Source organism: Pseudorhodobacter sp. (genome assembly GCF_034675685.1).
Lineage (GTDB): Bacteria > Pseudomonadota > Alphaproteobacteria > Rhodobacterales > Rhodobacteraceae > Pseudorhodobacter.
The window spans coordinates 1-230,686 of sequence record NZ_JAUCDA010000013.1 but is presented as its reverse complement, the minus strand read 5'-3'; the positions used below and the strand labels follow the sequence as shown (position 1 = coordinate 230,686).

At 59.4% G+C, this 230,686-nt stretch carries 191 protein-coding genes, 4 tRNA genes and 16 pseudogenes (1 of these 211 cut by a window edge); 126 read left to right on the top strand and 85 right to left on the bottom strand.

Features of this window, described 5'->3' with window-relative positions; all coding sequences use genetic code 11:
- The 3 genes and pseudogenes from VDP61_RS11060 to der all read left to right on the top strand — a co-directional run.
- A pseudogene (locus tag VDP61_RS11060) lies at nucleotides 1-23 on the top strand (hypothetical protein) (it extends 637 nt beyond the left edge of the window).
- Between the two features lie 254 nt (nucleotides 24-277).
- Nucleotides 278-1,549 carry a PQQ-like beta-propeller repeat protein gene (locus tag VDP61_RS11055; protein WP_323006945.1) on the top strand — a complete coding sequence of 424 codons (1,272 nt, stop codon included), beginning with the start codon at nucleotides 278-280 and terminating at the stop codon, nucleotides 1,547-1,549.
- 148 nt (nucleotides 1,550-1,697) lie between these two features.
- A pseudogene (gene der, locus VDP61_RS11050) lies at nucleotides 1,698-3,159 on the top strand (ribosome biogenesis GTPase Der); the annotation flags it as partial.
- A 263-nt stretch (nucleotides 3,160-3,422) separates the two neighbouring features.
- Here the strand turns inward: der and VDP61_RS11045 are convergent.
- The 6 genes from VDP61_RS11045 to miaA form a co-directional block, all read right to left on the bottom strand.
- Nucleotides 3,423-5,510 (bottom strand): ABC transporter ATP-binding protein, encoded by a 2,088-nt coding sequence (locus VDP61_RS11045; RefSeq protein WP_323006944.1) that lies wholly within the window; start codon nucleotides 5,508-5,510, stop codon nucleotides 3,423-3,425.
- A 126-nt stretch (nucleotides 5,511-5,636) separates the two neighbouring features.
- Nucleotides 5,637-6,794 carry an ABC transporter permease gene (locus VDP61_RS11040; RefSeq protein ID WP_323006943.1) on the bottom strand — a complete coding sequence of 386 codons (1,158 nt, stop codon included), beginning with the start codon at nucleotides 6,792-6,794 and terminating at the stop codon, nucleotides 5,637-5,639.
- A gap of 12 nt (nucleotides 6,795-6,806) precedes the next feature.
- A complete protein-coding gene (locus VDP61_RS11035; protein ID WP_323006942.1) occupies nucleotides 6,807-7,889 on the bottom strand; it encodes an ABC transporter permease in 1,083 nt (360 codons plus the stop codon).
- A gap of 137 nt (nucleotides 7,890-8,026) precedes the next feature.
- Entirely contained in the window at nucleotides 8,027-9,679 is a 1,653-nt protein-coding gene (locus VDP61_RS11030) for an ABC transporter substrate-binding protein (protein ID WP_323006941.1), read from the bottom strand.
- A gap of 238 nt (nucleotides 9,680-9,917) precedes the next feature.
- A complete protein-coding gene (locus VDP61_RS11025; protein ID WP_323006940.1) occupies nucleotides 9,918-10,715 on the bottom strand; it encodes an AraC family transcriptional regulator in 798 nt (265 codons plus the stop codon).
- Between the two features lie 117 nt (nucleotides 10,716-10,832).
- Nucleotides 10,833-11,741, bottom strand: a complete 909-nt coding sequence (gene miaA / locus VDP61_RS11020) for a tRNA (adenosine(37)-N6)-dimethylallyltransferase MiaA (protein WP_323006939.1) — start codon at nucleotides 11,739-11,741, stop codon at nucleotides 10,833-10,835.
- Between the two features lie 145 nt (nucleotides 11,742-11,886).
- Here miaA and pyrH point away from each other — a divergent pair, with 145 nt between their 5' ends.
- The 13 genes and pseudogenes from pyrH (at nucleotide 11,887) to lpxB (ending at nucleotide 24,187) form a co-directional block, all read left to right on the top strand.
- Entirely contained in the window at nucleotides 11,887-12,624 is a 738-nt protein-coding gene (pyrH, locus tag VDP61_RS11015; RefSeq protein ID WP_323006938.1) for a UMP kinase, read from the top strand.
- 196 nt (nucleotides 12,625-12,820) lie between these two features.
- Nucleotides 12,821-13,384 (top strand): ribosome recycling factor, encoded by a 564-nt coding sequence (frr, locus tag VDP61_RS11010; RefSeq protein WP_323006937.1) that lies wholly within the window; start codon nucleotides 12,821-12,823, stop codon nucleotides 13,382-13,384.
- Between the two features lie 48 nt (nucleotides 13,385-13,432).
- On the top strand, nucleotides 13,433-14,161 hold the full coding sequence (uppS, locus tag VDP61_RS11005; RefSeq protein WP_323006936.1) for a polyprenyl diphosphate synthase: 729 nt from the start codon (nucleotides 13,433-13,435) through the stop codon (nucleotides 14,159-14,161).
- On the top strand, nucleotides 14,158-15,000 hold the full coding sequence (locus tag VDP61_RS11000) for a phosphatidate cytidylyltransferase (RefSeq protein ID WP_323006935.1): 843 nt from the start codon (nucleotides 14,158-14,160) through the stop codon (nucleotides 14,998-15,000). The genes uppS and VDP61_RS11000 overlap by 4 nt, the downstream gene beginning before the upstream one ends.
- Nucleotide 15,001: 1 nt before the next feature.
- Nucleotides 15,002-16,186 carry a 1-deoxy-D-xylulose-5-phosphate reductoisomerase gene (dxr, locus tag VDP61_RS10995; RefSeq protein WP_323006934.1) on the top strand — a complete coding sequence of 395 codons (1,185 nt, stop codon included), beginning with the start codon at nucleotides 15,002-15,004 and terminating at the stop codon, nucleotides 16,184-16,186.
- A 5-nt stretch (nucleotides 16,187-16,191) separates the two neighbouring features.
- Nucleotides 16,192-17,545 (top strand): annotated as a pseudogene (gene rseP / locus VDP61_RS10990) (RIP metalloprotease RseP).
- Between the two features lie 106 nt (nucleotides 17,546-17,651).
- On the top strand, nucleotides 17,652-17,789 hold the full coding sequence (locus VDP61_RS10985; RefSeq protein ID WP_323006933.1) for a hypothetical protein: 138 nt from the start codon (nucleotides 17,652-17,654) through the stop codon (nucleotides 17,787-17,789).
- Nucleotides 17,790-18,013: 224 nt separating this feature from the next.
- Nucleotides 18,014-20,278 carry an outer membrane protein assembly factor BamA gene (bamA, locus tag VDP61_RS10980; protein WP_323006932.1) on the top strand — a complete coding sequence of 755 codons (2,265 nt, stop codon included), beginning with the start codon at nucleotides 18,014-18,016 and terminating at the stop codon, nucleotides 20,276-20,278.
- Nucleotides 20,279-20,307: 29 nt separating this feature from the next.
- Nucleotides 20,308-20,910, top strand: a complete 603-nt coding sequence (locus tag VDP61_RS10975) for an OmpH family outer membrane protein (RefSeq protein ID WP_323006931.1) — start codon at nucleotides 20,308-20,310, stop codon at nucleotides 20,908-20,910.
- A gap of 79 nt (nucleotides 20,911-20,989) precedes the next feature.
- A complete protein-coding gene (gene fabZ, locus VDP61_RS10970; protein WP_323006930.1) occupies nucleotides 20,990-21,457 on the top strand; it encodes a 3-hydroxyacyl-ACP dehydratase FabZ in 468 nt (155 codons plus the stop codon).
- Nucleotides 21,454-22,239, top strand: coding sequence for an acyl-ACP--UDP-N-acetylglucosamine O-acyltransferase (lpxA, locus tag VDP61_RS10965; protein WP_323006929.1), 786 nt, complete (start codon nucleotides 21,454-21,456; stop codon nucleotides 22,237-22,239). Before fabZ ends, lpxA begins: the two co-directional genes overlap by 4 nt.
- The gene (locus VDP61_RS10960; RefSeq protein ID WP_323006928.1) at nucleotides 22,236-23,075 is read left to right on the top strand and encodes an LpxI family protein; all 840 of its coding nucleotides are present in this window, start codon (nucleotides 22,236-22,238) and stop codon (nucleotides 23,073-23,075) included. Before lpxA ends, VDP61_RS10960 begins: the two co-directional genes overlap by 4 nt.
- Nucleotides 23,072-24,187: a lipid-A-disaccharide synthase gene (gene lpxB, locus VDP61_RS10955; protein ID WP_323006927.1), complete on the top strand. Its 1,116-nt coding sequence runs from the start codon at nucleotides 23,072-23,074 to the stop codon at nucleotides 24,185-24,187. The genes VDP61_RS10960 and lpxB overlap by 4 nt, the downstream gene beginning before the upstream one ends.
- Nucleotides 24,188-24,269: 82 nt before the next feature.
- On the opposite strand, the gene mnmA is transcribed toward lpxB, so the two are convergent.
- Nucleotides 24,270-25,409, bottom strand: coding sequence for a tRNA 2-thiouridine(34) synthase MnmA (gene mnmA, locus VDP61_RS10950; protein ID WP_323006926.1), 1,140 nt, complete (start codon nucleotides 25,407-25,409; stop codon nucleotides 24,270-24,272).
- A gap of 120 nt (nucleotides 25,410-25,529) precedes the next feature.
- On the opposite strand from mnmA, the gene VDP61_RS10945 reads away from it, so the two are divergent.
- The 5 genes and pseudogenes from VDP61_RS10945 to VDP61_RS10925 all read left to right on the top strand — a co-directional run bounded on the left by VDP61_RS10945 (nucleotide 25,530) and on the right by VDP61_RS10925 (nucleotide 31,099).
- Complete coding sequence (locus tag VDP61_RS10945) at nucleotides 25,530-25,808, top strand: DUF1153 domain-containing protein (protein ID WP_323006925.1); 279 nt, start codon at nucleotides 25,530-25,532, stop codon at nucleotides 25,806-25,808.
- Nucleotides 25,809-25,903: 95 nt separating this feature from the next.
- The gene (gene ctrA, locus VDP61_RS10940) at nucleotides 25,904-26,617 is read left to right on the top strand and encodes a response regulator transcription factor CtrA (protein ID WP_323006924.1); all 714 of its coding nucleotides are present in this window, start codon (nucleotides 25,904-25,906) and stop codon (nucleotides 26,615-26,617) included.
- 65 nt (nucleotides 26,618-26,682) lie between these two features.
- Nucleotides 26,683-28,804 (top strand): annotated as a pseudogene (ligA, locus tag VDP61_RS10935) (NAD-dependent DNA ligase LigA).
- On the top strand, nucleotides 28,801-30,888 hold the full coding sequence (recG, locus tag VDP61_RS10930) for an ATP-dependent DNA helicase RecG (protein ID WP_323006923.1): 2,088 nt from the start codon (nucleotides 28,801-28,803) through the stop codon (nucleotides 30,886-30,888). Before ligA ends, recG begins: the two are co-directional and overlap by 4 nt.
- Nucleotides 30,889-30,976: 88 nt before the next feature.
- On the top strand, nucleotides 30,977-31,099 hold the full coding sequence (locus VDP61_RS10925) for a hypothetical protein (protein ID WP_323006922.1): 123 nt from the start codon (nucleotides 30,977-30,979) through the stop codon (nucleotides 31,097-31,099).
- Between the two features lie 162 nt (nucleotides 31,100-31,261).
- Here the strand turns inward: VDP61_RS10925 and VDP61_RS10920 are convergent, their stop codons facing one another.
- Complete coding sequence (locus VDP61_RS10920; protein ID WP_323006921.1) at nucleotides 31,262-31,690, bottom strand: iron-sulfur cluster assembly scaffold protein; 429 nt, start codon at nucleotides 31,688-31,690, stop codon at nucleotides 31,262-31,264.
- Nucleotides 31,691-31,756: 66 nt separating this feature from the next.
- Here VDP61_RS10920 and hisI point away from each other — a divergent pair, with 66 nt between their 5' ends.
- Entirely contained in the window at nucleotides 31,757-32,119 is a 363-nt protein-coding gene (gene hisI, locus VDP61_RS10915) for a phosphoribosyl-AMP cyclohydrolase (RefSeq protein WP_323006920.1), read from the top strand.
- 21 nt (nucleotides 32,120-32,140) lie between these two features.
- On the opposite strand, the gene gluQRS is transcribed toward hisI, so the two are convergent.
- The 6 genes from gluQRS to rocF all read right to left on the bottom strand — a co-directional run bounded on the left by gluQRS (nucleotide 32,141) and on the right by rocF (nucleotide 39,810).
- Nucleotides 32,141-32,980 (bottom strand): tRNA glutamyl-Q(34) synthetase GluQRS, encoded by an 840-nt coding sequence (gluQRS, locus tag VDP61_RS10910; protein WP_323006919.1) that lies wholly within the window; start codon nucleotides 32,978-32,980, stop codon nucleotides 32,141-32,143.
- Nucleotides 32,968-34,329 (bottom strand): methylenetetrahydrofolate--tRNA-(uracil(54)-C(5))-methyltransferase (FADH(2)-oxidizing) TrmFO, encoded by a 1,362-nt coding sequence (trmFO, locus tag VDP61_RS10905; RefSeq protein ID WP_323006918.1) that lies wholly within the window; start codon nucleotides 34,327-34,329, stop codon nucleotides 32,968-32,970. The genes gluQRS and trmFO overlap by 13 nt, the downstream gene beginning before the upstream one ends.
- A gap of 90 nt (nucleotides 34,330-34,419) precedes the next feature.
- Nucleotides 34,420-34,746 (bottom strand): hypothetical protein, encoded by a 327-nt coding sequence (locus tag VDP61_RS10900; RefSeq protein WP_323006917.1) that lies wholly within the window; start codon nucleotides 34,744-34,746, stop codon nucleotides 34,420-34,422.
- Nucleotides 34,743-37,448: a DNA gyrase subunit A gene (gene gyrA, locus VDP61_RS10895; protein WP_323006968.1), complete on the bottom strand. Its 2,706-nt coding sequence runs from the start codon at nucleotides 37,446-37,448 to the stop codon at nucleotides 34,743-34,745. Before gyrA ends, VDP61_RS10900 begins: the two co-directional genes overlap by 4 nt.
- A gap of 329 nt (nucleotides 37,449-37,777) precedes the next feature.
- Nucleotides 37,778-38,821: an ornithine cyclodeaminase gene (locus tag VDP61_RS10890; RefSeq protein ID WP_323006916.1), complete on the bottom strand. Its 1,044-nt coding sequence runs from the start codon at nucleotides 38,819-38,821 to the stop codon at nucleotides 37,778-37,780.
- A 62-nt stretch (nucleotides 38,822-38,883) separates the two neighbouring features.
- Nucleotides 38,884-39,810, bottom strand: coding sequence for an arginase (rocF, locus tag VDP61_RS10885; protein ID WP_323006915.1), 927 nt, complete (start codon nucleotides 39,808-39,810; stop codon nucleotides 38,884-38,886).
- 129 nt (nucleotides 39,811-39,939) lie between these two features.
- On the opposite strand from rocF, the gene VDP61_RS10880 reads away from it, so the two are divergent.
- The 4 genes from VDP61_RS10880 to VDP61_RS10865 all read left to right on the top strand — a co-directional run bounded on the left by VDP61_RS10880 (nucleotide 39,940) and on the right by VDP61_RS10865 (nucleotide 43,876).
- Nucleotides 39,940-40,380 carry an Lrp/AsnC family transcriptional regulator gene (locus VDP61_RS10880; RefSeq protein WP_323006914.1) on the top strand — a complete coding sequence of 147 codons (441 nt, stop codon included), beginning with the start codon at nucleotides 39,940-39,942 and terminating at the stop codon, nucleotides 40,378-40,380.
- Between the two features lie 182 nt (nucleotides 40,381-40,562).
- A complete protein-coding gene (locus tag VDP61_RS10875) occupies nucleotides 40,563-42,542 on the top strand; it encodes a heme lyase CcmF/NrfE family subunit (RefSeq protein ID WP_323006913.1) in 1,980 nt (659 codons plus the stop codon).
- A gap of 8 nt (nucleotides 42,543-42,550) precedes the next feature.
- Nucleotides 42,551-43,018 (top strand): cytochrome c-type biogenesis protein, encoded by a 468-nt coding sequence (locus VDP61_RS10870; protein WP_323006912.1) that lies wholly within the window; start codon nucleotides 42,551-42,553, stop codon nucleotides 43,016-43,018.
- 81 nt (nucleotides 43,019-43,099) lie between these two features.
- Entirely contained in the window at nucleotides 43,100-43,876 is a 777-nt protein-coding gene (locus VDP61_RS10865; protein WP_323006911.1) for an enoyl-CoA hydratase-related protein, read from the top strand.
- 70 nt (nucleotides 43,877-43,946) lie between these two features.
- On the opposite strand, the gene ilvN is transcribed toward VDP61_RS10865, so the two are convergent.
- The 6 genes and pseudogenes from ilvN to VDP61_RS10835 all read right to left on the bottom strand — a co-directional run bounded on the left by ilvN (nucleotide 43,947) and on the right by VDP61_RS10835 (nucleotide 49,503).
- Complete coding sequence (gene ilvN / locus VDP61_RS10860) at nucleotides 43,947-44,507, bottom strand: acetolactate synthase small subunit (protein ID WP_323006910.1); 561 nt, start codon at nucleotides 44,505-44,507, stop codon at nucleotides 43,947-43,949.
- A gap of 119 nt (nucleotides 44,508-44,626) precedes the next feature.
- Nucleotides 44,627-46,380: pseudogene (locus VDP61_RS10855) on the bottom strand (acetolactate synthase 3 large subunit).
- 373 nt (nucleotides 46,381-46,753) lie between these two features.
- Nucleotides 46,754-47,620, bottom strand: a complete 867-nt coding sequence (locus VDP61_RS10850) for an arginyltransferase (RefSeq protein WP_323006909.1) — start codon at nucleotides 47,618-47,620, stop codon at nucleotides 46,754-46,756.
- A 263-nt stretch (nucleotides 47,621-47,883) separates the two neighbouring features.
- Nucleotides 47,884-48,330, bottom strand: a complete 447-nt coding sequence (locus tag VDP61_RS10845) for an RDD family protein (protein ID WP_323006908.1) — start codon at nucleotides 48,328-48,330, stop codon at nucleotides 47,884-47,886.
- A 79-nt stretch (nucleotides 48,331-48,409) separates the two neighbouring features.
- The gene (locus VDP61_RS10840; RefSeq protein WP_323006907.1) at nucleotides 48,410-48,862 is read right to left on the bottom strand and encodes a DUF2852 domain-containing protein; all 453 of its coding nucleotides are present in this window, start codon (nucleotides 48,860-48,862) and stop codon (nucleotides 48,410-48,412) included.
- Between the two features lie 167 nt (nucleotides 48,863-49,029).
- A complete protein-coding gene (locus VDP61_RS10835) occupies nucleotides 49,030-49,503 on the bottom strand; it encodes a YbaK/EbsC family protein (protein ID WP_323006906.1) in 474 nt (157 codons plus the stop codon).
- A 99-nt stretch (nucleotides 49,504-49,602) separates the two neighbouring features.
- On the opposite strand from VDP61_RS10835, the gene VDP61_RS10830 reads away from it, so the two are divergent.
- On the top strand, nucleotides 49,603-52,383 hold the full coding sequence (locus VDP61_RS10830) for a glutamine-synthetase adenylyltransferase (RefSeq protein ID WP_323006905.1): 2,781 nt from the start codon (nucleotides 49,603-49,605) through the stop codon (nucleotides 52,381-52,383).
- Between the two features lie 36 nt (nucleotides 52,384-52,419).
- Entirely contained in the window at nucleotides 52,420-52,704 is a 285-nt protein-coding gene (locus VDP61_RS10825) for a hypothetical protein (protein ID WP_323006967.1), read from the top strand.
- 186 nt (nucleotides 52,705-52,890) lie between these two features.
- Here the strand turns inward: VDP61_RS10825 and eda are convergent, their stop codons facing one another.
- Complete coding sequence (gene eda, locus VDP61_RS10820; RefSeq protein ID WP_323006904.1) at nucleotides 52,891-53,529, bottom strand: bifunctional 4-hydroxy-2-oxoglutarate aldolase/2-dehydro-3-deoxy-phosphogluconate aldolase; 639 nt, start codon at nucleotides 53,527-53,529, stop codon at nucleotides 52,891-52,893.
- A gap of 94 nt (nucleotides 53,530-53,623) precedes the next feature.
- Complete coding sequence (gene edd, locus VDP61_RS10815; protein WP_323006903.1) at nucleotides 53,624-55,423, bottom strand: phosphogluconate dehydratase; 1,800 nt, start codon at nucleotides 55,421-55,423, stop codon at nucleotides 53,624-53,626.
- A gap of 223 nt (nucleotides 55,424-55,646) precedes the next feature.
- Here edd and VDP61_RS10810 point away from each other — a divergent pair, with 223 nt between their 5' ends.
- From VDP61_RS10810 to pgi, 7 genes and pseudogenes are all read left to right on the top strand, one after another.
- Nucleotides 55,647-56,888 carry an RSP_2647 family RNA methyltransferase gene (locus VDP61_RS10810; protein WP_323006902.1) on the top strand — a complete coding sequence of 414 codons (1,242 nt, stop codon included), beginning with the start codon at nucleotides 55,647-55,649 and terminating at the stop codon, nucleotides 56,886-56,888.
- Entirely contained in the window at nucleotides 56,885-57,424 is a 540-nt protein-coding gene (locus VDP61_RS10805) for an RSP_2648 family PIN domain-containing protein (RefSeq protein WP_323006901.1), read from the top strand. Before VDP61_RS10810 ends, VDP61_RS10805 begins: the two co-directional genes overlap by 4 nt.
- Nucleotides 57,425-57,526: 102 nt before the next feature.
- On the top strand, nucleotides 57,527-59,116 hold the full coding sequence (locus VDP61_RS10800) for a tetratricopeptide repeat protein (RefSeq protein ID WP_323006900.1): 1,590 nt from the start codon (nucleotides 57,527-57,529) through the stop codon (nucleotides 59,114-59,116).
- Nucleotides 59,049-60,107, top strand: coding sequence for a CHAT domain-containing protein (locus tag VDP61_RS10795; RefSeq protein WP_323006899.1), 1,059 nt, complete (start codon nucleotides 59,049-59,051; stop codon nucleotides 60,105-60,107). Before VDP61_RS10800 ends, VDP61_RS10795 begins: the two co-directional genes overlap by 68 nt.
- A 389-nt stretch (nucleotides 60,108-60,496) precedes the next feature.
- Nucleotides 60,497-61,951, top strand: a complete 1,455-nt coding sequence (zwf, locus tag VDP61_RS10790; protein WP_323006898.1) for a glucose-6-phosphate dehydrogenase — start codon at nucleotides 60,497-60,499, stop codon at nucleotides 61,949-61,951.
- Nucleotides 61,948-62,622 carry a 6-phosphogluconolactonase gene (pgl, locus tag VDP61_RS10785; RefSeq protein ID WP_323006897.1) on the top strand — a complete coding sequence of 225 codons (675 nt, stop codon included), beginning with the start codon at nucleotides 61,948-61,950 and terminating at the stop codon, nucleotides 62,620-62,622. The genes zwf and pgl overlap by 4 nt, the downstream gene beginning before the upstream one ends.
- Before the next feature lie 3 nt (nucleotides 62,623-62,625).
- A pseudogene (pgi, locus tag VDP61_RS10780) lies at nucleotides 62,626-64,240 on the top strand (glucose-6-phosphate isomerase).
- Nucleotides 64,241-64,291: 51 nt separating this feature from the next.
- Here pgi and VDP61_RS10775 read toward each other — a convergent pair.
- The 4 genes from VDP61_RS10775 to VDP61_RS10760 form a co-directional block, all read right to left on the bottom strand.
- Entirely contained in the window at nucleotides 64,292-64,642 is a 351-nt protein-coding gene (locus tag VDP61_RS10775) for a RidA family protein (protein WP_323006896.1), read from the bottom strand.
- Between the two features lie 211 nt (nucleotides 64,643-64,853).
- A complete protein-coding gene (locus VDP61_RS10770) occupies nucleotides 64,854-65,645 on the bottom strand; it encodes a metal ABC transporter permease (RefSeq protein ID WP_323006966.1) in 792 nt (263 codons plus the stop codon).
- On the bottom strand, nucleotides 65,638-66,438 hold the full coding sequence (locus VDP61_RS10765) for a metal ABC transporter ATP-binding protein (RefSeq protein ID WP_323006895.1): 801 nt from the start codon (nucleotides 66,436-66,438) through the stop codon (nucleotides 65,638-65,640). The genes VDP61_RS10770 and VDP61_RS10765 overlap by 8 nt, the downstream gene beginning before the upstream one ends.
- Nucleotides 66,435-66,941 carry a transcriptional repressor gene (locus VDP61_RS10760; protein WP_323006894.1) on the bottom strand — a complete coding sequence of 169 codons (507 nt, stop codon included), beginning with the start codon at nucleotides 66,939-66,941 and terminating at the stop codon, nucleotides 66,435-66,437. The genes VDP61_RS10765 and VDP61_RS10760 overlap by 4 nt, the downstream gene beginning before the upstream one ends.
- A 69-nt stretch (nucleotides 66,942-67,010) precedes the next feature.
- Here VDP61_RS10760 and VDP61_RS10755 point away from each other — a divergent pair, with 69 nt between their 5' ends.
- Nucleotides 67,011-67,922 carry a zinc ABC transporter substrate-binding protein gene (locus VDP61_RS10755; RefSeq protein ID WP_323006893.1) on the top strand — a complete coding sequence of 304 codons (912 nt, stop codon included), beginning with the start codon at nucleotides 67,011-67,013 and terminating at the stop codon, nucleotides 67,920-67,922.
- A gap of 116 nt (nucleotides 67,923-68,038) precedes the next feature.
- On the opposite strand, the gene selD is transcribed toward VDP61_RS10755, so the two are convergent.
- Nucleotides 68,039-70,219: a selenide, water dikinase SelD gene (selD, locus tag VDP61_RS10750; RefSeq protein ID WP_323006892.1), complete on the bottom strand. Its 2,181-nt coding sequence runs from the start codon at nucleotides 70,217-70,219 to the stop codon at nucleotides 68,039-68,041.
- A 175-nt stretch (nucleotides 70,220-70,394) separates the two neighbouring features.
- Here selD and rpoN point away from each other — a divergent pair, with 175 nt between their 5' ends.
- The 4 genes from rpoN to VDP61_RS10730 all read left to right on the top strand — a co-directional run bounded on the left by rpoN (nucleotide 70,395) and on the right by VDP61_RS10730 (nucleotide 74,612).
- Nucleotides 70,395-71,687, top strand: a complete 1,293-nt coding sequence (rpoN, locus tag VDP61_RS10745; RefSeq protein WP_323006891.1) for an RNA polymerase factor sigma-54 — start codon at nucleotides 70,395-70,397, stop codon at nucleotides 71,685-71,687.
- Between the two features lie 110 nt (nucleotides 71,688-71,797).
- Entirely contained in the window at nucleotides 71,798-73,852 is a 2,055-nt protein-coding gene (locus tag VDP61_RS10740; protein ID WP_323006890.1) for a hydantoinase/oxoprolinase family protein, read from the top strand.
- A gap of 88 nt (nucleotides 73,853-73,940) precedes the next feature.
- Nucleotides 73,941-74,019: transfer RNA gene (locus tag VDP61_RS10735), tRNA-Met, on the top strand.
- Between the two features lie 359 nt (nucleotides 74,020-74,378).
- Nucleotides 74,379-74,612 carry a hypothetical protein gene (locus tag VDP61_RS10730; protein WP_323006889.1) on the top strand — a complete coding sequence of 78 codons (234 nt, stop codon included), beginning with the start codon at nucleotides 74,379-74,381 and terminating at the stop codon, nucleotides 74,610-74,612.
- A gap of 279 nt (nucleotides 74,613-74,891) precedes the next feature.
- On the opposite strand, the gene VDP61_RS10725 is transcribed toward VDP61_RS10730, so the two are convergent.
- Both VDP61_RS10725 and VDP61_RS10720 read right to left on the bottom strand, forming a co-directional pair.
- Nucleotides 74,892-74,965: transfer RNA gene (locus tag VDP61_RS10725), tRNA-Cys, on the bottom strand.
- Between the two features lie 110 nt (nucleotides 74,966-75,075).
- Nucleotides 75,076-75,714: a J domain-containing protein gene (locus tag VDP61_RS10720; protein ID WP_323006888.1), complete on the bottom strand. Its 639-nt coding sequence runs from the start codon at nucleotides 75,712-75,714 to the stop codon at nucleotides 75,076-75,078.
- A gap of 72 nt (nucleotides 75,715-75,786) precedes the next feature.
- Here VDP61_RS10720 and VDP61_RS10715 point away from each other — a divergent pair, with 72 nt between their 5' ends.
- Complete coding sequence (locus VDP61_RS10715; protein ID WP_323006887.1) at nucleotides 75,787-76,041, top strand: BolA family protein; 255 nt, start codon at nucleotides 75,787-75,789, stop codon at nucleotides 76,039-76,041.
- A 216-nt stretch (nucleotides 76,042-76,257) separates the two neighbouring features.
- Here VDP61_RS10715 and VDP61_RS10710 read toward each other — a convergent pair whose 3' ends face one another.
- Nucleotides 76,258-78,396 (bottom strand): malate synthase G, encoded by a 2,139-nt coding sequence (locus VDP61_RS10710; protein ID WP_415234110.1) that lies wholly within the window; start codon nucleotides 78,394-78,396, stop codon nucleotides 76,258-76,260.
- Between the two features lie 328 nt (nucleotides 78,397-78,724).
- Nucleotides 78,725-80,185, bottom strand: a complete 1,461-nt coding sequence (locus tag VDP61_RS10705; protein ID WP_323006885.1) for an FAD-binding domain-containing protein — start codon at nucleotides 80,183-80,185, stop codon at nucleotides 78,725-78,727.
- Between the two features lie 131 nt (nucleotides 80,186-80,316).
- Here VDP61_RS10705 and pepN point away from each other — a divergent pair, with 131 nt between their 5' ends.
- The 5 genes from pepN (at nucleotide 80,317) to VDP61_RS10680 (ending at nucleotide 86,292) form a co-directional block, all read left to right on the top strand.
- Nucleotides 80,317-82,866 (top strand): aminopeptidase N, encoded by a 2,550-nt coding sequence (gene pepN, locus VDP61_RS10700; RefSeq protein ID WP_323006884.1) that lies wholly within the window; start codon nucleotides 80,317-80,319, stop codon nucleotides 82,864-82,866.
- A 72-nt stretch (nucleotides 82,867-82,938) separates the two neighbouring features.
- Nucleotides 82,939-84,465 (top strand): Asp-tRNA(Asn)/Glu-tRNA(Gln) amidotransferase subunit GatB, encoded by a 1,527-nt coding sequence (gene gatB / locus VDP61_RS10695; protein ID WP_323006883.1) that lies wholly within the window; start codon nucleotides 82,939-82,941, stop codon nucleotides 84,463-84,465.
- Between the two features lie 62 nt (nucleotides 84,466-84,527).
- Entirely contained in the window at nucleotides 84,528-84,914 is a 387-nt protein-coding gene (locus VDP61_RS10690) for a hypothetical protein (protein WP_323006882.1), read from the top strand.
- Between the two features lie 50 nt (nucleotides 84,915-84,964).
- Nucleotides 84,965-85,660 (top strand): L,D-transpeptidase, encoded by a 696-nt coding sequence (locus tag VDP61_RS10685; RefSeq protein WP_323006881.1) that lies wholly within the window; start codon nucleotides 84,965-84,967, stop codon nucleotides 85,658-85,660.
- Nucleotides 85,661-85,788: 128 nt separating this feature from the next.
- Nucleotides 85,789-86,292 carry a DUF4177 domain-containing protein gene (locus tag VDP61_RS10680; protein WP_323006880.1) on the top strand — a complete coding sequence of 168 codons (504 nt, stop codon included), beginning with the start codon at nucleotides 85,789-85,791 and terminating at the stop codon, nucleotides 86,290-86,292.
- A gap of 7 nt (nucleotides 86,293-86,299) precedes the next feature.
- Here VDP61_RS10680 and VDP61_RS10675 read toward each other — a convergent pair whose 3' ends face one another.
- From VDP61_RS10675 to VDP61_RS10665, 3 genes and pseudogenes are all read right to left on the bottom strand, one after another.
- Nucleotides 86,300-87,406, bottom strand: a complete 1,107-nt coding sequence (locus VDP61_RS10675; RefSeq protein ID WP_323006879.1) for a pyridoxal phosphate-dependent aminotransferase — start codon at nucleotides 87,404-87,406, stop codon at nucleotides 86,300-86,302.
- 11 nt (nucleotides 87,407-87,417) lie between these two features.
- A pseudogene (locus VDP61_RS10670) lies at nucleotides 87,418-90,474 on the bottom strand (valine--tRNA ligase).
- Nucleotides 90,475-90,596: 122 nt separating this feature from the next.
- A complete protein-coding gene (locus tag VDP61_RS10665; RefSeq protein WP_323006878.1) occupies nucleotides 90,597-91,028 on the bottom strand; it encodes an Lrp/AsnC family transcriptional regulator in 432 nt (143 codons plus the stop codon).
- A gap of 149 nt (nucleotides 91,029-91,177) precedes the next feature.
- Here VDP61_RS10665 and VDP61_RS10660 point away from each other — a divergent pair, with 149 nt between their 5' ends.
- From VDP61_RS10660 to VDP61_RS10635, 6 genes and pseudogenes are all read left to right on the top strand, one after another.
- Nucleotides 91,178-92,323 (top strand): type III PLP-dependent enzyme, encoded by a 1,146-nt coding sequence (locus VDP61_RS10660; RefSeq protein WP_323006877.1) that lies wholly within the window; start codon nucleotides 91,178-91,180, stop codon nucleotides 92,321-92,323.
- A gap of 264 nt (nucleotides 92,324-92,587) precedes the next feature.
- Complete coding sequence (locus tag VDP61_RS10655; protein WP_323006965.1) at nucleotides 92,588-93,676, top strand: DUF2235 domain-containing protein; 1,089 nt, start codon at nucleotides 92,588-92,590, stop codon at nucleotides 93,674-93,676.
- Between the two features lie 135 nt (nucleotides 93,677-93,811).
- Nucleotides 93,812-95,014, top strand: a complete 1,203-nt coding sequence (locus tag VDP61_RS10650; protein WP_323006876.1) for an N-acetylmuramoyl-L-alanine amidase — start codon at nucleotides 93,812-93,814, stop codon at nucleotides 95,012-95,014.
- Between the two features lie 127 nt (nucleotides 95,015-95,141).
- A pseudogene (locus tag VDP61_RS10645) lies at nucleotides 95,142-97,701 on the top strand (penicillin-binding protein 1A).
- A 125-nt stretch (nucleotides 97,702-97,826) separates the two neighbouring features.
- Entirely contained in the window at nucleotides 97,827-98,954 is a 1,128-nt protein-coding gene (prfB, locus tag VDP61_RS10640; RefSeq protein WP_323006875.1) for a peptide chain release factor 2, read from the top strand.
- Nucleotides 98,955-99,139: 185 nt separating this feature from the next.
- Nucleotides 99,140-99,916 (top strand): DUF2189 domain-containing protein, encoded by a 777-nt coding sequence (locus tag VDP61_RS10635; protein ID WP_323006874.1) that lies wholly within the window; start codon nucleotides 99,140-99,142, stop codon nucleotides 99,914-99,916.
- A 75-nt stretch (nucleotides 99,917-99,991) separates the two neighbouring features.
- Here VDP61_RS10635 and VDP61_RS10630 read toward each other — a convergent pair whose 3' ends face one another.
- From VDP61_RS10630 to VDP61_RS10615, 4 genes and pseudogenes are all read right to left on the bottom strand, one after another.
- Nucleotides 99,992-100,534: a polymer-forming cytoskeletal protein gene (locus VDP61_RS10630; protein WP_323006873.1), complete on the bottom strand. Its 543-nt coding sequence runs from the start codon at nucleotides 100,532-100,534 to the stop codon at nucleotides 99,992-99,994.
- Nucleotides 100,524-101,864, bottom strand: a pseudogene (locus VDP61_RS10625) (DUF5930 domain-containing protein). Before VDP61_RS10625 ends, VDP61_RS10630 begins: the two are co-directional and overlap by 11 nt.
- Before the next feature lie 169 nt (nucleotides 101,865-102,033).
- Nucleotides 102,034-102,903 carry a ferritin-like domain-containing protein gene (locus tag VDP61_RS10620; RefSeq protein WP_323006872.1) on the bottom strand — a complete coding sequence of 290 codons (870 nt, stop codon included), beginning with the start codon at nucleotides 102,901-102,903 and terminating at the stop codon, nucleotides 102,034-102,036.
- Nucleotides 102,900-103,361 carry a peroxiredoxin gene (locus VDP61_RS10615; protein WP_323006871.1) on the bottom strand — a complete coding sequence of 154 codons (462 nt, stop codon included), beginning with the start codon at nucleotides 103,359-103,361 and terminating at the stop codon, nucleotides 102,900-102,902. Before VDP61_RS10615 ends, VDP61_RS10620 begins: the two co-directional genes overlap by 4 nt.
- A 103-nt stretch (nucleotides 103,362-103,464) precedes the next feature.
- On the opposite strand from VDP61_RS10615, the gene VDP61_RS10610 reads away from it, so the two are divergent.
- From VDP61_RS10610 to uvrA, 9 genes and pseudogenes are all read left to right on the top strand, one after another.
- Nucleotides 103,465-103,911, top strand: coding sequence for a hypothetical protein (locus tag VDP61_RS10610; RefSeq protein ID WP_323006870.1), 447 nt, complete (start codon nucleotides 103,465-103,467; stop codon nucleotides 103,909-103,911).
- A 46-nt stretch (nucleotides 103,912-103,957) separates the two neighbouring features.
- On the top strand, nucleotides 103,958-106,081 hold the full coding sequence (locus tag VDP61_RS10605; protein WP_323006869.1) for a DUF3971 domain-containing protein: 2,124 nt from the start codon (nucleotides 103,958-103,960) through the stop codon (nucleotides 106,079-106,081).
- Nucleotides 105,994-107,010 (top strand): AsmA-like C-terminal region-containing protein, encoded by a 1,017-nt coding sequence (locus VDP61_RS10600; RefSeq protein ID WP_323006868.1) that lies wholly within the window; start codon nucleotides 105,994-105,996, stop codon nucleotides 107,008-107,010. The genes VDP61_RS10605 and VDP61_RS10600 overlap by 88 nt, the downstream gene beginning before the upstream one ends.
- Nucleotides 107,007-108,066 (top strand): annotated as a pseudogene (queA, locus tag VDP61_RS10595) (tRNA preQ1(34) S-adenosylmethionine ribosyltransferase-isomerase QueA). The gene VDP61_RS10600 and the pseudogene queA overlap by 4 nt, the downstream one beginning before the upstream one ends.
- Nucleotides 108,067-108,148: 82 nt before the next feature.
- Nucleotides 108,149-109,460: pseudogene (locus tag VDP61_RS10590) on the top strand (MFS transporter).
- Nucleotides 109,461-109,529: 69 nt separating this feature from the next.
- The gene (locus VDP61_RS10585) at nucleotides 109,530-110,105 is read left to right on the top strand and encodes a DUF924 family protein (protein WP_323006867.1); all 576 of its coding nucleotides are present in this window, start codon (nucleotides 109,530-109,532) and stop codon (nucleotides 110,103-110,105) included.
- A 94-nt stretch (nucleotides 110,106-110,199) separates the two neighbouring features.
- A pseudogene (gene lpdA, locus VDP61_RS10580) lies at nucleotides 110,200-111,608 on the top strand (dihydrolipoyl dehydrogenase).
- Nucleotides 111,609-111,699: 91 nt separating this feature from the next.
- Complete coding sequence (locus VDP61_RS10575; protein ID WP_323006866.1) at nucleotides 111,700-112,875, top strand: MFS transporter; 1,176 nt, start codon at nucleotides 111,700-111,702, stop codon at nucleotides 112,873-112,875.
- Nucleotides 112,876-112,974: 99 nt separating this feature from the next.
- Nucleotides 112,975-115,828: pseudogene (uvrA, locus tag VDP61_RS10570) on the top strand (excinuclease ABC subunit UvrA).
- An 81-nt stretch (nucleotides 115,829-115,909) separates the two neighbouring features.
- On the opposite strand, the gene VDP61_RS10565 reads toward uvrA, so the two are convergent.
- From VDP61_RS10565 to VDP61_RS10545, 5 genes are all read right to left on the bottom strand, one after another.
- Nucleotides 115,910-116,119 (bottom strand): DUF2892 domain-containing protein, encoded by a 210-nt coding sequence (locus VDP61_RS10565; protein ID WP_323006865.1) that lies wholly within the window; start codon nucleotides 116,117-116,119, stop codon nucleotides 115,910-115,912.
- An 80-nt stretch (nucleotides 116,120-116,199) separates the two neighbouring features.
- On the bottom strand, nucleotides 116,200-117,072 hold the full coding sequence (gene mmsB / locus VDP61_RS10560; protein WP_323006864.1) for a 3-hydroxyisobutyrate dehydrogenase: 873 nt from the start codon (nucleotides 117,070-117,072) through the stop codon (nucleotides 116,200-116,202).
- A 3-nt stretch (nucleotides 117,073-117,075) separates the two neighbouring features.
- Nucleotides 117,076-118,110, bottom strand: a complete 1,035-nt coding sequence (locus VDP61_RS10555; protein WP_323006863.1) for an enoyl-CoA hydratase/isomerase family protein — start codon at nucleotides 118,108-118,110, stop codon at nucleotides 117,076-117,078.
- Complete coding sequence (locus VDP61_RS10550) at nucleotides 118,107-119,243, bottom strand: acyl-CoA dehydrogenase family protein (protein WP_323006862.1); 1,137 nt, start codon at nucleotides 119,241-119,243, stop codon at nucleotides 118,107-118,109. The genes VDP61_RS10555 and VDP61_RS10550 overlap by 4 nt, the downstream gene beginning before the upstream one ends.
- 219 nt (nucleotides 119,244-119,462) lie before the next feature.
- A complete protein-coding gene (locus VDP61_RS10545) occupies nucleotides 119,463-120,962 on the bottom strand; it encodes a CoA-acylating methylmalonate-semialdehyde dehydrogenase (RefSeq protein ID WP_323006964.1) in 1,500 nt (499 codons plus the stop codon).
- A gap of 108 nt (nucleotides 120,963-121,070) precedes the next feature.
- On the opposite strand from VDP61_RS10545, the gene VDP61_RS10540 reads away from it, so the two are divergent.
- From VDP61_RS10540 to coaD, 3 genes are all read left to right on the top strand, one after another.
- Nucleotides 121,071-121,973 (top strand): LysR family transcriptional regulator, encoded by a 903-nt coding sequence (locus VDP61_RS10540; protein WP_323006861.1) that lies wholly within the window; start codon nucleotides 121,071-121,073, stop codon nucleotides 121,971-121,973.
- 74 nt (nucleotides 121,974-122,047) lie between these two features.
- A complete protein-coding gene (locus tag VDP61_RS10535; protein ID WP_323006860.1) occupies nucleotides 122,048-122,482 on the top strand; it encodes a CBS domain-containing protein in 435 nt (144 codons plus the stop codon).
- Between the two features lie 124 nt (nucleotides 122,483-122,606).
- Entirely contained in the window at nucleotides 122,607-123,098 is a 492-nt protein-coding gene (gene coaD, locus VDP61_RS10530; protein ID WP_323006859.1) for a pantetheine-phosphate adenylyltransferase, read from the top strand.
- A gap of 45 nt (nucleotides 123,099-123,143) precedes the next feature.
- On the opposite strand, the gene VDP61_RS10525 is transcribed toward coaD, so the two are convergent.
- The 4 genes and pseudogenes from VDP61_RS10525 to gap (VDP61_RS10510) all read right to left on the bottom strand — a co-directional run bounded on the left by VDP61_RS10525 (nucleotide 123,144) and on the right by gap (VDP61_RS10510) (nucleotide 125,779).
- Nucleotides 123,144-123,341, bottom strand: coding sequence for a hypothetical protein (locus VDP61_RS10525; RefSeq protein WP_323006858.1), 198 nt, complete (start codon nucleotides 123,339-123,341; stop codon nucleotides 123,144-123,146).
- A 162-nt stretch (nucleotides 123,342-123,503) separates the two neighbouring features.
- A pseudogene (gene gap / locus VDP61_RS10520) lies at nucleotides 123,504-124,506 on the bottom strand (type I glyceraldehyde-3-phosphate dehydrogenase).
- Nucleotides 124,507-124,597: 91 nt separating this feature from the next.
- Nucleotides 124,598-124,741: a hypothetical protein gene (locus VDP61_RS10515; RefSeq protein WP_323006857.1), complete on the bottom strand. Its 144-nt coding sequence runs from the start codon at nucleotides 124,739-124,741 to the stop codon at nucleotides 124,598-124,600.
- 39 nt (nucleotides 124,742-124,780) lie between these two features.
- Complete coding sequence (gene gap, locus VDP61_RS10510) at nucleotides 124,781-125,779, bottom strand: type I glyceraldehyde-3-phosphate dehydrogenase (protein ID WP_323006856.1); 999 nt, start codon at nucleotides 125,777-125,779, stop codon at nucleotides 124,781-124,783.
- 199 nt (nucleotides 125,780-125,978) lie between these two features.
- On the opposite strand from gap (VDP61_RS10510), the pseudogene VDP61_RS10505 reads away from it, so the two are divergent.
- Nucleotides 125,979-126,948, top strand: a pseudogene (locus VDP61_RS10505) (DUF808 domain-containing protein).
- Nucleotides 126,949-127,062: 114 nt separating this feature from the next.
- Here the strand turns inward: VDP61_RS10505 and tkt are convergent.
- Nucleotides 127,063-129,084: a transketolase gene (tkt, locus tag VDP61_RS10500; protein WP_323006855.1), complete on the bottom strand. Its 2,022-nt coding sequence runs from the start codon at nucleotides 129,082-129,084 to the stop codon at nucleotides 127,063-127,065.
- Between the two features lie 351 nt (nucleotides 129,085-129,435).
- On the opposite strand from tkt, the gene VDP61_RS10495 reads away from it, so the two are divergent.
- Nucleotides 129,436-130,014 carry a hypothetical protein gene (locus VDP61_RS10495; RefSeq protein WP_323006854.1) on the top strand — a complete coding sequence of 193 codons (579 nt, stop codon included), beginning with the start codon at nucleotides 129,436-129,438 and terminating at the stop codon, nucleotides 130,012-130,014.
- Nucleotides 130,007-130,381: a cell division protein ZapA gene (locus VDP61_RS10490; RefSeq protein WP_323006853.1), complete on the top strand. Its 375-nt coding sequence runs from the start codon at nucleotides 130,007-130,009 to the stop codon at nucleotides 130,379-130,381. The genes VDP61_RS10495 and VDP61_RS10490 overlap by 8 nt, the downstream gene beginning before the upstream one ends.
- Before the next feature lie 254 nt (nucleotides 130,382-130,635).
- Here VDP61_RS10490 and grxD read toward each other — a convergent pair whose 3' ends face one another.
- From grxD to VDP61_RS10470, 4 genes are all read right to left on the bottom strand, one after another.
- Nucleotides 130,636-130,998, bottom strand: a complete 363-nt coding sequence (gene grxD, locus VDP61_RS10485; RefSeq protein ID WP_323006852.1) for a Grx4 family monothiol glutaredoxin — start codon at nucleotides 130,996-130,998, stop codon at nucleotides 130,636-130,638.
- A gap of 122 nt (nucleotides 130,999-131,120) precedes the next feature.
- Nucleotides 131,121-131,363, bottom strand: coding sequence for a BolA/IbaG family iron-sulfur metabolism protein (locus tag VDP61_RS10480; protein ID WP_323006851.1), 243 nt, complete (start codon nucleotides 131,361-131,363; stop codon nucleotides 131,121-131,123).
- 62 nt (nucleotides 131,364-131,425) lie between these two features.
- Complete coding sequence (gene purL / locus VDP61_RS10475) at nucleotides 131,426-133,585, bottom strand: phosphoribosylformylglycinamidine synthase subunit PurL (protein ID WP_323006963.1); 2,160 nt, start codon at nucleotides 133,583-133,585, stop codon at nucleotides 131,426-131,428.
- Nucleotides 133,586-134,072: 487 nt separating this feature from the next.
- On the bottom strand, nucleotides 134,073-134,984 hold the full coding sequence (locus tag VDP61_RS10470) for a LysR family transcriptional regulator (RefSeq protein WP_323006850.1): 912 nt from the start codon (nucleotides 134,982-134,984) through the stop codon (nucleotides 134,073-134,075).
- 159 nt (nucleotides 134,985-135,143) lie between these two features.
- Here VDP61_RS10470 and VDP61_RS10465 point away from each other — a divergent pair, with 159 nt between their 5' ends.
- From VDP61_RS10465 to VDP61_RS10415, 11 genes are all read left to right on the top strand, one after another.
- The gene (locus VDP61_RS10465; protein ID WP_323006849.1) at nucleotides 135,144-138,542 is read left to right on the top strand and encodes an indolepyruvate ferredoxin oxidoreductase family protein; all 3,399 of its coding nucleotides are present in this window, start codon (nucleotides 135,144-135,146) and stop codon (nucleotides 138,540-138,542) included.
- A 112-nt stretch (nucleotides 138,543-138,654) separates the two neighbouring features.
- The gene (gene murI / locus VDP61_RS10460) at nucleotides 138,655-139,467 is read left to right on the top strand and encodes a glutamate racemase (protein ID WP_323006848.1); all 813 of its coding nucleotides are present in this window, start codon (nucleotides 138,655-138,657) and stop codon (nucleotides 139,465-139,467) included.
- A 98-nt stretch (nucleotides 139,468-139,565) separates the two neighbouring features.
- A complete protein-coding gene (gene ccmE, locus VDP61_RS10455; protein ID WP_323006847.1) occupies nucleotides 139,566-140,009 on the top strand; it encodes a cytochrome c maturation protein CcmE in 444 nt (147 codons plus the stop codon).
- Nucleotides 140,010-140,086: 77 nt separating this feature from the next.
- On the top strand, nucleotides 140,087-140,698 hold the full coding sequence (locus VDP61_RS10450) for a holin-associated N-acetylmuramidase (RefSeq protein ID WP_323006846.1): 612 nt from the start codon (nucleotides 140,087-140,089) through the stop codon (nucleotides 140,696-140,698).
- The gene (locus tag VDP61_RS10445; protein WP_323006845.1) at nucleotides 140,689-141,180 is read left to right on the top strand and encodes a holin family protein; all 492 of its coding nucleotides are present in this window, start codon (nucleotides 140,689-140,691) and stop codon (nucleotides 141,178-141,180) included. The genes VDP61_RS10450 and VDP61_RS10445 overlap by 10 nt, the downstream gene beginning before the upstream one ends.
- A 122-nt stretch (nucleotides 141,181-141,302) precedes the next feature.
- Entirely contained in the window at nucleotides 141,303-143,045 is a 1,743-nt protein-coding gene (argS, locus tag VDP61_RS10440; protein WP_323006844.1) for an arginine--tRNA ligase, read from the top strand.
- 75 nt (nucleotides 143,046-143,120) lie between these two features.
- Nucleotides 143,121-144,083: an SPOR domain-containing protein gene (locus VDP61_RS10435; RefSeq protein WP_323006843.1), complete on the top strand. Its 963-nt coding sequence runs from the start codon at nucleotides 143,121-143,123 to the stop codon at nucleotides 144,081-144,083.
- Complete coding sequence (nagZ, locus tag VDP61_RS10430) at nucleotides 144,080-145,123, top strand: beta-N-acetylhexosaminidase (protein ID WP_323006842.1); 1,044 nt, start codon at nucleotides 144,080-144,082, stop codon at nucleotides 145,121-145,123. The genes VDP61_RS10435 and nagZ overlap by 4 nt, the downstream gene beginning before the upstream one ends.
- Nucleotides 145,124-145,127: 4 nt before the next feature.
- Nucleotides 145,128-145,925 (top strand): ScpA family protein, encoded by a 798-nt coding sequence (locus VDP61_RS10425; RefSeq protein ID WP_323006841.1) that lies wholly within the window; start codon nucleotides 145,128-145,130, stop codon nucleotides 145,923-145,925.
- Nucleotides 145,922-146,554 carry an SMC-Scp complex subunit ScpB gene (gene scpB, locus VDP61_RS10420; RefSeq protein WP_323006840.1) on the top strand — a complete coding sequence of 211 codons (633 nt, stop codon included), beginning with the start codon at nucleotides 145,922-145,924 and terminating at the stop codon, nucleotides 146,552-146,554. The genes VDP61_RS10425 and scpB overlap by 4 nt, the downstream gene beginning before the upstream one ends.
- Nucleotides 146,555-146,557: 3 nt before the next feature.
- Nucleotides 146,558-146,764 carry a hypothetical protein gene (locus VDP61_RS10415; protein ID WP_323006839.1) on the top strand — a complete coding sequence of 69 codons (207 nt, stop codon included), beginning with the start codon at nucleotides 146,558-146,560 and terminating at the stop codon, nucleotides 146,762-146,764.
- Here VDP61_RS10415 and VDP61_RS10410 read toward each other — a convergent pair.
- The 9 genes from VDP61_RS10410 to VDP61_RS10370 form a co-directional block, all read right to left on the bottom strand.
- Nucleotides 146,753-147,193, bottom strand: coding sequence for a hypothetical protein (locus VDP61_RS10410; RefSeq protein WP_323006838.1), 441 nt, complete (start codon nucleotides 147,191-147,193; stop codon nucleotides 146,753-146,755). The genes VDP61_RS10415 and VDP61_RS10410 overlap by 12 nt on opposite strands.
- A 48-nt stretch (nucleotides 147,194-147,241) precedes the next feature.
- Nucleotides 147,242-148,321, bottom strand: coding sequence for a 2'-deoxycytidine 5'-triphosphate deaminase (locus VDP61_RS10405; RefSeq protein ID WP_323006837.1), 1,080 nt, complete (start codon nucleotides 148,319-148,321; stop codon nucleotides 147,242-147,244).
- Nucleotides 148,322-148,402: 81 nt separating this feature from the next.
- Nucleotides 148,403-148,479: transfer RNA gene (locus VDP61_RS10400), tRNA-Pro, on the bottom strand.
- Between the two features lie 77 nt (nucleotides 148,480-148,556).
- Entirely contained in the window at nucleotides 148,557-149,600 is a 1,044-nt protein-coding gene (locus VDP61_RS10395) for a MerR family transcriptional regulator (RefSeq protein ID WP_323006836.1), read from the bottom strand.
- Between the two features lie 130 nt (nucleotides 149,601-149,730).
- Nucleotides 149,731-150,033, bottom strand: coding sequence for an integration host factor subunit alpha (gene ihfA / locus VDP61_RS10390; RefSeq protein ID WP_323006835.1), 303 nt, complete (start codon nucleotides 150,031-150,033; stop codon nucleotides 149,731-149,733).
- Between the two features lie 105 nt (nucleotides 150,034-150,138).
- A complete protein-coding gene (locus VDP61_RS10385; protein ID WP_323006834.1) occupies nucleotides 150,139-151,113 on the bottom strand; it encodes a beta-ketoacyl-ACP synthase III in 975 nt (324 codons plus the stop codon).
- Nucleotides 151,110-152,237: a phosphate acyltransferase PlsX gene (gene plsX / locus VDP61_RS10380; protein ID WP_323006962.1), complete on the bottom strand. Its 1,128-nt coding sequence runs from the start codon at nucleotides 152,235-152,237 to the stop codon at nucleotides 151,110-151,112. The genes VDP61_RS10385 and plsX overlap by 4 nt, the downstream gene beginning before the upstream one ends.
- A gap of 29 nt (nucleotides 152,238-152,266) precedes the next feature.
- A complete protein-coding gene (gene rpmF / locus VDP61_RS10375; protein ID WP_323006833.1) occupies nucleotides 152,267-152,473 on the bottom strand; it encodes a 50S ribosomal protein L32 in 207 nt (68 codons plus the stop codon).
- A 194-nt stretch (nucleotides 152,474-152,667) separates the two neighbouring features.
- Complete coding sequence (locus tag VDP61_RS10370) at nucleotides 152,668-153,255, bottom strand: DUF177 domain-containing protein (RefSeq protein ID WP_323006832.1); 588 nt, start codon at nucleotides 153,253-153,255, stop codon at nucleotides 152,668-152,670.
- A 171-nt stretch (nucleotides 153,256-153,426) separates the two neighbouring features.
- Between VDP61_RS10370 and VDP61_RS10365 the strand changes: the two genes are divergently transcribed.
- A complete protein-coding gene (locus tag VDP61_RS10365; protein WP_415234166.1) occupies nucleotides 153,427-153,897 on the top strand; it encodes an outer membrane protein assembly factor BamE in 471 nt (156 codons plus the stop codon).
- A gap of 225 nt (nucleotides 153,898-154,122) precedes the next feature.
- Nucleotides 154,123-154,857 carry a GNAT family N-acetyltransferase gene (locus tag VDP61_RS10360; protein ID WP_323006960.1) on the top strand — a complete coding sequence of 245 codons (735 nt, stop codon included), beginning with the start codon at nucleotides 154,123-154,125 and terminating at the stop codon, nucleotides 154,855-154,857.
- A gap of 388 nt (nucleotides 154,858-155,245) precedes the next feature.
- On the opposite strand, the gene VDP61_RS10355 is transcribed toward VDP61_RS10360, so the two are convergent.
- The gene (locus VDP61_RS10355) at nucleotides 155,246-155,680 is read right to left on the bottom strand and encodes an Rrf2 family transcriptional regulator (RefSeq protein WP_323006831.1); all 435 of its coding nucleotides are present in this window, start codon (nucleotides 155,678-155,680) and stop codon (nucleotides 155,246-155,248) included.
- 261 nt (nucleotides 155,681-155,941) lie between these two features.
- Here VDP61_RS10355 and VDP61_RS10350 point away from each other — a divergent pair, with 261 nt between their 5' ends.
- The 7 genes from VDP61_RS10350 to VDP61_RS10320 all read left to right on the top strand — a co-directional run bounded on the left by VDP61_RS10350 (nucleotide 155,942) and on the right by VDP61_RS10320 (nucleotide 168,886).
- On the top strand, nucleotides 155,942-158,347 hold the full coding sequence (locus tag VDP61_RS10350) for a glycogen/starch/alpha-glucan phosphorylase (protein ID WP_416236526.1): 2,406 nt from the start codon (nucleotides 155,942-155,944) through the stop codon (nucleotides 158,345-158,347).
- 17 nt (nucleotides 158,348-158,364) lie between these two features.
- The gene (glgB, locus tag VDP61_RS10345) at nucleotides 158,365-160,557 is read left to right on the top strand and encodes a 1,4-alpha-glucan branching protein GlgB (protein WP_323006830.1); all 2,193 of its coding nucleotides are present in this window, start codon (nucleotides 158,365-158,367) and stop codon (nucleotides 160,555-160,557) included.
- A gap of 47 nt (nucleotides 160,558-160,604) precedes the next feature.
- On the top strand, nucleotides 160,605-161,876 hold the full coding sequence (gene glgC / locus VDP61_RS10340) for a glucose-1-phosphate adenylyltransferase (protein WP_323006829.1): 1,272 nt from the start codon (nucleotides 160,605-160,607) through the stop codon (nucleotides 161,874-161,876).
- 132 nt (nucleotides 161,877-162,008) lie between these two features.
- Nucleotides 162,009-163,430 carry a glycogen synthase GlgA gene (glgA, locus tag VDP61_RS10335; RefSeq protein ID WP_323006828.1) on the top strand — a complete coding sequence of 474 codons (1,422 nt, stop codon included), beginning with the start codon at nucleotides 162,009-162,011 and terminating at the stop codon, nucleotides 163,428-163,430.
- A complete protein-coding gene (gene glgX, locus VDP61_RS10330; RefSeq protein ID WP_323006827.1) occupies nucleotides 163,427-165,544 on the top strand; it encodes a glycogen debranching protein GlgX in 2,118 nt (705 codons plus the stop codon). The genes glgA and glgX overlap by 4 nt, the downstream gene beginning before the upstream one ends.
- The gene (locus tag VDP61_RS10325) at nucleotides 165,537-167,165 is read left to right on the top strand and encodes an alpha-D-glucose phosphate-specific phosphoglucomutase (RefSeq protein ID WP_323006826.1); all 1,629 of its coding nucleotides are present in this window, start codon (nucleotides 165,537-165,539) and stop codon (nucleotides 167,163-167,165) included. The genes glgX and VDP61_RS10325 overlap by 8 nt, the downstream gene beginning before the upstream one ends.
- A 185-nt stretch (nucleotides 167,166-167,350) precedes the next feature.
- Nucleotides 167,351-168,886, top strand: coding sequence for a trimethylamine methyltransferase family protein (locus VDP61_RS10320; protein ID WP_323006825.1), 1,536 nt, complete (start codon nucleotides 167,351-167,353; stop codon nucleotides 168,884-168,886).
- Nucleotides 168,887-169,398: 512 nt separating this feature from the next.
- Here VDP61_RS10320 and VDP61_RS10315 read toward each other — a convergent pair.
- From VDP61_RS10315 to VDP61_RS10305, 3 genes are read right to left on the bottom strand one after another with little or no spacing between them, the layout of a single operon-like run.
- Nucleotides 169,399-170,379: a glucokinase gene (locus tag VDP61_RS10315; RefSeq protein ID WP_323006824.1), complete on the bottom strand. Its 981-nt coding sequence runs from the start codon at nucleotides 170,377-170,379 to the stop codon at nucleotides 169,399-169,401.
- 15 nt (nucleotides 170,380-170,394) lie between these two features.
- Nucleotides 170,395-171,723 carry a GH1 family beta-glucosidase gene (locus tag VDP61_RS10310; RefSeq protein WP_323006823.1) on the bottom strand — a complete coding sequence of 443 codons (1,329 nt, stop codon included), beginning with the start codon at nucleotides 171,721-171,723 and terminating at the stop codon, nucleotides 170,395-170,397.
- A 2-nt stretch (nucleotides 171,724-171,725) separates the two neighbouring features.
- The gene (locus VDP61_RS10305; protein ID WP_323006822.1) at nucleotides 171,726-172,757 is read right to left on the bottom strand and encodes a substrate-binding domain-containing protein; all 1,032 of its coding nucleotides are present in this window, start codon (nucleotides 172,755-172,757) and stop codon (nucleotides 171,726-171,728) included.
- Nucleotides 172,758-173,041: 284 nt separating this feature from the next.
- Between VDP61_RS10305 and VDP61_RS10300 the strand changes: the two genes are divergently transcribed.
- The 10 genes and pseudogenes from VDP61_RS10300 to VDP61_RS10255 all read left to right on the top strand — a co-directional run bounded on the left by VDP61_RS10300 (nucleotide 173,042) and on the right by VDP61_RS10255 (nucleotide 186,492).
- A complete protein-coding gene (locus VDP61_RS10300) occupies nucleotides 173,042-174,394 on the top strand; it encodes an ABC transporter substrate-binding protein (RefSeq protein WP_323006821.1) in 1,353 nt (450 codons plus the stop codon).
- Between the two features lie 135 nt (nucleotides 174,395-174,529).
- Nucleotides 174,530-175,522, top strand: coding sequence for a sugar ABC transporter permease (locus VDP61_RS10295; RefSeq protein ID WP_323006820.1), 993 nt, complete (start codon nucleotides 174,530-174,532; stop codon nucleotides 175,520-175,522).
- Entirely contained in the window at nucleotides 175,522-176,652 is a 1,131-nt protein-coding gene (locus VDP61_RS10290) for a carbohydrate ABC transporter permease (protein WP_323006819.1), read from the top strand. Before VDP61_RS10295 ends, VDP61_RS10290 begins: the two co-directional genes overlap by 1 nt.
- A gap of 16 nt (nucleotides 176,653-176,668) precedes the next feature.
- The gene (locus VDP61_RS10285; protein WP_323006818.1) at nucleotides 176,669-178,300 is read left to right on the top strand and encodes an alpha-amylase family glycosyl hydrolase; all 1,632 of its coding nucleotides are present in this window, start codon (nucleotides 176,669-176,671) and stop codon (nucleotides 178,298-178,300) included.
- Nucleotides 178,301-178,318: 18 nt separating this feature from the next.
- On the top strand, nucleotides 178,319-179,404 hold the full coding sequence (locus tag VDP61_RS10280) for a sn-glycerol-3-phosphate ABC transporter ATP-binding protein UgpC (protein WP_323006817.1): 1,086 nt from the start codon (nucleotides 178,319-178,321) through the stop codon (nucleotides 179,402-179,404).
- Nucleotides 179,405-179,582: 178 nt separating this feature from the next.
- A complete protein-coding gene (locus VDP61_RS10275; protein WP_323006816.1) occupies nucleotides 179,583-180,446 on the top strand; it encodes a hypothetical protein in 864 nt (287 codons plus the stop codon).
- A 212-nt stretch (nucleotides 180,447-180,658) separates the two neighbouring features.
- On the top strand, nucleotides 180,659-181,660 hold the full coding sequence (locus tag VDP61_RS10270; protein WP_323006815.1) for a tellurium resistance protein: 1,002 nt from the start codon (nucleotides 180,659-180,661) through the stop codon (nucleotides 181,658-181,660).
- Nucleotides 181,661-181,867: 207 nt separating this feature from the next.
- A complete protein-coding gene (guaB, locus tag VDP61_RS10265; protein WP_323006814.1) occupies nucleotides 181,868-183,316 on the top strand; it encodes an IMP dehydrogenase in 1,449 nt (482 codons plus the stop codon).
- Between the two features lie 33 nt (nucleotides 183,317-183,349).
- A pseudogene (locus VDP61_RS10260) lies at nucleotides 183,350-184,518 on the top strand (RsmB/NOP family class I SAM-dependent RNA methyltransferase).
- 339 nt (nucleotides 184,519-184,857) lie between these two features.
- Nucleotides 184,858-186,492: a divergent polysaccharide deacetylase family protein gene (locus tag VDP61_RS10255; RefSeq protein WP_323006813.1), complete on the top strand. Its 1,635-nt coding sequence runs from the start codon at nucleotides 184,858-184,860 to the stop codon at nucleotides 186,490-186,492.
- 137 nt (nucleotides 186,493-186,629) lie between these two features.
- Here the strand turns inward: VDP61_RS10255 and trpE are convergent, their stop codons facing one another.
- The 6 genes from trpE to fabI form a co-directional block, all read right to left on the bottom strand.
- Nucleotides 186,630-188,138, bottom strand: a complete 1,509-nt coding sequence (trpE, locus tag VDP61_RS10250; protein ID WP_323006812.1) for an anthranilate synthase component I — start codon at nucleotides 188,136-188,138, stop codon at nucleotides 186,630-186,632.
- A gap of 9 nt (nucleotides 188,139-188,147) precedes the next feature.
- On the bottom strand, nucleotides 188,148-190,022 hold the full coding sequence (locus tag VDP61_RS10245) for a peptidylprolyl isomerase (protein ID WP_323006811.1): 1,875 nt from the start codon (nucleotides 190,020-190,022) through the stop codon (nucleotides 188,148-188,150).
- A gap of 153 nt (nucleotides 190,023-190,175) precedes the next feature.
- The gene (locus VDP61_RS10240; RefSeq protein ID WP_323006810.1) at nucleotides 190,176-191,354 is read right to left on the bottom strand and encodes an aminotransferase; all 1,179 of its coding nucleotides are present in this window, start codon (nucleotides 191,352-191,354) and stop codon (nucleotides 190,176-190,178) included.
- 106 nt (nucleotides 191,355-191,460) lie between these two features.
- Nucleotides 191,461-191,964: a xanthine phosphoribosyltransferase gene (gene gpt / locus VDP61_RS10235; protein ID WP_323006809.1), complete on the bottom strand. Its 504-nt coding sequence runs from the start codon at nucleotides 191,962-191,964 to the stop codon at nucleotides 191,461-191,463.
- A gap of 128 nt (nucleotides 191,965-192,092) precedes the next feature.
- Nucleotides 192,093-192,698, bottom strand: a complete 606-nt coding sequence (locus VDP61_RS10230; RefSeq protein WP_323006808.1) for a LysE family translocator — start codon at nucleotides 192,696-192,698, stop codon at nucleotides 192,093-192,095.
- A complete protein-coding gene (gene fabI, locus VDP61_RS10225; RefSeq protein WP_415233511.1) occupies nucleotides 192,695-193,540 on the bottom strand; it encodes an enoyl-ACP reductase FabI in 846 nt (281 codons plus the stop codon). The genes VDP61_RS10230 and fabI overlap by 4 nt, the downstream gene beginning before the upstream one ends.
- A gap of 192 nt (nucleotides 193,541-193,732) precedes the next feature.
- Here fabI and pdxH point away from each other — a divergent pair, with 192 nt between their 5' ends.
- From pdxH to tdh, 7 genes are all read left to right on the top strand, one after another.
- Complete coding sequence (gene pdxH, locus VDP61_RS10220) at nucleotides 193,733-194,335, top strand: pyridoxamine 5'-phosphate oxidase (protein WP_323006807.1); 603 nt, start codon at nucleotides 193,733-193,735, stop codon at nucleotides 194,333-194,335.
- 115 nt (nucleotides 194,336-194,450) lie between these two features.
- Nucleotides 194,451-194,984 (top strand): cold shock domain-containing protein, encoded by a 534-nt coding sequence (locus VDP61_RS10215; RefSeq protein WP_323006806.1) that lies wholly within the window; start codon nucleotides 194,451-194,453, stop codon nucleotides 194,982-194,984.
- Entirely contained in the window at nucleotides 194,981-195,457 is a 477-nt protein-coding gene (locus VDP61_RS10210; RefSeq protein WP_323006805.1) for a DUF192 domain-containing protein, read from the top strand. The genes VDP61_RS10215 and VDP61_RS10210 overlap by 4 nt, the downstream gene beginning before the upstream one ends.
- 76 nt (nucleotides 195,458-195,533) lie before the next feature.
- Nucleotides 195,534-195,610, top strand: a tRNA-Pro gene (locus VDP61_RS10205).
- A 111-nt stretch (nucleotides 195,611-195,721) separates the two neighbouring features.
- Nucleotides 195,722-196,279, top strand: coding sequence for an XRE family transcriptional regulator (locus tag VDP61_RS10200; RefSeq protein WP_323006804.1), 558 nt, complete (start codon nucleotides 195,722-195,724; stop codon nucleotides 196,277-196,279).
- A gap of 165 nt (nucleotides 196,280-196,444) precedes the next feature.
- Nucleotides 196,445-197,626, top strand: coding sequence for a glycine C-acetyltransferase (locus tag VDP61_RS10195; RefSeq protein ID WP_323006803.1), 1,182 nt, complete (start codon nucleotides 196,445-196,447; stop codon nucleotides 197,624-197,626).
- A 14-nt stretch (nucleotides 197,627-197,640) separates the two neighbouring features.
- Complete coding sequence (gene tdh / locus VDP61_RS10190) at nucleotides 197,641-198,666, top strand: L-threonine 3-dehydrogenase (RefSeq protein WP_323006957.1); 1,026 nt, start codon at nucleotides 197,641-197,643, stop codon at nucleotides 198,664-198,666.
- Nucleotides 198,667-198,822: 156 nt separating this feature from the next.
- On the opposite strand, the gene VDP61_RS10185 is transcribed toward tdh, so the two are convergent.
- From VDP61_RS10185 to mazG, 3 genes are all read right to left on the bottom strand, one after another.
- Nucleotides 198,823-199,764: a nucleoside hydrolase gene (locus VDP61_RS10185; protein ID WP_323006802.1), complete on the bottom strand. Its 942-nt coding sequence runs from the start codon at nucleotides 199,762-199,764 to the stop codon at nucleotides 198,823-198,825.
- Between the two features lie 125 nt (nucleotides 199,765-199,889).
- On the bottom strand, nucleotides 199,890-200,900 hold the full coding sequence (locus VDP61_RS10180) for a Fe(3+) ABC transporter substrate-binding protein (protein WP_323006956.1): 1,011 nt from the start codon (nucleotides 200,898-200,900) through the stop codon (nucleotides 199,890-199,892).
- A gap of 160 nt (nucleotides 200,901-201,060) precedes the next feature.
- Nucleotides 201,061-201,906, bottom strand: coding sequence for a nucleoside triphosphate pyrophosphohydrolase (gene mazG / locus VDP61_RS10175; protein ID WP_323006801.1), 846 nt, complete (start codon nucleotides 201,904-201,906; stop codon nucleotides 201,061-201,063).
- Nucleotides 201,907-201,966: 60 nt separating this feature from the next.
- Between mazG and VDP61_RS10170 the strand changes: the two genes are divergently transcribed.
- The 6 genes from VDP61_RS10170 (at nucleotide 201,967) to VDP61_RS10145 (ending at nucleotide 207,998) form a co-directional block, all read left to right on the top strand.
- Entirely contained in the window at nucleotides 201,967-203,130 is a 1,164-nt protein-coding gene (locus VDP61_RS10170; RefSeq protein WP_323006800.1) for a M20 aminoacylase family protein, read from the top strand.
- Nucleotides 203,131-203,430: 300 nt separating this feature from the next.
- Complete coding sequence (speB, locus tag VDP61_RS10165) at nucleotides 203,431-204,396, top strand: agmatinase (protein ID WP_323006799.1); 966 nt, start codon at nucleotides 203,431-203,433, stop codon at nucleotides 204,394-204,396.
- A 7-nt stretch (nucleotides 204,397-204,403) separates the two neighbouring features.
- Complete coding sequence (locus tag VDP61_RS10160) at nucleotides 204,404-204,859, top strand: DUF1499 domain-containing protein (protein WP_323006798.1); 456 nt, start codon at nucleotides 204,404-204,406, stop codon at nucleotides 204,857-204,859.
- 147 nt (nucleotides 204,860-205,006) lie between these two features.
- Nucleotides 205,007-206,059: a peptide chain release factor 1 gene (gene prfA, locus VDP61_RS10155; RefSeq protein WP_323006797.1), complete on the top strand. Its 1,053-nt coding sequence runs from the start codon at nucleotides 205,007-205,009 to the stop codon at nucleotides 206,057-206,059.
- Entirely contained in the window at nucleotides 206,056-206,916 is an 861-nt protein-coding gene (gene prmC / locus VDP61_RS10150) for a peptide chain release factor N(5)-glutamine methyltransferase (protein WP_323006796.1), read from the top strand. Before prfA ends, prmC begins: the two co-directional genes overlap by 4 nt.
- A gap of 251 nt (nucleotides 206,917-207,167) precedes the next feature.
- A complete protein-coding gene (locus VDP61_RS10145) occupies nucleotides 207,168-207,998 on the top strand; it encodes a DUF4167 domain-containing protein (protein WP_323006795.1) in 831 nt (276 codons plus the stop codon).
- 186 nt (nucleotides 207,999-208,184) lie between these two features.
- Here VDP61_RS10145 and rsmA read toward each other — a convergent pair whose 3' ends face one another.
- From rsmA to lptF, 6 genes are all read right to left on the bottom strand, one after another.
- Nucleotides 208,185-209,021, bottom strand: a complete 837-nt coding sequence (gene rsmA, locus VDP61_RS10140) for a 16S rRNA (adenine(1518)-N(6)/adenine(1519)-N(6))-dimethyltransferase RsmA (RefSeq protein ID WP_323006794.1) — start codon at nucleotides 209,019-209,021, stop codon at nucleotides 208,185-208,187.
- Nucleotides 209,008-210,045 carry a 4-hydroxythreonine-4-phosphate dehydrogenase PdxA gene (gene pdxA / locus VDP61_RS10135; RefSeq protein ID WP_323006793.1) on the bottom strand — a complete coding sequence of 346 codons (1,038 nt, stop codon included), beginning with the start codon at nucleotides 210,043-210,045 and terminating at the stop codon, nucleotides 209,008-209,010. Before pdxA ends, rsmA begins: the two co-directional genes overlap by 14 nt.
- A 3-nt stretch (nucleotides 210,046-210,048) precedes the next feature.
- The gene (locus tag VDP61_RS10130) at nucleotides 210,049-211,263 is read right to left on the bottom strand and encodes a peptidylprolyl isomerase (protein WP_323006792.1); all 1,215 of its coding nucleotides are present in this window, start codon (nucleotides 211,261-211,263) and stop codon (nucleotides 210,049-210,051) included.
- Nucleotides 211,264-211,353: 90 nt separating this feature from the next.
- A complete protein-coding gene (locus VDP61_RS10125; protein ID WP_323006791.1) occupies nucleotides 211,354-213,513 on the bottom strand; it encodes an LPS-assembly protein LptD in 2,160 nt (719 codons plus the stop codon).
- Nucleotides 213,513-214,607, bottom strand: a complete 1,095-nt coding sequence (gene lptG, locus VDP61_RS10120; protein WP_323006790.1) for an LPS export ABC transporter permease LptG — start codon at nucleotides 214,605-214,607, stop codon at nucleotides 213,513-213,515. The genes VDP61_RS10125 and lptG overlap by 1 nt, the downstream gene beginning before the upstream one ends.
- Nucleotides 214,604-215,749, bottom strand: coding sequence for an LPS export ABC transporter permease LptF (gene lptF / locus VDP61_RS10115; RefSeq protein WP_323006789.1), 1,146 nt, complete (start codon nucleotides 215,747-215,749; stop codon nucleotides 214,604-214,606). Before lptF ends, lptG begins: the two co-directional genes overlap by 4 nt.
- 227 nt (nucleotides 215,750-215,976) lie before the next feature.
- Here lptF and VDP61_RS10110 point away from each other — a divergent pair, with 227 nt between their 5' ends.
- Nucleotides 215,977-217,449 carry a leucyl aminopeptidase gene (locus VDP61_RS10110; protein ID WP_323006788.1) on the top strand — a complete coding sequence of 491 codons (1,473 nt, stop codon included), beginning with the start codon at nucleotides 215,977-215,979 and terminating at the stop codon, nucleotides 217,447-217,449.
- Between the two features lie 3 nt (nucleotides 217,450-217,452).
- Nucleotides 217,453-217,905: a DNA polymerase III subunit chi gene (locus tag VDP61_RS10105; RefSeq protein WP_323006787.1), complete on the top strand. Its 453-nt coding sequence runs from the start codon at nucleotides 217,453-217,455 to the stop codon at nucleotides 217,903-217,905.
- A 207-nt stretch (nucleotides 217,906-218,112) separates the two neighbouring features.
- On the opposite strand, the gene VDP61_RS10100 is transcribed toward VDP61_RS10105, so the two are convergent.
- The 4 genes from VDP61_RS10100 to VDP61_RS10085 form a co-directional block, all read right to left on the bottom strand.
- The gene (locus VDP61_RS10100; RefSeq protein WP_323006786.1) at nucleotides 218,113-218,334 is read right to left on the bottom strand and encodes a hypothetical protein; all 222 of its coding nucleotides are present in this window, start codon (nucleotides 218,332-218,334) and stop codon (nucleotides 218,113-218,115) included.
- 284 nt (nucleotides 218,335-218,618) lie between these two features.
- On the bottom strand, nucleotides 218,619-220,262 hold the full coding sequence (locus tag VDP61_RS10095) for a capsule biosynthesis protein (protein WP_323006785.1): 1,644 nt from the start codon (nucleotides 220,260-220,262) through the stop codon (nucleotides 218,619-218,621).
- Complete coding sequence (locus VDP61_RS10090; protein ID WP_323006784.1) at nucleotides 220,240-220,899, bottom strand: ABC transporter ATP-binding protein; 660 nt, start codon at nucleotides 220,897-220,899, stop codon at nucleotides 220,240-220,242. The genes VDP61_RS10095 and VDP61_RS10090 overlap by 23 nt, the downstream gene beginning before the upstream one ends.
- Before the next feature lie 197 nt (nucleotides 220,900-221,096).
- Complete coding sequence (locus tag VDP61_RS10085; protein WP_323006783.1) at nucleotides 221,097-222,326, bottom strand: Na+/H+ antiporter NhaA; 1,230 nt, start codon at nucleotides 222,324-222,326, stop codon at nucleotides 221,097-221,099.
- Nucleotides 222,327-222,502: 176 nt separating this feature from the next.
- Between VDP61_RS10085 and VDP61_RS10080 the strand changes: the two genes are divergently transcribed.
- From VDP61_RS10080 to VDP61_RS10015, 14 genes are all read left to right on the top strand, one after another.
- Complete coding sequence (locus VDP61_RS10080; protein ID WP_323006782.1) at nucleotides 222,503-223,300, top strand: SseB family protein; 798 nt, start codon at nucleotides 222,503-222,505, stop codon at nucleotides 223,298-223,300.
- A 150-nt stretch (nucleotides 223,301-223,450) separates the two neighbouring features.
- Entirely contained in the window at nucleotides 223,451-223,915 is a 465-nt protein-coding gene (gene rplM, locus VDP61_RS10075; RefSeq protein WP_323006781.1) for a 50S ribosomal protein L13, read from the top strand.
- Between the two features lie 2 nt (nucleotides 223,916-223,917).
- Entirely contained in the window at nucleotides 223,918-224,406 is a 489-nt protein-coding gene (rpsI, locus tag VDP61_RS10070; RefSeq protein WP_323006780.1) for a 30S ribosomal protein S9, read from the top strand.
- Between the two features lie 462 nt (nucleotides 224,407-224,868).
- On the top strand, nucleotides 224,869-225,087 hold the full coding sequence (locus tag VDP61_RS10065) for a helix-turn-helix domain-containing protein (protein ID WP_323006779.1): 219 nt from the start codon (nucleotides 224,869-224,871) through the stop codon (nucleotides 225,085-225,087).
- Between the two features lie 985 nt (nucleotides 225,088-226,072).
- Nucleotides 226,073-226,321: a hypothetical protein gene (locus tag VDP61_RS10060; RefSeq protein ID WP_323006778.1), complete on the top strand. Its 249-nt coding sequence runs from the start codon at nucleotides 226,073-226,075 to the stop codon at nucleotides 226,319-226,321.
- On the top strand, nucleotides 226,314-226,625 hold the full coding sequence (locus tag VDP61_RS10055; protein WP_323006777.1) for a hypothetical protein: 312 nt from the start codon (nucleotides 226,314-226,316) through the stop codon (nucleotides 226,623-226,625). Before VDP61_RS10060 ends, VDP61_RS10055 begins: the two co-directional genes overlap by 8 nt.
- Nucleotides 226,546-227,163, top strand: coding sequence for a hypothetical protein (locus VDP61_RS10050; RefSeq protein ID WP_323006776.1), 618 nt, complete (start codon nucleotides 226,546-226,548; stop codon nucleotides 227,161-227,163). The genes VDP61_RS10055 and VDP61_RS10050 overlap by 80 nt, the downstream gene beginning before the upstream one ends.
- A 65-nt stretch (nucleotides 227,164-227,228) precedes the next feature.
- Nucleotides 227,229-227,825, top strand: coding sequence for a hypothetical protein (locus VDP61_RS10045; protein ID WP_323006775.1), 597 nt, complete (start codon nucleotides 227,229-227,231; stop codon nucleotides 227,823-227,825).
- Between the two features lie 107 nt (nucleotides 227,826-227,932).
- Nucleotides 227,933-228,085, top strand: a complete 153-nt coding sequence (locus tag VDP61_RS10040) for a hypothetical protein (protein ID WP_323006774.1) — start codon at nucleotides 227,933-227,935, stop codon at nucleotides 228,083-228,085.
- A gap of 12 nt (nucleotides 228,086-228,097) precedes the next feature.
- Entirely contained in the window at nucleotides 228,098-228,226 is a 129-nt protein-coding gene (locus VDP61_RS10035; RefSeq protein WP_323006773.1) for a hypothetical protein, read from the top strand.
- 12 nt (nucleotides 228,227-228,238) lie between these two features.
- Nucleotides 228,239-228,715, top strand: coding sequence for a major capsid protein P2 (locus tag VDP61_RS10030; protein ID WP_323006772.1), 477 nt, complete (start codon nucleotides 228,239-228,241; stop codon nucleotides 228,713-228,715).
- A 39-nt stretch (nucleotides 228,716-228,754) separates the two neighbouring features.
- Complete coding sequence (locus tag VDP61_RS10025; RefSeq protein WP_323006771.1) at nucleotides 228,755-229,048, top strand: hypothetical protein; 294 nt, start codon at nucleotides 228,755-228,757, stop codon at nucleotides 229,046-229,048.
- Between the two features lie 332 nt (nucleotides 229,049-229,380).
- Entirely contained in the window at nucleotides 229,381-229,746 is a 366-nt protein-coding gene (locus VDP61_RS10020; RefSeq protein ID WP_323006770.1) for a hypothetical protein, read from the top strand.
- A 181-nt stretch (nucleotides 229,747-229,927) separates the two neighbouring features.
- Nucleotides 229,928-230,341: a hypothetical protein gene (locus tag VDP61_RS10015; RefSeq protein ID WP_323006769.1), complete on the top strand. Its 414-nt coding sequence runs from the start codon at nucleotides 229,928-229,930 to the stop codon at nucleotides 230,339-230,341.
- A gap of 81 nt (nucleotides 230,342-230,422) precedes the next feature.
- Here VDP61_RS10015 and VDP61_RS10010 read toward each other — a convergent pair.
- Nucleotides 230,423-230,686: hypothetical protein (locus VDP61_RS10010; RefSeq protein ID WP_323006768.1), on the bottom strand; the 264-nt coding region annotated here is incomplete at its 5' end.

Sequence of the window (230,686 nt, the reverse complement as noted above, 5' to 3'; positions counted from 1 at the left end):
GCGGCAAAACCGCAGAAGGTTAGAACCAAGTTGGGCAATGCTGGCCGGGCCATCACTCAGGCCTTGCTTTCGGCGCTTGGCAGATGGAACATACGGCCAGACCAAAGGGTCAGACGCGATGACCAGAACAGACGGCCAAAACAAACGGCGCAACCGGCGCTGGACAAAGGGCAGATACAGATGATCTCTTTCTCTGACACGCGGACCAAAACCGGCAAAACCCTGTGCCTGATGGCGGGGCTTTTTTTTGCTTGCCGGCTGTGAAAAAGAACTGATCTTGCAAGGCGAACGGTTCAATGCCCGCGCCCCGCTGGCAGCCAGCCTGACCGAAGAGGGCAAGCCCGCCCCAACCGATGTGTTCGGCACTATCGAAAATCGTGCGGTCCCGATCAGCTTGCCGGGCGCGCGTGCCAATGCAGATTGGACGCATCGTGCCAATAACGCGCAGCATCTCATGCCCAATGCCGCGCTTTCGGCCGCGCCGGCGCGTATCTGGTCGGTTGATATCGGCAGCGGCAACAGCCGCAAATACCGCATCACTGCCGCGCCTGTCGTTGCAAGTGGCCGGGTGTTCACGATGGATTCCACCTCTGGGGTTTCGGCGGTTGCGACCTCGGGCGCGAAACTTTGGTCGGTTGATTTGACGCCTGCGGGGGGCCGAGGGGCCAGCGGGGCAGGTGGCGGGCTTGCCTATGGCAGCGGGCGCTTGTTTGCGGCGACCGGGCAAGGCGAGCTTGTCGCGATTGATCCTGCCAGCGGCGGCGTGATCTGGCGGCAAAAGCTGGGCTCACCCGCTGCGGGCAGCCCCACGGTTGCGGATGACCGCGTTTACGTCGTCGGGCGCGACAGCACGGCCTGGGCGATCAACGTCAAGGATGGCAAGGTGGAATGGCAAGTGGCTGGCACGCCCTCGCCCTCGGGTATCATCGGCGCTGGTGGGCCCGCCGTGACTGCCACCGCGATTCTGTTTCCCTTTGGCAATGGTGATCTTGTTGCGGCCTCGAAAAACGGCGGGGAACGGCTTTGGTCGGCCAGCATCGCAGGCGCGCGGCTTGGGCGCGGCTATTCCGGCGTGACCGATATCGCGGGCGATCCGGTGGTTGATGGGGCGGTTACCTATGTCGGTAATCAAAGCGGGCGGATAAGCGCGATTGAAACGGCCACCAGCGCGCCCATCTGGTCAGCGCATGAGGCGGCCTACGGCGCGGTTCTGCCGGTTGGTGGGTCGGTTTTCCTGATCTCGGATGAGGCAAAGCTGGTTCGGCTTGACGCCAGCACCGGCGAGCCGATCTGGTCGGTTGCGATGCCTTATTTTGAGGCAGAGAAGGCCAAGAAGCTGAAGGCGATCACGGCGCATTATGGCCCGGTCCTGGCGGGTGGCCGCATTGTTGTCGCCTCGGGTGATGGGCTGATCCGCATGTTCAACCCGACCGATGGGGCGCTTGTTGGCACGGTTGCACTGCCTGGTGGGGCTGCTGCGGCACCGGCCTTGGCTGGCGGTGTGATGTATGTCGTTTCGGGCAATGGGCAACTTCACGCTTTCCGTTGACGGTCATGCGGTGTATGGCCACTGCTTGATGATCTGACACCCCGCCCCAGACGGGGCAAACTGACGCCCCCGCCCCGCACAGGGGCAAACTGACTTACCCGCCCCGCAAAGGGGCAAACTGACCCCCAAAGCCCCCGGAGGGGCCAAGATGAGCTTTACCCTCGCCATAGTTGGCCGCCCCAATGTGGGCAAATCTACGCTTTTCAACCGCCTTGTCGGGCGCAAACTGGCGCTGGTCGATGATCAGCCCGGCGTTACCCGCGACCTGCGCGAAGGCGACGGCAAGATATTCGATCTGCGGTTTACCGTGATTGATACGGCCGGGCTTGAAGATGTCACCGATGACAGCCTGCAAGGGCGGATGCGCCGCCTGACCGAACGCGCGGTTGATATGGCTGATGTCTGCCTGTTCTTGCTGGACGGCCGCGTTGGAGTGACCGCAACGGATGAGGTATTTGCCGATATCTTGCGCAAAAAAGGCGCGCGCGTCATCCTTGGCGTGAACAAATCCGAAGGCAAGGCCGGGGATGCGGGCGCGATTGATGCCTGGTCGCTTGGCCTTGGCGAACCCCTGCGCATTTCCGCCGAACATGGCGAAGGGATCGACGATCTTTACCGCCTGCTGCGCCCCATTGGCGATGAATTCCGCGAACGCGCCGAGGCCGACGCACCCATCACCGATGTCGATATCCCCGAGGAAGAGGCCGACCTGGAGGCTGACCCCGAATGGCACAAGCCGACGGCGTCAAAACCACTGCAAATCGCCGTGATTGGCCGCCCGAATGCCGGAAAATCCACCCTTATCAACAAGATCATCGGTGAAGATCGGCTGCTGACTGGCCCCGAGGCCGGGATTACCCGCGACGCTATCTCGGTGAAAACCGATTGGTACGGCACGCCGACCCGGATTTTTGACACCGCAGGCATGCGCAAAAAGGCGCGAATCAACGACAAGCTGGAAAAGATGTCGGTCTCGGACGGCCTTCGCGCGGTGCGCTTTGCCGAGGTGATCGTGGTGTTGCTGGATGTGGATATCCCGTTCGAACAGCAAGATCTTCGCATCGCGGATTACGCCGAAACCGAAGGTCGCGCGGTGGTTGTTGCCGTGAACAAATGGGATCTGGAAGGCGACAAGCAGGAAAAGCTGGCCGAACTGCGCGAGATGTTTGAACGCCTGCTGCCGCAGTTGCGCGGCGCGCCATTGGTGACCGTTTCCGCCAAAACCGGGCGCGGGCTTGACCGCTTGCACAGTGCAATTCTGCGCGCGCATGATATCTGGAACCGCCGTATTCCAACCAACCGCCTGAACACATGGCTGGGGGCCATGACCGAGGCGCATCCGCCCCCCGCCCCCGGCGGCCGCCGCATCAAGCTGCGCTATATGACACAGGTAAAAACCCGCCCGCCGGGCTTTGTGGTGATGTGCTCGCACCCCGATTTGATGCAGGAAAGCTATAAACGCTATCTGGTCAATGGCTTGCGCGACCATTTTGATATGCCGGGAACGCCGATTTCGCATCATGCTGCGCGGGCAGGGCGACAAGAACCCGTTCAAGGATAAAAAGTTTCACACGCCAAGCCGTTTACGTAAACACAAAGCATCCAAAGACCCCGATCAACGCTTCTATTGTTCTTTTTTTTTTTTTCCTTTCTCCTTCCTTTCCCCCCAACTTCCACTCTCCCCATTTTTTCCCCCCCCCCTTTCCTTCCCTTCCTTTTTTTCCTTCCTTCCATCCCCCCCCCCCCCCCCCCCCTTTTTTATCATCCCTTTTCCTCCAAGCGAGTCCCGCTTTCTTTTCGGCACAAATATCCACGGGGGGTCCGGGGGGCAGTCGGCCCCCCGGCGCCTGACCCCTTTCGCGCGCCAAAAATCCTATTCCGCCGCGATGGTAATCACCGGCTCCATCTCGGCCAGGATTTCATCCGACAAGTGGCATTTGATCTGATGCCCGGTTTCCAAATGCTTCACCGGCGGCACCTGCGTATCACACAAGCCCCCCGGCACCTGGTCTTTCCACCGGCAGCGCGTCTGAAACGGGCAACCCGGCGGCGGGTTCATTGCCGAAGGAATATCACCCTCCAGCACGATCCGCTTTTTGATGACCTTGGTGTCGGCAATCGGCACCGCTGACAGCAGCGCCTCGGTATAGGGGTGATAGGGCGGACTGAACACCTGATCGGTGGTGCCCATTTCCACCACATGGCCCAGATACATCACCATCACCCGGTCGCTGAGATAGCGCACGATCGACAGATCATGGCTGATGAACAGCAAGGTCGTGCGGTTCTTGCGCTGAATCTCCATCAGCAAATCCGTCACCGCCGCCTGCACCGAGACATCCAGCGCCGAAACCGGCTCATCCGCGACCACAATCTTGGCATCGCCGGCAAAGGCCCGTGCTATGCCCACCCGCTGCTTTTGCCCGCCCGAAAGCTGGCGCGGCATACGGTCGGCAAATTCACGCGGCAGCTTTACCAGATCCATCAATTCCAGCATCCGCCGATGGCGGTCGGCCTCCGAATCGCCCTCACCAAAGATTTCCAGCGCCCGGATGATTTGTCGCCCCACCGTCATCGACGGGTTCAGCGTATCAAACGGGTTTTGGAATACCATTTGCACCGATGACACCGTATCAACATTGCGCTTTTCAATCGGGGTGTCTTGGATATCTTGATTGTAAAGGAAAATCTTGCCGCTGGTTGCGGTTTCCAACCCCATCAGCACCTTGGCAAAGGTTGATTTGCCGCAGCCCGATTCGCCCACAATTGCCAGTGTTTCGCCCTCGCGGGCCTCAAATGACAGGGTTTCATTGGCCTTGACCACCTTTTGCGCCCCGCCACCAAACAGTGACCCGCCCGAAACCTCGTAATATTTGCGCAGGTCTTCCATTTTCAGAACGACCTCGCCGACGGGAGTTTTCTCTTGCTTCACGACAGCAACCAACGGCGCGTCCCAGTCGATTTCCCTGAATTTCACACAGCGACTGGCGTGGCGATCGCCGGTCGCCGGGGCCATTTTGATCGGGCCAGTATCACAGCGCCCCGCCTCAAAATAATCGCAGCGTGGGCCAAAATTGCAACCCGGTGGGCGTTCATGCGGCAGCGGAAAGTTACCCGGAATCGCCACCAAAGGACGCGAGTTTTTATCTGCCGTGGGCAGCGGAATAGAGCGGAACAGCGCTTGGGTATAGGGGTGGCGCATCTTGTCAAAGACCTCAGCGATATTGCCGGTTTCGACAGCCTCGCCCGAATACATCACGCAAATCCGGTCGCAGACATCCAGCACCAGCCCAAGGTTGTGGCTGATAAACAGCATAGAGGTGCCGTATTTCTTGCCCAGCTCTTTCACCAGATCGACGATCCCCGCCTCAACCGTCACATCCAATGCGGTTGTGGGTTCGTCCAAAATCAGCAGCGCGGGCTTGGACATCAGCGCCATGGCGATCACGATACGCTGTTGCTGACCGCCCGAAAGTTGATGCGGATAGGCGTTCACGATGCGGTCAGGGTCGGGCAGGCGCACGTCGGCCACGATCTGGCGGGCCAGCGCCCAGGCGTCTTTCTTGGCCATGCCCTCATGGATCATCGGCACTTCGGCCAATTGCGCGCCCACGGTCATTGCCGGGTTCAGGCTGGCCATCGGCTCTTGATAGATCATTGCAATTTCCGACCCGCGCAGCTTGCGCAGTTCTTCCTCGCCCATATTGGTCAGGTCACGGCCTTTGAATTTGATCGTGCCGTCAACGATTTTGCCGTTCTTGCCAAGGTCGCGCATTACCGCCAGCGCCACCGTCGATTTACCGCAACCGGACTCACCAACCAGCCCCATGGCCTCACCGGGCATCACGGTGCAGGAAAAATCCATCACCGCCGGGATTTCGCGCAGGCGGGTGAAGAAAGAGATCGAGAGGTTGCTAATCTCGAGGATCGGTTGAGATGGGTCCCATGCGGGTTTGGTCATGATTTTCTCCCTATGCGGCGGCTTGCGAGGTGAACGCCGGGGGCTGGATGCCCCGCGCCGGGCGGTTCTTGAACCGGTGGCGACCCATCCGTCGCCCCCGATGATATTGGTCGCGAACACAAAGCATCAGTCCTTCATGCTTTCTTCGCGCAGCCCGTCGGCGAGAAGATTTAGGCCGAGGACGAGGCTCATCAAGGCGAAGGCCGGAACCACGGCAGGGTGCGGAAAGATCGACAGCAAGCGGCGGCCATCATTGATGGTCGAGCCCCAGTCGGGGGATTCCGGACTGACACCAAGGCCGAAAAAACCGAGCGTTCCAAGCAAGATGGTGGTGTAGCCGATGCGCAGGCAAAAATCCACGATCAGCGGGCCGCGCGCGTTGGGCAGGATTTCCCACAGCATGATATACCACGGCCCTTCACCGCGGGTTTGGCCTGCCGCCACATAATCGCGTGTGCGCAAGTCAAGGACGAGGCTGCGCACAATGCGAAACACGGTGGGGGCGTTGACAAAGACCACGGCGACAAAGACGTTCAGCAGGTTCGGGTCCATCGACCAAATGCCCAGCGGGTCGGCGTTGAAGGCAAGGCCCGAATAGGCCCACAGGCCGATCACCAGCGTGATGCCAACATAAAGGTTGCGGCGTTTCGGGTCGGTGAAGTAGCGGCTTTGAAACAGCGTGACCAGAAAGATGACGGGAAAGATGAACAGCACCGCGGCAAGGATGATCGGGATGCCGGTATCGCGGATTTCCGGTGTGACCAGCAAGTAGAACAGCAAGATCACCGGGAAGGCCAGCACGAGATTGGCAAGAAACGACAGCGCCGTATCCAGCTTGCCCGCGAAATAGCCCGCAGGCAGGCCCAGCGTGATGCCGACCATGAAGGCGAACAGCGTGGCAGCAGGCGCGATTGCCAGCACCCTCCGCGCGCCCATGACCACGCGGCTGAACACATCGCGGGCAAGGTTATCGCCCCCCAGCAGATAGTAATCATAGCTGCTGCCATCGGGGGCTGGGGTGCCGGGGCTTTTGTTTTTCATCCCGGAAAGTTGCCCCAGCGGGTCATGGGTGATGACAATATCGGCGAAAAACGCGGTATAGACCCAGAACATCACGATACCAAAGCCGATCATGCCCACGGTGCTGTCAAACAGTTTGCCGTAAAGGCCAAGGCGGCGGCGATAGTGCAGTGACACGCCATAGGTGACGATCAGGGCGACCCAGACGGGCCAGAATTGCATGAACATACGGGCGAAGATACTGCCCCAGCCAATCGGTTCCATGTAGGCTCCTCCTCAGGAAATCCGGATACGGGGGTTAAGGAATGCATAGCCGATGTCGGAAATAAGCTGTGTGGCCAGCACGACAATCACCGCGACGACCGAGCAGGCCAGCAACAGCTCTATGTCATTATTGCCGGCTCCCTGTACCAGCGTCCAGCCGAAGCCCTTGTAATTGAACAGGGTTTCCACAATCACCACGCCGTTCAGCAGCCATGGGAATTGCAACATGATCACGGTGAACGGGGCGATCAGCGCGTTGCGCAACGCGTGGCGCAAAACCACATCACGAAAAGGCACGCCTTTCAGCCGGGCCGTGCGGATATATTGCGCCGTCATCACCTCGGTCATCGAGGCGCGGGTCATCCGGGCGATATAGCCCATGCCATACATCGCAACCGTGAGGACGGGCAGGCCAAAGTTCCAGAAGGTGATCTTGTCCATGGCGCTGGTGGCGGTGCCTTGAAACAACGTTCGCCCCTCAATCAGCCCCATGCTGGCCAGCAGGGGGGAAATGCCGACGGTGGCGCTGGCAAAGACCACGATCAAAATCACACCCGATACATATTCCGGCGTGGCCGTGGTGGCGATGGCAACGGTAGACAGCACGCGATCGGTGCGTGACCCTTCGCGCATCCCGGCCAACACGCCCAAGGCCAGCGCCGAAGGCACCATGATGATCATCACCCAAAGCATCAACCAGCCAGTCGCCGCCAAGGCGCGGCCCAGAATTTCAGATACCGGGCGTTTGAAAACCGATGAATAGCCCCAATCACCCTGAATGACGCCGCAAAATGTCGGGGCGGAGTCGGCGGGCCTATCGGCACTGATGCAGCGCCCGCGGGTTGCGCCGTCTATCTCTTTGGTCCAGCCGGGGGCCACGCCAAGCCATTCGGCATAACGTATCACCATAGGCTGGGCATAGCCGTTATCGGCCAACCAGTTTTCCACCTGCGCATCCGACATGCGCACAGAGCCTTCCGAGCGCGCAAGCTTTTCAAGGTTGGGGGTGAGGTTGGTCAGGAAAAAGACGATAAATGTCAGGCAAATGGCCGTCAGAACCATTATGCCGAGGCGCCTTAGCAAAAACATCAACATGGCTTATCCTTCCCCTGAAAAGACAGGAGTTGCGGGACAATGGCTTACATATAGTGGCGGGCGAACAGCCCCACCGCGACAGGAAAAAGGCGAAAAAAGGGGGCGATAACACCGCGCCCCCTTTTTCTGTTGCCAGATCAGGCGTCAATCGACCATTTGTAATGATGATGCTCAAAGGTTGGGTGCATCTCGCAGCCTTTTACCCTTGGATCGAAATGGCGGTAGAGCGAACGCCAGTAGGGCTGCACCATAACGCCTTGCTCTTGCATGATTTCCTCAAGCCGCTTCACAACTTCGCGCCGCTTGTCGGCATCGGCGATAGAGTTCGCCTTGGCAAGCACTGTGTCAAACTCTTCGTTGGAAAAGGCAGATTCGTTCCATGCCTCACCCGTGCGGTAAGCCAAGGACAGGATCTGGACGCCAAGCGGGCGCATGATCCATTCCGTGCCCGAGAACGGGAATTTCAGCCAGTCATTCCAATAGGTCGAACCGGGCACCACCGTCCGCTTGATCTTGATCCCGGCATCGCGCATCTGCGCGGCCACCGCATCACAGCTTGCAGCTTGCCAGGCATCATCCAGCGAGGTCAGCTCAAACTCATGGTCGGCCATGCCCGCCTCTGTCAGCAGCGCCAGCGCGCCTGCCGGGTCGGCCTTCAGCGGGGGCAGTTCGGCGTATTCCGGGTGAATCGGGCAGACATGGTGGTTCTGGGCCAGGGTGCCAAGCCCGTTATAGCCCAGTTCCAGAACGACATTATTGTCCACAGCCATCGCCAGCGCCCGACGGACGCGAACATCCTTGTATTCTTCGGCATCCTGGTTGAAGCGAATGGCGATGGTGGCCGAGGTGACCGCCTGCGACTTTTCCCAACCCAGACCGTCCAGAATATCGACAAAATCGCCAACAGTCTGATAGGTCGCGTCAATCTCGCCCGATCCGGCGGCTGCAACCGCCGCCGATGGGTCGGTGCCAAGGTCGATGTAGTCGATCTTGTCCAGATAGGGGCCGCCGTAGACGTCTGTTCCCCACCAGGGGTGATCGGCGTTGCGCACCAAGGTCTGACGAATGCCTACCTCGTTGCTTTCCGGCAAATAGGGGCCGGTGCCGATCGGGTTCAGCGATGGGTCGCCATTGTCATAGGATTGGTGAACCACGGCCGCCGGATAATCCGACATGTTCGCGATCATGGCGATGTCTGGCGCGCTGAGCGTCAGCTTGACGGTATGGCTGTCAACAACCGTAATCGCGCCATCTGCAGCCATGTTGGTTTCGGCATTGACCAGCGTGCTCATGCGGCCCGCCATGGAATTGCCGTCAACGCTGCCATCACACCAGCGCGTGATGTTATGGGCGACATCTTCGGCGGTGAAATCGTCACCATTGTTCCACTTCACACCTTTGCGCAGGTTCAGCGTGTATTCGGTGGCGTCGTCGTTGGTGTCCCAGCTATCCAGCAACATTCCCCGGAAGGTGCCATCGGAATTGTATTCGACCAGATATTCCAGCCAGCCACGGGTAAAGTTGGCGATTTGCGACCAATCGGCGGTGCGCGGATCTTTCAGGCCCTTGGTTTCCATTTCCATTCGCAGCGTGCCGCCCATCGTCGCAGTTTGCGCCTGTGCCGCCGGTGCGGCAAGACCAAGCAAGCCATAGGCTGCGGGCGCCGTAACGCCCAACGCCGTTGCGCGGGTCAAAAATTCACGACGGCCCATCGTGCCTGCACCCACTTCGGACGCATAGGCGATTGCCGCCGGATGTACAGTTTTGGCGCTATCGGTCGTTTTGGTCATAGATATCTCCCTGAAGAATTGCCCCGGCTGCGGGTCTGGCCCGTGCCGGAAATCGTTTTCATGGTTTGGCACCAAGGCCGCGGCCCTGATCGACCTGCGTCATTTCCGCACGAATTGCGGCATGGGTCAATGTTTGGTTCACCCCACGGCACCACAAACGCGAAAAAAAGGTCTAAAAACGACATGTGTCGCTTTTAGACTGCGGTGGCGCTGGTTGCAACCAATTGGCGAGAGGCGCTCAGGCTTCTTTGCGAAACGCAGAGGGGGATTTGCCGGTTCTGTGCTGAAAGGCCCGCGTGAAATAGGCCGGAGAGGCAAAGCCAAGCGCCCCGGCAATTTTGCCAACCGGAATTTTCGTCTCGACCAACAATGTGCGTGCCTCAAAAATCAAGCGGTCTTGCAGCAAGGCCGAGGCCGGCTTGCCGCAGGCCTGCTTGCAGCAGCGTGTCAAATGGGTGGGCGTCACGCCCAGGGCGCCTGCAAAATCGGCAACGCCCATGCCTGACCGAAAGTTCCGCTCCAACAGGTTGGAATAGCGCGCCACCAGTCGGTGTGCGGCATCCGGGCGCTTCACCTCATCCGCGCCTTTGTGCACCTGACGTTCCAACCAGACGCCAAGCAGGCCCAGATAGTGCTGCGTGGCCCGGTCATGCGCCGGCGTGTTGCTGTTCATCTCGCGCGATATCGCATCCAGGGTTATGTTCAGCTCTTGCTGCACAAAGGTTTCGCGGATGCGCAGGTGATGTGGCGTTGTGGGCAGCGTTACATCGCAATTCTTGCCAAAGAATACGGCGGTCCCAAAAACCTGCGGACCCACCTCAAACCCATGCATCACGCCGGGGGGAATGAACACCGCGTTATTTGCGGTATAGCCACGGGTCGAGCCTGCAATGGTAATGCGCCCCTGTCCCTTGGTGAACCACAACAGCATTGGTTCCGAGATCGCACGCATCGCCTCGACCCGCCAACGCCCATGCGCCACAAGGCGGGGAATCGCAACAAGGCGCAACTGTGACAGGGCCGAGAGATCTTGCATGTTCAAACCGTCCGAATGACTTATAGCGGCAAGATAAGCAGCCGGATGGCCAAGACCCAAGCCCAAAACGACCAAAATCGAACCAGTCCACAGACCTATCCACAGGTTTGGCGTTTTTCAGCCTGCTATGCCCTGCTCTTGCGCCGGATCAAGCGGTTTCCAGGCTTTCATCCGGTTGCGAAACCAGGTCCGTTGCCGTTTGGCATATTGTCGGCTGGCGATTTTGGCCTGTTCGATTGCCGTCTCCAATGTCAGTTCACCGCGCAAATGCGCCATCAGTTCCGGGGCGCCAATGGCGCGGGCCGAGGCGCGGCGCGGCCCCCAATGGGGCAATTCTGCCCGCACTTCCTCCAGCGCGCCCTGGTCGATCATCTGGTCAAACCGCTGGTCAATCCGGGCATTCAGCCAGCCCACATCGGGCCGCAGCACTATTGGCACCACCTGCGCCAATGGCATTATCGCAGGCCCGGTGTCATCTTGCCAGGCCGCCAACCCGCGCCCGGTGGCGTGCAGCACTTCCCAGGCCCGCTGCACCCGCGCCGGATTCAGCACATCGATTCGCGCTTTGGTCCTGGCGTCCAGCTCGGCCAACAAGCCGCTTGAACCGTCCTGGGCCATCCGCGCATCGGCCAAGGCCCGCACCGGCGCCGGGGTTGCGGGAATCTCGGCCAGCCCCTCGGTCAGGGCCGAAAAATACAACCCCGTGCCGCCGACAATCACCGGGCGCAGCCCTTCGGCCAGAACGGCCCTTACCTCGCGCAGCCAATGCCCTACCGAATATTCCGCATCGCGTGCAACATGGCCATACAGCCGATGGGGCAGGCTGGCTGTCTCATGCGCTGTTGGCCGTGCGGTCAGCACCTGCCAGCAGCCGTAAACCTGTAACGCATCGGCATTGACCACAACCCCGCCTTGCCGCGCCACGATCTGTGCTGCCAGCGCTGATTTCCCGCTGGCCGTTGGCCCCGCGATCAACACTGCCCGCTCTGCCGAAAGCGTCTCTATCACCTGGTCCCAACCTTGCACAAATCCTCCGCATCGGTTTTCCCCACAGCCCACGGCGCAAAGAGCTGTTTCATCGGTTGAACCTTGGCCCGTTTTGCGACATTTTACGCCGCAATCCAAGTCGTGATCTGCCACAGGTCCGCGCCAGCCAGTCAGGAAGCCCGTTATGCCCGTCACCCCAGCCGATCACCCCGTAACCACCCACCGCCGTGTCATGCTCAAGATTTCGGGCGAGGCGCTGATGGGCGATCAGGGCTATGGCCTGCACCCGCCAACCGTGGCCCGCATCGCACAAGAGGTCAAATCCGTCCATGATCTAGGCGTCGAGATTTGCATGGTCATTGGCGGCGGCAATATCTTTCGCGGGCTGCAGGGCTCTGCCCAGGGGATGGAACGCACCACGGCGGATTATATGGGCATGCTTGCCACAGTGATGAACGCGCTGGCGATGCAGGCCGCCCTTGAAGACCTGAAAATCCATACCCGCGTGATTTCCGCGATCCCTATGGATCAGGTGTGTGAACCCTATATCCGGCGCCGTGCCGTCCGCCACCTTGAGAAAAAGCGCGTCTGCATCTTTGCTGCGGGCACCGGCAACCCGTATTTCACCACAGATACCGCCGCGACCCTGCGTGCCAATGAAATGGCTTGCGAGGCGATCTTCAAGGGCACCAAGGTTGATGGCGTCTATGACAAGGACCCCAAGAAATTTGCCGATGCAAAGCGCTATGATACCGTCACCTATGATGAGGTGTTGCAAAAGCATCTCGGCGTGATGGATGCCTCGGCTATCGCCTTGGCCAGAGACAACAATCTGCCGATCATCGTGTTCAGTCTGGATGAGCCCGGCGGCTTTCGCGGTATTCTGGCGGGGCAGGGCACCTATACCAAGGTACACGGATAATTTGCGTTGGATTGTAGTGTAAATTCCGCCAGTTTGCCGCGCCAAGCCTATACAAGCGCTGCAACACAGCGTTATATCAGGCGGGCGATCTGCCCGCCCACGCCCCAATACGAAGCCGATAAGAACTTGCCGATTTCAAGCCAGCCGACACTAGGCCAGCCAACACTAGGCCAGCCGACACTAGGAAAGTGACCCCATGTCAGATGATTTCATGCTCGACACCGATGATCTGGAGCGCCGGATGGACGGTGCACATACATCCCTTCGCGCCGAATTTGGCACATTGCGCACCGGGCGCGGCTCTGCCTCGATGGTTGATCCCATTATGGTTGATGCCTACGGTTCGATGACCCCGCTTAATCAGGTTGCAACGGTCAACGTGCCGGAACCGCGAATGGTGACGATCAACGTCTGGGACAAAGCCCTGGTCGGCAAGGTAGAGCGGGCGATTCGAGAATCCGGTCTTGGCATCAACCCGCAGCTTAACGGCACCATCATCATGCTGCCGATCCCGGAACTGAACGAGGAACGCCGCCGCGAGTTGACCAAAGTTGCAGGCCAATACGCTGAAAGCGCCAAGGTTTCGATCCGCAACATCCGCCGCGATGGGATGGACCAGGTGAAAAAAGCCAAGGCAGAGGGCATCTCGGAAGATGATCAGAAGTTCTGGGAAGGCGTTGTACAAGACCTGACCGACAAGGCCATTGCGGCGATTGATCTGGCACTGGAAGCCAAACAGCAAGAAATCATGCAGGTCTGATCCGACCGTTTCAGGATACGTATTTTCTGGATACCCAAAGGTCAGTCAGTGCCCCAGCCAACGCCCGCCCCCCCGCCTCCCGAGCATGTTGCCATCATCATGGATGGCAACGGCCGTTGGGCTACAAATCGCGGCTGGCCCCGACTGGTGGGCCACCGCAAAGGGGCGGAACGGGTAAAGCAAATCGTATCGGCAGCCCCTGAAATGGGGATAAAATGGCTGACCGTCTATGCGTTTTCGACCGAAAACTGGAAACGCTCTACCGAAGAAGTGCTTGGCATCATGTCAATCTTCGCGCGCTATATCCAGCGTGAGGCTGACCGTCTGGCCTCTGAAGGGGTGCGGCTGCGCTTTATCGGTGACCGCTCAAGGCTTGATCCCAAACTGCAACGTCTCATGTCCGGGATCGAAGAGCGGACCGCTGGATTTTCCCGGCTTAACCTAACCGTGGCCATCAATTACGGTGGCCGCGATGAAATTCTGCGCGCGGCCCGCGCTTTGGCGCAAGAGGTCGCCGACGGTCGCCTTGCCCCTTGCGATATCACCGAGGCCGCGATGGCCGAGCGGCTTGATACGCGCGGCATCCCTGACCCCGATCTGATCATCCGTACCTCGGGCGAAACCCGCACGTCCAACTTCCTTGTCTGGCAAGCGGCCTATGGAGAATATGAATTCACCTCAACCCTGTGGCCTGATTTCAGCCCCGATGAATTGGCCGCGATTCTGGTGCGCTTTGGCAACCGCCAACGCCGCTTTGGTGGAGTGACCCCGAAATGACCGATCCCGGCATCCCCCCTGTACCAGATCGCTGGGCCGACCTGCGCCCGCGCATGATTTCGGCGATCGTCATGCTTTTGGTCGCGGCTGTTGGAATCTGGCTGGGTGGGCCCGGCTTTTCGATCATGGTCATTGTCTTGTCGGCGCTGATGCTATGGGAATTGGCCACAATTACCGTTGTCAAAGCCAGCTATGGCCCCTTTGGCCTGTCGCCTGTGCAGCGCCCTTTGATGCTGGCGGCACTGGGCGCGATCTGTCTGGCCATTGCCCTGTTTTCCCCGCACGCCCTTGCCGCTGCTTTGCTGCTGGTTCCCGTGCTTGCCTTCGCGCTGACACCGGGGCGCGAACGGCCCTTGGCGGCGCTTTGGGCGGCAGGGGCCATGATCACCGGGTTTGGCCTGATCACCCTGCGCAATGATGCGGGAATGGTGGCGATTGTCTGGATTGCCCTTGTCGTTGTGACCTCGGATGTCATGGGCTATTTCGCGGGGCGTATCCTTGGCGGGCCAAAGTTCTGGCCAGCGATCAGCCCCAAGAAAACATGGTCCGGCACGGTTGCCGGCTGGGTTGGTGCCGCCCTTGTGGGGGCGGTGTTTTGGCAAATGGGCTTCGCGCCTGCCGGACTTATCGTGTTTTCCACATTGGTTTCATTTGCCGGCCAGATGGGGGATATTGCGGAAAGCTGGATCAAGCGGCGGAGCGGGGTCAAGGACAGCTCTAACCTGATTCCCGGCCATGGCGGTTTTCTGGATCGGTTTGATGCGATGACCGGGGCTGTGGTTCTGGTCGTGCTGCTGTCGCTGGTCTTTAGCCTGCCGCTGCCGGTCGGGGGCCAATAGTTTGCGTTCTATTTCGATCTTTGGTGCCACCGGGTCTATCGGCGAAAGCACGTTTGATCTGATCATGCGCGGCGGCGGTCCTGACGCATACCGCACCGTTGCCGTGACCGGCGCGCGCAATATCAAACGTCTGGCCGAAATGGCCCGCGCGTTACGGGCTGAAATTGCCGTGACTGCACAAGAAGAGTGCCTGCCCGCGTTGCGCGATGCCCTTGCCGGCACCAACATCCTGTGCGCCGCCGGTCAGACAGCGATTGCCGAGGCAGCCGACAGGCCCGCCGATTGGGTGATGTCGGCCATCGTCGGCGCGGCTGGCCTTGTACCGGGAATGCGGGCGCTGCGCCATGGCGGCACGCTGGCGCTGGCGAACAAGGAAAGCCTTGTTACTGCAGGCCCTTTGCTTTTGGCGACAGCCGCCAAATATGGCGCAACCCTGCTGCCGGTTGATAGCGAACATTCCGCCGTGTTTCAGGCGCTGGTGGGCGAAGACAAAGCCTGCGTCGAACGGGTTATCATCACGGCCTCGGGGGGGCCGTTCCGTAACTTCAGCCTGGCGCAGATGCAAGCGATCACCCCGGCGCAGGCGGTGGTGCACCCGAATTGGTCAATGGGTCAGCGTATTTCGATTGATAGTGCGTCGATGTTCAACAAAGCCCTTGAACTGATTGAAACGCGCGAGTTTTTCGGATTTGCGCCTGACCAGATTGAAGTCATCACGCATCCGCAATCCATCATCCATGCGCTGATCGGCTTTTGTGATGGCGGTATCATGGCGCATCTTGGCCCGGCTGATATGCGCCACGCCATCGGCTTTGCGCTGCACTGGCCGCGCCGGGGCCATGTTCCGGTAGAGCGTCTCAATCTGGCACAGCTTGCCACGCTGCGCTTTGAGGCCCCGGACCCTGAGCGGTTCCCCGCGCTGCGCCTTGCCCGCGCCGTCATGGAAACGCGCGGCCTGTCGGGGGCGGCCTTTAATGCTGCCAAGGAAATCGCCCTGGACCATTTCATCGCAGGCAATCTGCCGTTTCTGGCCATGGCAGAGGTTGTCGAAGACACACTTGCCAGGCTTTTGCAGCAAAACAGCCTTCAAATTCCCGCTACCACCCTTGAGGATGTGCTCAGGATGGACCATCTCGCACGCAAGACCGCCGCCGATGTGGTCGTGTCACGGCAGCAAGGAAGTTAAGTACAGTGGAAATTATGACTCTGATCCCGTCCTTTGGTAATCTTGCCTGGACGCTGGCCGCCTTTGTTGTCGCCTTGTCAATTATTGTCGCTGTGCATGAATATGGCCATTACATTGTGGGCCGCTGGACGGGAATTCAGGCAGAAGTGTTCAGCCTCGGTTTTGGTCCGGTGTTGTTTTCGCGCGTTGACCGGCGCGGCACCCGCTGGCAATTTGCGGCGATTCCCTTTGGGGGGGTTCGTGAAATTTCTGGGCGACAGTGATGCTGCCTCTGGCAAGGATGGCGCGGTTATCAGCACCCTTTCAGAAACCGAGCGCCGCCGCACCATGCACGGCGCCCCGCTTTGGGCGCGGGCGGCAACCGTGCTTGCGGGCCCCGTGTTCAATTTCATCCTGACGATTGTGATTTATTTCGCGGTGATCCTGCATTTTGGAATCGCGGTGGACCGTGCGGTGATCGGCAAGGTCGCCCCGCTGCCGAATGACAGCCAAACCCTGGTGGCTGGCGATGAGATTTTGGCCGTAGATGGTATCGCAATCCCTGATCTGCAAGGTTTCTTGACCGCAGCGCGTGCCTTGCCTGCGGCCCCTTCGGTTGCGTATACTGTCGCCCGTGCTGGCCGCGACATCACGATTGACGGGCCCTATCCGTTCCCCGCGCTTGTCGGCTCCATCGCCCTCGAATCCGCGGCGCAGGATGCAGGCTTGGCCGAAGGGGATGTGATCTTGTCGATCAATGATCAGCCGGTCAACGCCTTCACCGATCTTGTCGCTTATGTAAAAGCCAGCAAGGACGCGCCGCTTTCCCTGCAAATCTGGCGCGCTACGGCAGAAGGGGGGGGGACCACATTCGAAACCACCCTGACCCCTCGGCTGACCACAAACCCGCTGCAAGATGGCGGGTTCGAGGAACGCTTTCTGATCGGTTTGGGTGAGGGCCTGATGTTCACCCCCGAGCTTTACACCCCCGGCCCGGTTGAAACCCTGTCGCTAAGCGTGCAGCGGACATGGTCGCTGATTACCACCAGCCTGTCAGGGCTAAGCCATATCGCCAAGGGCGCGATTTCATCTTGTAACCTGCGCGGCCCGATCGGCATCGCCAAAACCTCCTCGGCGGCGGCATCGCAGGGTGGTTTGACCTTTATCATGATGATCGCGGCGCTTTCGACGGCCGTCGGCCTGATGAACCTGTTTCCGATTCCGGTGCTGGATGGCGGCCATCTGGTCTTTCACGCCTATGAGGCGATAACGGGCAAGCCCCCTTCGGACGGGGCGCTGCGGGTCATGATGATGATCGGACTCGCGCTGCTGCTGTCGCTGATGGTGTTCGCGCTGGGGAATGATCTGTTCTGCCCATGAGGCGAAAATCGTTGCTGAACGCCCGAGGTTTTGGCTGTCAGCCCCAATCGCGCCACATTTGCGCGATAAGATAGGGCTATCGCAAGATCAACCACAGGTGAAGACGATGCAAACTGTTGTGAATGGCTATCAGGGGATTTCGCTTTTGCTGGGGTTGAACTGGGACCGACTGTTCAGCGTGGGCACTATTGGTGTCGGGCTGCTGGCCGGGGCTTTCTTGGGCCAAGTCATTCTGGCGCCCTGATCGGGTGCTGCAAACACCGGCCGGGCCTGTGCAGCATTAACACATAGAAACAATAAGCTGCTCTGCCCTTTTGACAAGCCGATCCATTCCCGCTAGTCAGGGTCAACAGGATCAGATCATGGGGCAGAACAATGCATATTGCGGAACGGGTTTCCATATCCCGCAACATATTGCGCCGGGTTAAACGGCATTCTGCCATCGTATCGGTTTCTTTAATAGTCTCAATGGCTTGTTTGGGTACCGCTTGGCAGGCCGAGGCGCAAACTTATCAATTTTCCAATGTCCAGGTTGAAGGCAACCAGCGCGTTGATGTCGCAACGATCCTGTCCTATGCAGGAATCGGGCGCGGGCAGGCCGTATCGGCAGGCGAGTTGAATGACGCCTATCAGCGTATTTCGGACGTCGGTCTGTTTGAAAGCGTGGAAATTGTGCCAAAAGGCAACACCCTGGTCATCAAGGTGAAAGAATTTCCGACCATCAACATCATCAATTTTGAAGGCAACAAACGCCTGAAAGATGAGATGCTGGCGTCAATCGTGAAATCGCAATCGCGCCGCGTGTTTTCACCCGCACAGGCCGAGGCGGATGCCGCCGAGATCACCAAAGCCTATCAAGAGGCGGGCCGCATCGCCGCGACCGTAGATCCCAAAATCATTCGCCGCTCGGGCAATCGCGTTGATCTGGTGTTTGATATTCGCGAAGGGAAAGTTGTTGAGGTAGAGCGCCTTAGCTTCAACGGCAACCGCGCGTTCAGTGACCGCCGTTTGCGCCAGGTTCTGGCGACCAAACAGGCCGGGTTGTTCCGCACGCTGATCCAGTCTGATACATTCATCGCTGACCGGATCGAGTTTGACAAACAGTTGTTGAAAGATTTCTATCTGGCGCGTGGCTACGTCGATTTTCAGGTGCTTGACGCCGTTGGCGAAGTGACCCGCGAACGGGACGGGTTCTTTGTTACTTTCACCGTGCGCGAAGGTCAAAGCTTCAAGGTCGGTAGTGTGACGACGGTGTCCGAAATCGAGGGTGTCGACGCCGCGGAATTTGAAAAGGTGCTGAAACTGCGTCCGGGGGTTACCTATTCCCCGACCGTGATTGAAAACAACATCACCCGGATGGAGAATCTGGCGCTGAAAAAGGCGCTGAACTTTGTCTCGGTGGAGCCGCGAATCACCCGCAATGAACGTGACATGACGCTTGACGTCGAGTTCGTGATTACGCGCGGCCCGCGTGTCTTTGTGGAACGCATTGATATTGAAGGCAATACCACCACCTTGGATAGGGTTATTCGCCGCCAGTTCCGCAGTTCCGAAGGCGACCCGTTCAACCCGCGTGAGGTGCGCCGCGCTGCGGAACGGATCCGTGCGCTTGGATTTTTCAAGGACGCCACGGTTGAGGCCGAGCAGGGCAGTGCCGGCGATCAGGTGGTCGTGAATGTTGATGTCGAAGAGCAGCCCACCGGCTCACTGACCTTTGGCGCAAGCTATGGTGCCGATTCGGGGGTGGGCCTGACTGCCGGATTTACCGAAACCAACTTTCTGGGGCGCGGCCAAACACTCGGGCTTTCGATCGCGACGGCCTCGGCTTCAAAAAGCGGCAGTCTGACATTTATCGAGCCAGCTTTCCTTGGTCGGGATCTGGAGCTGTCGTTCAACGGCAACTATACAGAAACGAAAGAAGACAATTCCTTCTATAATACGCGGGCGGCGGAAATTGGGGTCGGTATCGGCTTTCCTGTCGGGGAAAACAGCCGCTTGCAGTTGAATTACAAACTTGCTGAAACTGCGATCCGTAACGTCAACGCCACCTCCTCGCAGATATTGCATGACGAAGAAGCCGTGGGCGGGCAATTTGCCTCGTCGGTTGGCTATGCGTTCAGCTATGATACGCGTAGCTCTGGAATTGACCCGACCGGCGGGCTGTTGTTGCGCTTCAGTCAGGACTTTGCCGGTCTGGGCGGCGATCTTCGGTATATCTCGACCAATGGTTTGGCCTTGGCCGAGCGTCGCGTGCTGAATGATGACGTAACGCTGCGCGGCGTGTTCGAGGCCGGCATGATCAACATGGTCAAGGGCAACTCGCGTGTGACCGAGCGTTATTTTGGCAGCGGCAAAATTCGGGGCTTTGAAGGCAACGGCCTTGGTCCGCGTGACCTGGGTGTTGGCAATCAGGATGCGTTGGGCGGCAACATGTTTGCCGTGGCCCGGTTTGAAACAGAGTTTCCGATCGGCCTGCCCGAAGAATATGGCATCCATGGCGGTACTTTCCTTGATGTTGGCTCTGTCTGGAGCCTTGATAACGTCAATGGCGGCCCAAAGGGTGGACCAATCTCGGCTGTCGACGATGGGATGAAGCTGCGGGCTGCTATCGGTCTCTCTGTGTTCTGGGATACGCCGATCGGGCCTTTGCGCTTCAACTTTGCGAAGGCGCTGAAAAAAGAGAACTATGACAAGACGCGCGTCTTTGATTTGACGATTTCGTCGCAGTTCTGATGATCTGGCGGGGGGCAGCGGCGTCTTGCATGGCGTTTGCAGCAGCGGGCTGGTTTGCCTGTGCATCGGCGCAAGAAGCTGCCCCCTCTGCCCCTAATTTGGGGCCACAGCGCGCGTTTCAGTCGCAGGTTTTGACCATTGATCAGCAACGTGTGTTCGAAGATTTGGATTTTGGAAAATCATCTCTGGTGCGGCTGGAGGCCGATTTACGGAATCTTCAGGCCGAGATCAGAAAGATTGAATTGGATCTGGAGATTGAAGAGCGATTGCTGACAGAACGCCGTGCCACCTTGCCCTTGGCCGAATTTCAGCCGTTGGCCCGTGCCTTTGATGAAAAGGTTGAAAAGATCCGCGCGGCATGGATCAACAAAGACCGCGATCTTAAACGTCAACGCGAAGATGACCGGCAGAAATTCTTTCAAATCGCTGTGCCGATTTTGGCTGAGCTGATGCAGGAAATGGGGGCGCTGCTGCTGGTAGATAAATCCACCGTCATCCTGAGCCTTGACCGTGTTGATATTACCCAAGCTGCGATCGACCGTATCAACGCGCGGTCGGCAGACAGCACGGAACGCATTGATACCGCACCGCAAGCTGGCCCTGAAACGCCACCCACAGAATCAAACCCTTGACTGCTGTACTTGGCTTGTTTCATCCGGGCCGGTTTGTTACTCAAACGACACCATGACACGGCCCCAAAGGACGTAACTGATGACCGATTTAACTGCCTTGCCTACCACGGCCGATATTGACCTGATCCAGCGTATTCTGCCGCATCGCTACCCGTTCCTGCTGGTCGATAAAGTTCGGGACATTGTACCCAATAAATCTGCCGTCGGCATAAAATGCGTCACGATGAATGAGCCGCAATTCCAGGGCCATTTCCCTGGCAAGCCGGTGTTTCCGGGCGTTCAGATTATCGAAGCCCTGGCGCAGACGTCGGGTATCCTTGTTGGCGTTTCGCTGGATCTGGCAGATAAAAACCTGCTGGTCTATTTCATGGGGATAGATGCGGTGAAGTTTCGGCGCATGGTGGTGCCGGGCGACGTGATGGAGCTGCACGTCACCGTAAAGCGCGGCGGCGGAAAAGTCTGGAAGTTTGAGGGCCGGGCAACTGTCGACGGCGAGCTTTGCGCCCAGGCCGAATTTACCGCGATGATGGACCTGCCAAAAGCATGACGGCGCTGATCCACCCCAGCGCCGTGGTCGACCCCGCCGCAACTATTGGCCCCGGCTGCAAAATCGGCCCGTTTTCCATCGTCGGCCCCGAGGTCACACTCGGCGCGGGCGTTGAACTCAAATCCCATGCTGTCGTCACCGGCTGGACCGAAATTGGCGCGGATACTGTCATTTTTCCCTTTGCCTGCGTTGGCGAAGTGCCGCAAGATCTGAAATTCAAGGGCGAACGCACCCGTTTGATCGTTGGTGCGCGCTGCCGGATCCGTGAAGGGGCAACGCTTAACACCGGCACACAAGGCGGCGGTGGCGTTACCCGCATCGGGGATGATTGCCTGCTGATGACCGGCGCTCATATCGGCCATGATGCGCAGGTTGGTAATCGCGTTATCCTTGCCAATCAGGCCGCAATCGCCGGCCATTGCCACATCGGCGATGACGTCATCATCGGCGGGCTTTCGGGGGTTCATCAATGGGTCCGTATTGGCCACGGCGCTATTATCGGGGCTGTTACCATGGTAACCAATGATGTGCTGCCGCATGGCCTTGTCCAGGGACCGCGCGGCGATCTTGACGGCCTTAACCTTGTCGGGCTTAAACGTCGCGGGGTGGATCGCGCCGAAATCACCGCATTGCGTGCGGGGTATCAAATGCTGGCCCAGGGCGAAGGCAGTTTTCTTGACCGTGCCCGAAAGCTGGCCGTCGAAACAGATAGCAAACATGTGCGCGAGATGACCGATTTTATCCTTTCGGCCAGCGACCGTTCGTTTCTGACGCCAAAATGACGGGACTTGCGCTTATTGCGGGGGAGGGTGCCTTGCCCGCCGCCCTTGTGGCCGCGATGGTCGAAAGGCCTTTGATTGCGGCGCTGGATGGCTACGCCCCCTTTGGCCTGACGCCTGACCTGAGCTTTCGCGTTGAACGTCTGGTGCCCTTTCTCAATCACTTGCGCGGTCAGGGGGTTACGCGGGTTTGCTTTGCGGGGGCTGTCGCACGCCCCGCGCTTGACCCATCGCTTTTTGATCCGCTTACCGCGCAAATGGTTCCGCGTCTGATTACCGCCATGCAGGCCGGGGACGACGCTACATTGCGTGAAGTGCTTAAGATTTTTGAAGAATTTGATATGGAAATTCTTGCCGCCACGGAATTGGCGCCGGGTCTTACCTGTGCTCCGGGCGTGCTTGCCGGCAAAATCAGCCCGCAGGACGTGGCAGATGCAACGCGCGCTGCGGCCATCACCGCTGCTTTGGGGGCGGTGGATGTGGGGCAGGGGACGGTGGTGCAAGCCGGTCTTTGCCTTGCGGTTGAAACCCTGACAGGGACAGATGCGATGTTGCAAGGCGTGGCAGGGATTGCTGGCCACCTGCGCCCGAAATCAACGAAAGGCCTCTACTTCAAGGCCCTTAAGCCGGGCCAGGACTGGCGTATAGATCAGCCCACTATCGGCCCGCAAACGCTTGTTAATACAGCAAAAGCTGGTCTTGGCGGCATCGTTTTCCAATCAGGTGGCGTTATCGTGCTTGACCAACCCGCATTGGTAAAACAAGCCGAGTTGCTTGGCCTTTTCCTTTGGTCGCGCCCAGAAGAAAAGCAGGAAACACAGCCGGAAATCGGGCTGTGAAGCTGACCCTCATTGCGGGGGAACCCTCGGGGGATCGCCTCGGCGCGGCGCTGATGGCCGCGCTGAAGACGCTGAAACCAAACCTGCAATTTCACGGGGTTGGCGGCCCGCTGATGCAGGCCGAGGGTCTTGAATCACTGTTCCCGATGGAGGAACTGTCGGTAATGGGCATCGCCGAGATTTTGCCAAAGCTTCGCGCCCTGAAACGTCGAATCGCGCAAACCGCCGCCGCTACCCTGGCCGAGGCCCCTGCCGCGCTGATCACCATTGACAGCCCGGATTTCTGCCTGCGCGTGGCAAGAATTGTCAAATCAAGCCGCCCCAACCTGAAAACCATTCACTATGTCGCGCCCTCGGTCTGGGCGTGGCGGCCCGGTCGCGCGGCCAAAATGGCCCGCTCTATTGACCATGTTCTTGCCCTGCTTCCGTTTGAGCCGCCTTATATGACTGCCGCCGGGATGAGCTGTGATTTCGTCGGTCACCCGGTCGTAGCCGAGCCGCTGGGCCAGAAAACAGCGCAAGACGGCCCGCTGATCCTTGCCCTTCCGGGGTCGCGGCGCGGTGAGGTCACGCGCCTTGCCCCCATCATCGGCGAGACGCTTGGCCTTATCAAGGCCCGTCACCCAACCGCCCGTGTGGCGCTGCCGACAGTCCGTGGCGTGGCTGGCCTGGTCCAAGATATGACCCGCGATTGGCCTATTCAGCCCCAAATTATTGAAAATCCTATGGAAAAACGGAACAGCTTTGCCAATGCAGATGTGGCCATCGCCGCTTCTGGCACCGTTTCGCTGGAACTTGCGGCCAATGCCTGCCCGATGGTTATTGCCTACCGGATGAATCCGCTGACCCTGTGGCTTATGCGACGGGCCGCCCTGGTCGATAGCGTGACGTTGGTTAACCTGGTCTCTGAAACGCGCAGCGTGCCCGAGTTTCTTGGTGCCGACTGCCGTGCCACGACTATCGCGGCGGCGGTTCTGGCCCTGATGTCACCGGGCCCGGAACGCAGCGCCCAACTTGCGGCGATGGCGGTTACGATGGACCGTTTGGGGCGTGGTGGCGAACCGCCGGGCCTGCGTGCGGCCCGCTCGGTTCTGGCCCAGCTTTCGATGTGAGCGGCGGCAAGAAACCGCTTGATTGAACCCAGATCAAGCCGTGTATAAAGGTGACGTCAGCCACATTTGGCGTTTGGCCGCCTTACTTGCCGCGCCAAATCCAGCCGCCGCCCAAAACCCGGCTGCCCGTGGTTTCGTAGAAAACACAGGCCTGACCGGGCGACACGCCTTCTTCCGGGCTCAGAAGTTCGACCTCGGCTTCTGTTGCTGAAATTGGTCGCAAAATGGCGTTTCTTGGCGGGCGCGTAGACCGGACCTTGGCCATGATCGGCCATTCCTTGCGACTGTCCAAAGGGGCATCCCCCAGCCAGTTGATTTCGCGCAGCGGCACGATTTGGGTCGATAGGGCCTCTTTTGGCCCGACCGCGACGCGCTTCAGGTCTGCGTCCAGTTTTACAACATAGAGCGGGTCTTCCAGCCCGCCGATGCCCAAGCCCCGGCGCTGCCCGATTGTGTAGTGAATGACGCCGCGATGTGTGCCCAGCACCTCGCCCTGCATATCCACGATTTCACCCGGATCGGCCGCGCCTGGGCGCAGTTTTTCAATCACAGCGGCATAATCGCCGTTGGGAACGAAACAAATATCCTGACTATCGGGTTTATCCGCTACGGTCAGCCCGAACTTGGCCGCCAAAGCCCGCGTCTCGGCCTTGCTTTCCAGATGCCCCAAAGGAAAGCGCAGATAGGCCAGTTGCTCGGCCGTGGTCGAGAACAGGAAATAGCTTTGATCGCGCGCGTGATCGGCCGCCATATGCAACTCTGGCCCGATCGCGCCATCTTTGCGCTGAATGTAATGGCCGGTTGCCATGCAGTCGGCATCCAGATCGCGGGCGGTGTTCAGTAAATCCTTGAATTTCACCCGCTCATTGCAGCGAATACAAGGTACCGGCGTGGCCCCGGCAAGATAGGCGTCGGCGAATTCATCAATCACGGCCTCGCGAAAGGCATTTTCATAATCCAGCACATAATGCGGAAAACCCATCACCTCGGCCACACGCCGTGCGTCATGGATATCGCGGCCAGCACAGCATGCGCCTTTTTTTGCCAGCGCCGCGCCGTGGTCATAAAGCTGCAAGGTGACGCCGACCACGTCATAGCCCTCGGATGCCAGTTGGGCCGCCACAGCCGAGCTGTCAACGCCACCCGACATTGCAACCACAACGCGCGTTTCGCTTGGCGGCTTGGCAAAGCCGAGGGAATTCATCGGATGATCAAGGGACATTTTTTCGCCTTTTCGCTGATGTCTCGCAATATAGGAAAATGCAACACAGTCTCAACCCCATGTTTCACGCTTGATTAAGGCTGACACCGCAAAGTGGCAGCACGCAAAGAGGGTTGTGTGATGTATTTGAAAAAAGTTGATGGACCACGGCAAGTAACACTGCCGGATGGTGCGGTTCTCAGTCGCGCCGATTTACCCCCCGCAGATACGCGGAGATGGGTCGCCAGTCGAAAAATGATCGTCGTCAAAGCGGTAATTTACGGGTTGATCACCGAATCAGAGGCCCTGCAACGCTATTCCTTGTCGGATGAGGAGTTTGCGTCATGGCGCGCCGCCGTCGAGACGTATGGCGAAAATGCCCTGAAAGTGACAGCAATTCAAAAATATAGACAACTTTAAGTTGTAATTCGCTTGGGTCTTGTCACAGTAACTCCCAATTAACCATTGACCTGCAAGGTGGTTAACGAACAGCGGATAGATGCGGAGTTACCTATATGCGAATTCTCTTGGTGGAAGATGATCCTACGACATCGCGCAGCATTGAACTGATGCTGACCCATGCAAACCTGAATGTGTTCTGCACGGATCTGGGCGAAGAGGGGATTGATCTTGCAAAACTGTATGACTACGACCTGATTCTTCTCGATATAAACCTGCCCGATATGAGCGGGCATGATGTGTTGCGGCAATTGCGTCTGGCGCGGGTCGACACGCCGATTCTTATCCTTTCAGGGGCGGATGATACGGACAGCAAGTTGAAAGGCTTTGGTTTTGGGGCAGATGATTACATGACCAAACCCTTCCACAGGGAAGAGTTGGTCGCGCGTATCCATGCCATCATTCGCCGATCGAAAGGCCATTCGCAATCGGTCATCAAGACCGGACAAGTCTGCGTGAACCTGGACGCAAAAACCGTGGATGTGGATGGCAAATCAGTGCATCTGACGGGCAAAGAGTACCAGATGCTGGAACTTTTAAGTTTGCGTAAAGGGACGACATTGACCAAGGAGATGTTCCTGAACCACCTTTATGGCGGCATGGATGAACCTGAACTGAAGATCATTGATGTGTTCATCTGCAAGCTGCGCAAAAAACTGGCCGAGGCGACAGGGGGGGTGAACCATATCGAAACCGTCTGGGGCAGGGGCTATGTTCTGCGCGACCCGACCCCGGGCCAGGTACAAGCGCGTCTTGCTGTTGGGGCGTGACTGACATCTGGACGCGACGCTGACAGACCCCTAAACCTGTTTTGAAGCGGGCGAAGGGGAAAGCCATGACCAAGCGGCCAGAAGATGATGTGTCTACACTGACAGAAGCAGAAGCTCGGGAAGAGTTGAAACGGCTCTCTGCCTTGCTTTTGGCTGCCAATATCGCCTATCACACACAGGATGCCCCCGAAATTTCGGATGCAGAGTATGATCACGCCAAGCGCTACCATCTGGCAATTGAACAGCGGTTTCCGCAACTGAGACAGGAAGACAGCCCAAGCCAACAGGTCGGCGCGACTGTTGCAGACGGCTTTACGAAGGTGGCGCATGAGGTTCGCATGCTCAGCCTTGAAAATGCATTTGACGAGTCTGACGTTGAAGATTTTGAAGACCGCGTTCGGAAATATCTCGGCCATACCGGACCGCTGGCCTTTACATCCGAACCGAAAATTGATGGGCTTTCTTTGTCGTTGCGCTATGAGAAAGGGCAGTTGGTGCAGGCTGCAACGCGCGGTGACGGGGATGTTGGCGAGAATGTCACCGAGAACGCGCGTACCATCGCTGATATTCCCCAAAAGCTGACAGACGCGCCTGATCTGCTGGAGGTTCGCGGCGAGGTCTATATGAGCCATGCCGACTTTCAATCCCTGAACGAACGACAAGCCGCGCAGGGGGGCAAAACCTTTGCCAATCCACGCAATGCCGCCGCAGGATCGCTGCGCCAGTTGGATGCGGGCATTACCGCGGCGCGGCCGCTGCGTTTTTTCGCCTACGCTTGGGGGGCGCTGTCGGCCCCGCTGGCCGCGACGCAAATACAGGCGATCAACCGCCTGAAAACGTTGGGATTTCAGACCAACCCCTTGACAGAAATCTGTTCTGGTGCTGCTGAAATGCTGGTGCAGTACCACGATATTGAAAGGCAACGGGCCAGCCTTGGCTATGATATTGATGGTGTGGTCTACAAGGTAAACGATCTTGCCTTGCAGCGGCGGCTTGGCCTTCGTTCTACCACGCCACGTTGGGCGATTGCGCATAAGTTTCCTGCTGAATTGGCTTGGACGCGCCTTCTCGCCATCGACATTCAGGTGGGGCGCACCGGCGCACTTTCGCCCGTTGCCCGCTTGCGGCCGGTTACTGTCGGGGGGGTTGTGGTGTCCAATGCCACACTTCACAATGAAGATTATATCACGGGCCGTGACAGCAAAGGCAGCCAGATTCGTGCAGGCAAGGATATTCGCGTCGGGGATTGGGTGCAGGTTTACCGTGCAGGCGATGTAATTCCCAAAATCGCGGATGTGGACCTGACACAACGTCCCAATGATGCGCAACCCTATGTTTTCCCTTCAGTTTGCCCGGAGTGCGGCTCATCCGCCCTGCGTGAGGAAGGGGATGCGGTGCGGCGTTGCACGGGCGGGTTGATCTGCCCCGCGCAGGCCGTAGAGCGGCTGCGCCATTTTGTCAGCCGTGCGGCCTTTGATATTGAAGGCTTGGGGGCCAAACAGGTTGAGGCTTTTTACCGGGATGGGTGGGTGTTGACCCCGGCCGATATTTTCACGCTGAAGGCCCGGTTTGGCACGGGTTTGAAGCAACTGAAAAATCGTGAGGGCTGGGGTGAAAAATCTGCAGAAAACCTGTTTGATGCCATTGATCACAAACGTAAAATACCCTTGAACCGGGTGATTTTTGCGCTTGGTATTCGTCATGTCGGTGAAAGCACTGCCAGCTTGCTGGCCAATCATTATTCCACATGGCCCAGATTTGAAATCGGCGGTGACCCATGCGACCATTGGTGCGGGCGCGGAATGGGATGCGCTTTTGGCGATTGATGGTATGGGTGCGGTGCTTGCGGCCTCGGTCGTGGCGACGTTCCAGAACGAAAAAGAGCGTGCGGCAATTGACGCGCTTGTTGCGCAACTGGATATTCAGGCGGTCAGCAAGCGCGCCCCGGTTGATAGCCCGGTGGCAGGCAAGACCGTGGTTTTTACAGGAACGCTGGAAAAGATGACGCGGGCGGAAGCAAAGGCACGGGCTGAAAGCCTTGGTGCCAAAGTGTCGGGCTCTGTCTCGGCCAAAACCGATCTGTTGGTGGCCGGGCTGGGGGCGGGCTCCAAAGCCAAGGCTGCCGCGGCCTTGGGGGTTGAAACCATCGACGAGGATGGTTGGATTGCCCTTATAGGCAGCATATGAGCAGGCCAGAGATTCTTTTCCCCCTGTTTGCCGGTCTGGAAACGCTGGAAGGTGTGGGGCCAAAAACCGCCAAGGCGTTTGCCGGTCTGGGCGTGGAAAAGCCCAAAGATTTGCTGCTTTTGCTGCCTCATTCGGGGGTGGATCGCGCGCGTCGCACCTCGGTCCGCGATGTGGTGCCACCTGCAACCGTGACGGTGGAGGTGACGATCGGCACCCATTTTGCGCCACGCGCCAAAGGGCGACCTTACCGCGTGATGGTGAACGACAGCGCCTTGGAATTCCAGCTTGTTTTCTTTCATGCCCGCGGTGATTACCTGCAAAAACTGTTGCCAACGGGGCAAAAACGCATTGTATCGGGCCGGGTGGAGGTGTTCGATGGTGTCGCCCAAATGGTGCATCCTGACCATATCTTGCTGCCAGAGGATGCAGATGAATTACCGCTTTTTGAGCCGATTTACCCTCTTGTGGCGGGGGTGACGCAAAAGATCGTGGCCAAGGCTGTGGCGGTGGCTTTGGCGCGCATGCCCGATCTTCCGGAATGGATCGACTTGGGGCAAAAGGCCAAGGAGGGGTGGCCGGATTGGTCGGCAGCCGTGCATTCTGCCCATGCCCCCAGCAGCAATGCTGATCTTGTGGCAACCGCGTCAGCCCGCGAACGCCTTGCTTATGATGAGTTTTTTGCCCATCAGGTTACTTTGTCACTGGCGCGTGCCTCGTTGCGCAAGGTCAAGGGGCGGGCCAGCCTGGCCACTGGCCGTCTTCAAGAAACCGTGCTGGCGGCGCTGCCCTACCAACCCACCGGGGCGCAGGCCCGCGCGGTGCGCGAGATTGCCGAAGATATGGCGACCCCGCTGCGGATGAGCCGTTTGCTGCAGGGCGATGTTGGCTCGGGGAAAACACTGGTCGCCTTTCTTGCGCTTTTGGTCGCGGTGGAGGCGGGTGGACAGGGGGTGATGATGGCCCCTACCGAAATTCTGGCACGGCAGCATTTGGCGGGTTTGGCGGAATTGGCCGCGCTTGCCGGGGTGCGGCTTGACCTGTTGACGGGCCGCGATAAAGGGGCTGAACGTGCCCGCAAGCTGGAGGATCTGGCGCAGGGGCGCATCCAGATTTTGGTTGGAACCCATGCCGTATTTCAAAAAGACGTGATCTTTCATGATCTTCGCCTGGCCGTTGTCGATGAGCAGCACCGTTTCGGGGTCGCGCAGCGGATGGAGCTGGGCGCGAAGGGGCAATGGGTGGATGTGCTGGTGATGACAGCCACGCCCATTCCGCGCAGCCTTGCGCTGGCCAGTTATGGCGATATGGATATCTCGGTGCTGGATGAAAAGCCGCCGGGGCGCAAGCCGGTGCAAACCGCGCTGGTGCCGACCGGACGCATGGATGAGGTGGTCGAAAAACTGCGCCAAGCGGTGGCCGAAGGGCGGCAAGCCTATTGGGTTTGCCCCTTGGTGGAAGATAGCGAGGTCCTTGACTATGCCTCTGCCGAGGCGCGATTCCAACATTTGCGAGCAACTTTGGGTGAAGGTATCGTGGCGATGGTCCACGGCCAGATGCCCGCTGCCGAGAAAGATGCGGCGATGGCGGGGTTCATTGCCGGCCATTCAGCGGTTCTGGTTGCCACCACGGTGATTGAGGTCGGGGTGAATGTGCCCAATGCCTCGATCATGGTGATAGAGCGTGCCGAAACCTTTGGTCTTGCGCAATTGCATCAGTTGCGCGGTCGGGTCGGGCGGGGCTCGGCCCAATCCACCTGCTTGTTGATGTATCAATCGCCGCTGAGCGAGACAGGGGAGCGGCGGTTGAAAGTGCTGCGCGATACCGAAGACGGGTTTCGCATCGCCGAGGAAGATCTGGCCATGCGTGGTGCGGGCGACCTGATCGGCACGGCGCAATCAGGTCTGCCACGATTTCGCGTTGCCGATATGGAACGCCAGACCGCATTGATGGCCGTTGCCCAATCGGATGCCCGCAAATTGCTGCATGATGACCCAGACCTGAGCAGCCCACGCGGGCAAGCGGTGCGCAATCTGCTGTGGCTGCTTGATCAAGATCGGGCGATTCGGTTGATTTCTGTCGGGTGAACCGGTTTTGTTCTTAAATGTTCCTATAAAGTTCTTTACATGAAGTTAATCATGTGAGAACAATACGGGAACAAGCAAGGAGGTTCCCATGATAGCCGAAATCAAAGCCGTCGCTGCCCGTTCATCTTCCACCCTGATCGAGGATCTTTTGGGGGTGCTTTCCTTGTTTGCTATATTGGTTGCAGGGCTGTCCTTGCCCTCGCTTATCTAGGTTTACTGCCTGCGATCTGTTGCCTTGGGTGTGTGCATCTGCTTCAAACACATGCCGCGTTTGCCTTTTTGGAAAAACGCCGGGGTTGTCCCACCTCGTTCGCACCCATCAGATACGCTTGACTTGCCGCCGCCAGCCCCACAGGGTTGTGCGGCGGTTTTTTTATTGGGTTTCGGCGGCCTCTGCGACCGCCTCTATCGCTAGCAGGATCGAGGCGTGGCGGTTGCGAAAATCACGCGCGGGTTCCAATGCGGCAAACCCATCAAATGGGGCAGGTGGCACCGCCCCCCCCGCCAACATCGCGCGCAGCCCGTCGCGCCCGGTTTGCAATTCTGCGGCTGTGCGGCCGATCACGACACGCCCGACGATTGCCGCCGCCGCCTGACCCAAGGCGCAGGCCTTTACGTCTTGTGCAAATTCGGTGACGCGCCCGCCTTGCATCACCAGATCGACCGTTACAACCGATCCGCATAGCGGTGCGCGCTTGCGCACAGTCGCCATTGGCGCGGGCAACCGCCCAAGATGCGGAATATCCGAGGCCAGTTCCAGAATGCGCCCGGAATAGAGCTTCATCATCTCAACATCGCTCATGGCTTTTCTCTTTGTCCTATACGGCATAGATAGTCGTACACGCCCATGATGCAAAGGAAAACCCTGATGTCATTCAACCCCAACACCTTGCAGTTTGATGACAAGGGCCTGATACCGGCAATCGCGCAGGATCATAGCACAGGCGAAGTCCTGATGATGGCGTGGATGAATGCCGAAAGCATCGCGCGAACGCTGGCCTCGGGGCGGGTCACCTATTGGTCCCGGTCCCGGCAGGCGTTTTGGACCAAGGGCGAAACCTCGGGTCATGTGCAAAAACTGGTCGAGTTTCGGGTGGATTGTGACCGCGATTGCCTGCTGTTGAAGGTTGATCAAACCGGGCCAGCCTGCCACACCAACCGACGGACCTGTTTTTACACCCTGGTAGAGGGCGGTGTTGAAACCCTGACCGCTTCGCCCATGACCGCCTGAGGCTCCACCGTGAAAGCGGGGCTACAGGCCAACCAGCGCCCGGATATCGGCGGGGCTGGCCCCGTCGGCCCGGTATTTCATCAGCGCCCGTGCATCATCACGTTTGGCCAGGCGTTTGCCCATATGGTCGCGAATCAGGCGGTGGTGGTGATAGCGCGGTGTCGGCAGACCAAGCAGATGCTGCAACAACACCTGTACCTCGGTGATTTCACAAAGGTCAGCGCCGCGTATCACCTGCGTCACCGCCTGATCGGCATCATCGACAACAGCGGCCAGCACATATGCCGTCGTGCCGATCGTCTTGCGCGCAAGAACCACATCGCCATGGTTTGCAAGCAGCTTTTCGGCGCTGATCACCTGTATCCCCGGCTGTTCGCTGCCGGTATCGGTATAGCACAGCGGCATGGTGATGCCGGCCAGCGCCGCCGCCATGTTCAAACGCAGGGCATCACCGGGCAGGCGGCTTGCCATGGTGCGATGGCGGCAGGTGCCAGGATAGCTGAGCGGCTTTTCCACACCCTCTTGCGGTGCCGAAAACGCCGCACGGATATCGGCGCGGCTGCAAGAACAGGGATAGACCAACCCGCGCGCGCCAAGATCGGCAAGAACAGCCGCATAGCGCCAGGTTTGTTGCGATTGGCGCAAAACCGGCTTGGGCCAGCTTAGCCCTAGCCATTCAAGGTCATCGAATATCTGCGCCTCCCATTCCGGACGGCAACGATCGGTATCCGTATCCTCGATCCGCAGCAAAAAGCGGCCGCCATGGGCCTGTGCCATGTCATAGGCCAAAAGTGCCGAATAGGCATGGCCCAGATGCAAGGGGCCGGTGGGCGAGGGGGCGAAGCGCGTTACGAAAGCCACGCGGAAAACGCCTCTTTGGCGCGGTCAGTATAGGCTTTGTAGCGTTCCTTGCGGCCCTTGCGGCCAGCTTTGGCATCAATGGGGGGAAACAGGCCAAAATTCACGTTCATCGGTTGAAAGCTTTTGGCATCGGCGCCGCCGGTAATATGGGTAATCAGCGCGCCCATCGCTGTTTCTGGCGGCGGCGGCGGCAAGTCGCGCCCCAAGATCTCAGACGCGGCCATGCGCCCGGCAAGCAACCCCATCGCCGCCGATTTTACATAGCCCTCAACCCCGGTGATCTGCCCGGCAAAGCGGATATTGGGGCGGGATTTCAGGCGCATCTGCCCGTCCAGCAGCGTGGGAGAGTTGATGAATGTATTGCGATGAATGCCGCCAAGCCGGGCAAAACTTGCATCCTGCAGCCCGGGAATCATTTTGAAAACAGCGGTTTGCGCGCCGTACTTCATCTTGGTCTGAAAGCCCACGATATTGTAAAGCGTCCCCAGTTTGTTATCGCGGCGCAATTGCACCACGGCATAAGGTTTTATCGGGCTATGGGGGTTGGTAAGGCCAACCGGCTTCATCGGCCCAAAGCGCAAAGTCTCACGCCCACGCTCTGCCATCACCTCAATCGGCAGGCAGCCGTCAAAATAGGGGGTGGGTTTATTTGGCGAGGACGCCGCCTCACCCTCATGGAACTCGGTCTTTTCCGCCGCCAAAAGCGCGTCAATGAAAGCTTCATAATCCGCTTTGGTCATCGGACAGTTCATATAGGCGGTTTGTTCCTCTTCCGTATCGCCCTTGTCATAGCGGCTTTGCATCCAGGCCACCGACATATCCACACTGTCGGCATAGACAATCGGCGCAATCGCATCAAAAAACGCCAAAGCATCGGCCCCGGTGGCACTGCGAATGCTCTCGGCCAGGCTGCCCGAGGTCAAGGGGCCGGTAGCCACAATCCAGTTTCCACTTGAAGGAAGATCTGTAATCTCTTCATAAGATACAGAAATCAATGGATGCGCCAAAATTTTTTCGGTTACCGCTGCGGCGAAAATACCCCGATCCACTGCCAAGGCGCCACCTGCCGGCAAGCGATGCGCCCGTGCGGTCTGCATGATAATCCCGTCAGCCGTTCCCATTTCCCAATGCAGCAAGCCTACGGCGTTTTGTTCATCATCATCCGAGCGAAAGGAATTGGAACAGACCATTTCCGCCAGATTCCCCGTCCGATGCGCAAATGTCGCGACCTTCGGGCGCATTTCATGGATGATCACACGGACCCCCATCTGCGCCGCCTGCCATGCCGCTTCTGATCCGGCCATACCGCCGCCGATAATATTCAAGATTTGGTTCGTCACGCCGTCCATCGCTTTCTTTTCGGTAAATCTATCCTGCGGGGGGGCCCTTGCGCTATTGCTTTCAGCGCTCTGGCGTTTGTCAGCCGCGGCGCCGGTGGCTTAGCGCAGAGCCGCCGCTTTAAAAAGCGCCGCCCGCTCTGCTCTTACAAACCCAGCCTTGTCCTCTCCATCAAACCGGCCCAACCGTGCGGCCGCCTCAAAGAATCCCAAAGCCGGCAGAACCCCGGTTTTTGCCCGGCACAGGGCCGCGCGAAACGGCTCTCCGGCCTCGGCGTCTTCTTGCATCGTCGTCTCCAAAGCTGCCGTGAGTTGCGCGATGCTGCCGGGATTTGGCAGGGCCAGGACCCGCGCCAAATCACCATAAGCAATCGTGTCACCCCGGCTGGCCAAGCCCTGCAAGGCCTCGACCAGTCCGGGCAGGCTCATTCGGCTTGGCCGCCGGCCTCAACGACCACAGCTTCAACCTCTTCGCTGTCACCCTGATCGGCTATGCGTGCAACAGACACCACAAATTCGCCCGCCGCAGTGTTGAAAACTCTAACCCCCCCCGCAGACCGCGAGCGAAATGAGATCCCCTCCACCGGCACCCGGATTGACTGACCCGTCGATGTTGCCAACATCACCTGATCAGACCGTTCAACCGGGAAGCAGGCAACCAATGCCCCATTGCGCCCGGCCATAGCCTTTACACCCTGGCCCCCACGCCCGCGCACCGGATAATCATGGCTGGATGACAACTTGCCCGACCCGCCTTGCGTGATCGTCAGAATCAAATCTTCTGCCGCCGACATCTCGGCAAACCGCTCTGGCGACAAGTCGCCTGCCACTACGGCTTCCTCATCCTCGCCCTCGGGTTCGCCCTCGTCCAACACGCCTTCCTGCGCCCGCCGCATTTTCAGATAGGCCGCGCGCTCATCCGGGGTTGCCTCAAAATGCCGGATAACCGACATGGAAACCACCGTATCGACGTCTTGCAGCCTGATCCCGCGAACACCCGTCGAGCCACGGCTTTTGAACACGCGAACTTCGGTCGTTGGAAAACGAATGGCCCGGCCGCCCGAAGTGACCAACATGATGTCATCATTTTCGTCGCAAATCCGGGCGTTTACCAAAAACACCCCTTCAGGCAGCTTCATCGCAATTTTGCCATTGCGCATCACATTGGTGAAATCTGAAAGCGCGTTTTGCCGCACATCACCATCCGACGTGGCAAAAAAGATCTGCAGGTTATCCCAGTCTTCTTCCGGCACATCCACGGGCAAGATCGCAGCAATAGACACGCCCGCCATGATCGGCAGAATGTTCACCATAGCTTTGCCCCGAGCATTGCGCCCCGCCAGCGGCAAGCGCCATGTCTTGAGCTTGTAGACCATCCCGTCAGTGGTGAAGAACAGCAGCTGCGTATGGGTGTTTGCCACAAACAGCGTGGTGACGACATCATCTTCCTTGGTGGACATCGACGAAAGCCCCTTGCCCCCCCGCTTTTGTGCGCGAAACTCATGCAAAGGCGTGCGCTTGATGTAGCCGCCGCTGGTTATGGTCACGACCATGTCTTCACGCTCGATCAGGTCTTCGTCTTCCATATCGCCCGACCAATCCGAAATTTCGGTCCGGCGCGGCACGGCAAACAGCTCTTTCACCTCTGTCAACTCGGCGGCGATAATCGCCATGATCCGGTCGCGGCTGCCCAGAATTTCCAGATAATCTTTTATCTTGCCGGCCAGTTCAGCCAGTTCATCGGTGATCTCACCCACACCAAAGGCGGTCAGGCGTTGCAACCGCAGGTCCAAAATCGCACGGGCCTGAATTTCCGACAGGTTATAGGTACCGTCGTCATTCACCTTGTGCGACGGATCGTCGATCAGCCTGATGAACGGAATGATTTCCCCCGCAGGCCAGCGCCGCGTCATCAACCGCTCGCGCGCCTCCGATGCGTCAGCCGAGGAGCGAATGGTCTGCACCACCTCATCCACATTGGAAACCGCGACAGCAAGGCCACACAGAATATGGCTGCGCTCGCGCGCCTTGCGCAACTCAAACGCGGTGCGCCGGGCAACCACCTCTTCACGGAAACTGATGAAATAGGTCAGAAAATCACGCAGCGTCAACTGCTCCGGCCGGCCGCCGTTCAGGGCCAACATATTGCAACCAAAGTGGATTTGCATGGGCGAGAAGCGGAACAACTGGTTCAGCACCACATCTGCTGTCGCATCGCGCTTCAGCTCAATCACAACACGCACACCGATCCGGTCGGATTCGTCTTGCACATGCGCAATTCCCTCAACCCGCTTTTCACGGACCAATTCGGCAATCTTTTCGATCATTGAGGCTTTATTGACCTGATAAGGGATCTCATCAATGATAATCGCCCAGCGGTCCTTGCGAATTTCTTCAACCCGCGTCTTGGCCCGGATCACCACGGACCCGCGTCCTTCAAGATAGGCCTTGCGCGCGCCCGACCGCCCCAAAATGACGCCCCCGGTGGGGAAATCCGGCGCCGGAATAATCTCCATCAGCGCCTCGGTCGACATATCGGGGTCGGCGATCAGCGCGAGCGTGCCGTCGATCACCTCGCCCAGATTATGCGGTGGAATGTTGGTCGCCATACCGACGGCAATACCGCCCGCGCCATTGACCAGCATATTGGGGTAGCGTGCAGGCAGCACCGTCGGTTCTCGGTCTTTGCCATCGTAATTGTCTTGAAAATCAACGGTATCCTTGTCAATATCGGCCAACAGGAAATTCGCGGTCTTCGCCATGCGCACTTCGGTATAGCGAAACGCCGCCGCCTTGTCGCCGTCCATCGAGCCAAAGTTGCCCTGACCATCCAGCAACACCAAAGACATCGAAAAGCTCTGCGCCATCCGCACCAGCGCGTCATAAATCGCGCTGTCGCCATGTGGGTGGTACTTGCCCATCGTATCGGCCACCGGACGCGAGGATTTGCGATAGGGCTTGTCAATCGTATTGCCAACCTCATTCATCGCATACAGAATTCGCCGGTGAACCGGCTTCAGCCCGTCGCGCAGGTCGGGGATGGCCCGGCTGACAATCACGCTCATCGCGTAATCCAGATAGGCCGTTTTCATTTCATCAGTGATGCTTACCTGCGGCCCGTCATGGGCCATGCGTTCAATGTTTTCATCAGCGTTTTCAATGTCTTCTGGACTGTCTGCCACGTCTGCCGCTCTTTCTTTCCCGGCCCCGCTGCGCAGGGCTATATCTAGTTGTCCGAACTATAGACTATCCCGGATATAGGGTGCAATCCCAGCGGGCCAAAGACATCGGGCAAACCGCAACCAGAAAATCGCCGCTTGGTATAAAGCCTTGATATAAATACAGGTATTCAATGAGGCCCCGCTTTCTTTTCGGAAAAAATATCCTCGGGGGGTGAGGTGCTTTAGCACCGAGGGGGCGCGAGCGCCCCCTTTTTTTCTTCGACGCAAAGGCGCAATGCTCAGCCAGCGCGCAGCAGCATCCCGAACAAATCTCTCGGGTCATCAGGATCTGCCACCATATCCAGTTGCTCGCACAGGCCGGTCGCTTCCAGCTTGCTGTGAATATAGCGCAGCGCCGCGAAATCCTCGATTGCAAAGCCGACAGAGTCAAACAGGGTTACCTGTGCAGGCCCCGTGCGCCCCTCAGCCTGTCCCGTAATCACTTGCCACAGCTCGGTCACTGGGTGATCAGCGTCCAATTGCTGAATTTCGCCCTCAATCCGGGTTTGTGGTGGATATTCCACAAAAATAGAGGAACGCAGCAAAATGTCGCGGTGCAATTCGGTTTTGCCGGGGCAGTCGCCCCCCACGCCGTTGATATGGACCCCCGCGCCAACCATGTTATCGGTCAGAATGGTTGCCAATTGCTTGTCAGCCGTGACCGTCGTGATGATCTGCGCACCCTCGATTGCCTCTTGCGGTGATTTGCAGGGCGTCAATTTGATGCCAGACCCTTGAAGATTGGCCAGGCATTTTGCCGTGGCGGTCGGGTCGATATCATAAAACCGCACTTCCTTTATCCCGCAAATGGCCTTGAATGCCAGCGCCTGGAATTCTGCCTGCGCGCCGTTGCCAATCAGTGCCATTACGCGGCTGTCTTTGGGGGCCAACCACTTGGCCGCCATCGCGGATGTGGCCGCCGTGCGCAGCGCCGTCAAAATGGTCATTTCCGACAGCAAGATCGGATAGCCCGTTTCAACACTTGCCAAAAGGCCAAAGGCTGTAACGGTTTGCAAGCCTTTCTTCATGTTTGACGGATGCCCGTTCACATATTTGAACCCATAGGTTTCCCCGTCCGAGGTCGGCATCAGCTCTATCACGCCGACATCCGAATGGCTTGCCACGCGCGGGGTTTTATCAAACTCTCCCCAACGCCGGAAATCAGACTCGATCTCTGTCACCAGATCGGCCATCACGCGCTCTATTCCAACATGAAGAACGATCTTCATCATATTGGCAACACTGACAAAAGGCACATAGGCCTGCTTTGAGGGGGTCTTCATTTCAGTCTCCATTTGGGCCTTGGCCCCATTTCTGGCATCCGGATTGTGGGCCTGACAGGCGTTCAGGCAAAGCTTCGTGTCGGTCGGTCGAACACCTTACGACCCATGAGCGAGGCGACCAGATCCACCATCAGACGTGCCGTGCGTCCACGATCATCCAAAAACGGATTCAACTCGACCAGATCAAGCGATGTCACCAGCCCGCTCTCATGCAGCAATTCCATCACCAGATGCGCCTCGCGGATCGTGGTGCCGCCCGGAACAGTCGTGCCCACAGCCGGCGCGATCGACGGGTCAAGGAAATCGACATCAAGCGAGACATGCAGCATCCCGCCCGCAGCCACGACCTTGTTCAGAAAATCACGCAGGGGCTTTACAATCCCATGCTCATCCAGCACCCGCATATCGTTGATTTCAAGATCATGCTCCAACAGCGCTGCATGCTCTGCCGGGTCCACAGATCTGATTCCGAACAGGCAGATGTTTTCCGGTGGGATAGCGGCGGGGAAGGGGCCAAAGGCATCGAAACCGTCACGCCCGGCAAAATAGGCAACCGGCGTGCCATGCAGATTGCCGCTGGTTGTCGTCAACGGGGTATGGAAATCGGAATGGGCATCAAGCCAAAGCAAAAACAATGGCTTGCCCTTGGCCGCCGCATGCGCCGCAGCCCCCGCGACCGAGCCCAGAGCCAGCGAGTGGTCGCCCCCCATGATAATCGGAAAACCCGTGTCCAGCGCCGCATCGGTGGCCGCGCGCAGCGCATTTGACCAGCCCACAACCTCGGGCAGCGAATGTACGGCCGGGTTTTCACATTTGGCGGTCGCATCGGGCTGCATAGTGACATCGCCGCGATCTTCTATCTTATGGCCAAGATCACGCAGCGTTTGCGCAATGCCCGCCACGCGGTAGGCCGCAGGCCCCATCAAGCAACCGGGGCGGCGTTGGCCCGCATCAATTGGGGCACCGATCAGAATACAGGTCTTGGCCACAGGCGTCTTCCTTATATGTTGCGGTCATATGTGTTGGGGTGATTTTGCTTTGATGTATCGGCAGAAAGAAGCTATATTTATGCCGATATGAACGTCAATTTGTGCTATTTGAAAGGTGTATTTGCCAAAATGGATGATACAGATCTTGCGCTGATTGCGGAATTGCGGCGCGATGGCCGCGCCAGCCTGTCCGAACTCGCGGCCCGGCTGGGTGTGGCGCGGGCAACGGTGCGCAGCCGGATGGAGCGGCTGCACGTAAAGGGAGAGATTGCCGGCTTTACCGTGCTGACGCGGGGCGATGTTACCGCGTCGCCGGTGCGGGCGCTGATGATGATCGCCATCGAGGGCCGCGGTGCGGAAAAGACCATGGCACGACTGGCCGGAATTCCGGCGGTGCAAGCGGTGCATTCCACCAATGGCCGTTGGGATCTGATTGCCGAGATCGGCACCGCAACCTTGCTTGAGCTGGATGAGGTGATGTTTCGGGTGCGTGAGATTGACGGCGTCGTCACCTCGGAAACCAATCTGCTGCTCTCTACCCGCCGCGCCGGGACGCGCCGCGGTATTTAGTCACGGGAAGTGCGGCAAGGCGCGACGCCCCAAAACCGCGCCTGTATTGCCCGGCACACGCTTTTGCAGGGGCCGCGCCGCAAGCCGACGGGTCACAAAGCTGCGACGGCTTACCGCATCCCCATTGGCCCCGTGCGAAATCCGCTATAGGATACAGCTACAGCGCAAACAGGATATCTATAATGATCGTCGAGCTTGGCCATTTCGCACTTATCCTCGCCCTTTTTGTGGCGACGATTCAAACTGTGATGCCCTTGATCGGGGCACATTACCGATGGTCCGGCTGGATGGCGGTAGGAGAGGCCGCAGCAAGCGTGCAATTCTTGCTGGTCGCAGCCAGCTTTGGCGCGCTTACCTATGCCTTTGTCACCTCGGATTTTTCGGTCGTTCTGGTTGTACAAAACTCGCATACATTGAAGCCCATGCTTTACAAAGTATCGGGGGTTTGGGGCAACCACGAAGGCTCTTTGCTGCTGTGGTCGTTGATCCTGGCGCTGTTCGGGGCGTCGGTCGGGTGGTTTGGTGCCAATCTGCCGCCCACTTTGCGGGCGCGGGTTTTGGCGGTGCAGGGCAGTATCGGCGTTGCCTTTCTGGCCTTCATGTTGCTGACGTCGAACCCGTTCTTGCGTGTGGCCGTGCCGCCCTTTGACGGCCAAGACCTGAACCCGTTGTTGCAAGACCCCGGTCTGGCGTTTCACCCGCCCTTCCTTTACCTTGGCTATGTCGGGCTGTCGGTGGCGTTCTCCTTTGCCGTGGCCGCGCTGATCGAGGGCCGGGTTGATGCCGCCTGGGGCCGTTGGGTCCGCCCATGGACGCTTGCGGCGTGGATATTCCTGACCATCGGCATCGCTTTGGGCTCGTGGTGGGCCTATTATGAGCTTGGCTGGGGTGGCTTTTGGTTCTGGGACCCGGTGGAAAACGCCAGCTTCATGCCTTGGTTGATCGGCGCTGCCCTGCTACATTCGGCCATCGTGGTCGAGAAACGTGAGGCGTTGAAAGCCTGGACCATTTTGCTTGCCATCCTTGCCTTTGGGTTTTCGTTGATCGGCACGTTTATCGTGCGTTCTGGTGTCATCACCTCGGTTCATGCCTTTGCCAACGACCCCGAGCGCGGTGTGTTCATCTTGCTGATTCTGGCGTTCTTCATGGGGGGGGCTTTGATGCTGTTCGCAGCCCGTGCAAGTGCTATGGAGGCCAAGGGCCTGTTTGCCCCGGTTAGCCGGGAAAGCGCGCTTGTCGCCAATAACCTGCTGCTGGCGGTGTCTTGCTTCGTGGTTTTTGTCGGCACCATCTGGCCCTTGGTCGCAGAACTGCTGTGGGACCGAAAGCTGAGCGTGGGTGAGCCTTTCTTCAACGCGGCCTTCACTCCCTTCATGGTGGTATTGGCGCTGTTGTTGCCGCTGGGCGCGATGTTGTCGTGGAAACGGGCTGTCGTGGGCCGTCCCTTGCGCGCGCTGATCCCGGCCCTGGTGTTGGCGGTGTCGCTTGGTTTGCTGGCCTATGCGATGCAGACCGGCCGCTCGGCGCTTGGGCCGGTTGGTCTGGGGCTTGGGGCCTGGGTTGTGTTTGGCGCTATGGCTGATCTGTGGCAGCGCGCGGGCCGTGGCACGATTGGCGCACGGTTTGGCCGCATCATGCGGCTGCCCCGTGCCGATTTCGGGAAATTCACCGCCCATACCGGCTTTGGCGTGACCGTATTCGCAGTGGCGGCCATGCTTGCCTGGCAGGTTGAGGATATCCGTACCCTGCGGGTGGGCGAAAGCTTTGATCTGAAAGGGTATACCATCACCCTGGCTGCGGTTGAAAAGGAAAACGGGCCGAATTATTTCACCACGCTGGCAACGATGGATATCACCCGCAACGGCGCTGCAATCGCCACGGTTCACCCGGAAAAGCGGGTCTATCCCGTGGCCGGCATGCCAACCACCGAGGCCGGGATTGACTATGGCTTTACCCGAGATCTTTATCTGGTGATCGGTGATGCGCAGGATGATGGCACTTGGGCCGTGCGCAGCTACTTCAAGCCCTTTGCCAATTGGATTTGGGGCGGGGCGCTGCTCATGTCCTTGGGGGGGCTGATCAGCCTTGCCGACCGGCGCTACCGCGTTGCGGCGGGGGCGCGTGCGCGGGGGCGGTCTGGCAAAGCGGTTCCGGCAGAATGAGTGACAGAATGATCTACCGTTTCATCCCTGCCCTGACGCTGGCTTTTGCGCTGATCACGACGCCGGTTCTGGCTGTGCAACCCGATGAAATCCTGGCTGATCCGGTGCTTGAATCGCGGGCGCGCGAGCTGTCAAAAGACCTGCGCTGCCTTGTCTGCCGCAATGAGAATATCGACGACAGCAATGCCGATCTTGCCCGCGATCTGCGGCTTTTGGTGCGCGAAAGATTGGTGGCGGGCGATAGCGATGACGCGGCGCTGGCCTATATCGTGGATCGCTACGGCGAATATGTGCTGCTTAACCCAACCTCCAAAGGTGCGAACCTGATCTTGTGGATCGCGGGGCCGCTCATGCTTTTGCTGGGGGGCGCGTTTGCGGGCAATTATCTGCGCCGCCGCCGTGGTCTGGCTGAATCAACGCCCGCCGATCTGTCTGTCGATGAAGAAAAGCGGCTTTCCGAGATCTTGAAAGAGTGATTCTGAACGTGTGACGCATCGTTCTGCTTTTCCTTGCCGATTGGCCCGCTATGCTGCGGCAAAATCACAAGGAAAACCAAAATGCAGTATGAAACCATCACCTATTCCGAAACCAGCGGCCTTGGCCTGATTACCCTTGACCGCCCCGAGGTGATGAACGCGCTTTCTACCCAAATGCGGGCGGAACTGACCCATGCGGTCAAAGCGGCTGGCCAGTCTGCCCGTGCCTTGGTGCTGACCGGCACCGGTCGGGCTTTTTGCTCGGGGCAGGATTTGGGCGATCGTGCCAATATCGGCAATATCGACCTGGAGCGCACGTTGCGGGATGAATATGAGCCGCTGTTGCGTGCGATTTATGACTGTCCAATTCCGACAATCTCGGCGGTGAATGGTACGGCCGCCGGGGCGGGCGCCAACCTTGCGCTGGCCGCCGATGTCGTCATTGCCGCGCAATCGGCCAGTTTCATTCAGGCCTTTACCCGTATCGGGTTGATTCCCGATGCGGGCGGCACCTATTGGCTGCCCCGTCAGATAGGGGCCGCGCGCGCCATGGGCGCTGCCCTTTTTGCTGACAAGATCAGCGCCGATCAGGCTGCAAGCTGGGGGATGATTTACAAATCCATCCCCGATGCAGCCTTTGCCGCACATTGGCAGGCCCGCGCAGCGCATCTGGCGAATGGCCCCACGGTAGCCCTGAAGGGCGTGAAAACCGCGATCCGCGCCAGTTTTACCAACACGCTTGATCAACAGTTGACGCTAGAGGCGCAGTTGCAAGGGGCGTGCGGGCAGACCCATGATTTCAAAGAGGGTGTGATTGCCTTTCTTGAAAAGCGGCCCGCGCAATTTGAGGGGCGCTAAAGCGTCTTGCCTTGAAGGTAAAAAGGGCGCCCCAAGGTTGGGCGCCCTTTTTCAGATCGAAATCAAGCGGTCATGCCCCGCGCGACAGCGCCGCAACCCCCGTCCGCGCAATTTCACGCAGACCCAAAGGCCGCATCAACTCTGCAAACGCATCAATCTTTTCCGGTGTGCCGGTCATCTCGAACACAAAGCTTTGCAATGTGCTGTCTACAACATTGGCCCGAAATATCTCAGCCAGACGCAGGGCTTCAATTCGCGCATCGCCTTTTCCCGCGACTTTGAACAGGGCCAGTTCGCGCTGTACCGAAGGCCCGTCCACTGTCAGGTCATGCACTTCATGCACGGGCACAATTCGGCCAAGCTGTGCCTTTATCTGCTCGATCACGGGCGGCGTGCCGCGCGTGACAATGGTGATCCGGCTGCGATGCCCTTCATGGTCAACCTCGGCCACGGTCAGGCTGTCAATGTTGTAGCCGCGCCCGGAAAACAGGCCGATCACCCGCGCCAATACGCCGCTTTCGTTATCGACCAGCACCGCGAGGGTGTGCTGTTCAATCACATCCCCATTCGGGTCGCGCAGGTCATAAGCCGAATGGCTGGTTGATCCTTGTTTGATATTTAGTGGCGACATGAGTTTCGCCCTTTCTTTTCGGTAAAATCATCCTCGGGGGATACCATTGGAACGCCATCGGTCCGAGTGACAATGGCGACGGGGCAAACAGCCCCCGGCGCTTGCAACTTAAAGCCTCGTCAAACCAAAACAGCACCCGTATTGCCAATCGCCCCCTGCGTATCCGCATCGCCCATCAGCATCTCATTATGCGGCTTGCCTGATGGGATCATCGGGAAACAATTTTCATGTTTCGCCACAAGGCAATCAAAAATCACCGGCCCGTCATAGCGGATCATCTCCATGATCGCATCATCCAGATCCTTGGGGTCGGAACACCTGATGCCCTTGCAGCCAAAGGCCTCGGCCAGTTTGACAAAATCGGGCAGGCTTTCCGACCAGCTTTGCGAATAGCGCTCACCGTGCAGCAATTGCTGCCATTGGCGGACCATGCCCAAACGTTCATTGTTCAGGATGAATTGCTTGGCCGGCGCGCGAAATTGCATCGCTGTGCCCATTTCTTGCATATTCATCAGCCAGCTTGCCTCGCCCGCGACGTTGATGACCAAGGCATCGGGATGTGCAATCTGCACCCCGATCGAGGCCGGCAAGCCATAGCCCATCGTGCCCAGACCGCCAGAGGTCATCCAACGGTTCGGGTCTTCAAAGCCCAGAAATTGCGCCGCCCACATCTGGTGCTGGCCGACTTCGGTGGTGATATAGCGGTCCATCCCCTTGGTCAGCGCCTCCAGCCGCTGCAAGGCATATTGCGGCTTGATCACCGTGTCCGAGGGTTTGTAGTCAAGGCAATTCACCGCCCGCCATTCCGCAATCTGCTTCCACCATTTTGCCAGCGCAGGCGTGTTTACTTTGCTGCCCGCGCCTTCCACAAACGCAACGCCTCTTCCAGCACATGGGCCACATCGCCCAAGATCGGCACATCGACGCGGATCACCTTGTTCAGGCTTGATTGGTCAATATCCACATGCACCTTGCGGCTGTTGGGGGAGAAATCGGCAATCCGCCCGGTGATCCGGTCATCAAACCGCGCCCCGATGTTCAGCATCAGATCGCACCCATGCATGCACAAATTGGCCTCATAGGTGCCGTGCATCCCCAGCATACCCAACCATTTGTCGCCCGATGCCGGATAGCTGCCCAACCCCATCAGGGTCGAGGTGATCGGAAACCCCGTCGCTTCGATAAATTCACGCAGCAACCGGCTGGCCGCCGGGCCAGAGTTGATAACGCCGCCGCCGGTATAAAAAACCGGGCGCTCGGCGGTTTCCATCATCTCGACCATGCGGGTGATTGCGTCGATATCCCCCTTCAGGCGGGGCTGATAATGGCTGACCTTGGCCTTGGATGGGGGCATGTAATCGGCGGTGGCAAATTGCACATCCTTTGGAATATCAATCAACACCGGGCCGGGGCGGCCATGGGTTGCCACATGAAACGCCTGATGAATAACCTCGGCCAGATTGGCCGTGTCTTTCACCAGCCAGTTATGCTTGGTGCAGGGCCGGGTAATTCCAACGGTATCAGCCTCTTGGAACCCATCGGTGCCAATCATGAACGTCGGCACCTGACCGGTGAACACCACCAGCGGAATGCTGTCCATCAACGCGTCGGTCAACCCCGTCACCGCATTGGTCGCACCGGGGCCAGAGGTTACCAGCACAACACCGGGCTTTCCGGTTGAGCGGGCATAGCCTTCGGCCATATGCACAGCGCCTTGCTCGTGCCGAACAATGACGTGGCGAATGTCGTTTTGCTGAAAAATCGCATCGTAAATTGGAAGGACGGCGCCACCGGGATAGCCAAAGACCACCTCTACGCCCTGATCTTTCATGGCCTGAACCACCATTTCCGCGCCAGTCATCGCCTGTGCCATAGTCTTCTTTCCTCTGTCGCCGCAGAACGCGGCCATTCGCAACAAAAAGCCCCCGTGGATAAAGCGGGGGCGCATGGGGATTGGATAGGGTTTTCCGCTATCGGCCCATACGCCTTTTCAAAATGACAACGACGAGATTGCTCATGTGCCTTACCCTTGAGTGCGTGGGCGACCATATTGCGGGTCAAAAGGCGCGTCAACACCCAAAAGTCGGAATAAAGTGTCGCGGAAGGTAAGATAATCTACTCGAAAGTTTCAAAATATCAGGGATACACGTAAGAAATAGGAAATTTCCGGCATATTTTTGTGCCGATTGCCGGTAAATGTCCAGATGAGCACGGCAAACCAGGCCATGCACGGGCAAGGCCGTGCCTCAGCCGATCAGCGGCGGCTCTGGCAGGGTGGTTGGCAGGCCTTTCGGCGCGCGGCCGTCTGGCAGGCTGATCCGGGCGACCTGCTCGGCAATCGGCTCGACCGACAGGGGGTGAAGGACGGATTTATGATCCTCTGGGTTGCCAACGGGCTGCCATTGCCCGGCCTTGAAAATTTCAAGCCCTGAAAACCCGGCCTTATAGCCCATTTTCTTGCTGCCGGGCACCCAATAGCCCAGATAGACAAAGGGCAGGCCAGCCGCCCGCGCTATTTCGATATGGTCAAGTACCAAAAACGTCCCCAGAGAGCGGCCAACAAGATCGGGATCATAAAACGAATAGACCATGCTCAGCCCATCATCGAACACATCTGTCAGGCATACCGCTGACAGTTCAACCGGGCCACGCCCCTGCGTTTCGGAATATTCAATCACCCGGCTGCGGATTGGGGTTTCCTCAATCATCGCGGCAAATTCAAAGATGTCCATATCCGCCATCCCGCCTTCGGCATGGCGATAATCCAGATAGCGGCGGAACAAGGAAAACTGATCCTCGGTGGCCCAGGGGCTGGTCGCATTGCGCGTCAAGGCAGAATTGCGGCGCAAGACGCGGCGCTGGGTGCGCGAAGGGATAAAATTGGCCACCCTGATCCGCGCCGACAAACAGGCCGAACATTCCGCGCAGGATGGCCGATACAGCACATTCTGCGACCGACGAAACCCTTGCTTTGACAGGGTATCGTTCAGCTTTTGTGCATGTTCGCCTTGCAGGGCCGTAAACAGCTTACGTTCCATCCGCCCATCAAGATATGGGCAGGGTTGCGGGGCGGTTACATAAAACTGCGGCGCGAGGGGGAGAGTGTGTCGCATCGGCGTCCGAATATCATAAATGTCATGTCTACGCTAGCAAGCCCAACCCGCGCCGCCAAGGATAAAGCGTTTCGCCTTGAAGCCTTCTTCACATATCGCTGTCTGAACGCATAGAATTCAACGCGTTGTGTGGCAGGCCGTGTTTCAAGTCAAAGGCGAAACGCTATAGGGTTTGCGGTTATGGCTATATCAGCGCGCTTTTCCACGCTTCTCGGGGGAAGATCACGGCCAGAGCAGCCCTGACTTTCAGGATCATACGCGTTTCAATACCGTGCGGTTTTGTTGATCGCGACGCTGCCCAGCACTGTATCGGTCAGGCCTTGGCCCTTGGGACTAAGCAGCATCATCACAACCGACAGGATTTGCGGCAAGACAAACGCCATACTGACCAGATAACCCATCGTGTGCAAGAAGGCAGTCGCGCCATCAAAGGCACGACCATCGGCACGGCGAAACTCAACCGCGACAAGGCGCATGCCGGGGGTGGCAGAGCTGCTTGACAGGCTGATCCAACGATAAGCCGTATTCATCAGAAGATAGAGCAGGGGCAGGAAAAACAGGGCGGTAAAGGCCGTGAACGGCACGATAATCGCGGTCAAAATCAGCGTCAGGATGGTATCGACAACCCAGGCCATGCCCCGCTTGAGCGGCACGCCCTGGTAAAACTCACTTTGATATTCGGGGTCGGGCAGGGCGTCAGTGTATAGCATGGAATGACCTTTGAAGGGAAAAAAGGGGCGGCCCAGAGAAAACGGGCCGCCCGACTGTTTCGGGCAGAAGGTTAAGCGCTCAATAGGCCGAAACATCCTTGGCAACATCTTCAGAAGATTTGCCAACAGCCTCGGACGCATTGGCCTTTACGCGCTCATCCATGAAGGCGTCAAATTCCTGCTTGTCCTTGGCATCGCGCAGCCGTTTCAGGAAGGCTTCAAACGCGCCTTGCTCGTCTTCCAGGCGGCGAATGGTTTCGTCGCGGTAGGCGTCAAAGGCGCTGTTGCCGCTGGAGTTTGCTTTCCAGGGGGTATGCGCGTGGCGACGGGGGCCGCAGCCGGAACGGTTGAACATGCGTTTACTCCATATCATATAGGCAAGAAGGGCAAGGCCAACTGGCCAGACAAAGATAAAGCCCAGTACCATCGCGGCAATCCAGGCCCCTTTGCCCCGATCATCCAGCCAGCTTTGCGCACGGCGAGGCCAGCTGGTAATACCGCAATTCAGGCGATGAGGCGTTGTGTCATACATTATGCACTCTCCGTGGGTGATCTTGGGGGTGATCTTGTTAATGTTTAGTCGATTTACATCACCAAGATTGTTATTATCTGCCTGGCTTTCAAGTCACCATGTTAAGGAAATTTACATTTTTGCAAGAAAAGACGCCACCGTCATAGTAACGTATTGGCGCTAAAGCATTAATAATCAATAAACTCTGTCAGCCGCGCCTTGCTGATCTGCAAAAGCGCTGGCGGGGCGATGGAAAACACATGGTTTGGCGTCCCTGCCGCTGCCCAAACCGTGTCAAATGCCATCAGCGCCGGGTCCATGAACACCGGCAATTCCGTCAAATGCCCGATCGGGGCAACGCCACCAATGGCAAAGCCGGTGATCGCGCGAACCATAGGTGCATCGGCCCGCGACAGTGGCTCTTGCAGGGCCAATGCGGCTTTGGCCTCGGAAAGCTGGTTGCCGCCCGCTACCAAAAACAGCGCAAGCCTGCCGCTGTTCTGGCCACAAAACAGCAAGGACTTGACGATCTGATCCAAGGCGCAGCCCACGGCCAGCGCTGCTTGCGGGGCGGTGCGCGTCTCGGCCTGCATTTCTTGCACCGCAAAGGCGACGCCCGACGCCTCTAATGCCGCGCGCACCCGTCGCAAACTCTTGCTCATTTCGCCCCCCGTTTTTCAGCAGTTTAAGCCTGTTTCGCGGTTGATGCAATTTTGCGCTTGCCCGTTGACCGCCTGCGCGTGCCTCGTCATTCTGCCGCCATGACATATGCCCCTTTTACAGCCCGCATCACCCGCCATCCATTGCCGTTTGATGATCAGGCGGCATCCCTGATTGCTGCCAAATTCGCAGATCTCGCCCCCGAGATCTTGCCGCTTTTGGTCGGTGCTGCCGGGTGCAGCCCGTATTTGTCCGATCTGATGCAGCACGAGGCAGACTGGCTGCGCCGCGCTTTGGCTCTGGCCCCCGAATCCGCTGTTGCGGTAGAGCTCGCAGAGCTGAAGGCACTGTCCCTTGAAAAGCTGGGCAGCGGTTTGCGCCGCGCCAAGCGTCGGGTGGCCTTGCTGGCGGGCTTGGCCGATCTGGGCGGCGTTTGGCAGTTGGAGGCGGTAACCGGGGCCTTGACCGATCTGGCCGACTGCGCTGTGCAATTATCGTTGCAACGGCTGGTTGCCGATGAAATCCGGCGCGGCAAAATTCCGGGTGCCGTGCCAGAGGATGCTGAAGATGGCGCGGGAATGGTGGTCTTTGCCATGGGCAAGATGGGCGCGGCAGAGCTGAACTATTCCTCGGATATCGACCTGATTTGCCTGTTTGACGAATCGCGCTATCCCAAAGATGCGCATGAGGCGCGCGCCGTTTTTATCCGGGTGACCCGGAAAATGGCCGCCTTGGTCGGCGACCGCACCGCCGAAGGCTATGTCTTTCGCACCGATTTGCGCTTGCGCCCCGATGCCGCTGTGACGCCCGTATGCCTGTCCTTTACGGCTGCCGAAAGCTATTATGAAAGCGTGGGCCGCACCTGGGAGCGAGCCGCCTGGATCAAGGCGCGGCCTTGCGCGGGCGATATCGCGGCGGGCGCGCGGTTCTTGAAAACCCTGACCCCTTTTGTCTGGCGCAAGCATCTGGATTTTGCGGCAATCCAGGATGCGCATGACATGCGTCTGCGCATCCGCGACCACCGCCGCCTGCACGGCCCCATAAGCGTTGAAGGCCACAACATGAAGCTGGGTGTCGGCGGCATCCGCGAGATAGAGTTTTTCACCCAGACACGGCAGCTTATCGCCGGTGGACGAGACCCGGATCTGCGCAGCCGCCAAACCGTGACGGCGCTTGCGGCCCTGGCGCAAAAGGGCTGGATACCGCTGGAAACCGCGACAGAGCTGACCACGCTTTACCGGGCGCACCGTGAGGTGGAGCATCGGCTGCAAATGATCAATGACGCCCAGACCCATGATCTGCCTGCCACCCCCGAGGGCGTCGCCCGTATCGCGGCATTCTGTGGCCAAAGCGATGCCGATTTCCGCGCCGGTCTTATCGACCGTCTGGAACGTACCGATCATCTGACCGAGGGTTTTTTTGCCCCCGCCGAGGCCGAAGATGGCCCGGAGCTTTCCGACAATGCCCGCGAAATCGTGCGCGGCTGGGATAGTTATCCGGCGCTGCGCTCGCAACGTGCGGGCGCGATTTTCCGGCGGGTGCGGCCAGGCTTGCTAAAGCGCCTGCAAAGTGCTGCCAATGCCGATGAGGCGCTGATTGCCTTTGATGGGTTTCTTGCGGGCCTGCCTGCCGGGGTGCAGATATTTTCGTTGTTTGAGGCGAACCCGCAACTGGTGGACCTGATCGTTGATATCGCCGCCACCTCGCCTGCGCTGGCCCTGTATCTGTCGCGCAATGGCGGGGTGCTGGATGCGGTGATTGGCGGCAGTTTCTTTGCCGTTTGGCCCAGCCTTGCTATGCTTACCGCCGGGTTGACTGCCACGATGGCCGACATCAGCGATTATGAACGCAAACTTGATGCGGCCCGCCGCTGGATGAAGGAATGGCACTTTCGCATCGGGGTGCATCACCTGCGCGGGTTGATCGACGCGTTTGAGGCGGGCAAGCAATATGCCGATCTGGCCGAGGCCACGCTTGCCGCCCTTTGGCCTGTGGTTCAGGCCGAGTTTGCGCTGAAATACGGGCTGCCGCCAGGGCGGGGGGCCATTCTTTTGGGGATGGGCAGCCTTGGTGCGGGGCGGCTGAACGCCGGCTCTGACCTTGACCTGATCGTGATCTATGACGCGGGCGAGGCCGAATATAGTCAGGGTCGCAAACCGCTTGCCATCCGGCCCTATTTTGCCCGTCTGACCCAGGCAATGGTTACCGCCGTCACCGCCCTGATGCCCGAAGGGCGGCTTTATGAGGTCGATATGCGTTTGCGGCCATCGGGGCGGCAAGGGCCGGTGGCGACCTCGATCCATTCCTTTCAAGCGTATCAGATGAATGAGGCCTGGACATGGGAGCATCTGGCCTTGACCCGCGCGCATCCGCTGGCTGGCAATGCCGATCTGCAAGCCGAGTTTGAAACGCTGCGGCGTGAGGTGCTGATGACCAAGGCCAGCGGTGAAACCGTGTTGGCAGATGTTGCCGAAATGCGCGACCGTCTTGCCAGCGCCAAGCCGCCCCAAAGTGCCTGGGATGCCAAGAACGGCCCCGGCCGCCTGATGGATATCGAACTGTTGGCGCAAAGCTGTGCGTTGCGCGCGGGAAATCCGACGCGGCGGGTCGAATCGCAGCTTCGCACCGGCGTTAAATGCTACTATATGTCGCAATCGGATGAGCAAGCCTTGCTGGATGCCTACAGGCTGTGCTGGCGCTTGCAGGCGGGATCACGGTTACTGACTGACAAGGCGCTGGATATGGACCAGCTCGGAACGGGTGCGCGTGCGTTTTTGTTGCGCGAAACCGGACAGAATGATGTGGAAGGGCTGTCACGGCGCTTGTCCGAGGTACTGGGCAAAGCCGAGGCGGTGATAAGCCGCATCTTGGCGGGCGCGTGACGCAAGAATACGCCCTTCGGGGCAGGAATGGGAATGATGGACCTGACGAAAGCTGACCCCAAGGGCCTGATCCGCGAAAGCTACCGGATTGAGGGGATTACCGCTGCCGAATGCCGGTCCATCTTTATGGATTGGGCGCTCAGCCTGCCGTTGGATGCCGATACGCGCCCGGTGGTGCTGCATCTTTTAGCGACCTATGGCGGCGACAAGACCCACCCGATGACCGCCGTTTTGCAGGCCGCACTAGAGCCCGCAGCGGTAAAAGACCCAAGCGGCCCCAAACGCCGGGGGGGGCGTGCGGCGCGCTTTGCCGATAGATGAGCGGCGAACAATCGCCAGCCAAAGCAGATTTTCGCGCGGGTCTGTTTGCGCCACGGTTTTTTTCAGAGCAGCCTGAAATCAAGGGCTTCAACGCATTATGTGATGGCCTTGTTTCAAGTCAAAGGCGCAACGCCCAAAGGGCGGGCCTGTAAGATTGTCAGGCATCGTTAGGCGCGCCGCAGCGTCTCAGCGCAGTTTCGCGGCCTCGGCAGCCAGTGCGGTGATGCCGGCCCAATCCGCGGCCGCAACCATCGTTGCCGGGGCCACCCACGAACCGCCAACGCACAAGACTGTCGCCAGCCCCAGATAGTCGCGGGCGTTTTTCAGGCTGATGCCACCCGTCGGGCAAAACCGCACCTGCGGGATCGGACCCCCAATGGATTTCAGCGCAGGCGCGCCGCCAGCGGCCTCGGCGGGGAAAAACTTTTGCACGCTATAGCCAAGCTCCAGCAAAATCATCACCTCGGTTGCGGTGGCCGCGCCGGGCAACAAGGGCAGTTCATGTTCCGCGCAAGCGTCCAGCAGTTTCATGGTGGCGCCCGGTGACACCCCGAACCTTGCCCCAGCCGCCTTGGCTGCTTTCACATCGGCAGGCGTCAGCAAGGTGCCGGCCCCAACGACCCCCCCCTCTACATCCGCCATCCTGCGGATCGCCTCCAATGCGCCCGGTGTGCGCAGCGTCACCTCCAGGGCAGGCAAGCCACCTGCCACAAGCGCCTTGGCCAAGCCTTGCGCCTTGCCCACATCCTCAATCACCAAAACCGGGATTACAGGGGCCAAAAGACAGATTTCGGCGGCGGCCAGCGATTGCGCGGAAGGGGTCATATCCAGCGGTTCCTTATGTGGAAGGACGGGGTTTGGAAGGAAAGAGTTTGGAAGGACGGGGTTTGGAAAGATGGTCAAACGCTTCGGGGCGGGGCTAGACCACCCGCGCCCCTTCGGTTGCAGGGCCCACAGTCTGGCGGAACACCTCAAACAATTCGCGCCCCATGCCTTGCGCATTGCCCGACAGGTCAACCTTTGCCTGCGCGCGGCTGTTCAGGTCAACGCCCACCACATCCAGCGTGCCGGCATTCGCATCCAGCCGCAAAATATCGCCGTCCAGCAATTTGCCGAGCGCGCCGCCACAGGCCGCCTCGGGCGAGACATGAATGGCGGCAGGCACTTTGCCGCTTGCGCCAGACATGCGCCCATCTGTTACCAAAGCCATCTTCAGGCCCCGGTCTTGCAGCACGGACAAGATTGGCGTCAACGAATGCAGTTCGGGCATGCCATTGGCGCGCGGTCCTTGAAACCGCACCACGACCACGGTGTCAGCCGTGAACTCGCCCGCGCGAAACGCGGCTTTCACCGCGTGCTGGCTGTGAAAAATGCGGGCAGGGGCCTCAATTATGTGGCGCTCGGGTGCGACCGCAGAAACCTTGATCACCCCGCGTCCCAGATTGCCCGACAGTTGCTTTAGCCCGCCAACGGCTGCAAACGGTGTGGCAACCGGGCGCAAGATCTTGTCATTCAGGCTGTCTGCCGCCCCTGGCGCCCATACCAATGCCGCGTCTTTCAACTTGGGTTCCTGGCGATAGGCCTCAAGCCCGGTGCCCAGAATGGTCTTGGTGTCGGGGTGCAGCAGGCCCGCGTCCAGCAATTGCCCGATCATGAAGCCAAGCCCGCCGGCAGCGTGGAAATGGTTCACATCGGCCAGGCCATTCGGGTAAACCTTGGCCATCAGTGGCACGGCGTCGGAAATATCGGCGAAATCCTCCAGGTCAATCAAGATCCCCGCCGCGCGTGCCATCGCAGGCAAATGCAGCACAAGATTGGTAGAGCCACCTGTCGCCATCAACCCAACCATGCCATTCACGAAACACCGCGCATCCAATACCTCGGCTGCCGGGGTGAAATGCGCGCCAAGCGCGGTGATCGCGGCAGCACGTTCCACCGCTGCCCCGGTCAGGGCGTCGCGCAACCCGTTGCCGGGGTTCACAAAGCTGGAACCGGGCAGATGCAGCCCCATGAATTCCATCAACATCTGATTGGTGTTGGCCGTGCCGTAAAAAGTGCAGGTGCCGGGGCCATGATAGCTTGCCATTTCGGCTGCCATCAATTCCTTGCGCCCAACCTCGCCGGTGGCAAACGCGTTGCGCACGGCTGCTTTCTCATCATTGGGCAACCCGCTTGGCATGGGGCCTGCAGGCACAAACACCGCCGGAATATGCCCAAAGGTTGCCGCAGCAATCACCAGCCCCGGTACGATCTTGTCGCACACCCCCAGATACAGCGCCGCATCAAACACGTTATGCGACAACGCCACCCCTGCAGCCAGGGCGATCACATCACGCGAAAACAACGACAGCTCCATCCCCGGCTGGCCTTGGGTCACCCCATCGCACATTGCAGGCACACCGCCTGCAACCTGTGCCGTGGCCCCCGCCTTGCGCGCCGCTGCGCGGATCAGGTCGGGGTAATGCTCATAAGGCTGATGCGCTGACAGCATGTCATTATACGCGGTCACAATTCCGATATTGGGCAGGCGCTCCGCCATCAGCGCCTCTTTGTCGCTGCTGGCCGCATAGGCATGCGCCTGATTGCCACAAGACAGATGCGCCCGTGCCGGCCCTTGGGCCACCGCTGCCGCTACCTGCGCCAGATATGCGCTGCGCGTCGCTGCCGAGCGTTTGACTATACGATCGGTCACCCGGTCAATGGTGCTGTTCAATGTCATCTCTTGCCTCATGGGGTTTGCGCGATGTTTGGCACTGTTAGCGCTAACTGAAAGAAAAGAAAAGTGCGATCCCCTGAAATTACGCTTTTCTTTTGCAACCCGGCAAGCCTTTGCTCGCCAAGGCCGTGTCAGGCCCAGGGCGATGCCGCTTGCAGTTGCGGTAATTGGCACGGCCCCTACAGACGGGCTTTCCCATGCCAATGAAACCCGATAAAGAGGGGGCATGAACAGCACCTCCCCATCGCATGACAGCGACCCCGCAAACACCCTTTCCGCAACGCGCCCGGTTGTGCGCCTGAAACCCAAGGCCGAGGCGCGGGCGATCCGCCATGGTTTTCCATGGGTCTATGCGGATGAACTGGTCACCGATCGGCGCACGCAAAACCTTGCGCCCGGCTCGCTTGCCGTGCTGGAGGATGCTGACCGCCGCGCCATGGGTCTGGTGACCGTGAACACCCAATCCAAGATCATCTGCCGGATGCTGGATCAAGACCCCGAGGCGGTGATTGATCAGGCGTGGCTAGAGGCGCGGCTGGCCCGTGCGCTGGCGATGCGGGACCGACTTTATGACGCGCCGTTTTATCGTCTGGTCCATGCCGAGGCCGATGGGCTGCCGGGCGTCGTGATCGACCGTTTTGGTGATACGGCCGTCATCCAGCCCAACGCGGCCTGGGCCGAGGCGCATATTGATATGCTGGTCGCTGCTTTGATCGCTGTGACCGGGGTGAAAAACATCCTGAAAAATGCCACGGGCCGTGCGCGCAGCCTCGAAGGGCTGACCGAGGAAAATCTGATCATGGCGGGCGCGGTTGAGGCGCCGATTCCTGTGCCGATGAACGGGGCGACCTATATGGCCGATCTGATCGGCGGGCAGAAAACCGGCTTGTTCTTTGACCAGCGCCCAAATCACGCCTTTGCCGCACGTCTGGCGCGGGGCGCGCGTGTGCTTGATATGTTCTCGCATGTCGGCGGCTTTGGGTTGGCGGCTTTGGCGGGTGGTGCGGTTTCGGTTCTGGCCGTTGATGGCTCTGCCCCCGCCTTGGCCTTGGCCGAGCAGGGGGCCAAGGCCTCTGGCTTTGCCGATCGGTTCAGCACCCGCCAAGGCGATGCCTTTACTGTGCTGGAGGCGTTGGCGGCCGAGGGCGCGCAGTTTGACGTGATCATCTGTGACCCACCGTCTTTTGCCCCGGCAAAACCCGCGTTAGAGGCTGGTTTGCGGGCCTATGAACGTGTTGCCCGCCTTGCTGCCGCCCTGGTCGCCCCTGGCGGATATATCGGCCTGTGCTCGTGTTCGCATGCCGCCGATCTGACCGCTTTTCGCAATGCCAGCGGGCGTGGCATCGGGCGTGCCGGGCGGCGCGGGCAACTGCTGCACACCGGGCATGCCGGCCCAGACCATCCGATGCTGCCGCAACTGGCCGAAAGTGGTTACCTCAAGGCGTTGTTTTACCGGCTTGACGGGTGAAGCTGACGCTTGATGCCTGCGTCTTGTTCCCCACGGTGATGCGCGAAGTGCTGCTGGCTGTGGCGGGGCAGGGGCTTTTTACCCCGCTGTGGTCGGATCGTATCCTTGGCGAATGGCAGCGCGCCGCCGCCCGTTTTGGCCAAGAGGCCGAGGCCGAGGCGCTGGCGGCCATCGCCCGCGCCCAAATCCACTTTCCCAACGCCTGCGTCAAACCGCAGCCGGGGTTGGAAATGCGCCTGCATTTGCCCGATGACAACGACATTCATGTTCTGGCCACCGCCATTGCGGGCCATGCTGATGCCATCGTGACGCTGAATGCCAAAGACTTTCCACGCGGCACGTTGCTGGCCGAAGGTCTTGATCGCCGCGACCCTGACGGGCTGTTGTGGGAGCTGTGGTCGCATCACCCCGAACAGGTAGAGCAAGCGCTGGACCGGGTCCGCGCCACAGCCAGCAGGCTGTCAGGCGATGAAAAAGCCCTGAAACCCCTGCTTAAACGTGCCAAACTTACCCGCCTGGCCCGCGCCCTGCCGTAGCTGCGGGCGAAAGATGACAAATCCTGTCCTGAACGACAGCTTTGTTGCGATGTGAAAATCCACAGACTAACATCAAGGCAACCCCAATGATGGAGCGTTGTCATGCTTGGTCCTGTCCGCAGAGTGATTGCTGTTCTTGCCATAGCGTGCCTGCCGCTTGCAGCCCTTGCCCAATCAGACCCCTATGCCGGGATGGATGCCGAGCTGGTTGCAAATGCTCAGGCTGGCGATGCCTATGCCATGCTCAACCTCGGGTTCGCCCTTGTCGCGGCTGACCGATCCGAGGCCACATTTCGCGCCGCCCTAGACCTTTTTACCAAATCCTACAGCGCGGCCTCTGATAACCCGGATGGGTTGGACCTGCGGCTTGCCGCCTATGCCCTGCGTGAAATGGGCAATGCCGAAAAGGCGCTGTCAAATTTCCGCGAGGCATTGGCGCATTATCAAGAGGCCGAGCGCCTGTTCCGTTCCTTTGATGCCTCTGACGAATATAACCGCATGATCGCCTTTCTGATGGAAGACCGCGGGATCGTCTTGCAAGACCTGTCGCGCTATGAAGAGGCGCTGCCCCCCCTGAAAGTTGCCTATGACTGGTATAATAACCAAGACCCGCCGCAACGCCGCAACGCTGCCAATGTGCTGCTGAATGCCGGAACCGCGCTGGAACGGCTGAAACGCTATGACGAGGCGCTGGAGGTCTACAAGTGGAGCCTGGAGACATTCATCGAAACCGATGGTGAGAGCAGCGTCACTGTGGGCTATCTGTCCAATAATATCGGCTGGCTTTATGTGCAGACCAAGCGGTTCAGCGAGGCGCGCACATGGCTTAAATCGGCCATCCGTATTCTGGAACCGATTGAAGGCGCGCTGTCCTATAACGTGACGATCCTGCGCATCAATATGGGCCTTGTCTCGGTTGAGGAGGGAAAGTCGGAAGAGGCGATCCGCTGGGGGTTTGAGGCGATGCCCTATATCGCGCAAAATCAGCAACAAACCCTTGCCATTCAACGCTGGAACTTTAAATCGCTGTCGCGGGCCTTTACCATGCGCGGCCAACCGGAACGCGCGATCTTCTTTGGCAAACTTGCCGTCAACGCCCAGCAGGCCATCCGCGCCAGCAATGCAGGCGACACGCCGGCCGATACCTCGGCGCTGCAGGCCGAATGGCGCAGGCTGTACCAAAACCTTGCCGATCTGCTGATCACTCAGGGGCGGATATCCGAGGCGCAAGCAGTGCTGAACATGGAAAAAGAGGAGGAGGTCTATAACTTTCTGCGTCGCGACGGGCAGGCGGATATTACCAAAACCCGCGCCGTGCTGAACAGTGCCGAATTGTCCGAGGAAGAAAAGCTGGCCGCCCTCGCCGCCCTGCCCATCGCCGCTGATGCCGAATTGCGCGCCCTGACCGCCAAGCTGGAGGCAGGCACCACGACCGAGGCCGACGAAGACCAGATGTTTTTGCTGCAAGACGCCTTGCAAAAGGGCGCGGATGCCTTTGACGCCGCCGTCGCCGATTTCTTGCTGCAGACCGAAGAGCCCGACCGCGCCGCCCTTAAAAACCAATTTGACGCAACTGGCAGCTATCAGGCAGATCTGGCCAAGCTGAACTCGTCCCAGTGCCATATTGCAAATCGCGACCCTTCCCGATGCGGTGCATCTGTTTGTGACCCTGCCGAACCTGACCTTTTATGAAAAGGTCGATATCTCCCGCGCGGATATGGCCAAGCTGGCCTTTGACGCGCTGCAAGCGATCGAAACCCAGGCCCCGGATGCCCAAGAGAAACTGCAAGCGCTGCATGCCGTGCTGTTTGCACCCATTCAGCAAAAACTGATCGACAGCGGCACCGAGGTGGTCATGCTCAACCTCGACGGTTTCTTGCGGTATCTGCCCTTTGCCGCGCTTTATGATGGGGAAAGCTATTTGGTCGAGCGTTTCGCCTTTTCGCTTTATGCGCCAGCGGTCAAGACCGATTTCCAAACGCCCGACCGTGCCGAAAGTAAAACCGCAGGCTTTGGCGTGACCGAGGGCCACCCCGGATTCTCGCCATTGCCGGGTGTGAAACAAGAGCTGGATACCATCTTTGGCGCCGCCGAAGGGCAGGGGGTGCTGGCCGGCACCACCGCGCTGGATGCAGGGTTTGATGAACGCAGCCTGCGCCGCTCTTTGCTTAAGCGCCCCGCGATCTTGCATATTGCCAGTCATTTCAGCCTGGTCCCCGGCGCCGAGGATGACAGCTTTTTGCTGTTGGGGGATGGCGCGCATTTGCCGCTATCCAAAATCCGCAGCAATGACGCGCTCAGCTTCAAAGGGATTGATTTGCTGACGCTTTCCGCCTGCCAAACCGCGCGCGGCTCGGATGGGGACGGGGCCGAGATTGACGGCTTTGGCGCCACCGCCCAGCTTAACGGTGCCAGCGCCGTCATGGCCTCGCTCTGGCCGGTATCGGATGCTGCCACGCCGCGCCTGATGCACGACTTCTATGCGGGGATCATGCTGAACGGGTTGGACAAGGCCGAGGCGCTGCGCCAGGCACAGATCACCATGCTGCACAGTGCCGATGCCGTGGCCATGGCGACAAACCGCGCGGCCGCCGCGCTTGATGCGCCCATGCCCAGCAGCAAGGTGGGCTTTGCACACCCCTACTTCTGGTCTGCCTTTGTGTTGATGGGAAACTGGCTGTAGTGACAATATCCCCGCCCAAGGGGCGAACCTGTAACGGTTCGGTCATGGCCAATACCCCGGCTGTACGCGCCTACGCCGGGGGCGCTGCCTGACCTTGGCTAAAACCATGCGGTCTTGATGCGGGCAGGCAAGGCCGCGCAAAGCGCGAAAAGACGCCGATAGCGTTTTACCCTATCGTCCTCACAGCTCTCGGCCCCTCGTCTTTGGCGCGAGCTCGCATGCGGGGCCGGCAATGGCATGGCTTTGGCTCTCTTTGCCCCCGGCAAACCGCCGACTTGCAACTCGCTGCTTTTTTCTGCGCGCCCAGAGTGCTAGACAGGGGCCAGGTTGCGGTGTAGACGACCCTATCGTTAGCGCTAACGGTTTTTGGATACCCAGAGAGGAAGCTCATGGTCTCGCGCGTCATTCCGGTGGAAACATTTGATCTTGTGGTGTTTGGTGGCACCGGCGATCTGGCACAACGCAAAATCATTCCGGGGCTGTACCGGCGTTTTTGGGCGGGCCAGATTCCGCAAGACAGCACAATCATTGGTGCTGCACGCTCTGAAATGGATGATGCCGGGTTTCAGGACATGGCGCGCGCTGCAATCGCAGAATTTGTCGCAAAAGATAAATGTGACCCGCAGGTGATAGAGGCCTTTATCGCCCGGCTTGGCTATGTGGCGATTGATGCCAAGGGAACAAGTGGTTGGGACGCGCTGAAAAAACGCATGCGCAGCGATGTGGTGCGCGCGTTTTACTTCTCGGTTGCGCCATCGTTGTTCGGCGATCTGGCAGAACGGTTGCATGATTACAAGATCGCCAATGCGGACAGCCGGATCGTGGTTGAAAAGCCGTTCGGCCGTGATCTGGAAAGCGCCCGCGCATTGAACGCCGTGCTTGCCCTGCACTTTTCCGAGGCGCAGATTTACCGGATAGATCATTACCTGGGCAAGGAAACGGTGCAAAACCTGATGGCGGTGCGCTTTGCAAATATCTTGTTCGAACCGCTGTGGAAGTCGGAATATATCGACCATGTGCAGATCACAGTGGCCGAGACTGTTTCGGTCGATGGGCGCGGGGCCTATTACGACAAATCGGGTGCGATGCGCGATATGGTGCAAAACCACATGATGCAGCTTTTGTGCCTGATTGCGATGGAACCGCCCTATCATTTCGACCCGGACGCGGTGCGCGATGAAAAGCTGAAGGTGATCCGGGCGCTTGACGCGGTAAAACCCGATGACATCGTGCGCGGCCAATATCTGGCCGGAGGCGGGCAGGGCGGCTATGTCGAACATTCTGAAAACCCGTCCAGCAAAACCGAAAGCTATATCGCGCTGAAGGTGAACATTTCTAACTGGCGCTGGAAGGGCACCCCGTTTTATCTGCGCACCGGCAAGCGTCTGCGCGCGCGCGCGTCCGAGATCGCGATTACCTTTCGCGAGCCGCCACATTCGATCTTTGATGATAACGAAGGCTGGCGCGAAAACGTGTTGGTCATCAGGTTGCAGCCCAATGAGGGGATGAACCTGATGGTGATGATCAAGGAGCCGGGGCTTGGCGGCATGCGCCTGACGCAAGTGCCGCTGGACATGAGCTTTGCCGAGGCGCTGGGCGCAGAGGGGGCCGATATTCCCGATGCTTATGAGCGGTTGATCATGGATGTGATCCGCGGCAACCAGACCTTGTTCATGCGCGGCGATGAGGTTGAGGCCGCCTGGGCCTGGACCGATCCGATCATTCAAGCGTGGGAAAAACACGAAGACAAGCCAAAAGGCTATGATGCGGGATCTTCCGGGCCGGAAGATGCGTTAATGCTGATGCACCGCGACGGGCGTCGCTGGCGGGAGATACGCGAATGAACCTGATCGAATATGCAGACCGTGAGATGATGATGATGTCGCTGGCAAATATCCTTGCCGGTGAGTTGGGGGGCGTGCTGCGCCAAACCGGCCGCGCAAGCCTGTCGGTGCCGGGCGGCACCACGCCGGGGCCGGTGTTTGACCTGCTGTCGGCGGTCGATCTGGATTGGCGCAATGTCGCGGTGTTTTTGAATGATGAGCGTTGGGTGGGTGAAGACAGCCCGCGCTCCAACACCCGATTGTTGCGCCAGCGTCTGTTGCAAAACAAGGCGGCGGCGGCCCAGTTGATTCCGCTTTTTGCCGAAGGGGTGGCCCAGCCCGAGGACGCGCTGGCGAGGCTGTCGGACGGAATTGCGCCGCATCTGCCGATTTCGGTTTTGCTGCTGGGGATGGGGGCTGATATGCACACCGCCTCACTTTTTCCGGGCGCAGACCGGCTGGCCGAGGCATTGGCCGATGCGGCGCCAGCGGTGTTGCCGATGCGGGCCGAGGGCGCGGGCGAGCCACGCATCACCCTGACAGCGCCTGTATTGCGCGGGGCGCTGCATACCCATATTCTGATCACCGGGGCAGATAAGCGCGCCGCCCTTGAACGGGCCGCAAATCTGCCTGAAGATCAAGCGCCGGTGCGTATCGTGCTGGCAGATGCAACAATCCATTGGGCAGAGTGACTTATGAAACAACAGTGGCAGGCGCTGCGCGCGCATCAGTCTGAAGTCGGTACGAAAAGCATCGCGGGCCTGTTGGAAAACCCGGCCCGCGCGGCCGAATTCTCGGCTCGTCATGGGGATATGCTATTCGACTTTTCCAAAACCACTCTTGATGCCAAGGCCCTGTCACATCTTCTTGACCTGGCAAAACAAGCCGATGTCGAGGCCAGGCGCGAGGCAATGTTTTCGGGGGCAAAGATCAATGAAACCGAAGGGCGTGCGGTGTTGCATACCGCGCTGCGCAATCTGAACGCGGCGGTAAAGGTGGATGGCGAGGCTGTCATGCCGCCAGTGCGGGCCACCTATGCGCGCATGGCCGAGTTTGCCCATGATCTGCGCCGCGGCAAGATTTGCGGTCAGGGTGGGGCCTATACCGATGTGGTGAATATCGGGATTGGTGGGTCGGATCTGGGGCCGGCGATGGCCTATTTGGCGCTTGCCCCCTATGCCGATGGGCCGCGCTGCCATTTTGTCAGCAATGTGGATGGTGCGCATATCCATGACACGTTGCGCGGCCTGAACCCGGAAACGACACTGGTGATCATCGCCTCCAAAACCTTTACCACCATTGAAACCATGACCAATGCCGAAACCGCGCGCGCCTGGATGGCCAAGAAAGTGGCCAATCCCGCCGCGCAATTTGCCGCTGTTTCGACCGCTGCCGACAAGACCGCCGCCTTTGGCATTGATGCCGCGCGGGTCTTTGGTTTTGACGATTGGGTCGGTGGGCGCTATTCGGTCTGGGGGCCGATCGGGTTGTCGTTGATGCTGGCAATCGGGCCTGCCGGGTTCGATGATTTTCTGGCGGGGGGGGGCGGATATGGACGCGCATTTCCGCCATGCCTTGCCCTCGCAGAACCTGCCGATTCTGCTGGCGCTGGTGGGCATCTGGCACAACCAGATCTGTGGCTATACAACCCGCGCCGTGCTGCCGTATGAGCAACGCCTGACGCGCCTTCCCGCATATCTGCAACAGCTGGAAATGGAGAGCAACGGCAAGCGCGTCTCAATGGATGGCGCAGATCTGGTTGAACATTCAGGGCCGGTGGTCTGGGGCGAACCCGGCACCAATGGCCAGCACGCTTTCTATCAGTTGATCCACCAGGGCACCCGCGTTGTTCCTTGTGAGTTTATCGTGACGCGGCAAGGGCATGAGCCGGAATTGGCGCATCAGCATTTGCTGCTTGTGGCCAATTGCCTTGCGCAGTCAGAAGCCTTGATGCGTGGCAGGACATTGGCGCAAGCCACTGAAATAATGGCGAAAAAAGGATTGACGGGCGCCGAGCTGGACCGCCAGGCGCGCCATAGGGTATTTCCCGGCAATCGCCCCTCGACCACGCTGGCAATCTCCAGGTTGACGCCCTTTGCCTTGGGGCAGATCATCGCGCTGTATGAACATCGGGTGTTTGTTGAGGGCGTGATTTTGGGCCTGAATTCCTTTGATCAATGGGGCGTTGAATTGGGCAAGGAACTGGCTGTGGCCTTGCAACCGATCCTGGAACGCCGTGCCTCGGCCGATGACAAAGACGCCTCGACCCGGATGCTGGTGGAATATCTGACCGCCGCACCAAACGCCTGAACAGTGTTTAGCTGTCAGGGGGGGCTTTACCCCCTGACAGCGACGATTGGCTCAGGGAAGTGCGGCGATCACCAAAACCTCAACCCGGTAGGCGGGGGTGGCAAGTTTTGATTCGCCGGTGGCCCGCGCGGGTGCGTGGCCCTGTGGCACCCAGGCATCCCAAACCGCGTTCATTTCGGCGAAATCGGCCATATCGGCTATCCAGATCTGGGTGGTCAGAATACGGGTTTTATCGGTGCCCGCCTCGGCCAGCAGACGGTCTACATTGTCCAGACAATCCTTGGTTTGTTGCGTGACGGATGCATCCGCCGTTCCCACCTGACCCGCCAGATAGACAACGCCGTTATGGATGACAGATTGGCTCATACGCGGGCCGGTGTGATTGCGCTTGATTTCAGCCATGGAAAACTCCTCTTTTCATGCGATGCCCATTGCCTAACGCGGCAGGCCGCAAGTGGAAAGGGGGATTGGGGCGGGCCAGGCGCGCAAGGGCCAAGGAAACGGAAATTTCCCCATCAGACCGCTTGGCGGAATTGCCCCCAATGCAAGAGTGGCAAGGGTCGTTCAATCCATCCTGCCGGCGCAAGGGCGCAGCTGATCCCAAACCCAACAATCACCGCCCCCTTAGCGACGCAATCAGCACCGATGCGGTGAAAATCATCGCCGCCACCGCGATGATCGAGGGGCCGGCGGGGGTATCAAACTGCAAGGACAGTTGCAGCCCTGCCAATACCGATAGGGCGCCGATGACAACCGCCAACAGCGCCATGCCTTCCGGGCTGCGCGCAAGGCTGCGGGCAGCGGCGGCCGGGATGATCAGCATGGCCGAAATCAGAAGGGCTCCGACGATTTTAAGCGCCACAGCGACAGTGATGGCCAGTGCGATGGTCAGCGCAAGCCGTTCGCGGTTGGGGTTGATGCCGGACGCCTGGGCAAGGTCTTCGCTGAGGGTGGCGGTAAGCAGCGCCTGCCAGCGCCAGAGCAAAATCGCCACGATGACGGCCGCACCGGCCCAGACAAAGGCAAGATCACTTTTGGAGACGGTAAGAATATCACCGAACAGCAGGCCAGACAAATCCGCGCGCACCCCCGGAAGGAAGCTGATCGCAACAAGGCCAAAGGCAAGGGCGGCATGGGCCAGCACGCCCAGCGTGGTATCAACCGCCCAGCCACGGGCCGCAAGCGCCGAGACGGTAAGCGCCATCGTCAGCGCAACCAGCATTGTGCCAACCCCGATCGGCAGCGAAAGCGCCAGCGCCAATGCCACGCCCAGAATTGCCGCGTGGCTGGTCGCATCGCCGAAATAGGCCATGCGCCGCCACACAACAAAAGCGCCCAAGGGGCCAGTGGCCACAGCCACGCCAATACCCGCAAGCGCAGCACGCACCAGAAAATCATCAATCATGGCGATAAGGGGCATGGCTGTCGGGGGCTTTCTGCGTGCTGTGGTCATGGCCGCAGTCCGGGCCATGCGCGTGGGTTAAACCGGGGCCGTGGTTGTGATCGTGATCATGGCGGTACAGGGCCAGCGCGCCCTGGGTGCCAAAGCCGAACAGGGCGCGGTATTCGGGCGCATCGCGCACCACCGCAGGCGCGCCTTCGCAGCAGATATGACCGTTCAGGCAGATCACCCGATCAGAGGCGGCCATCACCACATGCAAATCATGGCTGACCAGCAAGACGGCGGCACCGGTGTCGCGGCGAACCTCTTCGATCAGATGATAAAAGGCGGCCTCGCCGGGTTGGTCTAGGCCCTGAGTGGGTTCATCAAGAATCAGGATCTCGGGTTGGTTCAGCAATGCACGGGCTAGAAGCACGCGTTGCAACTGGCCGCCCGAAAGATCGGCAAGCTGGCGCTGCTCAACCCCCGAAACCCCGCAACGGGCCAGTACCTGGGCAGCCTGGCGATCGGTGCAGCGTTTGGGCAGGGACAAAAAGCGGCGCGCCGTCATCGGCATCGGCCGGTCAATATGCAGGCGTTGCGGCACATAGCCAATACGCAGGTCAGGGCGGCGCGTGACGTGGCCTGCAGCCAACGGCTGAATGCCCAAAAGCGCGCGCAGCAGGGTGGATTTACCTGACCCGTTGGGGCCGACGATGGTGACAATCTCGGCAGGCTCTATCACCAGCGAGACATCGGCCAGAATATCCGCCCCGCCAAGGCGGACGGTCAGGGCATTGGCGGCCAGCAGGCTCATACCGTGGTCCCGCTGGCCAAGGTGCAGGGTGGCGTGCAGGCGGGGCAAAGGCCCAGAGCCTCGATGCTGGTCCGTTCGACCGTAAAGCCGATGGATTTTGCGGCGGTATTCAACGCATCACGGACGGGGCCGCCCGCGGTTTCGGCCAAGGCATCGCACCCCCGACAAATCAGGAAAACCGGGGCGTGATCGGTTTCGGGATGCATGCAGGCGGCAAAGGCGTTAAGGCGGCGGACCTTGTGGGCCAGCCCCTGTTCCACAAGAAATTCCAGCGCGCGATAGGCAACGGGCGGCTGGTTGCCAAACCCGGCAGCCGCAAGCCGTTCCAGCACGTCATAGGCCCCCAAGGCGCGATGCTCGGCCAGTAAGATTTGCAGGGTTTGGCGGCGAACCGCGGTAAGGCGAAGGTTGCGTTCAGCCAAAAGCGCCTCGGCCCGTGCGATCCCTGTATCGGCGCAGCGGCTGTGATCATGTGTATGGAACGCGTTGGGGGGAGGAGACATTTCACACCTTGACTTGTTATAGTATAACATACTGTATGGCCGCCGCATTCACAAGACAGGAGTCCCCGCATGTGCAGATTTTTTACAGCCCTTTTAGTTTTGGCCTGGGGGCAGGCCGCTTTGGCCGATGCGCCCAAGGTGGTGGTTGATATTGCTCCGGTGCAGGCTTTGGTGGCGATGGTGATGGGCGACACAGGCGCGCCGGGGCTGTTGCTGCCGCAAGGTGCCGATGCCCATGATTTTCAGTTGCGGCCCAGCCAGGCGCGGGCATTGGCGGCGGCGGATCTGGTGATCTGGGTGGGGCCTGAAATGACACCCTGGCTGGGGCGGGCGCTGATGGGGGGGGGCAATGGCGCGGCGGTGGCGTTGCTTGATGCCCCGCAGGTGGTCAGGCGCGGGTTTGAAGGCGAAAATGCGGCCGCAGGCCATGACCACACATCACACGACCACCTGCATGAGGGGCTGGACCCGCATGCCTGGCTGGAGCCGGCAAACGCGCAGATCTGGCTGCGGGTGATCGCAGACGCCCTGGCCATCGCAGACCCGACGCAGGCAGCGGTTTATCAGGCGAATGCGGATGCAGCCCAGGCGCAGATCGCCACAATAGAGGCCGAGATCGCGGCAATTCTGGCCCCTGTGAAGGGGCGCCCCTTTGCCGTGACCCATGATGCCTATGGGTATTTCGCCGACCATTTCGGCTTGCAGATTGTTGGCAGTTTGCGGACCGGCGATGCGGCGATGCCGGGGGCTGCGCATCTGACGGGCCTGCAAACGGCGCTACTGGCCGAGGGGGCCGTGTGCATTTTCCCCGAGGCCAATCATGATGACAGCAGTGCGCGGCAGATGGCCGAAGCGGTTGGGCTGCATTTGGGCGGGGCGCTGGACCCCGAGGGCAGCAGCCTGACGCCCGGACCGGCGCTCTATGGCGATTTGATGCTGGGGCTGGCAACCGTTTTGGCCGCGTGTTTGTCGCGCCCCTAGCCTGAAGCGTGTTGCACATAATTGCATTCAGCCCCGACCCCGAACGCGTTCTGCCCCTGCAAACGCTGTCTCGGGGCCGTGGCTGAAAACATGAACCTGATAAAACGCAACACAGTCTAGCCCGCAACCCGCAGCATTACCGGGCCGGGGTGCACGGTGCCGATAATCGCGGCGGCTTCGCCTGCGGCTTGCAGGGCGCTTAGCACCGCCTGCGCCTGCGCCTGTGCCTGTGGCACAATGGCAAGCAACCCGCCTGCGGTTTGCGGATCGTACAGCAAAGCGGCCCGCGGCGTGTTGGGGGCGTTGATGCGGCCAAGGCACAGCGCGCGATTGGCGGGCGCTATGCTGGAGGCAATGCCCATCGCCGCAAGCGCCTCGGCACCCGGCAAGATCGGCACAGCGCGCAGGTCGATGGTCGCGCCAAGGCTGGCACCTGTCAGCATTTCCAGCAAATGCCCGGCAAGGCCAAAGCCGGTCACATCGGTCATCGCGGTGGCATGCGGCGCCAGAATTTCCGAGGCTGTGGCAAGCGGGCGCAGCATAGAGGCAAAGCAGGTTGTCACCACCTCTCCCAGTAACGTGTCGGGCAGGCGTGTGGCGGCCATTTCGGCGGCAAGAATGGTGCCGGTGCCGATTGGCTTGGTCAGGATAATGGCCGCACCGGGCCCGGCGCCTGCCTTGCGGACAGGGTTTTGCGCAAGACCAGTGATGGAAAACCCGATTGTCAATTCGCCCCCGAGCGCGCTGTGCCCCCCCAGAATATCCGCCCCCGCAGCGCCAAACACTTCGGCAGCGGCAGTCAAAATCTCCGCCAGCATTTCGGCTTGCAGGTCTGGCCCCAGACGCGGCAGGGTGATTTGTGACAGCGCCGATTGCGGCTGCGCCCCCATGGCCCAGATATCACCCAAGGCGTGAATGGCGGTAATACGCGCCATCAGGGCGGCGTCATTGGTAAAGGCGCGCAGGTGGTCGGTGGTCAGCACCTGCACCCCTTGCCCTTTGCCAAGGCTTATGATGCCCGCATCATCGCCCGGACCGGACAGAACATCAGCGCGTTTGGGCGCGGGCAATCGGCGCAGCGCGGCGGCAAGCGTGCCGCCCCCCACCTTGGCCCCACACCCACCGCAAAGCGGCTTTTCGCCCAGCGCCTCGGCCAGTCCTTGCACGGCCTCTTTCGGCGGCCTGGCCGCGGGCATCACTGGATATTCCGCGAATTTCGCCATGAATTTCCGGTCAATCCGGTCTTTCCAATGCCAAAGCCACGCCCCTTCAAGCCGCAAGCCAAGCTTGTCGGCGACGGCATGGTTTCGCCCGGCCGAGATGAGTTTGAGGTAGTCACGCTGCGGCTGGTAGCGGCGCAGCGGCGCGCCCGACAGGGTTGCGCGCAGATTATGGAACAAAACCGGGGCCTGACGTACGGCAAACACCCCCGCCTTGGGGCGCGGCGCATAGCCCATATGGGCGCAATCGCCGACGGCAAAGACAAGCGGATCGCTGCTTTGCAAGGTTGGCGACACGGTAACAAAGCCCTGATGCAGGCCCAGCCCGATGTCTTGCAGCCATGCCTGCGGCTGGGCCCCGGCCACTGACAGCGTGAAATCCGACGGCAGGGTTTGGCCATTGGTCAAGGTGACGCCCGTGGCGCAAACCTGCGCCGGTTCCACCCCGGTCATCAGCGTGATATTGTAATGCGCAAGCTGCGCCAAAAGGGCTGCACGGGCGCCAGCGCCAATGTTGGGCAAGGCGGTAGCGGCCCGGTCCAGCAAGGTGATATGCGGTTTGCGCCCGCTGTGCTGTAACCGATGCGCCGAGGCCATGGCAAGCTCTGCCCCGCCCACGCCTGCGCCAATGATCACCACATGGGGCGTTTGCGGCGCGGTTACGACAAAGTCTTCCCAGCGTTCGGCATAGCCGCCAAGCGGCTTTGCCGCGACTGCGTGATCGTCAAACCCGGCCAGATCCGGCAGGTTTGACGCGATACCGATATCTATTGAGGCAACATCATAGCGCAAGCGGCGGCCATCGTGCAAAATCACCTGCTGCGCTGTGCGGTCCAGCCCTGCGGCGCGGCCAAGAATGACGCGCGCGCCCGCAAAGCGGCCAAGCCGCACCAGATCAATCATCATTTCGGCCCGCGCATAATGGCCGGCGATATGGCCGGGAAGCATGCCGGTATAGGGGGCAACCGGGCCGGGATTGATGACCGTGATGCGGGTGCCGGCTTGGGGCTGCATCCCCCATTTGCGCAAAATCAACGCATGGGCATGGCCACCGCCGATCAGCAACAGGTCGCGCAATTGGGGCCATGGGGGGGGCGTGCATCGGGGCCTCGGTTTCATCTGTGGGCTGGCGGGTTGGGCAAACCCTAGCTTTCGCTGGGGCCGAAGGCGATAGCAAAGCAGACCACAGTTGCGTGACCTGTGGTCACGGGCTAGGTTTGCCCAATCGTCCTTTGGCCAGGAAAGGCCCGTCATGCCACGCCAGACCGCCCGCCTTTCCCTGAAACAAAAGCTGGGGCTGAATACCTCGCTGACAACCTCTATCCGGGTTTTGCACTTGGATGCCACAGGGTTGACCCGCTATCTGGAGGAACAGGCCGGGCAGAACCCGCATCTGGCGCTGGGCCCGCCGCCGATGGACCCGATGATATGGTTGCCGCGCTGGACCACGGCCTTTGCGGCGCAAACCATGGGGCAAACCGGCAGCCACGACATTGGCGCGATGCTGCAAGCGCCAGCCCTGGGCCTGATCGCCCATGTCACGCGTGAGATCGACCATGTGGTGACGACAATGGCCGAGCGCGAAATCGCCTTTGCCCTGGTGCAGGCATTGGAACCGTCCGGCTGGCTTGGCCGCCCGCTTGCGGCGATTGCGGCAGAGGCAGGGTTTGGCGTTGACGATGCCGAGCGCGTTTTGAAGCGGCTGCAAACCATTGAGCCGACAGGAGTTTTTGCACGATCCCTGGCCGAGTGTCTGCAATTGCAGGCGATTGAAAGGGATTGTTATGACCCCGTGATGGCCTGCGTTCTGGCGCATCTGGATGTACTGGCGGCAGGGGATATGGCCCGGTTGGCCAGGTTTTGCGCGGTGCCCGAGGCCGAGGTGATGGCCTGTTTGCGGGTGATCCGCAGCTTTGACCCAAAGCCGGGGGCGCAATTCGGCCAGGATGCCGCGCTGGTCCGCGAGCCGGATCTGGCGGTGTCACGCGGGGCAACGGGCTGGGTGGTCAGCCTGAACCGATCGGCGCTGCCCGATGTTCAGATCACCACCGCGCCCACGCGTGCCAGCGCCGATGCCAAGGCACTGGCTGCGGCCCGAGAATTGCAGCGTATTGTGACCAATCGCAATCAGACCCTGCTGCGCGTGGCGCAAGCGATCCTGAAGCGGCAGGAACGGGTTTTGACGCAGGGGCTGGAGGTGTTGCAGCCGATGACCATGCAAGAGGTGGCCACGGCGCTTGATCTGCATGTCAGCACCATCAGCCGCACCATAGCCGGGGTATCGGTGGATGCTCCGCGCGGCACGGTCTGGCTGCGGGCGCTGTTCACCGCCCCTGTGGGCGGCGAAGGCGGCGTTGCCTCGGGGGCGCTGCGGGCAAAGTTGCTGCGGCTGGTTCGCGATGAGAACCGGGCGCAACCGCTAAGCGATCAAGCCCTGGCCGAGGCCTTGTCATCACCGGGGTCGCCCCTGGCGCGGCGTACCGTTGCCAAATATCGTGCCTTGCTGGAAATCCCGCCGGCCCATCGCCGCAAAAGACACGGCTGAATCTGGCGCAACCAGGCGAATTCGGTCGCATGAGGCTGGGCAAGCCACCGGAATCTGTCTTACATCGCGCAAGGGCCCGATGCTGCGGGTGACAAATGGATTGGACGGCAATGAGCCTTTTTCTGGGTGTTGATACTGGCGGAACCTATACGGATGCCGTGATTCTTGACGATGCAACCGACCGCGTGCTGGGCAAGGCCAAATCACTGACCACCCGACAAGACCTGTCGCTGGGAATTGGCCGCGCGGTTGATGCCGCGCTTGAGTTTGCCGGAATTGCGCCGGGCGATGTGGCGATGGTGTCGCTGTCAACCACGCTGGCCACCAATGCGCTGGTGGAAGGGCAGGGCGGGCGCGTGGCGCTGGTGTTCATCGGCTTTGATGAGGGCGATCTGGAGCGGGGCGGGCTGAGTGAGGCACTGGGCGGTGACCCGGTGATCCGGCTGGCGGGCGGGCATAGCCATGCGGGCCAAGAGGCAGCCGCCTTTGATGCTGCCGGGCTAGAGGCGGCGCTGGCCGAACATCATGTAATGGGCTTTGCCGTGGCCGCGCGCTTTGCCACGCGAAACCCCACGCATGAACTGGCCGCACGCGATATCATCCGCCGGGTGACGGGGCGCCCTGTGACCTGCTCGCATGAACTGTCGGCCAACCTGAACGGGCCAAAGCGGGCGCTGACCGCGGTGCTGAACGCGCGGCTGATCGGGATGATTGACCGGCTGGTGGCCGCCTGCGAAAGCCATGTGAAAAAGCGCGGGATTGATGCCCCCTTGATGGTCGTGCGCGGGGATGGCGCGCTGATTTCGGCGGCAATGGTCCGTGAGCGCCCGATCGAGACGATTCTGTCGGGCCCGGCCGCATCCATTGTCGGGGCGCGCTGGCTGACGGGGGCGACAGATGCGCTGGTATCCGATATTGGCGGCACCACGACCGATATTGCCATGCTAAAGGGCGGCTTGCCTGAAATTGACCCCTTGGGCGCAAGGGTTGGTGGCTATCGCACCATGGTTGAGGCGGTTGCGATGCGCACCACCGGCCTTGGCGGCGATAGCGAGGCGCATCTGATTTTGACAGGGCTGGAGGGCGGGTTTCGCCTTGGGCCGCGCCGATTGATCCCCGTGTCGCTGCTGGCGGTAGACCATGGCGCGATGGTGCATGACGCGCTTGACCGGGCGCTGGGCATGGAATCGGTGGGAGAGCATGACGGTCGTTTTGTGATTCCGATGGGGTTTGAACCGGCGGGGCTGACCCCGCGTGAGGCGGCCTTGCTGGCGCGTATCACGCATCCGATGGCTTTGGCGGCCGCGCTTACCTCGCGGCTGGAAGTGGCGGCGATGGAACGGCTGGTGGCGCGGGGCCTTGTGATGCTGGCGGGGGTAACGCCGTCAGATGCCAGCCATGTGCTGGGCGGGCTGAGTGATTGGGATGCGGGGGCAGCGGAAAAGGCGCTGCGGTTGCTGGCGCGGCGGCGCAATGGGCGCGGCGACAGGATGGCCGGGGATGCCGCCACGCTGGCCCGCGCGATTGTCGACCAGTTGACCGAACAAACCGCAACCTGCCTGCTTGAGGCCGCTTTTGGGGAAGATGCCGCCTTTGAGGGGCAAGATGGTGACACCCTGGCCCAACACCCGATGCTGAAGGCCGCGCTGAACCAACACCGCGGCGTGATGGAGCTTTCGGCCCGTGTTGGCGTGCCGATTATCGGGCTTGGGGCCTCGGCCCCGTTTTATTATGGGGCTGTGGGGGTGCGGCTGGGCGCGCAGATGATTTTGCCAGAGCATTCCGGGGTGGCCAATGCCATCGGTGCCGTGGTCGGGCAGGTCAGCCAGCGCGCAACGGGTCTGGTGACCTCGGCGGGCGAAGGGCAGTTTACCGCGCATATGACCTACGGCCCCGAACGCTATTCCAGCAAAGAGGCCGCGATTGACGCGATGCTGGTGGCACTGACGGCCGATGCCATTGCAAGGGCACGGCTTGCGGGCGCGGATGAGCTGCTGATTGCCACCAACCAGGATGAGCGCGGCGCCAAGGTTGAGGGCCGTGCGATGTTCGTTGAGGCAACGATCACCGTCACCGCCTCGGGGCGGCCCAGAGTGGCCCACCCCAGCCCAGCAACCGAGGAGGGAAGCGCTGGCATAAGTGGCACCGGGTATAAAATCACCTGAACCAGAGGCGAAATTGCAGATGAATGCAGCATCAGGATCGTTTTCCTCTTGACGCCTCGCGCTTGCCGCCTTACCAGCCGCGTTAAGTGGCGAGGTAGCTCAGCTGGTTAGAGCACACGACTCATAATCGTGGGGTCGGGGGTTGGAGTCCCCCCCCCTCGCCACCACTTTCACACAGTGATGACAAGCACGCAAAAACAGGCTCTTAACCAAAGATCCCGGTCATAGCGCTGATAGATCCCGGCCGATCACCAACGACTTGAACAGGTGCTTTCTTGTCACGGGTCGCATGAACGGGATTTGCGGCAATCTGTGTTGCGGCGCTCCCGCTTCTGGACAAGAATTATCCACTTTCTTCAGGACAACATCCTTCCTGATGCAGGTCTGGGGGGGCTGACTTGCCTGCCATGCCTCTTGGGGCCGATCTGCTGACCGGTACGGGTGATACGCCAAAAGCGCCGTATCTGGGGATGATGACGCGGGCGATGCGCAAGCCGAAGGATGCAGACGGGCGAAGGCAGTGCTTATGCGGCCATTCCGGGCCGCCTGCCAGGCTATCGGGTGGCGCTGGCCGAGGGGGATATGCGCGGCGCTTGCCAATGGCGTTGTGGGGGCGCTGTTTGGCGGCGTTAACCAAGCCTATAGGATTGCCGACCGCAGCGGGCTGGCCGTTGTGCGCTGGTATGTGCGCCGTCGCGTGGGCGGTGCCTTGACGAACCCCGAGGCGGTCAAGGCTTTGGTCTTGGGGCTTGCGCCCTGACAAGAAACCCCAGCCGCCGGGGTACCCTGGGGTAGTAGGCGGCTGCGGATTAGCCGGTCAGTGCCGCAGACATGGAAAAACCCCGGCAGCACGGCAGCCCCTGATCTGTTGGCGCGGGCGATGCAAAGGGAAGGCCGGGCAGATTGTCCCGGTCTTTCAGCTTTCAGGACAAGCGCACAGCGAAAACAGAGTGTTTTCAAGGGCGGGTTAAAGTGGTTTTCAACGGCTGGGAAGATTTATTTGCAAAAAACTGTAAAATCAAAACGTTGGCTGGTCTTTTGGAGGCGGGTACCGGAATCGAACCGGTCTACTCGGATTTGCAATCCGGTGCATAGCCTGCCTGCCCACCCGCCTCTGTGCCGCATTGATTAGTCAGGACCGTGCGCGGCGTCAAGACCCATCAGCCAAGTTTTCCCGCACCCAGCATGATATTTACCGGGCGCGGGCCTTTTCGAAGACCGATCTAATCGCGGAAAAACCGGCTTTCCTTGATCTGGTCCCAAGCCCAGACCACCTCTTGCAAGCGCTCTTCATCGGAGCGGTCACCACCGTTCATATCCGGATGAAGATCCTTCACCAAACTTTTGTATTGCTTGCGAATTTCTGGCTTGGTCCAGGTATCTCGCGCATCCAAAATCTCCAGCGCCTTGCGCTCGGTCGAGGGCAGCTTGCGCGTTGCCGCTGCCGGGTTGATCTTGCCGGGGTTTTGCGTGCCTTTCTCGCCCAGGATTTCCATCGGGTCATTCACCCCAAGGCGCGACCAGACATGACCCTCATCGGGGCGCTTGTTGAACGGCTTGGTTTCCCGGCCCCAGACCCGGTCTTTATCGGCAAAAGCTGCCAGCTCTTCCTCGGTGCTGCCCTGAAAGAAATTCCACTTCAGATTGTATTCGCGTACATGGTCTTTACAAAACCACAGAAACTCATCCAACTGGTCGGGGCTTTGAGGCGCGCGATACAGGCCCGGCTCCTCGCAGCCGCCAAATTCGCAGGTCTTTTTGGACGTCTCAAACGCCCCCGACATACCGCGACGCCCGGTCTTGCGCTTCTTCTTGTCCGAAGAAACGCGCATATCGAATTCAAATGGGGGACGTGCTGTCATGATGTTGCCTTTCCAACTCGAAGGCGAGAGTTTAGACTATTGTTCAACGGATAGAAGGGGGTTGACAGAGTTATGCGCATTGCCGACGAAATTAAGGACAAATTGAGCGGGGCCTTCGCGCCAGATCATCTTGAGGTGGTGAATGACAGCCATCGCCATATCGGCCACGCGGGCGATGATGGAACGGGCGAGACGCATTTCAATGTCACCATACGCGCGGCCGGTTTTGCCGCGATGGGGCGCGTGGCCCGCCACCGTGCTGTGCATGCAGCCCTTGGCCCTGATCTTATTGCCCGTATCCACGCGCTTGCGCTGGATGTCGGTTGACAGCCTTTGCACGCAATTTGAATTGGATTGCGTGCATATCACGGCACATAGCGCAGCAGCAAACCTGGCTGCCCGGACCCAAAGCCTTGCTTGGCCTTCATCTTGGCAAAAATACCTGAAACCTTTGGCCATTTGACGGCGCAATGCAAAAAAGGACCGGGTTTTTCGCCGGGCAAAAAGGGGGGGTGAAACCCACCGCCCCCAATTGCCCAGCCGTCAGCGATTGCGCTGCGCCTTCAATTCCAACCGCCGCGCATGCAGCACCGGTTCGGTATAGCCCGAGGGCTGTTCGCGCCCCTTGAATACAAGGTCGCAAGCCGCCTGAAAGGCGATGCCGTCAAAGTCGGGTGCCATGGGCCGGTAGGCCGGGTCGCCGGCGTTTTGACGGTCCACCACCACAGCCATTTTTTGCATCGCGTCCATCACCCTGGCCTCGGATACCACGCCATGATGCATCCAGTTGGCCAGCGCCTGGCTTGAAATCCGGCAGGTCGCGCGGTCTTCCATCAAGCCCACATCATGGATATCGGGCACCTTGGAGCAGCCAACACCCTGGTCAATCCAGCGCACCACATAGCCCAGAATGCCCTGGGCGTTGTTTTCCACCTCTTGCATGATCTGCGCCTCACTCCAGCGCCGATAGCTTGCCAGCGGAATTTCCAGCACCGCATTCACATGCGCCCGCCGCCCGCCTGCGGCCAGCCGCTTTTGCACCGCGAACACGTCAATCTTGTGGTAATGCAGCGCGTGCAAAATCGCCGCGGTGGGCGAGGGGACCCAAGCGCAATTCGCCCCGGCCTTGGGGTGGTCAATCTTTTGTTCCAGCATCGCGGCCATCATGTCGGGCATCGCCCACATGCCCTTGCCAATCTGCGCGCGCCCCGAAAGCCCACATTCCAGCCCGATATCGACGTTCAAATTCTCATAAGCGCCGATCCAGCCCTTGCGCTTGATAAAGTCTTTGCGGCTGAACGGCCCGGCTTCCATGCTGGTATGAATTTCATCGCCGGTGCGGTCGAGGAAGCCGGTGTTGATGAAACACACCCGGTTTTTCGCGGCGCGGATACATTCTTTCAGGTTCACCGTGGTTCGGCGTTCCTCATCCATGATCCCCAGCTTCACCGTGTATTGTGGCAGGCCGAGCATCTTTTCCACAGCCGTGAAAATCTCATCGGCAAAGGCAACCTCTTGCGGCCCGTGCATCTTGGGCTTTACCACATAGACTGAGCCGGTCAGCGAATTGCCGCCCTCACGCTTCAAATCATGCATCGCGATCAGCGTTGTGATCACGGCGTCCATCAGCCCTTCAAAGGCCTCGTTCCCGTCAGCGTCCAAAATCGCCGGGTTGGTCATCAGATGCCCGACATTGCGCACCAGCATCAACGCGCGGCCCTTAAGCGTCAGGCTGCTGCCATCGGGTGCGGTAAAGGCGCGGTCATCGGCAAGGCGGCGCGTCACCACCTTGCCATCCTTCTCAAAGCTTTCCTCCAGATCGCCTTTCATCAGGCCCAGCCAGTTGGAATAGGCCAGCACCTTATCCTCGGCATCAACGCAGGCCACAGAATCCTCGCAATCCATGATCGCCGAGATTGCCGCCTCCATCTGCACATCGGCCAGCAGCGCGCGGTCGCGGCTGCCCATCGGATGCGCGCGGTCAAACACCAGTTCGACATGCAGGCCATTATTGACCAACAGCACCGCATCCGGCGCTTTGGGGTTGCCGCGATAGCCGGCGAATTTTGCAGGCTCCATCAGCGGCATATCATCGACCAGCAACTGCCCGCCTTGCACATGATAGCGGCGCACGTCGGAATGGCTGGCGCCTTTGATCGGAAAGGCAAGGTCCAGAAACATCCGCGCCCGCGCCACAACCCGCGCGCCATGCCCACGCTCATACGCGCCTTTGGGGGGCTGCACGCCCATCGCATCGGTGCCGTAAAACGCATCATACAGGCTGCCCCAACGGGCATTCGCCGCATTCAGCGCAAAGCGGGCGTTGGTGATCGGCACCACAAGCTGCGGGCCAGCAATCTTGGCAATCTCCGGGTCAACATTCGCCGTCTCAATCGTGAAATCCGCGCCCTCTGGCACCAGATAGCCGATTTCGGTCAGGAATTTCATATAGGCATCGGCATCATGCGGCTGGTCGCGGTGGGCGATATGCCAGGCATCAATCTGCGCCTGAATTTCATCGCGTTTGGCCAGCAGCGCGCGATTTTTGGGGCCAAGCGTGTTGATGATCCCCGACAGCCCCGCCCAAAATACATCCGCCGAAATCCCGGTTCCCGGCAAGGCGCGGTCCTGGATAAACTGCGCCAGTTGCGCATCTACCTTGATTTCGGCTTTATCCAACATCTGTGCCATGGTGACGCCCTTTTCTGCCTGCATACAACGGAATACAATTAGGCCTTATCGCCCCCAAAAGCAAATGGATTGCCCGGATTCCCACTGGCCTTTGCCAAAATCACTTTCTCGGGATTTTTGAAAATCCCGGTCGGTTATTCGCCAGCCCAGAATTTGCCAGCCGGTTGTTTTGTCGGATGGCCTGAAGCCGCAACGCCGATCAGCGCCTGAACGAAGCGTGGCCCAACCCCCTACCCATGCTTTGCGCCATGGGAAACGGGGGGTGCCACCGCTTGCACCGATATCTTGCAAAAGGTTTGCATTTTCGCCGTGTTTGGCATCACAAATCCAGGCATAATTGGCCCGCGGGGGCAGGGCGGGCGCGGCGCGGGCTGGCTTTGCGATGATCGAAAAACAGGGGCGATGAGGCCGGGGCGGCAAGGGGCTCTATCAGTTCCGGCCTGTCTTGGGCAAGGTTGGTCGCCTGCCGCACGCCTGCCATGGCCGCACGCGCCGCACGCGCCGCATGGGCCAGATCAATCACCGGCTCGGGATAGCGTTGGCCCAGAACCGTTTGGGCCTGTGGCCATTTCCAAGGGGTTTGTAAAAACGCATCCGGCACCGTGGCCAGTTCCGGCACCCAGCGCCGGGTAAAACTGCCGCCCGGATCATGCGCAAGTGCTTCTTTTACCGGATCAAAGACCCGCATCCGGCCGCCCCCGCTCATGCCTGCGTGGCGCTGAATCTGTGGCCAGTGCAGGCCGGGGTCATAATCGGTCAGGCGTCGCGCCAGAACCTGCCCTACCGACCGCCAATCCAGCCACAGATGATAGGTTGCGACCGCTGTCACCATCGCCCGCGCCTGAAAGTTGATCCAGCCAGTCGCCGCCAGATAGCGCATGCAGGCATCCAGATACGGCAGGCCGGTTTGCCCCGCCACCCATGCCTCGAACCGCGCGCCTTCATGCATCCGGCCCGGCAAGGCCCCCGCTGCCGCATCCATCGCGCAATGTTCCAACTGCGGCGCATCCGCCAAGGTTTGGCTGAAATGCGCCCGCCAGGCAATCCGGCCTTGAAATGCCCGCAAATTCGCGGCCCATTCTGCGCCGGGCTGCGCGGCAAGCCGGTCTTGCACGGCCTGCCGCACCTCGGCTTCTGAAATCGCCCCGATCGTCAGATAGGGTGACAGCCGCGAACAGGCCCGCTCGGTTCCCAAGGGCGAGGCGATTGCCTGCCGATAGCCCAACCCGCGCTGGCCCAGAAAGCTGTGCAACAGGGCCAAGCCCTGCGCCCGCCCGCCCACTTGCCGGTGCGGGCAGTCATCGGGCCGCAGCCGCAGGGCCCGCGCGTTGGGGATGACGCCCGGCTCTATTGCGGCAACCATCCGCACGCGTTGCGGCGCGGCCAGCACCTCGTCGCGCGGTGACAGTTCCAGCCATTCAATCCCGGCCTCTCTGGCCCAGGCCGCAACCCGCTGGTCGCGTGCAACGCTCCAGGCATTGGCGGCGCCTTGATGGCTGATGATCCGGGTGATCTTGTTTTGCCTGCACAGCCGCGCCAGCACTTCCACCGCGCAGCCGACCCGCACCACCAAAGGCGCGCCCAGCCCCGCCAGATCGCGCCGCAAACCGGCCAGCGTTTCAGCGATAAAGCCCCATTGCCGCGCCGATGTATCCGGCTGCGCCCAATAGTCCGGTTCGGCGATATAGACCGGCAAAACCGCGCCCATCCCCACCGCATCGGTAAGGGCAGGGTGATCTTCCACCCGCAAATCGCGCTTGTACCAAACCAGAACATTCATAGAACATACATCTAGCGGGTGCCGGGATTCGTAAACCCCCTTTTGTGTCGGCACCCCATCCAAAGCGCGGTTGAATCCCTGCTGCCCCGCCGTTAACGTGGCGCAAATGAACCCGCGAAAAGGCCCAAAGCATGAGCAGCGCAGCCCCCCACGCCATTCTTCTGGCCGATTATAAGCCCTTTCCCTATCTTTTGGGCCATGTCGACCTGCATTTCGCGCTGCACCCCACGCAAACGCGGGTCAAGGCGCGGCTGGCTTTTGCGCCTAATCCTGCGGCTGAACCGGGCCAGGATTTGCGGTTGGATGGCGAGCAGCTAGTGCTTAAATCGCTGGCGCTGAACGGCAGCCCTTTGGGGCTTCAACCCGATGCAACCGGCCTTACGATCCCGTTCGCAGACCTGCCAAAGGGGGCCTTCACGCTGGAAACCGAGGTCGAGATTTCGCCGCAAACCAACACCTCGCTTGACGGTCTTTATATGTCAAACGGCATGTATTGCACGCAATGCGAGGCGCAGGGGTTTCGCAAGATCACCTTCTACCCCGACCGCCCCGATGTGATGGCCCGCTTTGACGTGACAATGGAAACCGATTTGCCGGTGCAGCTTTCCAATGGCAACCCAACCGGCCCCGGCGCATGGCACGACCCCTGGCCAAAACCGGCCTATCTGTTTGCGCTGGTCGCCGGGGATCTGGTGGCCCATTCAGATAGTTTCACCACAATGTCAGGCCGCAGTGTGGCGCTGAACATCTACGTCCGGCCCGGCGATGCCCATAAATGCGCCTATGCCATGGACAGCCTGATCCGCTCGATGAAATGGGATGAACAGGTTTACGGCCGCGAATATGATCTTGATATCTTCAATATCGTTGCGGTCGATGATTTCAATATGGGGGCTATGGAAAACAAGGGGTTGAACATCTTCAACTCCAAGCTGGTGCTGGCCACAGCCGAGACAGCCACAGATGATGATTACGCCCGTATCGAGGCCGTGATAGCCCATGAATACTTCCACAACTGGAGCGGCAACCGCATCACCTGTCGCGATTGGTTCCAACTGTGCCTGAAAGAGGGGCTGACCGTTTACCGCGACCAGCAGTTTTCCGGCGATATGCGCGGCCACGCCGTCAAGCGCATTGACGATGTGCTGACCCTGCGCGCCCGCCAGTTCCGTGAGGATCAGGGCCCGCTGGCCCATCCGGTGCGGCCCGAAAGCTATATGGAAATCAACAATTTCTATACGGCCACGATTTATGAAAAAGGCGCCGAGGTGATCGGCATGCTGAAACTTCTGGTTGGCGACGATGCCTATGCAAAGGCGCTGGATCTGTATTTTACGCGCCATGACGGCCAGGCCGCAACAATCGAAGACTGGCTCAGGGTTTTTGAAGACACCACGGGCCGCGATCTGACCCAGTTCAAACGCTGGTACACCGAGGCGGGAACGCCCCGGCTGAAGGTCACAGATGACTTTAAGGACGGCACCTATACCCTTCATTTTGAACAGGAAAACCGCGCCACACCGGGCCAGCCATGGAAAGGCCCAAAGGTGCTGCCGATTGCGGTCGGCCTCTTGTTTGGCGATGATGAAACCCACAGCCCCACAACCGTACTGGAGATGACCGAAACGCGGCAGAGCTTCCAGTTCAAGGGTCTTGCCCACCGCCCGTGCCCGTCGATCCTGCGGGGCTTTTCAGCGCCGGTGGTGCTGGATCATCCGCAGCAATACCCCCAGCATGATTTTTTGCTGGCGCATGATACCGATCCTTTCAACAAGTGGGAGGCGGGGCGTGCCTTTGCCAAAGACCAACTGGCCCGCATGACTGCCGGGGCCGAGTTGTCGCCAGCCTGGGCAAAGGCGCTGGCGCGCGTGGTTCTGGATGCCGGTCTTGACCCGGCTTTCCGCGCGCTCTGTCTGCGCCTGCCAAGCGATGACGACATGGCCCAAACCCTGCATGACGCCGGGCAAACCCCTGATCCTGATCGTATTTACGCCGCACGCCGGGCGATGGGCGATGCCCTGGCCGCCCATATGGAACCGCATCTGCCCGGTCTGGTCGCGGATATGGCCAATCCCGGCCCGTTCACCCCCGATGCAAAAGCGGCGGGGCGGCGGGCGTTGGGGAATGCGGCTTTGGCGCTGCTTACGCGCGTTGATCATGGGGCTGCGGCGCAGATGGCCTATGCGACAGCCGACAATATGACCGACACGGTGGGGGCGCTGTCGTGCCTGCTTGATATCGGCGCGGGCGAGGCCGAGGCGGCACTATTCGCGGAGCGCTGGTCTGGTGATGCCAATGTGATGGACAAGTGGTTCGCGCTGCGCATTGGCCTGGCCACACCGGGCAAGGCCGTTGCGGTGGCGCAAGAGCTGACCGCGCATCCGCTGTTCAACTGGAAAAACCCGAACCGTTTTCGCGCGCTGATCGGCACGCTTGCCGGCCATCATGCGGGCTTTCATGCGGCCAACGGGGCAGGCTATGCCTTTGTTGCGGAATGGCTTTTGCGGATGGATCAGCTTAACCCGCAAACTGCCGCCCGCCTGTCCACCGGGTTTGAAACCTGGCCCCGCTACAGTGCCGGCCGCCAGGCCCTGATCCGCGCAGAGCTGCGGCGCATACAGGCCACCCCCGGCCTTAGCCGCAACCTTGGCGAAATGGTGGGGCGCATGCTGGACAGCTAGGGCATAACAGCCCGCTTGAACCGCTTCTTGCAAGGGACTATGCAGTCGCCAAGCCACCAAAAGGGACACGCCATGCTTGATCTGACCTATGAAAACCCGAAACCTCGCGTCATCGCCGGGGCAAAGCAAGATTGGGAACTCGTGATCGGGCTGGAAATCCATGCGCAGGTATCTTCCAACGCCAAACTGTTTTCGGGTGCCTCTACCCAGGTCGGCGCGGAGCCCAATTCAAACGTCGCTTTCGTGGATGCCGCCATGCCCGGCATGCTGCCTGTCATCAATGACTATTGTGTGGAACAGGCTGTCCGCTCGGGGCTTGGGCTCAAGGCGAAAATCAATCTGTGGTCGGCGTTTGACCGTAAAAACTATTTTTACCCGGATCTGCCGCAGGGCTATCAGATCAGCCAGCTTTACCACCCCATTGTGGGCGAAGGCGAAGTGCTGGTTGAACTTTCGCCCGGCGCTGATGGGCAAAGAATCGCCCGTTTGGTGCGCGTCGAACGCATCCATCTGGAGCAAGACGCTGGCAAATCCATCCATGACATGGACCCGACCATGTCTTTCGTAGATTTCAATCGTACCGGTGTCGCCCTGATGGAAATCGTGTCCCGCCCCGATATCCGCTCGGCCGAGGAAGCGACGGCCTATGTCACCAAGCTGCGCCAGATTTTGCGCTATCTGGGCACCTGTGACGGCAATATGCAAAACGGCAACCTGCGCGCCGATGTGAACGTGTCGGTCTGCCCCCCCGGCCAATATGAGAAATACCAGGCGACCCAGGATTTCAGCCATCTCGGCACCCGCTGCGAGATCAAGAACATGAACTCCATGAGGTTCATGACCCAAGCCATTGATTATGAAGCCCGCCGCCAGATTGCCATTCTGGAGGATGGCGGCGAGGTCATTCAGGAAACCCGCCTTTATGACCCGGACAAGGGTGAAACCCGCTCCATGCGGTCCAAGGAAGAGGCGCATGATTACCGTTATTTTCCATGCCCTGACCTGCTGCCCCTGGAAATCGAACAGGCTTGGGTCGATGCTATCGCCGCCAGCATGCCCGAACTGCCCGACGCCAAAAAGGCCCGTTTCATGGGCGATTTCGGCCTGACCGATTATGACGCCAATGTGCTGACCGCCGATCTGGACAGCGCGGGCTTTTTCGAATCCGTCGCACAGGGCCGTGATGGTAAAATTGCCGCCAACTGGGTTATCAACGAACTTTTCGGCCGCCTGAACAAGGAAGGCCAGACCATCGCAGACACCCCGATGTCAGCCGATCAACTTGGCGGTATCATCGACCTTATCACTTCGGGCGAAATCTCGGGGAAAATGGCCAAGGATCTGTTTGATCTGGTCTGGACCAAAGGCGGCAACCCGGCCGAGGTCGCGGCGGCAAATGGCATGAAACAGGTCACCGACACCGGCGCGATTGAGGCGGCTGTGGATGAGATCATTGCCGCCAACCCCGCACAGGTTGAAAAGGCAAAGGCCAACCCGAAACTTGCCGGCTGGTTTGTCGGTCAGGTCATCAAGGCCACGGGCGGCAAGGCGGCCCCGGCGATGGTGCAAGAACTGGTGGCCCAAAAGCTGGGGCTGTAACATTGCGCGCGTAATCTGCGCAACTTTCTGCCAGACTGCCCGCGATCACGGCAAAGTTGATCGTGGGCAGGCTCGACATCGGCGACCAGATGGCCGATTACCCCCATATGTCGATACGTGCATTCATATCCCTGTTGATGATGGTTCTCATCTTGCCATGGGGCGCTTATGCCGCCGGCCCGGTGGCCGCCGCACCACAGCTTGCCACGCAAACGGCCATGCCCGACGATACCGGGCTTTATGATGCCAAAGGCGCAGAAATCACGGCCCGCAAACACTGCCGCACCGCGATTCTGCCCGGCTCTCTCTGCGGTGCCGATTCCATTTTGCCGAACAGGGCGGTTGGTGCCACCGATACGCAAGGCCCGACAGTGCAGATGCACCCGCTTGATTGGCCGGGGCAGGGCCAAAGCCCATCACCCCCCCGCGACCCACCCCGCGTAATCTGATCGGTCGCTTGGCGCACAGCCACCCCATCAGAATAACAAGGATTTTCAGAATGTTGACCAGACGCAGCTTTGTCGCCTGTGGCGCAATGGCGGGCCTTTCGGCCTGTGTTCAAACCCCTTTCGCACAAGTGCAGGCCCCGCCACCGCCGCCGGTCTACCCGCCGCTTCCGGCGTTTTATGGCCCGGTTTACGGCGAGCCCTTTCCAATTCCGGCGGTCGAAGAGGGCATCATCAACCCCGAACTCTGGCGGCAAGAGGTGCAAAACCCTTGGCCCAACCAGGCACGCGGCACCATCATGATCGACCCCGATGCCGCCCTGTTGCATTTCATCGAAAGCCCCGACATGGCAATCCGCTATGGCGTCAGCGTTGGCGCGCAGGGGTTTTCGTGGAATGGCACCGCGCGGCTGCAATTCACCCGTAAATGGCCAGTCTGGAAAGTGCCCGCCGATATGATCAAACGCCGCCCCGATCTTGCCCCCTATTCGGTCGCCAATGGCGGCATGCAGCCCGGCCCCGGCAATCCACTTGGCGCGCGGGCGCTGTATCTGTTCCAGAACGGCGTTGATACGCTCTACCGCATCCATGGCGATGCTGGCGCCAAGGAGTTGGGGCGCGCGGTATCGTCGGGCTGTATTCGGATGCTCAATCAAGATGCGATTGATCTATATGATCGGTCTGTCCATGGCGCTGCGGTCACTGTTTTGCCCTCACTCTTGCCGCCAGGTTTGGCGGGGCTGTATTGAGGGCCGCTTTTTTTTTGGGGGGGGGCTTTTGCCCCCTTTCCGGTTGCTGCGCCACGTCTTCGCAAACACCCCCTTTCCCCGCGCTGCCCAATCGGCTAGTTTCCCTCGATACCTATCCCGGAGGCCCCATGAAACGCTATGAATATCAGGTGGTTCCCGCCCCTAAAAAAGGCGAGAAGGCCAAAGCGGCCAAAACCACGGCCGAGCGTTTTGCCGTGGCGCTGACCACCTTGATGAACAAGATGGCGCGCGAGGGGTGGGACTATCTTCGCGCCGATACCTTGCCTTGCGACGAAAGAGCGGGGCTTACGGGTACAAAAACCCTGTTCCAGAACATGCTGGTTTTCCGGCGCGAGCTGCATGCCGAAGCCGTTGAAATGCTGGAACCGATGGCCCGTCACAAAGCCGTGCCGCCGGTTCGCCATGCGCCCAAACCCTCGCCCGTTCCGGTCGGGCTTTTCGCTGAAACGGCGTCAGATCAGGCGGACCCCATGAAGACGGGGCCAGATCAGGTGGAGCCAGATCAGGTGGAGCCTGTGAAGGAAACGCCCAAATCCGGCAATTCGGTCATTGCCCCCGCTGATCAACTGCAGGCCGAACACGGCCCTGCAGGCCGTATCATGCCCGGCTGATCCCCTGTTATCCCCGCGCAGCGTTCAAAGCCGCTGGCAAGGCCGCAGCAAAGATGGCCAGCGCCGCCTCATCGCCCAGACTGACCCGGAGACAGCGGTCCATCGGCGTGATGGCTGGCATGCGTACAAAGACACCCCGCGACCCAAGCTCTTGTAAAACCCTGCGGGCAAAATCGCCGTCGCGGCCGCAATCCATACAGATAAAATTTGTGGCCGAGGGCAAAGCCTGCAATCCATTTTCCTGCGCCACGCCCGCAAAGCTTTGCCGCGCCGCGATCACCTTTGCCTTGACGCTGGCCAGCCACGCCTGATCGTGCAGCGCCGCAATCGCCCCCGCTTGTGCAATCCGGCCGACCCCGAAATGATTGCGCACCTTGTTGAACGCCTGCACCAGATCAGGGGCTGCGATGCCATAACCAACCCGAAGCCCGGCCAGGCCATAACCCTTGGAGAAGGTTCGAAACCGGATCACGCGCGGGTCATCTGGCGCGATATTCGGGGCGCTGCCGTCAGGGGCAAGGTCGATATAGGCCTCATCCAGGATCAACAGGCAACCCTGGGGAAGATGCGCGATCATGTCCTCGATCACAGTCGCGTCCAATTGGCTGCCCATCGGATTGTCGGGGTTTGCCAGATAGATCAGCTTGGCCCCAACCGCATGGGCGCGGGCCAAAAGCGCTGCCGGATCTTCAAAATCGCCATGATAGGGCACTTTGTGAAGCGTGCCGCCAAAGCCTGTGACATGAAAATTGAAAGTCGGGTAGGCACCATCCGAGGTTACAACCGCATCACCGGGGCCAACCACCAGCCGCACCAGATATCCCAACAACCCGTCAATGCCTTCGCCCACAACGATGTTTTCGGGCGTGGTGGCATGGTGCTGCGCAAGGGCCGCGCGCAGGTTGTGAACCTCGGGGTCGCCATACATCCAGACATCTTGTGCCGCAGCCGCCATTGCGGCGATGGCCTGCGGGCTGGGGCCGAACATATTTTCATTCGCGCCAAGCCGGGCCGAAAAAGGCCGGCCAGCGGCACGTTCCTGCGTTTCAGGGCCAACAAAAGGCACAGTTGCCGGAAGCGAGCCGGCGAGAGCGGTATAGCGGGGCGTTTTCATAGCACAATCCATTACCCGATTTCACCAAGCCGGGTCAGCGCGGCCTGTATCTTTGCAATTTCATCTTCACCCAAGGTCAGCTTTTCACGGGTGTCCTCGACGACTTCCGGCTTGGCGCTCTCGACAAATTTGGGGTTGTTCAACCGCCCCCGCAACCCGCCCATATCCTTTTCCAGCTTTTCCAAAGCCTTGGAAAGACGCGCCTTTTCTTCGGAAATGTCGATCAGCCCGGCCAAGGGAATGGCAAAGGTTGCGCCTTCGGCGGCAACAGTAAGCGCCCCTTTGGGCACGGCCGCAGCTTCAACCGCGCTGGCAATGCGGGCGAGGCGGAAGATCAATGCCTCATTCGCGGCAAAGGCCGCTTTGGCGTTGTGGTCCAGCCCAACCAGCAGCAATTCCACCTTGAGCCCGGCCGGCACATGCATCTGCGCACGGGCCGAGCGGATGCCGTCAATCAGCCCGGTGACCCAGTTCATTTCACGCAGGGCATCGGCGTCAATCAGGGCGTCGCCATAATCCGGCCAATCGGTATGCGCCAGCATTTTGCTGCGGGCGCCGGTGGTGGCCCACAGCTCTTCGGTGATGAAAGGCATGATGGGATGAAGCAGGATCATACATTGATCGAGAACCCAAGCCATTGTTTTCTTTGTTTCATCTGCTTGTTCGCCGTCAAACAGCGGCTTCGCGAATTCGACATACCAATCACAGACCTTGCCCCAGACAAAGGCATAAAGCGCGTTGGCGGCATCGTTGAATTTATAGGCTTCCAGTGCGGCGTCCACCTCAATCCGGGTCTTGGCGGCCTCGGCGATGATCCAGCGGTTCACGCGGGCCTGTGCATGCGGTGGCTGGCTGGTGGCATGGCCTTCCCAAACACCGTTCATTTCGGCAAAACGGCAGGCATTCCAAAGCTTTGTGCCAAAGTTGCGATAGCCTTTGATGCGATCTTCCGAGAGTTTCAGCACACCGCCCAAGGCCGCCATCTGCGCCATGGTAAAGCGCAGCGCATCCGCGCCGTATTCGTCGATGATCACCAGCGGGTCAATCACATTGCCCCGCGTTTTCGACATCTTCTCACCCTTTTCGTCCCGCACAAGCTGGTGCAGGTAAACGGTGTCAAAAGGTTCCTTGCCGACCACGGCAAGCTGCATCATCATCATCCGCGCGACCCAGAAGAACAGGATATCCTGGCCGGTGACAAGCACGTTGGTCGGGAAATACTTCTGCAATTCCGGGGTGTTATTTGGCCATCCTAATGTGCCGATAGGCCAGAGGCCCGAGGAGAACCATGTGTCGAGGACGTCGGGGTCGCGAAATATACGCGCCCATCCGATTACTTCTTTTCCAACTCAGGTTTTTCCGGGTCTGCATATCTGTCAGAGATTTGTGGCCCTATCAGTGCGTCAGCTATTTCTTCTTGGCTGCCAGTGGGCAATTCAGTCACTACCACCACCTTCGCACCCTGATAGTATTTATCAAAGGCATAGACGGCTTCGTTTTCGGTTGCAGCGCAAATCGAGTGGAATTCATCGAAGTAAACTATCCGCCTGCCATGACTGTCAATTCTTGCACTTCGTCTATTTTGGCCCATACCAAACCGGAATCTGATGCCCCCACCAAAGCTGGCGCGAGATGCACCACGGCTCGATATTCTCCAACCAGTGGAAATAGACCTTTTCACCCGATTCCGGCATGATTTTTGTGCGGCCTTCGCGCACCGCGTCCAGCGCGGGTTGCACGATTGCGGCGGTGTCAACGAACCATTGATCGGTCAGCATCGGCTCTATCACCACACCCGAGCGATCGCCAAAGGGCTGCATGATCGGCTTGTCTTCGACCACGGGAACAAGCTGCAGATGTTCGGAATTGGTTTCCGGGTCGATGGACTTGACCAGTTGGGTAACGGCAAGCCCTTCGTAGGTGATGTCGGCAACGACGCGCTTGCGGGCCTCGAACCGATCCAGGCCGCGGTATTCCTCGGGTACAAGGTTCATCGCGGCGATAGAGGTCTCGGTAAAACTTTCTGTACCGTTTGCAATGGCTTGCGCGGTAGCCGCCTCTTCGGCGTAGGGGCGGCCATCGGCACGCATCGCGCCGCGTGTATCCATCAGCGAATACATCGGGATGTTGTTGCGCTTGGCGACGGCGTAATCGTTGAAGTCATGCGCGCCGGTGATTTTCACAGCCCCCGAGCCGAAATTCTTGTCGGGATATTCATCGGTAATGATCGGAATCAGGCGGCGCTGTGCCTTGGGGCCAACCGGAATTTCACATAGTTTTCCGATGATTGCGGCGTAACGTTCATCTGATGGATGAACTGCGACTGCGCCGTCACCCAGCATGGTTTCCGGCCGCGTGGTGGCGATGGAAATGTAATCGCGCGTCTCGCGCAACGTGATATTCCCATCCTCGTCGCGTTCGACATATTCATAGGTTTCGCCGCCCGCCAGCGGGTATTTGAAATGCCACATATGGCCTGCAACTTCGATATTCTCGACCTCAAGATCCGAAATCGCGGTTTCAAAATGCGGGTCCCAGTTGACCAGCCGCTTGCCGCGATAGATCTGGCCCTTGTTATACATTTCCACGAAAACCTTGATCACGGCATCGTGGAAACCGGCGTCCATCGTAAAGGCGTTACGCGCCCAATCACAGGACGCGCCCAGGCGTTTCAACTGGTTGATGATGGTGCCGCCGGATTCTTCCTTCCACTCCCACACCTTGTCCAGAAAGGCGGGGCGGCCCATTTCGGCGCGGCGCGGCAGGCCCGCAGCGGCCATCTGGCGTTCAACCACAAGCTGGGTCGCGATGCCCGCGTGGTCTTGGCCGGGCTGCCACAGCGTGTCATAGCCCTGCATCCGCTTCCAGCGGATCAAGATATCCTGGATGGTGTTGTTGAAGGCATGGCCGACATGAAGCGACCCGGTGACATTGGGCGGCGGAATCATGATGCAGAAAGTTTCGGCTTTTGACGCGTTCGCACCGGCACGAAAGGCGCCCTTGGCCTCCCATTCGGCGGAAATGCGGGCTTCGGCCTCGGCGGCGTTGAAGGTTTTTTCCATCGGCATCTTGCGGCTCTTTCTGTCTGACTTTTGCACGGGTTCTAACCCGGCAGGGCGCGAAGGGGAAGCGGGGTTTGCGGAAAGCTGCGGCCCTTGCAATCACAGCGAAAGAGGCCGCCACAGCCCCGCTAGACGGCGCGGTCGATTTTGGTTGATAAATGGATCAGGCTTTCCGAAGAGCGAACCCCGGTAATGGAGCCAATGTCATCAAGCACATGATCGAGGATCTGGGTGCTGGCCGCCGTCACTTCCAGGAGCAGATCAAAGCGGCCCGACGTGGTGAAAACCCGCTCTACCTCGGGGATGGATTTCAGCCGGGTCAGGCAGGCGGCCTGGCTGCGCGTTTCTATTGACAGCAAAACCGAGGCACGCAAACGATTTTGGCGCCCCACAGCCCCCAGTTTAACCGTGTAACCGGCGATTGTGCCATTGGTTTCCATCCTTTCAAGCCGGGCCTGAACGGTAGAGCGGGCAAGATTTAGCCGCCGCGCCAAGGTTGCAACCGATATTCGCGCATCTGCCCCAAGCAGGGCGATTATCTTTTGATCAAGCTCATCCATACATATTGCCTGCCATCTTCGTCATTTCAACCAAAATACTTTACATATCTACCACAATGATCGGTGATATTGCAGCCTAATTCGGTGATCTTCAGGGGGAATTGATTTGGTGGGGCGGGGCCGCCCGCTGCAGGTAAAAAGGTGATCCGATGGAACTTTCAAAAACGATTTGGAGCAATCCGGCTGACTATCTCGGCACGCTGCAGCCGGAAAATCCGGTGCTGTTTTTTGCGCCATCGGTATTGCAGGCTACTGCGCGAAACTTCATCGACGGGTTTGCGGGGCTGGTGACCTATGCGGTCAAGGCCAACCCTGCGGAAGCGGTGATCGTGAATCTGGTAGCTGCGGGCGTGCGCGGGTTTGATGTGGCCTCGCCCTATGAAATGCGGCTGGTCCGGCGGCTGGCACCCGATGCGGCCCTGCATTACAACAACCCGGTGCGGTCGCGGGCTGAAATCGCACTGGCGGTTGATCTTGGGGTAAAGTCATTCTCGGTTGATTCGATCTCCGAGCTTGAAAAGCTGATCGAGGCTGTGCCTGCCGATGGCACAGAAATATCGGTTCGCTTCAAGCTGCCCGTCGGTGGGGCTGCCTATAACTTTGGCGCGAAATTCGGGGCTACGGCAGAGCTGGCGGTCGAGTTGTTGCGCAAAGTGGCCGCCGCAGGCTTTGTCCCCTCGTTGACATTCCATCCCGGCACACAATGTACCGATGCGGCGGCGTGGGAAACCTATATCCGCAAGGCGGCTGAAATTGCCCAAGAGGCGGGCGTTGTGATTGCGCGGCTGAATGTGGGCGGCGGCTTTCCCAGCCATCGGTTGGCGGGCGGCACCCCCGACCTGGCGCCTATTTTCGCGACGATTGACACTGTGGCCAATGACGCCTTTGGCGCCTGCCGCCCGCAGTTGCTTTGTGAACCGGGGCGCGGATTATGCGGCGATGCGTTCAGCGTGGCAACCCGTGTGAAAGCGGTGCGGGATGGCAGCCATGTGTTTTTGAACGATGGCGTCTATGGTTCGTTGACCGAGTTTCAGTCTATCGGTCTGGTCGAACGGACCGAGGTGATCACCGCCGATGGCAGGGCGCGCGATGGCGAACCGCTGGGGCGGGTCGTGTTTGGCCCGACCTGTGATTCGCTGGATCGCTTGCCGGGCGAAATGCCGCTGCCGCGCGATCTTGCCGAGGGTGATTATGTCTTGTTTCATGGCATGGGCGCCTATTCCACGGTCACCAACACGCGGTTCAATGGCTATGGCGAATTGACGCTTGAGACAGTTTTGACCCTGCACGGGTGATTTGGCACTATCCTTGTTTGCGACCAGAATTTCGCCCCCCGGCTGGACAAACCCGGTCGGGGGGTTAGTATTTGTTGCGCATGGCTTGGGGCCGATGCCATCAACACCCATGGCGCAGGGGGTGAAGCGCTGCTGCGAGGCCGGGACAGTGGGCGCGCTTGGGGATTGATGGCGCACCACAATGTGATGCGCGTTGAGAGGTCGTTTACGCTTTTGCGTCTATGGTCATGGCTACAGAACGCCGATGAAGATGAGGAGGAGCCCCTGTCACTGTTCAGCCGCATTCGTTCATGGTTTCGGCATCAACCCACGGTCGTGATCGAGGGGCGGGGGGCCGATGGCTATCCGCATCGTGGGTCGGTGGATCATATCATCATTCTGGATGGCACGCTGTCTTCGCTGGAAAACGGGTATGAGAGCAATGCCGGGCTGGTGTTCAAATTGCTGTCCGAGAACGGGCAGACGGTGCAACGGCGCCTGTATTATGAGCCGGGCGTGCAATGGGTGGATTGGTCGCAGCTAGCCGATGTGGCGCGGGGGCGCGGTATAAACCGGCAAATCCAGCGGGCATACGGGTTTTTGGCCAGCCACTACGAGCCGGGGGACCGGATTTTCTTGCTGGGCTATTCGCGGGGGGCCTATGCCGTGCGGTCGCTGGCCGGGGTGATAGACCAGGTTGGGTTGCTGCGGCGCGAAAATGCGACCGAACGAAATGTGCAACTGGCCTACCGCCACTATCAGCTTGCCCCCAATGGAAAGGCCGCAACCGCCTTTGCGCGCGCGTTTTGCCACGACTCTGTGCCGATTGAGATGGTCGGCGTCTGGGATACGGTCAAGGCGTTGGGCGTGCGGCTGCCGTTTTTATGGATGCTGACCGAGCATGAGCATGCGTTTCACAACCATGCGCTTGGCCATTCGATCAAGCACGGGTTTCACGCTTTGGCGATGAATGAAACGCGGGTGGTGTTTACGCCGGTGCTGTGGACCTGCCCACCCAATTGGGTGGGGAATATTGAACAGGTCTGGTTTCGGGGCGCACATGCCGATATTGGCGGTCAGATAGGCGGCTTTCAGGCGGCCCGCCCGCTGGCCAATATCCCGCTTGTCTGGATGCTGGAACGGATGGAGGCTTGTGGCACCGCAATGCCCCATGGCTGGATGACGCGTTTCCCCTGTGATCCGGGAGCCCCGATGGTGGGCACATGGCGCGGTTTCGGGGCCTTGTTCTTGCTGCGCAGCCGGCGGCAAATCGGGCGAGACGTGTCAGAGCATTTGCATCCCACAGCGCTGGCAAAGCCGTCGCGCTGGCGGTTGGGGCCAAATATCGTGCCGGGGCACCTGCGCCAGCGGTGACGTCACGCCGCGCTTTGCACCATGCCCCGCCAATCAAGGCGGCTCTTTGATCGCCGCATGTTTCATTGTAGGAGGGCGGCAAGAGGTGGCAGGCAGCTTTTCAGATGTGGAGCAGCCAAAGGGCAGAGGTAGGCGATGCGGGCGATTCTGGCAATCCTGACGGTCATAGTGATGGCGCTTTCCTCGGCCAGCGCGCAAGAACTGTCTGCGATTGCCCGGCTTGTCCCGGACCTCTCGGCAATTTCTGACAAGGGGCAGGGGGTCACTGTCAGCCTGTCCGTATCGCAACCTGTGCCGTGGCGGGTGCGGGTGTTGGATAACCCACCCCGTCTGATCCTCGACACGCGCGAGGTGGACTGGTCGCAGATCGCAGCGGTTCCGCGCAAATCGGCGCGGGTCGTGGATTTGCGGGCGGGGGTCTTTCGCCCCGGCTGGTCGCGGCTTGTGCTAGAGCTTTCGGGCCCTTTTGCGATAGAAACCGCAGCGATGCAGACCGTGGATGGCGCAAGAATTACCCTGCGCCTTGCCCCGACAACGCCCCAGGAATTTGCAGACCTGGCGATGCGCCCGGAACCAGAGGGCTGGGCGCTGCCCAAACCCGCCGACGTGCCGAAAACCCTGCCGCGCGGCAACGGGCCTTTGGTCGTGGTGCTTGATCCTGGCCATGGCGGTCTTGACCCCGGCGCTGAAAACGAAGGCCACCGTGAAGCCGATCTGATGCTGACATTCGCCCGCGAGTTCAAAGAGGCGCTTCAACGCAGCGGTGACTTTCTGGTCGTCCTGACGCGTGATGAAGATATTTTTGTGCCGCTGGAGCAGCGAATTTCCATTGCGCGGGCCACCGGGGCAACGGTGTTTATCTCGCTGCATGCTGATGCGCTGGCAGAGGGCGATGCCACTGGCGCGACCCTCTATACCCTGTCGGATGAGGCAACCGATCTGGCCGCCAAAGCCCTGGCCGAGCGGCATGACCGCGATGACCTGCTGGCAGGAGTTGATTTGACCGATCAAGATGATTTGATCGCCCATGTGCTGATGGATATGGCGCGGGCCGAAACCGCGCCAAAGGTCGCGCGTCTGGCCGAATCCCTGAAGGTCGCAATCAAGGCCGGAGATTTGCGGATGCATCGCAGGCCGATCCAATCGGGCGGGTTTTCAGTGCTGAAATCGCCAGATATTCCGTCAATTCTAATCGAATTGGGCTTTCTATCCTCCAGCCACGACCTGGCCCGGCTGACCGAACCTGCCTGGCGGGCGCGGATGATCGCGGCGCTGCAGGCTGGCCTGACCACATGGGCCGCCACCGAGGCCGCGCTTGGCGGCGGCAAGACGCGCTGAGTGGCCACCAAAGCGCGAATGATCAAGCGGGTTCACGCCTTAATGATGGGGACATCTTTTGACCGCCCCCTATTTGCTGTATATAGGGCGATGTGTGGATGGTGACGGAAAACATGGGGAAATTGCCTTGATCAGATTTGTCGGTTCAGTCTTTGGCGGGCTTTTCACCTTGCTGACCATGGGGGTGTTTTTTACAGCCCTGTCGATCGGCGCGATTTTTTACATGTACAGCCGTGACTTGCCCAGCCATGAAAGCCTTGCGCAATATGCCCCGCCGACCATCAGCCGGGTCTATTCCGGCGAAGGCAGGATGATGGATGAATTTGCCAAGGAACGCCGAATTTTTGTCAGCAGCGAAGAAATTCCGGCGCTGATCAAATACGCTTTCATCAGCGCCGAAGACAAGAATTTTTACACCCATCACGGCTACGACGCGCGCGGCATCGCGGCGGCGGCGATTGAGGCGGTGAAATCACGCGGCGAAACGGTGCGCGGCGCCTCGACCATCACGCAGCAGGTGATGAAGAACTTTCTTTTGGGCGGAGAGCGCAAGGCCGAACGCAAGATCAAGGAAATCATCCTTGCCACCCGGATCGAAGAAACGCTGAGCAAGGAAAAAATCCTTGAGCTTTATCTGAACGAGATTTTTCTTGGTCAGAACTCTTACGGTGTCGCCGCTGCCGCCCAGACCTATTTCAACAAGACGCTAAGCCAACTGGCCCCGCATGAGGCGGCAATGCTGGCGGCGATGCCGCAGGCTCCGGGCAAATACCACCCCGTTACCGAAAAGAAACGGGTGACCGAACGGCGCAACTATGTGCTGCGCGAGATGTGGCAAAACGGCTATATCGACGAGGCAACCTATCGCGCGGAAAAGGAATTACCGCTGAAATCGGTGCAGAATGGTGATTATACCGCCTTTCGCGATGCCCTGCCGCCGCGTGATTATTTCACCGATGAAATTCGCCGTCAGCTTTCCGGCACCTTTGGCGAAGAGGAATTTTTTGGCGGCGGCCTGACCATTCGCGCGACCGTCGATCCTGAATTGCAAAAAGAAGCGGCGATGGCGCTGCAAGCCGGGCTTGAAGGGTTTGACCGCAGTCAGGGCATCTGGAACGGCACGCGCAAGGTGATTGACCCGTCAAAGCTGGGGTCTGAGGAAAGCTGGCGCGAGGCATTGGCCGCGGTTGATATTGCCCGCGATATTGAGGGTTGGATGCCCGCTGTGGTGCTGGAAATCGGCAAGACTGCCGCGCGGATCGGCATTGAAGATGTCGCAGAGGATGGCGACGGGCATTTCATCCCGGCCGAAGATGTGACCTGGGCCCGCAAACGGCAGGCCGATGGGCGGCTTGGCAAAAAAGGCGCAAGTTGCGGGCGATCTGCTGTCTGTCGGCGATGTGGTGCATGTGCGCGCCATGACAAAGGACAGCGACGGCAGTTTTATCCGCTGGACCCTGCGTCAGGTGCCCGAGGTCGAAGGCGCCTTCATGGCGATGGACGTGGATTCGGGCCGGGTTTTGGCGATGCAAGGCGGGTTTTCCTATCAACATTCGGTGTTCAACCGCGCCACCCAGGCACAGCGACAGCCCGGTTCCAGCTTCAAGCCATTTGTCTATGCGGCCGCGCTTGATAGCGGCTTTACCCCGGCAACCATCGTTGTCGATGCCCCGATTGAGGTGAACACCCCGCAAGGCATCTGGCGCCCGCGCAACTCTTCAAACAAATTCTATGGCCCGACCCCGGTGCGAACCGGGATCGAACAATCGCGGAACCTGATGACCATTCGGATCGCACAGGAAATCGGGATGGATGTGGTGGCAGGTTATGCCGAACGCTTTGGCGTTTATGACAAGATGGGGCAGTTTTTGGCCAATTCGCTGGGGTCTGAGGAAACCACCTTGTTCAAGATGGTTGCGGCCTATTCGATGTTTGCCAATGGCGGCGAACGGGTGGAGCCGACGCTGGTAGACCGGGTACAGGATCGTTACGGCAAAACCATCTACCGCCATGACCAGCGCAAATGCGACGATTGCCAATTGGCGGTGCTGAACCCCAATGAGCTGCCCAAGATCAATTCCAACCGTGAGCGGGTGATGGACGCGATCACCGCCTATCAGTTGACCTCGATGATGGAGGGGGTTGTGACGCGCGGCACTGCGGCCGGGATCAACCTTCCGGTGCCGATCGCGGGCAAGACCGGGACCACCAACGACGCCAAGGATGTCTGGTTCATAGGCTTTTCGTCGAATATCGCGGCGGGGTGCTATATCGGCTATGACAATCCGCGCAGCATGGGGCGCGCCTATGGTGGCACGACTTGCGGCCCGGTGTTCGAACGGTTCATGGCCAAGGCCATCGCGAAATATGGCGGGACCAAGTTCAAGGTGCCACCGGGCGGCTATTTCAGAAAGATTGACCGCTTTACCGGCGGGGTATTGCCTGATGATGCAACTGGCGATCACGTGGTTTCGGAATATTTCCGCGAGGGCGAAGACCCGATCAACAGCATCGGCTTTATGGTTGACGGTGGCTTTGGCATGGGGTCCAACCTGCCGCTGTTTGCGTATGGTGAAAGCGAGACAACAGCCCCGATGACCAGCACCGTGACCACAGCAACCGGAAAAACCAAGGTCTTGCCGAAAAAAGCTGATTTCGGCACCCTGAGTTCGGGCGGGCTTTACTGACCTGCCACGCCTGACTTGGGGGCAAAGTGGCGGGCCTGCCGCCCATGCCACAGCACGCACCCTTGCCCAATGCGGGCCAAACCGTTATCACGCAGCCCTGATCCCGCCTTCAAGGAAGTACCCTCATGCGCGCCGAAACCCAGTCCAATGTGGAAAAGATCCGCAAATCGCTGACGCTGCTGGCGCAGCGCATGGATCTTGAAACCGCACCGCATCGGTTGGAAGAATTCAACGCGATGATCGAAGATCCAGAGCTGTGGAATGACCCGGCCAAAGCGCAAAAGCTGATGCGCGAACGCCAGGCCGTTCTGGACCAGCTTTCCACCTATAAGCTGATTGAAACCGGCCTGTCTGACAATGTTGAACTTATCGAGATGGGCGAGGCCGAGGATGACGCCGATATCGTGACCGAGGCGGAAGATGCGCTGAAAGAGTTGTTGCTTGTTGCCCGCAACAAGGAGTTGGAGGCGCTGCTGAACGGCGAGGCCGATGGCAATGATACTTTCCTCGAGGTCCATTCCGGCGCGGGTGGAACGGAAAGCTGTGATTGGGCTGCGATCCTTGCGCGGATGTATGTGCGTTGGGCCGAGAAAAAAGGCTATAAGGTCGAGCTGCAATCCATGACCGATGGCGAAGAGGCTGGCATCAAATCCGCCACCTACAAGATTTCCGGTGCCAATGCCTATGGGTGGCTGAAGTCCGAATCGGGCGTGCATCGGCTGGTGCGCATCAGCCCGTTTGACAGCGCCGCGCGGCGGCACACCTCATTTTCTTCGGTTTGGGTCTATCCGGTGGTAGATGATAATATCGAAATTGATATCCCCGATCGTGATATCCGGATTGATACCTATCGGTCATCGGGTGCGGGTGGCCAGCACGTCAACACCACCAACTCGGCGGTGCGCATCACCCACTTGCCGACCAATATCGTTGTAACCTCGTCAATGAAATCACAGCACCAGAACCGTGAAGTCGCGATGAACGCGCTGCGCTCGCGGCTGTATCAGATGGAGCTGGACAAACGCAACGCGGCCATCAACGCCGCCCATGAAAACAAGGGCGATGCGGGCTGGGGCAACCAGATCCGGTCCTATGTGTTGCAGCCATATCAGATGGTCAAAGACCTGCGCACCAGCGTTGAAACCTCGGATACCCAAGGGGTGCTGGACGGCGACCTTGATAAATTCATGGCCGCAACGCTGGCGATGGATGTCGTCGGTAAATCACGCGCCGAGGCAAATTCAGGCGACTGAAGCGTTTCGGGAAAGACCTGTTCCAATCGTTGATCGCCCTGGCGCTTCGGATTTTTTTGCCGAAACGCTGCAGGATCGCAGTAGATCAGGGCCAACGGCCCTGTTTAAACCCGATGCCTAAAATTCAGCTTTTAGGCTGCCCCCTTGATCGTTAGGCTTTAGCCAAACCAGAGAGGGAGCGGTCGATGTCTCATCATGCGGTGCAAAGCGCCAAAAAGCCTGAAGTCTTGATACTGGAGCTGGGCGACCTGCGGGCAGCGCTGGCCGCGGGCTGGGGCGACTTTCGCGCAGCGCCTCAATTCGGGCTGTTCTTTGCAGCGGTTTATATCGCCGGCGGTTGGCTGATTGTCTACGCGCTGACGGCAACCGGACAAATATGGTGGAGTTTGCCGGCTGCTGCCGGTTTCCCCATCCTTGGGCCGTTCATCGCCTGCGGTCTGTATGAGGTCAGCCGCAGACGGGAAACCGGCCAGCCGCTTGATTGGCCGGGTATTCTGGGCGTGATCTTGCGGCAAAAAGATCGGCAGATTCCCTCAATCGCGGCGGTGGTTGTCGTGTTTTTTCTGTTCTGGAACTTTCTGGCGCATATGATCTTTGCGCTGTTTCTTGGGCTTCAGGCGATGACCAACATCAGCAGTTCCTTCGAAGTGTTTCTGACAGGGAATGGGCTGACGATGCTGTTTATCGGCACCGTGATTGGTGCGATATTTTCGGGCGTGTTGTTTTCGTTGATGGTGGTCAGCCTGCCGCTGCTTTTGGACCGCGAAATTGATTTTGTAACCGCGATGATTACATCGGTGTCCGTGGTACTGCGAAATCCGAAGATCATGCTGATCTGGGGGGGGCTGATTGCGGTTTTGCTATTTGCGGGCATAGCGCTTGGGTTTTTTGGCTTGTTTGTCAGCTTGCCGTTGCTTGGGCATGCCTCGTGGCACCTTTACCGCCGCGCTTTGGAAGAGTAAGTCAGCAGCCTGTCAAACAAAAATGGGCACCCGATCGGGTGCCCATTTTCATGTAACCCTGATGTCGGGTTGGTTTCAGTTGTTGCTGCTGGCGGGTTTGGCTGCCGCAGCAGAGGCCGCAGATGTGCCCGTGGCAGGCGCAGGATTCGCCACGGCGGCCGCGGCGTTTGCCCTGCCGGTGGCCAAGGGGTCATCCTGGCGCTGTACCGAGCCTTCAAAATGCGCACCCAATTCGATGGCGATGGTCTTGTGGATGATGTCACCCTCAACCCGTGCCGTCGATGTCAGGCGCACCTTGAGGCCACGCACGCGGCCAATAACGCGGCCATTGACCACAATATCATCCGCTACAATTTCACCGCGGATCGTGGCGGTTTCGCCAACGGTCAGCAAATGCGCCCGGATATCGCCTTCAACCGTGCCTTCAACCTGAATATCGCCTGTGGTGCGCAGATTGCCTGTGATCGTCAAATCTGACGAAAGCACCGACGCCGCAGGCTTGGCTTTGGGCGTAGAAGACGTGAATTCCATAGAGCCTCTTGCGGTCGGCTCTGGTGGCCGGGTTTTGTCTGCATCGGCCTTTGGGCCGGGTTCGTTGATTTTGCTTTTAGAAAACATCTGTCGCTGCCTTGATAAAGGTCATCGGGTTAACAGGTTTGCCCCCGATCCGAACCTCGTAGTGAAGATGAGTGCCGGTAGACCGGCCTGAGTTCCCCATATCACCGATACGATCGCCACGCGATACCCTTTGTCCGACTTTTACGCGGATATTTGATTGGTGGGCGTAGCTTGTCTCAATTCCGAACTCATGTTAAATCTTTACTTGCCGACCATAGCCGGAATTCCATCCCGCATAGGTCACAACACCGTCAGCGGTCGCATAAATCGGTGTGCCATAGGCCCCGGCGAAATCGGTGCCGGCATGCATGCGCGTGCCTGCCCCCTTGGGGTCACGGCGATAGCCAAACCCCGAGGTGAAGCGGAACGCCGATTTGATCGGAATCGCAAAGGGTGATTTGGCGGCGGCAAGGCGATACAGGTTCATGCGGTCAAGCCCCTGCAAAATCGCATTGGCCCGGATTTCATCATTGCTGAGCGTCTCACCCTTGGTTGACAGTGAGAAGGGCGTAAGCGGCCCACCTTGCCCCGAATAGCCACGGCGAACCGATTTCAGCAAGTCATCGGGCGACATGCCAGCCGAGCGGAACATCTTGTCCAGTGGCTCCATCGAAATGGTCACGGCTTCTTCCAGCTTGGCGAAAATCACGTCGTTCTTGGTTTCCAGCGCGCGTTTCTGGGCGGCAATGGCATCGGTTTCATCCTTGGCGGCCATGGCAACCATGGCGATGCTGTCGCGCTGTTCAGCGATGCCTGCCAAAGCCTCGGCCAGAATTTCCACAGTCGACGAGGCATCCCGCGCCCGGCTTTCACCCGTGCGCCCCGATCCGGTTTCCGCCTGCAGCGAGGCGGTCAGCATGGTTTTTTCTGTCCGCGCCTCATCACGCTCTTTAATCGTGCGGCGCAGTGTGCTTTGAATCACATCAACCCCGGTTTCCAATTCGCGGCGGCCATCCTCTGAGGCCAGCAGCCTGCCTTGCATTTCGCTGACTTCTTTCAGCGCAAGGTTGAAACGCTCTTGTGCGCGCGCCGCTTCCTCTGCCCGCAAATCGCGGTCGGCCGAAAGCGCGTTCAGACGCGCCTCATACAAGACTTGCTGGCGTTGTGCCTGGTCGCGCCCCGATCCGGCCGAGATCAATTCAATCAAAAGAATGGATGTTGCCAGAATCGTCCAACCCAAAAACAGCGCCGCCCCCGAAACCGCCACCGCCTGAGTCATCGGTGCAAGTCGAATGAACCGGGTATCATTATCAGATTTCAAAAACAGCCGTTGCTCGGGGAAATAGCGTCCGACAACCCCATTGATCCGATAAGACAGTCGTTTCAGCACTGAACAGGTTCCGCTTTTGTTGGCCAGAAATGCAAGCACCCAAAGGTCGTTCGGGGCGTTGCGTCAGGGAGTTGGATACAAACCCAAGCCCCAAGGCGCAACCAGATTGACCGCAGCGACCCGGTTTATGCCTGTTTTGGCGAAAAACAGGCATAAAACCGCCGAAACCTCAGGCGCTTTGCGGTGGCGCCTCATCCGGGGCAGGTTCGGTCAACGGCCAATAGAAATCGGGTGGAAGGCCTGCCTCGGCACGTTTTTCCTCATTGAACGGTGGCTTTAGGGTGCCGTGAAAATAGCGCCGCACCAGGGTATGAAACGCCTCTTTTGGGTCAAGCCCGTCACGGCCGCACAGCCAGTTGAACCATTTTGAACCATAGGCGACATGGCTTACCTCTTCGGCATAGATCGTTTTCAGCGCCGCAATCGGTGCGGCCTCGCCAGCTTTTTCAAAAACCTCTATCATCCCCGGTGTTACATCAAGGCCGCGCGCCTCCAACACCATCGGCACCACGGCAAGGCGACCAAACAGGTCATCCACCGTGTCTTCGGCCGCGCGCCACATGCCTGCATGCGCGGGCAAAGCGCCGTAATGGCTGCCCAACCCTTCCAGACAATCGCACATCAGGTTGAAATGTTTGGCCTCATCATCGGCGGCGCGCACCCAGTCATCGTAAAAGCCCAGCGGCATCGGCACATCGGTAAAGCGCGCGATGATGTCCCAATGCAGATCAACCGCGTTCAACTCGATATGGGCCACGGCATGCAGCAAGGCGAGGCGCCCGGTTGGCGATCCGGGGCGGCGGCGCGGCATGTCACGCGGTGGCAAAAGTGCAGGCGCATCTGGCCGGGCAGGGCGCATCGGCGGGGCCGCCGTGCCGATGGGCAAGGCGCTGCCCGCTGCGCGTGCCGCAAGCCAGGTTGCTGCGTGTTTGCGCCCAAGTGCGGTTTTTGCGCGCCCATCTGCGGTGCGCAATACCTCTACCGCCATATCGGCCAAGGTTTTATCGGAACTCGGATTTTCGGGCAGGTTTTGTGTCATGTGCCCTGGGCCGCCTGTAAAACCGCCTCGGCATGGCCCTTGGTCTTGACTTTGCGCCAGCTTTGCGTGATCCGGCCATCGCCGCCGATCAGAAATGTCGCCCGCTCAATCCCCATATAGGTCTTGCCATACATCTGCTTTTCTACCCAGACACCGTAGTCCTCGCAGGTCTGCCCCGTCTCATCCGAGGCGAGGATCACAGCCAGTTCGTGTTTGGCCAGAAATTTATCATGCGATTTAACGCTATCTTTGGAAATGCCGATCACGGTTACACCAATGGCCGCGAAATCGGCAGCCATCATGGTGAATTCCTTGGCCTCGACCGTGCAACCGCTGGTATCATCCTTGGGATAGAAATACACAACCGCCCGGCCCGGCCGCAGCGCTGACAGGGTTATTGTGCTGCCCCCATCGCGGGGCAGGGTGAAGTCGGGCGCCATTTCGCCGATGTCGGGCATCATCTCTCTCCTCTTCGCAAAGCCGTGCTTTGTCTTTTGGTTGCCTTTGCGCAAAGATAGGGGCAATCCCCCCAAGGGCAACAGGGGAAAGGGTAGCATTGTAATGGCGGGTCCGAAACCGGATCTTGACGGGCGACTGAGCCTTGACGAGTCTGAGGCGCAGCCAGCGTCGGGCAAGGTCGTGGCTGCGCCGGATGCTGGCCCCGAGGGGGCGCAGTTCTATCCGGCAACGCCAGGCGCGGCCAATCTGCCACTGCCTGACCTGACAAACCCCGACAGTCCCGATTTTCTGGCGGCGAAACTTGCGTTCAACGGACCACCGGACGCCCCCGAGCCGCCGCATGCCCAAGATCGCGCCCGCCCAAGGCCGCACCGTATTCGCCGCTATCACCGCCGCCACCGCCGGGGCACGTTCTGGCTGATCCCGACCCTGATCTTTCTGGCGCTGGGGGGGCTTTTCGCCGGGCTGGCCCTGTCGGGCAAGTTGCTGCGCCTGCCGGTTTGGGCGGTGGTCGAGGCCGAAATCGCGCATCAACGCCACCCTGCGTGAGATCACCGGCAATGCCGCCGCCCTGTCTATCGGCGGCGCGGTTTTTGTGGTTGATGAAGATTGGGTGCCACGTTTGCGGTTGGAGGATGTGCGGCTGTTGGAGGCCGATGGAGCCAGTTTCCTGTCCTTGCCGGAGCTGCGCGTGGCGATTGACCCCACGGCGCTGGCGCAGGGCAAGATCCGCCTGCGCAGCCTGCGTCTGATCGGCGGCACGATGAACCTGCGTCGATTGGCGGATGGGCAATTTCATATCGCGCTGAATATGAACATGAAGCCCAGGCCGATTGTTGGCCTGTCGGGCCTTGTTTCAACCCTTGTGGCCCTGTCCGAACTTCCGGCCCTGGCCTATTTGCGGCGGGTAGAGGCACAGGCGCTGAGCGTGACGGTTGATGACCGCATGCTGAACCGGGTCTGGGAATTTGGCGATGGTCGCCTGGTTTTGGCGAACCGTGATGATGAACTGGCGCTGGAACTTGGGGTTTCGGTGAATGGCGGCCAGACCAGTGCTGCGGCTCAGATCACCCTGATCGCCGCAAAATCGGATGCCAGTGCCCGCATGACCTTGGCGGTGGACCGGGTTGCTGCGGCCGATATTGCCACCCAGGCCGCGCCTTTGGCGTGGCTGGCGGTTCTGGATGCCCCGATTTCGGGGCAAATCGCCTCAAGTCTGGACCGGTTTGGGGCGCTGGCATCGCTTGATGCCTCGCTGACGCTTGACAAGGGGGCCCTGCGCCCAACGCCGCAAACCAAGCCAGTGCCGTTTGAGGGGGCGTCGCTGTTCTTTTCCTTTGATCCGGCGCGCGAACGACTGGACCTGAATGAAGCGACCGTAACCAGCAAGGATCTAACGCTTCACGCGTCGGGCCACGCCTATCTGCCGGGGGTAGCAAGCCAGATCCCACAAGAGATTCTGGCCCAGATTCAGGTAGACAGCCTGCATCTGGACCCAGAGGGCCTGCTGGATGCACCCGTCACCTTTGAACAGGGCGCTGTGGATTTCCGGGTGCGGCTGGCGCCGTTTGGCCTTGATATCGGGCAAGCAACCCTGACCCATGAGGACCAGCATTTGCAGGCCTCGGGGCAAGTGGAGGCGGGGCCGAATGGGTGGTCGGTCGCGGTGAATGCCCAATTGGACCGGATTCCCCACAACCGCCTGCTGGCGCTTTGGCCGCCGCAAGTGGTGCCCAAAACCCGGCTTTGGGTGCGCGAAAATGTGCAGGATGGCAGCCTGTCCAATGTCCGCGCCGGGTTTCGCCTTGCCCCCGGCACCGAGACCGTGTTTTCGCTGGGGTATGACTTTTCGGGGGCCGATGTGCGGTTTTTGAAAACGCTGCCACCGATCGAGGGCGGGCGTGGATATTCGGTGATTGATGGCAAATCCTATACGATGGTGTTGGAGCAGGGGCATGTGACCGCCAAATCCGGCGGCATGATTGATGCGGCGGGGTCGGTGTTTGCCGTTGCGGATGTGACGCAAAAACCGGCTCAGGCCCGGATTGACCTGAAGGTGGTCGGTGATGTCACCTCGGCGCTGTCTGTGCTGGATGAAAAACCCTTTGAGTTTCTGAAAAAGGCAAAGTTGCCGATCGACTTGGGGCAGGGCCGTGCCGATGTGATCGCCACTATTCACACGCCTTTGCGCAAAGGCGTCAAAATTCAGGATGTCGATTTCGATGTGGCCGGCAAGATTACCGGCTTTTCATCGGACCGTCTGGTGCCGGGGCGGCCGCTGCGGGCGGATCGGCTGAACCTGCGTGTCACCCCCGCAGGCCTGGAGATTGCAGGCAAAGGCACTTTGCAAGACGTGCCCTTTGACGGCAGTTTCACCAAAACTTTCGGCCCCGAATTCATCGGCATCTCCAAAATTCAGGGCAACGCCGAGCTTAGCCCGAAAGCTGCCGAAAACCTGGGTATTGCCTTGCCGGATGGGTTGATTTCGGGGCGGGGGACGGTATCGGTGGCGGTTGATCTGCATCAGGGGCAAAGCCCGGTGCTGCGCCTGCGCTCTGATCTTGTGGGGTGTCGATGGGCATCGCCGCGCTTGGCTGGACCAAAGCTGCCAGCAGCAAGGGGCAGTTGGCCTTGGATATCACGTTGGGAACACCCGCCTCGGTGGACCGGATCACACTGGAGGCCGCAGGCCTGCGCGCCACGGGCAGCCTTGGCCTGACCGGCGACGGCGGGCTGGATGTGGCGCGATTTTCATCTGTGCGTCTGGACAATTGGCTGAATGCCAGCGCCACGCTGACCGGGCGGGGCAAAGGCCGCGCGCCATCGCTGGCCGTAACCGGCGGCAGCGCAGACCTGCGCGGCCTGCCCAGCCGCAGCGCCTCGGTTGGCGCTGCATCAGGGGGGCCGATCACCCTGAGCCTGGACAGGCTGACCGTCACCCAAGGGCTTGCCCTGACCGCGTTTCGCAGCACCCTGACCCCCAGCGCCAGCGGGATTTCAGGCGATTTCACCGGGCGGGTCAACGGCCAGGTGGCCATCAAGGGCAGCCTTGCGCCCACGCCCAAAGGCAGTGCCTTGCGCCTGAGATCAGACGACGCGGGCGCTGTCTTTTCGGCGGCGGGGGTGTTTCCAAATGCCCAGGGCGGCAGCATGGACCTTGTCTTGAACCCGACCGGGGCCAAAGGCACCTTTGACGGCGCCTTGACCATGCGCAATATCCGCATTCGCAAAGCGCCCGCGCTGGCCGAGTTGATCAACGCAATCTCGGTCGTGGGGTTGCTGGAACAGTTGAACGGCACCGGCTTGTTGTTCAGCGAAACCGAGGCCCGATTCCGCCTTGGCCCGCGCGCCGTTCAAATCACCCAAGCCTCTGCCATCGGTGCATCGCTTGGTGTGTCCCTGTCGGGGCTTTATGTCTTTAACGGCGGGCGGCTGGATTTACAGGGGGTCGTTTCCCCGATCTATCTGCTGAACGGGCTTGGCGCGATTTTTACCCGCAAGGGTGAGGGGTTGTTTGGCTTCAACTACAAGATAAAAGGCACCGCCAAAGAGCCGAGCGTCTCTGTCAATCCGCTATCCATCCTTACGCCCGGCATGTTCCGCGAAATATTCCGCAGCCCGCCCCCCAAACTGGAGCCGACCGAGTGAAGCTTGATGATTTCGACTTTGATCTGCCTGAAACGCTTATCGCCACCCGGCCCGTGCGCCCGCGCCCTTCGGCGCGGATGCTGGTGGTGGAAGGGAATGTGCTGCGTGATCAGCATGTCTGTGACCTGCCCGGCCTGTTGCGCAAAGGCGACCGTCTGGTGCTGAACAACACCCGCGTTATCCCGGCGCGCCTTATCGGCAACCGCCATCGCAACAGCGCGCAAGGCCCGGTTTCGGCCAAAATAGAGATCACCCTGATGGAGCCGCAGGCGCAAGGCGGCTGGCGCGCCCTGGCCAAACCCCTGCGCAAGCTGGTGCCGGGTGAGGAGATCCGGTTCAAGGGGGGGCTGACAGCAACCGTGGCCGAGAAATCCGACAGCGACCTGCGGCTGGTGTTCAATGTTGATGGCGCCGGGTTCGAGGCGGCCTTGCTTGCTGCGGGTACTATGCCCTTGCCGCCCTATATTGCCGCCAAACGTGCGCCCGATGCGCAAGACAATGACGATTATCAAACCGTCTTTGCCCGCACCCCCGGCGCTGTCGCAGCCCCGACCGCCTCGTTGCATTTCGACGCGGATCTGTTGGCGCAACTTGCTGCTATGGGGGTAGACACGACCGAAGTGACGCTGCACGTTGGCGCGGGCACTTTCCTGCCGGTCAAGGTCGAAGATGTGACCACGCATAAAATGCACGCCGAATGGGGCGAGGTGACCCCCCGTGCGGCGGCCGAGATCGCCGCCGCCCGCGCCGCTGGCGGGCGTATCATTCCCGTTGGCACCACTGCGCTTCGCCTGATCAAATCGGCTGCCCGCGCCACCGGCAAAGTGGAGCCCTGGATAGGTGAGACTGACATCTTTATCTATCCCGGCTTTCAATTCAAAACCACCGATGCGCTGATGACCAATTTCCATCTGCCAAAATCAACTCTTTTGATGTTGGTTGCGGCCTTGATGGGGCAAGAGCAGATGAAACAAGCCTATGCGCATGCGGTCACGAAAGAGTATAGATTTCTTCTCTTACGGTGATGCATCTTTGCTGATACCCAGCACCGCTTAACCGTTGCAATCGGTCGCATCACGGGCAGACCACTGCCCGCCCGCATTGGCAGACTGTACCAAAGACCTGAAAGGCCAACGCTATGATTGCCGTATTGCGAAACTCCTGGGCGCTGCTGCTCGGAATGATGTTGTTGATGCTGGGCAATGGCATGCAAGGCACGCTGCTGGGCATTCGCGGCGGTCAGGAAAACATGACGACGTTCCAACTGTCGATTGTCATGTCCTGCTACTTTGTCGGGTTTCTGTTCGGGTCGCGCATGGCGCCCGATATGATCCGCCGTGTCGGCCATGTGCGCGTGTTTGCGGCCCTTGGCTCGCTGATCTCGGCGGTGTTGATCATGTATGCGGTGGCGCCAAACTGGATTGCATGGTCGTTGATGCGGGTGTTGATCGGGTTTTCCTTTTCCGGGGTCTATATCACCGCGGAAAGCTGGTTGAATGATGCGTCAAGCAATGAAAACCGGGGCCAGGCGCTGTCGCTTTACCTGATCGTGCAGATGATCGGCATCATCGCAGCGCAGGGGCTTTTGAACCTTGGCGATCCGAACGGCTTTATCCTGTTCATCATTCCTTCGGTTCTGGTCTCTCTTGCCTTCACCCCGATCTTGCTGTCGGTCAGTCAGGCCCCGGCGTTCGAATCCACCAAGCCGCTCAGCTTCAAACAGCTTTATGACGCCTCGCCACTGGGCTGCATCGGCATGTTTGTGCTGGGGGGGGTGTTTTCGGGCGCAGTTCGGCATGGCTGCCGTTTGGGGGTCGCAAGCGGGCCTGACCATCCGCGAAATTTCCATATTCATTGCCGGCATCTATATCGGCGGTATGATCTTTCAGTATCCGATCGGATGGCTGTCTGACAGGATTGATCGCCGCAAGGTCATCCTTGGGCTTAGCGCGTGTGGCGGGGTCGGGCTGATAATTCCGGTGTTCTGGGATGTTCCGTTTTGGGCGCTTTGCGGGGTTGGGGCCTTGGGGGGCGCGGTATCCAACCCGCTTTATTCGCTGCTGCTGGCCTATGTGAATGATTACCTTGATCGCTCTGATATGGCCGCAGCCTCGGCTGGTTTGTTGTTTATCAATGGTCTGGGCGCAATCTCGGGCCCGCTGATCACCGGCTGGATGATGGGCGTGGTTGGCCCCAGCGGGTTTTTCCTGTTCATGGCCCTGCTGTTTGCCGCCCTTGCGGTCTATGCCCTGTGGCGGATGTCGCAGCGCAAACGCAGCGCGGATGCCACGTCAAGCTTTACGGCGGTTTCGCCCTCGGGCACGGCGATTGTGTTGGAAGTGGCGATGATCGCAGCCGATAATGAAGGCCCGGAAAGCGAAAGCCATCTTGCCGGGGCGCAGGCCAAAGCAGAGGCAAGACAAGACGGGACAGATACAAATCAACCGTGATATCAGGGCATTGAAACCCCGGCGCAAACCTGCCACGCTTGGCCGACAGGTTAACGCAAACAAGGGGGCGTGATGTCTGATCCCGCAACACTACTGACGTTTTGGCTGAAAACCGTCGGCCCAAAGGGCTGGTATGAGGTGAACCCAAAGATTGATGCCCAAATCACCGAGGATTTTGGCGCGCTTTGGCAAGCCGCCCATGATGGCGGGTTGGAGCATTGGGTTGACGGCGCGACCAGCACACTGGCCTATCTGATCCTTACCGATCAGTTCCCGCGCAACATGTTTCGTGGTGATCCCCGCGCCTTTGCCACTGACGCCCGCGCCCGTGCGGCCGCCCGCAAGGCGCTTGCGCAAAACTGGGATCAAGATATCCCCACACCCGAGCGCCAGTTTTTCTACATGCCCTTTGAACATTCCGAGGATATTGCCGATCAGGCCCTTGCCGTCGATTGCTTCAAAACCCGGATGGATGACCCGCACAGCGCCCTGCATGCCCGCGCGCATCAGGCCATCATTGAACGCTTTGGCCGCTTTCCATTTCGCAATACAGCCCTTGGCCGCATATCCTCGGCCGAGGAAGAGGCGTTTATGGCATCGGGGGGCTACGGCGCGATTGTGCAGGAATTACAGGACAAACTCTAGCTATGCACCCAGCACATACCCCAAAGGCGGCAGAATTATTGCTGGAACGACAAATATAGTTTAATGGCAAACTACTTTTTCGGAGGAGAGAAAAATGGCGGCCAAGGCATATGATGTGATCGTGATCGGTTCCGGGCCGGGGGGGTATGTCGCCGCCATACGGGCGGCACAACTGGGGAAATCGGTCGCGATTGTCGAGCGTGAAAACCTCGGCGGCATCTGCCTGAACTGGGGCTGCATACCAACCAAGGCGCTGCTGCGTTCCGCCGAGGTGTTTCACCTGATGCACCGCGCCAAGGAATTTGGCCTCGCGGCCACGGGCATCTCATATGATCTGGATGCTGTTGTTGCCCGCTCACGCGGGGTGGCCAAGCAGCTTTCGGGTGGCATTGGCCATCTGATGAAAAAGAACAAGATTACCGTGATCATGGGTGAGGCGAGCTTGCCGGGCAAAGGCAAGGTTTCGGTGAAAACCGACAAGGGCACAGAGGAATTGACCGCCCCCGCCATCATCTTGGCCACTGGCGCGCGCGCGCGCACCCTGCCGGGGCTGGAGGCCGACGGCGATCTGGTCTGGACCTATCGCCATGCCTTGCAGCCAAAGCGGATGCCGAAAAAACTTCTGGTCATTGGCTCTGGCGCGATTGGCATAGAGTTTGCCAGTTTTTTCAACACGTTGGGCGCAGATACCACCGTGGTAGAGGTGATGGACCGCGTTTTGCCGGTTGAAGATGCGGAAATCAGCGCCTTTGCCAAGAAAGCCTTTGTCAAACAGGGCATGAAGATTCTGGAGAAGACCACCGTCAAGAAGCTGGATAAAGCCCCCGATGCCAAAGGCGGCGGCAAGGTGACCGCGCATCTGGAATCGAACGGCAAGACCGAGACGATGGAATTTGACACGGTAATTTCTGCCGTGGGCATCGTCGGCAATGTCGAAAACCTTGGGCTAGAGGCGTTGGGCGTTAAAATCGACTGCACCCATGTCGTCACCGATGAATATTGCCGCACCGGCGTTGACGGGCTTTATGCCATAGGCGACATCGCGGGCGCACCATGGCTTGCCCACAAGGCCAGCCATGAAGGCGTCATGGTGGCCGAGCTGATCGCAGGCAAACACCCGCATCCGATCAAGCCAAATTCCATCGCAGGCTGTACCTATTGCCATCCGCAAGTGGCCAGTGTTGGTCTGACCGAGGCCAAGGCGAAGAGGCCGGTCACGCCATAAAAGTTGGCCGTTTCCCGTTTATCGGCAATGGCAAAGCGATTGCCTTGGGCGAGGCGGAAGGCATGATCAAAACCATTTTTGACGCCAAGACAGGCGAGCTTTTGGGTGCGCATATGATCGGTGCCGAAGTCACCGAATTGATCCAAGGCTATGTCATCGGTCGCCAGTTGGAAACCACCGAAGAAGACCTGATGCACACCATTTTCCCGCACCCGACGCTGTCGGAAATGATGCATGAGTCGGTTTTGGATGCTTACGGTCAAGTCATCCATATGTGACCCGACAAAAGGCTGAACATTTCGCCCGGTCCGGTAAAAGGGGCCGGGTTTTTTCATGGCAACCTTCGCAGCCATCGGCTAAGCACCTCTTATGAACCGCTCGCCCCTCATCATCATTCTGGTCCTGTGGGGCGCGGGGCTTGGGGCCGCCGCGCAATTTGGCAAGATTTCGATCCTGTTTGACCGGATCGCCAGCCATTACCCCGGCGCAGGGCAGGTCACGTTGGGGCTTGTCGTTTCGGTTGTCGGGCTGATTGGCCTTGTCTTTGGTACCACCGCGGGGCTGTTGGTGCAGCGTCTGGGGTATCGGCGCGTGTTGGTCTGGGCGCTTGGGGCAGGGGCCGTGCTGTCGGCTTTGGAGGCCAGCTTTCCGCCACTGCCTGCCTTGCTTGCCCTGCGTGCGATCGAAGGGTTTTCGCATCTTGCCATCGTTGTCGCGGCCCCGGTGCTGATCGCCCAAACGGCCCCCCTGCGGCATCAAGGGCTGGCAATGACGCTTTGGTCCAGCTTTTTTGCCGTCTCTTTTGCGCTGACAGCAGCGCTTGGGCGTCCCTTGGCGCTGGCTTGGGGCGATGGCGCGCTATTTCTGGCACATGCCGGTTATATGGCTGTTTTTGCAGGTTTTATCTGGGCTGTTCTGCCCAAGGACAGCCCCGAATCCACGCCATTTCCCAAGGTCAGCGCCCTGCTGAGGCAGCATGTCACCATCTACCGCTCGGCGCGGCTTGCGGCCCCAGCGATGGGCTTTTTTTGCTACACGCTTACCTATGTTGCCTTGCTGACATTGCTGCCCCCGATGATCGGCGGCCCGCATCAGGCGTTTATCGCCACAGCGATGCCGCTGGTGTCTATCGCGGTTTCGCTGACCTTTGGGGTCTGGCTGTTGCGTTGGGTGCCGGCGGTGCGCATGGTGCAAGCAGGCTTTGCAACCAGCGTTCTTGCGGCGCTGTGCCTGTGGGGGTTCTGGGGCCAGGATTGGCCGATGGTTTTCGCAGCCCTTGGCCTTGCTGGCATGCTTGGCGTCGTTCAGGGGGCCAGTTTTGCTGCCGTTGCCCAGCTGAATGCCACGGGCGAAGCCCGCGCCCGTGCTGCCGGGGCCATTGCCCAGCTTGGCAATCTTGGCACCACCTCTGGCACGCCGTTGCTGGCACTGCTGATTGCGGGGCAGGGCGTGCCCGGCATGGCGCTGTTTGTCGTGATCCCAAGCGTGATTGGCATCGTAGTGCATCAAGTTCAGGCCCGTCGCCGTCTATTTGACGTAACTTAATCGACACTCTGCAGCTTTGTTCACTAATCGTTCACCTTTTTCGATTGGAGACTTCAGGCAAAAGACCCTATCTATAGCCGGTAGAAATCGGGGGCGGGCATGGCCGAACAGAAATTCATCGAAGTGCGCGGCGCGCGGGAACATAACCTTAAAGGCGTCGATGTGGATATTCCGCGCGACAAGCTGGTGGTGATCACGGGGCTGTCGGGCTCTGGCAAATCCTCGCTGGCTTTTGATACGATCTATGCCGAAGGCCAGCGCCGCTATGTCGAAAGCCTGTCGGCCTACGCGCGGCAATTCCTTGATATGATGGGGAAACCCGATGTTGATCACATCTCGGGCCTGTCGCCTGCGATCTCGATTGAACAAAAGACCACCTCAAAAAATCCGCGTTCGACCGTTGGCACGGTGACCGAGATTTACGACTATATGCGCCTGCTGTTCGCCCGCACCGGCACCCCCTTCAGCCCCACGACCGGCAAGCCGATTACCGCGCAGCAGGTGCAGGATATGGTTGATATCATCATGGCGATGGAGGATGGCACCCGCGCCTATCTGCTGGCCCCGATCATCCGTGACCGCAAGGGTGAGTATAAAAAGGAATTCCTGGACCTGCGCAAACAGGGGTTTCAGCGGGTGAAGGTCAACGGGCAATTCTATGAGCTGGAGGATGCGCCGACGCTGGACAAGAAATTTCGTCACAATATCGACGTGGTGGTCGATCGGATTGTGGTGAAAGAGGGTATCGAAACCCGCCTCGCCGACAGCCTGCGCACCGCGCTTAACCTTGCCGATGGTATCGCCATTCTGGAACTGGCGAATGAAGAGGCCACGCGCACGACATTCAGCGAAAAATTCGCCTGCCCGGTGTCAGGTTTCACCATCCCCGAGATTGAACCGCGTCTGTTCTCGTTCAACGCGCCCTTTGGCGCCTGCCCGGTTTGCGATGGTCTGGGGGTTGAGCTGTTCTTTGATGAACGTCTGATCGTCCCCGACCAAAACCTGACTCTTGCCCAAGGCGCGCTGGCACCCTGGGCAAAGTCAAAAAGCCCCTATTTCATCCAAACCATTGACGCGATTGCAAAACATTACGAATTTGACAAGAAAGCCAAATGGAAAGACCTGCCCGAAAAGGCCAAAGAGGTGTTTCTGCGTGGCTCTGGCGAAGAGGAAATCCAGTTTCGCTATGATGAAGGCGGGCGGATTTATCAGGTTTCTCGCGTGTTTGAGGGCGTTATACCCAACATGGAACGCCGTTTTCGCGAAACCGACAGCAACTGGGTGCGTGAGGAATTTGAGCGTTACCAAAACAACCGGTCCTGCGGTGCCTGCGAAGGCTTCCGCCTGCGCCCCGAGGCATTGGCGGTGAAAATCGCGGGGCTTCATGCGGGTCAGGTTGTGCAAATGTCGATCAGCGAGGCGCATGATTGGATTTCCCAGGTGCCCGAACATCTGACGGTCCAGAAAAACGAAATTGCCCGCGCCATCCTCAAGGAGATTCGCGAACGGCTGGGGTTCTTGGTGAATGTTGGCCTGAATTACCTGTCGCTTTCGCGCAATGCAGGCACGCTTTCGGGGGGGGAAAGCCAGCGTATCCGACTGGCCAGCCAGATCGGCTCGGGCCTGACTGGCGTGCTTTATGTGTTGGATGAACCCTCTATCGGGTTGCATCAACGCGATAATGACCGCCTGCTGACCACGCTGAAAAACCTGCGTGATCAGGGCAATTCGGTGATTGTGGTCGAGCATGATGAGGATGCGATCCGCGAGGCGGATTATGTGTTCGACATGGGGCCGGGCGCTGGCGTGCATGGCGGTATGGTGGTTTCGCATGGGACACCGGCGCAGGTAATGGCCGACCCTGCCAGCCTGACCGGCCAATATTTGCAAGGCACCCGTGAGATTTCTGTTCCCAAACAACGCCGCAAGGGCACGGGTAAAAAAGTGACGGTGGTCAAGGCCACGGGCAATAACCTGCAGAATGTCACTGTCGACTTTCCGCTGGGCAAGTTCATCTGCGTCACCGGGGTTTCGGGGGGGGGGCAAATCTACCCTGACCATCGAGACCCTGTACAAAACCGCCGCCACCCGCCTGAATGGTGCCCGTGAAACCCCCGCCCCTTGTGAGACGATCAAGGGGTTCGAGCATCTGGACAAGGTCATCGACATCGACCAGCGCCCGATTGGCCGCACCCCGCGGTCCAACCCCGCGACCTATACGGGGGCGTTTACGCCGATCCGGGATTGGTTCGCCGGCCTGCCGGAATCCAAGGCGCGCGGCTATGCGCCGGGTCGGTTCAGCTTCAACGTCAAGGGGGGGCGCTGTGAGGCCTGCCAAGGCGATGGGCTGATCAAGATAGAGATGCATTTTTTGCCTGATGTCTATGTGCAGTGTGAAACCTGCAAGGGCAAACGCTATAATCGTGAAACTTTGGAAATAAAGTTCAAAAACAATAGCATAGCAGACGTTCTTGATATGACGGTTGAAGATGCGCAAGCCTTTTTCCAGGCGGTTCCAAGCATCCGTGAAAAAATGGATGCCTTGGTGCGTGTGGGGCTTGGCTATATCAGCGTTGGACAATCCGCGACCACCCTGTCAGGGGGTGAGGCGCAGCGCGTGAAACTGTCAAAGGAACTTGCCCGCCGCGCGACCGGACGCACGCTTTATATCCTTGATGAACCCACCACGGGCCTGCATTTCGAAGACGTGAAAAAGCTGCTGGAGGTGCTGCACGAATTGGTCGATCAGGGCAACACCGTGATCGTGATCGAACATAACCTTGATGTGGTCAAGACCGCCGATTGGGTCATTGATATCGGCCCCGAGGGCGGCGATGGCGGCGGCGAAGTTGTGGCCACAGGCACCCCGGAAACGATCGCGGTGGTAGAGGCAAGCCATACCGGCCGCTACTTGCGCGACATGCTGAAACCCCGCAAGGTCGCGGCGGAATAGTTGCATTTGGCCCTGAACGGCCAGCCGGGTGCGTTGCCTTTTTTCAAGGCAACGCACCCGGCAGATGCAACGGCCCAAGGGTTACGGCTTGCGCATCGGGCAGCTTGACACCCCAAACAGCGAATAGGCCGGGCAGGTTTTCATCAACCCGGTCCCCAAAGCAAGCAGACCCAGCACGATAAACACCCAGCGATAGCCAAAGCCCGGCATCAGAAAGAACGCCGCCAAAAAGGCAAGACCAACGACGATACGCAGCACACGGTCATAGCCGCCAACATTGGATTTGAACATCTCACACTCCTGCAAATGGGGCAGGGCTGCCCCGCTGAACTGAGTGTACTACATATTCCAATTATTGCAATTGATCTGCGTCAGCCGCGCCCGCGTTTTTCGAACCGAGGCAACATCGCGCTGAAATCCCGGCCCTTTCCATCCTCATCTTCCACAAACTGGGCATAGAGCGCCGCAGCCATCTGCCCCATCGGTGTATCGGCATCTACCGAAACCGCCGCCTGCTGCGACAGCCGCAGATCCTTGAGCATCAATTCCGCTGCAAAGCCGGGGGTATAGCCGTTATCTGCCGGGCTTTTGGGCCCGATGCCGGGGGCCGGGCAATAGGCGTTCATTGTCCAGGAATAGCCCGATGAGGTGGATACCACATCAAACATCTTCTGACGATCAAGCCCCAGCTTATCGGCAAGGGCAAAGGCCTCGCAGGTTGCAATCATCGTCACGCCCAAAATCATGTTATTGCAAATCTTGGCCGATTGTCCGGCGCCGGCATCGCCGCAATGCACGGCCTTTTGGCCCATGATCGCAAACAAGGGCTGCACTTTTGCAAAAGCTGCCTCCGTGCCGCCGACCATAAAGGTCAGCGTGCCTGCCGTAGCCCCACCGACACCGCCCGAAACCGGCGCATCCAGCGCGCCAAGGCCAGCCGCCGCCGCCGTTTGTGCCACCGTTCGCGCCGCCTCGACGTCAACGGTCGAACAATCACACAGCACCGCATCCGCCATCATTGCCGGGATCACCTCTGCCGCAACCTGGCGCAAAATCGCCCCATTGGGCAGCATCGTGATCACCACGTCTGCGCCCGTGGCCGCTTCAGCCGCCGATTTTGCCGCCGTCACACCCGCAGGCATGGCGGCCGCAAGATCAAACCCCCGCACCTCATGCCCGGCGGCCACCAGATTTGCAGCCATTGGCCCGCCCATATTCCCAAGCCCGATAAACCCTATCTTCATCTCTTATCCTTCTACTGTCCAAGCTTGTGCACCCAAAGGCAGCAGCATGGCTGCCACCTCTGCCGCCGCGACGGTCTCTATACTTTTATGAAGCCACTTCGGCTTGCGGTCTTTGTCGATCACGGCCGCGCGAATCCCTTCCAGAAAATCACCCTTTTCCTGGGCGCGAAACGTATAGCGATACTCCAATTCCAGCGCATCAGGCAGGGCGGGGCTATCACCCAAACGGTGCAGCATTTCAACTGCGGCGCAGGCGGCCAGTGGTGAAACCCGGCGCAATGCCTTCAAAGCGCCAAGCGCGAACGCCCCGGAGTCGCCGCGCAAAGACCGCAGGGCATCGCCCAGGGACTCCCCGCAAAAATGCGCATCAATCTGGCCTTGCTGGGCGGCCAAAACCCCCTCGGGCGCGGGCGCAACAAACCGCGCCAATGCCCCAGTACCTTCGGCCACCAGTGCCGTGATCAGGGCGGGCCAATCGGGCTCTGGCACAAAAACATCGGCAAACCCCGCGTAAATCGCATCGGCTGGCCCCATCCGCGTGCCGGTACTGGCGAGATATTCACCCAAGTACCCCGGCGCATGTGCCAGCAAATATGACCCGCCAACATCCGGCACCAAACCAATTCCACATTCCGGCATCGCAATCTGGCTGCTTTCCCCGACAATCCGGTGCCCGGCATGGCAGCCCACACCTACGCCGCCGCCCATGGTAAACCCCTGCATCAGGCTGACCACGGGTTTGGGATAGTCTGCGATGCGCAGGTTCATCCGGTATTCCTTGTGCCAGAACGCCTGACCATGGGCATAATTGCCAGCCATTCCCGCTGCATATAGCTTGGCGATATCACCGCCCGCGCAAAAGGCCCGATCGCCTGCGGCATCAATCACCACGAGATCAACGGCGGCATCCGCCGCCCAGGCCACCAGGGCCGCATCAAGTGCCACGCACATCGGCTCACTCAGCGCGTTAAGCGCGGCGGGTCGGTTCAGGGTCACGCGGCCACAGCGCCCCTCAATCCTGATCAAGATGTCGTTCATCGGTCGGCCAACATCTGGCGGGCGATAATCACGCGCATAATCTCATTGGTGCCTTCCAGAATCTGATGCACGCGCAAATCGCGCACGATCTTCTCAATTCCGTAATCTGCAAGATAGCCATAGCCGCCATGCAGTTGCAAACAACCATTGGCCACCTCAAAACAGGCGTCTGTCACATAAAGCTTTGCCATGGCACAGAACTTTGTCGCCTCGGGGGCGCCTGCATCCAGCAAACCAGCCGCATGGCGCAAAAATACCCGTGCGGTTTGCAGCTTTACTTCCATATCGGCCAGACGAAATTGCAAGGCCTGAAACTGATCAAGGCTTTTGCCAAAGGCTTTTCGTTCGCCCATATAGGTCAGCGTCGCATCCAGCGCCGCTTGCGCCCCGCCCAAGGCACAGGCCGCAATATTCAACCGCCCGCCATCCAGCCCCGCCATCGCATAGGAAAAGCCGCGGCCTTCCTCGCCCAGCAAATTTGCCTGCGGTACAAGGCAGTCATCCAGTTGCACTTGCCGCGTGGGCTGTGATCGCCAGCCCATTTTGTCTTCAAGCCCGCCAAAGGACAGGCCCGCAGTGCCATCCTCGACAATCAGTGCCGAAATCCCTTTTGGCCCCGCGTCCCCGCTCCGCGCCATCACGATATAGGCGTCCGAATAGCCGCCCCCGGAAATAAACGCCTTGGTCCCGGTCAGCCGCCAACCGTCAGTGCCGCGGATAGCCCGCGTTCTTAACGCCGCCGCATCCGACCCCGAAGCAGGCTCGGTCAGGCAATAGGAAAACACTGTCTCCATTGTACAGATTTTCGGTAACCAGCGCGCTTTTGCCTCGGCTTGGCCGAACTTATCAATCATCCCGCCGCACATGTTGTGAATGGACAAGAAGGCCGCGACCGACGGGCAAGCCATCGCCAAAGCCTCAAAGACCAAGGTCGCATCAAGGCGCGTCAGCCCTGCGCCGCCAAAATCCTCCGAGACATAAATTCCGCCCAGCCCCAGCGCGGCCACCTCTGGCCACAGGCTTTTCGGAATCTCTCCCGCCCTCTCCCACGCTTGGGCAAAGGGCGCAATCTTCTCTTGCCCGAACCCATGGGCCATCTCAAAAATCGCGTGCTGCACTTCGGTCAGGGTCATTGAAAGGCCTCTCAACAGGGATACGCCGGAATTGAACACCTGTTTAAGTCACAGGTTTTTCAACACCGATGCAAGCACAGTCGCCCCGTATTCTTTTCGGCAAAAATATCCACAGGGGGGATGACCGGTTAAAAACGCCCCAATGGGGGGGCGTTTCAGTGAAGAACGCCTGCCCCCTGTGGGCAGGCTGGGGGCGCGTGCGCCCCCAGCGGTCAGCCATCAATCCATCGCTTTGAAGTTGAACGCAGCACCTTCTTTGATCCCCGAAGGCCAGCGCGAAGTCACCGTCTTGGTGCGCGTATAAAAGCGGAACGCATCCGGCCCGTGCTGGTTCAAATCGCCAAAGCCCGATTTTTTCCAGCCGCCAAAGGTGTGATAGGCCAGCGGCACCGGGATCGGTACGTTGATGCCCACCATGCCCACATTCACCCGGCTGGCAAAGTCGCGCGCGGTGTCGCCGTCACGGGTGAAAATCGCGGTGCCATTGCCATATTCATGGTCCATGGCATAGCCGAGGGCCTCTTCATAAGTCTTGGCGCGCAGACAAGACAGCACTGGCCCAAAGATTTCCTTGCGATAAATCTCCATGTCCGTCGTCACGTTGTCAAACAGATGCGGGCCAACAAAATAGCCTTCTTCGTAACCCTGCAATTTGAAATCGCGGCCATCAACCACCAGTTTCGCGCCCTGCGCGATGCCCGACTCGACCAGTTTCAGGATATTTGCCTTGGCCGCTGCCGTGACAACCGGGCCGTAATCAATGTCATTGCCCGCTGTGTAAGGGCCAACCTTCAGCTTCTCGATCCGTGGCACCAGCTTTTCGATCAGGCGATCTGCCGTTTCAGCACCAACCGGAACCGCAACCGAAATCGCCATGCAGCGTTCGCCCGCAGCGCCATAGCCTGCCCCGATCAGCGCATCTGCGGCCTGGTCCAGATCGGCATCGGGCATGATGATCATGTGGTTCTTGGCACCGCCAAAACATTGCACGCGCTTGCCGTTGGAACAGCCGCGCCCATAAATATATTCCGCAATCGGGGTCGATCCAACAAAGCCGATGGCCTGAATGGTTTCATTGTCCAGAATCGCATCCACCAACTCCTTGTCGCCGTTGATCACCTGCAACACCCCATCCGGCAGGCCCGCTTCCTTGAAAAGTTCGGCCAGCATCAAGGGCACCGAGGGGTCGCGCTCGGACGGTTTCAAGATGAACGCGTTGCCGCAAGCCAGTGCCGGACCCATTTTCCACAGCGGAATCATCGCCGGAAAGTTGAAGGGCGTAATGCCCGCCGCCACACCCAAGGCTTGACGCATCGAATACATGTCAATGCCGGGGCCGGCCCCATCGGTAAACTCGCCCTTCAGCATCTGGGCGGCGTTGATGCAATATTCAATCACCTCAAGCCCGCGCTGCACATCGCCTTTGGCGTCGGGAATGGTCTTGCCATGCTCGCGTGACAGGGCCTCGGCCAGCTTGTCCATGTCACGGTTGATGAGGCCAACCATGGCCATCATCACACGCCCGCGCTTTTGCGGGTTGGTTGCCGCCCAGGCGACTTGTGCCTTGGCCGCATCGGCCACAGCCGCATCAAGCTCGGCTTTTGACGCCAACGGCACCCGTGCCTGCACTTCGCCCGTCGCCGGGTTCATCACATCGGCAAACCGCCCCGATGTTCCCTTGACGTGTTTCCCGTTGATCCAGTGGCTCAGGTCTTGCATGGCATCCTCCAATATGAATTTCACCCAGTCTAGCCTTGCAAATTTGCCTGATAAAGAGGCAATATGTCAAAATAGTTTTGCAAAAATGCAAAGGCAAGGTGAGGCGCCATGGATTGGGATGATTTGCGCATATTTTTGGCCGTCACCCGTGCCGAAAGCCTGTCTGGTGCCGGTAAAACCCTGCGGATTGATCCCGCAACTGTGGGCCGCCGGATTGCCAGGCTCGAATCCACACTTTCGGCGCGTCTTTTCACCAAAACCCCGCAAGGCTATGCCCTGACCGAATACGGGCAGCGCTTGATAGACCCGGCATTGGCCGCCGAGGCGGCATTCGCCCGCGCCAGCGACAGCCTGCATGAAAGCGACACGGGGCTAACCGGGCAGATCAGACTCGGCGCACCCGATGGCAGCGCAAACTATCTGCTACCCCAGGTGCTGACCCAGATCAGCTTTGACAATCCGGGGCTGGAAATTCAACTCGTTGCTTTGCCGCGTGTCTTCAACCTGTCAAAACGCGAGGCGGATATGGCCATTGCCGTTTCTCGACCGGAAACCGGGCGGCTGACCGTGCAAAAGCTGACCGATTATCACCTGCATCTTGCCGCCAGCCGCGATTATCTTGCACAAAATCCAGAAATAACCTGCCGGCAAGACCTGCAGGCCCATCGAATCGTTGGCTATATTTCAGACATGATCTTCGATAAGGAATTGGATTATCTGGGTGAATTCGGCACCTCGGCCCCCAATATCTCGTCCAACTCGGTTTCGGTGCAGACGCAACTGATGCGGGCAGGGGCAGGGGTCGGCATGGTGCATGATTTTGTGATGCCTTTCGCCCCTGAATTGGTGCATGTGTTGCCCGAAACGCTTGCGCTGACCCGCAGCTTTTGGCTGGTGCGCCATGCCGACGATGCCCAGATCGAACGCCTGAACAAATTCGCGGATCTGCTTGCTCTTGGCCTGCGTCGTGAATTGCACAGGCTGGAAGCATTGGCGGGCCATAAGGCGTGACGGCCCTTCAGCTTTGACTTGACAGGCGGGGGGCGCCGGACGACCCTGACGGTAGTGCTCAAATGGAGGTCGAAATGCTGGTCCAACAAATCCTGTCATCGAAAACCGTGGCAGAGGTGTTCACCCTTGCCCCCGGTGCCACGTTAAGCGAAGCTGCAGCCTTGCTGTCAGACAAACGGATTGGCGCCATCATCGTGTCGCGCGACGGCAAACACCCCGCAGGCATCCTGTCTGAGCGCGATATTGTGCGCGAGTTGGGACAACGCGGCGTGATCTGCATGACCGATAGCGTGGATCAGGTGATGACGAGCAAATTGGTGGGCTGCGCCAAATCCGATACGGCCGATAGCGTCATGCAAAAAATGACGGACGGGCGTTTTCGTCACATGCCAGTCATGGATGGCGATGTGATGATCGGCCTTATCTCTATCGGGGATGTGGTCAAGGCGCGGCTGTCAGAGCTGGCAATGGAAAAAGATGCGCTGGAAGGCATGATCAAAGGCTTCTGATGCCAGCAAAAGGGCTTGCGAATTTTCGTCGAAAATTCTGATTTTTCGACGAAAAATCGGTGTCTCTGCCTTGCAATCTGCTGCGCTATAATGTTGCGTGGTCCGGGTCATAAAAGGATCAATCATGCGCACTGGCCTCTACCCCGGCACTTTCGACCCGATCACCTTGGGCCATACAGATATTATTCAGCGCGCAATGGCGCTGGTGGATAAGCTGGTTATCGGCGTTGCGATCAACCGCGACAAGTCGCCTCTGTTCAGTCTGGAAGAGCGGGTTGCGATGGTTGAGGCCGAATGTGCCCCGATCATCGCCAAGACCGGCGGACAGATTGTCGTCCATCCGTTTGAAAACCTGCTGATTGATTGCGCCCGTGATGTGGGGGCAAGCGTTATCGTGCGGGGCCTGCGCGCTGTTGCAGATTTTGAGTATGAATTTCAGATGGTTGGCATGAACCGCGCTATGGATGCCTCGATCGAGACGGTTTTCATGATGGCAGACGCCCGCCGTCAGGCGATTGCGTCGAAGCTGGTGAAAGAGATTGCCCGGCTGGGCGGGGACGTTAGCAAATTTGTCCCCATCGCCGTGCGCGACGCTTTGGTTGCGCGCTACAAGTAACCCGTTCGGCCGCGCAAACGGCCGATTGTTTCGCGTCAGGCGGTATCAGTTCCAGACTGCCTTGCGGGCAATTTCGTTTGCATCACCGCGAGACAGGCCCAAATCAAGCGCTACGTCCAGCGGCAGGCGCGCGATCTCATTGCGGGTGGCTATGTAGCGTGCATGATTATGCAGCGCCGTTTTCAACTTCTTGATCAGTATTTTCATCTTTTCGCTCACATACATCTGAAAACCCAGCCCCATGCCGGATATCCTGTGCCCTATATCGGGGTAAATGCTTGCGCTAACAATGCGCAGGCCCGAAACCCCGCTATGCGCTGGGTGCATGGCAAATAGGCAAATAGGCAAAAGGGGCGCATGGATGCGCCCCTTGATGTCATTAACTTATTGAGGTTGCTAGGAAACTTAAAGAAACCTTCCCATCGCCACGGCCGTATCCGCCATGCGGTTAGAGAAACCCCACTCATTGTCATACCATGCCAAAATCCGCACCATGTTGCCATCCAGCACTTTTGTCTGATCAAGGTGAAAGATCGAAGAGCGCGGGTCATGGTTGAAATCACAAGACACATTCGCCTGAAGTCGTAAAACCCAGAATGCCTTTCAACGGGCCATTGGCCGCTGCGACAATCGCCGCATTCACGTCTTCAACGGTTGTCGGACGCGAGGATTCGAACGTCAGATCAACGGCAGACACATTCGGCGTCGGCACACGAATCGCTACCCCATCAAGCTTGCCGTTCAATTCCGGCAACACCAAGCCTACCGCTTTTGCAGCCCCGGTTGAGGTCGGGATCATGCTGAGCGCCGCCGCACGGGCGCGGTACAAATCCTTGTGCATTGTGTCCAGCGTGGGCTGATCGCCGGTATAGCTGTGGATCGTGGTCATAAAACCCTTGGTGATGCCCACCGCATCATTCAGCACCTTGACCACCGGCGCCAGGCAATTGGTGGTGCATGAGGCGTTGGAAACGATCAGATCCTCGGCGGTCAATATGCCATGGTTTACACCGTAAACGATGGTCTTGTCGGCCCCTTTCGATGGGGCGGATACCAGAACCCGGCTTGCGCCATTTTCCAGATGCACCATTGCCTTTTCTTTATCCGTAAAGATGCCAGTGCATTCCATCACAATATCAATATGCGACCATGGCAGGTCTGCGGGGTTGCGAATCGCGGTTACGGCAATCGGGCCACGGCCGACATCAATCGTAGTCTCGGTGGTCGTCACCTCGGCCGGAAAACGCCCATGCACTGAATCAAAGCGCAGCAGATGGGCGTTGGTTTCTACCGGCCCAAGATCATTGATGGCTACCACCTCAATGTCGGTGCGGCCCGATTTAATTATCGCGCGCAGAATGTTGCGGCCTATACGACCAAATCCATTGATGGCAACTTTAACGGTCATGGCAATTTCCTTATGCTTGGCAGGGAATATCCCGGCTTGCTAGCGCTAACATCACGATTTGCGCGCAAAGTTCAAGCACAGCCTGCCAGATTTATCGCCAGAAAGACAGATATTCTATGAAGACCGCGAATTTTCGCAAGATAAACATCAGCGCTTCGCCGCCGTTCAGGAATATATCCCCCAGAATGGCGGCGAAGATCAGCATGCCCAGCCATATCGCCAGTGTGTTCGTCATACGGCCCCTAACGTCCTGGGCCGCGTGCCACGGCCTGCCTTACAAAAGACGCCCCATTGCCCCGGCCACATCGGCCATCCGGCAAGAAAAGCCCCATTCATTATCATACCACGCCAAGACCCGCACACAATTGCCCACGACCTTGGTCTGATCTGGCGCAAAGATAGAGGATTGCGGCGTGTGGTTGAAGTCAATAGACACTTTCGGCTCGGGGTCATAGGCCAGAACCATGCCCATATAGCCGGCGGCTGCCTCGCGCACTATTTCATTCACTTCGGCCACGGTCACGGTCTTGCGGGAAATAAAGGTCAAATCCACCGCTGATACGTTCGGGGTCGGCACCCGCATCGCAGTGCCGTCCAGTTTTCCCGCCAGTTCTGGCAGCACCTCACCCAGGGCCTTGGCCGCGCCCGTAGAGGTCGGGATCATCGCCATCGCCGCCGAGCGCGCGCGGTACAGGTCATCGTGGCGACGGTCCAGCGTTGGCTGATCGCCGGTATAGCTGTGGATCGTCGTCATGATCCCGCTTTCAATTCCGATGGCATCATTCAAGACCTTGGCCAAAGGTGCAAGGCAATTGGTGGTGCAGGACCCGTTGGAAACCACATGATGATCGGTCGTCAATTGCCGATGGTTCACCCCGTAAACCACTGTTTTATCTGCCCGTTTCGCTGGCGCAGAAATCAGGACCCGCTTGGCGCCACGGGTCAGATGCACCGCAGCCGCATCGCGGTCATTGAATTTGCCGGTACATTCCAACACCACATCAACCCCGTCCCAGTCCAGCTCGTTCGGGTTGTAGGTGCTCATCACGCGCATCGGCCCACGGCCAAGATCAAGCGTGTCGCCCTCAACCCGCACAATTCCCGGAAACCGCCCATGAACGGAGTCATATTTCAACAAATGCGCATTGGTCGCTATCGGTCCGGTGGCATTGATCGCCACCACTTGCACATCATTGCGCGCACTCTCTGCGATATGCGCCAAAGTGCAGCGCCCGATCCGGCCAAACCCGTTGATCCCGATAGTGATTGTCATGTCAAACCCTCATATCCACGCAAACGTCAAGTGGCTGATACACAAACAAGACGTCATTTCAAAGGCCAGAAATGCCACAATTTCATCATGTTAGCGCAAACCTGCAATGTTTCCGCTAACGATTGTTGCTGTTTTCGCTAACGGCTTGCCCCTGACATCAAATCCGCTAGTTTGGTTCGGTACAGATGAAGGAGAATGTATGAGCGGTTTGCTGGCCCTGTTGGATGATGTTGCGGCGATTGCCAAAGTGGCCGCAGCCTCGGTTGATGATGTCGCGCTGGCCGCGGCCAAGGCCGGCAGCAAAACCGCAGGCATCTTGATCGACGACGCCGCCGTCACCCCGACCTATGTTGTCGGTCTTTCGCCCAGCCGTGAATTGCCGATGATCTGGCGCATCACCAAGGGATCATTGAAAAACAAGCTGATTTTTCTGCTGCCTGCAGCCCTTCTTTTATCAAACTTCGCGCCTTGGGCGATGACGCCCTTGCTGATGTTCGGCGGCGCTTACCTGTGTTTTGAGGGCGCCGAAAAGATCTTTCACAAGGTCTTTCCGCATCGGGTGCACGCGGTCGATGCTGATATGTCCCCCCGCGACCCGAATTCGACTGGAAGAGGCGCGCGTCGCGGGCGCGATAAAAACCGATTTCATCCTTTCGGCTGAAATCATGACCATCTCGCTTTCTGTGATCGAGGCCCCGAATATCTATATGCAGACAGCCACGCTTGCCATGGTCGCCGTGGGTATCACCGCAGCCGTTTACGGTGTTGTGGCGCTGATCGTGAAGATGGATGATGTCGGGTTGCACATGGCTGCCAATGGCCATTTGCGTGCCGCGCGCAGCTTTGGGCGCGGCCTTGTGCGCTTCATGCCGCATCTCTTGAAGGCGCTGTCTTTCATTGGCACCGGGGCGATGCTTTGGGTTGGCGGCAGCATCATCACCCACGGGCTGGATGTGCTGGGCTGGCCATGGCTTTATGATCAAATCCACCATCTGGCGGTTCTCGCATCCCAATCTGTCGCCACGGCGCGCGGCGCGGTGCAATGGGCTGTCACCGCCACATGCGATGGCATTTTTGGCCTTGCCTTTGGGTTGGCCCTGATTCCGCTGGTTACCAAGGTGATCGGCCCGGTCATCGCCAAAGCCACAGGCAAACCCACAGGGCATTAAGGGGCGGGGGGGCAACCTGGCGGATTGCCCGATTGCGTCGCTGTTTCCCGCAACGGTCATCGAAAAAGGGGGGAAGCCCTTGTTTCAAAGGCCCCCCCCCATAGCGCGCTTAAATTACAGACCCAGCAACGCCTTGGCCTTGGCCACGGCGACCTCAGCCGTGATGCCAAATTCCTTGTAAAGCCGCTCTGCCGGGGCCGAGGCGCCAAAGCCCTCCATCCCCACAAAAGCTGCCTTTTGTTCGCGCCCACGTTCGCCCAAAAGCCAGCGGTCCCAGCCGGTGCGCACCCCGGCTTCTATCGCCACCCGAACCGGGCCGGGGGGCAGGATCTTGCGACGGTAGGCGTCGTCTTGCTCGGCAAAAAGTTCCATGCAAGGCATTGAGACCACGCGACAGCCGATCCCTTCGGCCTCTAGCAAATTCCGGGCTTTCAGGGCGATTTCAACTTCTGTTCCGGTCGCCATCAAAATCACCTGCCGCTTGGCTTCGGCCTCTTCCAGCACATAGGCGCCTTTGGCAACCATATTCTGATTGAGGTGCTTTTTGCGAACTGCGGGCACGCCTTGCCGTGACAAAGCCATCACCGATGGGGTCTTTGTTTGCGAAAGCGCCACTTCCCAGGCCTCGGCGGTTTCGACCTGATCGGCGGGCCGCAAAACCAGCGTGTTCGGCGTGGCGCGGCTGATGGCAAGATGCTCGACCGGCTGGTGGGTCGGGCCATCCTCGCCCAGACCGATGCTGTCATGCGTCATCACATAAACCACCGGAACGCCCATCAGCGCTGACAGCCGCATCGCGGGGCGGGCATAATCGGTAAAGCACATGAAAGTGCCTGAATAGGGGCGCACCCCGCCATGCAAGGCCATGCCATTCATCGCCGCAGCCATGCCATGCTCGCGGATGCCGTAATAAACATAGCGCCCCGAGCGATCCTCGGGTGAGAACATGCCCAGATCACCGGTCTTGGTGTTGTTGGAACCCGTCAAATCCGCCGACCCGCCGATGGTTTCCTTCATCACCGGGTTGATCACCTCTAGCGCGTTTTCCGAGGCCGAGCGCGTTGCCAGTTTTGGCATCGTCTCAACCGCTTGCTTTTTCAACGCCCGAACCACCGCCGCGAGCTTGGCCGGTGCCTCGCCTTTGAAGGTGCGGTTGAACTCGCCCCGGCGCGATTCGGAAATCTCGGTCAGGCGGCCCTCCCATGCTTTGCGGGGGGCAAGACCACGGGCGCCAATCGCTTCCCAGGCGGCTTTGATCTCGGCTGGAATTTCAAAGGCGCCATAGGGCCAGCCATAAACCTTGCGGGTTTCGGCGATCAGATCCGGTGCGGTCAGCGCGCCATGCCCTTTGGACGTGTCCTGCGCCGAGGACCCAAAGGCGATATGGGTGGCACAGGCAATCATTGCCGGGCGCTCCGAGGCCTTGGCCGCCGTGATCGCGCGGTCAATATCCACCGGGTCATGGCCGTCACATTCAAACACATCCCAGCCGCTGGCCGCAAACCGGGCCATTTGATCGGTAATATCAGAAAGCGAGACCTTGCCGTCAATGGTGATGCCGTTGTTATCCCACAGCACGATCAGGCGCGACAATTGGTGTTTGCCGGCAAGGCCGATCGCCTCTTGGCTGATGCCTTCCATCAAACACCCGTCACCGGCGATGACATAGGTGTGATGATCCATCAGCTTGGCCCCCCAAACTGCGCGCAGATGCTCTTCTGCCATGGCAAAGCCCACGCCGTTTGCAATGCCCTGCCCCAAGGGGCCAGTGGTTGTCTCTATGCCTGTGGCGTGGCCATATTCGGGGTGGCCTGCGGTAATGGCCCCCCATTGACGGAAGTTCTTGATCTGCTCCAGGGTCATGTCGGCGTAGCCGGTCAGGTGCAGCAGCGCATAAAGCAGCATCGAGCCATGGCCCGCCGACAGGATGAAACGATCACGATCAGGCCAGTTCGGGGCTGTGGGGTCAAACTTCAAGTGCTTTTCAAACAACACGGTCGCCACATCGGCCATGCCCATCGGCATGCCCGAATGGCCAGAGTTGGCGGCAGCGACGGCATCCAGTGTCAGGGTGCGAATAGCGCAGGCTTTGTTCCAATGGTCGGGGTGCTGGGCGCGCAGCGTGGCTATATCCAAGGCGATGATCCTTCTGGTTGTTGTGGTCAGGCCGCGCAGGGTGCGAAGGCCCGTGCTTGCAATAGCATGTGTCAAAGGCAAACATGCACGCTTGCCCATTGGTTTGAAAGCTGCATATCAGCCTTGTCGGCAAGATCAAGCATGTCTGGCAAAGGCTTGATCCTAAAGGGGGGCGCAATTGCCCCCAGCTTTGGGATAGGATCAATAAAACGGCCGACCAAGACGATTCGCTTGTTGTGAAACAGGCTTGGCGGTAGTGGTTTGGCAAGGTTGGTCCAAGGATGGACGCAAGACGAATGAAACGGCGTCCCATACAACAGGACGACAAGGCAGAGGCAAGGGGGCATTTGAATGAGTGATCAAAGCAATATTGCAGAGCTGGAGCGGCGAATTACCGCCGCATTGGGCCGCATTGGTGCCGGGTTGGACAAATGGACCCCAGCCCCCGCTGTCGTGCCCAGCAGCAGTGAGGCGGCTGCCCCGGAAAAGGCGGCAGAACGCATGGAACCCGCGCGCCAAGAGGCCGAAACCATCGCCGCGCTGGAAGCCGAGATTGCCAAACTGAAAACAGCACTTGCTGCGGAAAAGACCAGCACGGCCCAATTGAACGAGCGTTTGAAATCGGTCAAGGACCGTGAACATTCGTCGCAAGGCCAGCTGGAAAGCAAGGTTGAAAAGATGACCGAACAGCTTGATGTGCAGGGACTGGAGTTGCAACGGATGCGCAAATCAACCGTCCAATTGCGCGAACATCTGCGCGTCTTGCATGAGGCGGCAGCCAGTAACATGGCCGAGCCGCAGTTGATCAACAAGGCGATGCTGGCCGAATTGGAAAGCCTGCGCGCCACTCGTCATACGGAAACCGTTGAAATGGATGAGATTTTGGCAGAGCTGAGACCACTTGTCGAGGAGGCCCGCAGCAATGGCTGATCTGGAAATCAACATCGGTGGGCGCAGTTTCATGGTCGCCTGCCAAGAGGGCGAAGAGCATTTCCTGCGAACCGCCGCGGCGATGCTGGACGCCGAGGCGCAGCCCTTGGTCACGCAGATGGGGCGGTTGCCGGAATCGCGAATGCTGTTGATGGCTGGGCTGATGCTGGCTGACCGCACCGCTTCGGTTGAAGATCAGTTACGGGTTTTGAAGGCGCGGGTGGAGGAATTGGAAAACCAGCCAGCCCCCGCGCCCATCAAGGTTGAAATTCCGGTCATTCCACCACAAATCCCCGAAACGCTGGCTGAAATTGCAGCGCGGGCAGAGGCGTTGGCGCGCAAGGTCGAAGAAAAACTGGCGCAATGAGAAAACTGGTTCTTTTGCTGGCCCGCAGCGTTTCGACTTTGGCTTGAAGCCAAGCCCATCATTTAACGTGGTGAAACCTTTGATTTCAGGCCGCGCTATCTGCTCAAGGCGAAATGGCGCTATTTTTTGGGTGTGCAAAGCGGAGCGGGGGCCGGCGATGGCTGAACATATCGCTGACGATCGTACACAGGGGCGTGCATGCCACGGGGCAGGGTAGCATTTTACTACCCTGCCAATCAGTCAAAAGGCGTTCTTCAAGCGTTGGCTTCGCGGATTTTATCAGCGGCTTCCTTGTTGAAGGCCACACCATTGGCCTCAAGCAGTTGATCCATCTCACCGTTCAGCGTCATTTCGGTGATGATATCGCAGCCGCCTACAAATTCGGCTTTGACATAAAGCTGCGGAATCGTGGGCCAATCGGAAAAATCCTTGATGCCTTGCCGAATATCGGCATCTTCCAGCACGTTCACATCGGCAAATTCGACGCCCATGAAGTTAAGAACCCCCGCCACGCGCGAAGAAAACCCGCATTGCGGCGCCAATTTGGTGCCTTTCATGAACAGAACAACATCGTTCTTGGTGATAATGTCTTGAATTTTTGCTTTTGCGTCGGTCATCGCTTATTCCTTGGGTTTGGACTTCCTGAAAGGAAGATTGTTTTAATGCTGCGTCCACATTCAGGATGGGAAATGCAAGCAAGACGGCGATTGCGCGCCCCTATTGCAGGCGCCAGGTCACTTTAATCAGGGGCTTTGGTCGTCAGCGCCAGCGCATGCAATTCGCCATTCGCCCCGTCCATCTTGCCCTTCAGGCTGGCATAGACCGCACGTTGCTGTTGCACGCGGTTCAGGCCCTTGAAGCTTTCGTCGATCACCTCGGCAGCCCAGTGATTGCCGTCGCCAGCCAGATCGGTGATGGTAATCTTGGCCTTTGGAAAGCTGGCACGGATCAGGTTTTCAATGTCTTGCGCTTGCATGGCCATTTTTTTGCGTCCTGTTGGGGTATTCATCTGTAATGTAGGGCGGTCTGCGGTGGCGTGCAAGATCAGCCGACCGCCTTGGCAAAGGCGGTGCGGTAGAGCGTTGAGAGATCGGCCAAAGACGCAGAATTGGTGCCAAAACACACAGATGTACCGCCAAACTGGCCCATTTGCGTCACTTTTACACCTGCTTTTTCCCCTGCCGCCATCAATTCTGCCGCATGCGCCAAATCACATGCGACCAGATAGCGCGCCTGATCTTCGCCAAACAGCGTCGCAATGCCGCTGCTTTCAACCCAGACGCCGGTATTCGCGGCATCGGCCATTTCAAACGCGGCCAGGCCAAGCCCGCCATCGCTCAGGTCTGTTGCCGCGCGCAGCAGCTTGCGGTTGGCGCGCAAGAATTCGCCGTGTTTACGCTCGGCCTTCAGATCAACCGGGGGGGCATCGCCGGTTTCCATGCCGAACGCCTCGGCCAGCAGTGCCGATTGGCCAAGATGGCCCTGCGTTGTGCCGATAACCAGCAGCATGTCGCCTTCGCGGGCCAGGCCCGAAATCAGCTCGTCTTCCGAGGCCAGAATTCCCACAGCGCCGATGGTCGGTGTGGGCAGAATGCCGGCACCGTCGGTTTCATTATACAGCGAGACATTGCCTGAAACGATCGGCATATCCAGCGCCTTGACCGCAGCGCCAATCCCTTTGATCGCGCCCACAAGCTGGCCCATGATTTCCGGCTTTTCGGGGTTGCCGAAGTTCAGGTTGTCGGTCGTGGCAAGCGGGCGCGCGCCAACGGCGCAAAGGTTGCGATAAGCCTCGGCCACCGCTTGCTTGCCACCCTCGACCGGGTTGGCCATGACATAGCGGGGGGTGACGTCAGAGGTGAAGGCCAGCAGTTTCGGCGTGCCATGCACCCGCACCACACCCGCCCCAAGGCCGGGGCTGCGCACGGTATCGGCCATGACCATGCTGTCATATTGTTCCCAGACCCATGCTTTATGGGCGTAATTCGGGCTGCCGATCAGGGCGCGCAGGGCTGCAATCGGCTCAATCCTTGGCACGTCGCCCACAGCGCCCGCGGGGGGTGTTTCAACCCAGGGGCGATCATATTCGGGGGCCGAAGACGCTAGTTTTGACAGCGGCAAATCGGCCTTTACCTCATTGCCCTGCAAGATCAGAAAGCGGTCTTCGGCGATGGTTTCACCGACAATCGCGAAATCCAGATCCCATTTCACAAAAATGGCGCGGGCTTCGGCCTCCAGCTCGGGGTTCAGCACCATCAGCATCCGCTCTTGGGATTCCGACAGCATCATTTCATAGGCGGTCATTGCCGATTCGCGCTGTGGCACGTCATCCAGTTGCAACTTGATGCCCAGCTTGCCCTTGTCGCCCATCTCGACCGCCGAACAGGTCAGGCCAGCGGCCCCCATATCCTGGATCGAGATCACGGCACCAGTTTGCATCAGCTCCAGACAGGCTTCCAGCAGGCGCTTTTCGGTAAAGGGGTCGCCGACCTGTACGGTGGGGCGCTTATCCTCGATCGTGTCGTCAAATTCGGCACTGGCCATGGTGGCCCCGCCGACGCCATCGCGCCCGGTTTTCGCGCCGAGGTAAACCACAGGCATACCAACACCCGAGGCAACCGAATAGAAAATCTTGTCCGCATCCGCCAGCCCCGCGGCAAAGGCATTGACAAGGCAGTTGCCGTTATAGCTGCGGTGAAACCGCACTTCGCCGCCCACGGTTGGCACGCCAAAGGCATTGCCATAGCCGCCGACCCCTTCCACGACACCCTTGACCAGATGCGCGGTTTTGGGATGCTCGGGCACGCCAAATGACAGGGCGTTCATCGCGGCAATCGGGCGTGCGCCCATGGTGAATACATCGCGCAAGATACCGCCAACGCCGGTCGCAGCCCCTTGATAGGGTTCGATGTAGGAAGGGTGATTGTGGCTTTCCATCTTGAAAATGACAGCCTGGCCATCGCCGATATCAACCACGCCTGCATTTTCACCAGGACCGCAAATGACCTGCGGGCCAGTGGTCGGCAAGGTGCGCAGCCATTTCTTTGAGGATTTATACGAACAATGCTCATTCCACATCGCCGAGAAAATGCCCAATTCGGTAAACGATGGCTCGCGCCCGATGATTTCCAGCAAACGCTCATATTCATCCGGCTTCAGCCCATGTGCGGCAACAAGCGCTGGCGTGATTGCGGGTTCGGACACGGTTACAGACATGGCATTTCCCATCGGCTCAATGATGCCGCGTCCATAGGACAAAGCAGGGCAAAGGGGAAGGGGAAAGGCACATCTGCCACGCAAGGCAACCGTTTTTGGCCTATTGCCGGTTGAGGCTGCGGATGGGCCGCCACAAGGCCGGGTTGGCTTTACCCGCTTTGAACAGCGAAAAAAAAAGGCCGAGCTTTCGCTCGGCCGAGTCCAACAGGGAGGTATGAAAGAGACAAGAGTAACTCATAGCCGCTTTCGTAGCCTCAGATAGGCCGCCTGTTGCCATGGTGCAAGTTTTTTGACCGTGCAGTACAGGAATGTCCGCCATGCGCGCCGTGCATGGCTGGGGTGGGCTGCGCGGAAGCGGCAGAGTTTTTGCCGTGGAGCCTGTCGAATATGCCGGTGTTCTGCCAATATCCCGAACGGGTTATGCAGGCCACGGGGCGCTGCCTGAAGCCGTGCCCCTGACGCGGCGCACCACGCTTCAATCAGCCGGGTCGCCAAGTTCCCTTTGCCGTTTGCGATAAGCAAAAATTTCTTCTGTCACGAAATCCCGGAATGCAGAAACCCGCTTTGATTGCCGCAGCTCCTCGGGGTAGGCAAGGAAAACCGGAACATCGGCTGATTCCACGTCGGGCAATACCCGAACCAAATGCGGAAAATCCTCGGTCAGGTAGTCGGGCAGCACCCCAATACCCAGATGGCTGAGCACACCTTGCAAAACGCCAAAATAGTTGTTGACCGTCAAGGTTGACGGAATGTCATGCAACATCAGTTGCTGCACCAGCAACGCGCCTGCAGCAACCTGAGGCGTTCCGGTGTGCTGCGAAATCAACCGGTGATGGGCAAAATCTTCCATCGCTTTCGGTTCGCCCGCCTGCTCCAGATATTCCTTGGTTGCATAAAGCCGCATCCGAATATTCATCAAGCGCCGCCGAATAAGATCGGCCTGGCTGGGCTCTTTCATGCGGATTGCCACATCGGCCTCGCGCATCGGCAAATCAAGCACGCGTTCTTCCAGCATCAGATCAATCTTGAGGCTGGGGAACTTGGCGTAAAGCGCAGGCAGGCGCGGGGCAAGCCAGAGCGTGCCAAACCCGGTCGTGGTGGTGACGCGCAATTCGCCAAACACCTCATCCTCGCTGTCTCGAATCCGGGCGGCGGCGGCATCAAGCCGTTTTGCCATGGATTTGGTTGCCTCAAACAGCAGCTCACCCTGTTCGGTCAGAATCAGCCCCCGTGCATGGCGGTGAAACAGGGTCACGCTCAGGCTGTCTTCCAATGAGCGTATTTGCCGCGAGACGGCAGATTGCGATAGATGCAGAACGTCGCCGGCATGGGTCAGGCTGCCGGCATCGGCCACCGCGTGAAATATTCTTAGTTTATCCCAGTCCATCCTGATACTCTCACAAATTTGCCGCACGCTAACACGAACTGTTCTATGTATCGACTACCATCGTCATATAAACAGTCTGCAGGGCAAAAATTTCTGCTTTGTAGGTCAGCTTTTTTGACCTATATTGGACCCAATCGCAAGCACTGGGGAGGACACGCTGTGACCAAGCAAGAAATATCACTCCATGATCGGCTGGATTTGACAAAATCCCAGGTGCTGTTGAATGGTACGCAGGCATTGGTGCGACTGATGCTGATGCAAAAGGCCCGCGACATGCAGGCGGGGCTGCATACGGCGGGGCTGTGTACGGGGTATCGCGGCTCGCCTCTCGGGGCGGTCGATCTGCAGATGGCCCGCGCACAAAAAGAGCTTTTGGCCGCTGACATCACCTTTCAGCCCGGCCTGAACGAAGATCTTGCCGCCACCGCGATCTGGGGCAGCCAGCAGGCAGAACTGCGCGGGCAGGGCAAGTATGACGGGGTTTTCGGGCTTTGGTATGGCAAGGGGCCGGGGGTGGACCGGTCGGGCGACGTCATGCGCCATGCCAACCTTGCCGGCACCTCGCCGCATGGGGGGGTGATCATGGCCCTGGGCGATGACCATACCGGCGAAAGCTCTACCACCTGCCATCAGTCGGAATGGGCGGCGGTGGATGCCTCTATCCCGGTTCTGTCGCCTGCGGGGGTGCAGGAAATTCTGGATTACGGCTTATATGCTTTTGCCTTGTCGCGGTATGCCGGGGTCTGGACCGCGCTCAAGCTGATGAAAGACACGGTCGAGGCGACGAGTGTGGTCGACGCGCGCCTTGACCGCATGGCCTTTGTCACGCCTGATTTTCCAATGCCCAAGGATGGCTTGAATATCCGTCTGCCGGACCACTGGATCCAGCAAGAGGAGCGGTTGGTCAACCACAAGCGCTACGCTGCCGAGGCGTTTTCGCGCGCCAATGGCATTGACCGGCGGGTTTGGGGCAAGCCGGGGGCCAGGATCGGGCTGGTTGCGGCTGGCAAGAACTGGCTGGACCTGACACATGCGCTGTCGCTGCTGGGGATTGATGAGGCCGAGGCGGAACGGCTGGGGGTTACCACCTACAAGGTTGGCCAGCCCTGGCCGCTAGATATGCACAGCTTTCACGATTGGGCCGACGGGCTTGATCTGATCATCGTCGTTGAGGAAAAACGCAAACTGATCGAAGTGCAGATCAAAGAGGCGATTTTTGATGATCGCCGGGGCCGCCGGGTTTGGGGCGGGCGCAAAGGCTCACCCGAGGCGGAGGTGCTGTTTCCAGTGCCGATGTCACTTGATCCGGTGATGATTGCCGCCAAGCTGGGGGAGATTTTGATTGCGGAAGGGCGCGGCAGTGACAGGTTGAAAGACGCCTTGCAACGCATTGACCAAGCAACGAAATCTGATAATGCTACCGATATCGCAGCGCGCTTGCCCTATTTCTGTTCGGGCTGCCCGCACAACACCTCGACCCTGCTGCCAAAGGGCGCGCGGGCTGGGGCGGGCATCGGCTGCCATTTCATGGCGGCATGGATGGATCGTGGCACCTCGGGCGTTACCCAGATGGGCGGCGAGGGGATGAACTGGGTCGGAGAGGCGCCGTTTTCCAACACCGAGCATGTGTTTCAAAACCTTGGCGACGGCACCTATAACCATTCCGGCATGTTGGCGATCCGCGGGGCTTTGGCCGCCAAAACCAACATCACCTATAAAATATTGTTCAATGATGCCGTGGCAATGACGGGCGGCCAGCATAATGAAGGCGATCTGGATGCGTACCGGATTGTCGCCGAGGTGCAGGCGATGGGGGTGCAGGCGGTGGCTGTCGTCTATGACCCCAAAGAGGCTGTGGATCTGTCACGCTTCCCCGCCAATGTGGAAAAACACACCCGCGAAGCGATCATTCCGGTTCAAGAGAAGTTCAGCAAAATCAAAGGTGTGTCGGTCATTGTTTACATCCAGACCTGCGCCGCCGAAAAACGCCGTCGCCGCAAGCGTGGCCAGTTTCCCGATCCGGACAAACGGGTGTTCATCAATACCGATATCTGCGAAGGTTGCGGCGATTGCGGTGTGCAGTCGAATTGCGTTTCTATCGTGCCGGTTGAAACGGAATTGGGGCGTAAGCGGGCGATTGATCAATCGTCGTGCAACAAAGATTATTCATGCGTTTCAGGGTTTTGCCCCTCGTTCTTAACGCTGGAAGGCGCCAGGGTGAAGAAAGCGGCGACCGCAGAGATTGTTTTGCCAGACCTGCCCGAACCAAAGCTGCCCGTGATCAACGGCACGCATAATGTGGTGATCACCGGGGTTGGTGGCACCGGCGTTGTGACGGTGGGGGCGATTCTGGCGATGGCCGCCCATGTTGATGGCAAAGGCGCTGGCATGATGGAAATGGCGGGCCTCGCGCAAAAAGGCGGCGCGGTTCACATCCATTGCCGGCTTGCGAATTCGCCCGCCGATATTTCGGCCATTCGGGTTGCCGTCGGCGAGGCAGACGCGGTTATCGGCGGTGACCTGGTCGTGACTGCCGGGGGCAAAACGCTGGGGCTGATGACAACGGGCCGGACCGGGGCTGTGGTGAACTCTCATGAAATCATCACAGGAGATTTCACCCGCAATCCAGGATTTCGTATTCCTTCCGATAGGTTGCAGCTTTCTCTTGAGGCAAGGCTGAAAGATCGTTGCAGCTTTTTTGATGCAACAGAGCTTGCCCGCGCGGCTTTGGGTGACAGCATCTATTCCAACATGCTGGTGTTTGGGGCAGCTTGGCAGCAGGGCCTGATTCCGCTGTCGCTGGACGCGATTTCCAAGGCCATCACCCTGAACGGTGCGGGGCCAGAACGAAACCTGCGCGCGTTCAACCTTGGCCGATGGGCCATGCTGTATCCGACCGAGGTGCAGCGCATCCTTGCACCTGAAACACCGCAAACGCCTGACCCTGTCGCCGTTCGCGTGGCCCATCTGCGCGAATACGGCGATGAGGCGCTGGTTGCGCGCTTTTTGAAGCTGGTCGAGGCAGCGCCCGGACCATTGCGGGAAAGCGTGGCAAAAGGCTATCATAAGCTATTGGCAATAAAGGATGAATACGAAGTTGCGCGGCTGCATCTTGATAGCATGACCAAGGCGCAGGCAGAGTTTGACGGCGTCTTGCGCCCGACATTCCACCTTGCGCCGCCGTTCCTGCCCGGCAAGGACGCGCAGGGCCGCCCGAAAAAGCGCGCCTTTGGTCCCTGGATCATCCCTGTGTTCCGATTGCTGACCAAGATGAGGCCCCTGCGCGGCACGGCGTTTGACCCCTTTGGTCACAGCACAGAGCGGCGGATGGAACGGGCCTTGATCGCGGAATATGAGCTGGATCTCGCCGAGATCATCGCCGGCTACGCTGTTGCAAAACACGCGGTTGCGCATGAAATTGCCGAACTTCCGCTGACCATCCGTGGTTTTGGCCCGGTCAAGCAGGCCAATGCGGAAAAAGCAGCGCGCCAACGTAAAGCCCTGTTGGCGAAATGGCGCCAAGACGGCGGCGGCGGGACTGCAATGGCCGCGCAATAGGTGGGCAAAGGGCTGGCAAAAGGCAGGCCTTTTCCTGCGTCCAAACACGGCCTATGATCGCTGCCATAGGATCGGGGCGCAGGAATGGCCTTGAACGCAAAAGGGACAGGCCATGGCAGTAGGCGTTTTTGACAGTGGGCTGGGCGGTTTGACGGTGCTGGATGCGCTGGTCAAACGCCTGCCGGACCAAGCTTTTATCTATCTGGGTGACAATGCCAATGCGCCTTACGGAACCCGCACGGCCGAGGATATTTTCACCCTGACCTGTGCTGCGACCGAACGGCTGTGGGCCGAGGGCTGTGATCTGGTCATTCTGGCCTGCAACACCGCCTCTGCTGCCGCCCTGAAACGGATGCAGGAAACCTGGCTGCCCGCTGACAAGCGCGTTTTGGGGGTGTTCGTGCCGATGATCGAGGCGGTGACAGAGCGTCAATGGGGCGACAACTCGCCGCCGCGTGAAGTGGATGTGAAACATGTGGCGCTGTTTGCCACGCCCGCAACTGTGGCTTCGCGGGCATTTCAACGTGAATTGGCCTTTCGTGCGATCGGCGTGGATGTAGAGGCGCAGCCCTGCGGCGGCGTGGTCGATGCGCTGGAGCAGGGCGACGAGATGCTGGCCGATGCTTTGGTGCGCAGCCATGTCGAGGCCCTGCTGCGGCGGATGCCACACCCGCAAGCCGCCGTCTTGGGCTGCACCCATTACCCGCTGGTTGAGCAGGTCTTTGCCGATGTTCTTGGCCCGCAGGTGAAGGTATATTCGCAACCAAACCTCGTCGCGGCCGCACTTGCCGATTATCTGGAACGCCGGCCCGAAATGAAAGGCGCAGGCACAGCGTCAAAATTCCTGACCACAGGCGACCCCAAGCGCGTTGGCAGCAAAGCGACCCAGTTTTTGCGCCGCAAGATTGATTTTGAGTCGGCGTGAATCGGTCAGGCTGCTACCTTACGCCCCATGCATCTTGCGTTTGAATATGATATATTCGACTTGACACTAATCGCCGCAATAAAAAAACCGGAGACAGCATGAAAAGCCTAAAGAAAACGCGTCGTATTCAGGTGATCGTTTTGGCCTTCGTGGCATTGGCCATCTCAACCGGGTTGATCGGCTATGCCATGCGTGATGGGATCAACTTTTTCCGCGCCCCGGCGCAGGTGATGTCTGACCCGCCGCTTGAAACCGAAACCTTCCGCCTTGGTGGTCTGGTTGAGGAAGGCTCGCTCAAGCGGGGGCAGGGCGAAACCATCACCTTCAACGTGACCGATGGCGCGGCCACCGTTCCGGTTGCCTTTACCGGCATTTTGCCCGACCTCTTTTCCGAGAACCAAGGCATGATTGGCACCGGAAAACTGATCAGCGGCGTGTTTGTCGCCAATGAAATTCTGGCCAAGCATGATGAGACCTATATGCCCAAGGAAGTGATCGACGCGCTGAAGGATCAAGGGGTCTACCAAGCGCCGAGCGGTTGATTTGCATGGTTTTAAGGGTGTTCAACCCAAGCTGACCACCAAGCCGGGGGAAATATCCCCGGCGTTGGAGGCCAGATATGCAAACGATACAGGAAATCGCGCGCGGCATAATTGCGCGCGAAGGTGGTTATGTCGATGACCCCGATGATCCCGGTGGGGCTACGAATTTCGGTGTGACCATTCACACCATGCAACGTCTTGGAATTGACCTGACCGGCGACGGGGTGGTGGATAAGGCGGATGTTGCCGCCCTTGGCCCGGATCAGGCAGTAGAGATTTATCTAGAGCATTACTTTACCCGCCCCGGCATCGGCCAATTGCCCGCGGTGCTGCAAGCCTCGGTTTTTGATATGATGGTCAATTCCGGGGTGAATGCGGTCAAGCTGTTACAGCGCTTGCTGACGGATATGGGGTTTGCCTGCATTCCCGATGGGGCGATAGGGCCACAAACCATCGGTGCGGCGCAGCGCGCCTATGAGGCAGCACCCGCTTTTCTGGCCGATGCCTATGCCATTGCGCGGCGCAACTATTACTATCGAATCGCCGATGCCCGCCCCGCCAGCCGCAAATATGCCCGCCAGCGCAACGGCGGCAAAGGTGGCTGGATCACGCGGGCCGAGGCGTTCATGTCGTCAAACTATCACTTGTCAGCGGCCGATCATGCCAAGCGGGTGGCCGCATGGGAGTGATTACAAATCTTTTCGGCGGCGCCAATGCCGTTACCGCATTGGGAACGGCTGCGCGCGGGGTGGCCGAGGTTTTTACCCCCTCGGCCACACGACAGATGGAGCTTTCGGCCGAGGCGCAAATGGCCGCCCTGCGTCAGCTCGGGGCCGAATATGTGGACCCCGGCCTTGGCTGGTTTGATCGGATGGTCAATGGGTTGAACCGGCTGCCGCGCCCTTTGCTGGCTTTTGGCACGCTGGGTCTTTTTGTCTATGCGATGGTCGAGCCCGAAAGTTTTGGCAAGCGTATGGTCGGGCTGAACCTTGTACCGGACCCGTTGTGGTGGCTTTTGGGGGCGGTGGTTGGCTTTTACTTTGGCGCGCGTGAGGCGTTTCACTATCGCCGCGCCAGCGTCATTGCACCGACAGCCCCGCCCACGGCCGAGATGCCCAGCCTGTCCGAGCCAAACCCGGCCTTGCAAGCCTGGCGCAGCGCCAAGGGCTGATCCAGCCCGAATTTTCGCCGAAAATTCCGCGAATAGCCCCGTTGCATGCAGACTGATGCGGCGGGGCATTGACCAAATGCTTGGGCTCTGGCATCCCGGTCCTGATCCAAAGGACGGGACTGATGAACCTTTTTTCTGATATTCGCACGCTGGTTTTGGCCGAAATTTCCGCAATGATGGCCGCGGGTGACTTGCCGGACGGGCTGGAGCTTGGTGCGGTTGCGGTAGAGCCGCCGCGCGATGCAAGCCATGGCGATATGGCAACAAATGCCGCGATGGTGCTGGCCAAACCTGCCGGATTGCCGCCCCGCGCCATTGCCGACAAACTGGCCGCGCGATTGAAAGCCGACCCGCGTATCGCGGATGTTGCAGTTGCCGGGCCGGGTTTCTTGAACCTGTCACTGGTGCCTTCAATCTGGGCGGGCTTGCTGGCCGCAACCCTAAAATCCGGCGCGCAGGTTGGGCGCGGCACGATCGGCGCCGGTATCAAGGTCAATATCGAGTTCGTTTCTGCCAATCCCACCGGCCCGATGCATGTGGGCCATGTGCGCGGCGCGGTGTTTGGCGATGCCCTGGCGCGGTTGCTGGCCTTTGCCGGCTATGACGTGACCCGCGAATATTACATCAACGATGGCGGGGCGCAGGTCGATGTGCTGGCACGCTCGGCCTATGAACGCTACCGCGAGGCGATGGGCCACGCGCCCGAAATTCGCGAAGGGCTGTACCCCGGCGATTATCTGATCCCGGTGGGGCAGGCGATGAAGGCCAAATGGGGCAACACGCTGTTGGACCAGCCTGAAGACGTCTGGCTGCAGGATGTGCGTGATTTTGCCACCGAAATGATGATGGACATGATCCGCGCCGACCTGGCCGCGCTGAATGTGCAGATGGATGTGTATTCGTCGGAAAAGGCGCTTTATGGCACCGGCCAGATTGAGGCCGCGATCAACACCCTGCGCGATATGGGCCTGATCTATGAAGGCACATTGGAACCGCCAAAAGGCAAGCTGCCCGACGACTGGGAGGCGCGTGAGCAAACGCTGTTCCGTAGCACCGCGCATGGCGATGATGTCGACCGCCCGGTGATGAAATCGGACGGGGGCTGGACCTATTTTGCGCCCGACATTGCCTATCATTACAACAAGGTGCAGCGCGGCTTTGATCAGTTGATCGACATTTTCGGGGCCGATCATGGCGGCTATGTCAAACGGATGAAGGCGGCGGTTTCGGCGCTGTCGGGGGGCCGGGTGCCGCTGGATATCAAGCTGATCCAATTGGTCAAACTGTGGAAAAACGGTGAACCGTTCAAGATGTCCAAGCGGGCAGGAACGTTTGTGACCCTGCGCGATGTGGTCGAACAGGTCGGCCCTGATGTCACCCGGTTTGTGATGCTGACCCGCAAAAACGACGCGCCACTGGATTTTGACTTTGCTAAAGTGCTGGAGCAATCCAAGGACAACCCGGTTTTCTACGTTCAATATGCCAATGCGCGGATAAATTCGGTGATGCGCAAGGCGGCAGAGGCGGGGGTTGCCATAGATGACGCCGCATTGGCCGCGGCCGACCTGACCCAGCTTAGCCACGCGGCAGAGATCAATCTGGCCAAGAAAATCGCTGAATGGCCGCGGCTTGTGGAAATTGCCGCGCGGGGCAATGAGCCGCACCGGGTCGCGTTCTATCTCTATGAACTGGCGTCCGAGCTGCATACCCTGTGGAACCGGGCCAAGGATGAGCCGTCTTTACGCTTTATTCAGGACGATACTGCAACAACCCAGGTAAAAATTGCCCTCGCACGGGCAACGGGCGTTGTGATTTCTGCTGGTCTTGCTATCTTGGGGGTTACGCCGGTTGAGGAAATGCGCTGAACAATAGCGCCCGTCGGTGTGCAAACAGGCAAGACAGCATGGCCGGATATCCGCCCATGCAGTGAGGCAGAGAGCATGGCAGACGTGAAATTCGAAACTTTCGATGGCGGTGCGGCCGCGCGCGATGGTGTGGTGGGGCAAACGACCCGCCTGTTTTCGATGGCAGGGGCTGTGACATCGGTAGCCTTGGTTCTTGGCATGGGCTACTGGGGCTATAGCCTTGCGGTGCGCGATATGACCGGCATCCCGGTGGTGCGGGCCATTGAGGGGCCGATGCGCATTGCCCCCGAAGAGCCGGGCGGGCAAATCGCTGACCATCAGGGCCTGTCGGTCAACAACATCGCCGCTGAAGGCGGCATATCGGCCCCGGCTGACACGCTGGTTTTGGCGCCCGCCCCGATCAACCTGAGCGAGGACGACATGACGGGCCCCCCAGCGGCACAGGATGCCGAAGGTTCGCCCCTGTCCGTCGGCGTGCCTGGCCTTGCCAGCGCGGCGATGACCGGCCTCGATGCGCAAAGAGACGGTGAGGAAGACAGCTTTGACCCGCTGCAAACCGTGGATGAAAATACCGATATGATCGCCTTGGCCGATGCGCTGAGCACCGGGGTAACGCCTTTGTCAGGCGATTTGGACATCACGCTTGATCTTGGCCCGCAAACCGCGCCTTCGTTGCCAAAGGGCGCTTTGGCCTTGTCGCCCCGCCCCCGTCCTCGCCCTGCCGGTCAGGTCACAATGGTTGCGGTCAAGGTTGATGCTGCCGAAATCACAGGCGAAAATCTGGCCTCGGGGACGCGTCTGGTGCAGCTTGGGGCCTTTGACAGCGAAGAGATCGCCCGCAAGGAATGGGACCGGCTTTCCGGGAAATTCGCAGATCTTTTGACCGGCAAAACCCGGATTGTGCAGGCGGCATCAAGCGGCGGGCGCATGTTTTACCGGCTGCGGGCCATGGGCTTTGATACCGAGGCAGATTCGCGCCGTTTTTGCTCGGCTCTTGTGGCAGAGCGCGCGGCCTGTATTCCTGTGGCTGTGCGATGACGGCAAGCACGATCGGCGCAACAATCCTTGGCTGTCTTGGCCCTGACCTGACGGCGGAGGAGGCCGCTTTTTTTCGCGCCGCGAACCCTTGGGGCTTTATCTTGTTTGCCCGCAACGTCGAAGACCCGGCGCAATTGCGCGGCCTGACGACCGATCTGCGCGAAGCTGTTGGCCGCGACGCCCCGATTTTCATCGACCAGGAAGGCGGTCGCGTTCAGCGCATGCGGGCGCCGCATTGGCTGGAATGGTTGCCGCCTTTGGATATGGTGCATCTCGCCAAGAAAGGCGCCGCACAGGCACCAGAACCGGGCAGGGCGCTGGCCGCCGCCTGCCGTGCAATGGAACTGCGCTACCGGATCATCGCATCCGAATTGCGCAGCGTTGGCATTGATGCCAATTGCGCCCCTTGCCTTGATGTCGCTTCGGATAGCACGCATCCTTTCTTACGCAACCGCTGTTTTTCCGAGGATGCGGCAGAGGTGGCGCAGCTTGGCCGCGCCGCCGCCAATGGCCTTTTTGCCGGCGGCGTGCTTCCGGTTGTGAAACACATGCCGGGCCATGGCCGCGCCAGCCTTGACAGCCACAAGGATTTGCCGGTTGTTGCCGCCTCTCGCGCCGCTTTGGCCGCGCATGATTTCGCCCCGTTCACGGCGCTGAATGACCTGCCTTTGGCAATGACGGCGCATATCATCTATACCGCGATTGATGCCGCGCGCCCGGCGACCACCTCGCCCCTTATGGTCGAGGTTATCCGCAATCAGATCGGCTTTGACGGGCTGTTGATGTCGGATGATCTGTCGATGAGCGCGCTATCTGGCAGCTTGGGCGAGCGCGCAGCAGCGACCCTTGCGGCTGGTGTCGATATTGCCCTGCATTGCAACGGCAAGCCCGATGAAATGGCCGCCGTGGTCGCTGGTGCGGGCTATCTGCGCGCCGATGCGGCCAGACGGGCAAGCAAAGCCCTGGCTGCCCGAAAACCGGCTGATAGCGTTGACATTGCCGCCCTGCGCTCTGATCTTTCGGCTTTGCTGGGCGGGTAAGGCAATGGCAGACACCTGGGCTGAGGGGCAGGAAAAACTGAGCGTCGCTGACCGGCTTGTCGCTGAGGCGCTGATTGTTGATGTCGACGGCTTTGAGGGCCCGCTTGATTTGTTACTGTCGCTAAGCCGGACGCAAAAGGTTGATTTACGCAAGATATCGGTTCTGCAACTGGCCGAGCAATATTTGCTTTTTGTCAACAAAGCCGGTGCTTTGCGTATCGAACTTGCAGCAGATTATCTGGTTATGGCGGCATGGCTTGCCTATCTCAAATCCCGGCTGTTGTTGCCGCCTGACCCGACCGAGGAAGGCCCCAGCGCCGAAGATCTTGCCGCCCATCTTGCCTTTCAGCTTGAACGCCTGCAAGCTATGCGTGAGGCTGCGGCGCAGCTGATGGCCCGTGATCAAAGGGGCCGCGATTTTTTTGCGCGCGGGCTGCCCGAAGATGTCACGCGCCGCAAGAAGATCACCTATTCTGCAAGCCTGATGGATCTGATGCAGGCCTATGCCCGGATCCGCACCCGTGATGATTTCCGCCCCTTTGTGATGGACCGCAACAATGTGTTTACCATGGAAGAAGCGCTGGAGCGTTTGCGCGGGTTGCTTGGCTATGCCGGGGAATGGACCGACCTGACAAGCTGGCTGCCTGCGGGCTGGGAAACCAACCCGCAGCGCCGCCGTTCCGCCACCGCCGCGCATTTTGCCGCCATCCTTGAAATGGCAAAGGCGGGCCAGCTAGAGCTGCGCCAAGGCGAAACCTTTGCCGCCATCCAGGTTCGCAAACGCGAAGGGGGCCGGCCATGAGCGAGACCAGCAGTCTGTTTGCCGCCCCGCCACAAGCCGAACAGGAACGTATGGTCGAGGCGGTGCTGTTTGCCAGTGCCGAACCCGTCACCCTTGCCGAACTCAGCGCGCGTCTGCCGCATGGCTGTGATGCCGCCGAGGCCTTGGTGACCCTGCGCAAACGCTATGCCGGGCGCGGCGTGCATCTGGTCAAGGTGGGCGATGCCTATGCGTTTCGGACTGCGCCCGACCTTGGGCACCTGATGCACAAGGAATTGGTCGAGACGCGCAAACTGTCGCGCGCCGCCGTGGAAACCCTTGCGATCGTTGCCTATCATCAACCCGTCACCCGCGCCGAGATAGAGGAAATTCGCGGTGTCGCCGTCTCACGCGGCACCGTGGATCAGTTGATCGAGCTGGAATGGATCAGGTTTGGCCGCCGCCGCATGACGCCGGGCAGGCCGGTGACCTTTGTCGTGACCGAAGGCTTTCTGGACCATTTCGGGCTTGAATCCGCCCGTGACCTGCCGGGGTTGAAAGACCTGCGGGCGGCTGGCCTGTTGGACAATCGCCCTAGTTTCGTCACAGGTCTGGTGCAAGATGACGAAGATGAAAGCCCCGAGGGCCAGAGCGAATTGTTTGAGGATTAGGGAATGGACCGCATTATCAGAATGATCATCAATCAGGTGATCCGCCGCTTTGTGAATGTTGGTGTCAACAAGGGCATCAACCATTTCGCGGGCAAGGGCAAACCCGCTGCGCAAATGTCTGACGCGGAACGCGCACAGGCCAAAACCGGGCGCGAAACCGCGAAACGCGCGCGACAGGCGGCGAAAATCACGCGGCGGTTAGGGCGCTAGCCGCGCGCCGAAAATCTGGTCTTGCACCGCTAAAATCTCGGGCGGCAGCGCCTCGATTGGCAGGTTCATTGACCCGCGCTCAAAGGTCGTGGCGTTGGAAACGCTCCACTCTACCGCGATCGTATGGCCTTGCGATTGTACCCCCATCTCTGTGCTGACGGATTTTATGACCGCGCTCACAGCCGCCGACAGCAGGGCAATCTGTTCAGGGGTCGCCACGACTGCGTTATCCAGATCTGATTCGGCATCAACGTCGCCACTGGTGAAAAAGTTGATCATACCCTCACCAAACTCGATGATTTGTGTCGCCGTGGGCGCGTTCTCTTCGCCCTCGGGCCAGAGCATCAGGTAAAGGTTCATATCTGCCGGTTGTGCCCAGACAGGCAATGGCGTGATCAGCAAAAGGCAAAGGGCGATGATCTGTTTCATACCGTAACTTTCCGACAGCCCGCGCCTGAAGGCAAATGACAAATGCAGTTATTGCGGCATCTTGAAATGTTTGGACAGTTTCAGCCCCTGGCCCTGATAATTTGAGGCAATCCCGGTACCATACAGGGCCTCGGGGCGCGCAGCCATGCGTTCATACACCAACCGGCCAACCACCTGCCCATGTTCCAAGACAAAGGGCGCCTCATGGCAGCGCACCTCCAGCACCCCGCGCGACCCCGCCCCCCCCGCCGCAGCCCAGCCAAAGCCGGGGTCGAAAAAACCGGCGTAATGCACCCGAAACTCGCCGACCATGGCCAGGTAGGGGGCCATTTCGGCCGCGTAATCGGGCGGTATTGTCACCGCTTCACGGCTGACCAGAATGTAAAATGCGCCGGGGTCGAGAATGATTCGTCCCTCACGGCTGCGCACATCTTCCCAGAAATCCCGCGCCGGATAATGGCCGATTTTGTCCAGATCAACCACGCCAGTATGTGGCTTGGCCCGAAAGCCGACCAGATCATCGCGCCCCGCCTGCAAATCCACCGAAAACCCCAACCCTTGGGAAATCATCGCCTCGCCAGACACCAGCGGTGCGGATTGGTGCAACGCGGTCAAGGCGGCGTCATCCAGAACTGCCTGCCCATCGCGAAACCGGATCTGGTTCAGCCGCATGCCGGGGCGCACCAGCACCGAAAAGCTGCGCGGGCAGACCTCGGCGTAAAGCGGGCCCACATAGCCGGGCGCGATGCGATCAAACTCTACCCCGCCATCGGTAATGGTGCGCGTAAGCAAATCCAACCGCCCGGTTGAGGATTTGGCATTGGCGACCGCCGTCAGCCCCGTTGGAAGCGCCAACCGCTCCATCAAGGGGATCACATAGACGCAGCCTTTTTCCAGAACCGCCCCATTCGACAAATCAACGCGGTGCATCTCAAACTCTGTGATTCGCTCGGCCACACTGCGCCCATGCCCTGCCAGAAATGAGGCCCGGACGCGGTAAGCCACAGTTCCCAAACGCAAATCCAAACTGGCAGGTTGCACTTGATCGGCCATGACCGCAGGCTGTGCTGTGATGGCACCACTTTCAATCAGACCGCGCAGGGCTTGGGAAGGTAAAACTCCGGTCATGGTCACATCCTTTTTACGGGGCTGTCGCAGATACGAAACCGCCCGCGCCTGTGGTAAAACAGGGCGGGCGGTTTTCGGATATGGTCGGGCTAGCGAGATTCGAACTCACGACCTTTCGTCCCCCAGACGAACGCGCTACCATGCTGCGCTATAGCCCGACACTGGCGCTTTCATACTGATATTCCGCGCGGGGGCAAGCCTGAAAGTACCAATTGGTTTGATTTAGCGTTTGTGTCTAGCGACGGGGCACGCGGCCCAGATCACCGACCCGGTTGCGCAAGATCTCCAACCGCTCCAAAATCGCTCTGACCTCATCTTGTTTTGCGCCAAAGGCACCGGGATAAAGTGACCGCAAATCGGCAGGCAACCAATGGCCAGTGATTTCCATTGCGGCTGGCAGCGGGCCGGGCAGAGAGGGCTGCGGTTTGGCCCCGTGATCGGTGATCGCGGTTTCCTCGGGCGTGGCAGGCGTGTCAGCGGTGCCGCTTGCTGCCTCTGGCGTCGCTGCGGGCTCAGACTGGCCCGCGCCCTTGGCCGGGGCGACAGGGGCGGCGGAAAGGGCCGGCGCCTCAACCGCAGCGCTGGAGGCGGCAATTGGGGGCGCGGCGGGGGGGAAGGTGCTGTCGGCTTCGGTTTCGGCCGGTGTTGTCGATTGTGGCGTTGCCCCTGCCTTTTCCGCAACACCCGCAGCTTCGGGCAGCGTTGCCGCCTCTGCGGGGGGGGCGACTTTGTCTTGCGCTGTTGTGGCAAGATCGGGTTCAGCAGGGTCGGAAGCCACATCGCCGCTTTCCGGGGTTGCAGGCCCAACCCCCATCGCATCGGCACTGCGCAAGGCATCATCATCCGGGCCTTTTGCAGCGTCGCTTTCGGGGGGCGCCGCAGCGACCGCGACCGCGACAGGGGGCTGACCTGCCTCAACCGGCGGCTTTGGTCGCGGAAACAGCACGATCGGATCTGATGAGGTCTTTGCCGTCGCCTCGAAAGGCAGGTCCAAATCCTCCGACTCGTCCTCATCGGATAGGCCGGAAACATGCCTGACGCCTTGCTCTCGCAAGATTTTCTGGACGCCGCGAATGGTCATGCCGTCGTCATGCAAAAGTCTGCGAATACCGATCAGCAATTCGACATCAGCGGGGCGGTAATATCTGCGCCCTCCGGCCCGCTTGACCGGCTTTATTTGCGGAAACCGACTTTCCCAAAACCGCAGAACATGCGCCGGCGTCTCCAATAAATCTGCCACTTCGCTGATCGTGCGAAAGGCGTCAGGCGACTTGTTCATAAGCGTCCCTCGGGCCAGAAGCGGCATATGCGGGGGCTGAGGCAACAAGCCAAACGCAATACGCCACGATACCAAATGCTTGCCTGCCCAGATCTGTCGGCGATCGGGTCAGGAAGCTGTGCAAACCACTTTACCTTTTGCCTCCGGCGGCAACACGGTCTTTCATCAGATGCGAGGGGCGGAAGGTCAAAACCCGGCGCGGGCTGATCGGCACTTCATCGCCGGTTTTTGGGTTCCGGCCAATCCGAGCGGTCTTGTCGCGGATCGAAAACGTCCCGAAAGAAGATATTTTCACCGTGTCACCAGATGCCAAGGCATCCGACACATGCATCAAAACGCTTTCGACCAGTTGCGCCAACTCATTGCGTGACAGACCCACTTCGCGAAACACCGCTTCGCTAAGGTCCATACGTGTCAATGTCTTTTCACTCATTCCATCCCCCTGATTTTTCCGGTAAGAATGCGTGGTTTGAAAACCCAAGTCAATATCAGAGGCTTGCGTGACGGACCTAAGACTGCGTATTAGGCCCGAAATAGCCTACCACCGCAGCACGACCGCGCCCCAGGCAAGCCCGCCGCCAATCGCCTCGACCACCAACAGATCGCCCGGCTTGATCTGGCCGCGCGCAACGCCAACCGAAAGCGCCAAAGGGATTGATGCCGCCGAGGTGTTGCCGTGATCTTGCACTGTCAGCACAACCCGTTCAATCGGCACATTCATCCGCGCCGCTGTCGCTGCGATGATGCGCAAATTGGCCTGATGCGGCACGATCCAATCGACATCGGCGCCAGACAGGCCAATCTTTTCCAAGGCTGTATCCGCCGTTGTTGCCAGCTTTTCAACCGCTTGGCGGAACAGCACGTTGCCTTGCATCCGTACCTTGCCCGATTGCCCGGTGGTCGAAACCCCGCCATCGACAAAAAGAATATCCTTATAGCGCCCATCCGAATTCAAATCCGCAGACAGCACGCCCCGATCGCTCGTCGTGCCGGTTCCTGTCTCGGCCTCCAGCACGACAGCACCGGCACCATCGCCAAAAAGCACGCAGGTTGACCGATCGGTCCAATCAAGGATTCGGCTGAATGTCTCGGCCCCGATAACCAGAACCCGTTTTGCCTGGCCTGAAACGATCAGGGCATTTGCCGTGGACAGGGCAAAAACGAACCCCGCGCAAACTGCCTGCACATCAAAGCCAAAACCGCGGGTCATGCCCAGCTTTTCCTGCACCATGGTCGCAACCGATGGAAATGTCAGGTCAGGGGTCGAGGTTGCGACCACAATCGCATCAATATCATTCGCTGCCAGCCCTGCATTTTCCAACGCCATGACTGCGGCCTTTGCCGCCAGATCCGAGGTGGTTTGCCCTTCGGCTGCGAAATGCCTGCGCTCTATGCCGGAACGGCTGCGGATCCATTCATCAGAGGTATCCAGCGTGGCCTCAAATTCAGAATTTGGCACGATGCGTTCGGGCAAATAATGCCCAACGCCCTTAACAACGGCGCAAATCGTCATGTGGCCCTACCATTCCCAGAATCTACATCCCCGCTGGCATCTTGCCCCGCGCGGCCCGCAGATGCAACGCGTGCGGCCAACCGTTCATTGAACCCGGATTTGGCAAGCTCGAACGCCAGTTTTATGGCCGCCGAAACGCCTGTTGCATCGGCTGACCCATGCGATTTTACCACAGTGCCGTTCAGGCCCAGAAACACCCCGCCATTCATCCGGCGCGGGTCCATCCGCTTTTGCAATCGGCGCAAAGACCCCAGGGCCAAAAGCGCGCCCAGTCGCGACAGCAGGCTGGCCCCGAGCGCCTCTCGGATGAAATCCGACATCAGTTTGGCCGTGCCCTCGCCGGTTTTCAACGCGATATTGCCGTTGAATCCATCGGTCACGATCACATCCACCCGGTCGCCGGGAATGTCGCCGCCTTCAACGAAGCCCACAAAATCGAAATCGCCAACGGCGGCCACGGCTGGCATCTGTTCAAAGGCTTGCTTCAGCTCTGGTCTGCCCTTGTTTTCCTCGGTGCCGACATTCAGCAGGCCCACACGCGGACGTTTCAGGTTCAAACCATTGCGGGCATAGGAGGCGCCCATGGTCGCAAATTGCAACAGATCTTCGGGTTCGGCCTTAACATCGGCGCCCACATCCAGCATCACATTGAAGCCACCGGGGTTGCGAGAGGGCCAGAGACAGGCAATGGCGGGGCGGGTTACGCCGGGCAGACGGCGTAGGCGAATCATCGCCACCGCCATCAAGGCGCCGGTATTGCCGCAAGACACGGCAACCGTTGCCTCACCCAGTTTGACGCTTTCAATGCAAGACCACATCGAGGTGCCTTCGCCATTGCGCATCACCTGGGCAGGTTTGTCTTCCATCGTGACCACGCGCGGCGCATGACGCAACGCACAGCGCCCCGACAACTCGGGGTGCTTGTTCACCAAAGGGGTCAGAACCGCCTCATCTCCATGCAGGATAAAGGCGATTCTGGGGTTCATTTCTGCCGATAGCACAAGCCCCGCGACAACTGCCGCAGGGCCCCGGTCACCGCCCATGGCGTCAACCGAAATCACAATTCGCCCTGTAGCCTGCCCGGAAGGGCCCAGTTGGGTCGTGTCAGCTGTATCGGGGCTCATCGTCATGCGTTAGGGCAATGACGGACGGCTTACGCCGCGTCCTCGTCCAGATCAGTCTCGGCTGTGGAGGCGATAACTTCGCGGGCGTCATAGTGACCGCACGCACCACAAACATGGTGCGGGCGCTTCAACTCGCCGCAGTTAGAGCATTCAGCCGGGTTGGAAGCGACCAATGCATCATGTGCACGGCGCATGTTGCGCTTGGATTTTGTAACTTTGTTCTGCGGGACAGCCATGGCTCGACCTCGGGGTTTTGAGGGCTAATGCCCTGATTTTCCTTTGGGATCTGGCCGTTACCCGATGGTCTGGGCGCGTCTGATCCACTCTGTAAACGAAGCGCGGAACATACTGCAATTCTGGCTGTGTGCAAGTCCTTTCTGACAGGCATTGAAAACCGCACAGCCAAGCGTGCCCTTCTTGCCTGTGTGTATCAGTCTTGCGGTGGCGCATCATCCGGTTTTTCCAGCCGGGCCTTCAAGGCGGCCAGGCCGGCAAACGGTTTCAGATCGGCGTCGCGCAAAGGGGCGGTGCCGGGGGCTGTGAACTCGGCCACTTCCAAAACCGCACCGGGGGCGCGTGGAAAGGGGGGCAGCGCCAGCGCCAGCGCCTCTACGGCCACATGGCCTGCATCAATCACCTCGCCCAAGGCCTCGGTGCTGTCATCCTCGGGCATTTCCATTTCATCGCCCTGTGGCTCTTGCCAGTTGGACAGATAGACGCGCAGCACGTCTTCGCGCAGCTCTGTGACCACCGGTTCAAGGCTGATCGCGCAGGCTTGCTCTACCACCGCCTCCAAAACCGCCTCCAGAATAAAGTCATGCCGCCCTTTGGGGGTGATCGTGCCAACAAACCGCAGCTTGCGAACCGCTGTAATCGCCAGATAATCCGCAATCGCAGCCCGCATCCGGGCGTTTGGAGCAAGGTCAAACCGATTGGGTTTGCGGCTGGACAGGCCCGCCACGCGAAACGGCTCGGTGAGGGGAATGGCGGCAAGGCCGTGATCATGGGTCTGGGTCATGCTTTGTCCTTTGATCTGTCACAGCCAAACCTGAGGCTGCCGATATTGCAACGCGATCCGGCGCAAATGCGTTCCTTTCTTGAACAGAAGCCTATCCTTCTGTAAGCCAAAGGTAACGCCGGGAAACCGGATCGGGATACGGGGCTTGTGCCTCATAGGCAAGAGGGTGCAATGGAAGTGCAGGCAAGCAAGATACGGGCGCGGTTCGCGCAGCTGGTCATGGCAGGGTGCATCGTGGCGCTTTCTGCCTGTTCGGCGGTCTATCGCAATCACGGCTATGTGCCCACCGACAACGATCTGGAAGCAATCAAGGTCGGGGTGTCGTCGCGCGATGATGTGGCTGGAATCATCGGCAGGCCCTCGGTATCGACACTTTTGAACGAGCAGGGCTGGTACTATGTTCAAAGCACGTTCAAGCAGCTAGGGCCCAAAGCCCCAGAAGAAATTGACCGTCAGGTGGTTGCGATCAGCTTTGATCAGCGCGGCGTTGTCGAGAATGTCGAACGCTTCGGGCTGGCGGAAGGGCGCATCGTGCCATTGTCGCGGCGTGTGACCGAAACCAATATCAAAGGTGTAAGTTTCTTGCGGCAGTTGTTCAGCAGCGTCGGCAGGCTTCGCGCGAAAGATGTCATTCAGGAATAGGCCTGCACCCAAGGCGTGATCCGGGGCTGAAGCCGATTGGCCTTCAGCCCCTTAGCCTTGCCGGGATGATCCTGCAGCCGCAGCCCCGTCGCAGCCCGCCAAAAACAATTCGCATTTTCGGGGCCGGGGCGTAACCAAGCATCGGTTTGGCTTGCATCGCCCTGCGGCACCCTGCATATTTGCCCCATCGCCCACCATGCTGCCCAGGCCAAAAGGATGGATCGGTTGTTGTATCTGCGCAAAGGGCGCTATCTTGCCCGGACCGCCTCGGGCCGCGCCGATCTGAACGCAGCATTCGCCTTGCGGGGCCTGTGCTTTGGGCAGGGCAATGGCGCCGATACCGACAGTTTCGACGCGCGGTGCAGCCATATCCTGATAGAGGACAGCCAGATCCCGGCTTTGGTCGGGTATTTCCGGGTTTTGCCGCTGATGGCCGGGGCTGACATCTTGCACAGCTATTCTGCGCAGTTTTATGACCTGTCTGCGCTGACCCGGTTTCCGGGCCCCATGCTCGAGATCGGGCGCTTTTGTTTGCACCCCAACCACCCTGACCCCGATATCTTGCGCATCGCCTGGGGCGCGTTGACCCAATGGGTCGATGCAACCGGGGTGCGGCTTTTGTTCGGGTGCAGTTCATTTTCCGGCGATGCCGCCGAACCGCATCTGGAGGCGTTCGGCTTGCTGCACCGCAAATACCGTGCCCCGGCGCAATGGGCGCCCAAGCCCAAAGCGCCAGAGCGGTTTGATTTTGAAACCGGCCTTGCAAGCCGCAGCCTGAACCAGCCCCGCGCCCAAGCCGATCTGCCGCCTTTGCTGCGCACTTATTTGCTGATGGGGGGCTGGGTCAGCGGCCATGCGGTTTATGACCGGCAGTTACATACGATGCATGTGTTTACCGGGGTCGAAATTGACGCCATTCCCCCCGCAAGGGCGCGGTTGCTGCGGGCTGTCGCGGGGTGATGCGCTTGGCTTAAATCGCCGCCCAGTCCCGAAAGACCGTCTGGCCTTGCTGCTGGCTGCTGCTGGGTGCTTGTCCCTGCTGTTGCGGCGATTGGGTCGGGGCAGGGGTGCTGCCTTGTTGTTGCGAAACAGGGGCTTTGGCCATGATTTTGGTTCCGATTGTGACGACTGTCTTGCACCAGTCAGATCACTAAAATTTTAGGGGTCAGTTGCGGCCAGCGATTGGCAGCAATATGGCAAGAGTGCGGCGATCTAGTCGCGTAAATTGCCAACTTCAAGAGGGGGTGGGCGGTGAACACGAAGTCTTGTGATAAAGGCCACAGCGGGCGGCAGGTTTCAGCCGAAGCCGTCGTGTTTTTTTGCGCCGCAGGCCCCCAAAACCCTGCGGTCAGGCCACTTTAAGCAAGGCTTTCAGGCCCGTGTTGTTGTGTACAAGATCCGCCAGCGTGACCCGATCCAGCGAATCATAGAACGCCTTCAGCGCGTCGGAAAAGGCACAGGTCAGCAAACAGCTTGCGACAAGCGGGCAATTGCCACGATCGGCGCTTAGACATTCCGTCAGCGCGACCGAGCTTTCAAACCAGCGCACCACTTCACCAACCGGCAGGCCCGCCGGGTCGCGCCGCAGCAAAAGCCCGCCACTGCGCCCCCGTACCGTTGTGATGAATCCGGCTTTTGCCAGCTTGTGGATCACTTGCGACAGATGGTTTTCCGAGGCATTGCACGCCGTTGCCACCTCTTGCTTGCGCACTGTGCGCCCCGGATTGGCGGCACAAAACATCAGCGTGCGCATGGCAAGGTTGGTTCGGATTGTAAGTTTCATGCGTTTCCCCTGAGGCCCAAGCCATCAAGCCTTATCGCGCAAAATACCGGAAAACCATGATCTAGATCAGAGGTTATGGCCTAAGTCACGGCAATAAACCCCGCTTTGCTTGACTTTGTTAGCGCTATCGGTGATTGCAGTGCAAGATAGCATCGTGCCGCAGCCATTGGGTGCTTGCCGTTCCTGGGCCATATGCGCAAACTGAACCATAGCTTTTTTCCGTCCCGAAATCGGGGCCAACGCCACATTAGGAAACCACTCGTGAACACGCCGCTCAAACCGCTTCAAGCTGCCCCCTCTGTGACGCATGGCGCCTTGGCTGATGATGTGCTGCGGCACCTGACCTTTACCCTTGGCAAAGACCCGGATCACGCCAGCCGCTATGATTGGCGCATGGCCCTGTCTTTTGCGATTCGTGATCGGGTGGTTGGCCCGTGGTTCACCTCGACCCGCCGCATTTGGGCCGAGCAGCGCAAGCGGGTCCATTATCTGTCGATGGAATTTCTGATCGGTCGCATTCTGGAAGATGCCGCCATGAATTTGGGGCTGGACGCCGAGGCAAGCACGACCATGGCCGCGTTCGGCCAGGATTACCGCGCCTTGATCGAGGATGAGCCCGACGCCGCCCTTGGCAATGGTGGTCTGGGCCGCTTGGCCGCCTGTTTCATGGAAAGCATGGCAACACTTGGCTGCCCGGCCTATGGCTATGGTATCCGCTATGAGCATGGGTTGTTTCGCCAGCGGTTTGAGGGGGGCGTTCAGATTGAAACCCCCGAAGACTGGCTGTCGCAATCCAACCCGTGGGAATTTGCCCGCCCCGAGGCCGCCTATACCATCCCCTTCAAAGGCCAGATGGAGGGCAACAGATGGGTACCGGCGGAAACGGTTTGCGCCTCGGCCTATGATATGCCGGTGGTTGGCTGGCAGGGCAAATGGGCCAATACGCTGCGTTTGTGGGGGGCCAAGGCCACCACCCAGTTTGATCTGGAACGCTTTAACCGGGGCGATTACGCCGCCGCCGCCGAACCCGAGGCGCTGGCCCGCACGCTTAGCCGTGTGCTGTATCCCGATGACACTACCTATCAGGGCAAGGAGCTGCGCCTGAAACAGGAGTTTTTCCTGACTTCCGCCGCGCTTCAGGACATCGTGCGCCGGCATGTCGCCGCTGGCCTTGATGTTCGCGCCTTGCCCAATCACGTCGCCATTCAGATGAATGACACGCATCCCGCCATAGCCGGGCCGGAACTGATCCGCTTGCTGGTGGATGACCACGGGCTGGCGTTTGATGAGGCGCTGAAAACCACACAGGCCTGTCTTGGCTACACCAACCACACGCTTTTGCCCGAAGCGCTTGAAAAATGGACCACATTCACCTTTGGCACTGTGCTGCCGCGCCATATGCAGATTGTCGAGCAGATTGACAGCGCGCATCGGCGTGCCAACCCCAACCGCCCGCATTACATCGGCATCGTGAAGCACCATGAGGTCAGGATGGGCGAGTTGGCCTTTATCACCGCGCATCGCGTGAATGGCGTCTCGGCGCTTCATTCCGATCTGGTGAAACAAAACCTGTTCCCGGAACTCGACAAACTTCACCCCGGCCGCATCATCAATCAGACCAATGGCGTCACACCGCGCCGCTGGCTGCGCATGGCAAACCGCCCGCTGGCCGGCCTGATAACCGACAGCATCGGGGCAGGCTGGGAGGATGATCTTGATCGCCTGAAAGCGCTTGAACCTCATGTCGAGGATGCCGCTTTTCGTGACGCTTTCGATGCGGCCAAGCGCCAGAACAAGGCGGCGCTTGGCGATTGGCTAGCCGGCGAATGTGGCATCAAGGTCAATCCCGACGCGATATTCGACGTGCAGATAAAACGCATCCACGAATACAAACGCCAGCTTTTGAACATCATGGAAACCGTCGCCCGCTATCAGGCGATCAAGGCCAACCCCAACGGAAATTGGGTGCCCCGCGTCAAGATTTTTGGCGGCAAGGCGGCACCGGGCTATGTTGTGGCCAAGGAAATCATTCGTCTTGTCAATGATGTGGCGGCCGTTGTTAACAATGACTCTGAAGTTGGTGACCTGCTGAAAGTCGTGTTTCCCGCCAATTACAACGTCTCGATGGCCGAACGGCTGATCCCGGCTTCGGATCTGTCGGAACAAATTTCGACCGCCGGCAAAGAGGCATCGGGAACCGGCAACATGAAGTTCATGATGAACGGGGCGCCGACCATTGGCACGCTTGACGGCGCGAATGTTGAAATACTGGAACAGGTCGGGGCGGAAAACTTCTTTCTTTTCGGGCTTACGGCAGCCGAGGTCGTTACCCGCCGCGAAACCCCCGATCACGCCCGCCGGGCGATAGAGGCCAGCAGCCCCTTGCAAGCCGTGCTGCAAGCGATTGCCGAAGGGCAGTTTTCGCCCGGCCAATCTGATCGCTACCATGATCTGGTCCATCGCGTGTGGCATCACGATTACTTCCTCGTGGCGGCTGATTTTGACGCCTATCTTGCGGCTCAAGCCCGGGTGGATGTTGCCTATGCAAACCGTGACCTGTGGTTGCGCATGGCGGCGTTGAATACGGCGCGCTCTGGTTTCTTCTCGTCTGATCGCACAATTCGTGGCTATATGACTGATATCTGGTCTGTAGAGTCGGCCCTGTAAGGGCCAAAGGGGGGGCTATGCCCAAGGGATCGACCAAATCGCTGGCCACCCGCAGCGTGCGCGCGATTGCGCAAGGGACGCATGGCGACCCGTTTTCGGTGCTTGGGCTACATCCCGTGGGCGAGGCGTGGCAGTTGCGCGCCTTTGTGCCGGGGGCCGAAACACTGACGGTTCTGGCACAGACACAGATCGTGGCAACGCCCTTCAAGGATGTTCCCGGCTTTTTCACCGCTGACCTGCCAGACCAAACCGCCTATCGCCTGCGCGCCAAGGGCAGCGGCGCGGAATGGGAATTTGACGACCCTTTCCGCTTTGGTCCGGTTTTGGGGGCGCTGGATGAATACCTGCTGGGCGAGGGCAAGCACAAGCGCCTGTGGCAAGGTCTGGGCGCACATCTGATCACCCATGAGGGGGTAGAGGGCGTGCATTTCGCCGTCTGGGCCCCCAATGCACAGCGCGTCTCGGTGGTCGGTGATTTCAATATCTGGGATGGCCGCCGTACACCGATGCGCCTGCGTGGTGGAACAGGGGTGTGGGAAATTTTTGTCCCCGAGCTGACCGAAGGCATGATCTATAAATATGAGCTGCGCAGCCATGATGGCGCTGTGATGCCGCTGAAATCCGATCCGGTTGGTTACGGGTCAGAGCATCCACCCGCCAATGCATCTGTGGTGCGTGATCTGCGAAACCCCGATTGGCAGGATGCTGAATGGATGCAGACCCGCGGTGCCGCGCAGTCGGTTGATGCCCCCATTGCCGTTTATGAGGTGCATCTGGCATCTTGGAAACGCGCGCCCGGTGATCGCATGCTCAGCTATGCCGAACTTGCCGATCAGCTTGTCGCATATGTTACCGATATGGGGTTTACCCATATCGAGCTGATGCCGATCTCGGAATACCCGTTCGATGGCTCTTGGGGTTATCAGCCCGTCGGCCTTTTTGCGCCCACGATTCGCCACGGTACACCACCTGAATTTCGGGCCTTTATCGACGCGGCCCATCAGGCAGGCGTCGGCGTGTTGCTGGATTGGGTGCCTGGCCATTTTCCATCGGATGCCCATGGGTTGGCCCGTTTCGACGGCACCCCGCTGTATGAGCATGCCGACCCGCGCGAAGGGTTCCACCAGGATTGGAACACCCTGATCTTCAACTACGGGCGGGTAGAGGTTGCGAATTACCTGATCTCCAATGCGTTGTATTGGCTGGAGGAATACCATCTGGACGGGCTGCGCGTCGATGCTGTCGCCTCTATGCTGTATCGCGATTACAGCCGCGATGCGGGCCAATGGATCCCCAATCGCGATGGCGGGCGCGAAAATTACGAAGCGATTGCCCTGCTGCAAAACATGAACATCACCGCCTACGGCGAGGTGGCGGGCATCATGACCGTGGCCGAGGAAAGCACCGCCTTTCCCGGCGTCTCACGGCCGGTTGATCATGGCGGGCTTGGCTTTGGCTTCAAATGGAACATGGGCTGGATGAATGACACCCTGTCCTATATGAAACATGATCCGATCCACCGCAAACACCATCACCACCAGATGACTTTTGGCCTGCATTACGCTTGGTCCGAAAACTTTATCCTGCCGATCAGCCATGATGAGGTGGTGCATGGCAAAGGTTCGATGCTGGCCAAGATGCCGGGCGACCGCGACCAGAAGTTCGCCAATCTGCGCGCCTATTACGGGTTCATGTGGGGCCATCCGGGCAAGAAACTGCTGTTCATGGGCTGTGAATTTGCCCAAAGCGGCGAATGGGCGCATGGCCGCAGCCTTGATTGGCACGAACTTGACGGCGACCATGGCCTGCCCCATCGCGGTATGCAAAGCCTGATCCGCGATCTGAACCGGCTGTACCGCACCACCCCCGCGCTGCACCTGCATGATACGCGCGCCCAGGGCTTTGACTGGATTTCCAGTGAAGATGCCGACGGCTCTACCTATGCCTTTGTTCGGAGCGGCGGGCCCGACGATGCGCCGATGGTGGTTGTCTGCAACTTTACCCCGGTTGAGCGTCATATTCGCCTTGGCCTGCCAAAAGCAGGGCGCTGGAAAGAAGTGCTGAACACCGATGCCCTGTGCTATGGCGGGGGCAATCGTGGCAATTTTGGCGGCGTGCAAACCGAGGCCACGCCAAGCCACAACCAGCCACAATCGGCAATGATCACCTTACCACCACTGGCGACCGTCTTTTTTCAGCAAGGCCGATGACCGCCCGGCACCGCCGGGGCATATGATTTCACGGGAGGGGAGACCGAATGCAACCACGCACACATCAAAGGCTGTCATCGCAGGCCATGGCTTTTGTTCTGGCCGGTGGCCGTGGCAGCCGCTTGAAAGAGTTGACCGACAAGCGCGCCAAGCCTGCCGTTTATTTTGGCGGCAAGACCCGGATCATCGACTTTGCGCTGTCCAACGCGCTGAACTCGGGTATCCGCAAGATGGCGATTGCCACGCAATACAAGGCGCATAGCCTGATCCGCCATATGCAGCGCGGTTGGGGCTTTTTCCGGGCCGAGCGTAATGAATATCTGGATATCCTGCCCGCCTCGCAACGGGTGTCCGAGAACAAATGGTATCTGGGCACCGCCGATGCCGTGACCCAGAATATTGATATTGTTGACAGTTATGGCGTGAAATACGTTGTCATTCTGGCCGGTGACCATATCTACAAGATGGATTATGAAATCATGCTGCAGCAGCATGTTGAAACCGGGGCCGATGTGACAATTGGCTGCCTGACCGTGCCTTTGGCCGAAGCCTCGGCCTTTGGTGTCATGGATGTTGATGCCGAGCTGCGCGTCACGGCCTTTCTGGAAAAGCCGGCCAACCCGCCCGCTATGCCCGGCGATCCGGATTCGGCGCTTGCCTCGATGGGGATCTATGTTTTCAACTGGGATTTCCTGCGTGATCTGCTGATCCGTGATTCTGAAAACAGCAATTCCAGCCATGATTTCGGCAATGATCTGATCCCCGATATTGTGAAAAACGGCAAGGCGATGGCGCATCGCTTTTCCGAAAGCTGCGTGACCAGTGGCCTGGAAACCGAACCTTATTGGCGCGATGTCGGCACCATTGATGCGTTTTGGCAAGCCAATATCGACCTGACCGATTTCGTACCAAAACTTGACCTTTACGATAATGCCTGGCCGATCTGGACCTATGCCGAGATCAAGCCCCCCGCAAAGTTCATCCATGATGAGGACGACCGCCGTGGTTCGGCGGTGTCGTCGCTGGTCTCGGGCGATTGTATTGTTTCGGGGTCGTCGGTATCGAACAGCCTGTTGTTCACCGGCTGCCGCACCCATAGCTTTTCCAGTCTGGAATATGTGGTGGCCCTGCCCGATGTGATTGTGAACCGCAAAGCCGAGTTGAAAAACTGCGTGATTGATCGAGGTGTGATTATTCCCGAGGGTTTGGTGGTGGGGCAAGACCCGATTGCCGATGCGCGATGGTTTCGCCGGACCGATGCCGGTGTGGTGCTTGTCACGCAAGATATGCTGGACATGCGGGCGCGAAAACTGGGTTAGCGCAGGGGGCCGGCGGCCGCCGGCCCGGGGGGCTTTCTGCCCCCCAAAGTCGCTTTGCTTTTCCAAAGAGACTTTGGAAAAGCAAAGCGACACCCCCCGAGGATATTTGGGCCGAACAGAAAGGGTTTGAAGATGGGACGCGTGCTGTCTGTTGCGTCGGAATGTGTACCGCTGTTGAAAACCGGGGGGTTGGCCGATGTTGTCGGTGCCTTGCCGCAGGCCTTGGCGGGGCAGGGTTGGGAGATGCGGGTCTTGATGCCTGCCTATCCTTCGGTTTTGCCACAAATTTCGGGTTGGCCCGAGGTTTGGGCCGAGTCTGACCTGTTTGGCGGGGCGGGGCGGGTGGTTGCGGGACAGGTGGCGGGGATTTCCATACTGCTGCTGGACGCGCCGCATTTGTATGATCGTGAGGGCGGCCCCTATTCCGGGCCGATGGGGGATTGGCCGGATAACAGCATTCGGTTTGCTGCATTGAGTTGGGCTGGTGCGGCAATTGCACGCGAGGGGCTGCAAGATGGCTGGCGCCCGGATGTGCTGCATGCGCATGATTGGCAAGCGGGTTTGGCCCCGGCCTATCTGGCCTATTCCGGCGCCAGCGTGCCAAGCGTGATGACCGTTCACAACATCGCATTTCAGGGCTTTGCGCCGGCGTCGCAGCTGGCTGCGCTGCGCTTGCCGACGCAACACTATCACCCCGATGCGCTGGAATATTTCGGTGGGCTTTCCAGTTTGAAGGCCGGCCTGATCACGGCCTCAAAGATAACCACGGTTTCGCCCAGCTATGCCGGAGAGTTGCGCCGGGCTGAGTTTGGTATGGGATTGCAGGGGGTTTTGACTGCCCGCGCGGCCGATGTGTCTGGTATTCTGAACGGGGTGGATACGGCTGTCTGGAGCCCTGAAACCGGCGCGCACCCGTATTCGGCGCGCGCACCCAAAGGTAAGGCCCATGCGCGCACCGCGCTTTGTACCGAGTTAGGGTTGGATGTTCCCGGCCCTTTGGCCATCATCGTCAGCCGGTTGACCGACCAAAAGGGTATCGACCTTATTCCGCTGGTGGCCGCAGAGTTTCTTGCCGCTGGTGGCGGGCTTGCGGTTCTGGGCAGTGGCGACCCCGGCCTGGAGGCGCAAATGCGCGCACTGGAGGCGCAATATCCGGGGCGTGTTGCCGTAAGTATCGGCTATGATGAAGATCTCAGCCAGCGGATGTTTGCGGGGGGGGATGCGGTGCTGGTGCCGTCGCGGTTCGAACCTTGCGGGCTGACACAGATGTACGGGTTGCGCTATGGCACCTTGCCGGTTGTTGCCGCCGTGGGCGGGCTTGCCGATACGGTGATCACCGCCAATCCGGCGGCGGTAAGTGCAGGCGTGGCAACCGGCATCAGTTTTCATCCCACGGATGCTGCGGCCTTTGGGCTGGCCTTGCAACAGCTGATCCGCTTGTATGCCGATCGCAAGATCTGGGCGCAAATGATGCGCAACGCCATGCGCCATCCCGTTGGCTGGGAGGAAAGCGCCGCGCGTTACGCCGCGCTTTACGCGGGGCTTGTGGCGTGACGCACAGCCCGTTGCCCAGCAGCTTGCCTGGGGTGAAAGCCCACCCCGGTTCAGCCTATTCTCTTGGGGCGACGCCGCAAGATGGCGGTGTGAATTTCGCGCTGTTTTCGGCGGCGGCCCAACGGGTGGAGCTGTGCCTGTTTTCCCAAGATGGCAAGCATGAGCAGGCCCGTATCGTGATGCCTGACCGTGACGGCGATATCTGGACGGCGCATATTGAGGGGCTGGCGGTAGGTGCGCGCTACGGCTACCGCGTCCACGGCCCCTATGCGCCCGAAAAAGGTCAGCGTTTCAACCCCGACAAGCTGCTGCTAGATCCCTATGCCCGCCGCTTTCAGGGCAGTTTGCGCTGGTCCGATGCGCTGCTGGGGTACAAACCCGGTTCGCTTCGCGCTGATCTGTCCATCGACCACCGCGACAGCGCCGCCTTCATGCCCAAATGTGTTGTTGCGGCCCCGATTGATCCTGCCGATCGCGGGCCCGGCCATGCCTATGGCGACAGCGTGATCTATGAGGCCCATGCCAAGGGCCTGACCATGCAACACCCGGATATTCCTGCGGGTTTGCGGGGCCGCTACCTTGGGCTTTGCGCCGCGCCGATGCTGGATCATCTGCGCCAGCTTGGTGTCACCGCGATTGAACTTTTGCCGGTTCACAGTTTTATTGATGACCGTTTTCTGGTTTCCAGGGGGCTGCGCAACTATTGGGGCTATCAGACGCTTGGCTTTTTCGCCCCTGACATGCGCTATGCCAGCACCGATGCGCTGAGCGAGTTTCGCCAGATGGTTGCCGCATTCCACAGCGCCGGTATCGAGGTGATTTTGGATGTCGTTTACAACCACAGCGGCGAGGGGGATGAGCTGGGCCCGACCCTTGCTTACCGCGGCCTTGATAACGCCAGCTATTACCGGCTGCGCGATGGCGGGCGTTATTATGTGAACGATACCGGCACCGGCAACACGCTGAACCTGTCACACCCGATGGTGCTGCGTATGGTCATGGATTCCTTGCGCTTTTGGGCGCGTGATATGGGCGTCGATGGCTTTCGCTTTGATCTGGGCACTGTGTTGGGTCGTGAGGACGGCGGGTTTGACGCGGGCGCAGGCCTGCTGGATGCCCTTCGCCAAGACCCCACGCTGGCGCGTAGCAAGCTGATTGCCGAACCGTGGGATATCGGCCCCGGCGGCTATCAGCTTGGCAATTTTCCGCATCCTTTTGCCGAGTGGAACGACAAGTTCCGCGATGGCACGCGGCGGTTTTGGCGTGGCGATGCCGGTATGGCCCCCGATTTTGCTGCCCGCCTTTTGGGCAGCGCCGGGCAGTTTGACCATCACAATCGCCCCGCCACCGCCTCCGTCAATTTCGTCACTGCGCATGATGGCTTTACCCTGACCGATCTCACGCAATTCACCGTCAAGCGCAACCTTGCGAATGGGGAAGATAACCGTGACGGCCATGGCGACAACCATTCCGACAATCTGGGGGTAGAGGGGCCAACAGACAACGCAACCATCATCGCGGCCCGGCATTTGCGCAAACGCAACCTGTTGGCAAGTTTGCTGCTGGCCCAAGGCACGCCAATGATTTTGGCGGGCGATGAATTGGGCAACAGTCAGGGCGGCAATAACAATGCCTATGCGCAAGATAACCCCACGGGCTGGATCACCTGGGAAGACGCGGATGAGGCCCTGATTGCCTTTACAGCCCGGCTGATTGCAGTGCGCAAAGCCCACCCGGTTTTGCGTCAGCGCCATTTTCTGCACGCAGCCACCCGCGCCGATGGGGTGCGTGATGTTGTCTGGCGCCGTCCCGATGGAAAGGAACCCACTGCCGCCGATTGGCATGATGCCGGTTTTCGCTGTCTCGGGCTGGAATTGCGCCATGCGGCGGCCGCCGGGAATCCCTGCACCGATGCTTTGTTTATCGTGTTCAATGCCGGGGCCGAACAGCCCGTCCACTTGCCTGATGCCGCAAACCTGTGGCATTTGATCCTTGACACCACGCGCCCCGATTCCCCGTTGCAAACGCCTTTGGTGTCGCCGCTCGTCGCGCCCGCACAATCAGTGCTCGTCTTCGCCACCCCCCCTGAACAGCAGGAGCCGCCCCATGATTGAAACCATCCAAACCACGCCTTTTGAGGGCCAGAAACCGGGTACCTCGGGGCTGCGCAAGAAAACACGGGTGTTCATGCAGCCGCATTATCTGGAATGTTTTGTGCAGGCGCTCTTTGATGCGATTGGCGGCGCTGCGGGCAAGGTGTTCGTGATCGGCGGCGATGGGCGGTTTTACAACGATACCGCCGTGCAGATCATTTTGCGTATGGCCGCCGCACAAGGGGCCAAATCAGCCATTGTCGGGCAGAGTGGGCTGCTTTCAACCCCCGCTGCCAGCCACCTGATCCGGCTGAACAAGACCGATGGTGGCATCATCTTGTCGGCCAGCCATAACCCCGGCGGGATTGACGAAGATTTTGGCATCAAATTCAACACGCCCAACGGTGGCCCGGCCCCCGAAACCGTAACCGAGGCGATGTTTGCCGCCACCAAAACCATCAGCCACTACAAGACGCTGAAGACCCCCGATATTGACCTTGGCACCATTGGCAGCACGCAACTGGCCGAAATGTCGGTGCAAATCGTCGATCCGGTGGCGGATTATGCCGCGCTGATGGAAAGCCTGTTCGATTTTCCGGCAATGCGCGCGCGGTTCGCCGATGGGTTTACCATGCGCTTTGATGCGATGAATGCCGTGACCGGCCCCTATGCCCGCGACATTCTTGAAACGCGTCTTGGCGCGGCCAAAGGCAGCGTTACCCATGGCACGCCGCTGCCCGATTTTGGCGGTATGCACCCCGATCCCAACCCCACCTGGGCGCATGAACTGATGGCCGAGATGATGGGGGAGGCGGCCCCTGATTTCGGTGCCGCCTCGGATGGTGATGGTGATCGCAACATGGTTGTCGGGCGCGGTGTCTATGTCTCGCCCTCTGACAGCCTTGCGGTTCTGGCCGCCAACGCCCATCTTGCCCCCGGCTATAGCGCTGGCCTTAAGGGGATCGCGCGTTCCATGCCGACCTCGGCGGCCGCTGACCGTGTGGCGCAGGCGATGGGGGTGGAACATTTTGAAACCCCGACAGGCTGGAAATTCTTTGGCAATCTGCTGGATGCCGGGCGCTGCACCATTTGCGGCGAAGAAAGCTTTGGCACCGGTTCCGACCATGTGCGCGAAAAGGATGGGCTGTGGGCGGTGCTGCTCTGGCTGAACATCCTTGCTGTGCGGGGCCAGTCCGTAGCTGAAATTCTGACCGAGCATTGGGCCAGATATGGCCGCAACTACTACAGCCGCCATGATTTCGAAGCGATTGAAACCGCCAGGGCCGATGCCATGATGTCGGCGCTGCGTGTCAAATTGCCGACTCTTCCCGGCACTGAATTTGCGGGCATGACCATCCGGGCCGCCGATGATTTCGCCTATACCGATCCGGTGGATGGCTCGGTCAGCAAAAATCAGGGGGTGCGCATCATTTTTACCGATGACAGCCGTATCGTCTATCGCCTTTCGGGCACCGGCACCGAAGGCGCTACCCTGCGCGTCTATCTGGAGCGTTACCTGCCCGGCCCCGGCGACCTGCACCTTGACCCGCAAGCAGCACTGGCCCCGATCATCACGGCGGCCCATGCCCTGGCCGGGATTGACCAGTATACAGGCCGCACCAGGCCCAACGTCATCACCTGATGCGGTTTGCACGCAGTTTGTCCTATTGCGTTTTGCGTTCGATCTACCGCGACAGATCTACCGCAAAACGCTTTGGCGGCGCGATCTGACACCCATCTGTCGCCAATCGCCGCGACATAGCCACGGGCAAAGCAATAGCTTCTGTTTCAGGCCCGAAAACAGGGCTGTTTCAGGAGGTGTTCCCCATGAATGACGTCAAACCACAACGCAGTGGCCGCCAGTCCCGTCAGGCCCAACGCGCCACACGCGGGGGCGGCATGGGGCGGCCCTATATCATGCGCAATATCCCGACCTATGACGTGCTGTCCGAAGAAAATCTGCTGAAGATCGAGTCAACTGCCGACCGTATCCTTGCCGAGGTCGGGATAGAGTTTCGTGATGACCCCATCGCACTTGACCATTGGCGGCGTGCCGGGGCCGATGTGCAGGGCCTTTTGGTAAAGTTCCCGCCCGGCCTGCTGCGTGAGGTGCTGAAATCGGCCCCCGCCCAATTCACCCAACATGCGCGCAATCCGGCCAATAACGTCGAAATCGGTGGCAAATCCGTAGTCTTTGCGCCCGCCTACGGCTCTCCCTTTGTGATGGATCTTGATCGGGGCCGACGCTTTGGCACGATCGAGGATTTTAAGAATTTCATCAAACTGGCGCAATCCTCGCCCAATTTTCACCATTCGGGCGGCACAATCTGTGAGCCGACCGATATTGCGGTGAACAAGCGTCATCTTGATATGGTGATGGCACATCTTACCCTGTCGGACCGCCCCTTCATGGGCTCCGTCACCGCCGAAGATCGCGCCGAGGACAGTATCGACATGGCGCGCATCGTCTTTGGCCGTGATTTCGTGGATCAGAATTGCGTCATCCTTGGCAATGTCAACGTGAACTCGCCGCTGGTCTGGGATGGCACGATGACCAACTCTTTGCGCGCCTATGCCCGCGCCAATCAGGCGGCGGTCGTGGTGCCGTTTATCCTTGGCGGTGCAATGGGGCCGGTGACCACCGCAGGCGCATTGGCGCAATCGCTGGCTGAAACCATGGCCGGTTGCGCGCTGACCCAGTTGGAACGCAAAGGCGCGCCGGTGATTTTCGGCAATTTCCTGTCGTCGATGTCGCTGCGCTCGGGCTCGCCTACCTTTGGCACGCCCGAACCTGCAATCGGGTCCATGGTCATCGGCCAGCTTGCGCGCCGCCTGAATCTGCCACTGCGCTGTGCGGGCAATTTCACCACCTCAAAGCTGCCCGATGCGCAGGCCATGTCCGAGGGCACGATGTCGATGCTCTCGGCCATCCATTGCGGCGCGAATTTCATCCTGCATTCGGCGGGGTTTCTGGATGGCCTGCTGGCGATGTCCTATGAAAAATTCATGCTCGACGCTGATCTGTGCGGGGCGCTGCACACCTATCTTGACGGCATCCAGATCGACGACAACCAACTGGCGCTGGACGCTTTCCGCGAGGTTGGCCCCGGCAATCATTTCTTTGGCTGCGCCCACACGCTGGCCAATTATGAGACCGCCTTTTGGGATTCCGACCTTGCCGATAATGACCCGTTCGAGAAATGGGAGGCCGCAGGCGGCCTTGACGCCGCCACCCGCGCCAATACGCTGTGGAAAAAACGGCTGGCCGAATTTGTACCCCCCGCGCTGGATGCGGGCATCCGTCAGGGGTTGGAGGAATTTGTTGCCGCCAAAAAGAGCCAGGTCAAAGATATGTGGTACTGATTGCATACCCTGCCGCTGATGTGCTGAAGACCTGTGTGCCCGACTGCGCACCCAAGGCTGGTAGCGCCGAAGATCGGTTTGAGGCGGTCGGGGTGCAAAAGTTCGGCCCGGTGACGGAGCGCTTGACGGGGCGCTTGACGGGGCGCGCGTTCGCTTGCGGTAGCAGGCTTGGCGATCATGGCCAAAGGCAAAAATCGCGGCCGATCTGCTTGCGACGGCAGCGGATGGCATCGGGTTCAAAAAGGGTAGTTTTGCGGTTGCAGGCGCCGACAAGGCCAGCACCCCTGGCGAAAGGTTTTTTGGCCCGCCGCGCTTCGGCTGAAAGCCTTTCTCATATATCGCTGCCTGAAATAAAGGATTTCAACGCGTTATGTGACAGGCCTTGTTTCAGGCCCAAAGTGAGTCGCACAATATCCCGCATGACACTCGGCTGAAAACCCAAGAGCCGGGGCTGGAAGAAACCGCCCTTTACTCACCCGGCGATTGAAACCCCGCCCAACCGCTGCCCGGCTTTAGCCCTGCGCACCCTGATGCAGATATACGGCACAGCCGGTCAGGGCGGCAAAATCATCCTCGATCACCGAGACCGAAAAGTTCTGCATGAAGCCAGCGAACCGGCCTTTATCCCGAAAGGCGGCTTCAAACCCCATTGATTCCAGATGGGGGGCCATGGCGCGTGACACCCCGCCACATAGATAGATGCCGCCAAATGGCAGATGGACAAGAGCAAGATTTCCCGCCTCTGCCCCCAAAAGCCGCACGAAAAGGCGCGCTGTATCACTGGCCAGCCCGGTGCCCTTTTCCGATGCAAGCGCCGCGACGATATCGGCGGCAGCGCGCTCCTCGGGCGTGCCTGCTTCGTTGGATACGAAGGCAAACAGCCGTTCCAGCCCGCGCCCCGACAGCACATCTTCAACCCCCGGAAAGCCATGCGCGGTTTCGACAAAATGCGCGAGCCGCAAATCCGCCTCGGTGCGGACCGGCATATTCACATGCCCACATTCCGAGGCCGCGACGATGCGCCCCCAAGGCGTTTCATGCACCGGGGCGGCGTTGAACCCGGTTCCGACCCCGATCACCAGTTTGGCCGCCCCCGCGCTGGGTTCAGCCTGCCCGATAACCGGACGCAGATTTTCAAGCGCGATATGGCCCAGGGCATGGCCCTGCGCCTGAAGGTCATTCAAGATCGCAACCACCCCTGCGCCGGTTGCCCGTTCCAGCGTGGCACCATCAATCGTCCAATCCAGATTGGTCATCGTGGCCACGCCCTTCGCCACCGGCCCGGCCACAGCCACACAGGCACCCGTGCATACAACCCCGCCCTGGGTTTGCAAATACGCGCGCAAAATCGTTTCCAGGCCGGGATAGTCGGCGTTTCGATAGCGCCGTATCGTGGACGCCCGCAAAACCTTGCCATCGGCCAGCGCAACCCGTGTATTCGTGCCGCCAATATCGGCAACCAGATTCAGGCGGGCGGTAAGGGGCGTAGACATGGCGTTGCTCCGATCTCAGACGCGGCGCAAAAGAGCAGCCTTGAGCGCGTGATAGGATGCTTTGGGGGTGCGCTGCAAGGTTTCGAAATCGACATGCACCAAACCGAAGCGTTTTTCATAGCCATGTGCCCATTCGAAATTATCCATCAGTGACCAGGTGAAATAGCCCTTTACCGGAACCCCTTCGGCAATAACGGTTTGCACGGCGGCCAGATGCTGCGCCAGATAGTCAATCCGGGGTGTATCATCAACCACCCCGCCGCGCAAAACATCGGCCCCGGCCATACCGTTTTCGGTGACATAGATCGGCAAATCGCCGGAATAATCGGCAGCGGTGCGGCGCAGGAAAAATTCCAGCCCCTCGGGGTAAATCTCCCAACCCACTGCGGTCTTGGGCAAGGGGCCGTCCACCTCATGATGTGCGGGCCATGGGCCGGGGGCAGGGGCGATCAGCTTGCGGGTGTAATAGTTCACCCCGACCCAATCGACGGGTGCGGCGATTGTCGCCATATCGTCTTGCCAGCCCTGCGGCATATGGGGGCCAAGCCCTTGCAGCACATCGGCGGGGTATTCGCCGCGGAACATCGCTGACACAAACCAGCGGTTATAGTACCCGTCGTAAAGGCTGGCAGCGGCGGCGGCGGCGGCACTGCCATTGGCGGGGGCTGCGTATTCCATATTGCACACGGCCCCCAGATTGCCGATGCCAAGCCCGCGCATCACCTCTATCGCGCGGCCATGGGCAAGCCCGACATGATGCATCGCCCGCGCTGTGGCCCGAATATCGCGCAAGCCCGGCGCGTGATGGCCCAGAAAATGCGACAGCCAGGCCACGCACCACGGCTCATTGATCGGGGCCGCAGACCAGACCCGGTCCCCGATCCGTTGCATCAAAACCTGGGTATAATCGGCAAACCACCCGGCAATATCGCGGTTGCGCCAGCCGCCCAGATCGGCCAGCGCCGAGGGCAGTTCCCAATGATAAAGCGTCAGCGCGGGCTTTATCCCGCGTTCCAGCAGGCCGTCGATCAAGCGGTCGTAATAATCAAGCCCTTCGGCATTCACCGCACCGCGCCCCTCGGGCATCACCCGCGCCCATGAGCTGGAAAAACGATAGACATCAAAGCCTGCGGCCTGCATCAGGTCAAAATCCTCGGGCCAACGATGATAGTGATCGCAGGCGAGGGCGCCGTTTTCGGCGCGAACCACATTGCCGGGGGTGGCGGCAAAATCATCCCAATGCGTGCGACCTGCGCCGCCAAAGCCATGGCCCTCGATCTGATAGCTGGAGGTGGCGGCCCCAAACAGGAAATCCTTCGGAAACTCAGCGCGTTTTGGCAGCATAGTCAGGGCCTTTGGGGTGCGGGGCCGGTGGATTGGCCGATGATCAATTCGGCCTCCAGCAGCCGGTTGGAAGGGGCGGCGGCAGGGGTGGCGATGGTTTCCAACAGCATGGCTGCCGCAAGCCGCCCCGCTTCGCGTACCGACGACCGGGTCGCGGTGAAAATCGGTACATCACCGCCGTTTTTCATATAGCTCAGATCATCGTCATGGATGATGACGGAAATATCGCGCCCGATCCTCAGCCCGGCTTCGTCAATCGCCCGCCGCGCCCCCAGTGCGATGATCATCGACGACAGCAAAAAGGCGGTGGGCGGCGCTGGCAGCGCCAGCATCTCGCGAACCGCCTGATAGCCAAGCCCCTCGGTCATCTCGATAGATCGCATAAGCTGGCAATCAACACCCACATTGCGCGCCGTCAATGCCTCCTGATAGCCGGTTCGGCGGCGGATCGCGAAATCCATGAACTCCAGCCCATTTACCAGCCCGATACGGCTATGGCCCAGATCCAGCAAGAAATCGGTGGCGCGGCGAAAGGCGCGGCGGTTATTCACATCCACCCATGAATAGGGATGCCCGGCCCCGGTTGCACGACCATGCACCACAAAGGGCATCTTGATTTCATGCAGCAGCTTGATGCGAAAATCATCTTGCTTGGGCGAATGGACGATCACCCCGTCAACATTGCCGCGCGATTTCATTTCGCGGTAGACGCGCGCCTCATCCCCATCTGGCACGATCGACAAGATCAAATCATACCCGGCCTTGGAATAGGTTTCGCCAGCCCCCGCAATAAAATCGGCAAAGATCGGGTTCACGATTTCATGCCGGGTTTCCACCGGGATCACATGGCCAACCGCCATCGCCCGGCCCGTTGCCAGCCGGATCGCGCGGGTGTTTGGCTGATAGTTGTAAAGCCTGGCTGCGGCCATCACCCTTTCACGCGTGGCCGCGCTCACCTCGGGGTAGCCATTCAGCGCACGGCTGACTGTCGTGGGCGAGAGGCCCAGCTTCAGGGAAAGGTCTTTCAGGTTCATCAAATTACCCAAAGCGGTTTGGATTTATTGAAATCGTAGCGGGAACTTCGGGTAAGGTCAAAGCCTAACTTGGCACGCCTAGGCCCGGTTTTGGCTGTAGCCAAAGCGGTTGTGATAAGGCCTTTTTCTGGATATGTCGGCATTTTCGCCGCCAATCCTCGCATGCCGTCATTGACACACTGATGAAATTCGCTGAAGATAAATCACCCAAAGCGGTTTGAAATTGATTCTGCCGCCAAGATATCAATCACAACGCCAAAAGGCGTGATCATCGGGAGGATGATATGAAAACCAGTTATTTTACGGGGGCGGCTGTCATTGCCTTGCTGGCAGGTGCCGGGCACGCCCAGGATCTGAAGTTTGCTCCGGGTGAGGATGCGCGCTTTCACTGGGACAGTTTTGAAGCGCTGAAAGCGGCCGACCTGAAGGGCCAGACGCTGAAGATCGACGGGCCTTGGGGCGGCGTTGACAAGGAATTGTTTGAAAGCGTGATCGCGTATTTTGAGGCGGCGACCGGTGCCGATGTCGAATATACCGGCGGTGACGGGTTTGAGCAGCGCGTGATGATTGATGTCGAGGCGGGCTCGCCCCCCGGTATCGCCGTGATTCCGCAGCCCGGCCTTGCCGCCGATCTTGCCAAACGTGGCAAACTGACGGCCTTACCCGCTGAAACAGCCGATTGGCTGAAGGAGAATTACGCCGCAGGCCAATCCTGGGTGGATTTGGCAACTTATGCAGGCCCCGATGGCGCCAAGGCGCTTTACGGTCTGTTCTACAAGGTCGATGTAAAGTCGCTGGTCTGGTATGTGCCTGAAAACTTTGAGGATGCCGGTTATGAGGTGCCAACCTCGATGGAAGACCTCAAGACGCTGACCGAGCAGATCGTTGCCGATGGTGGCACGCCCTGGTGCATTGGTCTGGGCTCTGGCCCTGCGACCGGCTGGCCCGCGACCGATTGGGTCGAGGATATGATGCTGCGCAACAATACGCCCGCCGATTATGACGCCTGGGTCAGCAATGAGATGAAGTTTGACGACCCCAAGGTCATCGCCGCGATTGAGGATTTTGGCTGGTTTGCGCGCAATGACAAATTTGTGGCCGGTGGTGCGGGTGCCGTGGGGTCCACCGATTTCCGCGACAGCCCCAAGGGCCTGTTTGCCTCGCCGCCCGCCTGCTACATGCACCGTCAGGCCAGCTTCATTCCCTCGTTCTTTCCCGAAGGGACCGTTGTCGGGCAGGATGCCGATTTCTTTTACTTCCCGGCCTATGCCGACAAGGATCTGGGCAAACCGGTGCTGGGCGCAGGCACGCTGTTTGTCATCACCCAAGACAGCCCTGTCGCCCAAGCCTTTATGACCTTCTTGCAAAGCCCGATCGCGCATGAGGTCTGGATGGCGCAAAAAGGTTTCCTGACCCCGCATAAAGGCGTCAATGCCGATGCCTACGGCGACCCGACCTTGCAGAAAATGGGTGGCATCTTGTTGGGTGCCGATACCTTCCGCTTTGACGGCTCTGATTTGATGCCGGGGGCGATTGGGGCAGGCGTGTTCTGGACGGGGATGGTAGATTATACCGCCGGCAAGGATGCGGCGGCCGTCGCGGCCGATATCCAAAAGACATGGGACAGCATCAAGTAAGCAACCGCACAGGTTTCCCCCGCCGGCCATATGCCCTGCGGGGGAACGACAAGTCCAAGCCGGGTCCACAAGCGGAATTTTCGGAGAAAATTCGGGGTGGCTTTGTGCTGGCACTCAAGACGGAACAGGGGGATCATGGAACAGTTCGTAATGGCGGCCGTGACGATTATCGTCGGTGTGTTTGGCTGTATTTGTTACTTTTTCTTGTCAAACATTGCGCTTGATCGGCTGTTTCCCGCGTCCGGCCCCAAGGCCGGGGCCAATATCAACCGGGCCAATCAGATCCGGCCCTGGCTGTTCATGTTCCCGGCCTTGGCCTTGCTGACGGTCTATCTGGTCTACCCGGTGTTCGTGTCGGTCTACCTGTCTTTCATGGATGCCGAGGGTGATAATTTTGTCGGGGCGGCCAATTACATCTGGCTGATCAATGACGATAAATTTCGCGAAAGCATGTTCAACAATCTTTTGTGGCTGGTGTTCGTGCCTGCGGCCTCTACCTTTTTCGGGCTGGTTGCGGCCGCCGTAACCGACCGTATCCGCTGGGGGAATTTTGCCAAGGCAATGATTTTCATGCCGATGGCGATTTCCTTTGTCGGGGCGGCCGTGATCTGGAAGCTGGTCTATGAATATCGCCCCGATGGGCAGGAACAGATCGGCATCCTGAACGCACTCTGGACCGGGATGGGGGGGCAGGCGCAAACCTGGCTCACCTCTCCCGTCATCAATTCCTTTCTTTTGATGATCGTGCTGGTCTGGATCCAAACCGGCTTTGCCATGGTGATCTTGTCGGCGGCCCTGCGCGGCATCCCCGAGGAAACCATCGAGGCCGCTATCCTTGATGGTGCCTCGCCGTTGCAGGTTTTCATGAAAATCAAGGTCCCACAAATCTGGGGTACGATTTTGGTGGTCTGGACCACGATCACGATCACCGTGCTGAAAGTCTTCGACATTGTGCTGACCATGACCAACGGCCAATGGGGCACGCAGGTTTTGGCGAATCTGATGTTTGACTGGATGTTTCGCGGCAATGATACGGGCCGCGCCTCCACCGCCGCGATCGTGATCATGCTGATGGTGACGCCGATCATGATCTGGAACATCCGAAACGCTGCAAAGGAGGCGCGCTGATGGATAATATCGTCGGCACCCGATCGCGGCTGGTCTGGGCGGTGAACCTTTGCGCCTTGGCGCTGGTGGTGCTGTGGACTTTTCCAACCTTTGGCCTGCTGGTATCCAGCTTTCGCGACCGTGATCAGATCAGCGCCTCTGGCTGGTGGAAGGCAATGTTTCCGTCCGAGGCTTCGGTGCAATATCGCGCACCGGGGCCGGATACGGCGGTGCTGAAAGACGGGCTTTTTGTGATTGAGGGCAATATTTTCGAAGGCGGCGCGGGCAAGGTCAGCGCTTTTGGCACCTCTATCCGCGAACCCGGCGCGCATGCGGTGGGCAGCAGCGTTGTGACCAAGGATAATGAAACCGTGACCGTTGCCCGAAATGGCGATTTCACCATCACCTCTTCCACAGCGATGGACGGCAACCGGGGCATGCGCATCTTTGCAACCACGGTGACACCCGCGCGCTTTACCTTTGAAAACTATGGCCGCGTTTTGGGGGCCGAAGGGTTAGGGCGGGCGTTTTTGAACACGATGACTGTTTCCATTCCGGCAACAGTCATTCCGATTCTGGTTGCCGCCTTTGCCGCCTATGCGCTGGCCTGGATGGAGTTTCCTGGCCGGGCGCTGATCGTGGCGCTGGTGGTTGGCCTGTTGGTGGTGCCGCTGCAACTGGCGCTTATCCCCTTGTTGAAGCTGCATAATGAAATCGGCATCGGCAAAAGCTATATCGGCATCTGGCTGGCGCATACCGGCTTTGGCCTGCCACTGGCGATTTACCTGTTGCGCAATTACATGGTCGGCTTGCCGCGTGAGATTATTGAAAGCGCGCGGGTGGATGGCGCGACGGATTTTCAGATTTTCCTGAAAATCATCCTGCCCTTGTCCTTTCCCGCGCTGGCCTCTTTCGCGATTTTTCAGTTTCTGTGGACGTGGAATGACCTGTTGGTGGCCCTGGTGTTTCTGGGCAATTCGGCGGATCAACTGGTGATGACCGGGCAGTTGAAAAACCTGATGGGGTCGCGCGGGGGCGATTGGGAAATTCTGGCAACCTCGGCCTTTGTCACCATTGCGGTGCCGCTGGTCGTGTTCTTTGCGATGCAAAAATATCTGGTCCGGGGCCTGTTGGCCGGATCTGTGAAGTAAGGGAAAAGGGATGGCAATGGCTGGTAAATTGGACGCGACAGCGCGGGCGATGGATACGCAGTGGTGGCGCGGGGCGGTGATCTATCAGATCTATCCGCGCAGTTTTCAAGACAGCAACGGCGATGGGATCGGTGATCTGGCAGGCATCGTGCAACGCTTGCCCCACATCGCCGAACTGGGGGCGGATGCGATCTGGATCAGCCCGTTTTTCACCTCGCCGATGAAGGATTTCGGCTATGACGTGTCGGATTATTGCGATGTCGACCCGATGTTCGGCACCCTGGCCGATTTTGATGCGGTGATCGCGGCGGCGCATGGCCTGGGCCTGCGGGTGATGATTGACTTGGTGTTGTCGCATACCTCGGATCAGCACCCTTGGTTCATTGAAAGCCGCGCCAACCGCACCAATCCGCGCAGAAATTGGTATGTCTGGGCCGACCCAAAGCTGGATGGCACCCCGCCGACCAATTGGCTTTCCATCTTTGGCGGCTCGGCCTGGCAATGGGATGCGCGGCGCGAACAGTATTTCTTGCACAATTTTCTGACCACGCAGCCCGATCTGAATTTCCATGAACCGCAAGTGCAGGCGGCGCTGCTGGATGTGGCGCGGTTTTGGCTGGAACGCGGCGTTGACGGCTTTCGCCTCGATACCATCAACTTTTACACCCATGACAAATATCTGCGCGACAACCCCGGCCTGCCGCCGGAATTGCGCAACGCCGATACAGCACCCGCGGTAAATCCCTATAACCACCAGATGCATCTGTTTGACAAAAGCCAGCCCGAGAATGTCGAGTTTTTGAAAAAACTGCGCGCGGTGATGAAGCCTTATAACGCGGCGGCGGTGGGCGAGGTGGGCGATGCCCAGCGCGGGCTGGAAATTCTGGGCGAGTATACGCGCGGCGATGACCGGATGCAGATGTGCTATGCCTTTGAATTTCTGGCCCCTGACCGGCTGACCCCGGCGCGGGTGGTTGAAACCTTTCGTGCGCTGGAAGAGGCCGCACCCGATGGCTGGGCCTGCTGGGCGTTTTCCAACCATGACGTTGTGCGCCATATCACGCGCTGGGGGCTTTCGGTAGATGCAGCAAAGGCTTATGCGACGTTGCTGATGTGCCTGCGCGGCTCTGCCTGCCTGTATCAGGGCGAAGAACTGGGCCTGCCCGAGGCCGAGATTGCGTTTGAAGACCTGCAAGACCCCTATGGCATCGAGTTTTGGCCCGAGTTCAAAGGCCGGGATGGCTGCCGCACGCCGATGGTCTGGCAAGCGGATAATCAGGCCGGCGGCTTCAGCACGGGCAAGCCCTGGCTGCCGATCCCGGCCCAGCACTTGCGCCTTGCGGGGCCAGAGGCAAAGGGCAAAGACAGTCTGTTCGCGCAGTATCAGGCCGCATTGGCCTTGCGGCACCGACACAAGGTTTTGCGCAGCGGCGCGCAAAGCGATATGATGGCCGCGGGCGATCTGCTTTGCTTCATGCGCAGCGATGCGACGGATAGGGTTTTTTGCGCGTTCAACCTTGGTGAAACGACGGTCACAACCACCTTGCCGGCGGGCAACTGGCACGCGTTGGGGCAGGAAGATGGGCCGGTTCTGGGCCAAACCATCATCTTGGCGCCGTGGCAATCTTGCGTGGCCGTCAAGCAATGAAATCGGGGGGCGGCAGCAATGGCTGATCTGAAGCTGACGAATGTTGAAAAGGCTTACGGCGAGGTAAAGGTCCTTGCCAATATCAACCTCGACATCAAACAAGGTGAGCTGATCGTGTTTGTTGGCCCTTCAGGCTGTGGTAAATCCACGCTTTTGCGGATGATTGCGGGGCTGGAGCGGATTACGGGCGGCGAATTGCAGATTGACGGCAGGGTCGTCAATGATGTGCCGCCCGCGCAGCGCGGCATTGCGATGGTGTTTCAGTCTTACGCGCTCTACCCGCATATGACGGTGCGCGAAAACATGGAATTCGCGCTGAAAATCGCCAAGAAAAGCAAGGATGAGATTGCCGCAGCCGTGAACAAGGCCGCGACCATCTTGCAACTGACGCCCTATCTGGACCGCCTGCCCAAGGCGCTTTCGGGCGGGCAACGCCAGCGCGTGGCCATTGGCCGCTCGATCGTGCGGGACCCAAAGGTGTATTTGTTCGATGAGCCGCTGTCCAATCTGGATGCGGCCTTGCGCGTGGCGACACGGATTGAAATTGCCCAGCTAAAGGAACAGATGCCCGATCGCACGATGATCTATGTGACCCATGATCAGGTTGAGGCGATGACGCTGGCCACCCGGATTGTGGTACTGGCAGGCGGCGGGATCAGCCAGGTTGGCAGCCCGCTGGATTTATATGAGCGGCCACAGAATGAATTTGTGGCCCAGTTCATCGGCTCACCCGCGATGAACCTTTTGCCGGGGCAAGTGGTGGAAACCGGGGAGCAGACCGTGGTCAGGCTGGCGGGCGGCGGTGTGGCGCGATCATCAGTGCCGACTGTTGCAGCGGATTTGGGCATGACGGTGAATATCGGCGTGCGCCCCGAGGATCTGGTCGCGACCGAGCGTGAGCCCCTGTTCACCGGCGAAGTGGAGATTACCGAAGCCTTGGGTGAGGTCACCTTGCTTTATTTCAAACGGCAGGGGGGCGCGGCGCAGGTTGTCGGAAAATTGCCGGGCATCCATGCCGGATTGCGGCATAAGGTGGTGCATCTGACGGCCGACCCCAAAAAGGTGCATATGTTCCACAACGGGTTGTCTTTGCTGTACAGATAAGCGTCATAGCAGCGCCACGCCCAGCAAGAACACGGCACAAAGGCCCAGGGAAACAAGGGTAGGCACCCAAAGCGTATAGCGCGGGGCGGGGATGGGTTTCATGGGCGGCCCTCAGGGTTTTTCAAATTGCTTGCCCTGTCTTAATCCCACATTCAGGTTTCTGATGTCTTAAGGGCGTATGGATATCCGCTGGGATCAGGCAAGCGAAGATGAATGGCAAGCCCGCATGGCCTGCCACGCCCACATGCCTTTGCGCCAAGACTGGGCCTTTGGCGAGGCGATGCGGCGGCTGGGGGTGAAAACCGGCCGGGCCGTTATTTATGATGCGGGGCAAGCGATTGCCGCCGCCCAGGTGTTGCAGCGGCGCGGGCTGCAAATCATCGGGCAGGGGCCCATATGGCTGGCCGAGGTGCCCCCCGCAAGAAAACGCCGGGCCCTGCGCTGTCTGGCCCGCCATGCCGGGGCGACCATTGTCACCCCCGATGCACCTTTGTCCGGCTGGGGAATGATACCCCTGATCACAGCCAAAGCCTCGGCGCTGTGGCGGATTGATGGGACGACACAGGCGCTGCGCCAGGGCTTGCAGGCGAAATGGCGCAATCGTTTGGTGAAGGCTGAAAAGACCGTGAAGCCAATGCCTTTGGCTGTGCCAAAGCTGCAAGCCCTGTTGGCCCAAGAGGCGGCACAGCGCCGCGCGCGGGGATATGGCAACCTGCCGGGGGTCATGGCGCTGGATTGGTCCGGTGGCATTGTGGCGCTTGGCTGGCACGCAGGCGGGGCATTGCAAGCAGGCATGGTGTTTTTGCGGCATGGCCATTGTGCCAGCTATTTTCTGGGCTGGGCCAGCCCTGCGGCCCGCGCCGCTTTTGCGCATGGCCCGATCTTGTGGCAGGCGGCCCTGGCCTTGCGGGATCGCGGGGTGCAGGTGCTGGATCTTGGCGCGGTGAACACAGAAAACGGTGCAGGGCTTGCCCATTTCAAGCTGGGCACCGGGGCAAGCGTGGTAATGGCAGGCGCGACCAGCCTGATAGTGCCGGGATAGCCAGCAAGGGGCAGGCGGCCTGGGCGGCATTTGGCCCCTTGCGCCGCCCTGGGCCTGCCCCCTTTTGCCTAACTGCCCCCCTTTTACCCAAGTGGCCCCTTTACCCAAGTGACAATGCGCCGCGATGTGATGACGGCGGGGATGGGCTATATCTGTAAAGTGCTGTCTGATACCAATAGCTACCAAGGCCCTGCCGCTACCAAGGAACACCCATGAAACGCCCGCCGATCTTTCCAGCCCCACAATTTCCACCCGTCAAGCTGCGCGCGTTTCAGCGCATGCCGCCAGCGGTTTTTCCCGCGATCATGGGCCTGTTTGGCCTTGGCCTTGCCTTGCGGCGCGGGGCCGATGTGATTGGCTATCCGCTTGCCATCGCTGAAATTGCCTTGGGCGGTATCAGCCTGCTATGGGTATTTGCAACGCTAGGCTATTTGCTGAAGCTGTGGCAGCGGCCCGGCGTGATCATGCAAGACCTTGCGATTTTACCTGGCCGTGCGGGTTTGGCCGCGATGTCGCTTGGCCTGTTCTTGTTCGCGGCGACCTTGCTGCCCTATGCGCCAGGTGCGGCAAGCGGTTTGATGTTTGCCGGGCTTGGCCTGCACGCAATTCTGGCGGTGCTTATCCTCATCGCCCTTCGTCGCGGGCCCGCCGAGGGGCGTCATGTGACCCCGGTCTGGCACCTGAGCTTTGTGGGTTTCATCATTGCCGCCCTGGTTGCGGCGCCTTTGGGCTATGCCGGGCTGGCGGCCGCTATCCTGGGCGTAACCGTGATCGTGGCAATCGGTATCTGGGCCATCAGCCTTGTGCAACTGGTCAAACGGGTTCCCCCCGCGCCCTTGCGCCCGCTGCTGGCGATCCATCTTGCCCCCGCGGCCCTGTTCGGCAGCGTCGCCTTGCTGCTGGGAATGCCCGTGCTGGCCATGGTCTTTGCTGTTCTGGGGGCGGGGATATTGCTTGCGATGATCGCATGCGCCCACTGGATAACCGAGGCGGGGTTTTCGGCCCTTTGGGGGGCCCTCACTTTTCCGTTGGCCGCGTATACCAGCCTGTTGCTTGGGCTTGGCGGGGCAATGGGGCCGGCCAACCTTTGGGTCTGGTGCGGTATAGCCGGCCTTACGGCGGCAATCGGCATCGTGCCAGCCATTGCGCTGAAGGTCATCCAAGCCTGGACCAAAGGCACGCTTGCGGCAAAAACCAACGCCGCAACCGCCTGACGTCTAACACCCGATGGATTGAAGGCAGGCCAGCACCGACCACTATATGCCCTGTTTGCGCTGTTGCGGCAGAGCAAAGGCAAAAGCTTTTGGCGGTTTTGCGTTGAATTGGCCGGGGGCGCGAAAAGCGAAGGGTTTTGGCCTTGCCATTCGTGCCCATGCGTGAAACAGAAAACCGCCAAACGACCGCTCCCACGGAGGTTTCTCATGGAGATTCGCGAGGCTCTTACATTCGATGACGTTCTGCTTGTTCCGGCAGCAAGTTCGGTCCTGCCCTCGGATGCCGATACGTCCACCTTTGTTACCCAATCCATCCGGATGAATATTCCGTTGCTGTCCTCGGCGATGGATACCGTGACCGAAGGCCGGATGGCGATTGCAATGGCGCAGGCCGGAGGCATCGGGGTGGTTCACCGCAACCTGAGCATTGACGAGCAAGCCCTGGAAGTGCGGCGGGTCAAACGGTTTGAATCGGGCATCGTCTACAGCCCGATCACCTTGACCCCGGACCAGACGCTGGCCGATGCCAAGGCGCTGCAAGCGCGCTACAATGTTACCGGTTTTCCGGTGGTTGACGCGATGGGGCGTGTGGTTGGCATTGTCACCAACCGCGATATGCGCTTTGCCTCGGATGATCGCACGCCGGTCAAGGTGATGATGAGCGCGGAAAATCTGGCGATATTGCACGAGCCTGCCGACCGTCAGGCCGCAATTTCCCTGATGAAGGCGCGTCGCATCGAAAAGCTGCTGATTACCGATGGCAAAGGCGTGCTGACGGGCCTGCTGACGCTGAAAGACACGGAACTATCGGTATTGAACCCCCATGCCTGCAAGGATGATCTGGGCCGCTTGCGGGTGGCTGCGGCCTCGACCGTTGGGGATGCCGGGTTTGAGCGTTCAATGGCGCTGATTGATGCCGGCGTGGATATGGTGGTGATCGACACGGCACACGGCCATTCCGAAGGTGTTGCACGCGCGGTTGAACGGATCAAGGCCATTTCTAACGCGGTGCAGGTCGTCGCAGGCAATGTGGCCACAGCCGAGGCAACGCGGGCGCTGATCGGTGCGGGCGCGGATGCGGTGAAGGTGGGGATTGGCCCCGGCTCCATCTGCACCACGCGGATTGTGGCCGGTGTGGGCGTGCCGCAACTGACCGCGATCATGGACGCGGCCTCGGCGGCGGGCAATGTGCCGATCATCGCGGATGGCGGCATCAAATATTCCGGCGATTTTGCCAAGGCGATTGCGGCGGGCGCGTCCTGCGCCATGGTTGGCAGCGCCATTGCAGGCACTGACGAATCGCCCGGTGAGGTGATCTTGTATCAGGGCCGCTCGTTCAAATCTTATCGGGGGATGGGCAGTCTTGGGGCCATGGCGCGCGGCTCGGCCGACCGCTATTTCCAAAAGGATGCCGCAAGCGACAAGCTGGTTCCCGAAGGGATTGAAGGCCAGGTGCCCTACAAAGGCTCTGCCGCGGCGGTTGTTCACCAGTTGGTCGGTGGGCTGCGGGCCGCGATGGGCTATACCGGCAACGGCACTGTGGCCGAAATGCGCAGCAACTGCACTTTCGTCAGAATAACCGGCGCAGGGCTGAAGGAAAGCCATGTCCATGATGTGCAGATCACCCGCGAAAGCCCGAACTACCGCATCATGTAAACCGCGAACCGCCTTTCGGGGCCAGAGTATACCATGACCCCAGCCGCCCGCCATGCCGCCGCAATTGAGATCCTCGACAAGCTTTTGTCGGGGGAGGCGGCCGAGAAAGCCCTGACAAACTGGGCGCGTTCCAACCGTTTTGCGGGGTCGGGCGATCGGCATGCCGTGCGCGACATCGTGTTTGATGCGCTACGCTGCAAACGCTCTTATGCCAGTCTTGGCGGGGCGCAAACCGGGCGTGGGTTGGTTTTGGGGGCGTTGCGCGCTACCGGTGTTGCGCCAGAGACGGTGTTTACCGGTGCCGGCTATGCACCCGCGGCTTTAAGCGCCGAGGAATTTGCTGCGGGTCTTGTGCCATCGGGCGCTGCGGCCCTTGATTGCCCCGACTGGCTGGTGCCCGAACTCAAACGCAGCCTTGGCACCAAGTTTGCGCCGGTCATGCAGCGCTTGCAATCGCGGGCTCCGGTATTTTTGCGCGCCAACCTGCGCAAGGCCTCGCCCGAGGCGGCGATGGATGCCCTGGCCCAAGAGGGGATCACCACAAGCCCGCATCCGCTCGCACGCACCGCGTTGGAAGTGACCGAGAATCCGCGTCGGGTGCAGGGGTCAAAAGCCTTTTTATCGGGGCTGGTAGAGCTGCAAGACGCGGCCTCACAGGCTGTCGTGGAAACCCTTGCGCTGACACCGCAAATGCGGGTGTTGGATTACTGTGCGGGGGGGGGGCGGTAAATCGCTTGCTATGGCGGGGGGGGGGCGATGCGCGTTTTTTTGCCCATGACATAGCCCCCGGCCGGATGAAAGACCTGCCGATACGGGCCAAACGCGCCGGGGTTCGCATTGAAACGCTGGCCACTGCTGCCCTGCAACAAGCCGGCGGCTTTGATCTGGTCTTGGCCGATGCGCCTTGTTCAGGCTCTGGCAGTTGGCGGCGCGCACCCGAGGCCAAATGGGCGTTGACGCCGGATCGTCTGGCACATCTTTGCCAAACCCAAGCCGAGGTGATGGATGCTGCCAGCGCCCTGGTGCGCGGCGATGGCATTTTTGCCTATGCGACCTGCTCTCTTTTGCAGATGGAAAATGAAGATCAGGTAACCGCTTTTCTGGGCCGAAATGCAGGTTGGACCTTGCTGCAACAGCGGGTCTTGACCCCGCTGGAGGGGGGCGATGGGTTTTACATCGCCGTACTGCGCGCCAAGGCCTGAAGCGTTTCGCCGTGAACATGATTTGCATGTCACTGTCTGAAATCAGATATTTCAACGCGTTATGTGACCTGTTCTGCTGCGCCGCCGGGCTTGCACAGCCGCAGCAACGGGCCAAAACGAAGACGCCGGTTTTCGCGACCGCTTGATAATCCCGGCCGGCGATAAACCGGGGCTGGCGCTTTCAATCGCAGCATTTTGCCACGCGGTGGCTGTTCTTGTCTGTTTGGGGGTGAACCCGGTCCCGTGTCGCGCTATATACGGGCCAAGCGGTAACGGGGGCATCGGGGGAAACCCGCGCCTCCAGACCCGATCGCAGGCGTATAGGCAGGAGGGTTGCGGGTGAGCCGTGGGTTTTTAGCAGGGGTAGGCTGGGGCACCGTTGTGGCGGGGTTCGGTTTGATCGTCGCATCACAAGTCACCGATTTACGGCCCGGCGGCCTGAAGCACGGACCGCCGGCGGTGGACGTGGCGAATGCCCCGGCAGAACCAACCGTTGCGCCAAATGCTGTGGATGTGAAGGTGCCAGAACCGTCTGGCGCGAAGGACAGCGCAGATATGGGCACACAGGGCAAAGCACTGGGTGACGGCCCGCAGATGCCACAAGATACCGCCCCGTCATTGATGGCGTCAGCGCCTGACAGGGCTGCGCAGCCAGAGATGCCGGTAGATAATGGACGCCCCCCAGTAACCAGTACACCCGATGCGCTTGGCCCCTCCGTGGCGGCAGATGCCCCCACGGTGAAATCTGAAATCCCGGCCTTGCCCGATGTCCAAGCCACTATGGAAAGGCCAGTGACGCCTGACGCCGATGGGGCCGATGCGGTATCTGATGCCGCTCGCCGTGCCTTGCCCGTGACGCCCCTGGCCGTTGAGGCCGCGCCGGTTGAAACCGCGCGCGCAGGCGCCGATTTACCGGTTTCCGACGCTTCCGACCGCTCGCCAGAGCCAGAGCCTGCTCTGCCCGAGCCGCCCGCGGTGGATGCCGCAGCAGCCTCCGGGATGGCCTCTGCCCCCGTGGCGACCGAGGCCGCACGCGATGAAAAGCTGCAAACGGCAGCGGCCCGCGCGCCCGATCCGGCCCCGATGGAAGCCGCGCCAGACATGGCAGAAAATGGCGATCTTGGTTCTATTGATGACAGGTTGACGGCCGCGCCAGCCCTGCGCCCCGCGCCGGGGCTTGCCAGCACGGTTGACGGGGTGAAAACCGGGCGCTTACCCGTAATCGGGCTGGAAACGGCGGTGGAAACTGCACCTGACGCCGCCCCCAATACCGCCCCCTCAGCGGCGGAAGATGCCAGCTTGCCGCCGGTAGAGCGGTTCGCACGGGCCTTTGAGAATACCAACAAAAAACCGCTTTTCGCCATTCTGCTGCAAGATACCGGCGGGCCGGACATCGACCGTGAAGCGCTGGCGGCGATTTCCTTTCCTGTGTCATTTGTGATTGACCCGGCCCTGCCGGATGCGGCAATGGCGGCCCAGATTTACCGCGCGGCCGGGCAAGAGGTTTTGATGCTGGCCTCGGGTATTCCGGCAGGGGCCACAGCATCCGACATCGCAATCAGCCTTGACGCGATGGCGGGTATTCTGCCCGAGGCGGTCGCCCTTGTTGATCCGGCAAGCGGCGGGTTTCAGGGCAACCGCACCCTTGCCGCACAGGTGCTGGCCGTGGTTTCAGATCAGGGCAGGGGTGTGGTGTCATGGGATCGCGGGCTCAATTCCGCATCGCAGGTTGCGCGGCGCGAAGGGATTCGCAATGCGGTGATTTTCCGCGCCCTGGATGACGCCGATGAGCGCCGCACGGTGATCCGGCGCTATCTTGACCGGGCCGCCTTCAAGGCCGCGCAGGATGGGCGTGTGGTGGTGCTTGGCCAAACCCGGCCAGAAACGGTTGCCGCTGTGTTGGAATGGGCGGTCGAAGGCCGCGCGGCCACAGTGGCGCTTGCGCCCGCTACGGCGGTGATGACAGCGCAATAAACCCGGCTGGCCTGGGCCGGGATACGGATTCAAAGCGTTTCGGCTTGAAGCCTTCCTCACATATCGCGGCTTGAAAGCAAAGATTTCAACGCGTTATGTGAGGATAGGCCCTGTTTCGAGGCCAAGGGCGAAACGCTTTAACGGTTCGTGTTGGTGAACAGGCCCGCATCCTCGGCGGCTTTTCGCAACGCGTTGGATTTGTTCACGGTTTCTTCAAATTCCGCTTGCGGGTCGCTGTCATAGACCACGCCGCCACCGGCCTGAATGTAAAGCTGTTTGTCTTTCAGGACGGCCGTGCGCAGCGCGATACAAAAATCCATCTCGCCATTGGCCGCGAAATAGCCGACGCCGCCGCCATAAACCCCGCGCTTTTCGGGCTCCAGCTCATCAATGATTTCCATGGCCCGTACTTTGGGCGCGCCTGATACGGTGCCCGCAGGCAGGCCCGCCAGCAAGGCTGACAGCGCGTCTTCGCCATCGGCAATCTGGCCAACGACGTTGGAAACGATATGCATGACATGGCTGTAACGCTCGATGATGAATTCTTCGGTCGGGCGCACAGTGCCTATTTTCGCCACGCGGCCCACATCATTGCGGCCAAGGTCCAGCAGCATCAGATGTTCTGCCAGTTCCTTTGGGTCCGAGATCAGATCGGCTTCATTGGCCCGGTCTTCCTCGGGGGTGGCGCCGCGTTTGCGGGTGCCTGCAATGGGGCGGACGGTCACCTCGCCATCGCGCAGACGCACAAGGATTTCAGGGCTGGCACCGACAACCTGAAACCCGCCGAAGTTGAAGAAAAACATGAACGGCGACGGGTTGGTACGGCGCAAACTGCGGTATAGCGCAAAGGGCGGGGCCTCAAACCGTTGTTTCCAGCGTTGGCTGGGCACGACCTGAAAAATATCACCCGCGCGGATGTAATCCTTGGCCGTCTCGACCGCTTGCAGATAGCCTGCATGGGTAAAGTTCGATTGCGCCTCGCCCACTTTGGCGACCGGCCCGAAATCACGGTCAGCACGCGGTGCGCGGTCAAGGTCGCGCAGCGCGTCCATCACCCGTTCGGCGGCCTGGGCATAGGCGGCGCGGGCGGACAGGCCAGCGCCCACCCAGGCGGGAGCAACCACGGTTACCTCGCCCTTGACCCCGTCCAGCACGGCCACCACCGAGGGGCGCATCAACACCGCATCGGGCAGGCCCAAAGGATCTGGATTCACGTTCGGCAAATGTTCAACCAGCCGGATCATGTCATAGCCCAGATAGCCAAACAGGCCCGCCGCGATGGCGGGTAGATCGCAGGGCATGTCAATCGCGCTCTCGGCAATCAGGGCGCGCAGGCTTTGCAGCGGCGGGGTCGGGTCGGCCTGAAAAGCCGCCGGGTCAAACCGCGCCTCGCGGTTGATGTCAACCTCGGTGCCACGGCAGCGCCAGATCAGATCGGGCTTCAGCCCGACAACCGAGTAGCGGCCCCTGATCTCGCCGCCGGTGACGGATTCAAGCATGAACGTATCGCCACGCGCCTCACCCAGTTTCAGCATCAGGGATACCGGCGTATCCAGATCGGCAGCGATACGCGCATAAACGACCTGGTTGCGCCCGGTGGCCCAGCCTTTTTCAAAACTTGCAAAGTCGGGGATCAGGTTTGCCATGATGTGCCGTTACTGAAATTGCGAGTGGACGGCGCTTATGGCCGCATTATTCAAGGTGATCCCGGCGTTTTGCGTCAGGGAGTTGGTGTAAAGCGTAAAGGCATCTTGTGCCAGGGCTTGTTCGGCCTGGGCTGCGATTGCGCCTTTCAGCGCATCGGCATCCGCGCCATCCTCGGCACCGGGCGTGATGAACTGCATTTCCACCAGTGCCACAAAATCACCTTCCTCGATCACGCGGATCTGGCCCGTCTCCATCGTGAACACGGTTGCAACCAAAGAGGCAGGCGCCCCCTCGACCGTGCTGGATCGGGTCAGATCGGGGATGGCCTTGGTGGTGCCGAAACTGCCAAGCGACTCGCCGGCCTCGACCTTTGATTTGATGCTGATCGCCAGGTCGGACAGCGCCTTGGCGGTGGCCTGCGCACGCCAGCTTGCATCAACGGCATCATGGGCCTGTTCCAGCGGAATCGGCGTTGGGGGGACGATCTCATCAAGCCGCAGGGCAAACAGGCCGCCATCATCGGTTTGAACCGCCTCGGGAAAATCGCCTTGCGCGGCCTCTTGCGCGGCGGTGCGGAACGCGGGATAGGCGGCCATGCCCTCACTGGACCCGGCAGAAAAATCAATCTGGCCCAGGGTCATATCGGTTTCTGCCGCAAGCTCTTCCAGGGTAGCGCCGCTGGCCAGACGATCATCTATATTCTCGATCTGGTCGGCGATTGCGCGGCGGGCGGCATCAGCGGCCAGTTCCGCAGCCAGATCGGCGCGGGCCTCTTCAAAGGTGATGTTCTGGGCGGCAAGAATACCATTCATGCGAAACAGGGCCGGCCCAAGATCAGAGGTGAAAGGGCCAACAACGCCCGGCTCTTGCAAGCCGAACAGCGCAGGCCCGGCAGCGCCAAGTTCGGATTCGGACCTGTCGCCAAGGTCGATATCCGAAAGTTTCACGCCGCGGTCTTCGACCAGGGTTTCAAAGGGCGTGCCCGCGTCCAGCTTGGCCTTGGCGGCCGCAGCGGCTTCCTCGGTTGGAAACACCAAGCGTTCAACCAAGCGCCGTTCCGGCTGTACAAATTCCGAGATCCGCTCATCATACAGTTTTTTCAGGGCGTCCTCATCAAGCGTCATCTTGTCGGCGATGTCTTCGGGAAGCAGGGCCGCAAAGGTGATGCGGCGCGCCTCGGGGGCGGTAAACTCAGCGAGATTGGCTTGGTAATGCGCGCTTAGCTGCTCTTCGGTCGGGTCGACACTGTCATCCACCAGATCGGCGGTGGTCAGACGCAAAAGGCTGATGCCGCGGCGCTCTGAGATATAGGCATAAAGCGTATCGGTCAGCACAGATGGCGCGGCAAAGCCGCCAGAAACCGCACCTTGCAGCAAGGCGCGGCCAAGGTCTTCGCGCATCTTGGTTTCATATTGCGCCTCGCTCAGGCGGTTGTTTTGCAGGGTGAAGCGATAGGTTTCACGATCAAATTGCCCCGAGGCCCCTCGAAACGCGTTCGAGCCGGTGATCTCTTGGGCAATGCGTTCATCGCCTGCCGAAATGCCGATGCGGTCTGCCTCATTGTCCAATGCGGCAGCGTTGACAAGCTGCTGACGGACCTGTTGGTCAAGGCCCATTGATTGCGCCTGTTGCAAGCTGAGTGTGGTACCAAACTGGGCGGAGAGCGCGTTCATTTGCTGTTGCAGGGCGCGGGTATAGTCGTTCACTGCTATCTCACGCGCGCCCACCTTGCCGATCGAGGTGACGCCGCCGCCAAAGTTGGTGATGCCAAAGCCACCAAGGCCAAGCACCAGCATGGCCATCAGCGCCCAGACCACGATGCTGGTCCCTTTGCCTTTTTTGCGGCGGGTCGTTTCGTCAGAGTTTGCGCCAGAAGTTGCCATATGTATGCCCGTTGGTAAAATCGTTTTGACGTATCTAGGCGGTAAGGCCGCAAGGAGCAAGGCGCGCTGGGGGGCTTGTGGCGCTTTGCGGTTGGGCAGGCTGCGAATTTTCGACGAAAATTCAGATTTTTCGACGAAAAATCGAGTGCGATCTCAGAGTGACAGGCTGTGAAGGCGGCGGAAAAATTCGGTGATGCCGACACTGTCTATATTGGCGAAGGCGATACGCAGCTGGCGCTTTGCGGCCTCTGCGCCTGCGGGTTGGAACATGGTGCCAGGCAAGGTCAGGATCGAGGCTTTTTGCACCAGCGCTTTGGCAAGCTGATCTGAAGGCAGGGCGTAGGGGTGTTCGACATAGGCGAAATAGGCCCCGCAGCCAAGCAAGGTCCAATCGTTCAACCCTTTGAAGCCCCTTATCATTGCGCTGCGGCGGCTCAGAATTTCAGCGCGTTCGCCGGCCACCCATTGTGCAAGGTTCTGCATGCCCCAAAGCGCGCCGATCTGGCCCAGTTGGTTGGGACAAATGGCGACGGTATCCAGAAACTTCTCAACCTGCACAAGCCGGGATTCGGACGCGACGATTGCCCCGACGCGGTGGCCTGTCAGGCGATAAGCCTTTGAAAAGCTGTAAAGATGGATCAGGGTATCGGCCCATTGCGGGTCGCTGAACAACGGATGCGGCGCCCCTGTGCGGCTGTCAAAATCGCGGTAGGTTTCATCAACGACCAAAGCCAGGCCACGCTCACGGGCCAAGGCCATGAAATCACTCAGGGTTTGTGCAGGGTATTCCGCGCCGCCGGGATTGTTGGGGCTGACCAGCACAAGCGCGCGGGTGCGGGGCGTTATCAGGGCCGCAGCATCGCTGGCTTTGGGCACCAGCCCCGGCCCGCAAACCAGCGGAACCGCCCGCACAGCTTGCATATCAAGCCACATCTTGTGGTTGAAATACCATGGCGTCGGTATGATCACCTCATCACCGGCACCTGCAAGGGTGGACAAGGCAGCGGCAAAGGCCTGATTGCACCCCTGCGTTATCGCGACCTGATTTTCCTGAATGTTTCCAGCATAGGCCACAGACCATTGCTGCGCTATTTCCGCCCTCAGGGCCGGCAAGCCAAGCACCGGGCCGTAAAGATGCGCCGCCGGATCGTTCAGCGCCGCCTCGGCCAGGGCCTTGCGAAGGGGCAGGGGGGGCAACTCTGTCGGGGCGGCTTGCGAAACATTGATCAGCGGGCGATCTGCTGGAAAAACCACGCCATCAAGCCAGCGCCGCGCCTCCATGACGGGGGGCAGATCGGTGGCAGCCATGGCGGGGTTGATGGGGGTACTCATGGGCAGGCTCCGATGGGTGGTGAATGAAAGGCGGCAAAGACCCGACAAAGCGTCACTTTCGGGCCGGCCGGTCTGTCAACCAGCCTGCAAGCGCCCCGGGCATGTGTCAATCTTTGCCGCGATAGGGCTGCACATATTGCAGCGCCATATCCCAGGGAAAGAAAATCCAGGTGTCCTGCGAAACCTCGGTGATAAAGGTTTCCACCATCGGCCGGCCCAGCGGCTTGGCGTAGACGGTGGCGAAATGCGCCTTGGGATAAAGCGCGCGCACCACCTCCAGGGTTTTGCCGGTATCAACCAGATCATCGACGATCAGAATACCGGTGCCATCGCCCATCACATCGGTTTGCGGGGCTTTGATGATGCGGGCTTCGGCCTGCTGCTGATGGTTGTAGCTTTTGACCGAGATCGTATCGACAACGCGAATATCCAACTCGCGGGCCACGATCATCGCGGGCACCAGACCGCCACGGGTGATGCCAACCACGGCCCGCCATGCGCCATCATCGGGGCCTTTGCCATCCAGCCGCCAGGCAAGGGCACGGGCGTCTCGGTGAATTTGATCCCACGAGATGTGAAACCCTTTTTCATGTGGCAGACGGTCGGTCATGGCTGGTCCTTTACGCTTCGTGTCTTGGCGGTGGCGCGGTGCAATTGCACGGCCGGGGTATCAGAGGGTGATATAACTTGCGCGGCGCGGCGCAAAGCAAAAGATGGTGTGGGCGGCGTTTTTACCCGTCAAAGGTCAAGGATCAGCATCACCGCAAGCGCGATCATTGCAAGGGCTGCGATCGTATCAATCCAGAACTTCGTGGCCAGATAGCGCTTGCGCATCGCAGTGGTGGACATGGTGAGGGTAACGGTTGCGTACCAGAAAAGCTCTGTCATCAGGGCCGTGGCATAGATTGCCGTGATCATGGCGCCGCCTTGCGGGTCGGGGAACAGGGTCAGGATGACGGCAGAATAAAACAGCGCCGGCTTGGGGTTTGACAGGCTGAGAATCATCCCGCCGAAAAAGCCATTGCCAAAACGGCGCTTGGCGGCCTCGGGCAGCGGGCTTCGCGCCCCGCGCCACAGGCCCCAGGCCATATAAAGCAGGTAAAGCCCGCCAAGAAATTTGGCGGCCAGAAACAGCGGCGGATAGAGCTTGAACACAACCGCCATGCCAAACAGCGCAAACAGGCACCAAAGCGACGCGCCAAAGGCAAGGCCCAAGCCAAATGGCAGCGCCTTGTCACGCCCTTGCGACAGGGCCATTTGCGTGGCGGCAATAATCGACGGACCCGGCGCCAGAATCGCCGGGGTCAGAACTGCGACCAGCGCCAGAAACGGCTCTGGGTTCATTCACCAGCCGCTTGGCCGTTGCCTTTTTGGGCTTTGGCAGTCACCACGTCGATATCGGGGGCATCAACGGCCTTCATGCCAACCACATGATAGCCCGCATCGACATGCAGATTTTCGCCGGTGGTGCCAGAGCCAAGGTCAGACAGCAGATAGACAGCGGCCTTGCCAACCTCTTCTTGCGTCACGTTGCGGCGCAGGGGTGAATTCAGCTCATTCCAGCGCATGATATAGCGGAAATCGCCGATACCGCTTGCGGCCAGGGTCTTGATCGGGCCAGCAGAAATCGCGTTGCAGCGAATGCCGTCCTTGCCCAGATCCTCGGCGATATATTTCACCGACGCCTCCAGCGCGGCTTTGCACAGCCCCATCACGTTGTAATGCGGCATCACCTTTTCCGCGCCGTAATAGGTCAGGGTCAACAGGCTGCCGCCGGGCTTCATGATGGCGCTCGCGCGCTTGCACACGGCGGTAAAGGAATAGACCGAAACATCCATCGACATCAGAAAATTCTCACGTCCGGTATCGACATAGCGGCCACGCAGCTCATTCTTGTCGGAAAAGCCGATGGCGTGGACGACGAAATCGACTGTGCCCCAGATGGTCTTGATATGCTCAAACACGGCGTCAAGCGACGCCTCATCGGTCACATCACATTCAACCAGTTCCGAAGAACCGACCGAAGCCGCCAAAGGTGCCACCCGCTTTTTAAGCTGTTCCCCCTGATAGGAAAACGCCAGTTCGGCCCCATGTTCGGCGCATTCCTTGGCAATACCCCAAGCGATGGATTTATCATTGGCCAACCCCATGATGAGCCCGCGTTTGCCTGCCAATAATCCTGCCATAATTCGCCCACCTGTGTTCATTGCGTTGCCTTGAGGTGTAGGCGATCCGGGGTGCGGCATCAAGTCTCGTGGCGGCCTCTTGCGCTCGGGGCTTGCCCTTATCTGCGGGCGGGTTAGTGTAAAGCGTGGCGACATGGGGATGCCATCTGCGGATGCACCCTGTCGCGCGGCAATAATCAAATGAGGTGACCAATGGACCGGGGCGGTATTTTTGCAGGCGATGACCCGTTTGTCCTGGCGAAAAAATGGCTGGCCGAGGCCGAGGCCAGCGAGGTGAATGACCCCAATGCAATCGCGCTTGCAACGGTCGATACCGACGGCATGCCGAATGCACGAATGGTTCTGCTGAAGGATATAGAATCGGCCGCTTTTGTGTTTTACACCAATTACACCAGTAAAAAAGGCGAGGAAATCGCCGCCTCGGGCAAAGCCGCCTTTGTGATGCATTGGAAAAGCCTGCGCCGTCAGATCCGGGTGCGCGGGGTGACAGAGCGCGAAGAAGGGCAGGCGGCGGATGACTATTACGCGTCACGCTCGCTGAAAAGCCGCTTGGGCGCCTGGGCATCGGCGCAATCGCGCCCGCTGTCATCGCGCACGGCCCTGATGGCCGAAGTTGCGCGCGTAACCGCCACGCAGGGGCCCAACCCCAAGCGCCCGCCGTTTTGGGGCGGGGTGCGGCTGATCCCGACCGAGATAGAGTTTTGGGCCGATGGCATGTTTCGGCTGCATGACCGCTTTCGCTGGACCCGCAGCGCGGTTGGCGATCCGTGGGATGTTGTGCGCCTGAATCCGTAGTCGTGCGCATATGCAGGGGATTTCGTGCGCATATGCGCTAAATAGCGCTTGAACCTTGGGGCGACTTCCAACAGAACGGGCTTTCAAAGGCTAAATCTGGGGAAGAGGCCTGATTATGGACGCAGAAGAAAAGGCCGTGCAGGTTTTGCATGGTCGGGTAAAGTGGTTTGATCCCGTAAAAGGTTTTGGGTTTATCTTGTCTGAAGAGACGGGGGCTGACGTTTTGCTGCACGCGAATGTGTTGCGGAATTTCGGTCAAAGCACGGTTGCCGATGGCGCCGAAATCGCCGTGTCTGTTCAAGAAACGCCGCGCGGTGTGCAAGCGGTCGAAGTTTTGTCCATCACGCCCCCCGAAGGCGCTGCTTTTGTGCTGGCGGGTGAGGGCAATACGTTCAGCACCGAAGAAATCGCGGCCTGTCCGCTGGAAGCGGCGCGGGTAAAGTGGTTTGACAAGGCCAAGGGCTTTGGCTTTGCCAATGTGTTTGGCCGGGCAGAAGATGTGTTTGTTCATATTGAGGTGTTGCGCATGTCGGGCTTTGCCGATTTGGCCGCCGGCGAAGCGATTTGCCTGCGCATCATAGAGGGCAAGCGCGGCCGGATGGCAGCGCAGGTGCTGGCCTGGGACTCCGCAGTGAAGGCATTGAAATGAAAGCACTGTTTTGGGCGCTGGGGGTTTCACTGCTTGGCACGGGGGCGGCGATGGCCGGTTGTGCGCCAGATCAGCTTGAGGTCAGGCTGGCGCCGGCAGGGGTTGTGCGGTTTTCGGTCGAGGTGGCAGACGACCCGGAAGAACGCGCCCGCGGCCTGATGTTCCGTGAAACCATGCCAAAATCGGCAGGGATGATCTTTTTCTACGAACGCCCGCAACATGCGGTCTTTTGGATGAAGAATACGCTGATTCCCCTGGACATGATTTTTGCCGATGCCACCGGTCTTGTGACGCGGGTTCATGCCAATGCCATTCCGCATGATGAAACCGGGATTGATGGCGGGGATGAGGTGATGGCGGTGCTGGAAATCAACGCCGGGCTTGCCAAACGGCTGGGCATTGCCCCCGGCGCCGTCATCCGGCACCCCGGTTTTGAACAATCGACCGCAAGATGGCGCTGTGATGCGCAATAAGGCTTTTCAATCCCAAAAGCTTTCTGTAGGAAGCGCACATGTTCGGATCTGGTAACAGATTGAACGCATGAGATGTCGGGGCGTAGCGCAGTCTGGTAGCGCGCCAGTTTTGGGAACTGGATGTCGTAGGTTCGAATCCTATCGCCCCGACCATTTCATAGATCGGCCCGCTTCAAGGGCCTTCCCTATCGAGACGCAGTGATTGACCTTTCGCGCCCTTCCGGGCGACATTGGTCTTTGAACATTTGCAGGATTCCCGCGCCCATGAATGAAACCATCACGGATCGGCTGGCAGAGCGGCTGCGCGCGGCGCGCAAGGCCAAAGGGTTAAGCCTTGATGCCGTGGCCAGAATTTCGGGGGTAAGCCGATCCATGGTCAGCCAGATCGAGCGCGGCGAATCAAGCCCGACGGTGGCGACGCTGTGGAACTTGACGCAGGCGCTTGGGGTCGATTTTGCCGGCTTGCTGGAGGCCAAGCCAGAGCCGGGAATCGATGTGACCCGCGAAGCGGCCGCGCCTGTGATGACCGGGCATGGCAAGGATGTGCGGATCAGGATTTTGTCGCCTGCCGAAACCGTGGGAAGCCATGAGGTTTATGATCTGTGCTTCAAACCCGGCGCCGCGCTTGTATCCGCGCCGCATTCTCCGGGCTGCCGAGAGCATCTGACGGTCATAGAAGGGCGGTTGCGGCTGATCTGCGGTGCTGAGCAGGCCGAGATTGGACAGGGCGACACCGCCCGGTATTTTGCCGACCGCGACCACGCAATTCATGAGGTGGCCGGGGCGAATGCGCGCGCCATTCTGATCGTCCAGGGCAGTTGACCCCGCGGGCGCTTTGGGTTCGGCGGCAAGCGCCGTGGCCTTGGCGCGTCTTGACCCCTGGCGGATCAGCAAATACTTTTCCGTTATGGCGGAATTAAATCCTTTATATTGACGCGTGGGCGCTGCTGTGGCAGTGATTATGTGACTGCGGAGGAGTAATCGGCGATGTCAGACTTTCTGGATCATATAAAAAGCGAACTTGCGGCGATTGAGGCCGATGGGATGACCAAACGGGAACGGTTGATATCCGGACCCCAGGGCGCATATATCGAGATGGAAGGTCAGCGCATGCTGAACCTTTGCGCCAATAATTACCTTGGGTTGGCAGACCATCCAACCCTGATTGCAGCGGCAAGGGCTGCGTTGGATGGGCAGGGGTTCGGGATGGCCTCGGTGCGCTTCATTTGCGGGACGCAAGCAGCGCACCGGATGTTGGAAACACGGCTGGCAGCGTATCTTGGACAAGACGATTCGATTCTGTTCGCAGCCTGCTTTGATGCCAATGGCGGCCTGTTTGAGCCGTTGCTTGGGCCCGAAGATGCGGTGATTTCAGACAGTCTGAACCATGCCTCGATCATTGACGGCATCCGGTTGTGCAAAGCCCGGCGCTATCGCTTTGCGAATTCGGATATGGCGGATCTGGAAACGCAGTTGCAGGCCGCAAAAGCGGCGGGGGCGCGGTTCATCATGATTGCCACGGATGGCGTGTTCTCGATGGATGGATTTCTGGCAAAGCTGCCGGAAATGCGTGCTTTGGCAGATAGATATGGCGCGTTGCTCATGGTTGATGACTGTCATGCCACCGGGGTCATGGGGCCGCAAGGGCGCGGCACGCCGGCGCATTTCGGGCTGCGGGCGGACGTGCTGACCGGCACGCTGGGCAAGGCGCTGGGGGGCGCTTTGGGCGGCTATATCGCGGGGCCGCAAGCCGTGGTTGACCTGCTGCGGCAACGGGCGCGGCCCTATCTGTTTTCCAACGCGCTGCCGCCGGTGATTGTGGCAGCCGGTTTGGCGGCGCTGGATTTGGTCGAGGGGGCCGATGATTTGCGCGCGCAGTTGTTCACGAATACCCGCTATTGGCGGGCCGGGCTTGCCCAGGCGGGGTTTACGTTATTGCCGGGCGAGCATCCGATTGTGCCTGTGATGCTGGGCGAGGCCAGGCTGGCGCAGGCGATGGCCGCCGAACTGGCTGCGCGGGGCGTGCATGTGGCGGGCTTCTTTTTTCCGGTGGTGCCAAAGGGGCAGGCGCGGATCAGGACGCAGATGAACGCCGCCCTGACGCGTAAGGATCTGGATTTTGGGCTGGAGGCGTTTACGGCTGCGGGCCGCGCTGTGGGGGTGCTGTGATGCGCAACAACGATATGAAAGCCCTGGTGAAGGCACGGCCAGAGCCGGGTTTGTGGATGGAGCGGCGCGGCGTGCCAGAAATCGGGCCGGATGATGTGTTGATCCGCATCAGGAAAACCGGAATTTGCGGAACAGATATTCACATCTGGAACTGGGATGATTGGGCGGCAAAAACGGTGCCGGTGCCATTGGTCACAGGTCACGAATTTTCCGGTGAAATCGTGGAAATGGGCCGCAATGTTGAAGGGCTGAGCCTTGGTCAACGCTGCTCGGGCGAGGGGCATCTGATCGGCAAGCAAAGCCGCCAGAGCCGGGCCGGCAAGTTTCATCTTGACCCCGCGACACGCGGCATCGGGGTGAATGAGCCGGGCGCCTTTGCCGAATATCTGCGGCTGCCCGCGTTCAATGTGGTGCCGTTGCCCGATACCATTGACGATGAAATCGGCGCGATTCTGGACCCGTTGGGCAATGCGGTTCACACGGCGTTAAGCTTTGATCTGGTAGGTGAGGATGTGTTGATCACCGGCGCGGGCCCGATCGGGATAATGGCGGCCGCGGTGGCCCGCCATGTTGGCGCGCGCCATGTGGTGATTACCGATGTGAACCCGGCGCGATTGGCATTGGCGGCAAATGTCGCTGATGTGGTGCCGGTAGATGTGACGCAGACCGATTTGCGGGATGTGATTGCGGCCTTGAAAATGAAGCAAGGGTTTGACGTGGGTATGGAAATGTCCGGCAATCAAACGGCTTTGGACCAGATGGTCGAGGCGATGACCATGGGCGGGCGGATTGCGATGCTGGGCATCCCGCCCGGCAAAAGCCCGGTAGATTGGAGCCGGATCGTGTTCAAGGCGATCACCATCAAAGGGGTTTATGGGCGTGAGATTTTTGAAACCTGGTATAAGATGATCGCCATGCTGGAGAATGGTCTGGATGTGCGGCGGGTGATCACGCATCGCTTTGCGGTTGATGAGTTCGAGCAAGGGTTTGATGTGATGCGCTCGGGCCTGTCTGGCAAAGTGGTACTGGATTGGACCTGACTTGTTCTGCCAAGGGCCTGAGGCCGATTGTCCGGCCCTTGGGCGATTTGGCCGCGACGACCCGACAGATCTGATCGCAATTTATCCGGTGAACGCGGATTCCGTGGCAGCGCAGGCGCTTTGGCTGACCATACTTTGTAACCACAGGCGGGGTGGTTACAGGCGGCGGATACGCTCGGTCAGCAGCGCAAAGAACCCGTTTGCATCGACATCGCCGATAAACAGCGCATTGGCGGCGCGATCCGTGACGCGCCACCAATCGGCTACTGTCATGCCAAGCGTCAGCGCAGAATTGGTTTCAATTTCAACATTGATCTTGCGGCCGGAAAACAGCGCGGGTTGCAGCAGCCAGGCAATGACACAGGGGTCATGCAACGGCGCGCCACCAGAACCGTATTTCTCTTTGTCGAAACGCTCAAAGAAATCGGTCCATTCGGCAACCATGCGCCCAGCCTCGGTGCCCATATCGCGAAAGGCTTGCACGCGGGGTTGGGTGGTCAGCACTTTATGGGTGACATCCAGCGGCATCACTGTGATCGGCGCACCGGATTTGAAAACAATTTCAGCGGCTTCCGGGTCGACGTAAATGTTGAATTCGGCGGTGGGGGTGATGTTTCCCACCTCGAAATAGGCCCCCCCCATCAGCACGATCTCTTGCACGCGGGGCATGATATCGGGGGCACGAAGAAAGGCCTCGGCGATATTGGTCAGCGGGCCAATTGGGCAAAGCGTGACAGTGCCAGGCGCTTCATCGCGCAGGGTTTCAATAATGAAATCAACGGCGTGTTTGGATTGCAGCGCCATTTTCGGGCTTGGCAGTTGTGGGCCGTCAAGACCGGTTTTGCCGTGCACATGCTCGGCCGTGACCAATTTGCGCTTTAGCGGCGCATCGCAGCCCGCAAAAACAAGTGTGTCAGGTTTTCCGGCAAGCTCGCAGATGATGCGGGCATTTTTTGCGGTCAGCGGCAGCGGCACATTGCCCGCGACGACGGTGATCCCCAAAACCTCCAGTTCCTCGGGCGAGGCAAGGGCAAGAAGAATGGCGACGGCATCGTCCTGGCCGGGGTCGGTATCTATGATGATCTTGCGCGGTGCCATCTGTGTCTCCCTGAGCCGTGTCTGCCTGCGGATGTTACGGGACACAAAAGCCTATGGGCGCGGATTTGTCCATGCGATAAAAAACGGGGGCCGAAAGGCCCCCGCAAATGGCTGTCTGGGCGGGTTCAACCGTCGAAGTTTATCTCTTCCATAATCCGAAGCGCGGCGGGGCGGGCCTTGGCAACGGTTGCAAGATCAAGGCTGTCGGCGGTAAAATCGCCCCAGCTTTGCACAAGTTCCGAACGGGCCACGCCAGCTTTTACCGGAAATTCATAGTTGGTTTCGGCATAGATCTTTTGCGCGTGATCCCCCGACAGCCATTCCATGAATTTCAACGCGGCGTCCTTGTTGGGGGCGGCTTTGGTCATGGCCACGCCAGAGATATTCAGATGGGTTCCGTCACCTTCGAACACCGCAAATTCAATACGCAGCGCATCGGCCCATTCTTTTTGATCGGGGTCATTGACCATCTGGCCCATGTAATAGGTGTTGCCAATGGCAATATCACATTCCCCGGCCCAGATTGCCTTGGCCTGATCGCGGTCACCGCCTGCAGGTTTGCGGGCAAGGTTGCCTTTCAGCCCCTCGGCCCAGGTTTTCGCATAGGCTTCGTCATGGTGGGCGATGACGGCCCCCAACAGGGCGACGTTATAGTCATTGGTCCCCGAGCGTGAGCACAGACGGCCTTTCCACCGATCCGAGGCAAGGTCTTCATAGGTCGTGATTTCGCCGGGGGCGACGCGATCCTTTGAGGCGTAAATGATGCGCGCGCGTGAGGTGAGGCCAAACCATTGGTTATCCGTATCGCGCAGATTGGCGGGGATATTGGCTTTCAACACCTCGGAATCGACAGGCTGCGTAACACCCGCATCAACAATCTGGGTCAGCCGCGCAATATCCACAGTCAGCACCAGATCGGCAGGGCTGCGGTCGCCCTCGGCCACCAGACGCTCGGCCATGCCTTTGTCAACAAAAGCGATATTTACGTCGATCCCGGTTTCGGCGGTGAACGCATCGGCCAGCGGTTGGATCAGATCTGGCTGGCGGTGGGAATAGACGTTCACCTCTTCTGCCCATGCCGGCACGGCAAGCGCGCCAAGGGCAGGGGCAAGGATGGCGAGTGTGGAAAGACGAATGGACATTTGTTGACCTCTTTAGTCGGGTTTATGGCATTCCTTAAATCTGACTCTTTTGGTTTGGTCAATACCTGACTGATATAGTCGGATAAGTTTTTTCCCTGCGGTCGGGTGATGCGACCTGATCAGCCTTGGCCTCACTCGGCGCCTGTTCTGTTCTTCAAAGCTGCTTTTCTTCGGCCTTGGCGCGGTTCCACAAAGCGTCCATTTCGGCCAGATCGCTTTGCGCGGGCGTCTTGCCCTGCGCGGCCAGAAAATCTTCGATCCGGCCAAAGCGCCGGGTGAATTTCAGGTTCGCGGCCCGCAAGGCTGCCTCGGGGTCTATATCCAGATGGCGCGCCAGATTGGCCATCACGAACAGCAGGTCACCGAATTCCTCGGCCTGTTCTGCCGCGCTCTGGCTGTGTCGGGCCTCGACCAATTCACGGGATTCCTCGATGATCTTGTCCAGCACCTCATCGGTTGAGGGCCAGTCAAACCCCACCCGCGCCGCACGCTTTTGCAGCTTTACGGCGCGGGTCAGGGCCGGCAAGCCCAGCGCCACACCGTCCAGCACCGGAACAGGGCCGCGTTCTGCGGCCTTGAGGCGATCCCAGTCTATGGTTTGCTGTTCGGGGCTTTTGTCGCGCGACTCATCACCGAACACATGCGGGTGGCGGGCGATCATCTTGTTTGAAATTGCATTGGTAATACTGGCAAAGCTGAACAAGCCCGCTTCTTCACCAATCCGCGCATGATAGACCGATTGCAGCAGCAAATCGCCCAGCTCGCTTTCCAGTTCCTCCCAGGCCTGCCGGTCTATTGCATCGGCCACCTCATAGGCTTCCTCAATCGTATAGGGGGCGATAGAGGCGAAATCCTGCGCGATATCCCACGGGCAACCGGATTGTGGGTCGCGCAACCGCGCCATGATTTCCAACAGCCGGGGCAAGCCGCCATGGGGGTTGGCGATCAGCGCATCACTATGCGCCCGGGGCAGGGGGCGCGGAAAGTCAGGCGTGGTCATTGCGATTCCTCTTGAAGTGCGGTCTGATGCCGGATGAATTTATGCACAAAGGAGTAGACCATGCCCGTCGTGAATGCCATTGCCGGATATGCCGACGAGATGAAGGGATGGCGGCGGCATTTGCACCAGCATCCGGAGCTGCGGTTCGAATGCCACCAGACGGCAGCGTTCATCACCGAACGTCTGCGAGAATTTGGGGTGGATGAACTGCATGGCGGCATTGCGACCAGTGGCATCGTGGCGATCATCAACGGTCAGGGCGATGGGCCGACCATTGGCCTGCGCGCCGATATGGATGCGCTGCCGATCACCGAGGCGACGGGGCTGGACCATGCCTCGACCGTGCCGGGGCGGATGCATGCCTGCGGCCACGATGGGCATGTGACGATGCTGCTGGGGGCCGCGAAATACCTGTGTGAAACCCGGCGGTTCAAGGGGCGGGTGGCCTTGCTGTTTCAGCCCGCCGAGGAAGATGGCGGCGGCGGCGAGGTCATGGTTCAGGAAGGGGTGATGGACCGCTTTGAAATCGCGCAGGTCTATGGCATCCATAATGCGCCGGGGGTCGCTTTCGGGCATTTTTCTACCACGCCGGGGGCGCTGATGGCCTCGGTTGATACGGCGACCGTGGTTGTGACGGGCAAGGGCGGGCATGCGGCAACCCCGCATGAATGTATAGATCCGGTGGTGGCGATTGTCGGCATGATTCAGGCGATTCAAACCATCATCCCGCGCAATGTCTATGCCCTGGATGAGGCGGTGATTTCCGTCACGCAAATTCACACCGGTTCGGCCAGCAATATCATCCCCGAAGACGGATGGTTCTGCGCCACCATCCGCTGTTTTGATCCAGAGGTACGCGCGCTGCTGAAGCGGCGGCTGCATGAGATTGTCGAAGGCCATGCCATGGCTTACGGCGTCACGGCTGCGGTTGACTATGAGTGGGGCTATCCGGCAACCATCAACCACCCTGAGCAGGCCGCATTTGCGGCTGAGGTCGCCGTGGAAATCTCGGGCGCCGATGCCGTAGACGCGAATGCATCCCGCGAAATGGGGTCAGAGGATTTCAGCTATATGCTTGAAGCGCGACCGGGGGCCTATCTGTTCATGGGGATCGGGCAGGGGGCAGGCTTGCACCATGCCGCCTATGATTTCAACGATGATGCAGCCCCGGTTGGGGCAAGCTTTTTTGCTCGGCTGGTAGAACGGGCCCAACCGCTGGGGTGACACTCCACTGGCCTATGGGGCGGGTGCAGGATTTTCGGCCCGAAAATCCTGCTCGGCCCAACCTTGAGGCGATGCGTGCGGGCCTTGGCCCGCTGGCGTCAACGAATGGCGGGAGCGGCCCCTTGCCGTTCAGGCGTTCCCTATCTTGTACCATTGCAGTACAAGGAAGCGATGCGGCCCCATTGACCACCCGTTTCAAGCCGCTGCATCGCAACAGATCGGGGCGCCAGTTTCTTGGGGCGTCATCCATTCGGGTTACCAGCCCCCACCGGGCAGCACGTTGACAAATTGGGTTATATCATGGCGTTGGAAGATGCAAAAAACGAGATAGACGGTGCCTTCATGCGGCCGGGCCTGCGCGGGCTTGCCTTTGAAAATGCCTTTGCCGGGGCGACGTCGTTTCTGCGCCGTCGCTACAGCAAGGATCTGACGGGCGTGGATCTTGCCATTACCGGCGTTCCGTTTGATCAGGCTGTGACCCACCGCGGCGGCGCGCGCTTTGGTCCGCGGGCAATCCGCGAGGCCAGCACCCTGCAACCGTTTGACCCGCCCTATGGCTGGCCGACCAACCCCTTGGCCGATATGGCGATTGTTGATTACGGCGATGTTGCCTTTGACTATGCCCACACCCCCAGCTTTCCGGGGCTTTTGACCGATCATATCCGCAGCATTCTGACGGCGGGGCCGGGTACCGTGACGCTGGGCGGCGACCATTTTATCACCCTGCCGATCCTGCGGGCCTATGCCGAAAAGTTCGGGCCGATGTCGGTCATTCATTTCGATGCCCATTCCGACCTGTGGCAAGATGATGATATGGACCGGATCGACCACGGCACATTTTTCTATAAAGCGGTGAAATCCGGCATCATCGACCCGAAAACATCGGTTCAGATCGGTATCCGCACGCATTGTGACGATTATTTGGGGGTGGAATATATCGACGCGCGCAGCGTGCATGAAAAAGGCTGTGCCTATGCGGTGGCGCGCGCCAAGGAAATCGTCGGCCAACGCCCGACCTATGTAACCTTTGACATTGATTGCCTTGACCCGGCGGCGGCCCCCGGCACCGGCACCCCGGTCTGGGGCGGTTTGCAAACATGGCAAGCGGCGGCCTGCCTGCGTGACCTTGCCGGTATCAACTTTGTCGGCGGTGATATTGTCGAGGTATCCCCGGCCTATGACCCGTCCGGCGCGACTGCAATCGCCGGTGCCCATATCGCGCATGAGCTGATTTGCCTCTATCATTGGGCGCATCACCGTAAATGAACCGCCCATGAAAGGCCGCGCCATGATCTTGGTTTTGCTGTGCTTTGCCATCGCGCTTGTCGTCGTGCTTGTCGGGGGGATGGCCTATGTCCGTCTTGCGCCGTCAGACCCGGCGCGCTGGCATGCAAACCCCAGCAAAGCGCCTGTCTGGGCCGAAAGCAGCCCTTGGGGGCAGGTCATTGCGCGCAATGATGGGGCCGTATTGCGGCTGCCGCCCGATGCGGGCCTGCTTGCCCGGCTTGATGCCATTGCCCTTGCCACCCCGCGCACAAGCCGCCTTGCCGGCAGCCTGGGCGAAGGCCGTATCACCTGGATTACCCGCTCTGGCTTTTGGGGCTTTCCTGACTACACCACCGCCGAAATGCGTGGCGATGGCCTATACCTCAACGCCCGCTTGCGATTTGGCAAATCGGATCTAGGCGTGAACGCGGCCCGCCTGCGCGATTGGCAATCCAAACTCTGACACGTTTCATTCCGACAAAAACGCCTCGGCAGCGCCGGGACGCCCATCTTGGCGCAGACATCCCGCGCGCGCCCCCGACTGCCCCCCCCCCCACTCCCCCCCGACTGCCCCCTTGACCAAACACCCGGCTTAGGACAAACCGCCACCATGGTTCCACTCGATACCCTTGCCCAGATCACCCAACGCTTTGAGTTTCTCGAAGCGAAGCTGTCGGCGGGCCTTGCACCTGCCGAACTTGCCAAACTGAGCCGCGAATACGGCGATCTTAAACCCGTCGTCACCGAGATTGCCGCTTACCGCCGCGCCCTGGATGATCTGGCCGAGACCGAAATGCTGTTGGCAGACCCCGAAATGCGCGGTCTTGCCGAAGATGAAATTCCCGGTCTGCGCGATCAGATTGCGGAAATGGAAGCGGCCCTGCAACTGGCGCTTTTGCCCAAGGATGCCGCCGACGCACGCCCTGCGATTCTTGAAATCCGGCCCGGCACTGGCGGCGAAGAAGCGGCGCTGTTTGCCGGGAACTTGCTGAACATGTACCGCCGCTATGCCGAAAATCGCGGCTGGAAATTTGAGATTCTGGAGCTTCAGGAAAGCGATCTGGGCGGTATACGCGAACTTACCGCCCATATTCAGGGGGCTGGCGTCTTTGCCCGGATGAAATACGAATCCGGCGTGCATCGTGTGCAGCGCGTTCCCGAAACCGAAAGCGGGGGGCGGGTGCATACTTCAGCCGCGACCGTGGCCGTGCTGCCCGAGGCCGAGGAGGTGGATATCGACATCCCCGCATCGGATATTCGCATTGACACAATGCGCGCCAGCGGGGCCGGCGGTCAGCATGTGAACACAACCGATTCGGCGGTGCGCATCACCCATCTGCCCACCGGAATCATCGTTGTCTCGGCGATGAAATCGCAGCATCAAAACCGGGTGGCGGCAATGCAGGTTCTGCGCGCCCGGCTGTTTGAGGCAGAGCGCGACCGCGTCAACGCCGAACGCTCGGCCAGCCGCAAAAGTCAGGTGGGGTCGGGCGACCGGTCTGAGCGCATCCGCACCTACAACTTTCCGCAAGGCCGAATGACCGACCACCGGATCAACCTGACGCTCTATTCTCTGGGGCAGATCATGGGCGGCGATCTTGACCCGGTGATTGATGCGCTGATTTCCGATGATCAGGCGCGCAAACTGGCCGAGATGCAATGACAACGCTGCTGGATGCGCGCCGCTTGGCCGTGGCGCAACTGGTGGCGGCGGGCGTGCCGGGCGCGGCGCAAGATGCGGCGGTGTTGTTGGCGCATGTCATGGGGGTGGGGCGTGCCGATCTGGCACTGCTTGCGCCGCAAACAGTCTTGACCGCAGCGCAGGCCACACAACTGGCCGCAGCCATCACCGCGCGGGCAAATCGCCAGCCGGTCAGCCAGATCACTGGCACCCGCATGTTCTGGGGGCGCGCCTTTGGCGTGACCCCGGATGTGCTTGACCCACGCCCCGAAACGGAAACGCTGATCGCGGCCGCCTTGCGGGTGCCGTTTGCCTCGGTGCTGGATTTGGGCACCGGCTCTGGCTGTATCTTGCTGACCCTGCTGGCAGAGCGGGGGGCGGCAACCGGATTTGGCGTGGATCTGTCGCAAGCGGCGCTTGATGTCGCACAGGCCAATCAGCGCCGCCTGGCCCCACAGGCAGCAGTTACATGGGGGCAGGGCAGTTGGTACGCGCCCGTGACAGGGCGGTTTGACCTGATCGTGTCCAACCCCCCTTATATTGCCGCCGATGAAATGCCCAACCTGTCACCCGAGGTCCGCGAGTGGGAGCCGCATCTGGCGTTGACGCCCGGCGGCGATGGGCTGGCGGCCTATCGCGCCATTATACGCGGGGCGGCGGCGCATCTGATGCCGGGCGGGTGGTTGATGGTGGAAATCGGGCCAACGCAAGGCGCGGCGGTTGCCGGGTTCTGTGCCGACGCGGGGCTGTGCGACATTGGCTGTCTGCCCGATCTTGACGGGCGCGACCGCGTGGTTCTGGCCCGTTTCACCGGGGATATTTCGCCGCATGATGCGTGAATTTCCCCACAAAACGGCAAGAAAATGCTGGTTTTCTGGGGATAAATACAAAGATTACCAGTTTTCCCTTGTCTCGCCTGCAAACCCATGGTTAGACAATAGCTGTGACAGGGGAAGGCGTAGGGGTAACCCGGCTCTTATCCCCGCACGCAATGCCAAAAATGCCTGATGCGCCCGGTCTTGGGGAAGATGTGTCCTCGACGACCGCCGCTGCATAGACAAAGCCAGATAGATCTGGATCAAAGGACAAGATGAGATCTTCCAAGTCCCGCTCGCGTTCGAAATCGAACCGCCCGCGCACCCTCGGTAATATCACCAACCGTGTCTTCGACAGCTCCGGCCCCGAAGGCAAGGTGCGGGGTACGCCGCAGCAAATCATAGATAAATACATTCTTCTGGCGCGCGATGCGCAGCTTTCGAATGATCGGGTGAATGCGGAGAATTTTCTTCAGCACGCCGAGCATTATACCCGAATGTTGGGCGAAGCGACGCGCGAGATGCAGGTGGAACAAGATGCCCGCCGCCAGCAGGACAGCCAGAATCAGCAGACTCAGCAACGCGAGTATCAGCCGCGTGATCGCCAGCAAGATCGTGGCGAAAGCCAGCAACCCGATCTGCGCGACGACCGCCCTGATACAGCGCGCGATGATCGCCGCGACGACAACAAGCGTGACGACAGCAGGCGCGACGACAACAAGCGCGATGATCGCCGCGACGAGAAACGCGAAGACACCAGGCGTGACGATCGGCGCGACCGCGATGCGACCCGGCCAGATACAGCCCGGTCGGATTCGGCCCGGTCAGATGCTGAGGGCCGCGCGCCCGAGGTGATTGAAACCGCTAGCAATACGGATGACAGCGGGTTGGTGGAAACCCCTGAAACACGTCGCCCACCGCGGCAACGTGTTGCACGCCACAAACCCGCTGCGGCTGCGCCGACCCAGCCCGAACTGGCTGCCGCGCCCACAGAAAGCGAAAAGTCGGATCGCAGCCCGCGCAAACCCCGAGGCCCACGCAAGCCCAAAGCCAAATCTGTGGCCGACAGCCCAGCCGAAGCCGCCGGAAACGAAGCCGCTGAATAATCAAGAAAAGCCGGGGCAAGCGCACCCGGCTTTTTTATTGGCCTTGGCGGTTCAACCGGATTCAATGCGGTTCGCAGCTTCATCCAGAAATTTCTTGCATAGCCAAGTTGAGCGCAGACCAAGGGGGCCGGCAAGTGAAAACCGGCGCCGCTCTGGTGTCGTAACAATGGCTACAGGCCAGATGCGTCAGTCAAATCCCCGCGACAAGGCGCAGAATTTTTCCAGCGATATTTCTTCGGCCCGCGCCGTGGGGGCGATGCCAACCGCTTCCAGTCGCGCCTCGATATCCGGGCCCATCGCCTTGAGGCTGGAGCGCAGCATCTTGCGGCGTTGGTTAAAGGCCATTGCCGTCAGCCGCGACAGCATGACGCCATTGGCCGGATAGCGCGGCTGATCAAGCCGGATCAGATGCACAACAGCGGAGTGGACCTTGGGCGCGGGGCTAAAGGCCTCGGGCGGCAAGGTCAGCACGATTTTCGGATCGGTGCGCCATTGCGCCAAAAGCGCCAGACGACCATAGGCCTTGTCGCCGGGTTTTGCGACGATGCGCTGCGCCACTTCTTTTTGGAACATCAAGGTCAGGCTTTGCCAAAACGGCGGCCACTGCTCGGGCGACAGCCAACGGACCAGCAATTCCGTGCCAATATTATAGGGCAGGTTGGCCACCACGCGCACAGGCGGCGTCAGATGTGCCGAAATATCAATGCCAAGGGCATCCGCATTCAGCACCTCAAGCCGCCCTGGATAGACGGCGGCAATTTCGGCCAGGGCGGGCATGCAGCGGCTGTCTTTTTCCACGGCCAAAACCCGTCGCGCGCCCTCGGCCAACAGCCCGCGGGTCAGACCACCGGGGCCGGGGCCAATTTCCAGCACATCGCATTGCGTCAAATCCCCGGCTGACCGTGCAATCTTGGATGTCAAATTCAGATCAAGCAGGAAGTTCTGGCCAAGTTGCTTTTTCGCCACCAGATCATGGGTACGAATGACCTGGGCCAGGCTTGGCAGCCCGTCAATCGCCGCCATTTCCGGCCCCGCTTTCATCTTGGTTGAAATGCCCCACGGGGGCGGCCCCCGCGCGCGTTTGCGCCATATCTTGTGCCATGCGCAGCGCCGCAATCAGGCTGGTCGGGTCAGCCCGGCCTTTGCCCGCGATATCAAAGGCAGTGCCATGATCGGGCGAGGTTCGGATAAAGGGCAGGCCCAGCGTCAGGTTCACGCCCCCGGCAAAATCTATGGTCTTGATCGGGATCAAGGCCTGATCATGATACATGCACATCGCCACGTCATAGCGGGCGCGGGCGCTGGCATGAAACAGGGTGTCGGCAGGCAGGGGGCCGATAATCTGCATGCCTTCGGCGCGAAGCCGGTCCAGCACCGGGCCAATCAGGGTGATTTCCTCATGGCCCATGGCCCCGCCCTCACCGGCATGCGGGTTCAGGCCGGCAACCGCGATCCGCGGTGCTGCTATCCCGAAATCCTGGCGCAGACCCGCATGGGTAATTCGCAGCGCGTGTTCAAGCGTGCCGGCGGTCAGCGCACGGGGCACCTCTGCCAAGGGAATATGGATGGTCACCGGCACCACGCGCAGCTCTGGGCAGGCCAGCATCATGACCACCCGGTCGACAGCGCCAAGTGCGGCCAGATATTCTGTATGCCCCGGAAACGCAAAGCCGGCACCATCCTTCAGCGCTTTTTTGTTGATCGGCGCGGTACAGATGGCCGCCGCCGCACCCGCCTGCACCAATGCCACCGCACGGGCAATAACGGCAATGACATCGGCGGCATGTTCGGGCTTGGCCGTGCCTGCCGTTGCGGGGCTGGCAAAGGGGTGAGGCAAGACCGGCAGGGTATCGGCTGCGACCGAATGGGCCTGTGACGGCTGTTCGATCAGACAAAAGCGCGTGTTTGCAGGCAGATGCCGCGGGTCGCCGATCCAGAAAAATGGCAGATCGGCCCCCAGCGATTTGCGGGCCAGAACAGCAATTTCGGGGCCAATGCCGGCTGGTTCACCACAGGTAAGCGCGACAGGCGCGAGGGGCAGGGGCATGCCTTATGGTTCGCGGATGATGGCGTTAAAGCGCATCTCTTCCAACAGGTTTTGCGCCTTTGCCGCAAGCCGCTCATTCAGCAGCCGTTCACGAATCGCCTCACGGCTGGCCGGAACCTCTTGCACCGGGTTCCGGGCGCAAAGCATCACAAACACATGTGCCGCCCCACTGGGAAAATCAACGCTTTCTCCGGGGTCAAGTGGGGCCAGCGCGCGACCGATATTGGTCGGGATCTGGGCCGTGGTTTTGGTTTCCCGGATAAGGCGATCTGCTGGCTGGCCCTTGGCAATGGCGTAAAGGTCATTGCAGCTATCAACCTTGGCGCGAATGGCCGCGGCCTCAGCGGCGCCGGTTTTGGCCGGAAGCGTGTATTGTGCATAGTCGATGCTGACAGATTTCGGGCCCTGACCGCTGGCTTCCTTGATTTCGCGCAGCAAGAACAGGCCAACAGCCCCGCCCATGGCGACGGGTTGTGATACCTGGCCGGGCTGTAGCCCCATGATGACCGGGGCGATACCCGCCGGCAGGTTGGAAAGCGGCATCCAATCAAGCCGCCCACCACGCCCCGCCGTCGCCGATGTGGACACGCGCCGCGCGACGGCGCCAAAGCTGGCTTCAGACGTGATCTCGGCGCGCAAACGATTGGCCTGTGCAAGGGCTGCCTGTTCTTGACCGGCGGGTGCCGACAGCACGATTTCCGAGATCAGCACGCGCAGGTTTGGCAGACCCTCATCGGTCGCAATCGCGCGATCAACCTCGGCATCCGAAACGAACACCTTGCCAACATAGGTTGCACGCACAACCTCACGCCAGACCAGGCCCGCCTCTACAAAGTCACGAAATGTTTGCGGCGAGACGCCGGCCTGCCCCAAAGCGGTGACGAATTGGTCAGCCGTCAATTGCGCGCGGGCGGCAAACTCTTCCATCCCGGCCTTTATCTGCTCGGGGCTGACGCTGAGTCCCATCGCTTTGGCTTTCGCCATCCGCAGCCGATCTTCGATCAGCGCCTTTAGCGCCTCTTTTTCGATATCGCCGGGGCTGTTGAAAAGCCGCAACATTTGGGAACGCTGCTGCACCTCGAATTCCGTAATTGCACGGTCATTCACATAAATGCGCGGGGTGAACAGGTTTTGGGCCTGCACCGGGGCGGCCCCCAGCAAACTGCCGGCAAGGGGAAAAAAGAGGGCGGCGATAAAGGGGGCTACTGCGCGGATCATCGGTTTCTTCTCTTGGCAAGGATCTTTCGGCCTTTCGGCGGCGATCTGGTCAATCTGTGGTACTCTGCCGGTCGGGGTCATGGCAACACCTTAACCGCTGCATGCGGCAGCGGGGCCGCGTTTCGCTTTGCCGCCAAACCCCAAAAGATCAACCGAAAGGCCGAAACTGGTGGTCGCATTGACGCTGCTGGATGAGGTAAAGCGCCGTGCCATCGACACATCCAGCTTTAGACATTCGTTGCGGAACGCCACATTCAGCCCGGCCGAGGCGGCGCGGTTCGCGACAAAATCATAGCGGGTGTTCAGGTTGGCTTCCCAATTCGGGGCGAATTGATAGCGCCCCTCCAGGTTCAGCTCGGATATGGCATCGGCGCGGCCTTCGCTGGGATCGGCCAAAACCCGTATATAAGATGAGGCGAGGCCGTAGTTTTCCCGCTCCAATGCCAACCGCATTTCACCCTTTGTCAGTTTGAACGCATCATTGAAAACCATGCGGTTGGTCAAGGAAACACCATCGGCCATAGAGAGGCGAATGGCCGCAAGCCAATCTGATTTCTGGCCCTGCAAGCCCGAGGCGGCGCTGAACTGGCCATAGTTGGATGTGTGGTAAACCCGCCCAAAGGTCAGGCCAAGCGACCAGCCGGCCGGGTCATAGCGGGTATATCCAAGCCCGATATTGGCGTAGGAGCCCTGCTCGACCTCATCAGAGCCGGGAAAGCGGTTGATGGAAAACAGATTGCCCTCATCAAACTCGACCAAGGCACTGTCTTCATTTGGCACGCTGCTGTTGTTTTGCTTGGCCAAGACCAGTTGCATGATCGGCTCTATCACATGGCTGACACCGTTTTGCGCGGCACGAACCAGCGGCCAGCGCAGTTCAACCCCTGCGGCTGTCGCGCCACGAAAGCGGTTGCCCTCAAAGGGGGTATCCTGGCGGATGCTGTAAAAATCGCCGGTCATTTCGGTCATGGTCGCTGCCAAAACGCCACCCGGCAGCAGCCAGTTGCGTCGCCAATCCGCAGTAAACGACAGGCGCGCCATGTCGCGGCCATCGCTGATTGTGTCACCATCGCTATCGACCGGGCTGTTGGAACTGCGATAATGACTGTGGTTTTGCACCCGAAACCCACCCTCACCGCCGATCAATCCCGGTGAAAAGCGGCGCTGATACGTCACATCAGAGACGATGGACGGCAAGGTGCTGTTTACATCGCCGTCGCGAATGGAGCGGTAATTGATCAGCCGGGCCGAGATATGTTCATTGCGTCGGGTACGCGCGATTTCAACGCGGCTTTCCAGCCGGTCGAGGCCGGACACGCCATAATCCAGCAGATACGCCTTGTCCGAGGCCATGATCCCGGAAAATGACAGGATGAAATCCTTGGGCAGGTTGAACCGGCCGAGGGCGGTCAGATAACCGCGGGTTTGGTTGGGAACAAGCTGATCAGAAGACAGCGCCCCGTTCAATTCAAGCCGCCCGGTTCGAAACGCCTGACGATAGCGCAAATCAACGCTTTTCACGTTTTTACTGGCGATATAGGGCGTAACGGTCAGGTCTTTGTCATCGCCGATGCGGATGAAATAGGGAATTTTTACCCCAAACCCAAGGTCGCTGGTGGTCCGAAAAGAAGGGGCCAGAACGCCGGTTTGACGTTTCAGCGTGGGGTCGGGTATCCGCAGATGCGGCAGCCAGAAAATGGGAACACCAGCAAGCCTGAATGAGGCATTGTCAAAATAGATCTGACGCTCCTGCTCATCATGGACCACGCGGGCGGCGCGAATTTCCCACAGCGGGGTGGGGCGGCTGGCGCAGACCTTGCAGGATGAAACCACGGTATTGGACAGGCTGGTGTAGCGCCCACCGATGCGCATCATTTCAGACGAAGCAAGCTGCAATTGCTGGTCAAGCACCAGCCGCGCGCTTTGCAAGATACCGTCAGACAGGTCCGACGACAGGTCGGCCTGATCGGCAATGACAATGGTGCCATTCTTGTCTGTCAGAACAATTGGCCCCGAAATCAGCAAGCGGTCAGCACCGCGATCATAGGTGATCCGCGACGCTTTCAGCCGCAACCCATTCTGAAACACTTCGACATTACCCTGCGCGACAAGCGTATCATTCCCGGCAATCTCGACCCGATCGGCGACAAGCGACGCCAGATCCTGCGCCCGCAGCGGCGCGGCAGAAACCACCAAAGACAGAACTGTGGACAAAAGCAAAAGCCGGATGGTCCGCAAGGTCAGAGGCATCAGCCATCCTCCAGATGCAAAAGAAGCCCGAGTGCCAGTAAAATCGCGGCAACGGGCGGCGTCCATGCCGCAAGATACACCGGTATCTGGCCGTTTTCACCCAATACCTGCGCGAAATTGCGTAAGAAAAAAATCGCAAATCCCCCCGTCAAGGCAAACACAACCCGTTGCCCGGTCTGTCCAAAACGGGCATGACGCATGGTAAAGCCAGCCGCAACCAGCACCATAGCCGCCAATAGCAAGGGTAACGCCAGTTCCATCTGCAACCAAACACGATGCGCGCGGGCCGTAAAACCAGCCAGCTCCAGCTTGGCTATATAGCTGGGCAGCGCCCAGATTGGAATGGCCGATGGGGTGCCGAAACTGTCCCGGATACGATCGCGGGTCAGTTCAGAGGCAAGTCTGGCGCTGGATTTCATCTCGGCACCAACTTCGGGGTTTGCTGTCGTCAGGTCCCAGTATTTTGCATTGCGCAACACCCAGGAACCGGGTTCAAGCAGCGCCTCTTCGGCCTCTATGCGTTGGACGGGGGTGCCTTCGGGGTCAAAGATCAGAAAAGTTGCGGCAAACAGCCGGGTTCCATCAAGATCGGCGCGCGCGGCCTGAATAACGGTTTGCCCATCCACTCCGCCCTGGCGCAGCCACAGCGCATCATCGCTAAGCGACAGCACACTTTCCACGCCGCGGGCCTGATGCGCATAAAAAATGTCATATTGCTTGGAGGTCGCCGCGACCAGCGGGTTCAGAACCGCCACGGCAAAGGCGCCCAACAGCAAGGCGGCGGTCACCGGTGCCAGCAAGAACTGCAACCCCGAACGCCCGGCCGCGCGCACCACCACTAATTCACTGCTTTTTGCCAAAGCCAAAAACAGCGCAATCGCGGCCAGAATAAACACCAGCGGCAAGATGAGATAAAGCGTGGCGGGCACATTCAGCAGCGCCAAAGTAGCGGCATCGGCCAATGAAATGCCCTGACCGGAAAACCGGCGCAACTGCTCGACCATATCGGTCAGCATCAAAATGCCGAAGAAAACGAAAAAGACCTGGGCAACCACCTTCACGAAACGCCGGATGAAATACAGGCTCAGGGTCATGTCATCGCCCTTTCGCGGCTGTGCGGGCCGGGGCCTGCGGTATGGCGGCGGCGGGGGCGTTGGGCAATCCACAACATGACGATGGATAGCATGATCCCGGCGATCGGCGCAACATAGACCAAGACCCACGCCCCGTCACTGCGCAGCGATGCCGAAAACCCCGCATTGTTGATCATCTGCACCACAATCAGCACCACCACGGCACCGATGATTTGTCGCCACAGCCCAAACCGGCTGAACGCCCCCAAAAGCAGGGCCGAAAACCCGATAAGAGCGGTTGCAAGCGCAAGGAAAGGCTGGCCGATCCGTGCATGCCCATCTGACAACAGGGCCGCGCGGCTTGCCCCGACCTCGGCAATCACAGCCGGGGTCGGAAACAACAGGTCCAGCGTTGACAGTTCATCCAATGTGCGGGGCGGGCGCTTGTCAGACAGCAAGAAGTCGCCAAGATCATAGGTGAAATCGGTGAAATGGGTAACCGAGAGCCGCTTTTTCCCCTGACTGTACCCTTGGCTCATACCGTCAAACATGATCAGCTTTGGCTCGGTGTCACCGCGCACCAACAGCGCACGCCGGGCGGTATAGGTTGTGGTTTCATCGGGCTGGCGACTGTCGGTCAGAAAGATGTCGCGCAACTCTCCATTGTCGCTGATCTCTCGAATGTAAAAGGTGATGCCATCGGTTGGGTGCATGAACGTGCCTTCAACCAGCAGTCGCGCGGTCAGATTGGCGCTGATCTCGGATGTGCGCTCGGCCAGCACGCTGCGGCTGGCTGGCACGATGACATTGTAAAGCACGACCAGCATCAGCGTGACCGACAGGCCAAAATACACCACAGGGCGCGCCAGCCGAAACGCGGAAAAGCCGGTGGCCTGCATGACGACCAATTCGCCATCCTGGGTCAGCCGGTTGGTGGTATAAACCGCAGCCGCAAAGGCCGAAACCGGCAGCACCACGCGAATGACGTTTGGCAGCGTCAAAAACGAGATTTCCAGAAAGACCAATGCCGATTGGCCATCGCCAATGATGCGGTCAAACAGCCCGACAGCGCGGTTGACCCAATAGATCAACACCAGAATTAGCGAGAAAAACCCGAAAAGCGCAAGAAATTGCGACAGCAGGTATCTGTCGAATCTGGACACGCGCGTTTTCTCCCACCATCAAAGCTGCGTCGACACTAGCGGAAGTTCGCGCCGGGGAAAACTCATATCTGGGCGGGTAAGGGGCTGTTTTGGGCGATTATCGGCCTGAAACGAAGTATCAGGTCGGGTCTGGTAAAGCGGTTTGCCAAGGGCTAGGCTTTGCGCTGGAAGGGCAGGGGCAATCGCGGCCTGCCTGCCACCATGACCCAAAAGCGGAATGATGCCTGATGACCAATCCCTTACCCATAAAGTTTCTTGAAACCGACCTTGAGGCCCTTGCCGGAATCAGCGGGCGCATTGCCTTGTTGGTTGCGCCCGATGACAATGCGGCCCGCAGCCCGGCGGCGCGACGATTGAACCGTTTGACCAAGGGCGCCTTGAACAGGTTTCTCGGCTCTGATGCCTGGGGCAAGGTGAAACCGGGCGAGGCGACAGACTTGGCCTGGCCTGCAGGGCTGCAAGCCGAGGCGTTGCAGATTGTCAAAGCCGGGCCGCGCGCCGATGTGGCCACGGCCCGCAAAGCCGGGGCTGCGATTGGCAAGGCCGTGGGCAAGGCCGGGGTTCTGGTGCTGGCAGGCTCCATGCTGCGCGCGGCCGATGTCTCGTTTGGTCTGGCACTGCGCGCCTATGATTTTGAACCGCACAAGACCGCAGAGCCAACGGCGCGCGGCCCTGTGCAAATGATGGTCAAAGACCCCGAGGCGGTGGCGCTTGCAGCCAATCCGATGGCGGCTGTGGCCGAAGGCGTGTTTTTTACCCGCGATCTGGTGAATGAGCCGGCCAATGTGCTGACCACCGATGATTTCGCCGCCCGGCTTGCCGCAATGCAGGAATTGGGGCTTGAGGTGGAAATCCTTGAGGAGGAGGCGCTTGAAGCCTTGGGCATGGGGGCTTTGCTGGGGGTCGGGCAGGGCTCGGACAGCCCTAGCAAGGTTGTTGTCATGCAGTGGAACGGCGGCGGCGAAGGGGCCCCGTTTGCGCTGGTCGGCAAGGGCGTGGTATTTGACACTGGCGGCATTTCCATAAAACCCGCAGCGGGTATGGAAGAAATGACCATGGATATGGGCGGCGCGGGCGTGGTTGCGGGTGTCATGCGCACACTGGCGCTGCGCCGGGCCAAGGCCAATGTGGTCGGGCTGGTCGGGCTGGTTGAAAACATGCCGGACGGGCGGGCGCAACGCCCCGGCGATGTCGTCAAATCCATGAAAGGCGACACGATCGAGGTGATCAACACCGATGCCGAGGGGCGTTTGGTGCTGGCCGATGTGCTGTGGTACGCGCAAGAGCGCTTCAAGCCGGTGGGAATGATCAATCTTGCGACCTTGACCGGGGCGATTATCATTGCCTTGGGCCATGAAAACACTGGCGTTTTCAGCAATGATGACGGGCTGTGCGATGCGTTCCTGACGGCTTGCAAATCCGAAGGCGAAGGCGCTTGGCGGATGCCGATGGGCGACGCCTATGACGCCAAACTCAAATCACGGATTGCCGATATGATGAATGTCGGTGGCCGCGATGGGGGGGCGATTACGGCGGCACAGTTTCTGAAACGGTTTGTCAAAGAGGGTATGCCCTGGTGCCACCTCGATATTGCGGGCACCGCCTTGGTGAAAACCGACACCACGCTGGCCCCCAAAGGGGCTACGGGTTGGGGTGTGATGGCGTTGGACCGGCTGATCCGCGACAGGTTCGAGGGCTGAGCCATGGGCGTGGTGATGTTTTACCACCTCACCACCTCCAGCGCCGAGGCGACCGCGCGGGTATTGCTGGCGCGGTCCTTGAAAGCCGGGTGGCGGGTCATGCTGCGCGGCACAGACAAGGCCCGGTTGGAACGACTGGACGAAGTTTTGTGGCAGCACCCGGCGGATGGGTTCTTGCCGCATGGGCTGGAAGGTGGGCCACATGACGCGCAACAACCGATCTTGCTGGGCCGGGGGCCGATCGGCAACGACGCACAGGCGCTGATGGCGGTTTACGGGGCAACGGTTGACCCGGCCGAGGTGGGCGGGCTGGAACGGGTGTTTATCCTGTTCGATGGCCATGACGAAGCGGCTGTAATCGGCGCGCGGGGCCAATGGAAAGCGCTGACAGGCGCGGGCCATGCCGCACAATACTGGTCAGAGCAAAGCGGTGGTTGGGAAAAGAAAGCGGGCTAAGCCCACGCAGACAGCGCTTGGAAATCCTAAAAACCGACAGTGCCATTACCCCGCAACGCCTTGCGTTGGCAGGATAATGGCGAGGGCAGTCGGTTTTGCCAAGCGTCTCGACTTTGCCTTGAAACACAGCGCATCCCCTAACGCTTTGAAATATTCGATTTCAGGCTGCGATAGGTGAGGCAGATTCAAGGCAAAACGCTTCAAGCGTCAAAAGTGGTATTTGTTGGCAAAAAGGCGGCGTACTTCTTCGCCGCGTGTGGTGCCGCGTTCTGCAAGCTGTGCATCTGTCAAAGCGTTCAGCTTGTTCACGGCTTCCATCCGGGGGTTCATCTCTGCCAGCAAGATCAGAAGATTATAGAAGGCGATAAAGGGCCGCGCGGCAAGACTGGCAAGCGAGGCGACGGGTTTGGCAGCAGCAACGTAAGTCATTGGGAAACTCCTATTTGGGTGTGTTCATCTTCCCTGCCGCCAATATGTTCTTTTACATCGGTAAGTTAAACCGACGTTCCCGACTTGCTGCAATGCAGAAACCGCATGGCTCATCCGCTTTTGGCTGCGGCGTCTCTGCAAGCAAGGTCTGGTTTGGCCTTGCCTGCATTTTTTGTGTGGGGGGGCGCCATCCAAGCGCGGCTGAAGGCCGCCCGGGCCACCCGATTATTCGGCCCGATCTTTGCAACAGCCGGTTTGGTGGCAATGACCAAAGCCCGGCGACGTCAAGCCGAGATTTGTTCGCGCAAGATTGCTGCGGTCATCGAGATCATCAGATAGATGCCTGCAAAAATCAGCATCGCGACCAAAGTGCTTTCAAAGGCACGGGGATAGGTTGCTTCATCGGGTAGAATCGGTTTGACCGAAAGCGAGAGGTAGCGGGTTTGCCGGTTGGCTTCGGCCCGCGCGGTTTCCATTGATTGGATGGCCTGCGCCAGCATCAACTGGCGGGTCTGAACATCGGCCTGTGCCACCAGCAATTCACTTTGGACCTGCGGCAAGGATTTGCCCCCTTCCGAGCCTTCGGTCAGCTTGGCACGCAGGGCCGCAATCTCGAACTCCAAAGCGCCGATCCGGCGTTCCAGCGGCTCCATCCGTGCGGCATTGGGGCGGGCGTTTGATTTCATTTGCTGCAACGACAGCCGATCTTGTGACAGCATCGTTTCCAACTGGCCAATCTGCGCCGTGATCAGGGTCACCTCGACCTCTGACGAGACGACCTTGAACTTTTCCTGCAACTCGACAACGCGCCGCTGCGAAACCAGCATTTTTGCCTCGGCATCCACATAGCCTTCGCGGGCGCCGCGCATCTGATCTTCGCGCAGACGTTGGGTCAGATGGTCAACCTGACCCTCGGCATATTCGATCAACGCATCGGCAAACTCTACCGATTTTTCCGGTGTTGTGGCGATGACCTCCATCTTGACCAGCCCTTCGGTCGGGTCATAGGAAATCTGGAAGTTGCGCTGATAGACTTTATAGGCGGCCTCCAGCGTGGCATCGGGTTCCAGTCGTTGAATGGGATCAATTTCCGGGGCGCTGTAATGCTCGCGAAAACCGTGGTCCTGATCCAGTCGCAGCATCGCTTCACGCGATTGCAGATAGCCCTGCACCGCGATACTGTCTTGCGAAGTGGCCATGGGCGAGCCTTGCAGCAAGCCGCTCAGGCCACCCGCACCGCCGGTAGGGTTTTGCGATTGCTGGATAACAAATTCGGTCTTGGTCGCATAAAGCGGGGTTGCGACCATATAATAATACCAGCCCGTCACGATCGTGGGCAGCACGACAAAAAACGTCAGGCGCATCATCATCAGAACGGATTTGCGCCGCCGCCGCCGCGCCAGATCGCGCTGAATTTTCATGATTTCGGCGGCGTGATTAACTTCGGCCCGCGCCTCGGTTGAGGGAACCTGAATCGGCTTGATCGTCTGTGGAAGTTTATCGCCCGCACCGGGGGGCAGCTTGGCCAAGGCACGCGAATCCTCGGTCTGGATCGGGGTGCCGGCGCCTGTCACCAGATCCAGCATGGAGCTGCGTTGAAACGGGTTGATGCCCGCGGCGCGCAGCAGGCGGATGGCGTCAAAATCGGATGTTGCGGGCAGACCGTGTTTTTGCGCCAGATTGCGTGCCATTCGCAACTGACGGCCGGTCAGCCCTTCGTGGCGGATCGCTTCAATGGCGTCCTCTGATGCGGATTCGGCCGGTCCGGTGGCCGGTCCGGTCTGATTGGCCGGTTTCGCGGTGGGAAATATGCCAGAGCCGAAACCATCATCATGATTGTCAAACAGCCCTGCGTCGCCTTCCACCGGGGCGGGCGGAAATTCCGGGCGGCGGATGCGGAACCGTTTAGCTGTGAGCTTCATAGTCATACAGACGTTTCGCTTCTTCGAGGGTTTCGAACATATAAAGCTGGCCATTGCGCAGCACCGCAGCCGAGCGGCAGAATTTTTCAAGCGTGGCGGCCTGATGCGAGACGACGATGATCGTCGCGTTTTGTAAGCGTTGTCGAAGGATCGCACCGGCTTTGGTGTTGAACTCAACATCGCCGGTAGAGGGCATGCCCTCATCTATCAGATAAAAGTCGAATTCCAAAGCCAACATCAACGCAAAGGAAAACCGTGATCGCATGCCCGAGGAATAGGTGCCCACCGGCATGTCGAAATATTCCTTGATCCCGGCCAGCCAGCGGCAAAAACTTTCCATGTAATCCGGGTCCAGCCCGTAAAGGCGCGCGATATAGCGGGCGTTTTCGGTGCCGGTGTGCTTGTTCATTACCCCGCCCATGAAGCCCAGCGGAAACGATATGCGCGAGGTTCGGACGATCTTGCCCTCATCCGGCTTTTCAAGCCCGGCCATCATGTTGATGATCGTGGTCTTGCCCGTGCCATTGGGGGCAAGGATGCCCAGCGAGTTCCCACGCTCCACCTTGAAACTGGCCCGGTCAAGAATGATCTTGCGGGTCTTGCCGGTCCAGAAGGACTTGCTCACATTTTCAAACGCGATCATTGATCTGCTTTCAGCCTGGGCCTCTTGTTCTCGGTTTGATCCGGGATACGACTTTTTGGTTAACGATCTGTCACCAGCACTATAGATGGATGGTTCGCCAAGGATTAAATCAGCATTCTGGCAGCATTATGTCGCTTTCACCGCATTACAGCAAGGTGATCAGCGGCCTTATTGGCGCCGTTATTGGCCGGGGGCCGTTATCGGTTGCGTGACAAAGGCAAGCCGTAGCGCGACAGCAGTACCAGGGCGGGCCCCATTGTCAGGCTTAACCCCAGCCCAAGACGTGCCGCCTCTTGCATGGCACCGCCGGGCAGGGCGGTTTCAAGGGCCAGTAACGGCAGGGTAAAGCCAATCGCCATAAGCCCCGCAATATAGCCGATCTCGCGCAGTGTCAGCCGATTTGGCAGCGGGTGGCCGACCACCCTCATCCCCCAGGCCGCAACCAGTATGCCCAAGGGTTTGCCCAGCCACAGCGCCCCAAGCATGATCCATGTTGTCGGGCCAAAAGCCCCAAGATCCATCGCGCCCCGCGTCAGCCCAAGCAAGAACAAGATCACAATCACGGGCCGCATCAAGGCGTGCGACAATCGGTTCAGCGGGTCGTTCAACAGGCCTTCTGCCTCGGCAAACAGGCCAAAGCTGTGGTTGCCATAGGGCATCGCCGGCAGCAGCGGCAAAAACGCCAATGCGGGCGGCAGGCCCGAAGCCGACATCGCGATCCAACTGAACGCGCCCAGAATCAGCCAGGGCCACAACCGGCCCGCCCGCTGCCGGTCCCGCTCGGTCACGCGGGGATTTTGTAGCGGGCGGGTCAGCCGGAAATAGCCAAAAGCAGCGGCACAAAACGGCACCAGCAGCCACAACGCGCGCAGATTGCCGTTGATGGGCGCCGAAAAGCCGCTGATCAGCAGCCCAAGCACGCCATCAAGAATACACATGAACAACAGAACCTGAAGCGCGGCATGGCCCTTGCCAAAGATCATCCGCCCAAAGAAAAACGCCAGCACCATATCGCTGCCAAAGGGCATCACCCAGCCGATTGCATCAACCGCTTCCTCGGCGGTTTCCAGCCAGGCCGTCAGCGCCAGCCAAACCAGCGCCGAGGATACCATGCCGCCCAGCACCATCGCAACCGGGGCCAGGGCCAGCTTGCCGCGCAAGCCGCCATGATCTTGCAGCAGGGCCTCCCAGATTTCCTTGCCGATCAGCAACACGAATACCGGCATCAGCAAGCTGGAAACCAGTGTGGCAGGGGTGAAACCCGGCCAGAACAGCCGCAGCTTATACAAGGGGTCGCTGTCGAACGGATGCCATTCGATGATGTCGTAATACAGGCTCGGGGCAAGGTTGACCGCAACTGTGGCCAGCGCCGCACCGGCCAAAAGCGCCTTGGCATAATGTTGCAGATGGGGGGAGGCAGGGGTCACGGGGCGGCAGCCTTGTGAAAGAATCCGGGCATCAAACGTTGCCCCTGCATAGTGTAGCCGCCACCAAGTCGCAATTGGCCTTGCCGGAAATGCCGCAGGTGTGCTGTGCTTGCATCTTGTCCCGGTGCCTGACGGCGCTTAAGGCTGGTCAAGACACAGCAGCGCGGGGAAATATCATGGCAGCGAGCAACGCAAATGGTCTGGACATGGCGCATAGCGCGATGATGGCCGCACCTGATGATGACGCGGCCCGCATGCGCTATTACGCGCGGCTGGCCGATGGCATGCTTTATCTGATGCTGGAACAGGAAACCGAAGACGGTGCGGTGCAGCCGGTCGTCGTGACGCTGGAGGATGCGCAGGTCGTCCTGGCCTATGATACCGAAGAGCGGCTGGCGGCGACCACAGATGCGCCTGTACCCTATGCCGAACTGCCGGGCCGGGTGATCGCGGCCCAGCTTGCCGGGCAAAATGTAGCGCTTGGCGTCAATCTGGGGGTGGGCGAGGCCGAATTTCTGGTCTCGCCCGAGGCGCTGATCTGGCTGTCGCAAACGCTGAACACCAGACCCGCCAACATCTCGGCCCGCCCCGTGGCGTTTGAGGCACCGCAGGGGTTGCCCGCCAGCCTGGTGCAAGCACTGGAGGCAAAACTGGCGCGGGCAGGGGGGCTGGCGCAAGCGGCCTTGCTGGCGGCCGTGCGCTATGAGGATGGGCGGCGCAGCCATATGCTGGCCTATATCGGGGCCGTGCCGGGGGCCGAGGCCGCCTTGACGCGGGCAGCAAGTGAGGCGCTGATCTTTTCGGGGGTCGAGGCGGGGGAAATGGATGTGACCTTCCTTGCCGCCGATCTGCCGGTGGTCGATCGCATGGCCCGTGTGGCGCAGCATTTTGATCTGCCGGAACCTGTGGCGGCGCCCCCCACCGGCCCGGCAGCCCCGGGAATGGACCCATCCAAGCCGCCAAAATTGCGTTAATTTTGGGGTATTATTATACCTTTCTTTTAAGTCATTGTTATGCAACAATAAATTAAACATCAAGTGACTTGACTGTGCATCTGCGTTGAAAGATATACACCCCATCCGAGATACCGGGGCCTTTCCCCGCAACACTTCAAAGGGTGTGAAATGAAAACCTTTACCGCAACGCCTGCGGATATCACAAAGAAATGGATCTTGATCGACGCCGAAGGCATCGTTCTGGGCCGTCTCGCCACAATCGTGGCTGGTATCCTGCGCGGCAAGAACAAGCCGACCTTTACGCCGCATATGGACATGGGTGACAATGTGATTGTCATCAATGCCGAAAAAATCCAGATGACTGGCAACAAACGCGCTGACAAGCGTTACTACTGGCACACTGGCCATCCGGGCGGAATCAAGTTCCGCACCGCGGCACAGGTGCTGGAAGGCGCACATCCCGAGCGTGTCGTGACAAAAGCCGTTGAACGTATGATCACCCGCAACTCGCTGGGTGCCCAGCAGATGACCAACCTGCGCGTTTATGCAGGCGCTGAGCATCCGCATGAAGCACAATCGCCGACCGTTCTGGACGTTGCTGCGATGAACCCCAAGAACACGCGGAGCGCTTGATCATGTCAGAAATCAAATCCCTCGACGATCTGAAATCGGCAGTTGCCGATACGCCCGCCGCAGCCGTGCAGGCCGCTGTTGTGCGTGAACCGATGCGCGACAAGCTGGGCCGCGCCTATGCAACCGGCAAGCGCAAAGATGCGGTTGCCCGCGTCTGGATCAAGCCGGGCACTGGCAAGGTTGTGGTTAACGGCAAGACGATGGCAGAGTATTTTGCCCGTCCGGTGCTGCAGATGATTCTGCGCCAGCCGTTCACCGTTGCTGGCGTTGAAGGCCAGTTCGACGTGATGGCAACTGTTGCCGGTGGTGGCCTGTCTGGTCAGGCTGGCGCGGTAAAGCATGGCGTCTCCAAGGCGCTGCAGCTTTATGATCCAACCCTGCGCGCTGCATTGAAAGCAGCAGGCTTCCTGACCCGCGACAGCCGTGTGGTTGAGCGTAAGAAATACGGCAAAGCCAAAGCACGCAAGAGCTTCCAGTTCTCCAAGCGCTAACAGCGAGCGATTATATTTCTCAACAAAAACAAAGGGTTCGCATTATTGCGGGCCCTTTTTTTATGCGCAATTGGCGTGCTGGTTTACAGCGTTTCGTCTTTGACCTGAAACAAGGCCTGTCACATAACGCGTTGAACTCTTTAACTTCAGGCGGCGATATGTGAGCCAGGTTCAGCGCGAAACGCTTTTTACACAACGATAACAGTCAGGGCATGTAGAGAAGAGGGCAATTTCTTGCCTGCAGATCATATTCCGATAATCAATATTATGTACAATGGGTTATGGGGGTAACCTAACCCCCTACTATAGCAGGGGGTTAGGTGGGCAGGAGAACTAAACTTCAACTGCGTAGCTATCTCGCAGCGGTGTCGAACGCGACCTGATGCCGCACCGCCCGACTAAAATCGGGTCCGGTCCTGCCAGAAACTTATATACATTGATTATCTGCTTGGAAAGGGCAGAGTGGCAAAGGCCAAGTACATAAGCGATTTTGAGCGCGATGTGATCCGCATAGGCGTTTCTAGGGGTATCAAGGCCCCTGCAATAGCCCGCTTTCTAGGGCGGCAGAAAATGGCGGTTTACAACCACATAGCAGCAATGGAAGCAGACGGAACGATAGGCAATGTTCCCCTTGCCTTTGTCGCAGATGAAATTGCGAGGGCAATAAATGCGAAGGAGTAGCGGCGACTATAGCCACGCATCGCACATTGCAAAAGTCATCTCGGGATCAAAGGCGCGTTGTGGTGGTCGTTCGGTTCTGTTTGCAATGTGCCAGCGGGCGGAATTTTCAAGGCCAGAGGTGACAATAACAAAGGCCCAACTGCAAAAAATGACAGGCCTAGCCCGCAAGGCCGTCCAGTACGGTTTGGCTAAACTTAGGGACGAAGGGTCTATAGTGCCTATTGCACATTTTGAGGGCGGTTCTGGCCATGCAGTAACCTATAGGCTGGTTGCCCTTGGGCAGGCGCAAGAGGCACAGATTAAGCCTAACGCAAGGGCAGAGGCCGTTCTAAGCGCTACAAGTCAATTCCTTTCTGAAAACCCGCGTTTGAGTTACGGGGAGGCGCGAGCCATGGCAGAACGAAGCATTTAGAAAATTACACAACGAAAACAGGGGCTTATGCCCCTTTTTTAACGCGCTTAAAAAAGGGGGTCGGTTTTGGACCCCCTTAGCATAAAAAGGGGGTCGGTTTTGGACCAAAAGGGGGTCTATTTTGGACCAAAAGGGGGTCTATTTTGGACCCCCCATCCTTATATTCCATTTATTCCATAGAGGAAAAAGGCCGTTGCTAGTCGCAACGATGGATAAAGCGCTAGTGTCGGGTGGCGGGGGTACTGATCGGGCCGGGGAAGATTAAGGGGCCGCTAAAGCGGCGCTGTGAATTAAGAAGTTGCGGGGATTTAGCGGCGGTCGCTTAAGGGCAGGGCTGGAACGGGGCCAAGGGCCGCAAGGATTGGGGCAGGGCTGGCATGGTATGGGGTTTGGCGGGTGGCAGTGGCCCAAACTACCTACTTGACCCCTTGGCGGGCAAAATAGGGCCATTTTGCAGATCGGGCCGGGGCCGCGTTGCCCTTATGTAGAAAAAAGCCGCGCCGAATCGGTATTGATTGCAACCGAAAGGCGTTTTCCCCTACGTTATATTATCACATTACATAGGGGAAACAGGTGGCGACATTATCAGAACGGGCGCGGGCGTTGCGGGATCGTGGGCAGGAATTGAAAACCGCGCCAATCCTGACGCGCATGGCAGCGGCGGCGGCGCTGGGTGAGGAGCTGGCCGCGTTCATGGTAGACCTTGCGGCGGCGGTAGATCATCTAACGCCATATATCGACGAGGGCGCAGACGCGTCAGGGGCAGGGGCCGAAACCCTATGTAATGTAACAGAAAAAACGGCAGGGGGGGCGCATGGCTAACCTTGCGGTCGGTACTATCGTTCACAAAAAGCCGTGCCCGAATTGCGCCGGTGATGTGTACATAAAGCTGAACAAAAACGGCAACGCTTACTTTTACTGCAACGGCAGCGATGAATCGGGCAAGCCTTGTTCCCATCATGAGAGGTACGGCAAAGCTGCATCGCAGCGCCTGCAACTCGCATTTATCCAAAAAACACGCAAAACCAAAACGCTAGGGGTCGAAGATGACAAGACGCTTGAACCTATCCGAGCCGACAACGACAACGAAAAGCCAAGCGGCGGAAACTTCCTTTTCGGTGGATAAGTCCGAGGCCGTAGACTTTGAATTTATGGAGAGTTTCCGGGGACCAGAGATCGGGGGGGAAGGCGATATTGAGCATGATGTTCTAACGCCTGAACAAGCTGAACAAGTTGACCAGGACGAAAAGCCAGAACCTATCGACAAGGGCGCTTTCTGGATCGTCTTCAAGGCGGGCTTTGCAATTCCCGGCGGGTTCTTTCCTGACTTTGTGCCGCTGGCGATCCAGCCGCACGAAGAACCACCGGCGCGGGTGGCGTCCGATGCAATACACGACCTTTTGGAAATCTATTTCCCGGCAGCCCTTTTGCCGCAGTCAAAGACATTGGCGCTTGCTTTGGCGGCTGGTCCTTTCCTGATTATGAAAGTTGCGGTTGTGCGGGAAATCATGCGAGCGCGCCGGCTGGCGATGATAGAAGCCCGCAGACCTGCAAACCTTAATCAAGCCCCAAGCGGCGGCGGCGGCGATCCGCAGGCACCGGCAGGGCGCGGCGGTTATGTATCGCCTTTGGGCTGGATGGATAACGAGGGGGCGGCGGCGTGAGTTCAAGCAGCAACGCGGGCCGCTTGGGTGTTTGGGGGCGATCGGGTTCAGGCAAATCATCATGGGTGAAACGCTACCTAACAGGGGCGCGGCGGGTCGTGGTATTCGATCCGCTGGGCGAATACCAAGCAGAAGGATTTAAGCCGCTGGAACATAGGGCAGGCGGGCTTGATGCCGTGCGGGTCGCCATGCGTGACAATTGGTCAGGGTTCCGGCTGGCCTATGTTCCACCGGCAGGCAAAGAGGCGGCGGCGCTTTCTGGCCTGTCGCGTCTTTTGATGAAAGCACAGACCCCATATTTCAACGGCGGCGGCGGGCCGCAAATGACGCTTGTAGTCGAGGAAATGAATCTTTCATTTCCGGTAGCGGGCGGCGTGGAAAAGGCCGCAGGCTTTGCCGATATTTGCAGCCGTGGGCGACACTATGGAATTGAGGTGGTGGGCGTCTCGCAACGCATTGCCGAGGTAGCAACGCGCTTTCGCGGCAACTGCACTGAAACAGTGGTATTTGCCCAGAAGGGGCCGCGTGATGTTGCGGCGGCGGCGGCTGAATTGGGAACAGATCAAGGCCGCATAAAAGCCCTTCAAGCCCTGCAATACCTGCACGAAATCGGCGGCAAGGTAGAGGCTGGAGAGATAACTTTTAAGAAAGCCCGCAGATAGGTATATAAGGTTAGCTTACCTTACATAGGTTTTGAGCCTGAAACTTTATCGGCCATTGATTGCCCCATGCCCCGCGCGGTGTGGGGCTTTTTCAATTGGGTTGGTTGATGGAACGGCAATTCTTAACCTCTGTTATCGCGGCGCTTTCGGCGTGGTGGTTGATTGAGCAAATCAAGAAATATCGCACGCAAACGGTGGCAGACATTAGCCCTGTTTCCGGCATTGCTGAAGCTGAAACCAATTCTGAAACGATGGTTTAGGAGAGGCAAAACATGCCAAAGAAACAAGACTTGAAAGCGGTGGGAATTGTGACTGTCGGCGTGATGCTGGCGGGCTTCCTTATGTACCAATTCCGCGATGTTCAGTTGATTGCGCAAGCGTCCGCTGGCTTTGACGTTTAAGGGGGGCCGGCTATGACTTTCGCAGTTAAGCGGATGCCTACCCCGCAGGGCATCGGCGCGGGGCAAACCGCGTCTATCAACTTGCCCCTTGGCCTGACGTATACCCGCCTTATGATCCGCGCTAAGGCGCTTATCGGCGGGTCGCAGGTCGATCTTGCCCCGGCCAACTGGGCAACCGTCTTTGGCGAAATCCGGCTGATGGTGAACGGTGACGCACAAATCACAATCGACGCGGGCGACCTTGTTAAGCTGAATCAGTTTTACGGCAAAACGCCAAAGGTCGGGGTTCTGCCCTTGTTCCTTTCCCGCCCTTGGATTCGCACTATAGGCGGCGAAGATCAAACCGGCTACGGCACGGTTGGCATGGATACCTTTTCGATTGAAATCGACATCAAGTCCGGCCAAACGGTTTCGCTGTTGGAGGTATACGCGGTTCAATCGGCGGCGACGGTTTACGGGCCGCACCTTCGCATTCAGCGGTATACGTGAAATCAGGGCGTAACAGGTCCGGCAGAGATTGCCGACATTGTGCGCGGTCCCTACGCAATGCTGGCCTTGCACGTCAATACCGATGATATTTCAACGGTCGAAGTGCATACCGACGGTCGAAAGATCATGGAAAGCGACAAGCAAATCCGGGACGCGCATGGCGACATTGCGGGCCGCACGGCGCAAGTTGATACGACGCATATCGACTTTCTGTCTGAAAACCGCCTTCAGGAAGCGTTGCCAATGGCCTTGCAGGATTTTCGCTTGAAAATGGACTTCACGGCGACCGGCAACTTTTCGATTTATGCGGAAAGCCTGACAAGCCCGAATTGATCCAGAGCGGGGGCAGCCTTTGCCCCCCATTCCCAAAACCTTAGATAAGGTGCCAAAAAATGGAACGCTTTCATATGGGGGGGTTCAGCCTAAGAAATCCCTTCTGGCCTACATCAATTCGACGAATACACCTGCCCTTACCTTTGGCGGTGCGCCTACTGTGAACACAAATGGCGTATTCTTGGGCAGCAACAAAAACACATATTCCAATCTTTCCATGGGCCAGCCCGCAAAATCAAGCGGCGGCTTTTTGAACGGTTTGGGCGATATATTGGGCGGCTTGTCTTTTGGTACACCTGTGCAGACAGGTGGCGGCTTTGCGGGCGGAAGCTTTGCTGGCAGCTTCTGGCAGGCTTCCCACCAATCTTTCCATGGGCGCAGAGGTCCAGCCCGTTTACAGCGGGCGCGGCGGCGATCCGCGCCAATACGGCGGGACTGCGCAAGAGTGGCAAACCGCAGTTGCAACGGGGCAGGTCGGGCAGATCAAAACCGCACAGCTTGACGGGCAAAAGGATTGGGTATCCGGCCTGAAAGATACGCTTGGCGGCATCCTTGGCTATATTGGTTCATCTGGTGACGCGTCCGGTCAGGTCGTGACGCCCGTTTCCTATCAAGAGGAAAGCGGCACCAATTGGCCCATCATTATCGCGGCTTTGGCGGCGGCTGGTTTGGCAATCTATGCCTATCAGTCCAAGTAAGCAGGGCGAAGAAATGGCAGGATTGCCCCCCCTTCAACTGTCGAGCGGTCCAGCCATATCAGGCGGGCCGACAACGGCGAACGGGGGGGGCCTCTGGCGCGTTCTATGTCCAGCGAAAGGCGGATTGGAAAGCGCAGCTAACGGCGGCTTTGCCGTATGTAATCATCGGGGGCGTTGCGCTGTGGATTTACCGGAAATAACGCTTGAGCCTGTCGAATGGTCGCCAAGGGTAGAAGGCTGGTTGCACAAGATTGCAGGCGTGGAACGTCACATTGAGGCAATCGCAATGCGGGTGAAAGCGGCGAATCAAGCCCTTTCAATTCGGGCGAATGGGGTTGAAAGCGGTATGCTGGTCTATTCGGTTGAGCTTGAACCCCGCGGGGCCGTGCTGGTGGCAAATGCCTTGGCGGGCAGATTTTGCGGTGTTGATTTGACAGTGCTTTGTCTGAACGTCTTGACAGAAATGGGCCGAGCTGTTGGCGCGGTCGCGGTGCGCTATTGGACGGATCGGCGCGGGCTTGTCCGAAAGTGTGAAAAAATGGGGCTAGAAAGCCGTTATGTGCTTGCTTTGAGGGGCAAAAATCTAAATGGTTAGCAGCAGCACCCGCGTGAATGATCCAGTAGCGAAACAAAAGACAATCGTATTGTTGCCAGTGAACGGGCCATTGCAGTCAATTCAGAGGGCGGCGCGGTACAGGTCCAAGTTGTCGCAGATGAGGCCTTTGAATTGGCGGAAATGTCTGTCGATCGGTTGGCAGACAGCTTTGACAGCACCACGCGCATTTTCTCGTAAAATCCTTGCGCGACACGCAAAAGGCCTATACGGACTGAAAGCGCACAGCTTTCTGAACAGATCATCAAAATTGGTACCCTTCCGGCGCTGGCGCTGGTGTTCCTTGTTGGCAAAATGAAAGGCTGAAAAGATGGATAATAACCGGGT

Coding starts and splice junctions, on each gene's coding strand:
- VDP61_RS11045 (WP_323006944.1), bottom strand. CDS start 5,510: ATGACCAAACCCGCATGGGACCCATCTCAACCGATCCTCGAGATTAGC.
- VDP61_RS11040 (WP_323006943.1), bottom strand. CDS start 6,794: ATGGAACCGATTGGCTGGGGCAGTATCTTCGCCCGTATGTTCATGCAA.
- VDP61_RS11035 (WP_323006942.1), bottom strand. CDS start 7,889: ATGTTGATGTTTTTGCTAAGGCGCCTCGGCATAATGGTTCTGACGGCC.
- VDP61_RS11030 (WP_323006941.1), bottom strand. CDS start 9,679: ATGACCAAAACGACCGATAGCGCCAAAACTGTACATCCGGCGGCAATC.
- VDP61_RS11025 (WP_323006940.1), bottom strand. CDS start 10,715: ATGCAAGATCTCTCGGCCCTGTCACAGTTGCGCCTTGTTGCGATTCCC.
- pyrH (WP_323006938.1), top strand. CDS start 11,887: ATGCCCGTCACCCCAGCCGATCACCCCGTAACCACCCACCGCCGTGTC.
- frr (WP_323006937.1), top strand. CDS start 12,821: ATGTCAGATGATTTCATGCTCGACACCGATGATCTGGAGCGCCGGATG.
- VDP61_RS11000 (WP_323006935.1), top strand. CDS start 14,158: ATGACCGATCCCGGCATCCCCCCTGTACCAGATCGCTGGGCCGACCTG.
- VDP61_RS10985 (WP_323006933.1), top strand. CDS start 17,652: ATGCAAACTGTTGTGAATGGCTATCAGGGGATTTCGCTTTTGCTGGGG.
- bamA (WP_323006932.1), top strand. CDS start 18,014: ATGGCTTGTTTGGGTACCGCTTGGCAGGCCGAGGCGCAAACTTATCAA.
- VDP61_RS10975 (WP_323006931.1), top strand. CDS start 20,308: ATGGCGTTTGCAGCAGCGGGCTGGTTTGCCTGTGCATCGGCGCAAGAA.
- fabZ (WP_323006930.1), top strand. CDS start 20,990: ATGACCGATTTAACTGCCTTGCCTACCACGGCCGATATTGACCTGATC.
- lpxA (WP_323006929.1), top strand. CDS start 21,454: ATGACGGCGCTGATCCACCCCAGCGCCGTGGTCGACCCCGCCGCAACT.
- VDP61_RS10960 (WP_323006928.1), top strand. CDS start 22,236: ATGACGGGACTTGCGCTTATTGCGGGGGAGGGTGCCTTGCCCGCCGCC.
- mnmA (WP_323006926.1), bottom strand. CDS start 25,409: ATGTCCCTTGATCATCCGATGAATTCCCTCGGCTTTGCCAAGCCGCCA.
- VDP61_RS10945 (WP_323006925.1), top strand. CDS start 25,530: ATGTATTTGAAAAAAGTTGATGGACCACGGCAAGTAACACTGCCGGAT.
- ctrA (WP_323006924.1), top strand. CDS start 25,904: ATGCGAATTCTCTTGGTGGAAGATGATCCTACGACATCGCGCAGCATT.
- recG (WP_323006923.1), top strand. CDS start 28,801: ATGAGCAGGCCAGAGATTCTTTTCCCCCTGTTTGCCGGTCTGGAAACG.
- VDP61_RS10925 (WP_323006922.1), top strand. CDS start 30,977: ATGATAGCCGAAATCAAAGCCGTCGCTGCCCGTTCATCTTCCACCCTG.
- VDP61_RS10920 (WP_323006921.1), bottom strand. CDS start 31,690: ATGAGCGATGTTGAGATGATGAAGCTCTATTCCGGGCGCATTCTGGAA.
- hisI (WP_323006920.1), top strand. CDS start 31,757: ATGTCATTCAACCCCAACACCTTGCAGTTTGATGACAAGGGCCTGATA.
- trmFO (WP_323006918.1), bottom strand. CDS start 34,329: ATGGACGGCGTGACGAACCAAATCTTGAATATTATCGGCGGCGGTATG.
- VDP61_RS10900 (WP_323006917.1), bottom strand. CDS start 34,746: ATGAGCCTGCCCGGACTGGTCGAGGCCTTGCAGGGCTTGGCCAGCCGG.
- gyrA (WP_323006968.1), bottom strand. CDS start 37,448: ATGGCCCATGACGGGCCGCAGGTAAGCATCACTGATGAAATGAAAACG.
- VDP61_RS10890 (WP_323006916.1), bottom strand. CDS start 38,821: ATGAAGACCCCCTCAAAGCAGGCCTATGTGCCTTTTGTCAGTGTTGCC.
- VDP61_RS10880 (WP_323006914.1), top strand. CDS start 39,940: ATGGATGATACAGATCTTGCGCTGATTGCGGAATTGCGGCGCGATGGC.
- VDP61_RS10875 (WP_323006913.1), top strand. CDS start 40,563: ATGATCGTCGAGCTTGGCCATTTCGCACTTATCCTCGCCCTTTTTGTG.
- VDP61_RS10870 (WP_323006912.1), top strand. CDS start 42,551: ATGATCTACCGTTTCATCCCTGCCCTGACGCTGGCTTTTGCGCTGATC.
- VDP61_RS10865 (WP_323006911.1), top strand. CDS start 43,100: ATGCAGTATGAAACCATCACCTATTCCGAAACCAGCGGCCTTGGCCTG.
- ilvN (WP_323006910.1), bottom strand. CDS start 44,507: ATGTCGCCACTAAATATCAAACAAGGATCAACCAGCCATTCGGCTTAT.
- VDP61_RS10850 (WP_323006909.1), bottom strand. CDS start 47,620: ATGCGACACACTCTCCCCCTCGCGCCGCAGTTTTATGTAACCGCCCCG.
- VDP61_RS10845 (WP_323006908.1), bottom strand. CDS start 48,330: ATGCTATACACTGACGCCCTGCCCGACCCCGAATATCAAAGTGAGTTT.
- VDP61_RS10840 (WP_323006907.1), bottom strand. CDS start 48,862: ATGTATGACACAACGCCTCATCGCCTGAATTGCGGTATTACCAGCTGG.
- VDP61_RS10835 (WP_323006906.1), bottom strand. CDS start 49,503: ATGAGCAAGAGTTTGCGACGGGTGCGCGCGGCATTAGAGGCGTCGGGC.
- VDP61_RS10830 (WP_323006905.1), top strand. CDS start 49,603: ATGACATATGCCCCTTTTACAGCCCGCATCACCCGCCATCCATTGCCG.
- VDP61_RS10825 (WP_323006967.1), top strand. CDS start 52,420: ATGGACCTGACGAAAGCTGACCCCAAGGGCCTGATCCGCGAAAGCTAC.
- eda (WP_323006904.1), bottom strand. CDS start 53,529: ATGACCCCTTCCGCGCAATCGCTGGCCGCCGCCGAAATCTGTCTTTTG.
- edd (WP_323006903.1), bottom strand. CDS start 55,423: ATGACATTGAACAGCACCATTGACCGGGTGACCGATCGTATAGTCAAA.
- VDP61_RS10810 (WP_323006902.1), top strand. CDS start 55,647: ATGAACAGCACCTCCCCATCGCATGACAGCGACCCCGCAAACACCCTT.
- VDP61_RS10800 (WP_323006900.1), top strand. CDS start 57,527: ATGCTTGGTCCTGTCCGCAGAGTGATTGCTGTTCTTGCCATAGCGTGC.
- zwf (WP_323006898.1), top strand. CDS start 60,497: ATGGTCTCGCGCGTCATTCCGGTGGAAACATTTGATCTTGTGGTGTTT.
- pgl (WP_323006897.1), top strand. CDS start 61,948: ATGAACCTGATCGAATATGCAGACCGTGAGATGATGATGATGTCGCTG.
- VDP61_RS10775 (WP_323006896.1), bottom strand. CDS start 64,642: ATGGCTGAAATCAAGCGCAATCACACCGGCCCGCGTATGAGCCAATCT.
- VDP61_RS10770 (WP_323006966.1), bottom strand. CDS start 65,645: ATGATTGATGATTTTCTGGTGCGTGCTGCGCTTGCGGGTATTGGCGTG.
- VDP61_RS10765 (WP_323006895.1), bottom strand. CDS start 66,438: ATGAGCCTGCTGGCCGCCAATGCCCTGACCGTCCGCCTTGGCGGGGCG.
- VDP61_RS10760 (WP_323006894.1), bottom strand. CDS start 66,941: ATGTCTCCTCCCCCCAACGCGTTCCATACACATGATCACAGCCGCTGC.
- VDP61_RS10755 (WP_323006893.1), top strand. CDS start 67,011: ATGTGCAGATTTTTTACAGCCCTTTTAGTTTTGGCCTGGGGGCAGGCC.
- rpoN (WP_323006891.1), top strand. CDS start 70,395: ATGCCACGCCAGACCGCCCGCCTTTCCCTGAAACAAAAGCTGGGGCTG.
- VDP61_RS10740 (WP_323006890.1), top strand. CDS start 71,798: ATGAGCCTTTTTCTGGGTGTTGATACTGGCGGAACCTATACGGATGCC.
- VDP61_RS10730 (WP_323006889.1), top strand. CDS start 74,379: ATGCGGCCATTCCGGGCCGCCTGCCAGGCTATCGGGTGGCGCTGGCCG.
- VDP61_RS10720 (WP_323006888.1), bottom strand. CDS start 75,714: ATGACAGCACGTCCCCCATTTGAATTCGATATGCGCGTTTCTTCGGAC.
- VDP61_RS10715 (WP_323006887.1), top strand. CDS start 75,787: ATGCGCATTGCCGACGAAATTAAGGACAAATTGAGCGGGGCCTTCGCG.
- VDP61_RS10710 (WP_415234110.1), bottom strand. CDS start 78,396: ATGTTGGATAAAGCCGAAATCAAGGTAGATGCGCAACTGGCGCAGTTT.
- VDP61_RS10705 (WP_323006885.1), bottom strand. CDS start 80,185: ATGAATGTTCTGGTTTGGTACAAGCGCGATTTGCGGGTGGAAGATCAC.
- pepN (WP_323006884.1), top strand. CDS start 80,317: ATGAGCAGCGCAGCCCCCCACGCCATTCTTCTGGCCGATTATAAGCCC.
- gatB (WP_323006883.1), top strand. CDS start 82,939: ATGCTTGATCTGACCTATGAAAACCCGAAACCTCGCGTCATCGCCGGG.
- VDP61_RS10685 (WP_323006881.1), top strand. CDS start 84,965: ATGTTGACCAGACGCAGCTTTGTCGCCTGTGGCGCAATGGCGGGCCTT.
- VDP61_RS10680 (WP_323006880.1), top strand. CDS start 85,789: ATGAAACGCTATGAATATCAGGTGGTTCCCGCCCCTAAAAAAGGCGAG.
- VDP61_RS10675 (WP_323006879.1), bottom strand. CDS start 87,406: ATGAAAACGCCCCGCTATACCGCTCTCGCCGGCTCGCTTCCGGCAACT.
- VDP61_RS10665 (WP_323006878.1), bottom strand. CDS start 91,028: ATGGATGAGCTTGATCAAAAGATAATCGCCCTGCTTGGGGCAGATGCG.
- VDP61_RS10660 (WP_323006877.1), top strand. CDS start 91,178: ATGGAACTTTCAAAAACGATTTGGAGCAATCCGGCTGACTATCTCGGC.
- VDP61_RS10650 (WP_323006876.1), top strand. CDS start 93,812: ATGCGGGCGATTCTGGCAATCCTGACGGTCATAGTGATGGCGCTTTCC.
- prfB (WP_323006875.1), top strand. CDS start 97,827: ATGCGCGCCGAAACCCAGTCCAATGTGGAAAAGATCCGCAAATCGCTG.
- VDP61_RS10635 (WP_323006874.1), top strand. CDS start 99,140: ATGTCTCATCATGCGGTGCAAAGCGCCAAAAAGCCTGAAGTCTTGATA.
- VDP61_RS10630 (WP_323006873.1), bottom strand. CDS start 100,534: ATGTTTTCTAAAAGCAAAATCAACGAACCCGGCCCAAAGGCCGATGCA.
- VDP61_RS10620 (WP_323006872.1), bottom strand. CDS start 102,903: ATGACACAAAACCTGCCCGAAAATCCGAGTTCCGATAAAACCTTGGCC.
- VDP61_RS10615 (WP_323006871.1), bottom strand. CDS start 103,361: ATGCCCGACATCGGCGAAATGGCGCCCGACTTCACCCTGCCCCGCGAT.
- VDP61_RS10610 (WP_323006870.1), top strand. CDS start 103,465: ATGGCGGGTCCGAAACCGGATCTTGACGGGCGACTGAGCCTTGACGAG.
- VDP61_RS10575 (WP_323006866.1), top strand. CDS start 111,700: ATGAACCGCTCGCCCCTCATCATCATTCTGGTCCTGTGGGGCGCGGGG.
- VDP61_RS10565 (WP_323006865.1), bottom strand. CDS start 116,119: ATGTTCAAATCCAATGTTGGCGGCTATGACCGTGTGCTGCGTATCGTC.
- mmsB (WP_323006864.1), bottom strand. CDS start 117,072: ATGAAGATAGGGTTTATCGGGCTTGGGAATATGGGCGGGCCAATGGCT.
- VDP61_RS10555 (WP_323006863.1), bottom strand. CDS start 118,110: ATGAACGACATCTTGATCAGGATTGAGGGGCGCTGTGGCCGCGTGACC.
- VDP61_RS10550 (WP_323006862.1), bottom strand. CDS start 119,243: ATGACCCTGACCGAAGTGCAGCACGCGATTTTTGAGATGGCCCATGGG.
- VDP61_RS10545 (WP_323006964.1), bottom strand. CDS start 120,962: ATGCAAGACCTGAGCCACTGGATCAACGGGAAACACGTCAAGGGAACA.
- VDP61_RS10540 (WP_323006861.1), top strand. CDS start 121,071: ATGGATTGGGATGATTTGCGCATATTTTTGGCCGTCACCCGTGCCGAA.
- VDP61_RS10535 (WP_323006860.1), top strand. CDS start 122,048: ATGCTGGTCCAACAAATCCTGTCATCGAAAACCGTGGCAGAGGTGTTC.
- coaD (WP_323006859.1), top strand. CDS start 122,607: ATGCGCACTGGCCTCTACCCCGGCACTTTCGACCCGATCACCTTGGGC.
- VDP61_RS10525 (WP_323006858.1), bottom strand. CDS start 123,341: ATGGGGCTGGGTTTTCAGATGTATGTGAGCGAAAAGATGAAAATACTG.
- VDP61_RS10515 (WP_323006857.1), bottom strand. CDS start 124,741: ATGACGAACACACTGGCGATATGGCTGGGCATGCTGATCTTCGCCGCC.
- gap (WP_323006856.1), bottom strand. CDS start 125,779: ATGACAATCACTATCGGGATCAACGGGTTTGGCCGGATCGGGCGCTGC.
- VDP61_RS10495 (WP_323006854.1), top strand. CDS start 129,436: ATGAGTGATCAAAGCAATATTGCAGAGCTGGAGCGGCGAATTACCGCC.
- VDP61_RS10490 (WP_323006853.1), top strand. CDS start 130,007: ATGGCTGATCTGGAAATCAACATCGGTGGGCGCAGTTTCATGGTCGCC.
- grxD (WP_323006852.1), bottom strand. CDS start 130,998: ATGACCGACGCAAAAGCAAAAATTCAAGACATTATCACCAAGAACGAT.
- VDP61_RS10480 (WP_323006851.1), bottom strand. CDS start 131,363: ATGGCCATGCAAGCGCAAGACATTGAAAACCTGATCCGTGCCAGCTTT.
- VDP61_RS10470 (WP_323006850.1), bottom strand. CDS start 134,984: ATGGACTGGGATAAACTAAGAATATTTCACGCGGTGGCCGATGCCGGC.
- murI (WP_323006848.1), top strand. CDS start 138,655: ATGGCAGTAGGCGTTTTTGACAGTGGGCTGGGCGGTTTGACGGTGCTG.
- ccmE (WP_323006847.1), top strand. CDS start 139,566: ATGAAAAGCCTAAAGAAAACGCGTCGTATTCAGGTGATCGTTTTGGCC.
- VDP61_RS10450 (WP_323006846.1), top strand. CDS start 140,087: ATGCAAACGATACAGGAAATCGCGCGCGGCATAATTGCGCGCGAAGGT.
- VDP61_RS10445 (WP_323006845.1), top strand. CDS start 140,689: ATGGGAGTGATTACAAATCTTTTCGGCGGCGCCAATGCCGTTACCGCA.
- argS (WP_323006844.1), top strand. CDS start 141,303: ATGAACCTTTTTTCTGATATTCGCACGCTGGTTTTGGCCGAAATTTCC.
- VDP61_RS10435 (WP_323006843.1), top strand. CDS start 143,121: ATGGCAGACGTGAAATTCGAAACTTTCGATGGCGGTGCGGCCGCGCGC.
- nagZ (WP_323006842.1), top strand. CDS start 144,080: ATGACGGCAAGCACGATCGGCGCAACAATCCTTGGCTGTCTTGGCCCT.
- VDP61_RS10425 (WP_323006841.1), top strand. CDS start 145,128: ATGGCAGACACCTGGGCTGAGGGGCAGGAAAAACTGAGCGTCGCTGAC.
- scpB (WP_323006840.1), top strand. CDS start 145,922: ATGAGCGAGACCAGCAGTCTGTTTGCCGCCCCGCCACAAGCCGAACAG.
- VDP61_RS10415 (WP_323006839.1), top strand. CDS start 146,558: ATGGACCGCATTATCAGAATGATCATCAATCAGGTGATCCGCCGCTTT.
- VDP61_RS10410 (WP_323006838.1), bottom strand. CDS start 147,193: ATGAAACAGATCATCGCCCTTTGCCTTTTGCTGATCACGCCATTGCCT.
- VDP61_RS10405 (WP_323006837.1), bottom strand. CDS start 148,321: ATGACCGGAGTTTTACCTTCCCAAGCCCTGCGCGGTCTGATTGAAAGT.
- VDP61_RS10395 (WP_323006836.1), bottom strand. CDS start 149,600: ATGAACAAGTCGCCTGACGCCTTTCGCACGATCAGCGAAGTGGCAGAT.
- ihfA (WP_323006835.1), bottom strand. CDS start 150,033: ATGAGTGAAAAGACATTGACACGTATGGACCTTAGCGAAGCGGTGTTT.
- VDP61_RS10385 (WP_323006834.1), bottom strand. CDS start 151,113: ATGACGATTTGCGCCGTTGTTAAGGGCGTTGGGCATTATTTGCCCGAA.
- plsX (WP_323006962.1), bottom strand. CDS start 152,237: ATGAGCCCCGATACAGCTGACACGACCCAACTGGGCCCTTCCGGGCAG.
- rpmF (WP_323006833.1), bottom strand. CDS start 152,473: ATGGCTGTCCCGCAGAACAAAGTTACAAAATCCAAGCGCAACATGCGC.
- VDP61_RS10370 (WP_323006832.1), bottom strand. CDS start 153,255: ATGACCCAGACCCATGATCACGGCCTTGCCGCCATTCCCCTCACCGAG.
- VDP61_RS10365 (WP_415234166.1), top strand. CDS start 153,427: ATGGAAGTGCAGGCAAGCAAGATACGGGCGCGGTTCGCGCAGCTGGTC.
- VDP61_RS10355 (WP_323006831.1), bottom strand. CDS start 155,680: ATGAAACTTACAATCCGAACCAACCTTGCCATGCGCACGCTGATGTTT.
- glgB (WP_323006830.1), top strand. CDS start 158,365: ATGCCCAAGGGATCGACCAAATCGCTGGCCACCCGCAGCGTGCGCGCG.
- glgC (WP_323006829.1), top strand. CDS start 160,605: ATGCAACCACGCACACATCAAAGGCTGTCATCGCAGGCCATGGCTTTT.
- glgA (WP_323006828.1), top strand. CDS start 162,009: ATGGGACGCGTGCTGTCTGTTGCGTCGGAATGTGTACCGCTGTTGAAA.
- VDP61_RS10325 (WP_323006826.1), top strand. CDS start 165,537: ATGATTGAAACCATCCAAACCACGCCTTTTGAGGGCCAGAAACCGGGT.
- VDP61_RS10320 (WP_323006825.1), top strand. CDS start 167,351: ATGAATGACGTCAAACCACAACGCAGTGGCCGCCAGTCCCGTCAGGCC.
- VDP61_RS10315 (WP_323006824.1), bottom strand. CDS start 170,379: ATGTCTACGCCCCTTACCGCCCGCCTGAATCTGGTTGCCGATATTGGC.
- VDP61_RS10310 (WP_323006823.1), bottom strand. CDS start 171,723: ATGCTGCCAAAACGCGCTGAGTTTCCGAAGGATTTCCTGTTTGGGGCC.
- VDP61_RS10305 (WP_323006822.1), bottom strand. CDS start 172,757: ATGAACCTGAAAGACCTTTCCCTGAAGCTGGGCCTCTCGCCCACGACA.
- VDP61_RS10300 (WP_323006821.1), top strand. CDS start 173,042: ATGAAAACCAGTTATTTTACGGGGGCGGCTGTCATTGCCTTGCTGGCA.
- VDP61_RS10295 (WP_323006820.1), top strand. CDS start 174,530: ATGGAACAGTTCGTAATGGCGGCCGTGACGATTATCGTCGGTGTGTTT.
- VDP61_RS10290 (WP_323006819.1), top strand. CDS start 175,522: ATGGATAATATCGTCGGCACCCGATCGCGGCTGGTCTGGGCGGTGAAC.
- VDP61_RS10285 (WP_323006818.1), top strand. CDS start 176,669: ATGGCTGGTAAATTGGACGCGACAGCGCGGGCGATGGATACGCAGTGG.
- VDP61_RS10280 (WP_323006817.1), top strand. CDS start 178,319: ATGGCTGATCTGAAGCTGACGAATGTTGAAAAGGCTTACGGCGAGGTA.
- VDP61_RS10275 (WP_323006816.1), top strand. CDS start 179,583: ATGGATATCCGCTGGGATCAGGCAAGCGAAGATGAATGGCAAGCCCGC.
- VDP61_RS10270 (WP_323006815.1), top strand. CDS start 180,659: ATGAAACGCCCGCCGATCTTTCCAGCCCCACAATTTCCACCCGTCAAG.
- guaB (WP_323006814.1), top strand. CDS start 181,868: ATGGAGATTCGCGAGGCTCTTACATTCGATGACGTTCTGCTTGTTCCG.
- trpE (WP_323006812.1), bottom strand. CDS start 188,138: ATGGCAAACCTGATCCCCGACTTTGCAAGTTTTGAAAAAGGCTGGGCC.
- VDP61_RS10245 (WP_323006811.1), bottom strand. CDS start 190,022: ATGGCAACTTCTGGCGCAAACTCTGACGAAACGACCCGCCGCAAAAAA.
- VDP61_RS10240 (WP_323006810.1), bottom strand. CDS start 191,354: ATGAGTACCCCCATCAACCCCGCCATGGCTGCCACCGATCTGCCCCCC.
- gpt (WP_323006809.1), bottom strand. CDS start 191,964: ATGACCGACCGTCTGCCACATGAAAAAGGGTTTCACATCTCGTGGGAT.
- VDP61_RS10230 (WP_323006808.1), bottom strand. CDS start 192,698: ATGAACCCAGAGCCGTTTCTGGCGCTGGTCGCAGTTCTGACCCCGGCG.
- fabI (WP_415233511.1), bottom strand. CDS start 193,540: ATGGCAGGATTATTGGCAGGCAAACGCGGGCTCATCATGGGGTTGGCC.
- pdxH (WP_323006807.1), top strand. CDS start 193,733: ATGGACCGGGGCGGTATTTTTGCAGGCGATGACCCGTTTGTCCTGGCG.
- VDP61_RS10215 (WP_323006806.1), top strand. CDS start 194,451: ATGGACGCAGAAGAAAAGGCCGTGCAGGTTTTGCATGGTCGGGTAAAG.
- VDP61_RS10210 (WP_323006805.1), top strand. CDS start 194,981: ATGAAAGCACTGTTTTGGGCGCTGGGGGTTTCACTGCTTGGCACGGGG.
- VDP61_RS10200 (WP_323006804.1), top strand. CDS start 195,722: ATGAATGAAACCATCACGGATCGGCTGGCAGAGCGGCTGCGCGCGGCG.
- VDP61_RS10195 (WP_323006803.1), top strand. CDS start 196,445: ATGTCAGACTTTCTGGATCATATAAAAAGCGAACTTGCGGCGATTGAG.
- tdh (WP_323006957.1), top strand. CDS start 197,641: ATGAAAGCCCTGGTGAAGGCACGGCCAGAGCCGGGTTTGTGGATGGAG.
- VDP61_RS10185 (WP_323006802.1), bottom strand. CDS start 199,764: ATGGCACCGCGCAAGATCATCATAGATACCGACCCCGGCCAGGACGAT.
- mazG (WP_323006801.1), bottom strand. CDS start 201,906: ATGACCACGCCTGACTTTCCGCGCCCCCTGCCCCGGGCGCATAGTGAT.
- VDP61_RS10170 (WP_323006800.1), top strand. CDS start 201,967: ATGCCCGTCGTGAATGCCATTGCCGGATATGCCGACGAGATGAAGGGA.
- speB (WP_323006799.1), top strand. CDS start 203,431: ATGGCGTTGGAAGATGCAAAAAACGAGATAGACGGTGCCTTCATGCGG.
- VDP61_RS10160 (WP_323006798.1), top strand. CDS start 204,404: ATGAAAGGCCGCGCCATGATCTTGGTTTTGCTGTGCTTTGCCATCGCG.
- prfA (WP_323006797.1), top strand. CDS start 205,007: ATGGTTCCACTCGATACCCTTGCCCAGATCACCCAACGCTTTGAGTTT.
- prmC (WP_323006796.1), top strand. CDS start 206,056: ATGACAACGCTGCTGGATGCGCGCCGCTTGGCCGTGGCGCAACTGGTG.
- VDP61_RS10145 (WP_323006795.1), top strand. CDS start 207,168: ATGAGATCTTCCAAGTCCCGCTCGCGTTCGAAATCGAACCGCCCGCGC.
- rsmA (WP_323006794.1), bottom strand. CDS start 209,021: ATGGCGGCGATTGACGGGCTGCCAAGCCTGGCCCAGGTCATTCGTACC.
- pdxA (WP_323006793.1), bottom strand. CDS start 210,045: ATGCCCCTGCCCCTCGCGCCTGTCGCGCTTACCTGTGGTGAACCAGCC.
- VDP61_RS10130 (WP_323006792.1), bottom strand. CDS start 211,263: ATGATCCGCGCAGTAGCCCCCTTTATCGCCGCCCTCTTTTTTCCCCTT.
- VDP61_RS10125 (WP_323006791.1), bottom strand. CDS start 213,513: ATGCCTCTGACCTTGCGGACCATCCGGCTTTTGCTTTTGTCCACAGTT.
- lptG (WP_323006790.1), bottom strand. CDS start 214,607: ATGACCCTGAGCCTGTATTTCATCCGGCGTTTCGTGAAGGTGGTTGCC.
- VDP61_RS10110 (WP_323006788.1), top strand. CDS start 215,977: ATGACCAATCCCTTACCCATAAAGTTTCTTGAAACCGACCTTGAGGCC.
- VDP61_RS10105 (WP_323006787.1), top strand. CDS start 217,453: ATGGGCGTGGTGATGTTTTACCACCTCACCACCTCCAGCGCCGAGGCG.
- VDP61_RS10100 (WP_323006786.1), bottom strand. CDS start 218,334: ATGACTTACGTTGCTGCTGCCAAACCCGTCGCCTCGCTTGCCAGTCTT.
- VDP61_RS10095 (WP_323006785.1), bottom strand. CDS start 220,262: ATGACTATGAAGCTCACAGCTAAACGGTTCCGCATCCGCCGCCCGGAA.
- VDP61_RS10090 (WP_323006784.1), bottom strand. CDS start 220,899: ATGATCGCGTTTGAAAATGTGAGCAAGTCCTTCTGGACCGGCAAGACC.
- VDP61_RS10080 (WP_323006782.1), top strand. CDS start 222,503: ATGGCAGCGAGCAACGCAAATGGTCTGGACATGGCGCATAGCGCGATG.
- rplM (WP_323006781.1), top strand. CDS start 223,451: ATGAAAACCTTTACCGCAACGCCTGCGGATATCACAAAGAAATGGATC.
- rpsI (WP_323006780.1), top strand. CDS start 223,918: ATGTCAGAAATCAAATCCCTCGACGATCTGAAATCGGCAGTTGCCGAT.
- VDP61_RS10055 (WP_323006777.1), top strand. CDS start 226,314: ATGGCTAACCTTGCGGTCGGTACTATCGTTCACAAAAAGCCGTGCCCG.
- VDP61_RS10050 (WP_323006776.1), top strand. CDS start 226,546: ATGACAAGACGCTTGAACCTATCCGAGCCGACAACGACAACGAAAAGC.
- VDP61_RS10040 (WP_323006774.1), top strand. CDS start 227,933: ATGGAACGGCAATTCTTAACCTCTGTTATCGCGGCGCTTTCGGCGTGG.
- VDP61_RS10035 (WP_323006773.1), top strand. CDS start 228,098: ATGCCAAAGAAACAAGACTTGAAAGCGGTGGGAATTGTGACTGTCGGC.
- VDP61_RS10030 (WP_323006772.1), top strand. CDS start 228,239: ATGACTTTCGCAGTTAAGCGGATGCCTACCCCGCAGGGCATCGGCGCG.